This window comes from Thalassotalea sp. G2M2-11, from assembly GCF_017168195.1.
Classification (GTDB): Bacteria; Pseudomonadota; Gammaproteobacteria; order Enterobacterales; family Alteromonadaceae; genus Thalassotalea_E.
Map to the genome: position 1 here is coordinate 173,015 of NZ_JADNYL010000003.1, position 230,686 is coordinate 403,700.

Below are 230,686 nucleotides of genomic sequence, written 5' to 3' on the forward strand. Positions count from 1 at the left end.
TATGCTACCTCGTGATGTTACTCGTTATTATCTTGAGCCATTTCTTTGGCTCGATCGATTGCTGACGTCATCGCTTTAGCGACTAGCTGTTCTAAGCCGCCATCAATAAAGGTGGTTAATGCAGCTTGTGTTGTACCACCTTTTGAGGTGACATTTTCTCGTAGTTGACTGATGGCTAGTGGGCTTTCACAGACCATGGTAGCTGCGCCAATTGCTGTTTGTTGTACTAGCTGGCGACTTTCCTGCTCGGTAAAGCCAAGCGCTTTGGCTTGTTTTTCCATCGCTTCCATAAATAGAAAGAAATAGGCAGGTGCAGATCCTGAAACGGCAATGATATGATCAATTTCTGCTTCGTTGTTAAGCCATTTAGTGATGCCAACCGAAGACATAATTTGTTCAGCCATGTCTATTTGATACTGGTTAGCATGTTCAGAGGCATATAAGCCTGAGACACCTAAACCTACTTGTGACGGAGTGTTAGGCATAGTACGGATCACTGCACTTGGCTTTACTAATGCTTTTTCAATGGTGCTAATTGAGCAACCTGCAGCTACGGAAATAAAGCACTTATTGCTGATATCCATGGTTTGACTAATTTGCTGACATACTTGGGCAATTAAGTAGGGTTTGACACCGAGCACGATAATATCAGCAAACTCTGCAGCAGCTAGGTTGTCATCCGTTTCTAAAATGTTGAGCTGTTGTGCCAAGTTTTTTCGTTTTTCTGGAGATGGATTAGATACCATGATATTGCTTGGAGCATAACCGGTATTTACTAAACCTGTGATGATGGCGCTGTTCATGTTGCCAGCACCGATAAATGCGATATTATTCATAAAAACCTTACTATTTTAAGTCAATGTACTCATTATATAAATTGTCGGTCATTCTGTCATAAATCTTAGCCAGTAGTTTCTCGTTGACCGAAAATGGCAGTGCCGACGCGTACGATAGTTGAACCATAACTAATTGCCTCGACCATATCAGAAGACATGCCCATAGATAAAGTATCAACACTGGGATATTGTGCTTGTAATTGATGAAATAACTGTTGCATTTTAGCAAAACTTTTGATGCCATCATTTTTCTTTGGAATAGCCATAATGCCTCTTAAGGTCAAATTAGGACTATCGTTGGTTAATTGGGCAAGTTCTGCTAACTCATTGACCTTTATACCAGATTTAGAATCTTCTTCGCTAATATTTACTTGTAAACAAATATTGAGCGCGGTATCTTGATCACCACGTTGCTCATTTAATCGGGTAATAATTTTTGCTCGGTCAACGCTATGTACCCAAGAAAATAATTGTGCAATATGGCGCGTTTTATTTGATTGGATAGGGCCAATAAAGTGCCAGTGTATATCAGAAAGGTGGGATAGTTGTTCAATTTTCTCAACGGCTTCTTGAATATAACTTTCACCAAACATGCGTTGACCCGCTTGGTAGGCTTGTTCAATCATACTAACAGGTTTGGTTTTACTTACTGCTAATAAGCTAACATCATCTATACTTCTATGTGCGTGTTGGCATGCTTGGGCGATTTGAGCGTTTACCTGAGCAAGATTATTTTTTATATGAGTCATAAATTACATTTAAAATTAGTGATTACAGTGTTGTTATTTACTAATGAATAATTAGCTACCAAAGGGGTTTGTATGGATATTACTGAATTACTCGCATTTAGCGTAGAGAATAATGCATCTGATTTACATCTTTCAACAGGGGTTCCACCTTTAATTCGTGTTGATGGTGATGTCCGTAAACTTAATATTCCAGCGTTTGATGCCAAAGACGTCAACGGTTTAGTTTATGATATTATGAATGATAAACAGCGAAAAGAATACGAAGAAAACCTAGAAGTTGACTTTTCCTTTGAAGTTCCTAATTTAGCACGTTTTAGGGTTAACGCTTTTAACCAAAATCGAGGCCCATCAGCTGTATTTCGTACTATCCCAAGCAAGGTGTTGTCACTGGATGATTTAGGTTGCCCAGATATTTTTAGACAAATTTCAGATAAACCTCGTGGCTTAGTGTTAGTTACTGGACCAACAGGTTCGGGTAAATCAACAACCCTAGCGGCAATGGTCGATTATATTAATAATCATAAGCATGATCATATTCTTACCATTGAAGATCCGATCGAATTTGTCCACGAAAATAAACTTTGTTTGATTAACCAACGGGAAGTTCATCGCGATACCTTAAGTTTTAATGCCGCACTACGTTCGGCGTTACGTGAAGATCCGGATGTTATTCTTGTTGGTGAGATGCGTGACCTTGAAACCATTCGTTTAGCCATGACCGCTGCTGAAACCGGTCATTTAGTGTTTGGTACCTTGCATACTACGTCAGCACCTAAAACGATTGACCGTATTATTGATGTATTTCCTGCTGAAGAAAAATCTATGGTACGTTCAATGTTATCAGAGTCTCTACAAGCGGTTATCTCGCAAACACTAGTGAAAAAAATTGGTGGTGGTCGTGTGGCTGCCCATGAAATTATGATCGGTGTACCTGCGATCCGTAACTTGATACGTGAAGCGAAAGTTGCGCAAATGTATTCAGCGATACAAACTGGTATGCAACACGGGATGCAGACCATGGATCAATGTTTACAAAACTTAGTCAATCGCGGAATAATCTCAAAACAAGATGCCATGGATAAAGCTTCTGATAAGAGTCAGTTTCAAGGGTTTTAATAAGGATTGATTGATGAAATTTCATTATTTTTTAGAAAAAATGGTGCAGGAAGAAGCATCCGATTTATTTGTCAGTGCTAAATTACCGGTCAGCGCCAAAATTAACGGTGAATTACAAGCGATTGACGAGCATGTGTTAACACCTGAAGAAGCATTAACACTTGTACACAGCTCGATGAATGAGAAACAAAAGCAGGAATTTGATCGAGATAAAGAGTGTAATTTTGCTATCTCGATTGATGGTATTGGACGATTTCGTGTTTCTGCTTTTTGGCAACGTGATATGGCAGGCATGGTAATTCGCCGTATTGTCACAGACATTCCTGATGCAGATGAATTGGGCTTACCGTCGATATTAAAAGATGTGGTGATGAGTAAACGTGGCTTAGTACTTTTCGTTGGTGGTACCGGTACAGGTAAATCAACGTCGATGGCTGCACTTATTGGTTATCGTAATAAAAATTCACGTGGACACATCTTAACGATCGAAGATCCGGTGGAATTTGTCCATGAACACGGCAAGTCGATGATCACTCAACGTGAAGTTGGCTTAGATACAGAAAGTTTTGATGCGGCGCTGAAAAGTTCGCTTCGTCAAGCGCCTGATGTCATTCTTATTGGTGAGATCCGTAGTCAGGAAATCATGGAACATGCGCTTAGCTTTGCAGAAACAGGGCACTTATGTATTGCAACTTTGCATGCGAATAATGCTAACCAAGCAATAGATCGTATTATGCACTTAGTACCTGCTGAGCAACATGGTAAATTAATGTTTGATTTGGCATTAAATTTACGTGGCATTGTTGCCCAGCAATTAGTGCCGACAAAAGATGGTAATGGTCGTGTTGCGGCAATAGAAATATTATTAAACTCGCCTTATGTGGCTGAACTGATTAAAAAAGGTGAGATTGGTAGCATCAAAGAAGTGATGGAAAAATCCAATGAGCTAGGCATGCAAACCTTTGATCAGGCGTTGTTCAATTTATATCAGCGTGGTTTGATCAATTATGCCGATGCCATTCATCATGCAGATTCTCCGAATGATTTACGTTTAATGATAAAACTTAGAAGTAATGATCAAGGTGGTTCTGGTTCCCTTTCAGGTGTCACCATTGATGGTTTAGAGCCAAACGATTAAGACATTGAGTCGAGCTTGAGCGAATATCGCGTCAAGCTCGATTACTTTATTCTGTTCTGGTTGATTATTGATACATAGACTCAAAGTAGCTTTCGATTATCAGCCTTGCCGATTCTGCATCAATATTATCTTTTTTTAAATTACGATAGCCGCCATGGTGAAATAATTGGGCTTTTGCATCCGCTGTTGTTAGTCGTTCATCTTGAAATTCAACTGGTAATCTAAATTGATTTGCCAGACGGTTACCAAACTTTTTAGCATCAAAAGTGAGTTGTTGTTCGCTGCCGTCCATATTGAGCGGTAAACCGACAATCAACTTATCAGGTTGCCACTGTGTAATATAGCTTTGCAATTGCTCTTGGTTAGGAATGCCGTCTTTCGCTTTGATTGAACCTAATGGTGTTGCTGTACCTGTCAGCGCTTGTCCAACCGCAACACCAATGAACTTTTTACCAAAATCAAAACCTAGTACAGTGTGATTGTTTGCAGGCTTTGTCATTAGGCATGACCTACATCAGAGGATAAATGTGCCAGATCGATACCTAACTTTTCAGTGGCTTTTTGCCAGCGTTGCTCAATCGGGGTTTTAAATAAGATCTCGCTATCAGCAGGCATAGTGAGCCATGAGTTCGCTTTAATTTCTTGCTCTAATTGGCCTGGCCCCCAACCGGCATAACCGAGTGTCACCATATAATGTGGTGGTGCATCTTCACTGCCTAAGGCCATTAAGATGTCTTTCGAGGTGGTGATCATAATATCATCACTTAAAGCCAACGAACTGCGCCAGCCTTGTTGTGGGCTATGCAGCACAAAGCCGCGATCGGTTGAAACAGGACCTCCCGTTAGCACTTGTTGTGCTAATTCTGGTAAGTCTTGTTTATCTTCGTCAAGCTGCGCTAATAATTCATTGAGTGTGATATTAACCGGTAAATTAATAATCAAACCCATTGCACCATCATCATTATGCTCGCAAATATAGGTGACCGTTTTATTAAAATACGGATCATTTAGGCTTGGCATGGCAATAAGAAATTGATTTTCTAAACTTTCCATAAATTACCTCACAACATCGTTATTTTGCATGGATCATTTCTTCAATGGCATCCATTAATTTACCGCTGATATTAATGGGGTACGCTGCTTCGATCTCTCGAATACAGGTAGGGCTAGTCACATTAATTTCAGTTACTTTGTCACCGATCACGTCTAGTCCTACAAAGTATAGACCACGTTTTTTTAACTCAGGCGCTATCGTTTCAGCAATCAACTTATCGGAGGCCGATAATGGCCTCGCTTCACCTGTGCCTCCTGCAGCTAAATTGCCTCGTGTTTCACCTTGCGCAGGAATGCGGGCAAGGCAGTAGGGCATGGCTTCGCCATTGACAATTAAAATACGTTTGTCGCCATCTTTAATCTCAGGCATATATTCTTGAACCATAGCATATTGCTTGCCATGGTTAGTTAGGGTTTCGATAATTACGCCGACATTTGGATCTCTCTCATTGATCCTAAAAATAGATGAGCCGCCCATACCATCAAGTGGTTTAATGATAATATCTTTTTCTTCTTGGTGAAATGCGCGGATCTGTTCGGCTTTTCGGGTCACTAAAGTTTTAGCACTTAATTCAGGAAACCATGCGGTAAATAATTTTTCATTACAGTCTCGCAGGCTTTGGGGTTTATTAATAATTAACGTGCCTGCTTGTTCGGCTCGCTCAAGCATATAAGTGGCGTAAATATACTCAGTATCAAAAGGAGGATCTTTACGCATTAGCACGGCATCAAGTGTTTCTAGCGCAATGTCTTCACTGTCGGCGAGCTCATACCAATGATTTTCATCATCAAACACTTTGACCTTTCTGGTGGTCGCACGACATTGACCTTGGAAAAGATAAAGGTCATCCATCTCAATGTAATAAATGTCATAGCCGCGTTTTTGTGCTTCTAACATCATTGCCATGGAGGAGTCTTTTTTCACTTTCACTTGTGAAATTGGGTCCATTACTACGCCAAGTTTTATTGTCATTTGTCTTCCTGCTTTGCTGAAAATTGTCTTCCCCATACAGGGGATTAGATGTTTAGATTACTATTTAATATCGCCATAGCGGCATTGTATCGCAGTAATTGCGGTTAATGCCGCGGTTTCGGTGCGCAATACTCTAGGCCCGAGTAATACATCAATAAAACCTTGCTCACTTGCTTCGACGATTTCATCATCACTTAATCCGCCTTCCGGACCGATTAATAACCGTATTTGTTGATTTTCTTTTGGCAAACTCATGATTGAATGTTCAGCCTTTGGATGTAAATTCAATTTTAGTGCATCGCTGTCTTGACTTAACCATTGTGTCAGCTCTATTGCAGGCTCCACTTTTGGGACGGTACAGCGACCACTTTGCTCACATGCACTGATGACAATTTTTTGCCATTGTTCACACTTTTTCTGTAAGCGTTCACCTGATAATTTTACCCCACAACGAACAGAAAATAGCGGTGTTATAGTGTTAACACCCAACTCAACCGATTTCTGTAAGGTGAAATCCATGCGGTCACCTCGTGAAATTGTCTGGCCTAAATGTATATTAACTGGTGATTCATTAGTCACGGCAATAAAATCGATGATCTTTGCCTGAGCTGACTTTTTAGTGACGTTAACTAATTCAGCCGAAAATTCACCTAACTGCTGGTTAAACGATTGTCCGTTAAATAAAGTGATTTTATCGCCATCACTTAAGCGTAGTACTCTGACCGTATGGCCAAAAGCATCGCTGTTTAAATCAATGGTCTCGCCAAGTTGCCATTGTTGATTTTGGTAGATTCTCGGGTTTCGCATCGGCTTCTAAAAATGATGATGGTTTATAGTGAACATAAGGTCAAAAGTATGGCTTTTCAATGTTTTAATTTTTACTAAGCGGTCAAATGAGGTTAATTTTTCATTTATTGTGAATTTTGTTATCATTGCCGGCGGATCAGGGCAGTCAATACCAGTATTGGCTGCTTTTTTATTACATAGCAAGTGACTCAAACACTTAATTCACTTGGTATCATCATCTACAGCGCCAGAATTACGCTCTGGCAAGCTCAATGGGTATATTATGCAAAACATCTCTGTATGCGCACTTTATAAATTTGTGCGTTTGGAAAATTTCGAACAATTAAAAACACCGCTATTAAATGTTATGCTTGCGCATGATGTTAAAGGTACTTTGCTGTTAGCACATGAAGGTATCAATGGTACGATCGCAGGGCCTCAAGCAGGGATTGATGCTGTGTTAGCGCACCTTGCACAAGATGAACGCTTAGGCGAAATATCACATAAATATTCATATGCAAATGACAATCCTTTTCAACGTTCAAAAGTTAAACTGAAAAAAGAAATTGTCACCATGGGGGTAGAAGGCATTGACCCAAGGTTAACCGTGGGAACTTACGTTAAACCCAAAGATTGGAATGCGCTAATTTCAGATCCTGAAGTACTATTAATCGATACGCGCAATGATTATGAAGTTGAAATCGGTACTTTTGAAAATGCGGTAAATCCCAATACCGAAACGTTTCGTGAGTTTCCTCAGTACGTTGCTGAAAACTTGGATAAAAACAAACATAAGAAAGTTGCGATGTTTTGTACCGGTGGTATTCGCTGTGAAAAATCAACGGCTTACCTTAAAGAACAGGGCTTTGATGAGGTCTATCATCTTGAAGGCGGTGTTTTAAAGTACTTAGAAGAAGTCGAGCAAGAGCAGTCAATGTGGCAAGGCGATTGTTTCGTATTTGATGGTCGTGTTGCAGTTGGGCATGGTCTTGAACAAGGGCAATATGATCAATGTTTTGCTTGTCGCTATCCGATAACTGAGCAAGATAAACAAAGCGAGCATTACGTGAAAGGGGTGTCTTGTCCTAAATGTATTGATAAGTACACAGAGGAACAACGTAGCCGTTTTGCTGAACGTGAACGACAAATCAATTTAGCAAAAGCGCGTGGTGAATCACACATCGGTGGTGATATAGCACAAACTATTGAGCAGCGTCGAATAGAAAAATTAGCCCAAAAGAACGCCCAAGCGAAAAAATCTTAAGCGTTCTCGCATTAAAAGATCAGAGTGAATGTTGTTCCTGTATTACATTCACTCTGCACTTTAATGTGCCCCCCATGGGCTAGCATGACTTGACGTGTTAGTGCCAACCCAACGCCTGAACCATTTCGCTTGGTCGTGAAAAAAGGCACAAATATTTTATCAATGGTGTGCTTTTCAATGCCGACACCATTGTCGGCGATTTCGATCATCACATGGCCGCGTTTATTCAGTTTTGCCCGAATATCAATTATGCCATTCGCCTTGTCTTGCACGGCATGCTCAGCATTTTGCAATAAATTAATCAACACCTGTTCCACCATATTTGGATCAATGTAAACATCCAGTGTTGAAGGTGCAATATCAATCGTTAGCTCAATATTTTTTTCTTGCCATGATTGGGTGGCTAGCACTTTTACCTGCTCGAGTAATTCGCTGATGTTAACTGTTTTACGATCGGGTGCTGGTAAATGGGTTAAGCGGCGATAACTGCCAACAAAATTCATTAACCCGTCACTACGGTTAGCAACGGTTTGAACGGCATTGGCAACATCATCCAACTCTTCTGTAAATGTCGGTAGCTGAGATGTTTGTTGTTTTATATCATCAATTAAATCTACCGCTGTTTTGGCTAATGAGGCAACTGGCGTAATACTGTTCATGATTTCATGAGTTAATACCTTGACTAAGTCTTGCCATGCCGTCAGTTGGGCGCTGTCTAACTCTGTTTGGATGTCCTGCATACTGACCAGTATTTCTTGTGACTGATGGGTGGTGATTTGCGTGGTTGAGACATTGAGTCGATGCGCCATGCCATCAATATAAACGTCGATCAGTTTCGTTTCGCCAATCGTCATCGTTGCTAGCTGTTGAGCAAATGAATCATTAAATTGGCTTAGATCGGATAATTTAGTGACGGTATTACTACCAAATAATTTTCGAGCGGCATTATTCCATAGTGTCACTCGTTGATCGCTATGGTAGCTAATTAACGGTACGGGGACATGTTCTACAATGGCTTTCAGGTGTTTATATTCTTCTTCCTGACTCGCCCGTTCAGTTTGTAGGTGGTGTAAAATTTCATCGAATGTTTTCCCAAGCTCACCAAACCCTGTGCCTAAATCGGCTAAAGCAAAACGTTGTGAGAAATCTTTATAGCGCGCGGCATCTAAAAAGCGGGTCAGCTCTTCATTGGTTTTTTTGACAAAGCGAAATAGCTCAGTAAGTAACAGGACGATGACAATGCACATTAACAAGGTTGCGGCATGAAATCCTGGTGTGCTGATAAAATATACCAGTGAGAGTATTGCCAAAATCACAATGACGGTTCGACTAATGATCAATAATGAAAAACGTTTAAAGCCCATGTTTTTCCATCCTTCGGTATAGCGCTGCGCGAGTTAGTCCAAGCTCTTTTGCCGTATGACTAATGTTATAACGATGTTTTTTTAGCGCCAGTGCAATGGTGTTTTTTTCAATTTTTTCTAAATTGAGCTCAATGGGTAATTGAGCGCCATCGTGAGATAACTCAGCTGCTTTGTTGTTATTTTGTCCGAGCGTTGGGGCGGTTAACTGAAAGTCTTCAATCGTCAGTTGCTTAGTCTCTGATAAGATAATCGCTCTTTCGATGGCGTGGCGTAACGCTCGAATATTCCCCCGCCATTCTTGCTGCTCTAGTGCGGTCAGCACATCGTCTGAAACCAATAGTTCGGGTTTGTGATATTTTTTCTGATAGAGGGCAATAAAATACTGTGCGATCGGAATGATATCTTGTCGCCGCTCTCTAAGCGGAGGTAATAAAATTTCCACGGTGTTAAGTCTAAATAATAAATCTTGACGAAAGATACTCTCATCTTGTAATTGTGCTTTGCTTAAGTTGGTTGCACAAATGACGCGTACATCAAATGGGGTTGCTGTATTGGCGCCTAAAGGGGTAACTTCTCGTTGCGCTAACACTGTGAGTAATTTAGCTTGTAAATGCAGGGGTAAATTACCTATTTCATCAAGAAAAAGCGTACCGCCATTCGCCGCCTGTAATCGTCCGATACGATCTTGATGAGCGCCAGTAAAAGCGCCTTTTTTATGACCAAATAATTCACTTTCGAATAAGGTTTCTGACACCGCCCCTAAATCAACCGACATAAATATATGGTCACGACGCAGACTTTGCTGGTGAAGCTCACGGGCTACTAGTTCTTTACCTGTGCCATTTTCACCTAAAATCAGTACATTTGCATCAGTGGGAGCACTGCGGGCAATGAGTCGACGTACCTCTTCTAATGAAGGAGAGTGACCTATCATCGGTTGCTGTGTTGATTGATTACTTGCTTGAACTAATACTTGATTCGTTTGCTTGAGTGCCTGTGCCTCAGAACGGGTTCTCCCCAACTTTATTGCGGTAGATAGTGTGGCGATAACTTTTTCATTTTGCCAGGGTTTCGCGATAAAGTCGGTTGCACCTAATTTCATTGCTTCAACGGCAACATCAACACCGCCATGCGCAGTGATCATAATAATGATGCTGTCAGGTTTTATCGTCAGGATTTTTTTTAACCAGTAAAATCCTTGTTCACCTGAACTTTCTCCTGGGCCAAAATTCATATCCAGTAAAATAACATCAAATGACTGATTCGCTAATAAGCTGGGAATTTGCGCTGGCACATTACACACGCTCACCTGAGTAAACCGTCTTTTAAGTAATAATTTCCCTGCGGTTAATATATCAAGATCATCATCAACGATAAGAATATTGCCTGCTTCTTTCACGCTTTTTACTCAACTAAACTCATTTCAAAGTGTTCAATATCGTACACTTAGTGTTCGTTAACGTACAGAAAATTTATCAATATGTGTGAATGAAATACTCAAAGTTTTTAAAAATCAATTGATTAACTCTTGGTGTGATTATTGTATTAGACCTAGTAGTGATCATTTTACCGCGAATATAACAATTTTTATGAAAGAGCATAATCAATCATTATCTTCAACATCACCACCTAAAAGTACTGCGTCAGGCGCTGGCATGGATCGCAAGTTAACAGCCAGCACTAAACCGGTTAAAAAGTGGTTTATCGCTAGCATTGTTTTACTGGTTGTGCTGCTGATGGCTTATCGATTTATTAATCAACCTGTTGGTAAAGCCTTGGCTGTTGATAGCGAAAAAATTGTCATATCCACGGTCAGTCGGGGCGTTTTTGAAGATTTTATTCCGTTGAGAGGGCGGGTAACTCCAGCAAAAACTGTTTTTCTGGACGCGATTGAAGGCGGTCGTGTAGAACGCATTTTAGTTGAAGATGGAGCATCACTTAGCGCTGGGGATCTTATTGTTGAACTTTCCAATGCATCTTTGCAGCTCAATGTTCTGAGTAATGAAGCACGAGTTGCTGAGCAGTTAAATAATATGCGCTCAATTGAATTGAGTTTGGAGCAAAATCGCTTAGGTCATAAAAGTAATCTGGTGGATATTAAATACCAGATCAGCATGTTAACTCGTCAGTTATCGCGTGAACAAAGGTTAGTAAAATCTGGCGCTATCACTCAATCTAAGTATGACGATACGTTAGACACGTTAAATTGGTATAAAAGCCGATTAGCTATCACGTTAGAAAGTCAGGCTTCAGATAGCAAAATGCAAGAAGCACAACTTGCTTTTTTAACATCGACAGCACAACGCCTTGAAAGTAATTTAGCAATTTCTCGCCAAAACCTTGAAAGCATGAATGTGAAAGCGCCAGTAAGTGGAAAACTTTCAGGTTTTAATGTGGAAGTTGGCCAAAGCATTGGACGGGGTGAACGTTTAGGACAAATAGATACACCGAATGATTATAAGGTGACCGCATTTATTGATGAGTTTTACTTGGGGCGGGTAGATATTGGCCAAAAAGCGATGTTTGAACACTATCCGTTAGTTATTAGTAAGATTTATCCGCAAGTACAAAATGGCCAGTTTGAGGTAGACCTTAAATTTGTTGGGTCGCAGCCGGCGGATATTCGGCGAGGTCAAACAGTGCAAACCAAATTAACCTTAGGTGATGCTAATGATGCCATGTTGATCCCAAATGGTGCTTTTTACCAAGATACGGGAGGCAACTGGATTTTTGTGGTCAGCCAAGATGGTAATGAAGCGGTGAAACGTTCGGTAAGACTTGGTCGCAGAAATAATCAATTTATCGAAGTGATAGAAGGGCTGGAAATTGGTGAACAAGTGGTAACAAGCCCTTACAGCAGCTATCAAGAGATGCAACGACTTAAATTGAATTAATTCAAATTCGATTTATCAGCTATTTTATTCAAAGGAATACGACATGTTAAAGCTACATAATTTATCAAAAACATATCAAACAAATGATGTTGAAACGCTTGCGTTAAATAACGTCAATATTGAAATTAGCAAAGGGGAATTTGTTGCCATTATGGGGCCTTCAGGCTGTGGAAAGTCAACACTGCTTAATACCATTGGCATGTTAGATTCGCCAACCAGTGGTCAGTACTTGTTTGATGGTGAAGATATATCGGGTTATAGCGAAGCTCAACTGTCGGTGCTCCGTAAAAAGAATATAGGGTTTATTTTTCAAAACTTTAACTTAATTGATGAATTAACAGTAGCAGAAAACATTGAACTAGCCTTGCTCTATCACAACATTCCCGCCAGTGTTCGTCAACAGCGTGTGGCAAAAGTGATGGATAAAGTGGGAATTGCACATCGCGCAAAACACATGCCTAGTCAATTATCTGGTGGGCAACAACAGCGAGTGGCTGTGGCCCGTGCCGTGGTCGGCGATCAGTCAATGATCCTAGCGGATGAGCCTACGGGAAATTTAGACAGTGCACACGGTCAGGAAGTGATGGAAATGTTGCAGGCACTGAATAATGAAGGTACTACCATTGTGATGGTAACTCATAGTCCTGCTCATGCAGATTATGCAAAACGGGTTATTAATCTGTTTGATGGTCAAGTTGTGACCGAAAATGTGCGTGCGGCTTAAGGTAAGCGATAGCAATAAGGATTTCTGATGTTTAAGAATTATTTTATTACCGCGTGGCGAAATATTATTAAGAACGGTAAGTTCTCGGCGCTTAATATTTTTGGCTTAGCGATCGGCTTAATGAGTTGTATTTTGATCCTGTTGTTTGTGCGAGATGAAACAGGTTATGACACTTGGTTAAAAGACAGTGACCGCCTGGTTCGTATGCACAGCTTATATACTATGCCAGGGCGTGAGCCATTTTATAGTGTCCGTTCAGCAGGGCGCATGATGGAAACTATTAGAGATTTTGCGAGTAATGAGATTGAAACAGGCGTGCGTTTGATCCAATTTGGTGTGACCGTACGTCAAAATGACGATGCCTTTGCTGAACGTGCCACTATTGCAGATGGCAGTTTATTTGACGTGTTAGATTTGCCCTTCAAACATGGTTCCAGTGCCAGTTCTTTTCAAAAGCCAATGGACTTTTTGATCTCTGAGAAACTCGCATTGAAATATTTTGGTAAAACAGATGTTATCGGAGAAACGTTAACCATTTGTTGTGCAACCGATGCGCCAAGTGATGTAGTGATCACAGGGGTATTAGCTGATTTACCGGACAATAGCCATTTAAATACTAATATGGTGCTGTATTTACAGCCCGCTATTTTTGGTGAAAACAGTGGCGTGTTGCATTCTTGGACCAATCTGAATGTCTATACTTATTTTAAATTAACGCCTAATACCAGCATTGAGGATGCGCAGCAGAGAATTGACTACTGGATGAACAATGAAAGTCCGTTAGTTGATATGCTAAAACAATTTCTTGGTGAAAAAATGGCACACAGCAAAGTCACCGAGTTTGCAAAACAACGCTTGATGGCGGTGCCCGATCTTCATTTACATGCGAAAAAACATGCAGGTAACCAAGGAGACTTAACCCCAATGGGGGATATCGATATGATCAATACCTTCATTGTGGTTGCTATGTTGGTGTTAATCATTGCTTGTATTAATTTTATTAACTTATCTACAGCGAAAGCGAGTAAACGAGCAAAAGAAGTGGCAATGCGAAAGGTATTAGGGGCTTCTCGGGCGCAGGTCGCGACTCAGTTTTTGATTGAAGCGGTATCTATTGTCTTGATTGCATTATTATTTGCTTTAGTCGCGGTTGAATTAATTTTGCCGATGTATAATGACGTATTAGGAAAAAGCCTAACATTGAATTTATTTTCGACCCCTGATCTGTTGTTAATCGTTTTAGCATTAGCCCTGTTTGTTGGCATGGTGGCAGGTATTTACCCCGCTTTATATCTTTCTCGATTTTTACCCGGCCATATTTTAACAGCGAGTAAAAGTGGAGAATCTGGACGATCCAGCAAATTGCGCAATGGGCTAGTGGTATTTCAGTTTTCAGCATCGATCGTGTTAGTGATTGCTACGTTGGTGGTCTATGGTCAAACCAAGTTTGCCAACAATATCGATGTTGGTTATCAAAGTGATAATAAATTAATTTTGGATATCTCCACAGCCAGAGATAGTTTAGCGAGCTTGAAGCAAGAGTTGCTTAACTTGCCCGAGATAACCTCGGTAGTTTTTTCTTCAGAAGCCCCTAGCCAAGATAGAGAAAATAATGATCAGTTTAAATTATTAGAGCCTCATGCCGATGGCAGTGCTAATGAAGCACAAGTGATAAATTATCTTGATGTTGGCTATGGTTTTTTTGAAGCTTATCAGGTCAAAGCACTCGCTGGTCGTTTATTTGATCGTGAGTTTGGCGCTGATACATATGTCAACGTTCCTGAAGGGGACAATGCTGTTGGCAAGGCGAGTGCGATTATTAATCAGTCTGCGCTTACACGCTTAGGGTTTAAATCCCCCGAACAAGCCATTGGCAAAACACTTGCTTTTAGAAAGCATCATTTAACTATTGTTGGTGTGATACCTGATTTGTATTTTCGCTCGATCAAATTTGGTATCAGGCCTAGCGTATATAAGCTAACGCCATCGCGTTTTAATGTTGCAAACTTAAGCTTTAGCAGCAGTGACCCCTCGGCTTTATTGTCAAAAGTTGAATCAGTTTGGAAGAATAATGTCCCACTAGAGCCTATTAACTTGCAGTTTCTTTCTGAAATGATGAGGGCACAATATGATGCTGAGCTCACCACAGCTCGATTATTTCTGGCATTTTCACTGCTGGCAATTATCGTTGCTTGTGTTGGCTTGTTTGGTTTGTCGGCTTTTACGGTAGAGCGAAGAACCAAAGAAATTGGAATTCGTAAAGTGATGGGCGCCTCGGTCAAAGACATTGTGGGTTTATTGATTTGGCAGTTTTCAAAACCTGTGATGTTAGCCAATGTGATTGCATGGCCCGTTGCGGCGTACTTTATGATGTCGTGGTTAGAGCGCTTTCCTTATCGTTTCGATGATATTTGGCTGATCCCCATTTGTGTTGTTGTCAGCGTATTATCCCTGATCATTGCTTGGGTGACGGTAGGGGCGAACACCACAAAAGTAGCAAGGAAAAATCCAATTTATTCATTGCGTTATGAGTAACATTAATGATTAGCTAATAAAAAACCGCTCAGCATGAGCGGTTTTTTTGTTGAACATCAATGAGAAAGTTATAACCCTGCTGCTGCTCTTAGCGCGTCAGCTTTATCGGTTTTTTCCCATGAAAATGCAGTAAAAGTATCATCACCTACCGTCATCTCGAATGGTTCACGACCAAAATGACCGTATGCCGCAGTTTGGCGATACATAGGGTGTAATAAGTCTAACATTTTGGTGATACCGTATGGGCGTAAGTCAAAATGTTCTCGCACTAATTCAATCAATTTTTCTTCTGCTACTTTGCCGGTACCAAAGGTTTCAATAGAAATAGAGGTTGGCTCAGCAACACCGATGGCATAAGAAACTTGAATTTCACAGCGCTCAGCAAGACCTGCCGCGACTATATTTTTTGCGACATAACGACCCGCATATGCAGCACTGCGATCCACTTTTGAAGGATCTTTACCTGAGAATGCACCACCACCGTGGCGCGCCATGCCGCCATAGGTATCAACAATGATCTTTCGACCCGTTAAGCCACAATCACCAACAGGGCCACCAATTACAAAGCGACCAGTTGGGTTGATAAAGTACTTAGTTTCTGGTGTTAAAAACTCAGCTGGTAAAACGGCTTTAATGATATTTTCCATCACCGCTTCATGTAAATCTTCTTGTGAGATTTCTGGGTTATGTTGAGTAGATAATACCACGGCATCAATTGCTACTGGCTTGTTGCCTTCATAAATAAAGGTAACTTGTGATTTCGCATCGGGACGTAACCAAGGGAGTACGCCATTTTTACGAATTTCAGCTTGACGCTCTACTAAACGATGAGAGTAGTAGAGTGGGGCTGGCATCAATGTTTCAGTTTCATTGGTGGCATAGCCAAACATTAACCCTTGATCACCTGCGCCTTGATCTTCTGGTTTTGTACGATCAACACCTTGTGCAATCTCAGGTGATTGTTGGCCAATTAAGTTCATGATGCCACAGGTATCACCATCAAACCCTACATCAGATGAGGTGTAACCTATATCCGTGATCACTTTTCTTGTTAAATCTTCAAGATCTACCCAACCTGTGGTTGAAATTTCACCTGAAATAATTGCTACCCCTGTTTTTACCATTGTTTCGCAAGCAACACGAGCATGCTTATCTTTGGCAATGATCGCATCTAATACCGCATCCGATATTTGATCGGCAATTTTATCTGGATGGCCTTCAGATACCGACTCTGAAGTAAAATAATGTCTAGACATAAACCCTCGGGAAATTAACAAATTTAATCACGCTAATCACAAAAGATAGCACTAATATGAGAATTGTAACCCTAGTTAAAATAATTTTCTACTTTTTTACGTCTAGACGTCTAAAATATTTTTGCTAATGTTGATTTAGCGCAGGAAAGCAGGATAAGAACTCAATAATTTATGGGTGAAAACTAACTAGTTCAAGCTGTTTTCCCCACAATTTTATGAATAATTGTTGCTGCACTTCATTGGCTAGTGAGCTATAAAACTGCTGTTGACCACTGGTTGAATTGTCATTAAGTAAATGGAACTTTTCTAATTGCTTGATCAGTTGTAAGGTGACAGGCGTTGAGGTTTCTACAAGTGCCACTTTATCGCCGAGGAGCTTTTTAATTAAGTCACTCACAAAAGGGTAATGGGTACAGCCTAGCACTAAGGTATCTATATTTTGTTTTAGTAACGGTTGAAGGTAGTGTGCTAATAATTGCTGGCACTTTGGCGAAGCCATTTCTCCTTGCTCAATTAACTCTACAAGACCAGGACATGGCTGAATAACTACCTCACTATCATTTTTATGTTGCTCTACCAATGAAAGGAAATTGCTATTGCGAGCGGTCGCTTGCGTAACTAATATTGCCACTTTTTTATTGTTACTTATTTGACTAGCGGGCTTTATCGCAGGTTCCACGCCAATAATTGGCAGCGAAAAACGGGCTCTGAGTTGTTCAATCACGTTAACAGTGGCGGTATTACAAGCTATGACAATTGCTTTACAGCCTTGTTTAACTAACCAGTGACTAATGGTATTGGCCCGTTGGTGTATTTGCGCTGTAGTTAATTCGCCGTAGGGGGCATATGCAGAATCTGCCACATAAATTAAATGCTCATTGGGTAAATGAGTCACAATTTGCTTAGTGATAGTTAGACCACCTAAGCCGGAATCAAAAACACCGATGGCTTGTGATGGTGTTAACGCAGGGGGTAATGATTGTGGGCGTGTAAGGGTCATTGCATTAACGAGTTCAATAGTGTGCTCAGTTAAAAGTGCTAGCTTTAGCTGATGATTGAAAAGCGAAAGCTCGAAACCTAATTTCGAGCTTTAAATGCTATACCGTTAGGCTTGCGAAGCTAGGTATTCGTCATAACCGCCAGCAAAGTCAACATAGCCGTCAGATTTTAGCTCAATGATGCGAGTAGCCAGACTAGAAACAAATTCTCGGTCATGGGAAACAAAAACCAGTGAGCCTTCAAATTTTTCTAACGCCATGTTGAGTGATTCAATCGACTCCATATCTAAATGGTTAGTCGGTTCATCCATTACCAGAATATTTGGCTTTTGCATCATTAACTTACCAAATAACATGCGACCTTGCTCACCACCAGATAACACTTTGACTGATTTTTTAATATCATCGGCGGAGAATAGCATTCTGCCTAAAAAGCCACGTATGGTTTGTTCGTCATCACCTGCTTGACGCCATTGGCTCATCCAATCAAATAAATTCATATCTTCGGCAAACTCATGGGCATGGTCTTGGGCATAATAACCAATATTATGATTTTCTGACCATTTCACCATGCCTGTTTCTGGTGTTAACTCACCCATCAAGGTACGTAAAAAGGTAGTCTTACCTACGCCGTTTTCACCGATAATCGCGATACGTTCGCCTACTTCAGCCATTAAATTAATGTCTTTTAGTACATGGTTATCATCGAATTTCTTATTAAGATTTTCAATTTCAAGCACATTTCTAAATAGCTGCTTTTCTTGTTCAAAGCGAATAAATGGGTTAACCCGGCTTGATGCTTTAACTTCTTCTAATTGAATTTTATCTATTTGTTTCGCACGTGATGTTGCTTGTTTGGCTTTCGAGGCATTGGCAGAGAATCGTGCGACAAAAGATTGTAGTTCCGAGATTTGTGCTTTTTTCTTGGCGTTATCGGCCATTAAACGGGCACGTGCTTGAGTCGCTGCTAACATGTACTCATCATAGTTACCCGCATAAACACGCAGTTCACCGTAATCTAAATCCGCCATATGAGTACAAACGGAGTTTAAAAAATGACGGTCATGGGAAATAATGATCATGGTAGAGTCACGCTCATTTAAGGTATCTTCTAACCATTTGATTGTGTGTATGTCCAAGTTGTTGGTGGGTTCGTCAAGCAATAAAATATCTGGATCAGAGAACAGTGCTTGTGCCAGTAGCACACGAAGCTTCCAGCCGGGGGCAATTTCACTCATTTTGCCATAATGCTGTTCTACAGGGATGCCTACGCCCATTAATAATTCACCCGCTCGGCTTTCTGCGGTGTAACCATCCATTTCGGCGTATTCTGATTCTAAGTCACCGACACGCATACCTTCTTCTTCACTCATTTCTGGTAAAGCATAGATGCGGTCTCTTTCTTCTTTGACCGCCCAAAGTTCAGCGTGACCCATGATCACAGTATCAACGACAGAATAATCTTCAAAGGCAAATTGATCTTGACGCAATTTACCAATGCGTTCATTTGGGTCGAGACTAACATTGCCTGAGGTCTGTTCTAAGTCACCACCAAGAATTTTCATCAAGGTTGATTTACCACAGCCATTTGCGCCGATTAAACCGTAGCGGTTACCGCCACCAAATTTTTGTGAAATGTTCTCAAATAATGGTTTTGCACCAAATTGTTGTGTGATGTTGTTTGCACTTAGCATGAATTAAAACTACCTCTTTAAAAGTTGCGCGCGATTATACATGAATGCACGTTAATTTAATAAAAACTTTGGCTATTACTTTTGCCTATTATTGGGCGTTAACAGGATTTTGCGCACCATAGTTGTGCTTTGTTTGTGCGTTTGTGAGTCATTATGGTGCGAGTGGTTGGTATCTTTTGTGCAATTTGATGTTAGTTTGTTGTTTTTAAAGGAATAAAAAATTAGGTCTGATTTGTGCATTGGCAATGACACATTCAAATATTAACGATAAAAATGCACGAAAGGTGAGCAAATGAAGTTGATAACAGCGATCATTAAGCCATTTAAATTAGATGATGTCCGTGAAGCACTCAGTGAAATTGGCATTGATGGAATGACGATTTCTGAAGTAAAGGGCTTTGGTCGTCAAAAGGGTCATACCGAACTTTATCGGGGCGCAGAATATAGCGTCGATTTTTTACCTAAGGTGAAAATTAGTATCAGTGTCAATGATGATGTGCTTGAACGCACGGTTGAAACCATCGTTGAGTCAGCACGTACTGGTAAAATAGGTGATGGCAAAATATTTGTTACCAACTTAGAGCAAGCCATTCGTATTCGTACGGGTGAAATTGATAGCGACGCATTGTAGTAAGGAAAACAAAAATGACTAAATTATTTTTAATCGCGATGCTATCGCTGTGTTCGTTTGCATCATTTGGTGCAACGGAGCAATTAAATGGTGCTAATACTGCGTGGATTTTAACGTCTACAGCCTTGGTTTTATTAATGACGTTACCCGGTTTAGCATTATTTTATGGCGGATTGGTTCGCCGTAAAAATATTCTATCGGTATTAATGCAATGCTTTGCTATCGCTGGGATTTCGTCGGTATTATGGCTTATCGTTGGCTATAGTTTAGCATTTGGTGAAGGTAATGCTTGGATAGGGGACTTTAGTAAAGTGTTGATGCTAGGCGTAACCAAGCAAACATTAGCTGGTGATATTCCCGAAAGCTTATTTATGCTGTTTCAAATGACGTTCGCCATTATTACCCCTGCGTTGATCATTGGTGGTTTTGCTGAGCGCATGAAGTTTTCTTCAGTATTGCTCTTTTCTGCACTGTGGTTATTGGTTGTCTACTCTCCCGTTACTCATTGGGTATGGGGCGGTGGCTGGTTAGCTCAGATGGGGCTTTACGACTTTGCCGGTGGCACAGTGGTACATATTACTGCAGGCGTGGCAGCCTTAGTTGCTGCACTGGTGTTAGGGCCACGTAGAGGGTTTCCTAAAACGCCTATGATGCCGCATAACTTAACCATGACAGTGACAGGTGCTGGTCTGTTATGGGTCGGTTGGTTTGGTTTTAACGGCGGCAGTGCTCTATCAGCCAATGGTGATGCGGCAATGGCAATGTTGGTGACTCACATTTCAGCTTCGGTTGGCGCGTTAACATGGGCAGCAATTGAGTGGATAAAATTTGGTAAAGCCAGTGTCTTAGGCGCGGTAACTGGTATGGTTGCTGGCTTAGGTACCATAACCCCAGCCTCGGGTTTTGTTGGACCAGGCGCTGCGTTAATCATTGGCTTATCAGCAGGTATCGTGTGTTTTTACTCTACGGTTTATATCAAGCAAAAACTAAAAATTGATGATTCATTAGATGTTTTTCCTGTCCATGGCGTTGGCGGTATCTTAGGTACCTTATTGGCTGGTATTTTTTCATCAACTGAGCTGGGTGCATTTAGTGGCTTTGGTTTTGCTGATGGCATCACTAGTATGGGAGAGCAAGTATTGGTTCAACTTACCGGTATTGGTGCAACTATTGTTTATACCGCGGTAGTGTCTTATGCGTTGTTTAAACTGGTATCGGTATTAACTGGTGGTTTACGCGTGTCTGAAGAACAAGAAACGACGGGCTTAGATTTAATTGAACATGATGAGTCAGGTTATAATTTGCAATAATTCAAATCATCTATCGTTAAAGGGATACCACAGAGTATCCCTTTTTTATTTCTGACGTTTAGCGCTTGGGGGAGGGTTGTTGAAGGTAAAACGCTTTTTTACCTTGATAATGAATGCGGCGCAGCTAGTGACGATGATAAACTGACCAAATAATAGCATGGAAAGCTTAGGCCAAAAATCAACCTCTTCGGTGAAGATTGGATGCCAGAAGTAAATAAGCGTTAAGTTGCCAGGAAATAATAAAATGTGATAACCAGGTAATGAACCCTCAATAAAATCCCATAAATGCTAATTTAAAGAAAAGGCAATCAAGCCAATAATAGTGGCAATGACACCATAGTAACTCGCATCTTTGATTAATCGAGTGGGCATATTAATTCTGTTAGTGTTTTTTATGTTTTTGCTTAGGCTGTCTATCCGAGAACTGATTATCAGAAAATCGTGTTAAGCCTGCTTTGCCGTTGGCAGGTTTCTTGCCGTAACCTCTGCTACGTTTTTGTCCGGGAGAAGTCTTAAAACCTTGGGCATTATTCTTACCTTTGCCTGCTTTTTTATAGTGTTGATGATGCTGCTCAGCTCGAGATTCTGGCGGCACCAGACATTCAGGTTTTGTCCCAATGAGTTTACGTGCAAGGCCTAACTTGGTTAAAGCCTCTCGAATCAGCGGCCAATTTGCTGGATCATGATACCGTAAAATGGCTTTGTGCAAACGGCGTTGAATTGTACCTTTAGGCACAGGTACGCTGGCACTGTCTTTTTTGATATTTTTCAACGAATCAATTTCGGTATGATACAGCGTAGTCGCATTGGCTAGCGGTGAAGGATAAAAATTTTGCACTTGATCCAATTTAAAATCATTTTGCTTTAGCCATAGCGCTAGGTTGATCATATCCATATCGGAAGTACCAGGGTGTGCGGAGATAAAATAAGGGATCAAGTATTGTTTTTTACCCGCTTGCTGAGAAAATTGGTCGAACATTTGTTTAAATTTGTCATAGCTGCCCATCCCAGGTTTCATCATTTTGTTTAATGGCCCTTCTTCGGTATGCTCAGGGGCTATTTTTAGGTAACCGCCCACATGATGATTCACTAATTCTTTAACATAATCAGGATCTTCAATGGCTAAATCGTAACGCACGCCAGAAGCAATCAGTACTTTTTTGATGCCCTTAACCTTACGTGCCCGGCGATATAAGTTAATGGTTGGGGTATGATCTGTATCTAAATGACCACAAATAGTTGGCCAAACACAAGATGGTTTGCGACAAGTCGCTTCGGCTTTTTCACTCTTGCAGCGTAATTGATACATATTGGCAGTAGGCCCGCCGAGATCAGAAATCACACCGGTAAAGCCAGGCACTTTTTCTCTAATATCTTCAATTTCCTGAATAATAGAATCTTCAGAGCGACTTTGAATGATTCGACCTTCGTGTTCAGTAATCGAACAAAAAGTACAACCGCCAAAACAGCCACGCATTATATTGATAGACGTTTTTATCATTTCATAAGCAGGAATTTTTGCATCGCCATAACTAGGGTGTGGTACACGTTGATAAGGCAAACCAAATACGCCATCCATTTCTTGCTCGGTTAGTGGTGTTGCTGGAGGATTTAACCAAATGCTTCTATCGCCATGACGTTGCATTAACGGTTTAGCCGAAGTTGGGTTAACCTCTTGATGGAAGATACGTGAGGCATGAGCATAGAGCACTTTATTGTCTTTAACTTGCTCATAGGTAGGCAAGTTAATATAAGTGGTTAACCAAGGTTTCTTTTTGTCTTGCCATGATTTATTGCGATGCTGTGAAAGTTCAATCACTTGTGGTGTTTTGGTGATATCAGCATCAATGGCTTGTGCGTCGTTGTTAGCGCTTTGTTCTTGGCAACTACTTTGTGTGATTTCTTGATACGGGCTGACAATCGGTTCTATTTTACCTGGCTTGTCGATGCTACGTGAATCAATGCCTTGCCAATTAGGCAAGGCTTGTTTGGTAATAAAAGCACTGCCGCGTACATCGGTGATATTACTTACATCTTCGCCACGGGCGATACGATGTGCAATTTCAACTAAAGGTCGTTCGGCATTGCCATACACTAATAAATCGGCTTTTGCGTCAAATAACACTGAGCGACGCACTTTATCTGACCAATAATCATAATGGGCGATACGGCGTAAACTTGCTTCAATACCGCCAATAATCACTGGCACGCCTTTGTATGCTTCTTTACAACGTTGCGTATAAACCGTTACTGCGCGATCGGGGCGTTTGCCTCCTTCATTATTTGGGGTATAAGCATCATCATGGCGCATTCGACGTTCAGCGGTATATCGATTGATCATTGAATCCATATTGCCTGCAGTAACACCAAAAAATAAGTTTGGTTGACCCAGAGCCATAAATGCCTCTTTTGAGTGCCAGTCAGGCTGAGCGATAATGCCAACTCTAAAGCCTTGAGCTTCTAACATCCGGCCGATAATCGCCATACCAAAGCTTGGGTGATCAACATATGCATCTCCCGTGACTAAAATGATGTCACAACTGTCCCAGCCTAATTGTTCCATTTCTGCTCGACTCATCGGTAGAAATGGTGCACAACCGTAACATTCAGCCCAGTACTTAGGGTAGTCAAATAGTGCTGTTTTAGCTTGAGAGGAGATCATCATTAATATTGTTTGCTCTTGGTAGTAAATATTGGCTGATTAGTCAGCGCTTATCGTTGCTAAGCGCGCGATTATAGCAATTTTAGCAGTTTTTCGCAGAATAAATTTTGTTACTAAGATAAGAATCGAATTGTCAATGTGATGCGGCTCAGTATAACATATCGCAAAACAATACCTTATAAGATGAAATACCGCATATGATGAAAATAAATATTATCGCTAGTGCTATTAGTCTCACGTTATTAGGTTGTGTGACAACAACAGGTGAGCAAAGCGCTGAAAATGTTTTAGCGACAACCAATACCGCTTCTGAGCAAGTGGTAGAGAAGGTTAAGTCAAAACCACAGCTTGCTACAATTAAAGAAAAAAGCGCTAAGGTGGTTAATAAACTAACGCCAGAAGTGACTACCCTTGCAAATGGTGATGTAAAAATTACCTTAGAGCAGATCATGGCTGATCCTGATTGGATGGGGCGCTCACCAGAGAGTTGGTATTGGTCTGATGATAGCCAAGCTATTTTTTACAAGCAAAAGCAGTTAGGTACTCCGCTTCGAGATTTGTTTAGCCAATCTATTTCAGGTGGTGAAGCAAAACAGGTAGCGCTTGCTGACTTACACAAGGTTGCCAATCGTAATGCGGTTGAAAACCAAGCGGGTACGAAACAAGTTTACGTATATGAAGGAAATGTCTTTGTTAAAACCTTAGCCAGTGGAGAGGTTAAACAACTGACTTATACCTCAGCCGTTGAGAGTGCGGCGATGTTTTTAAACAATGGGAATGTGGCATATCGTGTCGCAAATAAGTTTTTTGAACATGACGTGCGCGAAAATAAAATCACTGAACTTGCCAGTTTGAAATTGCAAAATGCGCCAAAATCGAACAAAGAAAGCAGTTATATTGCTAAAGAGCAAAATAAGCTTATTGGTTATATTGCGTTGCAGCAAAAGAATGAACGATTAAAAAAGGAACGTAAAGAGCAATTAAAAGCAGCGAATGCAACCCTAACACAGACGGAATTTTATCTAGGGAAAGACAAACAAGTTGTTCATGCTAGCTTGTCACCTAATGGTGATAAAATGTTAGTTAGCATTGCTGATAAAAAATCGAGCCGTGCTGATAGTGATATCATGCCAAATTACATCACTGACAATGCCCATATCAAAGCAGAAAAAGTCAGGGCGCGTGTAGCGAATAATCGTCAATATAGCCAAGAGCTTTATCTACTGGATTTAACTTCGGGGCAAAAGTTTGCGTTAAGCTACGACACCCTGCCAGGGTTTGATCAAGATGTATTAGCTAGCGTGAAAAAAGAAAATTACGCCCGTGACGGTAAAACTTACCAAAGCAAACGTACGCCACGTAATATTCATGTGATGAGTATGTGGGATCCGATTAAATGGCACCCTGATGGTAAACAGGTCGCGGTGATGTTAGAGGCGTGGGATAATAAAGACCGCTGGTTAGCAACGGTTAACTTGTTAGAAAACAAGTTAGAAAATCAACATCGACTTCATGACGACGCTTGGATCAACTGGTCATTCAATGAGTTTGGCTGGCTCAATGACCGTTTATATTATTTATCAGAAGAGTCTGGCTATTCTCACTTATATACCAAAGCGCTAAAATCAAAAGCTAAAAAGCTGACCAAAGGAGCGTTTGAAGTCAGTGACATCACCTTAACCAAAGATAACTCACAGTTTATTGTTCGGGCAAATAAAAAGCATCCGGGTATTTATGAGATTTATCAAATCAATGCTCGTACGGGAGAAATGACTGCGTTGACCGATTTAGGTGGCATGAATGATTATGCGTTAAGCCCAGATGGTACTAAATTGTTAATAGAACACTCTGAAGTGACTATGCCGCCTGAGCTTTATGTGCAATCACTTGCAGCGGATAAACCCGCTAAAAGATTAACTTATACTGTATCTGAGCAATTTTTATCTATGCCTTGGATTGCACCAACTGTGGTCGCAGTGCCTTCGTCTTATCAAGATGCGCCTGTATATTCACGTGTATATTTGCCAGAAAATTATGACCAGACGCAAGAAAAAAATCGTGCGGTGATGTTTAGTCATGGCGCGGGATATTTACAAAATGCGCATTTAGGTTGGTCGGGCTACTTTCGAGAATTTATGTTCCACAGCATGTTAGTGCAACAAGGTTATGTAGTGATCGACATGGATTATCGCGCGTCAAAAGGTTACGGCCGAGATTGGCGTACGGCCATTTATCGCCATATGGGTAAGCCAGAAGTACAGGACATGCGTGATGGGGTCGAATGGTTAATTGACAATGCGAATGTTGATCGCCGTCGTATCGGTACTTACGGTGGTTCTTATGGTGGCTTCTTAACCTTGATGGCTTTATTTACAGAGCCTGATCTATTTGAGTCTGGTTCTGCGTTACGCTTAGTGTCAGATTGGGCTTATTACAATCATGGTTACACCTCAAACATTTTAAATACGCCGGGTGATGATGCGATCGCCTATGAGCGAAGCTCTCCTATTTATTTTGCCGAAGGACTTGAAAAACCGTTATTAATCAATGCGCCTATGGTGGATGATAATGTTTTCTTTCAAGATACCGTGCGTTTAGTACAGCGCTTGATTGAGTTAGAAAAGCAAGACTTTGAAACGGCAATTTATCCGGTAGAACCTCATGGCTTTGTGCAGCCAAGCTCATGGTTAAATGAATATCGTCGTATTTATAAGTTATTTGAAAATACCCTGTAATTTAATCGTTATGCGGTGAGAGAAGCTCGGCTTGTTGGACACAGGCCGAGCTTTTTTATTGCCATTATTTTAGTATCAAGCATGTAATCAGGGCGAGTCAGCAGTTTGCTAGCATTACTTGTCAAGGTGAATTTACCGATTGAACACGAGGGCTTTTTTGAACATTATTACTTGATTTTAAAGTGAAATAATTTACATTAGAGAGTTGTAATATGTTAAAAAACTTAAAGGATGTTAACGCGATGACCATTACTCGTATCAATCATTTTCATGCTGCGCAAGGAAAAGCTGAGGCACTGGATGAGTTTTTACATTCATTAGTGCCATACATTACCGCTAGTGAGGGCTGTCTTTCTTGCCAAGTGTTAAGAAACGAAGAAAAAACAGACCAGTTTGCAGTGATAGAGCAATGGCAATCTAAAGATCACCACCAACAATCTTTGGCAAATTTTCCAAAAGAGGACATGGCAGCGGCTATGCCATTATTTGCTATGCCTCCAGAAGGTGGTTACTTCAGTTAAATATGAGCATGTTATGGTTATTTTAATAATGCGTCGACTTGATAACGTTTGCCTTGTTGAGAAATTACGACACGTAAATCGCCATTTTTAGTGTTAAAGTGCAAGGTTAAACGCCCACGTTTCATTTCATTGCTGATCGCTTCACCAAAGTGCTGTTGGTAAAACTCAATGATGGCTTGCTCATTTTGTTGAGTGAAATAGTTGATCACTGCCGGTAGTTCATCAGTGTATTGGGCAAAAAGTTTAGCATCATCAAGGGCTGGAATATCAAAATTTTCAGCGTTTGATACCAACGAAAATACAGTACTTAGTGCTGCCAAAAGAGTAATGGTCAGTTTTTTGATTGTTGATTGAGAGTTTTTCATTACTTGCCTCATGCATTAAATATTAGCGTCAGTATGAATTCATTTTCACTTAATGCCAAACTTTAGTTGTTGATCATCATAGAAATTCATCCCGATAATGATCAACCCATAACGCAGTCGCACCACAAATAGCAACTGGCATAATGACTAGGTTGATAATAGGTACCATGGAAAATACCGCAGTGGTAATACCAAAACTATAGCTTAAGCCTTTATGATGTTTTAAGGCGATTTTCATGTCATCAAAATTGATTTTGTGATTATCAAACGCATAATCTTTATATTGCACTGCCATCATCCAGGCAAGAAATAAAAACCAAAATACCTGACCAATCACTGGCACCAGCCAGTATAAAATAAAAAAGCCAATTGCACGGGGTAAATAATAGCGAAATTTACACCATTCGCGGCTAATGGTGCGTGGGATGTCTTTAATGATAGATAATGGCGAACCAGAAGGTGGTGATGAATTTGTCAATAAAGCTTCAATTTTTTCGGCTAATAAGCCGTTAAATGGCGCGGCAATCCAGTTAGCAAATGAGCTAAAAATAAATGAAAACATCACTAATAAGAATAAAACAGCCACTGGCCATATTACGCTAGTTAACCAAGAAAGTGCCTCTGGTAACCATTGTTGTAATTGCACTAAATAGACATCGAGTTGTAAAAACATAAAATAAAAAGCGACGGAAAAAAGCAGTAAATTAACGAATAAAGGAATAAAGACAAAGCGTCTTATCCCTTTGAGTCGGATTAACTCAAAGCCTTTGATTAAATATCCAGCGCCACTGTGGGCATAGGGTTGTTGCATTTTTGATAGCATTTTGTCTATTTATTAATTAGTTAGTGATTTTGTTTCAGTATAGTGACTGATATCGCGCAAGAGAAGCCCTCTATTGTTACAAAGTCTAAAAATTTCTGATAGAGTTTATCGACTGGGTTTAGATTATACGATTGTTAGGCACATCACTTCATGCGATTAAAGCACATTAAATTAGCTGGATTTAAATCGTTTGTTGATCCTACCAAAGTGCCTTTTGAACACCAAATGACTGCAATTGTTGGTCCTAACGGTTGCGGAAAATCCAATATCATTGATGCTGTACGTTGGGTGCTGGGTGAAAGTTCAGCGAAAAACTTACGTGGTGATGCCATGACTGATGTTATTTTTAATGGTGCATCGACGCGAAAATCTGTTGGGCAAGCCAGTGTTGAATTATTGTTTGATAATGCGACTGAACACATTACAGGTTCTATGGCTGATCGCAACCAGGTTTCTATTCGCCGCGTGGTTAATCGTGACAGCCAAAATACTTATTATCTTAATGGCACTAAGTGTCGGCGCAAAGATATCACTGACATATTTTTGGGAACTGGGCTTGGGCCACGTAGCTATGCCATTATTGAACAAGGCACCATTTCGCGGTTAATAGAGTCTAAACCACAAGAATTAAGGGTATTTATTGAAGAAGCTGCGGGTATTTCTAAGTATAAAGAGCGTCGACGAGATACCGAGAATAAGATCCGTCACACCAGAGAAAATCTTGCTAGATTAACGGATATTCGTTTTGAGTTAAGCCAGCAAATTGATAAATTGCACCAGCAAGCTGAAGCCGCTAAACGCTTTAGAACGTTAAAAAAACAAGAGCGCCAGTTTAAAGCCGAACTTGCGGTATTGCGCTGGCAAAAGTTTGACCAACAACATAAAAAACATCAGCAAGATATTCTGGCGTTGCAAAGGAAAATCGAACAACAGCAAAGTGAGCAAGCAACGAATGAACTTGAGCTGATAAACGCCAAGCAACAGGGGGTTTTGCTTAATGATGGTATTCAACAACTGCAACAACAAAAAATTGATTTAACTAATAAAGTTGCGCGTTTAGAACAACAACTTCAGCATGCAAAACAACATCAGGCGAAGTTACAACAAGATAAATATCAATATACCGAGCAGTTGAACCAAGCTCAGCAAGCATTGTTGAGTGAGCAACAGTACATACAAACATTGTCAGTCAAGCAAGAACACCAATCAGCCGAGTTTGTTCGCCTTAAGCAACAAATTCAAGAAGTGCAGTTGCAACTCGAACAAGCGAATGAACAACTTAATTTGCAGCAACAAGCTTGGTATCAGGCACAACGGCATAAAGAGCAACAACGTCAAATACGACAAAATTGGTTGGATAAACAAACTCAGTTACAAGCTCAGCAAAAACATATCCATGCGCGTTTAGCTCAACTTAAAGAGCAGCAGACAAGCTTGCAACAACAATCACAACGCCACAGTGAACAAAGTGATGGACATCCAGAACTTCAAGATGAGTTTTTAGTCGAACAAATAGCACAGTTATCACAGGATCTTGATGAAAACGCAGCACAAATTGCCGAACTTGAACAACAATTAAAGCAGGCTATTATCCAGCAAAGTGAAACTCGTGGCAGTGAACAAGCATTAGCTAAACAAGTGGAATATCTACAAGGGAAGTTAACGGCAAAAAGTGATTGGCAAGCGCAGCAACAACAATGGCTTGCAGAAAATGGTTATCGAAATCATCCGACGGTACAAGAAAGTGTCTCAGTGGCTACCGGTTGGGAGTTGGCTGCTGAAATGGTGTTGGCCAGTCAGCTTAAAGCGGTCAGTATGACGGAGCTACCTTTTGCTTTACTAGCAAACAATGAATTGCCTGAATCATTAATGCTCTTAGCTGAGCAGACACCAGATAAGGCCATCGCAAGTGAGCAGATCCTCTCGGGTAGTTTAGCTGAGAAAGTGCATGCAACGCCAATATTGAATATTGAGTTGAATCGAATTCAAACCGCCAATAATTTAGCCGAGGCGTTAGCCATCTTACCTAGCTTAACCGCGGAACAATCGGTGATATGTCCGCAGGGATTTTGGTTAAGCCAACGTTTTGTTCGTTATGGGATTGCAGAGCAGAAAAATGATCATTTAGTGCAACAACGTGAATTAAGTGAATTAATTACTAGTCAACAAGAGTTACGACAGAAAAACGCTGAAAATGAAGAGAAAATTAGTGTTTATCAACAGCAAATTACTTTATTGACCACTCAGCAACAAGAACGCACGGCACAACTTAAGCAAAAACAGCAGTTATTGTCGCAAAGAGTGCAAGAGCAGCAATTGGCGCAACAATCAAAGCAGTTAGTTGAACAACAGTTAAGCTCAATCACCAAAGAGCAACAACAATTACATGATCAATTGCAAGCGCTTGAACAATCACTAGCGCAAGTGGTTCAGGAACTATCATCTCTAGCAAATTCTTCTACTGAGAAAAATGCAGTTGAAAGTGAAAACGATAAACAAACGCTAAGTGATATCGAGCCTCTGATTGAGCAATTGCAACAAGATGTTAAGCGTAGCCAAAGCCAGCACCATACATTAGTGCAAGAAAAACATCAGGTTGAGTTAGCGTTAGAAAAAACAAAGCATCAATACCAGCAAGCGTCTCAAACTATTGTACGTTTACAGGAAAGTATTGCTCAACTCACAGAGCAGCAAGCTAAACATGGCGAAATGCTCCAAGACAATATTGCGCCAATAGCTGATGATGAACAGCAATTAGCAATATGGCTTGAACAAATGAGCACGCTTGAATTGCAATTGGTGGATAAACAGCAAGGAGCAAAACAAGCGCAACAACAAGTCAATGACATTGAACAAACGCAACGCTCTGCAGTCGAATCAACTAATCAGCTGACTCAGCAATTGAATCAAATTTCTTTAGATGCTGAAAGTAGCCGGTTAAAAGCTGAGTCAGCAGTAGAGCAGTTGCAAGAATTAGGACAATCTCGTCAGATGATTGTGCAACAAATGCCAGCGCACGCTAGAGAAAGTCAATGGCAAGCACAAATTATTAAACTTGGTAAAGACATTCAATCACTTGGCGCGATTAATTTAGCAGCAATTGATGAGTTTGAAACACAATTAAATCGAAAAAACTATCTTGATCAACAAGATCAAGATTTAAATCTTGCGATTTCAACGTTAGAATCAGCGATAGAAAAAATAGATAAAGAAAGTCGGCAGAAGTTTAAGTTAACATTTGATAAAGTGAATCAAGATTTGCAGTCGTTGTTTCCTAAAGTATTTGGTGGCGGCAGTGCGTATTTAAGCCTCACAGGTGATGACTTGCTAGAAACCGGTATCACCATAATGGCGAGACCGCCGGGCAAAAAAAATAGTACGATTCATTTATTATCGGGTGGAGAAAAGGCATTAACCGCATTATCATTGGTGTTTGCTATTTTTCGCTTAAATCCAGCGCCATTTTGCATGTTAGACGAAGTAGACGCGCCATTAGATGACGCCAACGTGGGTCGATTTTGCAACTTGGTTAAAGAAATGTCGCAAACCGTACAATTTATTTATATTAGTCATAATAAAATAGCGATGGAAATGGCTACGCATTTAACAGGGGTCACTATGTTTGAAGCTGGTGTTTCAAGAATGGTTACCGTTGATATTGACGAAGCAATCGCCATGGCAGAAGTATCATAACAATAGGCTAGGTAATGGAAGATAATTTTAGAAACGCATTAATTATTATCAGTGCTATCGTAATAGTAGCCATATTTATACATGGCTTTTGGACTATTCGAAAGAATAAAAATCCCTATAAATTAAAAGCGAAAAACGAGAAAATTGTCCCCGAACCTCGTGGTTATGATAGTTCAGGTTTTGATCAAGATGGTATTGGTAAAGTACGCGTTGTTGGCACTAATTTAAGTGATGATGAAATTCCTTCAGAGCCAGCGCCAGCACCAAGCTATGATGAAGAGCCTCTTCCGATAGATGTTGAAAAACCTAGTGCAGAAAATCCAGCACTAGAACCCTCATTAGGGGATTTATCCGATATTAATGAACAACCACCGCTCAATAATACGCCGCCGCAAGCTCAATCAAGCGATACTGCGCCGCAACCTGAAATTAATCTGGACAGTGAACCAGAAGTAAAAGTTCAAACCGAGCTAGAAGAGCAGAGTGTCTATAAACAACCGGTGGAAAAGCCTAAACCTGTGCGTAAAAAGGCTAAGCGACCAACCTCGGCACAGAAATTAAAACGTAATCAAATGGAAATTAACTTTGGTGACGAAGTAGCACAAGACGAACTACCTTCAATATCGGCCAATGAAGAATTGGAGGTGAAAAAGCCAGACATTGATCCTGAAGTGCTCGTGGTGTCTGTTGTGATGCCAGAAGGTCAGCAAATTTCTGGGGCAGCATTATTACCTACCTTGTTAACGCTCGGGTTACGCTATGGTGATATGAATATTTTCCATCGTCACCAAGACAATGCGGGCAATGGTAAAGTGACCTTTAGTTTAGCTAATATGATGAATCCTGGTACCTTTGATTTAGACGAAATTGAAACCTTTGTCACGCAAGGGATCAGCTTGTTTATGACCTTGCCAAATGCAGGGGACCCATTTGAAGTATTTGAGCATATGATGAATGCGGCTAAGCAATTATCAACAGAGTTTCATGCGCAATTGTTAGATGACAAGCGTAGCGTGATGACCAAACAAACAGAACAACACTACATGAGCAAAATTCGCGAATTTGAACGTCGAAACTGCATTGCCTCTGCTTAAATTGTAAATACTTAAGTCGCTATTTGAGTTGTCATTTAGCGACTTATACTAATGAAAATAATATGACTGACTTACCTGTGAACACCGAACAAAAGCAACGTGTTGAAGCCTTACATCAACAAATTAATTTATATAACCATCAGTATTATGTGTTAGATGAACCGACCGTGCCAGATGCCGAATATGATCGTTTAATGCGAGAGTTAATGGCGATAGAAGCCGAGCATCCTGAATTAATTACACCTGACTCTCCTAGTCAACGTGTTGGCGGCAAAGCGTTAACCGCATTTAGTCAAGTGACTCATCAAGTGCCTATGTTATCACTGGATAACGTTTTTTCAGCACAAGAGTGGTTAAGCTTTGTTAAACGTATTCAAGACAGGCTTAAATCTAGCGCACCATTGCACTTTTGTGCTGAGCCTAAGTTAGATGGTTTAGCGGTTAGTTTGCGCTATGAACAAGGGGTTTTTGTGCAAGCAGCAACCCGAGGTGATGGTACTACAGGCGAGAATATTACTGAAAATGTTCGTACGATAAAATCTATCCCTCTTAAACTTCAAGGTAATGATTTTCCAGATGTTTTAGAAGTGCGTGGTGAAGTATTTATGCCCAAGCACAGCTTTGAAAGTTTAAATGCTATTGCGATCAAAAAAGGTGAAAAAACCTTTGCGAATCCACGAAATGCTGCTGCTGGTAGTTTACGTCAACTTGATTCCAAAATTACTGCAAAACGTAATTTAGCTTTTTATGCTTACGGTTTAGGCTATGTTGAGCTCGAAGGTAGTGCAGAAAATGCTTCACAATGGCTTGCTGATTCTCATTATCAACGTTTATGTCAATTAAAACAATTAGGCTTGCCTATGTGCCCTGAGGTGAAGCTGTTAACGAGTGCAAATGATGTTGAAGCGTTTTATCAGGATGTTTTACAACGCCGTGATCAATTAAGTTATGAAATTGATGGCACGGTATTTAAAGTGGATGATATTGCATTACAACAACAATTAGGTTTTGTTGCCCGCGCGCCACGTTGGGCTACTGCTTATAAGTTTCCAGCGCAAGAAGAATTAACTGTGCTTGAAGGGGTCGAGTTTCAAGTAGGGCGCACTGGCGCTATTACGCCCGTTGCACGATTACGCCCTGTGTTTGTTGGTGGTGTTACCGTCAGTAATGCAACGCTACATAACCAAGATGAAATTAACCGTTTAGCGATCAAAATTAATGATACCGTGATTATTCGTCGTGCCGGTGATGTGATCCCGCAAATTGTCAGTGTGGTAGTCGATAAGCGCCCTGATGATGCCACTGAGATCGTTTTTCCTAGCACGTGTCCTATATGTGATTCAAGTGTCAAGCGATTACCTGGTGAAGCGGTATTGCGTTGTACCGGTGGGCTATATTGCGCGGCTCAACGCAAAGAAGCGATCAAACATTTTTCTTCTCGCAAAGCCCTCGATATTGATGGCTTAGGGGATAAGTTAGTGGAACAATTGGTTGAAGAGGGGTTAATTAAAACGCCGGTTGATTTATTTAAGCTCACAGAGTTAGATGTCAGTACCATGGAGCGAATGGGGGCGAAGTCTGCAAACAATTTAATTCAATCAATTGAAAAGTCTAGACAAACGACCTTACCGAAATTTATCTATGCATTAGGGATCAGGGAAGTAGGCGAAACCACGGCAGCCAATTTGGCTCATCATTATTTGACTTTTGAGGCGTTAAAAGCCGCCGATAGTGAAAGTTTACAAAAAGTCCCCGATGTAGGCAGTGTCGTGGCCAATAATATCGTCACTTTTTTTGCACAACCGCATAATAGTGAAGTCGTTACTGAGCTAGAGGCTATTATGACGTGGCCTGACATTGAAATGAAAGCGCCTGATGAACAGCCATTAGTTGAGCAAACCTTTGTGCTTACTGGGACATTAAGTCAAATGGGGCGTAATGAAGCTAAAGCGCATTTACAGTCGTTAGGGGCAAAAGTTTCCGGTAGTGTTTCTGCTAAAACTGATTATTTAGTTGCGGGTGAAAAAGCAGGCTCTAAGCTGACTAAAGCGCAAACTCTTGGTATTAAGGTATTAACTGAACAAGAAATGTTAGCCATGTTAGCAGAGCATGGGATCAATTAATGACGAGTGTAATGATTGAATTGGGCCAGTGGTTTCGTCCATATCAGTATCAGTGTGCGATGGCGCTTATCGCGACAATTTTAGTCATATTTGGTAATGACATTAACAGCGCGATTAAACATTTAGTACGGAAGCAGCATTTTGTTGTTCGTACTTTTATCTTTGTGTTGGTCTGCGCTATTGGATATGGCTTAGCGACGGTATGGCTGACTAGTGTATTATCGGCACAATTAGCAAAAATCCCTGATTTTTATATTGTACCCGTAGTGGCGAGCAGTTTTTTTATCTTAGGAATTTACGCACAGCGACAGCGTCATATTTAAATAACGATGAGTGCGTAAATAAATAACAAGGTGGGCAAAGGCAAAATAAAGCCAAATAAAATTGTTTCACACCATTCGATGATTCGATAAAACCTGATCCAGATTTTGTCTTGAACTTTGTTCGATGCGAGCTCTTGAAAAAAGAAGATAAAAGCACTGAAAACTAGCGCTTGGAGCGCGCTAAATAGAATAAATATCGTTAACCAAATAAGGATAGCGGGGGTTTGAGTGCCGACTTGGGTTTGTAAAAGATAAAAGAGAATGAATCCCCCAAGACTCCATGCTAACAGCTTCCAACGATAACTTATGGCAGTAAGAGCAACCGAGTTAAAAATTTCTGGGGTTAACCACACCTTCATCTTTGTTAATTTATCCTCATTTAATGTTATGATGAGCACCATAACATGGAACCTATATAAAGCTTTAGCTATTTAACGATAAAATCCTTATGAATAATAATCTGCTCAAACTAATGTTTATCATGCTGTTAACTTCATTTATTAGCGTCGTATATGCGATGAATAATGAAGTTGATTTGCCTAATGGTTCAGAGAAAAGCCTAGAGCCAAAAACAGTCAAGCAGAAACCCAACCAGCACGCTGAAAAGGCAGTTGAAATTCGTGCTGGTCATGCTCGGGCATTACAGTCATTAGCGGATGAAAAATATCAGGAATTTGACTATAAAAATCTGGTATTGAAAGTTGAAAAACTGACCGACAGTCAGGGGCTTAGTTATTTAGCTGGACGGGTACCTGATGCAGAAGTAGGGCAATACTTAAAGCAAATGCAGTTGATTTTAGCTGATGACTATCAAACGTTTCGCCAACAACAAAGTGCCCGAGATCACGGAGAGTTTCATATAACCCTTATTAACCCTTATGAATATCAGGCATTAACCGATAAAACATCGGTATTAAATCAGCCGATCAGAGTTAAGCTCCATGGCCTTGGTCGGGTCAGCCAAGGTAATAAAACCACCTATTATGTGGTAGCAAGCTCTGATGACGGACAATTTCTTCGTCAAAAATTATTATTACCAGAGAAAGACTTCCACGTGACCTTAGGCTTTAATCCTCAAGACGTTTACGGGGTTTCTAAAGGGTTAGAAACACTGATCAAATAACGAGCTAATCATACTAAGTTAACTAGATTAAGAACGGTAGTTCCTGGTTTTAATTTCATCAAATATATTATTTAAACGTGTGATACTTTTGTGATATCTACGTGAAAAATTCGCAATATTTCCTTTGCATACTGTATTGGCAATCATAAATACAATGAAGGAAAATATGATGAAATTACAAGCATTTATTGTTGGTCTAGCGTGTGCTACAACATCCGCTTTTACTAGTGCTCAACAGCTCGAAATAACCGTTACTAACTTGACTCATGGCATCCATTTTACCCCTATTTTAATTGGTGCTCATGACGACTCTATGCATGTTTTTAAAGTGGGCGAACAAGCCTCTGCGCAATTACAAATGATGGCAGAAGGTGGTGATATTTCTGGTTTATCTCAAATGTTAAGCTCTTCAAATGCCGATGTTGTCGAAAACCCAGCAGCAGGCTTGCTTGCTCCTACCATGTCGACCACCACTATGTTAAATACGGCAGATAGCAATAGTTATCTTTCGGTTGTGGCGATGATGCTTCCTACCAATGATGGCTTTATTGGGGTTAATAGCTGGATGATCCCGACAGAACCCGGTAGTTACACCTTCAATGTGAATGCTTATGATGCAGGCACAGAAGCGAATGATGAAATTATCAATGGTGGCGGCGCCGTTGGTACGCCTGGGATACCTATTGCTCCAGGAGGAAATGGAGGCTCAGGTGCCAGTGGCGTGACCATGGACGAAACCACACCTTATGTGCATATACATCGTGGAAGTTTAGGTGACGATGATTTAACGGCGGGTAAAAGTGATTTAGATAACACTGTGCATCGTTGGTTAAATCCGGTAGCACGTATTACCGTAGTGGTTAACTAGGAGGCAATATGAAGCTTTTTAAATATACTCTTTGCTTGTTAACAGTACCTGTGATTTTACTCAGTGGCTGTAATGATTCGAGTAATTCAGCACCAATCAAGGGGGAGATGAAGCCAACACCCGTAACCTATAAGTATCAGGTGATAGTGCAAAATCTAACCTATGGCCAGCCTTTTTCACCTCTCGCGGTAGTGTTACATGACGAAGGAGATTTTTGGCAAATCGGTAATACTGCTAGCCTTGAATTGGAGAACTTAGCTGAAAGTGGTGATAATACGATGCTACTTGCCGCTAATAATGTGTTATCAGGTGTGTCGAGTGAGGACATTTTAATGCCAAGTATAAGCCAAAGCGTTGAGATCACCTTAGATGATCATCAGGCAAGTTATTTGTCGGTGGTGACAATGTTGGTCAATACCAATGACGCTTTTACAGGTATTAATGCCCTGGATATCTCATCACTAGCGGTAGGTGAAAGTATTTCGTTAATGGCGGGTTCTTATGATGCAGGAACAGAAAAAAATACTGAGCTGCAAGACACTATTCCAGGACCTGCTTCAGGCGGTACTGGTGAAGGATTTAATGCTACAAGGGATGATATCGACCTTGTGACTATGCATCCAGGTGTAGTGACCCTTGATGATGGCTTATCAACATCAGTGTTAACTCAAGCACACCGTTTTGATAATCCGACTATTCAGGTCTCTGTCAGTCGTATTGAATAGTGACTTTTAATAATACGTAACGGCGAACTAAAACGATTAGGGCGTGTTGATTTTTCAAGTTTGTTTTTGCAGCAGTTTGTTGGAAATTTATATAAGGCAGTGCTTTTGATGTGTGGTTGTTCCACATGATAAAGCACTAAAGATTTTGTGCTCTTGCAAAATCACCTTACCCCACATCCATGTGGGGCAACATAGTAGAAATGACAACAAACGCTGCCTGATAGTTTCGGTTAAAAGCGTTTTACTCTTTGTTGTGAGGAGATTTGCTTAGATGACTAAGCGTCATTTCTCACGCCGCGTTTAAAACGCTTTTATCTCGAACAAAAATTAAACAGCAAAGATCAACACGCCCTAGTTAGCCTTCTTTCTGTTCCTCATTATTTACAAGCTAATTAATAAGGGAACAAGATGGAAAGGGTATTAATCGTTGAAGATGACCAAGATATAGCCGAGTTAATTGCGGTGCATTTACAAGAGCTGTCGTTAACAGTAGACCTTTGTCATGATGGGGAACAAGCAATTGAACACATTGAAGATAATGATTATCAGCTCATTATTTTAGATATTATGTTACCCAGCCTTTCAGGACTTGATGTCTGTCGCCAAATACGTGAACGTAAACCCGAACAGGTGATTATCATGCTGACCTCTCGAGATAGTGAACTCGACCGTGTGCTTGGCTTAGAGTTAGGTGCAGATGATTATATGACTAAGCCTTTTAGTGTACGAGAGTTACAGGCGCGGGTGCGTTCACAACTTCGTCGAATTCATACCATCAGTCAGCAAACGATGAAAGTTAAACAGGCAAAAACGCCTGATAAATATTTGGTGTTAGGGGAGTTACAGATTGATCAAGTAACTCATCAAACAACGTTATCTGGCAAACCACTTGATTTAACATCAACCGAGTTCGATCTACTGCTATATCTTGCTTCCCACCCTGAGCAGGTTTTTTCAAGAGAGCAGTTACTAAGTTCAGTGTGGGGTTATCATCACAGTGGTTATGAACATACGGTAAATTCACATATTAACCGTTTACGTAATAAAGTGGAAAAAGATGTGACAAATCCAGAAATAGTACAAACCGTGTGGGGGGTTGGCTATAAACTTTCTAAGCAAGGCGTTTTAGCGTGAAGTTTTCACTGTATCATCGGTTATCTTTATTATTAGTACTGGTATTTATCACTATTAGTATCATCTTTTTCTTTTGGATGGAGCAGTTAGAAAAGCAAGCTCGATATGAATCTGAGCAAAATTTACATTTATCGTTAGCGGCTAATATTGCCAGAGATAACCCAATATTGCAGCAAGGCGTTTCCGATCATCAAGCCTTAAAAGAGTTGTTTCATAACCTAATGGTATTAGGCCCCGCGTTTGAATTTTATTTTCTTGATCCTCAGGGCAATATTGTAACTCATTCCATTAGTCCTTCGTTGATTAAACGGCATCGGATTAATGTCAAACCAATCAATTTACTTACGCAAAATCAAGCTCCTTTACCTATTTATGGCGATGATCCGCAGCATTTTACGCGACAAAAAATATTCTCGGCAGCGCCAGTATTTAGTGATGGGCAGTTACAAGGTTATCTTTATATTATAGTGGTTGGTGAGCGTTATGAGTCAGCTTATGTCCGTCAGGAATCAAACCGAATAGGGCAACTGTCGATGGTGATGCTCATTGGCGCCTTGTGTTTTTTGTCTATTGTGATGTTAGGGCTGTTTGCTTATTTTACAAAACCGCTTAGGCAATTAAATAAAGATATAAAAGCCTTAAAAAAAGTAGGCTTTGACTTAACTAAAACGAACTTAGCTTCATGGAAACAAAATAGTGACAATGAAGTACATCAATTGGGCTGTGCTTTTAAACAAATGGCAGAGCAAATCGGTTCACAGCTAGCTTTATTACGTAACAATGACCAACAACGTAAAGAGCTTTTAGCTGATATTTCTCATGATTTACGTACACCTTTAGCATCACTGCAAGGTTATATTGAAACTATTTCGTTAAATAAAGCGCAATTATCCACTGAGCAGCAAAAGTATATCGACACCGCGTTAAGAAATTCACATCAACTAAAAAGACTGATCGATCAGATATTTGAATTGGCTCATTTAGAAGGGGGGCAAGTATCCATTAACTTAGAAAACTTTAATCTTACCGAATTATTATACGATGTTAGTGCCAAGTTTAGCCTACAGGCAAAAGCAAAAAATATTCAGCTTACGGTAGAGCCACCCAGTGTTAATATGATGGTGCACAGCGATATAGCAAAATTAGAACGGGTGTTAAGTAACTTAATTGAAAACGCCTTAAGACATACCCATGAAGGCGGTAAAATTACTTTGAAGATGAAAGAAAACGCTGCCGAGCAATGTCAGTTATCAGTTATTGATAATGGCACAGGGATCAATAAAGACGAGTTAGCTTATATCTTCGATGCTCGTTATCGCGCCAGTAATGCCACGCTAGGCAAAGAAAAACATACCGGCTTAGGGTTAGCTATCACGAAAAAGTTACTTGAACTGTTAACGATTGATATCAAAGTTGTGAGTGAATTAGGACAAGGGACTGAGTTTTATTTCAATATTGATAAAGCAAAGTATAATATTGATAACTAGCGTCATTTACGCCATTATTTTACCTTCTCGCTTGTTTAATTAATCAAGGATAGCTTGTGAAAACAAAAGCAATATTAACTTCTGCCATTATTGCCGCACTAGTCGCGGCGACAGGTTGCACTAAATCGTCAACGGGACGAAACCAAATCACTCTTTTTTCAAGTGACGAACTCAATCAAATGGGGGTCACTTCTTTTGAAGAATTAAAGCAAAAAGAGAAAATTAGTACAGACGCTAAAACGAACCAATTTGTGCAATGTGTTGCCAGTGCTGTCACTCAAAATGTACCAAAATCTGTGCATTCGGGTGACTGGGAAGTGGTAGTGTTTGATTCCAAGCAAGCGAATGCTTTTGCATTGCCAGGCGGAAAAATAGGCGTTTATACTGGCATACTCTCGGTGACTGAAAATCAAGATCAACTTGCGGCGATTATTGGTCATGAAGTGGCGCATGTTATAGAACAACATTCAAATGAGCGTTTATCGTCAAACCAACTGACTCAGATAGGTGCTGCTGCAGGTAGTGCTATTTTGGCTGCGCAAGGCGTTGAGAATAAAGAAACATGGATGATGGCAGGGTTAGCCATTGCTAAGTATGGATTTTTAATGCCATACAGCCGTATGCATGAAAGTGAAGCCGATATTGTTGGTCAAGATTTGATGGCAAAATCTGGTTTTCAACCGCAAGCGGCGATTGACTTATGGCATAACATGGCGAAACAATCTAACGGTGCGCCCCCAGAATTTTTATCAACCCATCCGTCAAACCAAACTCGGATCAATGATTTGACCCAACACTTGAAACAATCAAATAAATTGCTTAAATCGGGCTCTACACCGCGCTGTAAGAAACCAAGTTATTTATAATGTTTATTCATAGCCTAAGTTGTCAACACCATTAAATAATGACTTGGGCTATGTTAGTCAGCTCATGTTGGCATAAGTTTCATCAAAAAGAATATTTGATATGAAAACAATAGTTTTTATACTGCTGTTCATCACCATAACGGGCTGTGTCGTTATGCCATAGGTTGATCACTCACAGAAATATCAATGCGCCTTATCAAGTGATAAGAAATACCTCAAAGTTGTCAATATTATGGATGGAAATACAAACTATTATGCATGGCAAGATGAAATGTTATCCATCATTAGCTTTCCTACATCAGCAGTGATTTCATCAGTTTATGTCGCGGTGAATAATATTTATCATTTTGGTGAGCAAAAAATAAAGTGCGGTGGCTAGTAAACTGCTGAATTTAAAACAGCAGAAAATGAGCAATAACAGTTAGCATTTTTGATTTCACTTGTCTGTAGTGTTTAGTTTATTAGCTACTTTGTTATTTATCAGATCTGTGTTTCATATTTTCAGTATTTTTATTGTCTTTATTACTGCGCGGTAAGGTTTCTTCTAAATCATTGAGGCCTTTTTTCCTTAATGGCGTTTTAGCATTTCTGCGCACAGTACTGAAGTTGCCGATGATTAACATTAAAGCGATGAAAATGATTAACAAAGCTAGCCATTCATTCATGGGGAGTTGTTCCTATATTAAAGACATATCGAGATAAAATGTTATCGAGATGTTGTATCACTGTTTGTTTGGCACTTAGCTTACTTTGCAAAAGATATTGTCGTAATTCTGTTTGCTGATATTGCTGCTGATATTTTTCCGCTAGTGGAAAATATGACAGGTGCCAAGGCTCAGCGGCAATGCCACCACGGTATTGATCATAGGGAAAATAAAAGCCAAAGCGTTGGCAGTTTTCTTGTAGCCAAAGCGTTAGTTGATAAAACGGCCCACCTTGCTGATATTCCCATGGTTCAAGTTGTAACGTTTGCTCTGTTGTTAAAAGTGAAGGGGAGTAAAAATCAAGATCGGTGCCCCAGTGATGGCGACTTGTGCCTGGCAGTGCTGAAAAAGTTAAAATAGCCTCTATCAATGCTGCTTCATCTAATAAGCTGGTATCTACGTTATGATTGTTTAGATCTTTAATTGCTAGCTCTCCTGACACTTTACGGTTCCAAATAGTCAGTTGCCTTTCAAACGAACGATAACCACTAGCAATGGCTAGATCAAAGCCTGAATCCTTGGCACTTTCACATAATGCCTGCCAATGCGCTACTACTTGATTGTGCAGGCCAACATGAGTTGACAACCAAGTGATCGCTTGGTCGCTCATGCCATAAAGTAATGCCTTGTCTTTCATCTATGTCAACACGTTAACTAAGGTTTGATAATAAATATCAACTAGTTGTTCGAGATCTTGGCATGAAACAGACTCATTCACTTGGTGGATAGTGCTGTTACATGGTCCTAATTCAACCACTTGCGCTCCTGTTGGCGCGATAAAGCGGCCATCAGATGTGCCCCCTGATGTGGAAAGTTCTGTTTCTCTCCCAGTGACTGACTTGATGGCGGTTGATACGGCATTGACTAATGTGCCTGGCTCGGTGATAAATGGTTTGCCATTAAAGGTCCAGTCAATTTCATAGTCTAATTGGTGCTCGGTAAGTACAGCATTCACTTTATCAACGATTACTTCATCGCTAAGTTCCGTGCTATAGCGTAAATTAAACCATGCCGTCAAATGGCCGGGGACGACGTTAGTGGCACCTGTTCCTGATTGAATGTTAGATAACTGAAAGCTCGTTTCTGGGAAGTAACTATTACCATGATCCCAATGCATCTGGCTGAGCTCTGCTAATGCTGGCATGGCTAGATGTATTGGGTTTTTAACATGCTGCGGATAGGCAACATGGCCTTGTTTGCCATGAATGTTTAATTCGCCTGAGATAGAGCCGCGACGACCATTTTTGACAACATCTCCAATAAGGTGTGTGCTTGACGGCTCACCAACAATGCAATAATCAATTTTTTCATTGCGTGCTTCTAAGGTATCAATCACTCGAGTTGTGCCATTAATAAATGGCCCTTCTTCATCACTGGTAATCAAATAAGCGATTGAGCCTTGGTGATCGGGGTGATCTTTAACAAATTGTTCCGTGGCTATCACCATTGCGGCAAGGCTACCTTTCATATCTGCTGCGCCACGACCATAGAGCATGCCATCTTTGATGGTTGGCTCAAAAGGAGGAGTGTGCCATAACTCTAAATTGCCAGCTGGAACAACGTCAGTATGACCAGCAAAGCAAAATACAGGGCTTTGTGTACCTCTTCTTGCCCACATATTGGTCGTGTCTTCAAACACCATACTTTCATTGGTAAAACCAAAGGGTGCGAGTAATTCAGCCAAAAGATGCTGGCAGCCTGCATCTTCTGGTGTAACAGATGCGCGAGCGATCAACGATTTGGTTAGTTCAATTACGGGTGATAGCGGTTGTTCCATGGTTAAAATAACTCTTGATATTGCGCAGGCTTAAATCCCACATGTAGCATATCATTGATTGCTAATAATGGGCGTTTTAGTAATGTTGGTTGCTCTAGTACAGTATCAAATATGAGCTGTTCACTCAGGTTATTTTTAATTTCTTCCGGTAAGTTTTTATAGGTTGTGCTGCGTTTGTTGAGCATTAACTGCCAATCACTTTTACTGACAAAGCTCGTTAATAATTCTGCATCTAAACCATCAGTGCGCAGATCATGAAAGGTATAACTAATGTTGTTTTCGTCAAGCCATTTACGTGCCTTTTTGACTGTGTCACAATTTTTTATTCCGTAAAGTATGGTCATTTTATATCACTTGATAGTTATTGTTACGTAAGGCGGTGATCGCCGCTGAGACTGTGTTTGATTTTACCAAGATATAATCAGTATCAAAGGTGGAAATTGCAAAAATACTGATTTTTTCATTGGCTAGTACCGTAGATATGCTGGATAAAATACCGGTTAATGAAAAATCGAGCGGCCCAACAACTTCAAGTGCTTGCCAATCAGACTCTACATCTTCACTCTCGATATCTATATTACTGGGTAACACAATAGAAACTTCATCAAATGTTTTTGCGATAAAGTACATTGGCGCATCAAATACTTGCTCAGGTACAGGGGTTTTTGCGCCAAGGCTGTGGATGGAAAATGTTTCTTTGAGTAACTTTAGGGTAAGCATAAACACTGTTGCCAAATTATGTATGTTCGATTAGCGGCTACTATACCGTTGACCCTCGGTTAATTCTAGTTCATAGAAGAACATTTAACCGCATGTACGCATTATTTCTGTTATTAAGGATGTTCTAAAACTAATAAAAAGTGCTTGTTCTATATAAAATTGCACTAAAGTGAGTTGTCATCAGCTTTCTAGCAAGAATTTAGCAAAATAATGGGGGAATAATATAAAAAATGATATCCACAAAAGCTGTGGATATCATTGTGAGCAACCTTTGTTTAGTTACTTAAGTTTATGTTATTTATATAAAAAATGACTAGTTTGTTTTTTAGCTAGCTATTTTATGAACAAAACAGGTAAATGGTTTTGATATAAACGTGCTAAATGTCACTGTTCGACCAGTTAACTGTGTTTTTTCATATTTATATCCGTAAATATCTCGTTATTTACTCGCTAATTATGTGTTTTTTACTTGAATTGCCGTTAATGCAATGGTGTAGACAATGTCATCAACCAAGGCGCCACGAGATAAATCGTTCACTGGTTTATTCATCCCTTGTAACATTGGACCAATGCTCACCACATCGGCTGAGCGTTGCACTGCTTTATAAGTGGTGTTACCCGTATTGAGATCAGGGAAGACAAATACGGTGGCTTGTCCTGCAACTGGGCTATCAGGGGCTTTTTTCTTGGCAACATTTTCCATAATAGCGGCATCGTATTGTAAAGGACCATCGATAACAATATCGGGACGTTTATCTTTTACTATTGCCGTGGCTTGCGTAACTTTTTCCACGTCTGCACCTTTGCCTGAGCTACCAGTACTGTAACTGATCATCGCCACTTTCGGGTCAATGCCAAAGCTTTTGGCTGAATCAGCAGATTGAATCGCAATATCGGCAAGTTGTTCTGCATTAGGCTCTGGATTAATGGCACAATCTCCGTAAACTAACACTTGATCGGGTAGCAGCATAAAAAATACCGAAGAAACCAAATTGCTGTCCGGAGCCGTTTTGATCAGCTGTAATGCGGGTCTGATGGTATTTGCCGTGGTATTTACCGCACCAGAAACTAAGCCATCAACTTGACCAAGTTGTAACATCATGGTGGCGAGCACGACGTTATCATTTAACTCTTGTTTGGCAACCACTTCTGTCATGCCTTTATGTTTTCTCAACTCGATCAATGGTGCGACATAATTGCCTTTAATATTGTTCGGATCAGTAATGATCAGCTCAGGAGGTAGATTGATACCTTGTTGCTTAGCGATAGTCAGAATAGTTTCTTTATCTCCCAGTAACTGACAACGCGCTATTTTTCGCTCAACACAAATAGCAGCGGCTTTTATCGTTCTGACATCGGTTCCTTCTGGAAGCACAATTAATTTATTTGCTTGGCGCGCAAGCTCTGTCAATTTGTGCCTGAAGGCTGGCGGTGAAAATTTTTCTAATTCGCTGACATTTTCGGTTAAATGTTCTAACCATGTCGATGAAATGTTGTCAGCAACAAATTGTTTTACTTTATCGTGACGCTGAATATCATCAATCGGGATCTCAGGGTTAAAATTAAGCAAATGGCGAGAGGTTTGCCAAGTATCCCAAGGTACTGAGAGTACGGGTAATCCTGATTTTAACGCTTGCTCACATAGCAACATGACTTGTGCATTTGGTTGATAGCCATTGGTTAATAGTAAGGCGGCAAGTTTGGTACCATTAAGGGCAGATAAACAAGTGGCGATGATAATATCGGTTCTGTCACCCGGGGTGACAATTAATCGCCCTGGTTGTAGATGACTCATTAAGTTTTCGGCACTGCGAGCACAAAAGCTGATGCTACGAATGCGCCGGTGCTCAATGTCGCCACTGTTAATTACATCGGCTTCAAGGTATTGGCTAATATCGGCAACGCGAGGAGCGATCAGATCTATTTCCCAAGGAATTGTGCCGAGTAAATCAAAGTTATGGTTATTGAAAATTGCTAGCTGATGCCAGGTGTCTTCTTTCGTTTGATTGACATACTCATTTTCGCGCGGAAGTAAGCCAAACTCTTCTTTGTCTGGCGCATTGATTTTATTGATGATACAACCAATCAGTTTTTTGTTTTTAATACCACCAAACGTTTGGGCGCTGACTTCAATGCGATCTTCAAACTCATCAATCGTGTCAGTATCAGGTGACGCAACCAGTACGATTTCAGCGGATAGGGCGCCAGCAACATCACGGTTAATACGACCTGCATAGGGCTGTCTGGTTGTTGGGATCAAGCCTTCAATGATAGTGACATCATGGTGTTTACTAAATTTATCACAATTTTCAACTAGTTGTTCTAACACAACGTCGTGCTGGCCATCGCCCATTTTCTCTTCAACATAGCTAAAAGAAATGGAGTTATCATTCTCTGGCTGGTTGCTTGCTTTATTTTTGTTGGATAGAACATTGCGTGAAGGCTGACTGATGGGCTTGAAATGACCTACTTTTATACCTTGCTGTTGGCAGGCATGTACTAACCCTAAGGCAACACTGGTTAAACCAACACCGAAACCTACGGGAATAAGCATAATTTTACGAGACATCTTACTTCGCTCCATTTAATAGTTGATAACTTTGTTCGGCAATTACCCATTCTTCATTGGTAGGGATCACCCAACACGGCAGAGCATCTGTAGGCGCAATATTGCCACTTTGACCAAAACGACATGTGATGTTGGCTTTGTTATCTACAGCACAGTTTAATAATGACAATTGCGACAGCACTTTTGAACGAATATGAGAGGAGTTTTCACCGATACCGCCAGTAAAAATTATGCCGTCAAGGCTTGTAAAACAAACACTGAACGAAGCGATGGTTTTAGCAATGCGATAACAGAAAATATCCAAGGCTAATTGAGCTAATTGGTGTCCCTGTTCAGCTGCTTGTTCAAGTTCACGACAATCATTACTTAACTGTGAAACACCCAATAAGCCACTTTCTTTATTGAGTAATGTATTAACCTGCTCAAGTGAATAGCCGAGTTGATCAACTAAGTGAAAAATAATACCAGGATCAACACTACCACTCCTTGTGCCCATCATTAAGCCTTCTAATGGTGTTAAGCCTAAGCTGGTGTCAACACTTTTACCTTGTTTAACCGCGGTGATACTACAGCCATTGCCCAGATGTGCGCTAATAAAATTACTCTCTGCTAGGGTTTTATTGATTAATGCGGCAGCTGATTTGGCGACAAAATAGTGACTGGTGCCATGAAAACCATACTTTCTGATACCATGCGTTTGATAAAGTTGGTAGGGTAGCGCATAAAGATAGGCTTTAGCTGGCATGGTTTGATGAAATGCAGTATCAAAAATGGCTACTTGAGGGATGCGACCGAACACCGCTTCTGCCGCTAAAACCCCTTGTAAATTAGCAGGGTTATGCAGAGGGGCTAGTTTTGCAAGCTCATCAATATTATTTTTTACATCGTCATCAATCAACGTCGGTTGGCTATATTTTTCACCGCCATGTACCACACGGTGGCCTACGGCAAATATCTGTTCAGTTAGCGATTGCTCTTTTAGAAAAACAACCACAGCTTCTATGGCTTTTTGATGATCAAATGGGCTAGGGATGTTGGCGGTTTGTTTTTGCTCATTGTGCTTTATCGTCAATTGAGCTTCATTAGTTAACAGGCGCTCAGCTAGCCCAGAGACTAAGGTTTCTCCGCTACTGGGAGTGATTAACGAAAACTTTAGCGATGAGCTGCCACAATTAATAACGAGAATATTGTTTTTCATATAAATAACAAAAAGATGAAGATTAACTAGCAGTATAAATCAGAACAAATAAAATGACTTTGATTTTGTGCAATGTTTTTATATTAGCTGAACATGACAATTTCAATGTCGAGATACGCGACATTTTATGCTATCTTTTTATTAATCCCTGTTATATTGTGACGCCTATGAATGTTGTAGAAATTGTTAAGTTAGGTCGCAAGTATATGAAGTTGTGGCCAGAGAAGTCGGAATTAGCTCGTTATTTTGAAGAGTATCGTGCGATTCAAGTGAGCCGACTCAGTTGCCGTTATTTACCCGGTATTGCGTTATTCGTGTTTATCATGCAGTTGTACCTTGGTGGTTTGCAGCAACTTCCCCAGTCGTTGGTCTATGCTATTTTTATTTTAACTATACCGCTTCAAGCGTTAGTGATGTTAGGTGTTAAGGCTGATAAATTTTTACCACCAGCACTAGCTGCATGGTATAAAGAAGGGGTAGCAAAAATCAATCAAAGTGGCGGCGACATTAAATTGTCGATGCATAAGCCTCGTTATTTTGATCTTGCTCAGCTGTTATGTGTCAGTTATCAAAATGCGCGTTATCCATCATAAATTATGATGGCAGTGTGAATTAATTATTATGCGAACCGTCACACAGTGGCGGTTTTTTAGTTGTTTTACAACCACAAAAAAGTACCGTTTTACTTTCGGTTGCTTTATATATTACCGGTGTAAATGCACTGCCACTATGTGAACCATCACAAAATGGTTGTTTGCTGCTTTCGCCACAGGCACACCACAAGTAATTTTTACCCGCTTCAACATCAATTTTATACGGCTTATCTGCTGCTCGTTTCGCCTGTGCCATTCATCACCTCAGATCAAATTTGAATAAATAAATGATAGCAAGTGAATTAAATATTTATTTCAATTGGTATATCTATCAGTATAGGTTGAAGACAAGGGTTTAAGCTATTTTTGATATAAACGGATCAAAAAGTCAGCTTGGCAAGTAAATTCGCTCATTTGAGCAAGTTGTTGTTTAACTTGCTCTGTTGCTTTAAAGGCAAAAGGCGTCATAGACAGTAGATTAATAATGTCAGTGCCCGTTTTGAGTGTCATTGGGTAAGATACCTGCTCTTCAAGTACTAATGATAACTCTTCAATCGGTTGACGTGTTACATCATGTTCATTGGCTTGTTGATAAATTTGCTGCTTTAGCTCAAATAAGTGCTGTTTTGCTGGGGTTACTGTTAATAAAAAGCCTTGCTGCTTGAGTACACGAGTAAATTCTTGCTCTAAAATTGGCGCGTAGATAGAAACAAGCCAATCAATGTGATTATCAACAAAAGGGAGTTGCGATAATGTACCGACACTAAAGCTACAGTCTGGATATTTTTTCGCGGCTTTTTTTACCGCTTCTTTTGCGATATCAATACCATACACTTGGTTATGGGCATTTTTATGCTGGTGAGTGTAGTAACCTTCACCACAACCGGCATCAAACAGCTGACCTTGTTGTTCACCATATTGCTGGTAAAGGTTGATGAGCTTGTCAACTAAGGGTTGATAGTATCCCTGTTCAAGAAAGGCGCGGCGTGCATTTACCATAGCTTTGTTATCACCAGGATCTTTAGAGTGTTTAAATTGCACCGGTAACAGGTTGACGTAACCTTCTTTTGCCAAATCAAAACAGTGATTATTCGTACAACGAAAAGTTGTATCGTTTAAACTTAACGAGTGCTGACAAATAGGGCAGCGGTATTGAGCAGATGATTGCATAGTGTTTTCGTTAGTTTGAGGGAGTTCACTCCCTCAAGCGTGTTTATGATTGAAATGTCGACCAAATTGGTGCGTGATCTGACGGTTTTTCTATAGCGCGTAATTCATAATCAACATCAGATTCAACGCAGGTTGCTGCCATTTTCTCGGTAGCTAAGATCACATCTATGCGTAAGCCTCTATTATCATCAAAACCACGAGAACGGTAATCAAACCATGAATAGCGTTCTGCTCGCGTTGGATGCAGCATTCTGAAGGTGTCGGTAAAACCCCAGTTCATCAGGGTGGCTAACCATTCACGTTCTTCCGGTTGGAAACTACATTTACCGGTTTTTAGCCAACGTTTGCGATTTACTTCACCAATGCCGATATCTAAATCAATCGGTGAAATATTAATATCACCCATGATCACCACATGTTCATCAGGGGTATGATGCTCGTTTAAATACACCATTAAGTCTTTGTAAAATTGACGCTTATAAGGGTATTTAGTTTCATGGGCTATATTATCACCTTGAGGAAAATAGCCGTTTAATACCGTGACTTTTTCTCCTTGCTCATTGGTAGTTTGCACCATGATCATACGCTTTTGAGATTCTTCGCTATCGGTGGGGAAGCCTTTAATAACAGCATCAGCAGGTTTTTTACATAACATTGCCACGCCATAATGGGCTTTTTGACCATGAAAATATACCTGATAACCCATAGCTTCAACATCGGCTAATGGAAAAGCGTCATCATGTACTTTAATTTCTTGTAAACCAATGATATCTGGTTGATGTTTGTCGATGATGGCTTGTAATTGATGTAAGCGGGCACGTAGACCGTTAATATTAAAAGAGATGATTTTCATCAAATAACCTGTGGGGATAATAATTTTTGACAGATGTTAGCATGATTACTGTTTGATATGAACGTAAAAAGTGGGCGATATGCCCACTTTAATTCGTTAATAGCATGGCTTAAATAAGCACTTGGACATTATCATTGATAATGCGCGTTTGATAGCTAGTGACAGCCAGTTGTTCATCGTCTAAACATTTACCAGTTTGTAGTGAGAACCGCTCTTTGTACAGTGGTGAAGCGACAAATATCTCGCCATTTTCATCACCAATAATGCCTCGGTATAATACGTTGGCTTTACCGGCAGGATCCCAATTAGAAATACTAAATGCTTGCTGATCATCGGTTTGGAAAATAGCAATTTGCTCTTCGTTTTCCAGTAAGGCGCAAACACCAGAATGTTTCACTAAATCTTGTGTTTGGCAGATAGTTTGCCAAGCTTTTGAGTTACTCATTTTCTTATCCTCTGTGCTTATGCTGGCATTAAGCCGGTGTTAATTCATCAGATTTATCGGTAATTGTGACCGTGTCGATTAATAATCCCGATGCTGCTTTTTCTGTTATTGTTGCTGGACGAATTTGCTCACGCTCATTGACGAATTGAATGCTAGTGTCGGTTTTATCCGAGTTCACAAATTGTCTAAAGCGTTTTAGTTGTTCAGGGCTATTAATCGTTGTTTTCCATTCACATTGATAACTATCGACCACGGCAGACATCTGTTTTTCTAATTCATCATTGATACCTAAGTGATCATCAATGACCACTTTTTGCATGTACTCTAGTCCACCTTCGAGGCTTTCAAGCCATACAGAGGTGCGTTGTAATCTGTCGGCCATGCGTACATAAAACATTAGGTAACGGTCGATATATTTTACTAAGGTCGCATCGTCTAAATCGGTGGCAAATAAATCGGCATGACGTGGCTTCATGCCGCCATTGCCACTCACATAAAGGTTCCAACCGTTTTCGGTGGCAATAACCCCTATGTCTTTACTTTGTGCTTCTGCGCATTCACGGGTACAGCCAGAAACCGCAAATTTAACTTTGTGTGGTGTTCGTAATCCTTTGTAGCGGTTTTCCAGAAAAATCGCCATCGACATACTGTCTTGTACGCCGTAGCGACACCAAGTACTGCCGACACATGATTTAACGGTCCGTAATGACTTACCGTAAGCGTGTCCGGTTTCCATCCCTGCTGCGATCAGCTTTTCCCAAATATCAGGCAATTGATCCACTCTCGCACCAAATAAATCGATACGCTGACCACCGGTTACTTTGGTGTACAGATTATATTCTTTCGCTATTTCACCAATAGCAATGAGTTTATCTGGTGTGACTTCTCCGCCTGGCATACGTGGCACAATCGAATAAGTGCCATCTTTTTGCATATTACCTAAGTAAATATCATTGGTGTCTTGTAATGGTAAATGATCACTTTTTAAGATGTAGTCATTCCAGATTGAAGCGAGAATTGAACCTACTGCTGGCTTACAAATTTCACACCCCATGCCTTGGCCGTGTTTTTCTAGCAAGGTATCGAAGTTACGGATTTTTTCCGCTTTGATGATATGAAATAGTTCAGTGCGGCTATAAGCAAAGTGTGAGCAGATATCTTTTTTCACTTCCAAACCGCGCTTGGCAAATTCATGCTCAGCGACATTTTTTAGTAAAGCTGCACAGCCGCCACAACCGGTACTGGCTTTAGTGACTGCTTTGACTGAGGCGATATCAGTAGCTCCCGCATCAACAGCACCGACAATATCGCCTTTAGTGACGTTTAAGCATGAGCAAATAGTGGCACTATCTGGTAAGGCATCAACTCCTAAACTTGGCTTTTCATTACTGCTCGGTAGGATCAGTGAATCTGGGTTTTCAGGCAATTCAATGCCATTTAATGCGTATTGCAACAGTGTATCGTACTCACTGGTATCACCTACTAGTACGGCACCCAGTAAGTTTTTACCGTCTTGACTGACCACTATTTTTTTATAGATCACATCGCGATCATTTTGGTAAGTAAAACATTGTGCGCCCGCTGTTTTGGCATGAGCATCACCAATAGAGCCAACTTCCACTCCCATTAATTTTAATTTGGTGCTCATATCTGCACCAGTAAAGCTTTCTGTTTCACCTTGAATATGGCCTGCAGCTACCTTCGCCATGGCGTAACCGGGAGCGACAAGGCCAAAAATGAAGTTATTCCATAGCGCACACTCACCAATGGCGTAAATGTGTTCATCTGAGGTTTGGCATTGATTATTAACCACTATGCCTCCGCGTTCACCAATGGTGAGTTCAAATTCACGGGCTAAATTATCGTAAGGACGAATACCGGCGGAGAATAAAATCAAGTCAGTTTCTAAATAGCTACCATCAGCAAATTCCATTCGATGCACACATTGCTCACCATCGACTATCTGTTGTGTGGCTTTTTCGGTATGAACACTGACGCCTAAGTCTTCGATTTTCTTTCTTAGTAGTTGACCGCCTAACTGGTCTAGTTGTACGCCCATTAACTGCGGGGCAAACTCGACGACATGAGTGTCTAATCCTAATTCTTTTAATGCATTGGCTGCTTCAAGGCCAAGTAAGCCACCGCCAACAACAACACCAACTTTACCTTGGTTAGCAGATGCTTGGATCTGCTTGAGATCATCAATGGTTCGGTACACTAAGCAATGTTCGCGCTCTTTACCTGGAATGGGTGGTACAAATGGGTAAGACCCCGTTGCTAATACCAATTTGTCATAAGCAAAAATTTGTCCTTGTGCTGTTCGAACCGTTTTAGCTGATTTATCAATTTCAACTACTTTAGCATCAAGGTGAAAATCAACACCGAGTTTTTGGTATTGCTCTGGTGTAGTAAGCGCCAGATCGTCAGCGGTTTTACCCGTAAAGTATTCAGATAAATGAACTCTGTCATAGGCTAATCGAGGTTCTGCAGATAATACCGTTAACTGGTAGTTATCATTTTCAGTAAATTGTTCAACAAAATGGTGGCCGACCATACCGTTGCCAACAACAACAATGCGTTGCTTATCGGCGGGTTGAGATAGTGCGTGTAAACTCATAGTATTTTTCCTACTCATTTATTGTTTTGCTGTTCAAGCAGAACAAGTGTTCAATGACTTTTTGGGTAAGGTTGTTTTTTACTAGTGAAAGAGCAAGGTAAATGCCATATAGAAAATATGTTATTTAACAATGAGTTGTATTTTTCAGGTGGTGTAATAGTGACTATGGTGCACTAGCTTGAACTGAAGTTTGCACTAAAGCAGGGCGGTTGAGATATGGTAAAGTGGGCGTGTTGTATATAATTGTGCGTTGTTAATTATTTTCTACATCGACCCCAAGAATGCGGTCACCGAACTTATTAACGATAGTGATCTCACCTAAACAGACAGCCAAAATATTTTTACCTTCTTTAAATTCAGGTGGAATAATAATACGGCCATTTTTATTTTTAGGATAATCTTTGGTCTCATGCTCCATGATCAAAGAATCTTCTTTGTAATATAAAATAGTTACTGTAGTGGTTGCTTCTGACATAAAGGTGCTCTTACTTATATAACAGTTTGAATGATTGACGAAAAAGTGACCTAATAAGCATATCGCTATTAGATGACTTTGTCGTTATTTTTTTATTATTTAAACTTTCTGAATTGAATGAGAGGAAAATCATGATCCTGATGTTAAAGGTAGACAACGCTTAACTCATTCAACTTCGAAGTAATACCATAAGATGAGCTAAAACAATTCGATATCATCTTCATCTTCTTGATTCGCTTGTTTTTCACTTCTGAAAATATCTAACGCTTGTTCAATGGGCATGCCTGAAATTACGTTGTCAAACATTTTCCGTTCTTCTTCCATGGTGTATTTGCTACGAATAGATGTTTGTAGTTTTTGCCATTCTGTTGGTGAATATAAGGCGGATGGGTTAGCAATTAATGCAGACAGGTCGCTCAGACTTTGACTAACATGATCTAAGCGTTGGGTCAGTTTGTCATAAAACTGAAAAGCGACAATTGCGGTATGTACTTTGTCTAAGCCTGTTTCTGCAGAACCTTCAATAATGGTTCTCATTTTATCGTTTTGGTGATCATCTGCATGTAGGTGTTCAACCGAGGATTTGATATCAGATAAATTAGTGGCAAGGGCGGTAAAAGAGCTGGATAAAGTAGAAACAGATGCGTCACCCTCGTTAAGTGATTGGTCTATTTGAGCGACAGCAAGGTTTAACATTAAGATGGTTTCTTTTAATTGACTCCAATCAAGATCCGGTCGAGCAGAGGTTGAGCCTACATATTCTGTCATGAATCATGTCCTTTTGTGTGTGTGAATGTTTCAATATTCACTCAGTATAGTATAGAAGTCAGGCGCTTACCGAATTCTATGATTGCGCATTTATTTGCGGAGGTGTATTTCTTGGAAACCATTGCCACCATTGATGTTCGCCATCGTTGCTACTCGGTTTGGTTTGAAATATATCCCAAGTAACAAAATAATCAGGATCCGATATTTTTACTTGTTTATCACTGGTATGAAAATCTCCTTTTGGAGCAGTAAACCAGCAGGATAATGCTGTGGGTAAGATGAAATGAGCCGCTTGAGTTGTTGCTGATGTGTCATTATTGGCCAAAGCTAAGGTAATGCCGGTTTTGGTGTCTGCTTCGATGACAGTACCAGCTAGAGTCGTTTGTTTAAGCAAGTTTGCCTGATGGTCAAAATAGCTTAAACCAACCACACATGTTTTGCCTACGGTTTGCGCTATGGTTGTTATCATAGTACCTCCTGAATCGACTAAGCAATAATATAATACCAATGGAATTAATGTATAATTGCTTAGTCGTTTTTGATGATTATTAGTGACAGTGTGGGCTAACACCTGTGGCAGGGTTATCAGCTAAACCGATATCTCTAGCGTGTTGCTCAAAACTTTTGTTTTTCCAAAAGAATGCGCCCGGCATAGTGGTTGGGATCACTAAAATATAAAATAATGCGCGACCAATAAGTGCAGTAACAATGCAACTTAACACACACACTAACCAAAATAGGTACAATGTGCTGGATAATTCCATGGTTGCACCAGCCAATAAAATGCTGGCAGTTAGCGCAACATTCAGTGCTAACAGAATGTTTCTAAACCAATAGGTTTTGCCGAACGTTGTCTGTTGAATATAATGGGCCGCGCCGCCTTCGTTATCGCTACGGTTCATGTCATGGTTGTGTTTGATCAAACCGAGTGCTTCTAAAAGCAAACCGAATAAAAACACACTACCAATAATGGTTAATGTTTGTGTCAATAACTCAGGCTCAGCATCTTGCACCGTCAAGGTGATTATTATCACTAAGCCAGCAACAATAGCGCCTAATGACAGGCTATTACCAACAAAGGCTGTTGCAGTTTGAAGGTGGTGCCAAAAAGGACGTGCTTTTATTTGATAGCATTTGTTCATGTAATATAGACCACCACTGCCAGCAACAAGTGCAAACATACCAGCAAAAGTTTGTGCAGATCTGGCTGTAGCAGGCGCTAAAAATTGGGTGATATCTAAGTTAACGACTTGCTTACACATTTCAACAACCCAAGTATTTGTTGGCAATAAAAATAGTGCCATTAATCCACAACCTAAAGCGAACATGGCTAAACCAAAACCTTCTCGAGCCATCGGTGAATAGCGTAAATTATTAAAGCCACGGTAAAAGCGCATCGGTTTGCCTAAATGGGTGACACTCATTAGTAGCGCAAATGCCGTCATGAACAATGATAAAATGGTTAGAGGTAAGAACATATCTGAATGGCGAAATTGTACCAATGCTTCTATGCCAGCCAAAGCACCAATAAATGCGATGGCAAAGCTACCGATTGCTGCTTGTGCAAATAAAGTAAACAGTACTAAGGGGTTTTCACGGCTGTTAAGTTTGGTAAAATTCCACTGTTTTTCTTTACCTGCTTTTTGATCAATCACCGGCTGATAGTCACCGTTTTTATCTTTGTGATATTTAACCGGCATCGAGTCAGTGCGGTTAAGCTCATTCGGTAACGTTTTCGTTTGTTGAAAACGAATGTTCGGATGAGTGATTTCAGGATCAGGAAAACCAGGGATTTTTGTTTTACATTGCTCGCGGTTCTCTGGGGTATTTTCAATCACACCAAAATCAAGGGCATTACCAACACAAGCGGAAACACAGGCTGGTTTTAAACCTACTTCTAGTCGATCAACACACATATTACACTTTGATACCCGACCTTTTTCAGGATCGAGCTGAGGGGCATTGTATGGACAAACCCAAGTACAGTAACCACAACCAAAACAGGTTTCGGGATCTTGTAATACTGCCCCATATTCGGCATGTTTGGTGTAAGCACGGGTTGGACAACCTTTTAAGCAAACGGGATCATCACAGTGATTACATGCCATGGAAATATTCATCCGTTTATAATCAGGGTATGAGCCACCTTCGACATAGCCAACACTACGAAAAGCAATATGGGCTGGGTTTTCGTTCTTTTCGGAACAAGCCGCTTCACAGGCATGACATCCAATGCAGTTGTCTGCGGTAAAAAAGAAACCGTGTTGTTTATTACGGTTTGGATTTGAGCCGACCTCAGGGTTTTCATTGATAAACATTGAGCGATCTTTGGGATTATCAGTGAGTTCAACCAGATCAATGCGTTTTCCGTAGCGGTTTTCGATGGCGACCTCTTTATCTGACAAAAAGGCATAGGCTTGCTCTTGCGTTCTCACTTCCCAATGATTGGAACGATTTTCTTGCTCTGCTGATGATGCAACGGACATGGTTGTTGGATCAAAGCTCTCAACGACTGAGTCAATTGATGGGGATTTTTTTACTTCTTGATTCATGGATAATTCCTCAATCGTTTGAGTTAAAACGCACGTCTTTCAACGTTTAATTGCGCGGCTTCTTTTTGATCTATCGCTTCAATACGAACAGAGCATTGTTTAAATGCTGGTTGGCGTGAATGCGGATCGAGCAAGCCTAAGGTGAGGCGATTAACACAATCGTGAAAATGAAACGGAATAAACACCATATTCCTCGGTACTCTGTGGGTTAATTGCACCATGACAACGGCATCACTGCGGCGACTGGTTAACCTGACATAACTTTGATGTGTTACGCCTAATTCATTGGCGGCATCGGGGTTCATTTCCATATAAGGGGTTGGGCTAAATTTATTACAATTGCCTATTTTTCCTGTTCGGGTGCGGGTATGAAAATGTTCCACTACGCGACCACTGTTCAGCCAAAAAGGGTATTGTTGACACGGCTGCTCGTTATTATTGTAAAATTTGATCGGTAATAAATTGGCTTTACCCGATGGGGTTTGAAATTTACCATCGGTATAGAGGCGGGCATCACCTTTTAAGCTGGTACTTCCTTCACGATAGGGCCATTGAATACCACGTGCTTGAATAATTTTTTCATAACTCATGCCTGAAATATCTAAGGTTCTATCTTCACCTTTTGATAATTGTTTCATTTCTTCAAATGCTTGCTCTGGCTGGTCTGGAAAGTGGATGATATTGCCATGGTCGAAACGTTTTGCCAGCTGATTAAATATCCAAAAATCAGGTTTTGAATTAGCAAACGGTGCTAAGGCATTATCGATCAAATTGACTCGACGTTCGGTATTGGTATGGCAACCTTGTTTTTCTGCCCAGACTGATGCTGGAAAATAAACATGGGCATATTGGTTCATCTCTACGTCTTGATACACATCTTGTACTACCAGAAAGTCAAGCTTTTCCAATGCTTTACGGATACGACCTGTGTTGGGCATAGAAGTCATCGGGTTAGTCGCAACGATCCACAAGCCTTTAATTTCGCCAGTTTCAATTGCCGGGAATATGTCTGTTTCAGACAAGCCGCGCTTTTTAGGGAAAAATTCAGCATCTATCCCCCAAAAATCGGCAATTTCCTGTCGATCGGCTTCGTTTTCTAAATAACGGTATCCAGGTAAACCTGAGCATGATGACCATTCTCGTGTTCCCATGGCATTACACTGACCGGTAATCGATAAGCTCGTGCCACCGGGTTTACCGATATTCCCCGTGATTAAGTTGAGGTTATTGATATTTGCGACACCATCAGAACCATGGGTTGATTGATTAATCCCCATGGTCCAAATACTCATGGCTGCAGGGGCTTTGGCATACAGGCGCGCCACCGTGCGAATTTTATCTTCGTCAATGCCACAAATGTGCTGAGCTGATTTGGGATCGTAATCTTGTACCAGTGCTTTTACTTCATCAAACCCTTGGGTATGAGCGTTAATGTAGTCTTGATCTTGTAAGCCTTCATTGATGATCACATGCATCATGGCGTTAATTAATACACAATCAGTGCCTGGGGTAATGGGTAAGTGTATATCGGCAAATTGAGCAAGCATAGTGACTCGAGGGTCGACTACAATGAGTGGAAATTTACGTTTTTCTAACGCTTCTTTTAAGCGCCAGTAGATAATAGGGTGTTGCTCTGGTAAGTTTGAACCAAAGGCCATTAAACAATGAGTATGCTCAAAATCGTCATAACAACCTGGTGGGCCATCAGAGCCAAAGCTTCGCTTGTAACCACTGACCGCAGAAGCCATACATAAAGTGGTGTTTCCATCGTAATTATTGGTGCCAATACAGCCTCGCACCAGTTTCCCTAAGGTGTAAAATTCTTCCGTGAGTAATTGACCCGTGGAAATAACAGCAAACGCATCACGTCCATACTGTTGCTGGATGTTTTTTATTTGTGCTGCAGTTGTATCTAGCGCATGATCCCATGAGGTTGGCTCAAAGTCATGATAGTGTTTTTCACGAATTAATGGCTCAGTACCACGTCCGGGACTATTAAATAAGTCATGCTCTAATAAGCCTTTTATACAAAGTTTGCCTCGGTTTACGTCTGCTCCAGCGTGGCCACGAGAGGTAACGAGCTTTTTGTTTTCATCAAGTCCTATTTCTATTGAACAACCAGTAGAACAATAGTTACAAGTGGAGTATTTCCATTCTTTAACTTTTTTGGTCGGAATAGAGATAGGTTTTCTATTTTTTCGGCCAAACAACATAAGTGTATTCCAATAATAGCGAGTTAATAGTGCGTTTGATTGGAGGAGTGCAAAAACTGCACCAGATGAAATTATCAATAAAAACAAGGAGAAGAGATGTGAGAGCAAGCCCCTAGTGTTCTAATTCGGGGCTTTATGCTTTATATTGGTGCGAATGAGCGCTTTACTAGAGCAACATGTTCTAGTGGTGCTATTAAATAATAATAGGAATGATATGAATAATATTGCTATCTTTCAGCCGATGTTTGTTGTTGCACTTTTAACGGTTGTGGTGACACTACGGATGTATTTTACCCGTGTTTCAGCGATGAAAAAATTTCGTATTCATCCGCAAAAGGCACAAGATACGACGAAATTAAAAGACTTATTACCTGAAGAAGTCAATCGAGTTTCCAATAACTATAACCATCTTTTTGAGCAGCCGACGTTGTTTTATGTGGTTGTTTTGTCGATTGCCACCTTAGGGCATGTTGATAGTGTCTATGTTATTTGTGCCTGGGCTTATGCCATCATACGTATTGCTCATTCAATTATACAAATCACCATCGATAAAGTGATAGTGCGCTTTATGTTGTTTATATTGTCTTGGCTTGTGTTGGCAACTATGATTATTCGTGAATCCATTATGCTATTTTTTACGATTTAATAGGGGCAAGGGCGTGTTGATATTTGTTTATGTTTTCTAAAATAGCCATTGCCCGAAGGGCTGAGGCTAAAATCAGCTTACTCTGCGTTGAAAATGGTTGATTTAGATGACTAAACGGCACGATTTTCGCCTTGATTAAAGTGATTTTTTCTCTCAGTAGAATTATTAAACAAAGGTCAATACGACCTAATGATGTCTGATAAAGATAAGCATAAAAAAACGAATTATCTGGCTATCGGCTTAGCAATAGCACTAGGAATAGGTGTCGGAATTGCTATCGGTAATACAATGGAAAATGTTGGCGCTGGACTTGCCATAGGTATTGCACTAGGTATCGCCTTTGGTAAAAGTATGGAAAATAAGCAGCAGTGAGTTAAATGTCGCTAATAATACTTAATAAAGGGGGAGTCATGTGCCAGACAAAGCAAAATAAATCGATGGGCATCGCTATTTCAATGGGAGCAGGAATAGGGATGATATTGGGGCGATTTGTTTTTGATGACCCTGGTATTGGTTTGGTTGTTGGCGCGGTTCTTGGTGTTGTCTATGCTTCCTTTGGTAAAACCAATCAAAAAAATGATAATAAATAATAAGTGACAGTAATTTGCTAAACTGTCGCCACGCCATTATTTACAACGCTAATGAAATCAAGAGTAATAATAACAAAATAGCCGATGTACTTTGCCAAAACTTAACTGGGTTGCGCGCTAAGATGGGTTGATTTTTATAATGTGCTACCGCATCAATGTTAGGCTTAGTTAAATCTTGATGAAATTCTGAGAATGCTTGATAGCGTTGCTTTGGATCTGGGTGAGTACATTGTTGTAAAGCCAGATCTAACCAAAATGGCAGGTCGGATCTAAATTGTCTGATACTGCGGTACTGCCAGTCATCATAACTGCTTTGTGTGACTTGTGCACGTTGCATTGGTTTAAACGGTAATTCTCCACACAGCATTTGATAGCATATTACGCCAAGTGAAAATAAGTCGCTGATATTGCTTGATTCCATCAATAACAGCGTTTCTGGAGCAATATAATTAAGTGAGCCTTGCGGTATAGCCTCTTCAATGTGGTCAGCGCTTTCCTCTAATGATGCAATGCGGGCAGTGCCATAATCGATGAGTTTTATACAACCAAATCTATCGATCATAATGTTATCCGGCTTGAGGTCACGGTGTACGATTTCTAAACGCTGGAAAGCTCTCAATGCCGTAATAATTTGCCAAGTAATGCTTCTCACTTGTGCTATAGATGGTTTGGGGTTGTCATGCATCCAGTCAGCTAAAGTTTGTCCATCTATATACTCACACACATGATAGAGAAATTGGCTGTGCTGGCTATCGGTTTTTACTTTCATGATCCGTGGATGGTTAATTCGTTCACCTACCCAAGCCTCACGAATAAAGCCTTGTAAATAAATAGTGTCATCTTCAAAATTTTGTGAAGGGGTTTTAAGAATTAACTTTTCGTTAGTCTCAGGTGCTTCTACTAAGTAAAGGTGAGAGCGAATGCTGGCGTGGATCACTTTATGTACCGTGTAACCATCTAGCTTCATGCCTTCTTTTAGCGCAGGAGGAATGGCTTTGCTCATAATATCGCGTTCAATTTCAACTAAATCGCGTTTCGCCGTTTTCCTTATATAAACCAGTAAACAACTGACATTATCATCAGAGCCATTGTCAATTGCTTGTGCGGTGATCTGCTGGCTGGCTGATTCAAGTGCCTGTGTGGTAGGGCATTTAGGCAGTTGTTGTACTATTGTGGCAAGTTGTTTTTCCTCAACAAACTCATGCACGCCATCACAGGTCAGTAAAATAAGGTCGTCTGCTTGTAAATCAATTTGCTGGAAATCAACTTTTATCCGGCTGTCTGCGCCTAGTGCTCGCGTAAGTACGAGGTGTTTCCCTCCTTGCTTACGGTTATGATCTCGGGTCAGTACTTCATATTCTTCTTGGCGGAAACGACTGATGCGAGTGTCACCCACATGAAAAATGTAACCTGTTGCAGACTTTAAGATAATGGTAGAAAAAGTGGTTAACCATTGTGGTGTTGAATTATGGTGACTGTTTGCCTGAGAAAATAACGTACTTGCTTGCCCATAGAGCCACTGGTTTAAACTGGTAAGAACCTTCACGGCAGATTTTTTCGTCGACCAAGTGGGAGGTGTTGCATAAAATTCTTGGCTAAATTGTGTGACTGCTAATTGCGCGGCTTGTGCTGCGTGATTTGCACTACTGACGCCATCAGCAATGGCCGCAATGGCGCCTTTGGTCAATTGTTTACTACTTTGTGGAGCATTCACCACAAAGGCGTCCTGATTCTCTGGCTTACACCCTTGGTGAGAATAACCACCAAAACACAACTGCAAAATAGCAGTTGTGTTTTTTGGGGCTTGTTTTTGAGCCGGTATGGGCGCTGATTTAGCTGACATTGATCAATTCTAATGAACCATCTTCACGTACTTCAGTAATCGTACCTTGCGGCTCTTCCATAAACAATAAGGTAATAAAACCAACTACTGCGGTCAGCGCAATGACAATAAAGAAGGTTTGATATTCAACCATAGATAATACGGTGAGGTATACAACAGCACCAACGTTGCCGTATGCTCCCGTCATCCCTGCTATTTGTCCAGTTAATCGGCGCTTAATTAATGGCACTGCAGCAAATACTGCGCCTTCACCAGCTTGAACAAAAAACGAACATGCCATCACGGTTAGTACAGCTAAGATTAATGGCCAGCTACTATTGATTGATGACATAGCAAAGTAACCAATGGCTAAACCTGCCGTTAAAATAAGCAAGGTTTTTTTACGGCCAAACTTATCACTTAACCAACCACCACCAGGGCGAGACATCAAGTTCATAAAGGCATAAAGAGAGGCAAGTAAGCCAGCATATACCATGTCTAAACTAAACACTTCGGCAAAAAATAACGGTAACATTGAGATCACCGCAAGTTCAGAACCAAAAGTAGCAAAGTACAAAATGTTGAGTACCGCAACTTGCTTGAATTTATATTGATGAATTTCGTCAACTGGTTTGCTAAATACATGACTATTCACTTTATAAGTCTGCTTTAACTCAACAATATACAAGGCAACTAATGATAAATAGGCAAGGGCAGCCATGGTATCAGAGAGCATACCAACACCACTAGGTGATAACTTCCATGTTAATAATGCGAGTGCACCATACATAGGAAGCTTCATCACCAGCAGTAACCAAAAATCACCAACACTGGTGACTTCCATCGCACCCGTTTGTTTGGGTTTAAAATATGTTGAACCTTTAGGGGTATCTGTGACATTAAAATACCAAATAAAACTAAAGATCAAGCTTAATAACCCGCTCAGCGCAATGGCATAACGCCAGCCATCTTCACCACCAAAAAATAAGGCAATGGCGGGAAGTGACATGGCTCCAGCTGCGGAACCAAAATTACCCCAACCACCATAAATGCCTTCAGCCGTGCCTAATTCATTGGCAGGGAACCATTCGCTGACCATACGAATCCCAATGACAAAGCCTGCACCGATAAAGCCTAATAGGAATCGTGCAATGGCGGCTTGTTCAAAGTTCTCAGCAAAGGCAAACATAAAACAAGGGATACTACAAAAAAATAAGATCACTGAGTAGGTCAGCTTGGGTCCGTATTTATCAGTTAGCATTCCAATGAGTACTCGGGCTGGTATGGTTAATGCCACATTAAGGATCAGTAGGGTTTTTATCTCACTCGAAGATAAACCTAAACTATCACCAATAACAGCCAGTAAAGGGGCGTGGTTAAACCACACAACAAAGGTAATAAAAAATGCCATCCAACTTAAGTGGAGGATTTTTATTTTGCCGGTAAACGACCAAAGCTTAAAGCCAACTGGGTCACTCATATCATTCTCCCAAAATAATTTAATAAGTTTCTGAGGGGATAAGTGCAAAGGGAGTGCCATTGATTTTAAAAATTAATACTCTATAAAAAACAATGAGTTGAATGATGCAAGGTGTATTTTAGTAAATGGTTTTCGCACCTTAGCAGCGCGGATGCACAGTTAAAGTGCACAGTTATGCAGGACTCGTTAGCGATAGAGTTAACAACAAAATGCTAGATGTATAAGCGTTTATTATTGCTTAAAGGTGAACAAGAGAGGACTTCCCCTCTTGTAGTAGAGTAAATAATCGTTACAAGGTGCCGAATATTTTGTCGCCAGCATCGCCTAGACCAGGTAAAATGTAACCTTGTTCATTAAGCTTTTCGTCAATGGCTGCAACATAAATAGTAACATCAGGATGAGCTTGTTCTAGCGCAGCAATGCCTTCTGGTGCGGCAACTAAAAATAATGCCGAGACCTGACGACAACCTGAAGCTTTAAGCATATCAATACATGCTATAGCGGAGCCTCCGGTAGCCAGCATAGGATCGATGATGATCGCTTGGCGCTCAGCAATATCTTTGACGATGTTTTCGTAATATGTCTCGATTGCGATATCAACATGGCCTTGAGCATTGAGTTTAACTGATGCTTCATTTCGTTTTAATCCCACCACACTTATTTTAGCGCAGGGTAGTACAGATAACGCACCATCGAGCATGCCTAATCCTGCTCGTAATATGGGCACGAGAGTTGGCTGTTTATCAGCAAGCATGGGCGTTGAAATATTGCCTGACCAACAACTTAAAGGTTTTTGTGTCAGAGCCATCTCTGTGGTTGCTTCAACCATTAATAAGGTTGCAAGCTCTTTGGTTAACTCACGAAATGATTTAACTGAAATGTGAGCATCTCTAAGTAAACTAACTTTATGCTTTACTAGTGGGTGGTGACTGGCATAAACCGGCATAACAGACTCCTTTGAATAATATTGTGAAGTTTAGTTGAAACTTATTACCACACCAATGCTTTAAAATGTGAACGACATAATGATTCATAACGTTCATTACCACCAACTTCGATTTGTTCTCCACCCGTTGCTACCTTGCCATCCTGATCACGTCGAATGACAAAATTTGCTTTTTTACCACAGTGACAAATGGTTTTTAGCTCAACCAGTTTGTCTGCCCAAGCAAGTAATGCAGCACTACCCGTAAAAGTCTGACCAAGAAAGTCAGTACGAATACCATAAGCCAAGACAGGGATGTTCAATAAATCGACAATATCGGTTAGTTGCCTGACTTGCTCGCTAGTAAGAAACTGTGCTTCATCAAGCAGAACACAATCAATATGTTCGATAGCATGAAGGTGTTCAACTTCCTTAAAAATATGACTATCGCTATCGAACAATTGCGCTTGTGCTGCAATACCTAAACGAGAGGTGACCTTGCCTTGTGCGAATCTATCATCAATTAATGCCGTGTATAGTAATGTGTTTAACCCACGTTCACGGTAATTATAAGATGATTGTAACAAATGTGTTGATTTACCCGCATTCATAGTCGAGTAATAAAAATATAATTGTGCCATTGTGCGTTCTTATTAATAGGCTTGATTGTCTTGGCTTACGCTTTCATCATTGATAACGGCCAATAAATTTTTCAGTAAACCACTTGCTCCAAATCTAAAGTGTGTCGCGTCGAGCCATGAAGCGCCTAAGGTATCCATTGTCAGCGATAAGTATTGTTTAGCATCTTCAACGGTACGTACACCACCAGCGGCTTTAAAGCCAACATTTGGGTTAAGCTCATTAATGACACTTAACATGATAGTAGCAGCGTCTAAGGTAGCATTGACTGGTACTTTACCGGTAGAGGTTTTAATAAAGTCAGCGCCTGCATTAATGGCAATTTCACTGGCTTTTTTGATCAGTGCTGCTGTTTGTAATTCGCCTGATTCTATAATCACTTTCAATAGTACATTTGAACCACAGGCGCGTTTGCATGCAGCGACTAATTCTGCGCCAATCTGTTCATCACCAGCCATCAATGCTTGGTAAGGAAACACTACATCCACTTCATCTGCTCCAAGTGCTACCGCTTCGGCGGTTTCTTTCACTGCTTGATGAACATCGGTGCCTCCAGCAGGGAAATTAGTCACGGTGGCAATTTTGATATTGTCACTGCCTTGCTCTGCCAGCTGCTTTTTCGCAATTGGAATATAGCGAGGATAAATACATATTGCGGCTGTGTCTCCGTCAGAAGATTGAGCTTGTTGGCACAGCTTGATAATGTCTTGTTCGGTTTCTTCATTGGTTAAACTGGTCAAGTCCATTAATGAAATTGAAAGTTTGGCAATGCTTTTTAAATCACTCATGGTTTATTCTCTATAAACTGATAAATACGCCAGCAATAGCGGCGCTCATTAAATTGGCTAATGTTGCGGCTAACATGGCTTTCATGCCTAGCTTAGCAATGTCATGGCGACGACTAGGCGCCATAGAACCTATACCGCCTAATAGTATGGCTATAGATGAAAGGTTAGCAAAACCACAGAGGGCAAAAGTGACAATTGCTTGGGTAGTAGGGGTTAAGGTATCTTTAATTTCGACAAAATTGACATAAGCAAAAAATTCGTTCACAACAATTTTTTGTCCGATAAAGCTTCCAGCGTAGAGCATTTCATCCCATGGAACACCAATAAGAAAGGCAAAAGGTGCGAACACATAACCGAGTAGCCACTCAATGGTTATTCCTTCAAAACCGAGTAAATTGCCAGCACCAGTGACTAGCGTGTTTAATAGTGCGATCAGGGCAATAAAGGCAAGCAACATTGCGCCAACATTAACTGCTAGCTTAACCCCTGATGCAGCACCTGAGGCCGCAGCATCAATAACGTTGACTGGTTTATCACCATTATCGGTTAATTCAAGCTCTTTGGTTTGAATTTTATCTTGCTCTGTTTCGGGGATGATGATTTTTGCCATCAATAAACCGCCGGGTGCCGCCATAAAAGATGCTGCAATTAAATATTTTAATTCAACGCCAAGACCGGCATAACCGGCCAGAATTGAACCTGCAACTGAAGCTAATCCACCGACCATAATGGCAAATAATTCTGATTGCGTCATTTTTGCGATATACGGGCGCACAACTAATGGTGCTTCTGTTTGACCGACAAATATATTGGCTGTGGCAGAAAGTGATTCTGGTTTACTGGTTTTTAATAACTTTTGTAATCCACCGCCAATAATACGTATCACCCATTGCATAATGTTTAAGTGGTACAGTACTGCGATTAACGAGGAAAAGAAAATAATGACCGGTAATACGCGCACAGCGAAGACAAAGCCGACACCATTTTCAAACATGGCATCGGTTCCTAAACCACCAAAGATAAAGTTAATACCTGCTTTGGCACTGTCGATAACGCCTTGTACGCCATTGGTAAAGGACTGTAAAACATCTTTGCCAAAGGGCACGTAAAGTACAAAGGCCCCGAGTAATACTTGTAATGCAAAGGCAAAACCAACGGTGCGAAAGTTGATAGCCTTGCGGTGATTAGATAATAAATATGCAGCGACTAATATCGCGACGATACCTAATACACCATGGAGTGCGCTTAAATTCATAATATCCTCATTATATTAATTATTTTATGATATATGTCGTTGAATGAGCTGTCTTATTTTGGCTTTCAATACTTCGATTGCCATACGGTTTTTTCCACCTTTAGTGATCACAAGATCGGCCCACGCTTTTGCTGGTTCAATAAATTGATAATACATTGGGCGGACCGTTTCTAAATATTGGTTAGTGATAGAGGCTAAACTTCGACCTCGCTCTACAGTATCACGCTGAATTCGTCTCACTAAACAAATATCGAGCGGTGTATCCATATAAACTTTGATATCAAAACAGTTGCGTAATACAGGATCGGTAAATAATAGAATACCTTCGACTAAGATGATGGGGGTCGGCTGTATTAAGGTAGTTTCTTGCGTACGCGTATGTGTTTGATAACAATACACAGGCATTTCAACTGGTTGGTTGTCTAATAATTGGGTTAAATGTGCTGACAATAATTCATGTTCAAATGCATTAGGGTGATCGTAATTGGTTTTTTCACGTTCATGGATCGGTAAATGATCTTGCGCGCGATAATATGCGTCTTCTTTAATAATGGTGATACCACTTGCACCAAGTTCAGAGAGTAGTTCATCAAAAATAGTTTGTGCAAAGAGGGTTTTACCTGAAGCTGAAGCGCCAGTAATAGCGATAATGGTGGGTTTAATTGTGTGCAATGCCTTAGCCTTAGGTGTTTAAAAATCAGTAATATCTAGCCAAGCGTATATTATGAACGAACTTTGAGTAAATCCGCTAGTATTCCTTGTATAAATGACATGATTCTGCCTATTTATCTGCTATCTAGTTAATATCTACGCTATAACTATGTTATAGAAAGTGTTAAATTAACATAAGTTGACTATTTGGTCATGAAATAATTTGATGAAATTGATATAGGTAAAGAAATGGCACGTGCAATTATTTTGGTTATGGATAGCTTTGGTATCGGACATGCTCCCGATGCTGACAAGTTTGGCGATGTTCCTGCAAATACTTTTGCGCATCTTGCGCAATACTATTATCAACAGAAACAACAGAAAATTGCTTTACCTCATTTAGCCTCTATGGGTTTGGTTGATGCATGTTTGTCTGCTGGTAAGGAAAGTTTTCCAATTGCAGAATATCGCTTAGATAAAGGTGCCTATGGTTATGCTGCCGAGATCAGCAGTGGTAAAGATACACCTAGCGGCCATTGGGAAATGGCAGGAGTTCCTGTTTTATTCGATTGGGGCTATTTTGATCAAACGACGCCAAGTTTTCCGTCAAAATTATTAGATACTATTTATCAAAAAACAGGCATAGATGGCATACTTGGTAATTGCCATGCATCGGGTACTGACATTATTGCAAAACTTGGTGAAGAGCATGTTAAAACAGGCTTACCTATTTGCTATACCTCTGCTGATAGTGTGTTTCAAGTTGCTGCTCATGAAGAACATTTCGGTTTAGAAAAGTTATACCAATATTGTGAAACCGTGCGTGAGTTACTTGATGACTATAATATTGGTCGGGTTATTGCTCGTCCTTTTGTCGGAGAGACATCAGCAGATTTTATCCGCACTGGCAATCGACGTGATTACTCTGTTTTACCTCCTTCGCCTACCGTATTAGATAAACTGACCGAGGCAGGTGGCACCGTTATTAGTGTTGGTAAAATTTCTGATATATTTGCTCATCAAGGTATCAGTGAGAAAACCAAGGCAACGGGCATAGATGCACTTGTTGATGCTACTATAGGTCATTTGAAAAGCGCTGGTGATAATAGTTTGATTTTTACTAATCTAGTGAATTTTGATCAAGATTTTGGGCATCGTCGTGATGCCATAGGTTATGCCGAAGCATTACAAGCATTTGATCAGCGTCTACCTGAAATTTTTGCCGCGATGAATGAAGATGATGTGCTATTTTTAACGGCTGATCATGGTTGTGATCCAACATGGCACGGTAGTGACCATACTCGTGAGTACGTTCCTATGTTGGCTTATCATCATCATATATCTTCAGTCGACCTTGGTGAAAGAACAACCTTTGCTGATTTAGGGCAGACTATTGCAGAAATGTTCAATTTGCCATCGCTTGAATATGGTACTAGTTTTTATCAAAAGCTGATGTTAAATAATGAATAATTGATATTGTGCGCTATAATGTGCTCGATATTATTTAAGAATAAGTCACTAAAAAATCATTACTTTTAAGTCCTTGGGAGAGAACTAAATGAAGATGTTCGGACGAACCACTCTAGCAACCAGTGTGCAGGCGGCATTAATGGCGACTGCGTTTGGCTATTCAACCGCTTCAGTTGCTGAAGAATCCACAGCGAAAAATAAGCAAGAAGTTGTTGGTATTGAAGTCATCGAAGTAACCGCGCGTAAACGGACTGAGAATGTACAAGAAGTACCTATTGCCATATCGGCATTATCGACTAAAAAAATGGAAGTCCTAGGTTCTTCGGGTATGGATGTGCGCGCACTTTCAGCAAAAGTACCTAGTTTATTGATTGAATCTTCATTTGGTCGTACATTTCCTCGTTTCTATATTCGTGGTTTAGGTAATACCGATTTTGATTTATTGGCTTCTCAACCAGTTTCATTGGTTTACGATGATGTTGTGCTCGAAAACTCGTTGACCAAAGGTATGCCAATGTTCGACATTGAACGTGTTGAAGTGTTGAGGGGACCACAAGGTACATTATTTGGTCGTAATACAACGGCAGGGATCATTAAGGTTCAGTCAAAGAAACCGGCTCAAGACTTTGATGCCAAATTATCTGCCAGTATTGGTAGTTACGGTTCTACCGATTTTCGTTTGGCTGTTGGTGGTGGTTTAACTGATACCTTGTCAGCACGTGTTTCGTTATTACAGCAAGACAGAGATGACTGGCTAGATAATAAAGCGCCAGGCTTTGAAGAAAATAATCAACTTGGTGGTTACGGTGAAACAGCAGGTCGAGTGCAATTGCTATGGCAACCTAACGATGAATTTGAAGCATTATTTAATTATCATTTCCGTGATGCTGATGCCGATGCACGTGTTTTCCGTGCCAATATCATCAAACCGGGCACTAATGATTTAGTCAGTGATTTTGATCGTGAAGTCATTTATCAAGATGCTGCAAGCCGTAATGAACAAACAGTTGATATGTCTGGTGCTAACTTGAAGTTAACCTATAACTTTGGGGATTATACCTTAACATCGATCAGTGGTTATGAATCTGCTGAAATGTTTTCAGTAGGGGATATTGATGGTGGTTATGGCGCATCATTCTTACCTTATATGGGCCCAGGGTTTATTCCATTCCCTTCAGAAACTGGTGCTGAAATGCCAGATCACGAGCAGCTAACGCAAGAACTAAGAATTTCGAGTAATGAGTTAGGTCAGCTTGATTATCAATTTGGCTTTTTCTACTTTGATGAAGATTTAACCATTAACAACCTAAGTTTTAATACATTAGCTAATGGTGAACAAAACGGTATCGCTGTGCAAAACATGCAAACGACGGCATGGGCTATTTTTGCTTCACTTGATTATGAATTATCTGATAAAGCCAGTATAAACGGTGGTCTTCGTTATTCAAATGATGAACGCGACTGGGATGGTACGCTAGTGCAGTCGCCATTTGGCGCACCAAGCTTTAGTGAAGATGCATCGGTTGATGATTCGCAAATTAGTGGTGATTTAAGCTTAAGTTATACCTTATCAGATGAAACCAACCTTTATGCGCGTGTTGCTCGCGGCTATCGAGCGCCGAGTATCCAAGGGCGTAACTTATTATTCTCTGGTAATGCCACAACAGCTGATTCTGAAACGGTTGCATCTGTCGAAACGGGCTTTAAAACCGTTAGTGAAGATAATATGGCTCGTTTAGACGGTAGTGTGTTTTATTATCAAGTCAGTGATCAACAGTTAACTGCTGTTGGTGGTGTAGGTAATTTAGCTCGCTTATTAAATGCCGATAAAGCCGTTGGTTATGGTTTTGAATTTGATGGTGAATTATTTGTTACACCTGATTTAGTTTTAACTGGTAATGTCAGTTATAACAATACTGAATTACAAGACGGCTCTATTGGTGTTGCGCCTTGTGGTGGTGGTTGTACGGTGACTGATAGTCTTCGTGGTGATGGTCAAGCGATTATTGACGGTAACCCATTACCACAATCACCTGAATGGATTGGTAACCTAGCACTGAGATGGACCAAAGAAATCGGTGAAGGTGAAATGTATGTTTACAGTGATTGGTCATATCGCTCAAAAGTGAATTTCTTTTTATATGAATCAAAAGAATTTACTGGTGATGCATTACTAGAAGGCGGTATTCGTGTAGGTTACCAGTGGTTTGCTGAAGGTGCAGATTATGAAGTCGCTGTTTATGGACGTAATATTACCGATGAAGAGCAGTTAACTGGTGCAATTGACTTCAATAATTTGACTGGTTATGTCAACGAGCCCGTATTCTGGGGTGTAGAATTCAAAGCTGAATTTTATTAATGTGAGCTGTTGATTGTGTTAAACAAAAAAGGTTGGCTTTAATCGCCAACCTTTTTTTATGTTCAATCACAGGGTGATGAATTAAAGGATACTTTCTAAGGTTAATTCCATCATATCTTTAAACGTGCTTTCACGTTCATCGGCGCTGGTTTGTTCGCCTGTTTTAATGTGATCACTAACAGTCAAAACGGCTAATGCTTTTTTACCTAATTCGGCGGCAACACCATATAATCCAGCTGCTTCCATTTCTACTGCTAAAATTCCCATGTTTTCCATGGTTTTAAACATTTCAGGTTGTGGTGTGTAAAATAAGTCTGCAGTAAATACATTGCCTACATGGACTTTTTTATTGATTTTATCTGCGGTATTGACGACTTTTTGTAATAAAGAAAAGTCTGCGGTTGCAGCAAAGTCACACTGATTGAAGCGTTGGCGATTCACATTGGAGTCTGTGCTGGCACTCATGCCGATAATCACGTCTCTGACTTTGATATCATCGCGTACGGCACCACAAGAGCCGATGCGTATGATGTTTTCTACACCATACTCTTTATATAATTCAGTGGCGTAAATAGAAATTGATGGCACGCCCATACCCGAGCCCATCACAGAGATAGGTTTACCTTTGTAAGTACCTGTATAACCAAACATGTTACGTACACGAGTGATACATTTAGCATCATCTAAAAAGTTTTCGGCAATAAATTTTGCTCTGAGTGGGTCGCCAGGCATAAGTACCGTTTTAGCGAATTCGTTTTCTTTAGCTTCAATATGAGGTGTTGCCATGAGATATACCTTATTTAAAAAATTTATCTCAGTAAGTTTCTAGCCAGTTCCTTTGAACAAAGTTGCTGCTATCAAGGGTGTTTTACTGATGTGTTAATGTTGATTTAATCCTAGTCTATTCTAACTAAAAAAGCGCTCGACGATCCAGTGATATGCTGTTCCGCCTAAATAAATACCAAATATTCCTGCAATACCTGAAAGTACTGGTGGCGCAGGTAAAGGCAGTTTGATAATGGAAAACAGTAAGCCAACAATGGTGCCGGCAACAAGTGCTAATAAGATTTCTGTCATAGAGGTTCCTTATTTATTTATTATATTCAGTTATATTACAATTTTGCATCGCGTAATGCTTGTTTTTCATTGTCTGATAAAAAACTCACTTGCAAAGCATTTTGTTGTAATTGGAATATTTGCTTGTCTGAAAAGCCGAGTAGGTCAGAAGCCAATTGAAATTCATGTTTTAATTCAATGTTTTCAACCGCAGGATCATCGGTGTTTAAACATACTAATAGCTCATTCGCTAGAAATGTTTTAATCGGATGTTCAGCCAAGTTTTTAATTGTACCAGTTTGATAATTTGAAGTTAAACAGGACTCGATGCCTATATTATGTTGTCTGATATAATCGGTGAGAGTTTTGTCTTGCGAGATGGCAACACCATGGCCAATGCGTGTTGCGCCAAGCCCTTTGATAGCTTGCCACACGCTTTCACTTCCGGCTGCCTCACCGGCATGAACGGTTACTTGTAAATCTGCAGTTCGTATTTGTCGAAAGTGTTCAACAAATAATTCTCCTGGAAAGTTATATTCATCACCAGCAAGGTCAACAGCAGTAATGTGCTGTTTATGATCGAGTATGGCATTTAGCTCTAGTTGACATTTTTCTACGCCAAATGTTCGACTTAGAATGCCGATTAGATTGATTTTTACCGGAAAATCTTTCATTCCAGAGTTCACACCATCAATAACAGCAGCGACCACATCACTCGGTGATAATTGATGAGTTTGGGCCATATAATACGGAGAAAATCGTAATTCTGCATAATCGATACCTGCGTTGTAAGCATCTTCGACATTTTCGTAGGCAATACGTTTACAGTCATCAAGTGTTTTTAATACCTTGACTCCCCAGTCCAACTTTTGCAAAAAAGCCAATAGGTCGGCTTCACTGTCTTGAATTTGAACATAGGGGATAAAGTCATCAAATTGCTCGGTTGGTAGGCCAATATGATGCTGCTGTGCGAGTTGCCAGATAGTTGCTGGCCGAATATTGCCATCTAAATGACGATGCAGATCTATCAGCGGGTAGTTTGGATTAACCATTATTTATAATTCCTTGCGTTAAATCTTTGAAGCTTAACTGATCTTTATTATATCGCTTTTTTCTTATTTTATGTTGGTATTAGAGTAATAACACTGATAAATTAGTCCGTGGGATAATCATCTAGGTGTCTAGACGTATATTGAGATAAAAATTCATCGTTTAAGAAGTAAAAGAGAAACATTATGTTCTATCAAACCGACGACGTTCGTATTGAAAAAATAAAAGAGTTATTACCACCTGTTGCATTATTGGAGCGATTTCCTGCATCAGAAAATGCATCTAAGACCGTCTTCTCTGGTAGAGCCGCGATCAGTGATATTTTAAATGGTAAAGATAAGCGTTTATTGGTGGTCATTGGCCCTTGCTCCATTCATGATACTGATGCTGCAATGGAGTATGGCAAAAAGCTGGTCAAGTTAAGGGAAAAATATCAAGATAATCTTGAAGTTGTCATGCGTGTGTATTTTGAGAAACCACGTACTACGGTGGGGTGGAAAGGTCTAATTAATGACCCTTATATGGATAATAGCTTTAAACTAAATGATGGTTTACGCATGGGGCGTAAATTGTTGGCTGACTTAAATCACTTGGGGCTGCCAACCGCTGGTGAGTTTTTAGATATGATCACGCCGCAGTACATGGCTGATTTTATGTGTTGGGGAGCTATTGGTGCCCGCACCACAGAAAGTCAGGTGCATCGTGAATTAGCCTCTGGTTTATCTTGTCCGGTAGGATTTAAAAATGGTACCGATGGTACGATTAAAATTGCCATTGATGCGATAGGCTCGGCGAGTGCAGCACATCACTTTCTTTCGGTAACTAAATTCGGACATTCCGCTATTGTACAAACGACTGGTAATGCAGATTGTCATATTATTTTACGTGGTGGTAAGTCGCCCAATTATGATGCCGATAGTGTTAAGCAAGTGACAGAACAGTTGGTGAATGCCCAATTGAATCCGAAGATCATGATTGATTTTAGTCATGGTAACTCAAGTAAGCAGTTTAAAAATCAACTGTCAGTTTGTGACAATGTTAGTGAACAACTTGCCAGTGGTGAGCAAAATATTTTCGGTGTGATGGTAGAAAGTCACTTAGTGGAAGGTAGACAAGATTTAGTTGACAATAAAGCTCCCAATTATGGTCAGTCGATTACTGATGCTTGTATCGGTTGGGAAGATACTGAAAAATTACTTGCTCAACTCAATGATGCTGTTGTCGCCAGAAACAGTTAATACTTGTTTGAACAATCAGTTTTTGTCATAACTACAGTAACAACATTCAATAGATAGTAGCCGCTAATTTTAGCGGCTTTTTCATATCACAATTAAACGTATTAACTTGTGTTAGGAAGAGTTTCTAATGCTTATTTATTGGCGGGGATAAACTCACCTTGTAATGGCTGTTTGATCCGACCGTTATCTAAGTCATTTAGCCAACCGATATAGTCATCAAAGGCCATAGGTTTTGCATAGAAGTACCCTTGACCAATATCACAGCCAAAGTCTCGTAAAGTATCTTCGTCAGCTTGTGAATTAATACCTTCTGCAACCACCTCTAACCCTAAGCCTTTCGCCATTTTTACAGTGGTTTTAGCGATCACCATGCGTTTTTTATCGTCATTGACATTTTCAACAAACTCGCGGTCAACTTTTAATTCTTGAAAGGGAAGGTGGCTAATTTGTGACATAGTTGAATACCCCGTGCCAAAATCATCGATGCTGATAGTCACGCCTAACTCAGTGAGCTTTTCAATTAAGCTTAATGCATGTTCGTTGTAGGCAAACGAAGCGGATTCAGTTAATTCAAAAATAATTTTGTCTGCTGGTACTTCTGACGCTTCAATCAAGTCAATGCATTGGGTAAAAAAATGTGCTGACGCAACATCTTTACCACTAATATTGATGGAAATCATATGATTGTAGCCATGTTCTTCAGTTAATGTTCGTTGCTGTGTTAAGGATTGCTTGATCACCCATTGGGTCAGTTCATTGATCAACCCCATATCTTCCGCGATAGGAATAAATACGGCTGGTGGGATAAAGCCTTCTTGCTTGTGCTGCCAACGTAGCAAACATTCGCTACTACATACTCGTAAGGTGCGTAAATCAATTTGTGGTTGGTGATACACTTCAAGTTCGTTATTTTCGAGTGCTACTTTTAGATCTCTGGTTAACTTTAATAAATAACTGGCTTCATTACTTGATTCTTCTTTATATGTAGCCCACTTAACTGTTGAGTTTTCGCCGCAATTTGCAGCTAAAATGGCATGATTAATGAGTTGATGACTTTGCGTGCCGTGTTCAGGGCTTTTGGCAATTCCTACAATAGCCGTTAAAGGTAGATTGATATTGTTGACAACAAAGTTATCAGTGGTCTTGATTTGAATTGATTGAATTAACGTTTCAACTGACTGTTTGTTACGTTGGTTATTTAACACAATGGCAAAACAGTTATTGTTAATAAAACATAGCTTCTCTTTTTTATCTGTTAACGGGTAGATGGCATCATTGAACTCAAATAAGGATGATAGTTTCTGATTGAGGCGTTTAAAAAGCTCAGTGTTCATGGCATCGTCAATATATAGCGCAACCTTTTCAATGTGTTCTGGTTTGATCACTAGTACACTAAAATCTTGTTGTTTTTCTCTATTGAGTTGATTGATAAAGCTTTCAATATTTGATTTTCTGGGTAAACCACTGTTGACATGGTAAGCAATATCGTTAATCCGGTCTTGTTCATGGCGTCTCATCCGTTCAGCTAAGGCAAATGCCATCAGAGTGATTTCCGCCATAACTGCGAATAAAAACGCATTTCGGGTAATAAATGAATAATCGAGGTAATTAAGCAGTACTAAAGGTTGGATGGCGGCACCAATTAATAATGGGATCCATGAAAGTACATAAAACTTAGCCCAAGCAAAATCATCACGAAGGCGTCGGAAGATTAAATATAGCGTAAAAACATAAACAATTGGCTGCAACGAAAAAAACAATTTGGTTTGAGCTATGGTATCAATTGTTAATGAATAAAAAGAGCAGGCTATCAGTGCCCAGCAAAAATACTTGCCGACTAAGTATGCCTGCCCTGGTTGTTGTTGATAACGAAGAAATAATAAAGTAAATGAGAGTAAAAAAATGACTAAGTAATAGTCAATAAACAATAAGTAACTATTAATGGTTGCTTGTAAAGATGAAGAGAAAATTAGGTAACCAAAACCCGTTAAACTCGACATTACTAATGTCGCACAAACAAGATAACCAATATAAATTAAGTAAACTTTATCTTTAACGGCAAAAAACAAAATTAGATTGTACATGGTCATTAATAAGACTATGCCGATAAAAGCACCGTATAAGAGTTGGGCGTATAGTAACCTATGTTGAAATTCACCTTGCTGAAGCACCATCACCGGAATATTCGGTGGCCCCTCTGTTTGTAGTTCGATGATAAATGAAGTTTTTTTCTTCGCTGTTAAAGTGAAATTAATATGAGGGTAGACTTGGCTAAGGATATCCTCTTTAGTGACTATTGGCTGAAGTTGATCACTTTGTTGTGCGAATGAATAAATATTGAAAGTGTTTAACAGGCTATTATCGGCATGTAAGACAAGTGAGTGATGGTCAATGGAGTTATTTGTGACGGTTAATTTTAACCAAACGGTTTGTGTCGATAATTGATACGGTATGCTGTGAAACTCTGCGGCGGTGAAATCGGTAAGCCGCTGTGTAATATCATCGATTGCTAGTTCATTTTTTTGATCAATCAAATAACTATATTCTGTCGAAATGATCTTATTGTTAGTATGTTGCTCAATACCAGTAAATTTATGATGCAAATTTATTAACACGAAAGCGAACACTACCATAATGACAGCAATTGCTAAGTAGCGTGTTGTTACGGAGAGGAAATTCAAAAATAAAACCCTAATGGATAACGAATGTTAAATAATAGTAAATTAACTTTAGCAGAATTATCAAAATCTTGGGAGCTTTAAAAAGAAATATGTTGATTTTGAATATACATATTATACCTAGATGGCTGCTTGAGAGTGAGCATCATATTAACAATCGACGCTAGTACAGAGCACTGTTTAGTATTGAAAATCATGATAAATGTATTGCTTAATTATTAGTGCTTATTCACAATGGCTCAATGCTTCAGTCAATAGCTTATTGGTTGTAAACTATTGGCTTTTGTTTCGGTATACAAATCAAAAAAATAATATATACAAAATTGGTTAGTTTTATGAATTATAAAGAAGTGAAGAGTGTGATTTTTATTTGTATGGGTAATATTTGTCGCTCACCAACAGCTGAGGCTATTTTTCGTCATAAAGCTAAAGAGTATGGACTTAATATCAAAATTGATTCTGCTGGCACCATAGGTTCGCATGCTAGAGAAAAACCAGATCATCGCGCTCAAAAAATTGGTATGGCGCATGGTTATTCATTCGATAAAATTAAAGCACGAAAAGTGACTGTTGATGACTTTGAACACTTTGACTTAATTTTAGCGATGGATGAGCAAAATATTAAAGATTTACGCAAAGTGGCGCCTGCTCACCTTATGGGGAAAGTAAAGTTGTTGTTAGATTTTGCTGAGCATCATGATGATAGAGAAGTTCCTGACCCGTACTATGGCGGAGCACGCGGTTTTCAATACGTTTTAGCTCTGGTTGAAGATGCCAGTGATGGGTTGCTTAGCCAGTTAACACAGTGAAGTTTGTGGTGGCACCATTGATGACACCACAAATTTTTGAATATATAGCAAGGCTAACAACTTCATTGCTTGTAAAAATGAAATGATGTTAGCCATTGAAATCTTAAATTCTTAAGGCTTTTTCACCTCGTGCAATACCTACGGTACCAGAGCGCACCGATTCAATGATTTCTGTTTCGTGAGATAAGGTTGTAATAAAGGCATTGATTTTATCGGCATCGCCGGTAAGTTCAACGGTGTAAATTTGCTTACCTATATCGACAATTGAACCACGGAAAATGTCAGTTATACGTTTGACTTCGGTACGTGATTTATCATTCATAGCTAATACTTTCAGCAAGATGATCTCTCGTTCAACGTGGCTTCTTTCCGTGAGATCGGTAATTTTGATCACATCAATTAACTTATTCACTTGCTTAACAATTTGCTCTAAAACGCGGTCATCGCCTATAGTAGTGATAGTGATCCTTGATAAACTTGCATCCTCTGTAGGGGCAACAGTTAAGCTTTCAATATTAAATGCTCGTTGTGAGAATAAACCAACAATACGAGAAAGGGAGCCAGGTTCATTTTCTAATAAAATAGCTAATATACGGCGCATTATGCTTTTACTCCTTTTTTGATCCACATGTCATCTATTTTTCCGTGGCGAATTTGCATTGGGTATACGTGTTCTAATTCATCAACTAACACATCAACAAACACTAAGCGATTTTTAATAGCAAATGCCTGTGTTAGTTTTTCATCTAATTCTTCTAGGTGATTGATTTGAATACCAACGTGGCCATAAGATTCAGCTAATTTAACAAAGTCAGGTAGTGATTCCATATAGGAGGAAGCATGACGACCTCCGTAGATCATGTCCTGCCATTGACGTACCATCCCTAGAGAACGGTTGTTAAGTGAAATGATAACCACAGGTAACTTGTACTGTAAGCAAGTGGATAGTTCCTGAATGTTCATTTGGATAGAACCATCCCCAGTGATACAAATTACATGTGATTCAGGGAACGCTAATTTAACGCCCATCGCAGCGGGTAAGCCAAACCCCATGGTGCCAAGCCCTCCTGAATTTATCCATTGGCGAGGTTTTGCAAATGGATAGTACTGAGCAGCAAACATTTGATGTTGTCCAACATCTGAGCATACGTAGGCTTCACCTTGGGTAATATCATACATAGCCTCAACCACACGTTGCGGTTTGATTTTGCCTTCACCTTGTTGATAGCTAACGCTTTTTTGAGCACGCCATTGGTTGATTTGTTGCCACCAAGCATCTTGCTTATCAGGTTCGGGAGCATAATTAATGTGCTCTAGCTCTGCTAATAACTGTTTGATAACGCGATCAACTAAACCAACAATAGGAATATGGGCGTTGATGGTTTTTGAAATCGACGTAGGATCAATATCTACATGTACAATCGTGGCATTTGGACAGAATTTTTTTACATTATTGGTGACACGGTCATCGAATCGAGCACCTAAAGCTAAAATAACATCGGCATTTGCCATGGCTTTATTAGCTTCTAAACTGCCATGCATGCCCAGCATACCAATAAAGTTTTCGTGAGTACCTGATATGCCGCCAAGTCCCATAAGGGTGTTGGTGCAGGGGGCATTTAATTTTTCAACTAATTCCGTTAGCAATTCTGAGGCGTCTGATAATACAATACCGCCGCCAGAATAAACCACTAGTTGCTTAGCTTCGGTGATGGTCTTCACTGCTTTTTTAATTTGTTTCGGATGGCCTTTTTTTGTAGGGTTGTATGATCTTAATTGCACATCCGTTTCAATGTGAAATTCCCCTTTGTTATCTGGGATCAAAATGTCTTTTGGTAGCTCTACTACCACAGGACCAGGTCTTCCTGACTTAGCAATATAAAAGGCCTTGGCGATTATATTAGGAATATCTTCAAGGCTTCGACAATTAAAGCTATGTTTGACAATTGGCCTTGAACAACCAACGATATCGGTTTCTTGAAAGGCATCGTCACCAATTAAGTTCGTTGGCACTTGACCAGATAAGACCACCATAGGAATTGAATCCATATAGGCAGTTGCAATACCGGTAATACAGTTTGTTGCACCAGGCCCTGAAGTGGCTAGTACCACACCTACATCACCTGTTGCTCTGGCGTAACCATCTGCCATATGAGTCGCGGCTTGTTCATGGCGCACTAGGATATGTTCAAATTGATCTTGCTGGAAAATGGCGTCGTATATATCCAGTACTGTTCCTCCGGGGTAGCCGAAAATATACTTTACCTCCAATGCAGATAATGCTTTTACTACCATTTCTGCACCAGTAAACAACTGTTTTGTCATGACCTGTACCTTCTGCTTATTTTTACTGTATGAATGCCAAAAAATAAAAAACCCCCGGTCTTTTCAGAGCGAGGGTTTATCAATTTGTCTTTGTTTACTTTTTCTAGAGACAACACCAACCCCGCACTGGCTTGATAACCACTACGACTGTGAGGACGACGTTGAGTACAGAGATATTTAACATAAATCTAAAAAAAGTGAATTTGTAATAACTCTATTTTTAAAGGCAATGAGTAATGGTGTCAACTGATAAATAAAAAAATGCGTAAAATCATTATAATTTTTTCGTCTACTTTATCATCTTTACCATAAAAACTTATTAAATTTCATGTGGTTTAATAAAATCTATTCTACACTTTAGCTAAACGAATTAATTATGTTTTGAATAAATTATGTCAAATTTTATCTTTAAGGAAGAAGCTGAACCTGAAAAGCAGAACGAGGAAACGGTTAAGCAGCAAAAAAGCTGGCGTATTTTGGTCGTTGATGATGATGAATCTATTCACCAAATCACACGTTTAGTTTTTTCGGACGCGATAATAGAGCAGCGGCCACTTGAACTGGTTTCTGCATATTCGGCAAAAGAAGCACAAAAAATACTGGCGAATGATGATAGCTTTTGTATGGCATTTATCGATGTTGTGATGGAGTCTGATCATGCCGGACTTGATTTAGTCGAGTGGATCCGTAAGGAAAACCAAAATCAAACTATTCGTTTGATTTTACGTACAGGCCAAGCAGGAAACGCACCTGAGGCACAAGTGATCAAAGAATTTGATATTAACGACTATAAAGAAAAAACTGATTTTACTGCCAACAAAATGACCACAACGGTTTATGCGGGTATTCGAGCCTACCGTGATATTATGACCATCAAAAGAAGCTTAGATGGCTTTAAACAACTGATTTTATCAACGCATGAATTATTAAAGATTAGTCAATTTAGACCATTTGGCTCAGCGGCGCTTAATCATTTATTAACCTTGATGGATGTTGATAGTTCGGCGCTATATATTGCGCGAAGTCAGCAAGACTTTAACGATGAAAGTACAAATTTAATTTTAGCTTGTACAGGTAAATATTGTAGTGAATCGGATAGCTTAGAAGCTTCAGATATCAGTAGTGAGGTTAAGCAGTTAATTCAAAAAGCTTTTTATGAAAAGCAACACTTTTCCGGTAGTAACTACTTTGTTGGTTATTATGAAACGTCATCCAATGCTTGTTCGGTGTTATATATTGATTTTGAGGGCAACAGTGAACATTTTAAGTCTAACTTAGCTGAGCTCTTTGCCACCAATGTTGCACTCATTTTAGAAAGCTTGACTAAGCAACATGAAGTTGAACAAACACAAAAAGAGTTACTCTTTATTATGGGCGAAGCCATTGAAGCGCGAAGCAAAGAAACAGGGGATCATGTTCAGCGAGTGGCGTTAATTTGTGAGTTATTAGCGAAAAAACTAGACTTAGATGAATTGTTTATCGCGGCGATTAAACTGGCGTCTCCATTGCATGATCTTGGTAAAGTCGTTGTGCCTGAACAGATATTGCAAAAGCCAGGACAATTAACTTCTGCTGAATGGGAGATCATGAAGACACATACTACGGCAGGCAAAGAGTTATTAAGCCAATCAAAAACAAAAGTATCGAAACTTGGCGCTCGTCTTGCCCATTATCATCATGAAAATTGGGATGGTTCAGGTTATCCTGATGGGTTATCTGGCGAAGATATTCCCCTAGAAGCGCGTATCATGGCAATAGCTGATGTGTTTGATACTTTAGGCTCTGAGCGTTGCTATAAAAAGGCATGGCAAACAGATGAAATCCAGCAGTATTTTATTGAGCAGCGCGGCAAAAAATTTCAACCTGAGCTTGTTGATATTTTGATGGATAATTTTGCAGAATTTTGCGCTATCCGCCAGCAATTGCCTGATTAGCTATCCGTCTCGCGATACTTGACTAACACATCGGCACAACGAGAGACTCCTTGGTGTATGACACTGGGGAGTTGCTCAAGATCAATTGCATCAATCAAATTTTTCACTTCTAAACCGAGCTCTGTATCGCCTTCAATTTTCAAACGTCTTTGAAAAAATAATGTATCAGGATCAACTTTTCTTCCTGCAATTAAGAGTAAATCATCACCTTTAGCACTAAAGCTAACATCTTCAGTAATGGTTGAGTTTGGTGCCATTACTAATTTGTTATTTTCAAAACTTAGTAGCCAGTGAATATCTAAATCAGTGATGGAAATTTTTAGCCATTTATCGGTTAAAAATTCAAAATCCCCGTCATCGATTGCTTCATGAAATACCGAATGTAATGCAGGTAGTAGTAATGATTGTTGTATGCGATAAGGCACAATCTGCAGCACAGGTTTTAATAGTTTAGGTAGTTTATCAAATAGAGGTAATGCCATTTTTGTTGGTAATTGAGGCAAATTGAGCAAACTATTCACAGAGTATCCTTTAATTTTGGTGATATCACATCATTGGTTATCGTAACGAGTCATAATGATTTTTTCGCTGTTGTAGATCAACTTTTATCGTGTTTACCATAAATCTGGTGAAAGTTGTTTCAAGTCAAATCATTACTTGTGAAAACTGGGTAAATTGCTGTTTTCTTAATGACTAGGTAATCAATGATTATGGAATTATTGTGCCCAGCTGGCAATTTACCTGCGCTTAAAACAGCGATTAATAATGGTGCAGACGCCGTTTATATCGGTATGAAAGATGATACAAACGCGAGACATTTTGCCGGATTAAATTTTAATGATGGCAAACTAGCCAAAGCAGCTGACTATGTGCATCAGCACGGTAAAAAGTTACATGTAGCAATTAATACTTTTGCTCACCCTGATAATGAGAAACGTTGGCAAGCAGCGGTTGATAATGCGGTTGCTATAGGTTGTGATGCACTCATTATCGCAGACTTAGGGGTGTTGGATTACGCTGCTCATAAGTACCCTGAGGTTGAGCGTCATGTGTCAGTGCAAGCATCGACTACTAATATTGAAGCCATTCGTTTTTTTCATGATAACTTTGCCGTTGATCGGGTAGTACTGCCTCGCGTGTTATCTGTGCAACAGGTCAAACAATTAGCGGCAAAAACACCTGTACCGCTCGAAGTATTCGCTTTCGGTAGTTTATGTATTATGTCAGAAGGGCGTTGTTATTTATCATCTTACATGACGGGAGAGTCTCCTAATACCGTAGGAGCTTGTTCACCAGCTAAATATGTACGCTGGCAGGAAACAGAGCAAGGGTTAGAAAGCAGGTTAAATGATGTATTGATTGACCGTTATCTACCGGATGAGAATGCGGGATATCCAACCTTATGCAAAGGGCGATTTGATGTTGATGATAATGTGTACCATGCATTAGAAGAGCCGACCAGTCTCAATACCTTAGAGTTGATCCCTCAGCTGAGTCAAATGGGGATTGTGTCCGTAAAAATAGAAGGCCGTCAGCGTAGCCCTGCTTATGTTGAGCAAGTGGCAAAAACCTGGCGTATGGCATTGGATCGATATCAGCAATCTCCAGATGACTTCCAAATTGAACAGGCGTGGATGAATACTTTGGCTAATCTGTCTGAAGGTAGTCAAACAACCCTTGGTGCTTATCATCGTAAATGGCAATAATGTTAATAAATAAGAGTAAGAAAAGATGAAGTTTTCTTTAGGTGCAGGTTTGTTTTTTTGGCCCAAAGCACAGGTTGAACAGTTTTATCAGCAAGCGATGCACAGTGACGCTGATATTATCTATATGGGCGAAACAGTTTGCTCAAAACGTCGTGAATTGAAAGTCAAAGACTGGCTTGGATTAGCAAAAGAGGTTGCTCAGTCGGGTAAGCAGGCGGTGTTATCAACCATGACTTTATTAGAATCTCCTGCTGAAATACAAACCATGCGAAAGTATTGTGATAATGGTGACTTTCTCGTTGAAGCGAATGATTTAAGTGCAGTTCAAATCATGCATGAACTTAAATTACCTTTTGTCGCAGGTCCTGCGATCAACTGTTATAACTTATCAACGTTGAAAGTATTAATTAAGCAAGGAATGATGCGCTGGGTGATGCCAGTCGAGCTTTCAGGAGATTGGTTAAAGGCGTTATTAGATCAAGCGCAACAGGCTAATTTAAGAGATGCGTTTGAGTGCGAAGTTTTTTCTTGGGGCTATTTACCTCTAGCTTATTCTGCTCGCTGCTTTACTGCAAGATCAGAAGATAGGCCAAAGGATGATTGTCGATATTGCTGTATTAATTACCCTCAGGGAAGACAAATGAAAAGCCGTGAAGGGCAGGACGTGTTTGTGTTAAATGGAATACAGACAATGTCTGGTTATCAATATAATCTGATTAATGAAATACAAAATATGCAAGAAGTCGGGGTTGATATTGTCCGTGTAAGTGCAGATAGCGAGCAAGCATTTAAGCAATTATCATTATTTAAACAGCAGTTGCTTAACCCTGAATATTTTCCGTTAGATCAGCAAAAAGAGTGCAATGGTTACTGGCATCAAATAGCAGGGATGTCGAGCAAAGCGTAGTTTGATAACCTTACAGCTTTAGGTTGCAACACTGTTTAAATTTTTTAGTACTGCCGCATAAACAGGGATCGTTACGCTTGGGGGTTTTTAATGCTTGATGAGTGATTATATCGCCATCAAGATACCGCCATTGTTGATCTTCAATGGTAAAGCGTGAGGCTTCTTCCATATGATAAAATGTTTTATCGTGTAAATAAAAAGCGATAAAGTGAACAACAGGTAATGTTTTGTCATTGCCGTGGATATATTCATCTAGGGTGATGTCATCACTTTGTAATACGCTTAAGCGTAACCATTGCGTTTGTGAAGCCCATGCTGCAATGTCTGTTAACGACTGTTGAGCTTTAGATTGTTCGGCATAAGTTTGATAAATATAATCTGCATTATTGCTAGCATAAGCACTGTAGCGTGAGCGCATTAGACTCTCGGGCGTATTTGCTTGCTTATCGCCAGTAATAATTAATTGGCAGCATTGTTCAAATGCCTTGGAGTTTCCACAAAAACAGTACATCAATCACAACCCAATAGTTTCAGTCTATCTATTATACAAAACACCTTTATTGAAACCTATGATTAATGTAATTTTTGTGATGCTGGTCTAAGCACTATACAAGCTGTTTGACCTAGTGCTGCAAAGTGTCTTAAGGTTTGCAACTCATTTTCTTCAAGTTGGGGGTTAGATAAAATAATCGCCGAACAATTCCCTTTACTTAATGCGGCGCCAAGATTTTTTATATTCACTTTACCCTTATGTGAATTAACTTTAAGTATTTTGCTGGTATCAATGTGATGCGCTTTACTTAACTGTTCAATTGACTGATCTTCAGGGTCAATTAACAGGATCCATTTCTTATTTATTTTATGTTGCAAGCAGATATCTTCATATTGTGCTGACCAGTTGCTTACATCATTCACGTTACGAATATCTACCCAGTTAGTTGTACTAGAGCTTTTTAATTTGTTGATATTTAACATTTTATTTATCCTTTCAAGTAAATTACTAATATACTGTATAAATAAACAGTATATTAGTTTTATAGATAAAGCAAGCATAAAAAATCAATTAATTGATCACTACACAATTTGAACTTATGCTGTGTAAAGTATTCACTGATGTCATGGATAAAAGTGCAATTGCCTCAACGGAGTTGAATGGGCAATACTAGTGATAAAACTAAGTTGTTATACAAGAAATAAACAAATAGCAGCAACTGCAAAGCTAATTGCAATGGCGTTAATATTGGGGAAGGTCAGTTGTTCAATCGTATTAAAAGTTGGCTATGTTATTTTGGTCGTTAATACATTGAAAAGACAAGTGCCATCATTTTATTAAAATGGCACTTGTTGATAGGAATGGTGGTGTTAGTTCAGTCTGCTTAATTCTTTAATTCTATCTTTGGTGACCAGAATGTAGCACTTTTTATGAGCGGCCGCGGCACCAGTACCTGGCGATATATGTAAATATTGCCATCTACAGTTGTTTTCACGGTAAGTAATAAAGTTTCGCTGCGAACGTTTGAACATGTTTAAAGCTGAACGTCTGCCAGTGATAATAGCGAATTCTTCTAAGACAAATGTTTGATTGTTTATCCAGGTTTGCAATTCTCTATCTATTGCTTCTTTTACTAGATCCAGACAGTGTGATAATTCCGCATTTGTTTGATACGTTTGCTCACATTCTTTGACTGTTTTGGCCTGAAAAGCGTGAGCTTTCAGCGTTAACAGTTCAATCATGATGGCTATCAGAAATATTGATTTATACATAGTTATGCAGGTAGTACTTTCTTATAGGGTTTTACAGTCACGTTTTGGTAGACCCCCGCAGCAATGTAGGGATCGTTATCTGCCCAAGACTTGGCATGCGCTAAGTTGTCAAAACTGGCAATGATCAGAGAGCCTGTAAAGCCTGCTTCGCCTGGATTTTCGCTATCAATTGCAGGACAAGGACCAGCAACAAGTAGTCTACCTTGTTGCTGCAGTTCAGTTAAACGCGCAAGGTGTTTGTCTCTGACTTTCATCCTTAAGGCTAAACTGTTATCGACATCTTCACTATAAATTAAGTAGTACATATTAGTTATTATCTTTATTACTCGTAGATGGTTGTTCGTCTTGAGGTAAATACTTGTAGAGTGAAAACACACTTAATACAGCAAATACTAAGGTTAAGCCCATCAAGCCAAACACTTTAAAATTCACCCAAGTTTCTTGCGAATAATTATAGGCGATATAAATATTTAATACCGCACAAATTAAAAAGAAAGTTGCCCATGCAAGGTTAAGCCGACTCCACACAAAATCTGGTAGTGGTAAATTTTCGCTCATCATCTCTTTAATTAAATTTTTGTTGAAAACATGATTACTAATGAGTAGTGCGCAGGCAAAAATTGCATTAATTATCGTGACTTTCCACTTAATAAAAGCATCATTTTGCAAAAATATGGTTAATCCACCAAAAACGGCAATTAATCCAAAGAATATCCAATTTCTTTTTGGTACGGGTTGTTTCTTATATAAATAATATAAAATCTGTAAGGCTGATGTGACAATGAGTGAGCCTGTAGCCCAGTATAAGTCGCCAAACTTATAAATGACAAAAAAGATAATAAGTGGCAGGTATTCAAAAAGTGCGTGCATGTTGTCTCAAACTAACTTAGAGGATGAGTTAATTCTAACCAACCGCTAGCACTTATCCAACTATAATTTTATGGTTATCGCAAAAGAAAGAAAAATAGTGCCAAGGGCTTATTTTTCTTTCTGCTGCTATTTATACCTTAGTTAAGGTTAGCGCTGATAACCAAAAGGGTCATCGATTGAATAGGAAGGTTCAGTAAACCATTTTGGGCCAGATTCAGTGATATAAAAATGATCTTCAAGGCGAACACCAAATTCATTAGGCAACACTAACATGGGTTCGTTTGAGAAACACATTCCTGCTGCAAGTGGGGTTTGATCATTTTTGACTAAATAAGGCCATTCGTGAATATCTAAACCAACACCATGTCCCGTACGATGTGGACAACCTGGAGTTTGATAATCAGGACCCATACCTTGTGTCGCAATATAATTTCTTGCCGCCAAATCAACATCACCACAGGTTGCCCCTAATTGTGCGGCATCAAAAGCTGCTTGTTGTGCTTGACGCTCGATATTCCAGACTTCTCTTTGTCGTTGATCTGGTTCGCCAAACACATAAGTACGGGTAATGTCTGAATTGTAACCTTCTAGCTGACAACCAGTATCAATTAATACAATATCATTGTTTTCCAATACTTTTGGGTCTTTAACGCCGTGCGGAAATGACGAATCACGACCAAATAAAACAATACAAAAATACGAACCTGCAGCAGCACCAAGTTTTCGGTGTGCCTGATCAATAAAGTGTTCGACTTCTTTTGTGGTTATTCCGGCCCTTAAAATTTTAGCGGTTGCTTTGTGTACTTCCAGTGTCATGTCTTTTGCTTTTTGCAACAATGCAATTTCGTGAGCAGACTTATGCATGCGACAACCTGCCGTTACGGCTTTAGCATTTGTAATTTGGAAATTTTGAGTTAACTCGCAGACGCCATTTACCACAAAAAACTCTGTTGATTCATCGAAGGCAAGCGTTCCGTTTTTAATCCCTAATGTTTGTAATGTATCGATAATAAGCTGATAAGGAGATTCATGTTCTTGCCAACTACACACTTTTCCTTTTATTTGCATGTACTGGCTCAACGTATCAACTTCAAAGGTAGGCGCAATATAATGAACTTGACCTGATTGCGGAATAATCGCGCCAACGACACGTTCACTTGCGTACCAGCGAGTACCAGTGAAGTAGTACAAGTTTGTCCCTGCATTAATATAGATGGCCGCAATGTCTTGTTCTTTCATTATTTGCTGAGCACGCTCGATCCGCTGTTGAAATTCAGTTAAAGGGATCGCTTGAATATCTGTGGTCATATCTGTCAGTTGTGCTAACTCCTGTTCAGCACTTGAACCGCCAACGCCTATTGTCATGTATTTTCCTCAATTTTCTTTAGGGGGATTACTGACAATTCTAATGTTTTTACGGATTTTATACAATATACATGATTAGTTTATCTCACATATTGCAAAGGCGTTATCAATATATTCAAGCGCCTGTTGATATAATTTAGGGTCATCAGTTTGGTATTGTTCAGCACGTTTGATCGCTTGAGGTAGTCCATGCTCTGCGGCTCTGATCAACCAGGCAAGACCAATGACAGGATCTGGGGTTACACCTTCTCCTAAAAAGTAGGCACGGCCAAGCGCTCCCATGGCTTTAATATGGTTTTCTTTAGCGCATTGTTCAAATAATGCTAGTGCTTGACTGTGTTGACCATGTTCTCGATGAGTTAATGCTTCAAGATAACTTTCTTCAATAGCAGGGGTGGCTTTGCATGTATTCTGCTCTTGAACTTTCGCTGTATTATCACTAGTTGCTGAAGCTACCTGTGAACAATCATTGTCGGCTAAACTACGATAGCTGTCAGCTAGCTCTTCGTTATCATCAATAATATTTTCAATGTCTATGGTCGAACTCTTTTCAGAAATCAGGCATGCCATTACCGTATCGTAACGTCGATTAAGGTGTTCAATGGTGCGCTGTTGCTCTGAAATTTGCTGCTTGTAATGTGCAATATCATTTTGTAATTGACTGATGTGCTGTTGCTGTTGAGATATTTGATTTTGATGGGCAGCTTTAAGATCGCTAAGGTGTTCAGCTGTTGCTTGGTCTAATCGCTGTTGCTGCTTGATATTGTAGGCTTCGAAGCGAGAAAGTACGGATTGGACACTATTCTCATAGTTGGTTTTCATTTTTTCAAACCAACGAAATACTTGGCTCGGCACTTTTAGATTTCCATCAGGCATGTACGTTCACCTTTTTATTATTGGTGATATTAACCTTAATGACTGTTGAAAATTAAATCAATGGCATTGAAATAAAAATATCTTAAACAGCGCAACCGCCATATTTGACCACGGATGCTTTGTCAAAAAATCTGTTTTTAAAACTTTTTTAGTTAATTTCTTGCGATACTGAAATTTTATTATATCTTTCAATATTATGAACAAAAAAAATTAGCACGAAGGAATAGAGCTTAATGTTTAAATTGCCGGCAGAGCTTACGATTGCAAATATGGATGAATGTAAGGCTAAATTTATCGAATATGTTGATCAACATGACGAAATAACTCTTGATGATAGTGAGGTTAATCGTATCGATACGGTAGGCATTCAATTATTGCTTAATGCAATAACTTATATTTCCGCACAAAATAAAACACTTACCTGGCAAAACCAATCTTCTATTGTTGAGCAGAGTATTAAATTGCTTGGCATTAATGAACCTATTTTAAATCAGTACCTAAAAGAAGAATAAATTAGTATTACATTGTAGTTAAAAAGGAAAAAAGCATGACCAAAATATTGGTTGTAGACGATTCTAACTCAATACGCGATATGGTTAGTTTCACTTTAAAAAGCGCTGGCTATGAAACCGTTGAAGCAAAAGATGGCGCGGAGGGGTTAAGTACCGCTCGCTCAAATAGCTTTGATTTGGTTATCTCTGACGTCAATATGCCGAATATGGATGGTATTACCTTATGCGGTGAGTTGAGAAAATTAGATGACTTTAAATTTACCCCGATCTTAATGTTAACCACTGAAAGTTCGGGGGATATGAAATTAAAAGGAAAGGCTGCAGGGGCGACTGGTTGGCTAGTTAAGCCTTTTAATCCTGAAAAATTATTAGCGACAATAAAACGGGTGATACGGTAACCATTATGAGTGTCGATCTTTCGCAATTTATCCCAAGCTTTTTAGAAGAAAGTTTTGAAGGGCTTGAATTAATGGAATCAAGCTTGCTCAATTTAGAGCAAGGTGATGACGAAACAATTAATTCAATCTTTCGCGCTGCACATTCCATTAAAGGAGGTGCTGGTACTTTTGGCTTTGAGCATGTTACTGAGTTTACTCACTTGGTAGAAACTTTGCTCGATGAAATGAGAGATGGTCGACGTGAAATTACTCAAAATGATGTTGAGTTACTATTAAAATCCGTTGATTGTATGCGTTTGTTAATAGAGGCCATTCGTGACGAACAAGAATGCGATCGCACTGAAATAGACGAAACGGCTAAATTACTGACTATTGCATTGAATCAGACAGCTTCAGTTGACGTTGATAATAACGAAACTGGCTCAGGGACAACAAACCAACAAGTCACCCAGAATACGTTATGGGATATTACTTTTATTCCTGAACATCATTTAGTACAAACAGGTAATGATCCATTATTATTGTTTAATGCGTTAGCGGATTTAGGCCCAATAACCGTTGAGGCAAATTGTAAAGATCTACCACCAATTACGGATATCGATCCTACAGAGCTGTATATTAGTTGGCATTTAACTTTAGATTCTGCTGCCTCAGAGGAAGATATCAGAGAAGTATTTGAATGGGTTGAAGATGAATGCCAGTTGATCATTAGTCAACCGGTAAAAGACCAACAAGATTCACAGCAGCCAGAAGAGATTGTCATTGATAAACAAGGGGGCGACTTTACAAGCGTTTCTTCAGCCAGTGATAGCTCTGAACAAGTCTTAGCTAGTGCGGTTGCTGACAATGCCTCTAGCACTTTGGAAAGTACAACGACAACGAAGTCACAAAAACAACCCAGTAAAACAAAAGCTGATGTTGGTTCTATACGGGTTGGTGTAGATAAAGTAGATAGCTTGATTAATTTGGTTGGAGAGCTGGTGATCACCCAGTCTATGCTTTCCGAACTCGGAAACGATTTTGACTTATCTAAAATTGAGCGTTTAACTTCAGGGCTTGAACAACTTCTGCAAAATACTAAAGAGTTACAAGAGAGCGTCATGCGCATTCGCATGTTACCGATTAGTTTTGCGTTTAATCGATTTCCTCGTTTAGTCCATGATTTATCAAATAAGATGAACAAGGAAATTGAGCTGGTTTTAAAAGGGGAGCAAACAGAACTCGATAAAACAGTGATGGAGCAAATCGGTGACCCGTTGACTCACTTAGTGCGAAACGCTGTTGATCATGGCATTGAAACAGCGGAACAAAGGCTGGCAAGTGGTAAACCTGCGAAAGGGGTTATTACCTTAGATGCTTATCACCAAGGTGGCAGTATTGTTATTGAAATTAGTGATGATGGTAGTGGTATTAATCGACAAGCAGTGTTTGATAAAGCCGTTGAAAAAGGAGTAGTCGATAAAAATACCGTCTTAAATGATAACCAAGTCTTTGATTTAATTTTTGAACCTGGCTTTTCAACGGCTAAAGAAATCAGTGATATTTCAGGCCGTGGCGTGGGGATGGATGTTGTTAAAAAGAATATTCAATCCCTTGGCGGTCGCATTCAAGTTGAGTCTGAACCAGGTAAAGGATCAACCTTTAAAGTTAATTTACCATTAACGTTAGCTATTCTTGATGGGCAGTTAGTTCGTGTAGGAAGTGAAACTTATATTATTCCATTGATCACAATTGTCGAGTCTCTACAAGCGAAACCTGAACATATTAACCGGGTATCGGGTGACATGTTGTTGTACCGTTTAAGAGAAGATAATGTGCCAATTATTCCGGTTTGTAAATTATTTAATATTGATGCTGAGCATCAGCGTGTTGAGGATGCTTTACTGGTTGTTGTGGAATCTGATGGGCAGAAAGTCGGTTTAATGGTCGATGATTTACTGGCTCAACAACAAGTCGTGATAAAAAGCTTACAAGATAATTATCAGCAGGTTGAAGGAATTTCTGGGGCAACAATTTTAGGTGATGGCTCTGTAGCAATGATCCTTGATATACCGGGCATGATCACCATGGCGATGAACAATGCCAGTCAATCACAACAGAAATATGGCGACATAGCAAAAAATCTTGAAGGAGTGATGAGTTAATGGATATTCAAGCATTAGCCGCGGATGTTCCTGTAGAAGGTGAGTACTCTCTTGAAGGTATCGATTTTATTACCAGTGGGGAACAGTACTTAACTTTCATGCTCAACGACGAGCAATACGGTATTGATATTTTGTGTGTTGAAGAAATTAGAAGCTGGGAAGTACCCACCAAAATACCGAATTCACCTGATGATGTCTGCGGTGTCATTAATATGCGTGGGATTATTGTGCCAATTATTGATTTACGGAAAAAGTTCAATATTGGTGAGGCTGTCTATAGTGAAACGACCGTTGTGGTAGTGCTTACACATGAATACGAAGGCGTTTCTCGGACAATCGGTTTTGTTGTTGATGCTGTTTCTGATGTACTTGATGCTGATGAGAGTGAGATAAAGAAATCACCCGCATTTGGTGGATGTGTGCCTCAGCATTGCATCAATGGCATTGTGAATGTCGGCGATACTGTAGTGACACTACTTGATGTAACGTCACTTCAGCAACTTGAACCACACTATAAACGTTAATTAAGTGTAAGGATTTTCCAATATGGAACAAGAACAAGAATACTTAACTTTTCTTATCGGCGGTGAAGAGTTTGGTGTTGATATTTTATGTGTTCAAGAAATTCGTGTTTGGAGTTCGGTCACAGAGTTACCTAATAAGCCTGATTATTTAAAAGGGGTGATTAACTTAAGAGGCGTGATCATTCCAATCATAGATCTTCGCCAGCGTTTTGGTAAAGAACCTTTGGAGTATGATCACCAAACCGTCACGATTATTTTGAGTGATCATAATGAAACTCGGCCAATGGTGGTGGGAATAGTGGTTGATGCCGTTTCTGAAGTGTATAAATTTAGCCAAAGTTCCATTAGTAATCCGCCAGAGTTTGGCAGTCAAATTGATCGCTGTTTCTTAAAAGGATTAGCCAGTATTGACGATAAGCTCATTATTTTACTCGATACTCAAACTTTGCTCGATCAAGATGAGCTGTATTCTGTCAATGATCATGTTAAAGCCAAAGATAATAGTTTAACTGAAAATGTTGAAACAACTATATAGGTTAAGGACACATCGAATATGACACCTAAGCAAATAACTTTAGTGCAAGAAAGCTGGAAAAAAGTAGCGCCAATTGCTCCACAAGCGGCGGAAATATTTTACCAAACCCTGTTTGAATTGGATCCGTCACTTAAGCCTATGTTTAAAAGTGACATAGTTGAGCAAGGTAAAAAGTTAATGGCGATGCTAGATACCGCTGTGAAACTATTAAATGATCCTGATAAGTTGCTCCCTGCGGTGGAAAAACTAGGCGTGGGTCACCTTAAATACGGGGTGAAACCCGAACATTATGACGTAGTCGGTGAAGCGTTAATTAAAACATTAGAAGCAGGTTTAGGTGATGATTTTAATACACCATTAAAGCGGGCATGGACAGCAGTATATAAAACCTTATCTACGACCATGATAGAAGCAGCAAATAAAGCTGAACAGCTCGATAACGATAACGGTTCTTCAAAAGAAAAAGAGGGCAGTATGTCAAAAGATAATAGTAAGCAAAGTGAATTTATTATGGCGGCTTTGGAACAATCTGCCACCGCTTTTATGATGATAGATCGTGATTTTATTGTCACATATGTTAATCCTGCAACGATGAAGCTACTTAAAACCCATGAGCATGTTTTTAAACTCGAATGGCCAGGATTTAAAGCCGAGGAAGATTCAATTTTAGGGACCTGTATTGATACCTTTCATGTAAAACCTGAACACCAACGTAAATTATTAAGTGATCCTAATAATTTACCTTATACAACAGACATTACGATTGGCCATTTGATAATTGAACTAAATGTTACGGCAATATTTGATCAAGGTGGTGAGTATATTGGTAACTCATTAGAGTGGAGCGATGTGACGCAAGCTCGAGCCGATGAAAACAGAGCAACACAGTTACAAGGCGCGGTTGATCAATCAAGTACAGCAAACATGATGATTGATCGTGACTTTAATATCACGTATGCCAACGAGGCAACTATGGCACTATTTAAGTGCCATGAAGCAAAATTTGCTCAAATATTTCCGGGATTTAAAGCAACGGAAGATTATATCATAGGTGCTTGTATTGATAATTTTCACAAAGACCCAAGTCATCAACGTAAATTATTAGATGATCCGAGCAATTTACCTTGGAAAGCCGATATTAATGTTGCTGATTTAACCTTTCAGTTAAATGTGACCGCGATAATGAATTCCAAAGGCACATATATCGGTAACTCTCTAGAGTGGCAAGATGTGACTGATATTCGATCAAAATCTATCGAGGTTGGGCGCTTAACTTCAGCCGTTGAAGGTATGACGACAAATTTGATGATGGCAGATACCAAAGGCAATATTGTTTATGCTAATCCTGCTGTCATGCAAATGTTAAGGAAGCGAGAAACACAGCTTCGTACCGTATTACCCTCTTTTAGTGTTGATACTATGGTAGGAACAAACTTTGATACTTTTCATAAAAACCCTGCACATCAACAAAATTTATTAGGCAACCCTGATAATTTACCGTATCAATCAGAAATTTCTGTCGCGGGTTTAACCTTTAATTTAATCGCGATAGCGTTAAGGGACGATAAAGGGACTCATGTAGGAACAGCGGTACAGTGGACGGACTTAACGGAAGAAAAAGATGCGCAAAGTCAAGTAGAGAAAATGATCAACGATGCTATTTCAGGGCAACTTGATAGCCGTATTGATACGACCAATTACGATGGCTTTATGAGAGGCTTAGGAGACAGCATTAATAGCTTAATGAATGCAGTTGTTGATCCGATCACCGAAGCCATTAAAGTGGCTCAAGCGCTTTCAAAAGGTGACTTAACTCAAGAGATGGATGGTCAGTATGCCGGTGAATTCTTAGCTTTAGCCGAAGCGATGAATGGCTCTATTGCTAATTTAAGTAATATGGTGGAGGAGATCCGTTCTGCTTCGACTAATGTCTTTGATTCTGCAAGAGAAATTGCTGAAGGAAATAATGAACTTAGTCATCGAACTGAATCTCAGGCTTCCAGCTTAGAAGAAACAGCATCGGCTATGGAAGAGTTAACCAGCACAGTCCAGCAAAATGCGGAAAATGCCACCGAAGCAAGCAAGTTATCGGGTTCTGTCATGGAAAAGGCCACCAACGGTGGTGAAGTTGTTAAGAATGCGATTACCGCGATGAGTGATATTAATAAATCGAGCAAGAAAATTGCCGATATTATTAGTGTTATTGATGAAATCGCTTTTCAAACTAATCTGTTGGCGTTAAATGCTGCTGTTGAGGCCGCCAGAGCTGGCGAACAAGGTAGAGGTTTTGCTGTTGTTGCCGCAGAAGTTAGAAACTTAGCGCAACGTTCAGCTGGTGCAGCGAAAGAAATTAAAGGCTTAATTAATGATAGTGTTGATGCGGTTGGTCAAGGCACTAAGTTAGTCGATGAAACCGGACAAACATTTACCGAGCTTGTGACTGCCATTGAAGAAGTCAGTAAAATGATTGGTGACATCGATAGTGCAGGTAAAGAACAAGCCGCTGGTATCGGAGAGGTCAGTGCCGCTGTATCACAAATGGATGAAATGACTCAACAAAATGCCGCATTAGTTGAAGAAGCGGCGGCATCAAGTAAGTCGATGGAGGAGCAATCTCAATCGTTACTCAATCAAGTGGCGTTCTTTAATAGCGATGAGGAACAGGTTGATTCACCAATAACTACTCCTGCGAGAAAAAGTAGGAAGCCTATATCTAAACCCGCTTCAACAACCAGAAAGAGCCGAGAGAAAACAGCATCTGATCAAGAGTGGGAAGAGTTTTAGCGTTTAGCCATGACTGATTTAAGAGAGCGGTCTTTTAGACTGTCGGATAAAGAGTTTAACTTTATTTGTCAATATGTCTATCAGGCCGCTGGTATCGTGTTAAATGCCAGTAAGCGAGAGATGGTCTATCGACGGCTTACACGGGTGATCAGAGAACGAAAATTTACCTCATTTAGCCAATATTGCCAGTTATTAAAAGAGCAACCAGAACAAGAAAAAAATTATTTTATCAATGCCATTACCACAAACCTAACCAGTTTCTTTCGTGAACAACACCATTTTGACTATTTATTGTCAATTGAACTGCCCCGTTTAATTGAAAAAAATAAGCAACAAAAGCGGATCCGTATCTGGTCTTCTGCGGCATCTACAGGAGAAGAACCTTATAGTATTGCTATGGTCGTTCACCAATGTTGTAAAAATTTCTTGTCCACATGGGATGTTAAAATTTTAGCGACAGATATTGACAGTGATGTGTTAAATAAGGGGAAACAAGGAATATATGATGAACGCCGGATTGAGGACATGCCCAGTCATTATGTAAAAAACTATTTTTCTAAAGGATCTGGTGCTAATGAACATAAAGTTAAGGTAGCAAAATGCTTACAAGAGTTATTAACTTTTAAACGGTTAAACTTATTGCATGAATGGCCAATGAAAGGGCCTTTTGACATTATTTTTTGTCGTAACGTTATTATTTATTTCGATAAAAAAACACAACTTGATTTGTTTGAGCGTTATTACGATATGCTGACACCAGGTGGTCTATTGATTTTAGGGCATAGTGAAAACTTAGGACATTATCAGCAATATTTTGAAAATGTCGGTCGAACAATATTTCGAAAACCAGTACTAGCGAATGTGAAAGGGTAAACGGGTCATGGGATTGGGTCGGCATAACAATATACATCTAGAGCAATGCCTGCGAACATGCTTGCCAGAGTTTTCCCATGTTAACCATTATTGGGATAAGCAAAGGGAAATGGTGGTTGCGAAAATATTACCCGGTGAGTTCTATATGACCAAAGAGCATGTTGCGATAGCAACCACTTTAGGCTCTTGTATTTCCGCTTGTATTTGGGATAACCGTATTGGTATAGGAGGCATGAATCATTTTATGCTGCCATTAACGGATAAAGAAGCACATGAAGTTGATTGGGGAAAACGCGGCTTAGCAAGCGATGCGACTCGCTATGGCAATTTTGCAATGGAACATTTAATTAATTTAATTTTAAAAAATGGCGGTCATCGAATTAATTTAAGGGCAAAGTTGTTTGGGGGCGGAAAAGTATTAAAACAAATGTCGGATGTCGGGCAAAAAAATATCGACTTTGCACTGCATTATCTGCAAGAAGAAAATATTGTATTAGAAAGCTCTGATATTGGTGATTATTATCCTCGCAAAGTGCTCTTTGAGCCCGCAACAGGTAGGGCTTTTGTGAAAAGACTCGACAACTTACACAATGATACTATTGTTAGAAGAGAGACAGATTATCGTAGTAGCATTGATAATGAACCTGTCGATGGTGATATTGAGTTGTTTTGATCATTAAAGCTAATTGTGCTTTGGGTTACATACTGATATGAAAAAAATCAAAGTATTGATAATTGATGATTCCAGCGTGATCAGAAATATTGTTAATGAAATTTTGAGTAGTGATGAAGCTATTGAAGTGGTCGGTGAAGCGAAAGACCCTTTTGTGGCGCGAGAGGAGATTAAGCGACTTAAGCCTGATGTGATCACTTTAGACGTAGAAATGCCTAAAATGGATGGTATTACATTTCTCAAAAACCTGATGCGGCTAAAACCAATGCCGGTGGTGATGTTGTCTACGTTAACGACCCATGGGGCAGACATTACTTTACAAGCTTTAGAAATTGGCGCTGTTGATTTTATTGCTAAACCGAGTTTTGAAGAGCTTATGGCTGTTAAGGATAACTTTACAGAATTATTGTTAACTAAAGTTAAGTCGGCTGTGGCAGTCGATCAGAAAAATTATTTAGTTGTTAAGTCGATGACGCAGCATGTTACAGGTACATGCTTGCAATTTTCAGGTGTTAAGCGTCCTAATCATTTAGTTGCTATCGGAGCTTCTACTGGGGGAACAGAGGCGATTCGTAAAGTATTAATTAATTTGCCTAGTAATAGTCCGCCAATGGTGATCACTCAGCATATACCTAAAACCTTTAGCGCACGGTTTGCTGAACGTTTAAATGAACATTGTCACATGAGTGTACAAGAAGCAAAACATGGTCAAAAGATCAAACAAGGCTGTGCTTATATCGCTCCGGGCGATCAACACTTAACCGTGGTCGAGAAAAATGGAGCGTATTTTTGCGTATTAGATGATGGCCCAGAGGTGAATCGCCATAAGCCATCAGTGGATGTGTTATTTGAATCATTATTACCAGTAGCTAATAATGTGCAAGCAGTTTTATTGACTGGTATGGGAAATGATGGTGCTCAAAGTATGTTGCGGTTAAAAGCACAGGGTGCTCGCACTATTATTCAAGATAAACATTCTAGCTTAATATGGGGAATGCCAGGTAGCGCTTATGCTCTTGATGCTCATACTGATATGTATGATCTCAGTAAAATACCTTCAGCAATACTTTCATATGCCAGTTTAAACACACAACAAATGAAAGAAGCCCTAAATGCTAGTCGGCCAAGGCTATAATTAAAATTAAAGAGGTATCAATATGGGATTAGATGTTCAGGAATTGGCGCAAGATAATACGGTTGTTATTGCGATTAAAGGTCGTTTTGATTTCTCTTTACACCCGCAATTTAAAGATGCATATGTCAATTATACCAAGGATAATATGACATTTGTCCTCGACTTAAAAGATACTGCCTATATGGATAGTTCTGCGTTAGGCATGATTTTATTATTAAAAGAACATATAGAAAAATTATCAGGCACGTTAAAAATCACTCATCCTACAGATGCCGTTTATAAAATTTTAGAAATCGCTCAGTTTCAACGTTTGCTAACCATTGAGCGTTAATGATGGAGAAAGAAAGGAGGGTTTCTCAAGTATATACGAACCTTGCTTTGGTGGTCGATGACTCCCCTATGCAATGTAAGGTATTGAGTATCTTGCTTAAAGAGGAAGGCTATCGTGTTCTGACCGCTAATGATGGCGCGCGTGCAATCGCTTTATTTGTTGAACATCAACCTGACTTAGTGTTAATGGATATTAATATGCCTGTGATGAACGGTTTTCAGGCAGCAAGGCAAATAAAGCAGCTATCTAAAGATAATAGTTTATGTCCTCTTATTTTTGTGACCAGCCTTGATACTGAACAGGCTTATGTTGATAGCATAGAAGCTGGTGGTGATGGCATCTTAGTTCGACCGTTTACTCCTGCGGTGTTTAAAGCAAAAATTAAATCTATTCAGCGGATCAGTGATTTGTATAGGCAAGTTAAGCAACTGCAACAAGCACAACAAAAGGATGCTGAGCTTGCGGAACAATTGATGTTTAGCGTGATTGAATCTCGTAATTATGGCCTTGATAGAATCGGCATGATAAAAGATGCAGCTGAATTATTTAGTGGAGATATACAGCTTACCGCGTTAAATCCCAATGGTGATCTAAATGTGCTACTGGGTGACTTTACAGGGCATGGTTTGCGTGCCTCTATTGGGGCTATTCCATTAGCTGAAGCGTTTAGAGCGATGACAAATAAAGGTTTTTCATTAAACGAAATAGTCGCACAGTTGAACCAACAGCTTTATCAATTATTGCCTACTGACTTTTTTTTAGCGGCAGCGGTAGTCACAATTTCAAGTCAAGAGAACGCTGTATACATCTTCAATGCTGGGTTACCTGATGTTTATATTTTTGATTGTCTTGGACAGATCAAAAACAAAATCGCTTCGTTTCATCCGCCATTAGGCATTTTGCCTAATTTACTCACTGATGTTAGCACTCACGTGCAATCGATTAATGATAGTGATCGGGTTATTTTGATCAGTGATGGGATCATTGAGGCTCGAAATGAAAATGGAGATATTTTTGGTGTCGCACGTTTTGAACAAGCTGCTCACCAGGGGGTGCAAGATAGCAATGTGAATTATTATGTGCGCAGTCGTGTTACAGAATTTTGTCAAGGTTTACCCCACGAAGATGATATTTCATTGATAGATATTCCATGCGGTGATTGGCAATCTCCATTGATTGTTAATACTGAAAATCAGAAACATCATAAAATTCCCCAACTAATTGATGAGACAGACCCCTTATGGCATTGGCAGCTGAGTCTTAGAGGACAACGTTTGGCATGTGTCAATCCAATTCCCATCGCAATGAGCCAGATCAACGAAATCGAAGGGCACTCAGAGCATTGGCAAAATTTATTTACCATATTAACTGAGTTGTTTGTTAATGCTTTAGATCATGGCGTTCTAGTTTTGGATTCTATGATGAAGTCATCTGATGAAGGGTTTAGTCAATATTTTAGTGAAAGGGAAACTAGGCTTAAGCATTTAACTGTTGGAATGATACAGATTGATATCCGTTATTTTAAAGTGCCTGATGGAGGGATGTTCGTTATTAAAGTTAAAGACAGTGGCGAAGGTTTTGACTTTTCAACACTTGATGATGTGTTAAATGGCGCTGAGAAACAAAGTGGCGGTCAGAAGAATAAATTTTCGGGGCGTGGTATGCATTTAGTGGCTCAATTGTGTGAGCAGATAAAATATCATGACAATGGTAGTTTAGTTGAAGCTTGGTATCACCATTGCGTTGACTCAATGAATTAATTCAATAACACGGGACTTTTTGCGTAAAGGAGTGAATTGTTATTTGGGAAATTAGTGAATTATTGACTATGCTTAACTAGTTGAATCATTAATATATTTATTGATGTTCTCTGCTGGAATATTAAGGGTCATAACAAGTAATCACGTAAAGGAATGTATATCGATGTCTAAGCATACAATATTGATCATAGATGATGAACAAAGTTATTTAGAGTTACTTAGTGAAGCATTAGAAGATAAGTTTACTGTTTATAGTGCAGATTGTTTACATCGTGCTGAAGCTGTTATTTCTGATGTTGGCATGGTTGATATCGCCTTAGTCGATGAAAATATAGGTCAGGAAAAAGGCTCTGATTGGATTAAAGATAAGGTTGCTGAAAATAATGTGGCTAAGTCATTTGTTTTATATTCAGGGCTTGCCACTGAAGATGCCATACTCAAAGGGCTTGAGTGCGGCGCTGATGACTTTCTAGCTAAACCAATTTCATTACTCGCGTTAAGTAATAAATTAGAAAAATTAATTACTTATCAAGAACAAATTCATCATTTTGAAGATGAGTTAAGTTCGAAAGATCGGGTGATTAACATTTCAATGGCGCAAGCCTCGAAGTACGGCAGCTGTATGCAGTTAACTTCACGTTTGAATAACTGCTTCACCATCGAGAAAATACGAGATGAAGTCTTTTCGTATTTATATAGTACCAATTTACAAGGGTGTATTGCTTTTTACCCGTTAAATGAAGCTCCTTCGTTTTTTAGTTCAAAAAATGGCTTATGCTCCCCCGTTGAAATTGATGTAATGAAGCTGTTAAAAATCAAGCCGCGCCTTTATCGGTTTGGTACTCGTACTATTTTCAATCATCCGTTAGTTTCAATATTAATTCTTAACCTAGAAGAAGGTGCTATTGATACTGATATTTACATTGATGCACTTGCATCTGTGATCGAGTGCATAGGCGCACGTATGGCGTTTATTACTTACAAAAACTCGCTGACTACGGTGCAAGATCAAATACAAGAAGCGGTCACTAAGACTAAACATATGATTGAAAAATCAAAGCATCACCAAAAAGAAGTTATGGGGGAGATTGTACAAAATATAGGCATGAGTTTTCATGTGTTGGATATGACCATGGAACAAGAAGAGTACTTGACAGATTTAGTGCAAACAGCATTGAATAAGCATTCTCAAGATGAAGCATTATTTGTTGAAGTGGGTGATTTACTCGATAAGGCACTAGCCAGTGTTGATGAACTTAAAGAGTTAAATACTTTGCAAAGTGCTTCTCAGTCAGAAGATGAGCTTGATGAAGAGGATGAGCTATTTTGACGGTTGAGCTCGATAAGATTGATATGGCACAACTTCCATTTAGTGTTATTTGTATTGACCTGAATGGAAACATCATTGATTGCAATTCATTAGCAGAAGAGTTAACTGGTTATCAATCAACAGAGATTATTGGTCAGCATATTGAACAGTTAATTCCTGATAAAGTCGTTACGTCTTATGTTTCGTATCGGCATAATAACTCTGTCACGCATAGTGGAAGTAATAAACCTGCGCAAAGGGTCGTACAGTTAGTCAATAAGGCGCAAAATATTATTCATTGTCAGATGAAGGTCAGTGGTACGGATGACTATTTGCTATTATTTATCGAAAAAAGCCCTTATGTTGATATTGCATTAAAAAATAAAGCGGATAAAACAACTCAGCGCTTGGTTGGACAGATTGAAGAAGCATTTTGGGAATGGAATATTGAACAAGGAACCTTATACCATTCGGCACAACTTATGGCGCTATTAGGTTATGAAGCGAAAGAATTTCAATGTACAACATCGTTTTGGGAACAACACTTAGCATCTGATGATCTGCAAGATGTATATCACCAAGTGCAGCAACACTTTCTCGGCAATATTCCGTGCATCAACCCCACTTATCCAGTGATCACCAAACAAGGTGATAAAAAGTGGCTCACCGTGCTTGGCAAGGTGTTTGAGTACGATAAAGGCAAGCCATTGAAAATGTTCGGCTCTGTTAAAGATATTTCTGAATCGCAGAAATTAATAGCACAGCTGAAAAAGCAAAATAGCTACTTACAGTTGGCAGAGCAGTTGGGCAACTCAGGTCATTGGCGTATTGACTTAGTTAATAATAAATTATATTGGTCTAAAGGCATTTATACCATTCATGGTGTTCATCCTAAAACATACCAGCCGAGTATAGATTCTGCGATTGAATTTTATGTCGAGGAAGAGCGCTCTCGTATTAAGTTATTAGTGGATAACGCGATTGAGGAAAAGCATGGATTTCATTTTAAAAGTACGTTGATCAATGCCAAGGGTAAGAAAGTCAAAGTTGAATCAGTCGGTAAAGTGGAACTTGATCCTGATGGCAAGTTGCTAGGTATTTTTGGCGTTTTTCGGGATATCTCTCAAACAGAGGATATGATTGAAAAGTTGAAACTGATGGCCATGGTCAATTACAGCATTAAGGTACCAATATTTTTCATTAATGAAAACGACAATATTGTCTACCAGGATTTGTCACCACAAGTAGATTCAGCAAACGCAGTATTATTTAATTATATTAATTTTAGTATTAATGATTACATGAAGTATAAACGTTTGGCGAAAGAGAAGGGACAAATAAAATATGCCAATATCAGCTTTGACAAATATATTTCCGTTTTTGATATGTCGGTTACCTTCGAACCGGAAGAGGAAATCTACATTTGGATTGTTGAGAATGTCACCGAGAAGTATCGACAAGAACAGCAGCAAATTATTAGCAATCGTTTGGCATTGTTAGGCAATACTTTTGGTACAGTTTCTCATGACATTAATAATGTATTAGGCGTTGCTCTTGGCGCCACAGAAATGCTTGAGTTAAAAGTTGCACAAGGAAATCAAGATATTGGTAAATATATTGAGCGTGTGAAAAATGCCATTGATAAAGGTAAAGATGTCACTAAACGTTTATTAGCATTTACCCGAAAACCCACCGTGAAAATGATCACATTCGACCCAATTAAAGAAATTAAAGACAACAAATATTTATTTGAGCAATTGCTGTTAAGCACCATTGAGTTTTCGTTAAATTTTGATGAGATCAAATGTCAGATTAAATTTCCGCAAGGTGAATTTATTAATATCTTGTTGAATTTAGTCTTAAATGCTCAAGATGCCATTCAAGAACAAGGCTTAATAGGTAAAATTTCGATATTTGTAACACTTAATGCTGATAACTTACTAGAAATTCACGTACAAGATAGCGGTATAGGAATAAAGCAGGAAGATTTATCTAAAATATTTGATCCCTTCTATAGCAGTAAGTCGGTTAATAAGGGTAATGGTCTCGGCTTAGCTAATGTTTATAGCACTATGTATAAATACAATGGTGAAATACGTGTAGAAGGGCATAGTGAGCTTGGTGGCGCTGAGTTTATCTTAGTTTTACCTTGTAAAATTTTGAAACAACCACCGGATATAGCTAAAAAAACGGTGGCGACTTCGACCATGGACGGAAAAAAAGTACTGGTGTTAGATGATGAAGTTAGTATAGGTGAATATGTTGCATTATATCTCGAAAGTATTGGTGCAAAAACACATTACGTGGGGAATAAAAAGGCGTTAGAGGCGGTCTTAGAAGGTGAACAATCATTTGATATTTTTATTACAGATATGATCTTACCTGATATTTCAGGGCGGGATGCGGTGGCTTTAGTGAAAACGAAATTCCCGTCAATTAAAGTGTACTCGATTAGCGGTTATATTGCAGAAGAAGATAATATGTGGCAATACCCTGTTTTACGTAAACCGTTTAATTCTCAAGAGTTGGCAGCATTTTTAGCTAAGTATTGAGTGATATTTGATTTTCTTTATGCATCATAGATTGTATTATTGAGCAAAGAGTTTATTTTACTTATCAGTAGAATTACAATAACTTAGTGATTATGAATAGGGTAGCTCTACTGTTTATTGTAGTCATAACCCTAAGGGTTGCCTTGAAAATATCGCACTTTGTTAGTTAAGGGATGCAAAAACTTAGCGTGAGCAAGGGCATACAGTATCTCTAGTGATGTATTTGGCATAACCAGATGAGAGTTTTATAAGGTCAGCACAAACAGTGGTTGCCTCTTTCATGTGCAACATAGCTATAAATTGAATGGTCAACGCCCTGACATCATATGATAATAAATGTTTCAATTGATTGACCTCTTAACAGTGACTTGACTGAAGTCTTTAGGTGAATAATAAAAAGTGTATACAATATTAGCGGTTGATGACGCAAAATCTAGCTTAAGGCTACTTGAGTTTGACTTAAAAACAGCAGGTTATGATGTGGTTCTGGCCAACTCGGGGGAGCAAGCATTACAGTTATTAATAACGATTGAAGTTGATTTGATCTTACTTGATATGTACATGCCTGGTCTTACTGGTTTAGAGACTTTAAAACAGATCAAGCCGATGGCTAATTTTGAGCACCTCCCCGTTATCATGCTATCTGCTTCTGAGAAAGAAGAGCAAATTGTTGCTGCACTCGAATTGGGTGCCAGTGATTATGTTACTAAACCTTATACGGCAAAAATATTATTAGCTAGGATCAAGAATGCGTTGGTATTAATGGAAAAAACTAAGCAACTTGAATTACTCGCTAATACCGACTCATTAACTCAGCTAAGTAATCGTGGTCATTTTGATAGTTTAGTTAAAAAAGCCATTAATCAGGCAAAACGCGCTGATCAGTGTCTATCATTAGCCATGTTTGATCTCGATTTTTTTAAAAAGGTCAATGACAATTATGGTCATGAATCGGGAGATAAAGCGTTAGTTGAATTTGCGAACATACTAAGTTCAGTATTTCGAGATTATGACATCATTGGCAGAGTAGGCGGTGAAGAGTTTGCTGTTTGCATGCCTAATACCATTTTGCAAGATGCGATTCAAGCGTGTGAGCGTTGCCGATATTTAGTTGAAACAACACCTGTTAACGTTGATTCTAATGGTAAAGAAATTGCGATTTCATTGACCGTTAGTGTGGGTTTGGTGACTGAATGTTCATCTACAATTTCTTATGATGAAATGCTCCGTCATGCAGATATATTACTTTATCAAGCAAAAGCCAACGGTCGCAATCAAATTAATGTTAATGACAGTCGCAGAAACAATAGTGAAGGTGTATGTATGTCTCAAGCGGCAGAAGTAAATCACCAGCCAGTAGAAACTGAACTAGAGTTTTCAGGTATTGACTACCAAGGTGGAGTTAAAAACGTATTAGGGGATGATGGCTTGTTTCAAGAAATATTGCTGATGTTTTACGAAGATCATGGCAAAGATGGTGAGCATATTGAGCAAGCACTTAAAGCTAATGATCTAGAGCGATTAAAACACTTAGTTCATACGTTAAAAGGCGTTGCTTGTTCCATTAGTGCTAACACATTATTTGAAGCCGCCAAGAGTTTTGATCTGGCGATAAATGAACAGCGCACACAACAGTATCATGAGCTCTTTGCTGAACTTGAACAGCAGCTGTCGAATGTATTAGCGGGGATCAAACGTCAGTTGATTGATAAATAGCTAGTCTAATTATGTTAATCAATACTTAGGCTAACATCACTGACGGGAATGCAGCAACAGGGCAAAATTTCATTTTCACCAACAAAGGCGAGTGGCTCACCATTGGGGTAGCATATTTTGCCTGTTAATAATGTCACTCGACATGCGCCACAAAAGCCATCACGGCAGTGATAGTGTACTTCAATGTTAGCCTTTTCCAGACTATTAAGCAGCGTTTTATCTTGAGGGTCGTATTGCACCGTTTGTTGTGCCACTTCGATGGTATGGCGTTTGGTCACGTTAGACGAAGATGAGCTAGCATCTGACATGCTAGCTCACTTGAAAATTAATGCTAAGTTCCAAGTTGATACCCATTCGTTAAAGATCAAAATCGTCAAAGTCATCACTAGAAACAGAGGAGTCAACCTGACCGACCAAATAGCTTGAAATTTCTGTTTCTTGTGGAGCTACTTGAACATTGTCACTCACCAAATAAGCATTCATCCAAGGGAGTGGGTTACTCTTTATCTCAAACGGAGCATCAAAGCCGATAGCAGCTAATCGTTGATTACTGATATATTCAATATACTGATTTAGAATTTCAGCATTTAAGCCTATCATTGAACCATCTTTAAATAAGTATTGTGCCCATTCTTTTTCTTGCTCAACGACATCGAGGAAAATTTGTAAGCCATCATTACGCATTTCATGAGCAATTTCTTTCATCTCTGGGTCATCTTTTCCGCTAAACCAGTTATTAAGAATATGCTGAGTGCCTGTTAAGTGTAATGCTTCATCACGAGCGATAAGCTTAATAATTTTAGCATTTCCTTCTAGTAATTCTCGTTCTGCAAACGCGAAGGAGCAAGCAAAGCTGACATAGAAACGAATAGCTTCAAGCGCATTGACTGAGCATATGGCTAAAAATAGACGTTCCTTCAAGCGACGCTCTGTCACTTCAATTGATTTCCCTTCAACATCATAAACCCCTTCGCCTTGGGATTGTAGAAGTTGGGTAGTGATGATGACATCATCAAAATATTTAGCGATTGAAGAAGCACGCTTTAAGATGGCTGGATTAACAACAATATCATCAAATACTTCACTTGGATCGGTAAATAAGTTTCGTAAAATATGGGTATATGAACGCGAATGTATGGTTTCACTAAACGCCCAGGTTTCAACCCATGTTTCTACCTCGGGTAAAGACACTAATGGTAATAATACCGCGTTCACTGAACGAGCAGCCATACTATCAAGTAAGGTTTGATACTTTAAGTTAGAGATAAAAATATGTTTTTCAGAGTCGGTTAGTCCTTGCCAGTCGGCTCTGTCTTTCGATACATCAATCTCTTCAGGACGCCAAAAAAATGATAGCTGTTTCTCAATTAATTTTTCAAATGCAACATAACGTTGCTGATCGTAACGGGCAACATTAACACTATTCCCCATAAACATTGGTTCAAGTAATGCGTTATTTGGAGTTTGGTTAAAGGTACTGTAGGTCATTTATTGCTCCTAGAAACAATCAAAGAAGCGGATTGTTTCAAATATCTATTTTTATCGTTCGAGGGAAAAGAATTGCGCTATAGCATCATGTTATAGCGCAAATTATTATTATATTTTGCAAGCGCCGCCGGCACAGCTATCATCTTCTACTTCAACATTATCATCAGCGCCATCGCGAGTATTATGGTAATACATGGTTTTAATGCCGAGCTTATAAGCGGTTAATAAATCTTTCAAAATCTGTTTAATAGGAACTTTTCCGCCTTCATAGCGAGCTGGATCATAGTTAGTATTTGCCGAAATGGTTTGATCAATAAACTTTTGCATAATGCCAACTAATTCTAAATAGCCTTCATTGCTAGGGATGTTCCATAACAATTCATAGTTATCTTTTAATGTGGCGTATTCAGGCACAACTTGTTTCAAAATCCCATCTTTACTTGCTTTTATGCTAATTAAACCACGAGGCGGCTCAATACCATTTGTAGCGTTAGAGATTTGAGATGACGTTTCAGATGGCATCAAGGCTGATACGGTTGAATTTCTTACCCCATGCTGTTTAATGCTTTCTCGTAAACTCTCCCAATCTAAATGTAAGGGTTCATTAGTAATATTATCGATCTCTTTTTTATAGGTATCGATTGGTAATATACCTTGAGATAACCGAGTTTCATTAAACTTAGGACATGGCCCTTGCTCAATTGCTAAGTTATTTGATGCTTTTAATAAATAATATTGTATTGCTTCAAAGGTTCTATGAGTTAAGTTATTTGCACTGCCGTTGGAGTAGTACAGGCCGTTTTTAGCTAGATAATAGGCATAGTTAATTACGCCTATGCCTAGTGTTCGTCTACCCATAGTAGCATTTCGTGCTGCGGGCATCGGATAGTCTTGGTAATCTAATAAACAATCTAGCGCTCTAACGGCTAAATCAGCTAGGCCTTCTAACTCATCTAAACTATCAATGGCGCCTAAATTAAATGCTGATAGTGTGCAAAGAGCAATTTCCCCTTCGGGATCATTGATGTCATTTAATGGTTTTGTTGGTAGTGCAATCTCTAAACATAAATTACTTTGTCTGATCGGAGCCACTTCAGGTAAGAATGGACTGTGTGTATTACAATGATCGACATTTTGTAAGTAAATACGCCCAGTACTAGCACGTTCTTGAGCAAATAAAGTAAATAGCTCAATTGCTTTTATACATTTTTTTCGGATTGAATCATCGGCTTCATATTGTAAATATAACGCTTCAAATTTTTCCTGATCTTCAAAAAAGGCATCATATAAACCTGGTACATCGCTAGGACTAAAGAGCGTGATTGATTCGCCTTTAATTAAACGTTGGTACATAAGCTTATTAAATTGCACGCCATAATCTAAATGACGAACGCGGTTTTCATCAACACCGCGATTGTTTTTGAGTACTAATAGGCTTTCAACTTCTAAGTGCCATAGCGGATAAAATAAGGTTGCAGCACCACCACGTACACCGCCTTGAGAGCAGCTTTTAACCGCCGTTTGAAAATGCTTATAAAAGGGGATACAACCCGTATGAAAAGCCTCACCATTGCGGATAGTACTACCTAATGCACGAATACGCCCCGCGTTAATACCAATTCCCGCACGTTGTGAGACATATTTTACAATCGAACTTGAAGATGCGTTGATTGAATCTAAGCTGTCACCACACTCGATCAACACACAAGATGAAAATTGGCGAGTAGGAGTTCTGACTCCGGCCATTATCGGTGTTGGAAGTGAAATTTTAAATGTTGAAATTGCGTTATAGAAACCTTCAATATAACTTAAGCGGTTTTCTTTAGGGTACTTAGCAAATAAACAAGCCGCCACTAAAATATATAAAAATTGGGCGCTCTCATATATCTCACCAGTCACACGATTCTGTACTAAATACTTGCCTTCAAGTTGCTTAACTGCAGCATAACTGAAATTTAGATCGCGACGATGATCGATAAATTGCTCTAGCTGTTCAAATTCAGCTTCAGTATAGTCAGCTAATAAATGTTGATCATACTTACCCGCCTCAACTAAGTTGACGACCTGTTGATACAATTTTGGTGGCTCAAAGCGACCATAAGCCTTTTTGCGTAAATGAAATATCGCTAAACGTGCGGCAAGATATTGATAATCTGGAGTTTCTTCTGAGATTAAATCAGCAGCAGCTTTAATGATGGTTTCATGAATATCTTCTGTCTTAATGCCATCGTAAAACTGTATGTGTGACTTTAACTCTACTTGTGAGACAGAAACATTATCTAATCCATCTGCGGCCCATGCGATTACTTTATGGATTTTCTCTAGATCTATGGGTTCTTTATTGCCGTTGCGTTTGGTTACAAAGAGGTTGTTATTCATGAAAAACCTGTATCTCTACGATTATTTTTTTAATTATTAAAGCTGAATGTTTACAAAAATTTGAATTTGAGTTAATGCACTACATCTTGGGGCAAAACTTAAATCTGATCACAAGATAATGAGGTTTTAGTGTTATTGCAAGCACTAAAAAAGCCCTGTTTTGAGCATGGATTATACGAAGAATTATTTAGTTAGTGACAACTAACTTAGTACCGTCTTTTAAATTTGATTTTTAGGAAACGCAACGGTTTTTTCGCTTTTTTTTTACTGGATAGATTTATTTTAGTTAGAATTTTTATTTCTATATTACAAATTGTAATATAGAAATAAAATCCTTTAATTTACAGTGGGTTATAATTATTGTTTTATTAATAATCACCTTGGTGATTAAATGAACGTAAGGCAATCTGAGCTATTTTCAGCAATATAGTTTGCTTGCCAAAGGGAAGTGTCATCGCTTGCTTTGATATAGCCCCATTGTGCCACTATGGTGATCATTTGGGCACGATTTCCTGCTTCAATATCTCGTAAAGCATCGCCGATATATAAGCAATCAGTTGCCTCTATATTAAGCTCATTTACAGCAAACAGTAGGGGTTGTGGATCCGGCTTTCTGGTCGGCAAGGTATCGCCACCGACAACAACTTTACACTGGGCAAACTCAGGAAAGTGTGGCAATAACGATAAGGTTAAACCTTCCGGCTTATTAGTGACTATGCCCCAAGGGATATTGCGTTGATTAAGCGTATTAAGCAATTGCTCAACCCCTGGATATAGACAGGTATTATCGGCAATATGGTGTTGATAATAAGCTAAAAACTCAGCTCTTAATTCGTCATAACAAAACTGAGTTAATTGCTGACCAAAACCTAACTCCAACAGGCCTTTTGCACCATCAGATGCAACAGGGCGATAACGCTCAGGTTTTATTGAAGGAAAATCACGTTGATTAAGTACATGATTTAGTGCACTGCCAAGGTCGTCTGCGGTATCAAGTAAGGTGCCATCTAGATCAAACAATACGCCTTTTGCAGCTTGTGATGGTGTCGTCATTTACTAAACCTTCTGACAGCACAAAATGTAGTTCACATCTAAAGAATCAATCAATTTATGATTTTCAGTGATCGGGTTATAGTGAATACCTGCTGCATCGATACATTTTAAGTTATAGTGTTCAGCCCAGCCGATTAATTGTGAAGGGCGAATAAACTGTTGGTGATCATGAGTACCATCAGGGACAAGCTTTAAAATCTTTTCTGCCGCAAGGATAGCGAGTAAATACGATTTTATTGTTTTGTTTAAGGTGGAGAAGAAGACAAAACCACCAGGTTTGACTAATTTGCTACATGCCTGAACGATAGATTGTGGGTTGGGGACATGTTCAAGCATTTCCATACAGGTGACGACATCAAACTGATTCGCATGCAGTTGTGCCATCTCTTCTGCGGTAATTTTTTGATAATCCACTTTTATACCTGATTCGAGCGCATGTAATTTGGCAACATTTAACGGCTCTTCACCCATGTCGATACCTGTGACTGTTGCCCCCAATTGCGCCAGACTCTCGGCTAAAATACCACCACCACAGCCTACATCCAGTATATTTTTTTCAAATAATGTTTCTACATGCTGAATGATAAATTGGCGACGTAAGGGGTTGATTTGATGGAGTGGTTTAAACTCGCCATCAAGTTCCCACCACTGACTGGCAACTTTTTCAAACTTGGCGATTTCTTCATGATTCACATTTTGCGTCATAGCGTCAATTTCAAACTGGCTAATATAAAAGTTGGGTTATTCTAAACTAAAGTTAATAGTTCGCCTAGTTTGGAAAAATGTTTATTGAAAAGCGCGAATGATAGCGGATGTTATGTGCAAAATTGGTTTGTTGATGAATAAATCATCATTAATTGCTGCGATATCCATTTCAAAATACCGGCTTTGTTCAATCACTCAAATAATCACTTGAAATAGATAGTTAACCAAAGCAAAATGTCATGTTATAAAGCAGTACTGCCTACCGATACTTTGTGGTAGTATCATGTGCTGCGTTTTGACAATAATAATTTCCAAATAATAATTTTAGGGATACCGTCGTTTTATGACCGATCTGGCAAAAAATATTGCTCCAGTCAATATTGAGGATGAGCTAAAAAGCTCCTATTTAGATTATGCAATGAGCGTAATTGTAGGGCGAGCGTTACCTGACGTTCGGGATGGTTTAAAACCTGTACACCGTCGTGTTTTGTTTGCGATGAATGTATTAGGCAATGACTTTAATAAACCTTATAAAAAATCTGCCCGTGTGGTAGGTGATGTTATCGGTAAATATCACCCTCATGGTGATACGGCTGTTTACGATACGATAGTGCGGATGGCGCAAGACTTTTCAATGCGCTATATGCTTGTTGATGGCCAAGGAAACTTTGGTTCCGTGGATGGCGACTCTGCCGCGGCAATGCGTTATACCGAAATCCGCATGGATAAAATTTCTCATTCAATTTTAGCGGATCTTGATAAAGAAACAGTTGATTTTGTCCCTAACTATGACGGTACAGAACAAATCCCAGCGGTAATGCCAACCCGCATTCCAACATTATTAGTTAACGGCACCTCAGGTATTGCGGTTGGTATGGCAACAAATATACCACCACATAACTTAACTGAAGTGATCAATGGTTGTCTGGCATATATTGAAAATGAAGACATCACATTTGAAGAGCTCATTGAACATATTCCTGGCCCAGATTTCCCTACGTCCGGTATTATTAGTGGCCGAGCTGGCATTCATGAAGCTTATAAAACTGGACGCGGTAAAATGAAAATCCGCGCTCGTGCTGAAATAGAAGTGAATGAAAGCACAGGTAAAGAAACCATCGTGGTTCATGAATTACCTTATCAAGTGAACAAAGCGCGCTTGATTGAAAAAATGGCTGAGTTAGTCAAAGAAAAACGTTTAGAAGGCATTTCAGCACTACGTGATGAGTCGGATAAAGACGGCATGCGTATGGTTATTGAGGTTAAACGTGGTGATGTCGGTGAGGTCGTTTTAAACAACTTGTTTAAGTTGACTCAGATGCAGATCTCTTTTGGTTTAAATATGGTGGCATTAAGTAATGGCCAGCCAAGATTATTTAACTTAAAAGATATGCTTGAAGAGTTTGTCTTGCATCGTCGTGAAGTCGTGACTCGAAGAACTATTTTCGAATTACGTAAAGCTCGTGACCGTGCTCATATCTTAGAAGGCTTATCCATTGCGCTTGCTAATATCGATCCTGTGATCGAATTAGTTAAAACTTCGCAAAACAGAAAAGAAGCAGAAGAAAAACTTGTTGCTCAGGGGTGGAATTTAGGTAATGTTGCCAGCATGCTTGAAGCTGCAGGTACTGATGCTGCTCGCCCTGAATGGTTAGAGCCTGAATACGGTATTCGCGATGGTTTGTACTACTTAACACCAGAGCAAGCCAAAGCAATTGTTGATTTACAATTGTATAAGCTTTCGGGCATGGAACATGAAAAAATTCTAAATGAGTACAAAGAGTTATTAGACTTAATTGCTGAGTTAATGCATATTTTGGCCAGCCCAGCACGTTTAATGGAAGTGATTCGTGAAGAGCTTGAGCAAATTCGTGATGAATTTGGTGATGAGCGTCGAACTGAAATTACTAATGCGTCACATGATTTATCACTTGAAGATTTAATTTGTGAAGAAGATGTGGTCGTAACGCTTTCGAATGAAGGTTATGTGAAGTATCAAGCACTTTCTGATTATCAAGCGCAACGTCGTGGTGGTAAAGGTAAAGCTGCCACTAAAATGAAAGAAGAAGATTTTATTGAGCGCTTACTCGTTGCTAATACCCACGATACCATTTTATGTTTCTCTAACCGTGGTAAGTTGTATTGGTTGAAAGTGTATCAACTACCATTGGCAAGTAGAACAGCTCGTGGTCGTCCGATTGTTAATCTATTGCCACTTGAAAGTGATGAGAAAATTACTGCAATATTGCCTGTGAGGGAATATGAAGAAGATAAGTATATCATCATGGCAACGGCATCAGGCACAGTGAAGAAAACGCCATTAACTGCGTACTCAAATCAACGCGCTAACGGTATTATTGCCTTAAATTTAAGAGATGATGATACTTTGATCGGTGTTGATATTACTAACGGGGAGAATGACATTATGTTGTTCTCTGATGAAGGTAAAGTTGTTCGCTTTAACGAAAAAGTCCGTGATAGTGAAACGGGTGCCGTGAAGCTTGATCCTGAAACAGGTGAAGAACTTCATGCGTTAAGAGCCATGGGCAGAACAGCTACGGGTGTGCGAGGCATTAAACTGGAAGGTGATCAGAAAGTTGTTTCGTTAATTGTGCCGAAAAATGATGGTCCAATATTAACTGTGACGGAAAACGGCTTTGGTAAGCGTACCGCCTTGGAAGAGTATCCTGCGAAGAGTCGTGCGACGAAAGGGGTGGTTTCCATTAAAGTGAGTGAACGTAATGGGCCAGTCGTTGGTGCAGTGCAAGTAGAAGAACAAGACGAGATCATGTTGATCACTGATAACGGTACTTTAGTACGTACTCGGGTCAATGAAGTGAGTGTTATAGGTCGTAACACCCAAGGTGTTCGTATTATTCGTACCGCGGAAGATGAGCATGTGGTTGCCTTGCAACGTATCGATGAGATTGAAGTGGATGAGTCGAGTGAAACTGACGCTGAGGGCTCTATAGAAGGGAGTGACTCAGCTGACACACCGCCAACGAGTGAGCATGAAGAGCAATCTTCGCTCGACAATGGCGATAACGAATAGCGTTACCGCATCAAGTTTTAAAATAGGCGGTTAATCACCGCCTATTTTTTTATGTATGGATATATTTATCCTTGCGTGCCATGGATGGTGTTAGCAAGGGGTTATGTACAGGAAGTACGGTATGTCGCGGTTACATGGATGTAAAAGAGCGACGATGTATACTTGCTTGGATGCAGGATGCTAGAGCCGAGGAAGTACGGTATGTCGCGGTTACATGGATGTAAAAGAGCGACAATGTACACGATTGCTTGGATGCAGGAGGTAGAGCGAAGCAGGATGCCAGAGCCGAGGAAGTACGGTATGTCGCGGTTACATGGATGTAAAAGAGCGGCGATGTACACGATTGCATGGATGCAGGAGGTAGAGTGAAGCAGGATGCCAGAGCCAAGGAAGTAGGTCCGCTTTAGACAAAAACTAAGTACCTACATCCATGTAGGCACCATCAATGGTGCATGGATGTGCATCAGTGATGATGTCAAATATAGGACTGTTTTGGTTTCAGACTAAACCGTCGTTATACATTGTGAATTTAGGCTTGTTGGTATGCCAAATATCGATAAGCGTTGTTATTAGTAAATAAAATATTAAGGTTGTATTTTTATCATGTCCGGTGTTTATAATTTTTCTGCAGGTCCTGCAATGTTACCTTCACAAGTAATGCAACGAGCTCAACAAGAGTTTCTCAATTGGCAAGATACCGGTTGTTCAGTGATGGAAATGAGTCACAGAAGCAAAGAGTTTATTGCACTTGCACAAAAAGCAGAATCCGATTTACGACAATTGATGCACATACCGGACAATTATAAAGTGCTCTTTTGTCATGGTGGCGGTCGCGGACAATTTTCAGCAGTCCCGCTGAATTTATTACCTGTCGGAAAAAAAGCCGATTATGTTGTTAGTGGCTCTTGGTCCAAAGCTGCCGCTGAGGAAGCGCGTAATTTTGGTGATATTAATACCATCAATGTTGTAGAAGAAAAGGATGGCTTAATACAAGTTAAAAATACTGAGCAATGGTCACTTAGTGAGGATGCAGCGTATATTCACTATTGTCCTAATGAAACGGTTGATGGTATTGAAATGTTTGATATACCTAATACCAATGGTGTGCCATTAATTGCTGATATGTCGTCAACCATCTTGTCTCGTGAGATTGATGTTAGTCAGTTCGCTATGATTTATGCTGGTGCACAGAAAAATATTGGTCCTTCGGGATTAACAATTGTCATTATTGATGAGCAATTACTCGGGAATGCACGTAAAGAAACCCCGTGTATCATGAATTATCAATTAATTGCAGATAATGATTCTATGTACAACACTCCGCCCACTTATGCCTGGTATTTAGCAGGTTTAGTCTTTCAATGGTTAAATGATCAAGGTGGGGTCAGTGCAATTGCTAAGCTTAACCAGCAAAAAGCAAGATTAATCTACCAATATGTTGATCAAAGTACCTGTTATCACAATCACATTATTGATAAAAATCGTAGCTTAATGAATATTCCTTTTTGGTTGGTTGATGAATCGTTAAACGAGCAATTTTTAGCACAAGCAAAAGCGCAAGGACTTGTTGCCTTGAAAGGGCACCGTTCTGTTGGAGGGATGCGGGCAAGCATCTATAACGCTATGCCGATTGAAGGCGTTGAAAAGTTAGTGGATTTTATGAAAAAATTTGAACAAGAGGTTAAAAGATAAAATGGAGCAGTTAACGTTACAGCCAATAAACAAAATTAATGGCGAAGTCTTTTTACCTGGCTCTAAAAGTTTATCTAATCGTGCCTTATTAATTGCTGCACTCGCTAAAGGAACTACGACGATCACTAATCTATTAGTGAGTGATGACATTAAGCATATGTTAGATGCGTTAAAAAGCCTCGGGGTTGATTATCGCTTAAGTGATTGCGGTACTGAGTGCACTATTGTTGGCAATAATGGTTTTTTTCAAAGCAGCAGTCCTGTGGAATTATACTTAGGTAATGCTGGTACCGCTATGCGTCCTTTATGTGCAGCACTTGCTGCGAGTGACGGTGAATTTATATTAACCGGTGAACCACGGATGAAAGAAAGACCTATCGGTCATTTAGTGGATGCACTGGCGCAATTAAATGCGGATATTGAGTACATTGAAAATAAAGATTATCCACCGGTAAAAATTCATGGTAAAGCCTTATCGGGCAATACGGTGACTATCGACGGTTCAATTTCAAGTCAATTTTTAACTGCCATACTGATGATCACCCCGTTATTAGCAACAGATACAAAGATTATTATCGAGGGTGAATTGGTGTCTAAGCCTTATATTGATATCACCTTAGATATCATGCGTCGTTTCGGTGTTAATGTGCAAAACAATGATTACCAATCATTTATCGTTAGTGGTCAGCAATGTTATCAAGCCGTAGAGCGCTATATGGTAGAAGGTGATGCTTCTTCCGCATCTTACTTTTTAGCAGCTGGTGCGATCAAAGGTGGCGAGATTACCGTTCACGGTGTTGGTAAGTTAAGTGTGCAGGGCGATAAACATTTTGCCGATGTACTGGAAAAAATGGGCGCACAAGTGACTTGGCATGATGAATCTATCACAGTTAAAGGCAAACCATTGATTGCGGTAGATATGGATATGAATCATATTCCGGATGCGGCAATGACGATTGCTACTACAGCGCTTTTTGCTCAAGGTACTACGTCGATTCGTAATATTTATAATTGGAGAGTAAAGGAAACGGATCGTTTATCAGCGATGGCAACAGAGCTTAGAAAGGTAGGAGCAGAGGTTATTGAAGGTGAAGACTTCATATCAGTCACTCCTCCTAAAGTTATCCAGCATGCCGAGATTGATACCTACAATGATCACCGAGTAGCCATGTGTTTTTCATTAGTCGCATTAAGTGGCATACCTGTCACTATTAATGACCCAAAGTGTACGGCGAAAACTTTTCCTGATTATTTTGATAAGTTAGCGCTAGTCTCTACTTTATGATTTAACAAAAAATTTTTACGCGATTTTGAAAACTAAATCCAGTATAATGCCGCCGATTTCGGCATTTGGAGAATATATATGCAGGATAACATTCCAGTAATAACCATTGATGGACCCAGTGGTGCTGGTAAAGGAACTGCTGCACGTTTAGTTGCTGAGCAGTTAGGGTGGCACCTATTAGACAGTGGTGCGATTTATCGAGTATTGGCAGTTGCAATTGAGCATCATCATTTAACTGTTGAAGACGAAGAGCCTCTGATCCCCATCGCTGCACATCTTGATGTGCAGTTTGAAATATCATCTGATAGCGATAGTAAGGTGATTTTGGAAGGTGAGAACGTCACTAGCTCAATTCGTACAGAAGAAATTGGTGCTTTAGCATCAAAAGTAGCCGCATTTCCAAGAGTGAGAGAGGCTTTGTTAAGACGACAACGTGCTTTTAAAGTGTCACCTGGATTGGTAGCAGATGGTCGTGATATGGGAACAGTCGTCTTTAAAGACGCGCCCGTGAAAGTATTTTTGACTGCCAGCGCAGAAGAGCGCGCACAACGCAGATATAATCAGTTGAAAGAGAAAGGCTTTGATGTTAAAATCACGCGCCTTCTGGATGACATACGTCAACGAGACGAACGTGATCAGAGCCGAAAAGTGGCTCCACTTGTGCCAGCTGAAGGAGCGTTAATTGTTGATTCTACCGAGCTTTCGATAGAAGAAGTAGTAAATAAAATTATGTTATTTGCTAATGAAAAATTAACGCAAACATTGGCGTCTCAATAGTAAAAAATCTGAGAAACCAATTTATTTAGCCTAAAGTAAGGATACATTAGGTCTTATTAATAACCCCATGAAACATGTAAGTTGATTGGATTAAAACTCTGAGCTCATATAAATATTATGACTGAAAATTTTGCACAACTTTTTGAAGAAAGTTTAAAAGAAATCGAAACACGTCCTGGTTCAATTATCAAAGGAACCGTGGTAGCCATCAACAAAGACAACGTTTTAGTTGACGCCGGCTTAAAATCTGAATCTGTTATCTCAATTGACCAATTTAAAAACTCTGCTGGTGAAGTAGAAATTGAAGTTGGTGCAGAAGTTGATGTTGCATTAGACGCTACTGACGATGGTTTCGGTGAAACAATACTTTCTCGTGAAAAAGCAAAACGTCATGAAGCATGGCAAGTACTTGAAAAAGCGTACGAAGAAAAAGAAACTGTTATCGGTGTTATCAACGGTAAAGTTAAAGGTGGTTTCACGGTTGAAGTTAGCAACATTCGTGCTTTCTTACCAGGTTCATTAGTTGATGTACGTCCAGTACGTGACACAGCTCACCTTGAAGGCAAAGATTTAGAATTCAAAGTTATTAAGCTTGACCAAAAGCGTAATAACGTAGTTGTTTCTCGTCGTGCTGTTATCGAATCTGAAAGCAGCGTAGAACGCGATGCATTATTAGAATCGTTAGCTGAAGGTATCGAAGTTAAAGGTATCGTTAAGAACTTAACTGATTACGGTGCATTCGTAGACTTAGGCGGTATCGACGGTTTATTACATATCACAGATATGGCATGGAAACGTGTTAAACATCCAAGTGAAATTGTAAACGTTGGTGACGAGATCCAAGTTAAAGTATTGAAGTTCGACCGTGAGCGTACTCGTGTATCTCTAGGTATGAAGCAGTTAGGCGAAGATCCATGGGTAGCTATTGCTAAGCGTTACCCTGAAGGTGCTAAACTTTCTGGTCGTGTAACTAACTTAACTGATTACGGTTGTTTTGTTGAAATCCAAGAAGGCGTTGAAGGTTTAGTTCACGTGTCTGAAATGGATTGGACAAATAAAAACATTCACCCATCTAAAGTGGTTAACTTAGGTGACACTGTTGAAGTGATGGTATTAGAAATCGATGAAGAACGTCGTCGTATTTCTCTTGGTCTTAAGCAATGTATCCCGAACCCTTGGGAAGAATTTGCTAAGAACTTCAGCAAAGGTGATAAAGTTAGCGGTAAGATCAAGTCAATCACTGACTTTGGTATCTTCATTGGTCTTGACGGTGGTATCGACGGTCTTGTTCACTTATCTGACATTTCATGGGCTGGCGGCGAAGAAGCTGTTCGTGAATACAAGAAAGGTGATGAAATCTCAGCTGTGGTATTACAAGTTGACCCAGAGCGTGAGCGTATCTCTTTAGGTGTTAAGCAAACTGAAGATGATCCATTTAATCAATACCTTGCAGATAACAAAAAAGGTGCTATTGTTACAGGTAAGGCAATTGAAGTAGACGCTAAAGGTGCTAAGATTGAATTAGCAGAAGGTGTTGAAGGTTACTTGCGTGTATCTGACATCTCTCGTGATCGCATTGAAGATGCTTCAACAGAATTATCTGTTGGTGATGATGTAGAAGCTAAGTTTATGGGTGTTGATCGTAAGAACCGCACTATTAGCTTATCAATCAAAGCGAAAGATCAAGCTGACGAACGTGAAGCAATGGATAGCTTAAACCAAAGTGAAGATACTGGTTTAAGTGCTATGGCAGCAGCGTTTAAAAACGCTAAAAACTAATTTTAGCCGGGATGAGGAGAAAGCTAAATGATTAGTTTTCTCCTTGTAATGAAAACCATTGGCGTGATGCTAAATGAACACTGGAGGGTCTAATGACCAAATCAGAACTCATTGAAAGACTAGCAGACAAATTAAGTCATTTATCTGCAAAAGAAGTAGAACAGGCTATTAAAGAAATTCTAGAAATGATGGCGCAAACCTTGTCTAAAGGTGAGCGTATTGAAATTAGAGGCTTTGGTAGTTTCTCTTTGCATTATCGCGCTCCACGCGTTGGTAGGAACCCAAAAACTGGTGAGTCAGTAGAACTTGCTGGTAAGTATGTTCCTCATTTTAAACCGGGTAAAGAATTACGTGAACGGGTTAACCTTTCATTAGCGTAAATTAGTATTTATACTAAAAACGGCATGCATGGGCATGCCGTTTTTTTTTGATAAAGGTTTAACGAAAAGGTTTATTGTGCGAATTTACATAACAATTATATTAATGTTACTGCTTTTAATGGTTGCTTTTATTTTCGGCAGTCAGAATGACCAGATGATCACTTTAAATTACCTTATTGCACGCACAGAACTATCGGTAGCTGCCGCAGTGAGTTTATTTACTGTTATTGGTTTTATACTTGGGTTGCTTTTTGCTGTACTATGGAAACTTGTGAAGGTCTTGAAGTTTAAATCGACGAAAGGCACGGTATAAAATAGGTTGATAGCAAATCAATGTTAGAACTTTTATTTCTTCTATTGCCTGTCGCAATGGCATATGGCTGGTTTATGGGGCGTAATAGCGTCAAGCAGCGAGATCATAGTGCAAAGCAGGACTTATCAATAAAGTATTCAACGGGTATTAATTATTTGTTGTCTAACCAACAGGATAAAGCCATTGAATATCTGCTAGAAACGTTAACGGTAGAAGATGATACTGTTGAAGCGCATTTTGCTATGGCTAACTTGTTTCGCAAGCGAGGGGAGCTGGATCGCGCCTTAAGAGTACATGAGCATCTTGTTAGGCAAAAACATTTACCAACGAAGGCCAAGCAACAAGCAGCGTTTGAATTGGGCAAAGATTTTTTAACGGCAGGGTTATATGATCGTGCCGAATCTATGTTTCATAACTTATTAAAGTCTAAAGTATTTTCTCAGCGTTCACTCACCTATTTACTACAAATATACCAATCGACCAAAGATTGGCACCATGGCATAGAATTAAAAAAAGCGATCTTTAAATCTCAAGATAAAAAGTTATTACATACGTTAGCAAACTTTTATTGTGAGTTAGCGACAGATGCTTTAGCTAAAGATCAATTTATTGAAGTACTCGAATTGCTTGAAAACGCATTAAAATGTGATCCGAATTCATGCCGAGCTAATTGGTTAATGGCTAAAGTGTATGAAGACCATCAGCAGTATAACGAGGCGTGTCAATGCTATCGAGCAATTTATAGTCAAGATAGTGAGTTTTTCCCAGATGTTATCGAGCAAATGGCTCATTGTTATCATCAGTTAGATGCTGATGATGAGTTTTATCAATTTATTAAGAAAGTGTACGATGAAACTGGTGCAAGTAGTGCATTAATTAAGTATCTCTCTTGTGTAGATGAAAAACATGGTTACGTAAAAGCACAAGAGTTTATGCTGTCGGCGTTAAAAAGGCGACCCACTATCCGCGGCTTTAAGCATTTTATTAAAATGCAAATGAACGAACCAGAGCAAGACAGTGAAAACTTAGCCATGATAAAGGAGTTAGTGTCTGCTTATTTGAATGTTAAGCAACGCTATAATTGTCGTAATTGTGGTTTTAACAGTAGTACTCATTATTGGTCTTGCCCGTCTTGTCACGATTGGGAAACATTGAAGCCTGTGCGTGGCCTAGAAGGTGAGTAACCTTGTCTTTTTTGCCAGTTAATCCAATCTCTTTGTCAAAGATACACATTTATACTTATAAACTCCGTTTCTTTTCCTCGATATTGAATTAACTGTCTTCAAATACAAAGATTACTTGTATAATGGCTATTATTGAGATTTTAAAAAGAAGATAATTAAGGAATAGAAATGAGCGATCCAAAAGTAGTAGTGGCACTAGATTTTGATAATCAAGCGGATGCGCTAGCTTTTGTGGATAAAATTAAGCCAAGTGATTGTCGCTTGAAAGTCGGTAAAGAGATGTTTACTTATTTTGGCCCTGAATTTGTCAAAGCATTAGTGAATCGTGGTTTTGATGTGTTTTTAGATCTCAAATTTCATGATATTCCCAATACGGTTGCTAAAGCCGTGTCTGCTGCGGCTGAACTTGGTGTGTGGATGGTTAATGTGCATGCGTCAGGCGGCGTTAAAATGATGGAAAAAGCGAAGCAAGCACTCTTACCTTATGGCGATAAAGCGCCTTTGTTAATTGCCGTAACAGTGTTAACCAGTATGGGTGAAGAAGACTTGGCAGGTTTAGGAATTACTAAATCACCAGCTGAGCAGGTCAAGCATTTAGCTCAGTTAACGCAACAAGCAGGGTTAGACGGTGTGGTATGCTCTGCACACGAGGCTGAATCATTAAAAACGCTATTAGGTCAATCGTTTAAGTTAGTGACTCCGGGGATTCGTCCTGCAGGTTCAAGTTCAGACGATCAAAAACGCATTATGACGCCTGAGCAAGCGGTATCGGTGGGGGTTGATTACCTTGTTATTGGCCGACCTATTACCAAAGCACAAGACCCACATGCGGTTTTACAGCAAATTAATACTTCGATTGGTTCAATTGCCTAGTTAATATAAATAATAGGCTAATGAACTCCCAAGGGCGAGTTGTAAAGGCTTATCTCCTTATGTTTTGATTTTGACAAGGCTGTAACCATTCTCTGTAATCACCACAACGGTTGTTGTGGTGATTTTGTTAGCTAATAGTTATTTTAATTGATGAGCGAGCGGGTTGTAGCCATGTTCATTTAATAGCTGAATAAGCTTGATTAATGGTAAGCCGATTAAGGTATTTGGATCATCGCCTTCAAGTTTTTCGAATAAGCAAATGCCTAAGCCCTCACTTTTAAAACTACCCGCACAATTTAACGGTAGCTCAGCATCAATGTAGTTAATAATGTCTTGCTCATTTAGCGTTTTAAAATACACGTTAAACGGTTCAACCAGGCTTGTGGTTTCACTGGTTTGACTATTAAATACACATAAGCCCGTGTAAAAAGTGACACATTTTCCGCTAAATTTTTTCAGTTGCTTAATGGCGTTTTCTTTGGTGTGAGGCTTTCCTAATATTTCACCATCGCAAGTTGCTACCTGATCTGAGCCAATGACTAAAGCATTTTGAGTTCCATTAGCGGCTACTTGTGCTTTCGATTTTGCTAAACGTTCAACTAATACCTGTGGTGTTTCATCAGGTAACGGTGTTTCATCAATATTAGGCTTGGCACATTCAAAAGCAATATTAAGCTTTTCAAGTAAACTTTTTCGAAAGGGAGAAGTTGAACCTAAAACGATAGTGGGTGTATTCATTGTGAGCTAGCCATACAAAAATTAAACAGATTTTGCTAATATGAGGGCGTTATTGAAAAATTAAACGGATTTCGCTAATTTTCTTTTGACACTGGGCGCTAACGGCATTATTATGCGCGCCTTATGCAGAATCTTAAGCTTCCGATAACAATCGATCCATACAAAAGTGCTCAACGTAGACTTGAGTGTGAGGGTATATTTGAACTATCGGAAATGAATAGATTGCTTGCTGTTTGTCAAAACAACAGTGAGCATGTACATGTTAAATTTAATTTTGATGTGGATGAGCTTGGCTTGGTAGTAATATCAGGTAAAGGATCGGCATCGGTAAGTTTAACGTGTCAGCGGTGTACTGATACTTTTGATTATGAACTGGCGTTAGATTTTACATTTAGCCCGGTGAAAAATGCAGAAGCTGCTGAAAGCTTGCCATCATATTATGATGCAATTGAATTAGATGAAAATGGTGAAGTTAACTTGCGAGAGTTAGTGGAAGATGAGTTAATGCTTGCGATTCCATTAATACCAAGGCATGACCTGAAAGACTGCCAGTCTCCGGCTGATAGTGTTTGGGGGGAATTACCTGAAGAGCATGATAAGCCGAATCCATTTGACGTATTAAAAAAACTTAAGTAACACTAATTGTTACCAATCGATTTTAGGAGTTAGGAAATGGCAGTTCAAAAGAGCAAAAAGTCTCGTTCAAGACGTGGCATGCGCCGTTCACATGATGCATTAACAGCTGAAAATTTATCAGTAGATTCAGTATCGGGTGAAACACACCGTCGTCACCACGTAACAGCTGACGGCTTTTACAAAGGTGTTAAAGTAATCGCTAAATAAGCTTTTACTTGGTAGCAATACTTTGAATAATCTAACCATAGCGTTAGATGTTATGGGGGGCGATAAAGGCCCCCTTGTAACGATCCCTGCTGCAATTCAAGCAGTTCAACAATCAGCACAATTGTATTTGATGCTTTGTGGTGACGAAGAAGTTATTCGCAGTACTCTGGCAAAACATCATTGCCATACTCATCCTCAATTATCTATTGTTCACGCGAACGAAACCGTGGCAATGGATGAATCACCGACGTTTGCCCTGAGAAATAAAAAACAATCATCGATGCGAAAAGCATTAGATTTAGTGCATGAAGGTCAAGCACAAGCGTGTGTGAGTGCGGGCAATACCGGTGCACTATTTGCGATGGCACATTTTGCGTTAAAAACGCTACCTTGCGTTGAACGTCCTGCATTAATATCCTCGCTACCGACCCATTCAGTTAATCAGCATGTTTTTATGTTAGATTTAGGTGCTAATGTCTTTTGTGATTCCAATATTTTATACCAATTTGGCGTGATGGGCTCTGTGATGGCAGAGCAGGTTGATGGAATTAGCACACCAAGAGTGGCACTGCTTAATATGGGTGAAGAGGACATTAAAGGCAGTGATCATATCAAGATGGCAGCGACAAAATTAAAAGGTAATCCTGCGATAAATTATGTTGGTTTTGTTGAGGGTAATGATATTTTCAACAATAAAGCGGACGTAATTGTTTGTGATGGCTTTGTCGGCAATGTTGCATTAAAAACCTGTGAGGGTGTGGCAAGACTCGTTTATCAGAAGCTTAAACAGGTGTTATCACAACACTTATTTGCGCGTTTGATGGGAAAAATATTGGCGCCATCATTAAAAAAACTGTTTAAATCCTTGAACCCCGACCAGTATAACGGTGCAAGTTTGATAGGATTGCGCGGAATTGTGATAAAAAGTCATGGTAATGCGAGTGTCAGTGCTTTTTATGCTTCTATCTTAGAAGCTGTTAAAGAAGTTGAGCGGCAGGTACCAGAAAAAATTAAAATAACGCTTGAGCAAGGGTTGAAAGAGCCTCTCGATTAATTTGCTCTATCATGCTGCGTTGTTTAAGTAAATTAACACTACATAGCTGATATTGTTTAACAATCTATTTGCTGTGTAAAACTCAATAGCTTAGGTAATATAATGCAAAATAAACTCGCTTTTATTTTCCCAGGGCAAGGCTCACAAGCCGTCGGTATGCTCAAAGATTTTTCAGATAACGATATTGTACAATCTGCTTTTGCGGAAGCATCTGCTGCGTTAGGTTACAATTTATGGGAGCTTATCACACAAGGACCAGCTGAACAGCTGAATCAAACTAATTACACTCAGCCTGCGTTATTAACCGCAAGTGTGGCGTTGTGGCGTTTGTGGGTTGAAGAAACCGGTATTAAGCCCTCAATGATCGCAGGTCATAGTTTAGGTGAATACTCAGCGTTGGTATGTGCGGGAGTGTTATCATTAACAGATGGCGTAAAACTTGTTGAAAAACGCGGTGAGTTTATGCAGACTTCTGTGCCTGAGGGTGTAGGGGCTATGGCAGCGGTGATTGGTTTAGCCGATGATAAAATTATTGCTGCTTGTCAACAAGCGCAGCAGGATCAAGTTGTCTCTGCGGTTAACTTCAACTCTCCAGGTCAGGTAGTTATTGCTGGCAATAAAGAAGCTGTTGACCGTGCTGGTGAGTTTTGTAAAGAAGCTGGAGCAAAGCGTGTTTTACCTTTACCAGTTAGCGTACCATCACATTGTGCGTTAATGAAAGACGCCGCTGATAAACTAGCTACGCAATTTAATGACGTGAGCTTTGCTCAGCCTGAACTTCCTGTGATCAATAATGTTGATGTTGCCGATGAGCAAGAAATTGATGCGATTAAAGAGGCATTAGTACGACAACTTTACAGCCCAGTAAGATGGACAGAAACGGTTGAAAAGCTTGCGCAAGCTGGTATTGATACAGTGCTCGAATTAGGGCCCGGTAAAGTATTGCAAGGTTTAATTAAACGAATTGATAAATCAATCTCATGTGTTTCAGTTAATGATCAAGCATCATTAACGAAAGCAAAAGAAATTATACAATAGGAATAACTATGTTTACATTAGAAGGACAAGTCGCCTTAGTGACTGGTGCTAGTCGCGGTATTGGTAAAGCAATCGCCGTTCAATTGCAGTCATTAGGTGCTAAAGTCATTGGCACAGCCACATCAGAACATGGCGCTGAGAAAATCAGTGAATACCTAGGACAAGGTCAAGGCTTAGTGTTAAATGTAACCAGCGATGAATCCATTGCGAGCTTATTTGAAACCATTAAAGCGCAATTTGGTGGTGTAGATATTTTGGTAAATAATGCCGGTATTACTCGTGATAACTTATTTATGCGTATGAAAAATGATGAGTGGGACGATATTATCGAAACCAATTTATCTTCAGTGTATAAACTCAGTAAAGCAGTCATACGTTCTATGATGAAAAAACGTCAAGGTCGTATTATTAATATTGGTTCAGTCGTCGGTACTATGGGTAATGCCGGTCAAGTGAACTATGCGACCGCTAAAGCTGGTTTAATTGGATTTACTAAATCTTTAGCACGAGAAGTTGCTTCACGAGGTATTACTGTCAATACAGTCGCACCAGGCTTTATCGATACTGATATGACACAAACGTTAACGGATGAGCAAAAAGAAGGTATTTTTTCTCAAGTACCTGCGAACCGTTTAGGGAAGCCAGAAGAGATCGCCAATTCAGTTGCCTTTTTAGCTTCTGACTGTGCGGCATACATTACGGGTGAAACATTACATGTAAATGGTGGTATGTACATGGTTTAATTGAGACTTTTATTCAAAAATAGTCTTGAAAAATCATGTTAAGTAAGCATAATAAATTAACTGTTTACAGGTTAGACCAGCATAAAAAGCAAAATTAGAAGCTTGCAAGCTAAGCTGTAGACGAATACACTACACGCAATTTTGAAAAATTGTATTTTCTAGTAAAGGAAAAAAAATGAGTACTATCGAAGAACGCGTAAAAAAAATTACTGTTGAGCAATTAGGCGTAAGCGAAGATGAAGTAAAAAATGAAGCATCTTTTGTTGATGACTTAGGCGCAGATTCTCTAGACACAGTAGAATTAGTAATGGCGTTAGAAGAAGAATTTGATACAGAAATTCCTGATGAAGAAGCTGAAAAAATCACTACTGTTCAAGCAGCGATTGATTACGTTACTGCTAACCAGTAATCACAGCATACATTAAGAATTTTTCAGGCGGTATATTCACCGCCTGATTTGTTTCTGCTCTTTATAAAATAGCAGTAAACATAACCACTAAATCTCAAATTATATAGCTGCCTTATGTAGGCGTATATAACCTTTCAAACTTAACTCTACGGAGGCAACTCGAGCAATGCGACGTGTTGTAGTGACCGGTTACGGTATGCTTTCCCCTTTGGGTAATAGTGCTGATATTACTTGGCAAAACTTATTAGCAGGCAAGAGTGGTATCGAGACCATAGAACATTTTGATGTAAGCCAATTTCCTACCAAATTTGCTGGTCTTGTTAAAGATTTTGATCCTGAAAGTTATGGCATTGCGAGAAAAGATGCCAAAAAAATGGACTTGTTTATTCAATATGGTTTAGCCGCTGGTATTCAGGCGTTTAATCATTCTGGTTTAGAAATTACTGAAGATAATGCTGAACGTATTGGTGTGGCAGTTGGTTCAGGTATTGGTGGCTTAACCTTAATCGAAGAAAACCACAGTAAGTATTTAAAAGGTGGTGTGAGAAAACTATCTCCGTTTTTTTGTCCATCAACCATTTTAAATATGGCAGCAGGGCATCTATCGATTAAACTTGGCTTGAAAGGCCCTAATATTGCGATTGTGACGGCTTGTACTTCAGGTGTTCATAATATTGGTCATGCCGCGCGGATGATCGCACATGGTGATGCCGACGCAATGTTAGCTGGCGGTACTGAGAAAGCATCGACCGAGTTAGGCATTGGTGGCTTTTGTGCTGCTAGAGCGTTATCAACTCGCAATGATGATCCTCAGGCGGCAAGTCGTCCTTGGGATAAAGACCGCGATGGTTTTGTTTTAAGTGATGGCGCAGGCATTGTTGTGATTGAAGAATATGAACATGCCAAAGCGCGTGGCGCGACTATCTATGCTGAGCTTGTTGGCTTTGGCATGAGTGGTGATGCTTATCACATGACTTCGCCACCGGAAGATGGTGCAGGTGCGGCATTAGCAATGAAAAATGCTTTAAAAGATGCCAATGTTAATGTCAGTAAAATTGGTTATATTAATGCGCATGGAACGTCAACGCCAGCAGGTGATATTGCAGAAACCAATGCAGTGAAATCTGTTTTTGGTGATTATGCGAATAAAACCATGGTTGGTTCAACCAAATCAATGACAGGGCATTTATTAGGTGCTGCTGGCTCGGTAGAAGCAATCTTTACTATTCAGTCATTATTTAATAACCAAGTGGCACCGACAATTAATTTAGATGCACCAAGTGAAGGCTGTGATCTTGATTACATTCGAGGAAGTGCACGTGATGTAGATCTTGAATATGCGTTATGTAATTCATTTGGTTTTGGTGGCACAAACGGTTCATTAGTGTTTAAAAAAGTTTGATGTTTCTGAGCAACCATTAAATTTTTGCTTACAAGTCAATTAATAAGCCTGAATGTACTCGTTACATTCAGGCTTTTTTATTAGTAGTAAATTTATCGCGTAGTCAATATAATCCTATTATTCGCTTTATTTTTGTGGATACCTTCCGCTATGACAAATTGCTTGGTAAATGGACAAGCGACAGAACAAATTCCGATTAATGATCGCGGTTTAGCTTATGGCGATGGCATTTTTACTACGGCGAAAGTGATCGATGGTGAGATTGAATATTTTGCTGAGCATTTATCTCGTTTATCACAAGGCTGTCATTATTTAGGTATTTGTTATCATCATCAGAGGTTATTGCCTGAAATTTCTCAAGCAATTTCAGGGGTTGATAATGCCGTGGTAAAAATTATGATCACTGCTGGTAGTGGTGGTCGTGGATACTCACGTGTAGGTGCCGATAATGCTCAACGTATTATTAGTGTTCACCCATTACCTGCTCATTATCAACAGTGGTCAGAGCAAGGTGTCACCCTAGAGAACAGTGAACTGCAATTAGGCATTAATCCATTATTAAAAGGTTTGAAGCATCTTAACCGCTTGGAGCAAGTGCTTATTAGAGCTGAGCTTGATCAACTGCCTTGTGATGACCTCTTGGTATCAAATATCAACAATGAAGTGATAGAAACTAGTTGCGCTAATGTGTTTTGGTTTAAACAAGGAGAGTTACAAACACCTGAGCTAACCGATTCAGGGGTTGCAGGTATTTATCGAAAAAAGTTGCTTGAACATGATGCACATATAAATGTAGTTAAAACGAGTTTCGCTCAGCTAAAAAATGTTGAAGCTATGTTTATTTGTAATAGTATTATGGGAATCGTGCCAGTGAAATGTTATCAAGGACGTTCGCTAAATGTCGATATGGTCGCACATTACCGAGAACAATTTTTATTAAGTCAATCCACAAGGAAGTAGATAGTTGCGCACATTAAAAAAAATATTTTTTGTCTCTTTATTAGTCTCCCTACTGTTAGGTGTTACTTTCGTTACAATCTCGCATTATCAATTGGCACAACCCAATACGTTAACATCCCCTAAGTTATTCACTCTGAATAAAGGTGCTTCATTTAATCAATTTGCCAAAAAATTGAAAATATTAGGAGTAATTGAACATCGATTTTGGTTGAGAAGTTATGTGCGAATTTACCCTAATTTAGCGCAAATAAAAGCAGGGACTTATCAAATATCACCAAAGCAGCCATTAAAAGATGTGCTACAAATGGTCGTTAATGGGACTGAGCATCAATTTAGTATCACTTTTATTGAAGGTTCAACGTTAAAGCAATGGCTCACCTTGTTACAAAATAATCAGCATATTCGTCACACTATAGAGAAAAGCCAAGATATCTATCAGACAGTTGCACAACGACTTGATCTTGAGCATAAGCACCCCGAAGGGTTGTTTTACCCAGACACTTATGCATTTACTCATAACACCAGCGACATAGAAATATTACAACGTGCCTATCAAAAAATGCAGCAGGAGCTCAGTACAGCATGGCAAAATAGAGCGACTGGTTTGCCTTATAATACCCCTTATGAAGCATTGATCATGGCATCTATCATAGAAAAAGAAAGTGGCAGACATGCTGAACATGAAATAATTGCCTCCGTGTTTATTAATCGCTTAGCAAAAGGCATGCGTCTGCAAACAGATCCAACGGTTATTTATGGCTTGGGTGAGCGATATAAAGGGGATATAACGCGTCAACACTTAAGAGAGAGAACGCTTTATAACACATACCGAATTGATGGTCTGCCACCCACACCTATTGCAATGCCGGGTTTATCCGCATTACACGCTGCGTTACAACCCAGTGGCAGCGATTACTTATATTTTGTAAGTGATGGCGCGGGTAAACATATTTTTTCAACTAACTTAATTGATCATAATAAAGCGGTTGCTAAGTATCAGTTAAATTAGGGCAAGGTGCTGCTGACACTATTTGAACACTAGGGTATTGATGATATTAGTGTGAACCAAAGTTGGATCTTTGTTGAGTTTAATCAGTCATTATGTTTGAAAGCCAACACGTTAAATAGAATACTTTGGCTTTGCATTAGATTTAACGCACAATAGGCAATAATCTTAAGTATTGGCTATAAACAAGCGATGTCATTACATTGAGTTTGTTGATCTAATTTGCGAAAATGCCAGCTTTTAGAACAGGGTAAATGTTATTTACTTTATAACAGTGACTGAGATGCGTAAATCCTTTGGGTTAGCGAGTTAACATAGAGAGAGAATATGAATAAAGGATTTATGGTTGTTTTTGATGGCAGCAATGGTGCTGGTAAAACAACAGTGATCAATGAAGTTGCGCGCTACTTAACGGAAAAAGGTTTCTCCGTGGTTTTAACCAGAGAACCAGGCGGCACACCTATTGGTGAAAAAATCCGAGAAGTTATTTTAGACCCATCTACACCAGAGATGTGTGATCTTACTGAGTTAATGCTCTTTGGTGCTGGTCGAGCACAACATTTAGCTGAAAAAATAAAGCCCGCTATCGCAGAGGGAAAAATAGTGCTCTCGGATCGGTTTGATGCAGCAACATTTAGTTTTCAACATTATGCTCGCGGCATTGATTTAGCGACTATCAGCCAAATTAACGAGTTAGCTTTGCATGGTTTTAAACCTGAGATGAATATTATTTTAGATTTAGATCCGCTTGAAGGGCTTAAACGCGTGAAAAGTCGGGGAGAAGGGCTGGATAGGTTAGAAGATGAAAAAATGGATTTTCTAGTCAAAGCTCGTAATGGTTATTTACTCCAAGCGCAGCAGCAGCCAGATAACTTTTCAGTGATAGATGCGGCTCAGTCTAAAACTCAAGTGTTAGAACAAGTACTAAAAATTATCGATAACTTATTGGCTCAATATGCTTGATGGTAGAATGAAAAAAGATAACAGCATTTCTTCGTGGAAGGTGAGTTGTTAATGAAGTCTTGGTTAGTCTCTGAAAAAGAGCACTTAATTCAACAAATCAATCAGAGCACCTTACCTCATGCTTTGTTAATTTCCGGGGTTGCTGGCGCTGGAAAATATGAGCTGGCTCATTGGCTAGCACAAACATTAGCCTGTGAGCTATCACAAAACACATCACCATCGAATGTTATAGATGATACATTTACTAGCCCTTGTGGACAGTGTAAAGCTTGTCATTTGTTTATCCAGCAAACACACCCTGATCATCTTGAAATAGCAGCAGAGAAAAATAGCATAGGGGTTGAACAGATAAGAGCGTCCAGCCGTTTTTTTGAAAAAACAGCTCAATTAGGCCGTAATCAAACTGTGATGATCCTCGCGGCTGAACAAATGACTGAATCTGCCGCAAATGCATTATTAAAAACACTAGAAGAGCCTACACCAAAGAGTTATGTCATTTTATTGGTCAATGATGTTCAGCATATGTTACCCACTATCATTAGTCGTTGTCGGCAAATTCAATTACGTCCACCGGTTGGTAAACATCTCGTTAATGAGCTTAATCAGCACAGTGATGATGCGTTTATTAATTTATCTCATCTTGCGGAACTAACTGATAATGAAGTAAACCAAGCGTTTAAAGCAATTTCTAAGCAATTTGTGTCATTTTTGTATCACGGTAAACAACGCATGACATTGTTGGCTACTCTCGAACAACAGCCCCATAACCTGCGATGGCTTGAGAAGATGACAGTCGACTTATTCAGAAATGCAGCGAAATGGGGAAGCTTCACCGAAGCTAGCGATATAGCACCACAGGCTATGGCTGAGTATTTTGGACAAAAGCGAGATGAATTATATCAAGTATATCAATTAATTAATAGCTATAATAAAAAGGTGGTGACTTATAGTCAGTTTAATCATGAGTTAGGTTTAGAAAAACTATTAGTTGATATTCAATTAGTTATGAGTAATTAAGGGAATGAAATGGAAGAGCTCTATTTAGAATTTGTTACCGATAAAGATTTGTACCAAGCCTATATGCCATTTGTCAAAAATGGTGGGCTATTTGTTCGAACCACTGAAAGTTTTGAACTAGGTGCGGATATTAAATTACAAGTGCTATTGCCTGACTCGCTAGAAGCGTCAGAAATTATCGGTAAAGTCTGTTGGTTAACCCCCATCGGAGTTCAGCATGGTACGCCTGCGGGTATTGGCATTTCTTTTGTTGAAGATCCTGAAAATATGCGTAACCAAATTGAAAAGGCCATAGGTCGCTTACTTAACTCATCTGAGCCAACATTAACGATGTAAAATTTGCTGGCACCATAGTCCACAGTTAATTTAGGAGTAAATTTTTGTTTATAGATTCTCATTGTCATTTAGATCGCCTTGATCTGTCTTTATTTGACAATAACTTAGATACGGTTGTTGAGGCGGCCAGCTTAGCGAAGGTTGAGCAAATGTTATGCGTCAGCGTTACCTTAGATGATTTTCCCACAATGGCAGACAAAACGGCCAAATACGACAATGTTCTACTAACTTGTGGCACACATCCACTAAACCAAGAAGATAAAACCGACCTAAATAGGTTGATCGAACTTGCTCGTCATCCAAGGGTGATTGCTATTGGTGAAACAGGTTTAGATTATTTTTATGCACCAGAAACTAAAGCATTACAGTTAGACTCATTTGAAAAGCATATTAAAGCTGCAATAGAGCTTAATAAACCGCTGATTATTCATACCCGGGATGCACAACAGGATACCTTAGATATTTTGCGTCAACAGCATGCGGAAAAAGTCGGTGGTATCTTACATTGCTTTACTGAAACTTGGGATATGGCGAAGCAAGCAATAGCTATGGGTTTTTATATTTCTTTTTCAGGCATAGTGACATTTAAAAATGCCAGTGCATTGCGTGAAGTGGCAAAGCAAGTCCCTGATGATAAAATATTAATTGAAACGGATGCCCCATATTTAGCACCAGTTCCTTATCGCGGCAAACAGAACCAACCTGCCTATGTTGTAGAGGTAGCAAAACATTTGGCGAGTATCAGAGGTCAGTCAGTCGAACATATTGCCCAAATATCAAGTAATAATTACAAACGCTTATTTAATCTGTGTTAACTATTAGGTACCCCAGATAAAAACAGCCCGAAACTTTTGGTAAGTTTCGGGCCTAGGGGATGGCTCAAAAAGGAGATGAGCCGTGCGCTAATTAACAGGTTATGTGACAAGCACCAAGCCAAAAAGTTGCGAGCATCATTGGTTGATATTTAATCCGTAGAATTAATTGTAGTGCAATCTTGGTTAAATGCGAATAAAAAAACAATAAATTTTAACTGATTGATAAATAGTGTTTTATTTTAATTTTCTGCTTTTTTATCTACATGTGTTACACCAATTATGAACGGCTAAGTAACAACTTATTCACAGATTTTTCAACTAGGGAATAGCTTACAGTTTAGGTTGAGTGAATCGATGTTCATTGAGTGAAAAAGCATTAGCGAATGAAGGTTTATTTTGCAACGTATTGGCTATTTCGCTCTCTCATTTGTCTGTATTCGCTTATCTAGATGAGTAGGACAGTCTTTTTAACTTGATTTGTCTACAATTTGTTTTATTTTCTAGTGGTAAATAGAATTTCTTCTACAACTTTAGTGTTAATTGTCGACAATCTTGTCTGTTTGGCTTGACTATCAGCGCAAATAGTCTACCATTCGGATATCTTAAATAAATTGTCGACAATATTAATGGCGCTTGTTAATCCAACTCAACCCCAAGCGGTTACAACTGCAGATAAAGTCTTTGAGCAAATCCAGCATGCGATTGTTGAAGGTCATATTCCTGCAGGCAGTAAAATTAGTGAACCAGGCCTAGCCAAGCAATTTGAAATAAGTCGTTCAACATTACGAGAAGCTCTTAATCGATTGGAAAAATGCCACTTGGTTGAGCGTAAGGCGAATGTTGGCTCACGTGTCGTAGATTGTAGCATTGAAGGATTGCTTGAAATTTATGTGGTACGCGAAGCATTGGAAGGAATGGCATGTCGGCAAGCCGCAGAAAATATGTCGGAGCAAGAAATTGCTGAGCTTAAGTCAGTACTTGCGCAACATGCAAAATCGCAAGATCTTAAAGATGGTGTTTCATACTACCAAGAAGAAGGTGATCTTGATTTTCACTATAAGGTGATTGTCGGTAGCCATAATCAGCAATTAATCAACATTTTGTGTGGCCAATTGTATCACTTAGTACGTATGTATCGTATCCAGTTTGGTATGAATAGCCCTCGAGCAACGCGGGCATTTGATGAACATTTACATATTGTCGAAGCGATTGCCGATAGAGATGGCGAATTAGCAGAAATTCTTATGAGACGCCATATCGCGGCCTCTCGTAAAAATATTGAAAAGAAAATAGCGTTACAAAGCGCTCATTCATCAACAGAGGACAACTAACATGTCTGTGAAATTATCACCTGGTGCAAAATTTCGACAAGCACTGAAAAACAATAAACCGCTACAAGTCGTTGGTACCATCAATGCCTATTGTGCCATGATGGCTGAGCAATTAGGTCACCAAGCTATTTATTTATCCGGTGGCGGTGTAGCAAATGCCTCTTACGGTTTACCTGATCTGGGGATGACGTCATTAAATGATGTTATTGCAGACGTACAACGTATTACGTCTGCATCAAGCCTGCCTCTTTTAGTGGATATTGATACTGGTTGGGGTGGTGCGTTTAATATTGCGAAAACCATCCGTGATATGGAAAAAGCTGGCGCAGCTGCCGTGCATTTAGAAGATCAGGTTGCTCAAAAGCGTTGTGGACATCGACCAAATAAAGAAATCGTTTCAACAGAAGAAATGGTGGATCGCATCAAAGCTGCCGTTGATGCTCGCAGCGATGATGACTTTTTTATCATGGCGCGCACTGATGCTTTTGCGCAAGAAGGTCTTGAGAAAGCGTTAGAAAGAGCCAAAGCTTATGTCGCTGCTGGTGCTGATGGTATTTTTGCAGAAGCCGTTAAAACTGAAGAACATTATCGTGCATTTACACAAGCACTAGATGTCCCTGTATTAGCTAATATTACAGAATTTGGCCAAACAGAGTTATGGAATAAAGCACAATTGGGTGAGTGGGGCTGCGCTATGGTGCTTTACCCTCTATCAGCATTTCGTGCTATGAACAAAGCGGCAGAATCTGTGTATAAAACCCTATTAGCCGATGGCGATCAAAAAGCTCAAATCGACAACATGCAAACGCGCATGGAGCTATACGATTATTTAGGCTATCACGATTATGAGCAAAAGTTAGATTCATTGTTTGCCGAAGGCAAAAATAAATAAAGATCAGAAAGCTAACGCTTGGTATGTAGATTTTAATGCTAAGCGTAATAAAAAAATAATGACTTTATAGACAAGATTAATGAGGAAAGAATAATGGTTGATAAAAAGTTATCAGGTGCTGGCCTTCGAGGTCAAAGCGCTGGTGAAACAAAATTATGTACAGTAGGTAAATCAGGTAGTGGCTTAACGTATTGTGGTTATGATGTCTCAGATTTAGCTGACAATGCGACATTTGAAGAAGTCGCATATTTATTATTTAACGGTGAACTGCCTAATCAAGCGCAATTAGATGAATATAAAACGCAATTATTTGCGATGCGTGATTTACCACAAGCGTTAAAAGAAGTATTACAACGTATTCCTGCCGATGCACACCCAATGGATGTGATGCGCACTGGTTGTTCGTTTCTAGGGAATTTAGAGCCTGAAGTTGATTTTAGCGAGCAAAACAATGCGGCAAACCGCTTATTAGCAGCGTTTCCTGCTATTATGACCTACTGGTATCGCTATTCACATGAAAATATAGAAATAGACTGTGTCACCGATGAAGATACCATTGGTGGTCACTTCTTAAAATTATTGACAGGTAAAACACCATCAGAATTACATCGTCGTGTTATCGATGTGTCATTAATTTTGTATGCTGAGCATGAGTTCAATGCGTCTACTTTCACTGCGCGGGTTTGTGCATCTACATTATCAGATATGTTCTCATGTATTACTGGGGCGATTGGCTCACTTAGAGGCCCATTACATGGTGGTGCGAATGAAGCTGCAATGGATATGATCGAAAAGTTCGATTCACCTGAAGATGCCAAAGTGCAAATGGCTGGCATGCTTGAGCGTAAAGAGAAAATCATGGGCTTTGGTCACGCTGTTTATCGTACCTCTGATCCTCGCAATGTCATTATCAAAAAATGGTCTGAAAAACTTGCAGAAGAATTTGGTGATTCATCACTTTATGATATTTCAGTGGCGTGTGAAGAATTTATGTGGGATACCAAAAAGCTATTCTGTAATGCTGATTTCTTCCATGCATCGGCCTACCACTTTATGGGAATTCCGACTAAGTTGTTTACGCCAATATTTGTTTGCTCACGTTTAACCGGTTGGGCTGCACATGTAATGGAACAGCGCGAAAATAACCGTATTATTCGTCCGTCAGCCGATTACATCGGTGTTGAACCGCGTAAAGTAACACCTATTGCAACGCGATAGTTTGCTTGAGCATATTCTATCAAGCATGTGGTCGTTATGACCACATGCTGCCAATTAAAAACAGTGGATTAAGTTATGAACTATGATCACCGCAAGCCGCTTCCCGGTTTTTCACTCAATGGCGTTACTGTCGATTATTTTGATACCCGCTCAGCCATTGAGGCAATTCAACCCGGCAGTTACGCAAAACTTCCTTACACGTCGCGAGTATTAGCCGAACAATTAGTTCGTAAATGTCAGCCATCAGAATTAACCGATGCATTAAAGCAAATCATTGGTAATAAACGTGAGTTAGACTTTCCTTGGTACCCAGCTCGGGTCGTTTGTCATGATATCTTAGGTCAAACCGCATTAGTTGATTTAGCAGGTTTACGTGATGCTATTGCTGATCAGGGCGGCGATCCTGCAAAAGTAAATCCCGTGGTACCAACACAGTTAATTGTTGATCATTCATTAGCCGTAGAACACGCCGGCTTTGAACCTGATGCTTTTGATAAGAACCGAGCGATTGAAGATAGACGAAATGAAGATAGATTTCACTTTATCGAATGGACGAAAACTGCGTTTAAAAATGTTGATGTGATCCCAGCTGGTAACGGTATTATGCATCAAATCAACTTAGAGAAAATGTCGCCAGTGATCCAATTAAGAGATGGCGTTGCGTTTCCTGATACGTGTGTTGGTACCGACTCTCATACACCGCATGTTGATGCATTAGGCGTTATTGCCATTGGTGTTGGTGGATTGGAAGCTGAAACTGTCATGTTAGGTCGTCCATCGATGATGAGATTACCTGATATTGTTGGCGTAAAACTTGTGGGGCATCGCCAGCCAGGTATTACTGCCACCGATATTGTATTAGCAATCACTGAATTTTTAAGAAAAGAAAAAGTGGTATCAAGTTACTTAGAGTTTTACGGTGAAGGTACCAAAGCGTTAACCATAGGTGATCGAGCCACCATCTCAAATATGACGCCAGAATATGGTGCATCTGCTGGCATGTTCTATATTGATCAACAAACGATAGACTACTTGAAATTGACAGGGCGTGAGCCTGAGCAAGTAGAATTAGTAGAAACATATGCTAAGCATACGGGGTTATGGGCTGATGATTTAACCGAGGTTGAATATGAGCGGGTGTTGACTTTCGACTTATCAACGGTAGGTCGTAATATGGCAGGGCCATCGAACCCGCATCGTCGCTTAGCAACGGCTGATCTAGCATCAGCGGGGGTTGCTAAAGAGTTAGCCAGTTGCCAAGCGCAAGAGCAAGCAGGACAAATGCCAGATGGTGCTGTTATCATTGCTGCGATCACCAGTTGTACCAATACGTCAAACCCACGAAATGTCGTAGCCGCGGGCTTAGTGGCAAAAAAAGCTAATGAGTTAGGTTTAGTGCGCAAGCCTTGGGTAAAAACATCATTTGCGCCTGGCTCTAAAGTTGCGAAGCTATACTTAGAAGAAGCTGGTTTATTACCAGAAATGGAAAAATTAGGCTTTGGTATTGTGGCATATGCTTGTACAACGTGTAATGGCATGTCAGGGGCATTAGATCCGAAAATACAACAAGAGATCATTGAGCGTGATTTATATAGCACAGCGGTACTTTCTGGAAATCGAAACTTTGATGGGCGTATTCATCCTTACGCAAAACAAGCATTCTTAGCTTCGCCACCATTAGTGGTTGCTTATGCGATTGCAGGTACTATTCGTTTTGATATTGAGCAAGATGTGCTCGGTCAAGATCAAGATGGCAATAACATTTGCTTAAAAGATATCTGGCCATCAGACGAAGAAATTGATGCGATTGTCAACGAATTTGTCAAACCAGAACAGTTCAGCAAAGTGTATACCCCAATGTTTGATTTAGGTGCATTTGAACCAGCAGAAAGTCCACTTTATGATTGGCGAGAAATGAGTACTTATATTCGTCGTCCACCATATTGGGAAGGAGCGCTAGCTGGCGAGCGAACCATGAAAGGTATGCGACCATTAGCGGTACTGGGTGATAATATCACCACCGATCACTTGTCACCATCAAATGCCATTTTGTTAGATAGTGCTGCGGGAGCATACCTTGCAAAAATGGGCTTGCCGGAAGAAGATTTTAACTCTTATGCAACGCATCGTGGTGATCATTTAACCGCTCAACGTGCAACTTTTGCTAACCCTAAGTTGTTTAATGAAATGTGCCTTGATGAGCAAGGTAATGTTAAACAAGGTTCACTGGCTCGTATTGAGCCTGAAGGTCAAGAAAGCCGTATGTGGGAAGCGATAGAAACCTATATGGCACGTAAACAGCCGTTGTGTATTATTGCCGGAGCTGATTATGGTCAAGGTTCATCACGTGACTGGGCTGCTAAAGGTGTGCGCTTAGCTGGTGTCGAAGTGATTGTGGCTGAAGGCTTCGAGCGTATTCACCGTACTAATCTTATCGGCATGGGAGTGTTGCCTTTAGAATTTATTAATGGTGACACGCGTCAGACATATCAGATTGATGGTACAGAAACCTTTGACGTGCTTGGTACCACGGCACCAGGTGGTGCTATGAAGGTATTAATGACGCGTAACAATGGTGAATCAGTTGAAATACCGGTGAAGTGTCGTTTAGATACCGCAGAGGAAGTAACAGTACATGCTGCAGGTGGCGTATTGCAAAAATTCGCTCAAGATTTTTTACAATCTAATGCCTAACAGTTACTCATCACTTTAGTTGATTCAATCAGTATAAAGTGATCACATGTTAAACACACAATAATGGCACATTGAGAAAATGTGCCATTTTTTTAATTACTCATTTGGAGAGAGCTATGAGTCATAAAGCTCAAATAAAAATCCCAGCAACATATATGCGCGGCGGAACATCAAAAGGGGTGTTTTTTACCGTCGATGACTTACCTCAAGCTTGTCAGCAACCTGGGCAGGCACGTGATAACATGTTGCTGCGGGTCATAGGTAGTCCAGATCCCTACGGTAAGCAAACTGATGGAATGGGTGGGGCAACGTCCAGTACCAGTAAAACCGTCATCTTAGCGAAAAGCGAAAAAATTGATCATGATGTTGATTATTTGTTTGGTCAAGTCGCTATCGATAAGGCGTTTGTTGATTGGTCTGGCAATTGTGGCAACTTAACGGCGGCAGTTGGCTCTTTTGCCATCAATTCAGGCTTAGTCGATGCAGATCGTATTCCGCAAGATGGTGTTTGTACTGTACGTATTTGGCAAAAGAACATTGAAAAAACTATTATAGCGCAGGTACCAATTACCAATGGGCAAGTTCAAGAAACGGGTGACTTTGAACTTGATGGTGTAACCTTTCCTGCGGCAGAAGTTCCTGTAGAGTTTATCGCCCCCGTTGATCCTAATGAAGCGATGTTTCCAACAGGCAACATTGTCGATGAACTGGAAGTGCCCGGCATCGGCAGTTTTCAAGCAACGATGATCAATGCGGGCATTCCGACAATTTTCTTAAATGCTGATGATGTTGGTTATCATGGTACAGAGCTACAAGATGCGATAAATAATGATGAGGATGCATTGGCTCGATTTGAAACCATTCGCGCATACGGCGCGATGAAAATGGGATTAATCACTGATATCAGTGAAGCGAAAGCGAGGCAACACACCCCTAAAGTTGCATTTGTTGCACCAGCTAAGGGGTATACATCGTCAAGCGGTAAAACGGTGACAGCGCAAGGTATTGACTTAAATGTTCGAGCTTTGTCTATGGGAAAACTACATCATGCGATGATGGGAACTGCAGCGGTGGCAATTGGCAGCGCTGCGGCAATTCCTGGTACGCTAGTTAATCTTGCTGCAGGCGGTGGCGAGCGTAACTCGGTTATTTTTGGGCATCCATCCGGTACGTTAAAGGTGGGGGCAGAGGCGACAGCTATTGATGGTAAATGGACCGTTAATAAAGCGATAATGAGCCGTAGCGCAAGAATATTAATGGAAGGTTGGGTGAGGATACCGGAAGATTCATTTTGATCTACTAAGGTCAAAGCTTGTACAGCAAGACGTGCAATATAGAAATCTATGATATTGCTGGAACATTAACTCGCTTCGCTTGTCTATTTGCTTATTAGGCATTAATTAATTGATCTATTAATGCCTTAACATTTGATAACAAAATACAGTATTTCAATTACTTTTAGAGTCATTAATACTATCAGTCTATGGTAAATAAAAACTTTTTTATGCCGAGCAGCTAGTTTTGTTGGGTATACACATTAGGGGATGTTATGAGAGTCGTATCTATATTGCTAATGAGTTTTATCTGTGTTTATAGCAGTACAGTGGTTGCAAATACAAAAGGGATCGAGGTTATTGGCAAAGCGAGCGTATCAGTGGAGCCTGATTTATTTTCTTTAACGATACAAATTAAGGAGCGGGGTCGTAGCGCCACTAAAACTAAGGCGTTAGTTGATCATAAAAGTCAATTGATCACTGATATGTTTATTCAAGAAGGCATAAAACCGTCTGCGATTGACTCATCACAAGTGACTATGTACCCCATTTATGAGAAACCATCAATAACGATTGAGCCAACAAAAATTAAAACCCAACATCACAATGAAAAAGTGACATTATCTACTCATCGCACGGATCAAGTGGATAATAAAAAAATGACACAATTTGATGTCGGAAGAACAATCCGTGTTTCTTTCACCGAGTGGCAAATCTATGACAAAGTACTAGATCAAGTGGTAAAGCTTGGTGTTAGCCATATTTCGCCAATGGAAATGTCATTTCAACAACCTGAGCAGTACTATCAAAAAGCGTTATCTAACGCGATTGAAAATGCGAAGCAGAAAGCGATTGATATTGCCAAACAAGCTGGGGTTACATTAGGTTCATTAGCTTCACTAAAAGAAACATCTCATTTTGCACCTGTAAGGTACAGAATGATGAGTGAATCGAGCGTTGGTTTTAATTCGTCAACAACAAAAAAGGCGATTACTGCGCAAGTGGTGGTTAATTATCATATCGCACTTTAGTGTCTTTTGAAGTTTGCTGCACCTTGAGTGCAGCATGAGTGATGTTTGGCGGTAGCAAACAAATGAATACACTACTACTAGAATTAAAAAACGCCTGTTAATATTACTTTGTTTGATATTGAAATGGTGAATGAAGATAACGAAACGGCTAAATCTCCCTCCCTTGAATAAGCTGATTCATCTCTTTGAATAATGATTAAACAAAGAACAATATCTCCTTGTTTGCATATTATTTATACTACAAAGCTCAATTCATCCTAATTATTTCATAATATATCGGTGATAAAGCTTTAATTTGATACACTATCGCGGTATGTTATGCGATTTTTAGCGAAGTTATAATTTCATCATGGAAAAAACAGCTTTTTATCAAACCTTAGCGAGTCAAGTAGAAGCCATTATTGGTAGCGAAAATGACACTATTGCTAACATGGCAAATATCAGTGCCTTGTTATTTGATGCCTTAGAGCAAGTGAATTGGGTGGGGTTTTATCGTTTTATTGATGATGAATTGGTGTTAGGTCCTTTCCAAGGGAAGGTAGCTTGTATTCGTATTCCTGTAGGTAAAGGGGTTTGTGGTACAGCGGTTTCTGAAAATAACACGCAACGTATTGCAGATGTTCATCAATTTTCTGGGCATATCGCTTGTGACGCAGCCAGTAATTCTGAAATAGTGATCCCTGTACGCTTGCATGGTAAAGTGATCGCTGTACTTGATATTGACAGTGTCGCATTTGATCGTTTTGATCAACAAGATCAACAAGGACTTGAAAAGATAGTCGCCTTGTTTGAACAAACCCTTAACGCACAAGAAGCTACAGTACTATGAAAGAATTTGTGGTGATCCATGATTATTTAGTGAGTGAGGCAGTTGTTGGTGACTGGGAAGGTCAAGAAGAACAGGTCACAGAAAATTTAAATGAGATTTATCATACTTTGTATGACTTTGCAGAAGAAGATATTGAACCAGAGATATTAAGCCAATTATTAGCTTTGGTTTGGGAACATTGGATAGGGCAAGAAGCCTTAGCTGAAATTGAAAGTGAAGATATTAGTGACTGGTGTACGCATGTACTACAAAATCGTGAGCAATATCTGGAAAATTAGACATTATTATATAAGTTGTATTTATGGAAACTAAAACAGAAAATGAAGTAACAAAAGCAGTGGAAGAAAACGCTGAAAAGACTGGCGAACCACAGGCTGAAGTGAAACGTGTGACCTCCAAAGAAATTATTACTCATCTTGCGGAAAAGTTTCCTGCATGTTTTTCAATCAAAGGCGCAGCTAAACCGCTTAAAGTTGGTATTTTTCAAGACTTAGCTGAGCAATTAGCTGATGATGACATGGTCAGCAAAACGCGATTACGTCAAGCATTGCGTCATTACACCAGCAGTTGGCGATATTTAAAGGCGATCAAAGCGGGGGCATTTCGCGTTGATGTTAACGGTGAACAAGTTGCTGAAATCGATCAAGAGCAAGCAGATTACGCAGCAAAAACCTTGCAGGAAAGCCAAGAAAAATTTGGTAACAAAAATAATAAAGACAATGGTGCTAAAACCTCGTATAAGGGGAAAAAGCCGTCTACTAAGGCTTCGCAGCCTTCGAGTAAAGCTAGTAATAAGGGGAAATTTAAGGCCGTTAAGTCTAGCAATCGAGCACCTGCTAAAGTAGCTGCTAAACTTAAACCAGTAGAGTCTAGTGCGGTTAAAGTGGGTAAATCGGTGAAAGTTCAACTTGGTAATGCACCGTTAGATGCAGTGATCACCGATGTTTCGGGTGATGATGTAAGTGTGCAACTAAACTCAGGAATGGTTGTCAAAACACACGTTAAAAATATTTTTACTGAATAATTGGAGTAGCAAGCATGCAAAAATTTTGTCGTATCGCTCTTGCCATATCATTGACATTAACTTCGGTCGGCTTATCGGCTTCAAACAACATTGATAAAAAGTCGTTACCTGTGTTAGCCCCGGAGAGCCAGCATGCTTCGTCCAGTAAACGTATTACCGCTCAGTTTACCCGTTCTCATTATAAAACCGTGCAGATGAATGATGAGTTGTCTGAGAAAATCTTTGAACGTTATTTGAAACAACTTGACTATAATCGCAATGTATTTTTAGCGTCAGACATTGAAGAGTTTGAACAATACCGTGATGATTTTGATAGTGTTATTGCTCGCGGTAAGTTGGATATCGCTTATGAGATTTATAATCTCAATATGCAGCGACGTATGGAGCGTTATCAGTACGCACTGACATTATTAGATAAGCCTTTCGATTTTGATAAAGATGAAACATACAACTTTGATCGCGAAGATGTTGCATGGCCTAGTTCAGAGCAAGAACTGAATGAATTATGGCGCTTAAAAGTTAAGTACGACGCTTTGAACTTAACCTTAGCTGGTAAAGAGTGGGATAAAGTCAAAGAAGTACTTGGCAAACGTTATCGTTATGCCATTAAACGCATTAAACAAAGTGAAAGTGAAGATGTATTTCAAATCGTGATGAACAGCTTTGCTCGTGTGGTTGAACCGCATACCTCTTATTTATCGCCGAGAAATGCAGAACGTTTTCAAATGGATATGAATTTATCCTTAGAAGGTATTGGCGCAGTATTAAGAGCTGAAGAAGACTATACCGTCATTCAAAGTGTGGTAACTGGTGGACCCGCTGATAAGTCAAATGAGCTTAAACCTAAAGATCGTATTGTTGGTGTATCTCAAGGTGATGATAAATTTGAAGATGTTATTGGCTGGCGTTTAGATGATGTGGTTGATTTGATCAAAGGGCCAAAAGGCAGCAAAGTAAGATTACAAGTGTTGCCAGGTGAAGCGGTTGACGAGTCGAGTATCAAAGTGGTGTCGATTATCCGCGACAAAATTGTCTTAGAAGATCGCGCGGCTAAATCAGAAATTATTTATGAAAAACCAGGTGACAAAAATAGTAAAAAATTAGGAGTGATTGATATTCCAAGTTTTTACAATAATTTATCGCGTGATGTAAAAAAAGAAATTGAGAAACTGACCGCTGAAAATGTTGAAGGAATTATCGTTGATTTAAGAGGCAACGGTGGAGGTTCGTTAACTGAAGCAACACGATTAACTGGGTTATTTATTGATAAAGGCCCTGTGGTGCAAGTACGTGATAGTGCAAACCGTATTTCAATTAATAGTGACCGTGATGGTATTACTTATTATGACGGACCGCTAACCGTTATGGTGGATCGTTACAGTGCTTCTGCTTCAGAAATATTTTCTGCGGCTATTCAAGATTATGGTCGGGGGATCATTGTTGGTGAACATACCTTTGGTAAAGGTACGGTACAGCAGCATCGATCACTGGGCCGAGTGTATGATTTATATGATAAACCGTTTGGCAGTATTCAATACACTATTGCTAAATTCTATCGTATTAATGGCGGCAGTACTCAACATAAAGGGGTATTACCTGATATTGCTTTTCCTAGTGCTATTGATCCTGAAGATTGGGGAGAAAGCAAAGAAGAAAATGCTTTGCCTTGGGATAAAGTGCCTGAGGCCCGTTACACACCTTTAACGGATTTAGCGGCAGATTTAGATTATTTGACTTCGCTGCATAAGGAAAGGATCAAAGAAAGCAGTGAATTTAATTATTTACTGAGTGATATTGCTGAGTATAAAAAAGAGAAAGATAAGAAGGTGATCTCGCTTAATTTGGCAAAACGCAAGAAGAAACGAGATGAGCGTAAAGCGAAAAAACTTATCCGTGCGAACGAGCGTTTAGCATTGATGGGTAAAGAACCTGTCACTAAGCTTGAAGACTTACCTGAGGAGTTGGATGAAATCGATCCATTCTTAGATGAAACAGCTCGAATAACCTTTGACCTTGTTACCTTGGGTAAAATGGTAAAAAATAAATAGTTAGTCATTAAGAAACCGCCTAAATGGCGGTTTTTTTATGTTTGAAAATTTAAGCGGCTAAACTGAATAGTTATTTATGCACTTCATCGAACAGTGGCAAAATTCACTGACTAAAATGATAAAAATGCTTGCATGCCAAGCAAACAAAAGGCATGTTACATGCCGTGAAAATAATATCACTATAATAATAAACACAGTATTAAGGTAACATCACGCTATGTCAGATCATAATCAGGTTAAAGCTCCGAGTTTTTTGGATGCTTTGATCCCGCTTATTGCGCTCATTTTGATGCTTTCGGCATCGGTTAGCTATTTTGCTGATAATTCATCATTTGGTCCGAACCAAATCGCCTTGTTATTTGCTATGGGTATCGCTGTAGTTATTGGTTTAAAAAACGGTTATAGCTGGGGATCAATAGAGAAAGCGATTGTTCATGGTATATCCATTTCTTTAGGGGCTATTTTAATTCTCTTGGCGGTTGGCGCGCTTATTGGTACCTGGTTGTTATCAGGGACAGTGCCTACCATGGTCTATTATGGTCTACAGATCATTGATCCTAGTTGGTTTTATGCCGCAGCATGTCTTGTCTGTGGTATTGTTGCGATGAGTATAGGTAGTTCGTGGACAACGGCCGCCACTGTCGGTGTTGCGTTTATCGGCATAGCCAATGGCTTTGAAATGTCGACCTCGGTGACTGCCGGAGCCGTGATATCGGGCGCTTATTTTGGTGATAAGCTCTCGCCTTTATCCGAAACAACCAATTTAGCTCCTGCGGTGGCTGGTAGTGAACTCTTTGCTCATATTCGCTATATGTTGTTAACGACGATCCCATCGATTTCCATTGCGTTAGTCTTATTTTTAATTATTGGCTTTAATCACTCGTCGGCGAATGTGGGTAGCACTGAAAGTATTGAATCTTTAACCCAAACACTTGAAGCGACATATAACATTAATATTCTGAATCTTATTCCTTTAGCTATTTTATTGTTCTTAGCATTTAAGAAAATGCCAGCGTTTCCAGCGGTAGCTATTGGTGCGACTATTGGTGCAATTTGGGCAGCAATCTTTCAGCAAGAATTAATTATGACGATGGCAGAAGATGGTGCCAGTTCGCTCACTGCTAATGTTAAAGTTATTTGGACTGCGTTTTTTGATGGTGTGGTGGTAAATACTGGCAATAGTGAAATAGATGAGTTACTTAGCCGTGGTGGTATGTCGAGTATGCTTAATACCATTTGGCTAGTGATGTGTGCATTAAGCTTTGGTGCGGTATTAGAACACTTAGGTATGTTGAAAAAGTTTGTGCAATCAATATTAGCTGCTGCAAAATCAACAGGTAGTTTAATCGCAAGTACTGTTGCTACTTGTATTGGCACGAACTTGGTGACCGCCGATCAATATATGGCGATTGTCATGCCTGGGCGTATGTATAAGGAAGAATATGAACGCCGTGGTTTGCATCCAACCGTTTTAAGCCGAACATTAGAAGATTCAGGCACAATTACCTCACCATTGATCCCATGGAATACCTGTGGTGCCTTTATGTTTGGTGCACTAGCATTAACGTCTTATGATTATATCTTTTATTGTTTCTTTAATTTAATTAACCCAATTTTAGCGATTATTTATGGCTATTTAGGTTTTAGAATTAGAAAAATATCCAACAATTAATTACACTGCTGTAAACAAAATAATTATTCAAAAATAAAGCCTGTTAATTGCAGGCTTTATTGTTTATCAATCTTTCCTAGGGTGTTGCTATGACAACTAATAATGTTCGTATACTTGCTGACTATCAAAAAAGTGATTTTGAGATCGACTCCACTGAACTTGAATTTGACTTAGATGAGCAGTTGACAGTTGTTACTAACCACATGACGTTACGTAAAGTAAACAGTCAAGCACAAACGCTAATTTTAGATGGTGAACAGTTAACATTAGCAAGTATCAAGTTAAATGAGCGTTTATTACAAGCTGATGAATACCAAATTAGCGATACCCAATTGAGTATAACGGTTAAAGAAACATCATTTAGCCTAACCATAGTCACCCATATCAATCCGGCAACAAACACCGCATTAGAAGGATTGTATAAATCCGGTGAAGCATTTTGTACTCAATGTGAAGCGGAAGGATTTAGACGTATTACTTATTACCTTGATCGTCCTGATATCATGGCAAAGTTTACTACCAAGGTTATTGCCGATAAAGCGAGTTACCCATTTTTACTATCAAACGGTAATAAAATCGATCAGGGGGAGTTAGCCAATGGTAAGCATTTTGTCACTTGGCATGATCCCTTTGTTAAACCCTGCTATTTATTTGCCTTAGTAGCAGGTGATTTTGATTTATTAACCAGCAGTTATACTACGATGTCTGGTCGTGAAGTGGCGTTGGAGATATTTGTAGATAAAGGGAATCTTCATAAAGCGGATCACGCGATGGCTTCATTGAAAAAATCCATGCAGTGGGATGAAGAAACCTTTGGGCTCGAATATGACTTAGATATTTACATGATTGTCGCTGTTGATTTTTTTAATATGGGAGCGATGGAAAACAAAGGGTTAAATATCTTTAATAGTAAGTTTGTTTTAGCAGATAAAAATAGCGCCACTGACACTGATTACTTTAATGTAGAAGCGGTGATCGCTCATGAATATTTTCACAACTGGACGGGTAACCGAGTGACTTGTCGTGATTGGTTTCAATTAAGCTTAAAAGAAGGGCTGACCGTTTTTAGAGATCAACAATTTAGTGGTGATATGCATTCTGCCGCGGTAACTAGAATTCAAAATGTACGTGTATTACGGGCGCAACAATTTGCCGAGGATGCTGGACCGATGGCACATCCGATTCGTCCTGAAAAAGTAGTAGAAATGAATAACTTTTATACCTTAACTGTTTATGAAAAAGGTGCAGAAGTTATTCGGATGATCCATACCTTGTTAGGGGAAGAGAAGTTTAGGCAAGGTATGGATTTATATTTTAAACGGTTTGATGGCATGGCAGTGACCTGTGATGACTTTGTCAATGCGATGGCTGATGCTTCAGGTATTGACTTATCACAGTTTAAACGTTGGTATAGTCAGTCAGGCACGCCACAATTGGTTGTAGAAGAGCAATTCGATGCTACGCAACATCAATTGCGTCTCACCATAAAACAAGTGAATTATCCTAGCAAACAACAGCCGAAGAAGCATAACCTATTGATGCCAATAAAATTGGAGTTATTAACTGCTTCAACGAGCCAAGTTCACACCTTAACCTTGTCTGAAGAACAGCAAGTATTTGAATTTAGTGATTGTGACACAAAACCTGTTGTTGCATTTCTCTCTGGCTTTTCTGCACCAGTCAAGGTTGATTATCAGCAAAATGAGCAGGAGCTTGCACTGATCATGTCGCAGGCATCGGATGCGTTTAATCGTTGGGATGCGGGACAAAAATTATTAACTCGTTATATCATGGCACTAGTCAATGATAAGACTTTTTCATTACCGAGCACACTCATTGAAAGTTTTGAGGCTGTGTTACAAACCGATGTTGATGCGGCATTAAAGGCAGAGCAATTAACTTTGCCAAGTTTTGATGAGTTGGTTGAGCAGTTTGAACAAGTTGATCCGATTCAGTTACTTGATGCCATAAAGCAAGTGAAGCTATTTTTAGCTAATGGCCTGTCTGTGATGTTTCATCAGCAGTACCTGTTATTTGCTGAGGGAGATTATCAAAATGATGGTCAGTCGATAGGAGAGCGAGCATTTAAGAATACTTGCTTGTCTTATTTAGCGTTATTACCTCAATATCATGAGCTGATAAATCAGCAATATCAACATGCGGACAATATGACAGATAGTTTGGCTGCACTTTCTGTAATGGCGAAGAACGCCAGTGAAGAATTTTCAGACGCCATAGCACAGTTTGAACAACAGTGGTATGAAACACCATTAGTAATGGATAAATGTTTTATGTTACAGGCTCAATATAATGATGACAGTATTTTTGAGCAATTAGCTAAACTTGAGCACCATCCGTTATTTACCTTAAAAAACCCAAACCGCGCTCGTTCATTAATTGGTGCTTTTAGTCATTATAATCCTCGCTATTTCCACTGTGCTTCAGGTAAAGGCTATCGCTTTTTAAGCAAACATATCCGTGCATTAAATACCATTAATCCACAAGTTGCCTCGCGTTTGATTACTCCGCTGATTCAATTCAAGCGCTTTGATCAGCAGCGCCAAGCATTGATAAAGCAAGAGCTAGTGAATTTAGCTGAAATTGAGAATTTATCAAAAGATCTAAAAGAAAAACTTGATGCTGCGTTAAGCTAAAAATGATGGTGTTATGTTATGAAGTATTATTTTTCAATTAACATGTCAACTCAGCAATACCTGCCGTATTATCAAGGGAAAGTGCATTCAATAGTGGTAACGTCAAACCACGGTAAACGAATTCAGTTTCCCGCGATGCATCTACGAAAATTTTTAACCTCAACGGGTGTCAGCGGGTTTTTTTGTTTAGAAACCGAAAATAATAAATTTAAATCATTACATAGAATCTCGGATTAGAGTGAAAGCTTTAAACAGTGGTCTGACCATTAGTGCTTGAAAATAATAGTTGTCTAATTGGCTGGTCATACCTTGTATCTGCGTTAAATAGAATAATTTTATAATTGCAGAAAGCTATGTTTTAAACGCTTGTTTAAAACGTGTCTTTTTATTTGTGATTATCTAGTATGCAAGTCATTAAAATACAGCGTATTAACATTTGTTTTTATCACTTGCTTAGCCGTAAAAATGATGCAATTATTGTTTTATACTACTACATTAATACTAGTGACTGGTTGATAAGTTATATTTGTTGATGTTCGGTAATAAAATAACGAGTAAATTAATAAAAGTTATAACAAGAATTGTTTCGGGTCTGGGGAGAGTATAATGAAACAAAGCCCAATAAAGAGGTTTTATCAAAAGCCATTAGCCGCTGCGATCACAGCAGGGTTAATGTATTCCGTTTCAGGGCAATCGATAGCGGGAAATTTTGAATTAGGTGATTTTGATATTCGTTTTGATTCAACATTTTCAGTTGGCGCAAGTTGGCGAGTTGAAGACCGTAATTGGCAAGACAACGTTGGAAAGTCAAATAACCTAAATAATCAATTTGATTTTTCAAATTATCATCCAACATTAAATGCTAATCCGACGAATGTTGATATCTGGCTAGGTCAGGGGGGCTACTCCAATAATGGCGATCTAGGTAACCTAAATTATGATGCCGGCGAAATGTTTTCTCAGTTATTTAAAGGGACACATGAGTTAGATATTCGTAATGGAGACATGGGGCTATTCGTTCGTGGCATGTATTTCTACGATATGGAAATGTCTGACGGTGATCGTCCTTGGATGAGTCCTACATCGGGTACAAGAAGTGATGTATGTCGTGATAGTGAAGCAAGTGATCGTGTCTGTAATGACATCCGGTTATTAGACGCTTATTTTTACGGTGACTTTTATCTTGGTGAAATGCCTTTATCGGTACGTATTGGTCAACAAGTAATAGGTTGGGGCGAAAGTACCCTGATTTCTCACGGTATCAGTGAAATTAATCCGATTGATGTAGCACGATTAAGAGCGCCAGGGGCAGAGCTTACTGAAGCCTTTATTCCATTTGGAGCTGTTTGGACATCTCTAGGGATTACAGAGAACTTCAATGTTGAAATGTTTTATCAGTATCAATGGGAAAAAACAGTATTACCTGCACCCGGTAGTTATTTCTCTACTAATGACTTTGCTGGTGAAGGTGGTTACTACAACAATGTACAATTAGGCTTTACTGGCAACCCAGACATGGACCTTGATTTTCTGATCTCCAGTTTAAATGATTTTAGAATTGATACTTTAGGTAAATTAGCCGCTGCAGGGACGGATCCTGCACTTGCCGGTGCCGTGTTAGCACAAGCAGGCGCGGATTATGTGGGTGGCTTTCCAACAAAATTAACGCTTCGCCAAAAAGATGCGGCTAATGATCCTGAAGACGGTGGTCAATATGGTCTTCGTTTATCGTGGTACTTACCTGATTTTAATGAAACAGAGATCAGCTTATATCATATGAATTACCATAGCCGTCGTCCGGTATTTTCAGGTATCACTTCAGACTTTACTAAAGTGCCTGATGATTTAGCATACATATTGTCAACAGAAATCACAGAAGATAATTATACCAATTTAGGTGCATTTTCTCGTGTTGAACTTGATTATGTAGAAGACATTAAGTTGTATGCGATGAGTTTTAACACCACATTTGCTGGTACTGCGTTTGCGGGCGAAGTGTCATATCGTCAAGATGAACCGTTACAAATCGATGATGTTGAATTATTGTTTGCAGCAATGCCTCAACAATTAGCAAATGCTGGTCTTAGACCTGATTTAGATGGCATTTCGCAAATGCCCGTGTTTGGTCTAGGTGAAAAAGCCAATGGTTTTATTCTATCGGATACTGTACAAGCACAAATGACGATGACTCGTTTTTGGGGCCCATCTTTAGGTGCTGATCAATTGACTACCTTATTAGAAGTTGGTGGTATTCAAATTAATGATATGCCTGATCAAGATGAGTTACGTTTGAATGGACCCGGTACAGCCAGAAGTGGCGGTATTTCAGGGGGCAAAGAGGGCTTAGCACTTGGTTTACAAGATGGTGTTGAAACAAATCCATTCCCAGACGATTTTGCTTGGGGATATCGCTTTGTGACTAAGCTTGATTATTCGAATGTGTTTGCTGGCATTAACATGTCACCTCGTATTATTTTCTCACATGACGTTAGTGGGATAACACCTGATCCATTATTCTTATTTGTCGAAGATAGAAAGTCGATTTCTGCGGCAATAACCTTTGATTATCAGAGTCGTTGGTCTGCTGACATTTCATATAATGGCTTTTGGGGCGGCGTAGGCACAACTAATAAAATGGAAGATCGTGACTATGTATCTTTCAATGTAAAATATTCTCTATAAGGGCATTAAAATATGAAAAAAATAACCTTATTATCGTTAGCCATTGGCATTGCATTTTCTGGTATTTCACACGCTAAAGTTGACGAGCAACAAGTAAAAAAATTATCGGGTGAATTAACTCCTATGGGGGCTATTCGCGGTGCAAATGCAGATGGTAGTATTCCAAAGTGGACTGGCGGTATTACTAAAGCGCCTGCTGGTTATGAGCCAGGAATGCATCACTTAGACCCTTACCCACAAGATAAGATCAAATACACTATTACTGCGGCTAATGTTGATGAATACAAAGATTTGCTCACACCAGGGCAAATCAAAATGTTTGAAACTTATCCTAGTACCTTCAAAATGAATGTGTATCAAACACGACGTTCTGCTTCTTTTCCCGAGCATGTATACCAAGCAACGGTTGACAATGCTGGTCGTTCTGAGTTGATTGAAGATGGTAATGGTATTACGCAAGCAGCTGTTGGTGTACCATTTCCGATCCCACAATCTGGTTTAGAAGCGATATGGAATCATATTCTACGTTATCGTGGTGAAGCCTTAACTCGTGAAGGTGGGCAAGTGACGCCGACCGCTTCAGGAGACTATACCTATATAGGTTTTGATGAACAGTTAATGTTGCCTTATGGAGTTAAAGGTGCTTCGCCTAAAAAATTAGAAAAAACAAACATTTTGTTTAAATTTAAACAAAAAGTGACTGAGCCATCAAAATTGGTAGGAACAGCGTTATTGGTTCATGAAACCATGGATCAAATCAAAACACCACGCCAAGCATGGATATACAATAAAGGTATTCGTCGTGCTCAAAAAGCACCAACTGTGGCTTATGATGCACCAGGTACTGCGTCAGATGGTTTAAGAACCACAGATGATTTTGATATGTTCAACGGTGCTCCAAATCGCTATAACTGGACATTAAAAGGTAAGCAAGAACTTTATATTCCTTATAATGATTACCGTTTACATAGTGATAAAGTGACTTATGACGATATCGTCAAGCCTGGTCATATCAACCCTGATTTAGTGCGTTATGAAAAGCATCGTGTTTGGGTAGTTGAAGCTAACTTAAAAGAAAATACTCGTCATATTTATAAAAAACGTGTGTTTTATATTGATGAAGACAGCTGGCAAATTGCGGTTACCGATATCTATGATGATCGAAATGAATTGTATCGTTTAGGCATGGCTCATGGGTTAAATTATTATGAAGTACCAACGCAATGGTCAACATTGGATGTATTTCATGATTTCCAATCAAAACGTTATATTGCCATTGGTTTAGATAATGAAAATAAAATGTATGATTTTTCAGCTAAACTTAAAGATATACAGTTTACCTCGCGTGCATTACAGCGAGATAATCGCTAAGCTCGTTTAAACGAAAACGGCTGGCAAATGCCAGCCTTTTTTATTGATATGTTAAAGTAGGATTATAACTAAATGAGAGTCATGATTGGCATTTTATTGGCCATTGGTTTTCTTTCCCCTTTGTCTGCACAGACAGATACCAAAGCGGCAATAATGTCAAAGCTTGCGGTTAAATCAATGTTGTTTGATATTGCTAATGTTGAAAATGAATTTGTCATTACCGTAGGTGAACGAGGTCATATTTTACGTTCAAAAGATGGCAACAATTGGCAACAGGTCAATGTGCCCAGTCAAACAACATTGACTGCTATCACTTTTGTCGATAATCGTCATGGCTGGGCAGTAGGTCATGGCTCGACTATTTTACATACCAACGATGGTGGCTTTACTTGGCAGATACAACAATACCTGCCTGAAACACAAAAACCCTTATTAGATGTCGCGTTTCAAAATAACTTAGAGGGAATAGCCGTAGGTTCATACGGATTATTTTATCGTACTGTTGATGGCGGAAAAACATGGCAACGTGAATACCATACGTCATTACTGGCACAAGAGGATTTAGATTACCTTGATATGTTACGACAAGAAGATGAACAAGCATATCTAGAAGAACGCGCTAGTATATTACCTCATTTTAATCGTATTTTTGTCGATGGCATAACGACCTATTTAGTTGGTGAACTTGGTTTGATAGCCAAAAGTAATGACTTTGGTCGTAATTGGCAACGTTTTGCCGAGGTTTATCATGGCTCATTTTATGACATTGGCCGCACCCATTTAGGTAATTTGCTAGCCGTTGGCTTGCGTGGCAATATTTATCGTAGCGTAACCAATGGTGCTGAATGGCAAAATAGTGATTCGGCAGTTACGGCATTATTGAACAGTATTGTACTTGCAGGTCAGTCACAAATATTTTTACTCGGCAATAGCGGAGTGATGTTAGAAAGTACAGATGATGGTAAAAGCTTTACCCAGCATATTCAAGAAGATGGTAAAGCACTACTTGCAGGCGTTGTGTTCAATAAACAATTGGTTATTGCGTCAGAGGCAGGTATTAAAGCACTAAAGGTAGTAAAATAAAATGAGCGTAGATACCTTAATTGATCGTATTGAAATTACCGTATTTAGACACAGGGCATTTGTCTTATTTATATTTGCTTTACTGAGTGTTTTTTTGATTTTTCAGGCATCGCAAATCAAACTCGATGCTTCTTTTACAAAAAATATTCCGCTAAATCATGAGTACATGCAGACCTATTTGAAGCACCGAGAAAACTTTGGTGGAGCAAATAATGTGTTGATTTCTGTGTGTAACCAAGAAAGTGATATTTTTAATGAAGAATTTTTCACTGCATTAAAAGGGGTTCACGACCAGTTATTTTTTATTCCCGGTGTCAATCGAACTCAAGTAAAATCTTTGTTTTCACCCAGTACACGTTTCGTTGAAGTGGTCGAAGACGGTTTTGCTGGTGGACCTGTAGTGCCTGCTGATTTTGTTGCTGATAAACAAGGCTTAGCTGTTGTTAAACAAAATATTGAAAAAGCAGGTATTATTGGGCGTATCGTTTCGGATGACTATCGCTGTGCTATGGTTAAAGCGACATTAATGGAGCGTAATCCAAATACGGGAGAGAAGCTTGATTCTATTGCCTTAGCGAATGTGCTCGAAAATGATATTCGAAAGCCATATGAAAAGGGCAATATTACCGTTCACATTATTGGTTTTACTAAGATGGTTGGTGATGTTGCAGATGGTGCTAAGGGCGTAGTCACGTTTTTTGCCGTTGCCATAGCAATCACAACCTTGATGGTATTTTTGTTCTCTCGCTCCATATTACTGACTATCTTACCTATTGCTTGCTCATTAGTGGCGGTTGTTTGGCAAATGGGCTTATTATCAACTATTGGCTTTGGTTTAGATCCTATGTCAATTCTTGTGCCATTTTTAGTGTTTGCCATTGGTGTTAGTCATGGCGTACAAATGATTAATGCCATAGGAAAACATGCCCAACAAGGTTACTCAACCAAAGAAGCGGCGCAGTTTAGCTTTCGTTCATTAATTATCCCTGGTGGTGCAGCCTTACTGTCAGACACTGTTGGTTTTATTACGCTGTTATCGATTGATATCGGGATCATCAGAGAATTAGCTATTACGGCATCGTTAGGTGTTGCTGTGATTATCTTTACTAATTTATTATTGCTGCCTGTGGTAATTTCATTTCTTGATATTAAAGCTAAGCCGTCAAATAACGAGCAAGCTAATGGTCTTTGGCACTTTATGGCAAGCTTTAGTCAAAGAAGTGTAGCGAGTGTTATTTTGTTGATCGCAGCCGTATTGTTTGCCGCGGGTTTTCATTACTCTAAAGATCTTAAAATTGGTGAGTTACATGCTGGTGCACCCGCCTTACATGAGAGCTCTCGTTATAATCAAGACACTTTTTTGATCACTGATCGTTATGCAATTAGTGTTGATTATATGTCAGTCATTGTTGAAACAACGGCGAATGCCTGCACGGACTCCAATGTGCTTAAGACGATGGATGCTTTTCAGTGGCGTATGGAAAATATTCAAGGTGTGCAGTCGGCAGTGAGTTTACCTTCTGTGATGAAAGTCATTAATTCTGGCTATTATGAAGGAAATTTGAAGTGGCGTATTATCTCACCGAATCAATTTGCATTAGCGCAAACCTTATCAAATGTGCCTAGCTCAACTGGCTTATTAAATAATGAATGTAGTGTGATGCCAGTGATCTTATTCTTAGCCGATCATAAAGCGGAAACCATTGATCGCGTAGTTGCTGAAGCTAAATTGGCTATAGAAGAACTGAACAACGACTTGCTTACTTTCCGTTTAGCATCAGGCCCTATTGGGGTAATGGCTGCAACCAATGAAGCTGTCGCCGAAGCCCAAATGCCGATGATGTTCTATGTCTATGGTGCAGTTACACTACTTTGTTTGATTAGCTTTAGAAGCGTGAGAGCTACCGTTGCTGTGGTTGTACCGCTTTATGTGGTCTCTACGCTTGCTCAGTGGCTAATGACGGTGCTCGATATCGGTTTAACGGTTTCAACTTTACCTGTGATTGCTTTAGGAGTTGGTATTGGGGTAGATTACGGTATCTATATTCTGTCTACCATGAGTATCAAGCTTCGTGAGGGTATGTCAGCCGATAAAGCTTACTTTGAAGCATTACGAGAACGAGGCAGTGCAGTACTGATCACAGGTGTTACACTTGCCATCGGTGTTTCTACTTGGTTTTTCTCTGATTTGAAGTTCCAAGTGGATATGGGGATATTATTAACCTTTATGTTCCTGGTAAACATGTTGGCTGCGGTTACAATATTGCCAGCATTGGGAAGTTTCTTATGGAAAAATAAAAAATAATTAAAAATTTTTTATTTATTTTTGCCTGCATAAATAAACATGAAAATGGCCGAAAGGTCATTTTCTATTTATAACAAGTGAATAAACAGTTGTCATCGTACAATATATCTGCCATTTCCCTGACTATTTCAGCTTGCTTGATAAAAATATTACTCGCAATAGCCTAAAATTATTAATAAAATTCACCTCGTAGTCTATCCTAGTAGACACATATAAAAATTTTACAACAAATTATTTCAAGCGTTTTATCCAAAAAGGAAAACGGCATGGCATTAGTAGACGGTTTACCCTCTGTGATACTTTCTAATGTAGCACAATTAATTAAGCAAAAAGTTCCTGCGGAAACAGCTCCTTTGGTGGAGCAATTTGCTGAACTTCTCTATCGAAATATATCAACACTAGATTTAGCTCAACGTAATGACAGTGACATGTACGGTGCAACGTTAAGTTTGTGGAAGTCCTTAAATGATCATAAAGTGAATAAGCCAATCATTAAGGTATTTAATCCACAAGTTTCTAAGCATGGCTGGAAATCAAGCCATACGATCATTGAGATCATTACAGAAGATATGCCGTTTTTGGTTGACTCTGTACGTATCGCATTAGGACGTATGGGAGTTACTCCGCATTTGATGTTAAATAGTCCGATCCGTTTAGTTCGTCAGAAAAACAATAATATTGAACAATTATCAACGGCTTCAGATAAAAAGATCAAATCAACCTCAATTGAAACAGTATTTTTTATTGAAATTGATCGTCAAACCGATCAAGAAGTGATTGAAGAAATAGAAAGTGAACTATATTCGGTGTTAAGTGACATTGCTATTACCGTCAATGATTGGTCAGCAATGAAAAAACGCTTAGAAGTCGTGATTAAAGAAACTGAAAAAGCTAATGTGCCATGTTCGAAGAAAGAGCATCAAGATGGTCTTGATTTTCTACGTTGGTTACTCGCGGATAATTTTACATTATTAGGATATCGCTCTTATAGCGTTAAAACGCTAAAAGGTGACTTAGCCTTGTCAGCTGATGTGAAATCAAGCTTAGGTTTAATGAAACAGTCTCAAGGGACAAAGGAACGACTTTTATCAACCTTAAGCCCTTCAGCGAGAGAATTAGCGTTAGGGAATAATTTACTTATTTTAACGAAAACCAATTCTCGCTCACGTGTTCACCGACCAGCACACCTAGATTACATCGGTGTTAAACGTTTTGATGATCAAGGCAATGTACTCGGTGAAGAGCGCTTTGTAGGTTTGTTTGGCTCTGCTTATTATACTAACAGTGCGTTAGACTTGCCGTTAATCAAATCTAAAGTTGCAAGTGTGTGTCAAGCCTCTGGTTATGCAGAAGGTACTCATGCATTTAAGACCTTAATAAATATTTTAGAAACATACCCAAGAGATGAGATTTTGCAAACCAGTACTTCTGAGTTATTGCAAAATGTATTGGGTATTTTCCAAATGCAAGAGCGCGATTACTCTGGCTTATTTATTCGTCGCGATGCGTTCGAACGTTTTTATTCTTGTATGGTGTATGTGCCAAGAGAGCGTTATAACACGGCATTAAGGGTTAAAACCCAAAAATTATTACAAGAATCATTTAATAGTGATCAAGAGGTTGAATTTACAACCTATTTCTCAGAATCCGCGCAAGCGAGAACACATTACATTGTTCGCGTAAATTCAACAAAAGCAGATATTAACGTGAAAGAAATCGAAAAGAATTTAAATGAAGCAGCACGAAGCTGGGATGATAAACTTTCAGCGGCATTAAAAGCACAAAAAGGTGAAGCCAAAGGTAAAGCATTAAGCCGTAAATATGTTAGCTTCCCACAAGCCTATAAAGATGAAGTATTACCAGGTAGTGCCATTGTTGATATTGCAAAATTTGAGGCATTATCTGACAGTAATCAGCTGGAAATGCTTTTTTATCAGCCACAGGAAGAAAAGAAAGGTAGCCGCTTTGTTAAGTTGAAGTTATTCCATAAAGGAGATCCGCTTCACTTATCTGATGTACTACCTATGTTAGAAAACTTCGGTTTGCGGGTGATCGGTGAAAGCCCTTATGCGGTTAACACCTCTGAAGGTGAAACCTGCTGGATCTTAGATTTTTCTATGTTATTAACCGGTGATAAAGCGTTTAATTTAGAGAAAGTTCAAAACTTATTCCAAGATGCTTTTGCCAAAGTGTGGCGCGGTGTATTAGAAGATGATGGTTTTAACCGGTTAATTTTAGCTGCCGAATTGGCTGGTCGTGAGGTGTCTATCTTACGGGCATACGCAAAATATGAGCGTCAGTTAGGCGGTACGTTTAGTCAAAGCTATATCGAAGACACGTTCGCGCGTTATCCGAAACTGGCTGAATTATTAATTAAATTATTTAACTTACGCTTTGACCCTCAATCGAAACAGTCTGATAAAGCGATCACTAAAGTTTTAGATGATATTGAAACGTCATTGGATAACGTGGCGAACTTGGATGATGATCGAATCATTCGTCGCTTTGTTGAGATGATCAAAGCAACAATTCGTACTAACTACTTCCAATCTCATCCTGAATTAGGTGAAAAGTCTTATATCTCGTTTAAAATCACACCTGAATTAATCGCAGATATTCCTCAACCTATTCCTGCTTATGAAATTTTTGTTTACTCACCACAAGTTGAAGGTGTGCATTTGCGTGGTGGAAAGGTTGCACGGGGTGGTTTGCGTTGGTCTGACCGTCGAGAAGACTTTAGAACAGAAGTGTTAGGCTTAGTAAAAGCACAACAAGTTAAAAACACTGTGATTGTGCCAGTAGGTGCAAAAGGTGGCTTTGTTTGTAAGCAGTTGCCACAAGGTAGCAGAAAAGAAATCTTTGAAGCAGGACAAGAATGCTATCGTACCTTTATCCGTGGTCTTTTAGATATCACTGATAATATTGTTGCCGGTGAAGTGGTGCCTCCCGTTAATGTGGTTCGTCACGATGAAGATGATCCGTATTTAGTGGTTGCAGCAGATAAAGGCACAGCAACCTTCTCTGATATCGCTAATGGTATTTCAGAAGAATATAACTTCTGGATGGGTGATGCTTTTGCTTCCGGTGGTAGTGTAGGTTATGACCATAAAGGCATGGGGATCACGGCAAAAGGTGCATGGGAATCTGTTAAACGTCATTTCCGTGAAATGGATATTGATTGTCAATCGACAGATTTTACCTGTATAGGTGTCGGTGATATGGCTGGAGACGTGTTTGGTAATGGTATGTTGTTGTCAAAACATATCCGTTTACAAGCAGCGTTTAACCATATGCACATCTTTATCGATCCGAACCCTGATTCCGCTTCAAGCTATAAAGAGCGTGAACGTTTATTTAACTTAGCGGGCTGTACGTGGGAAGATTACGACAAATCGTTAATTTCTGAAGGCGGTGGTATCTTTAGTCGCGCGGCTAAATCGATAAAATTGACTAGCCAAATTAAGAAAATGCTTGGCACCCAAAAGCAAACCATGTCACCGAATGAGTTGATCCAAGCTATTTTAAAAATGAAAGTGGATCTGTTATGGAATGGTGGTATTGGAACCTATGTTAAGTCAAGTAAAGAATCTCACCTTGAAGTGGGAGATCGAGCCAATGATGCGTTGCGGATCAATGGCAAGGAATTACAAGCTAAAATTGTAGGTGAGGGCGGTAATTTAGGTTTTACTCAGCTTGGCCGTATTGAATATGCAGCCAATGGTGGTCGTATTAATACCGATGCAATTGATAATGCTGGTGGTGTTGATTGCTCTGATAATGAAGTTAACATCAAAATATTATTGAATGGTTTAGTTCAAAATGGTGATTTAACCGTTAAGCAACGTAACAAGCTTTTATATGATATGACCGATGATGTCTCTGAGATCGTATTAGAAGATTGTTACCGCCAAACGCACTCTTTATCTATCACGATTCAAAGAGGGGTGAACCAACTTAAAGAGCAAACCCGTTTTATACATGAATTAGAGCGTACGGGTAAGTTAAATCGCGCATTAGAGTTTATTCCTAATGATGAAGAACTTGCCGATCGTTTAGCACAAGGACAAGGGTTAACTCGTCCAGAGTTATCCGTGTTACTTGCTTACAGTAAAATGGTGTTAAAAGAAGATCTTGTTTGTCCTGAAATCACTGAAAATGCTTATCATGATCAATTATTGATTGAAGCGTTTCCTAAAGAGCTACAAGAGAAATATCGTGAACAAATGCAAGATCACCCACTAAGAGCTGAAATTATCGCGACTAAGTTAGCGAACAATATCAGTAATGACATGGGCTTTAATTTTGTTAACCGTATGCATGAAGAAACGGGCGCTTCAGTGGCAGAAATTGCTAACTGTTATGTCATGGCAAGTGCTGTATTTGAAATGTCGGATATATGGGAACAAATCAGTGATTTAGATAATAAAGTATCAACATCGGTACAAACTGAAATGTTATTCCAATTGCGCCGTACTGTACGTCGAGTTACTCGTTGGTTCCTTCGCCATCGTAATAAGTTAATGGAAATTCAACAGTCTATTGATTTTTACTCGAAAATTTTTAACGCCATGACAGACAAAATTTGTGATGTCATGATCGAAGAAGAAGTCGATATGCTTAAGCGCGTTGAAGATGATTTAATCAACGTAGGTGTGCCTAAGAATATTGCACAGCGTATATCACAGTTAAGTACATTATTCTCAGTGATGGACTTAGCAGAGCTATCTAAGAATGACAGCCGTCCAATTGAAGTTGTAGCGGATGTTTACTTTAAATTGGGTGCTCGTTTAGATTTACACTGGTTCTTAGATCAAATTACTAATCAGCCTGTTTCTAATCACTGGCAAGCTCTTGCTAGGGCGTCATTTAGAGAAGAGCTCGATTGGCAGCAACGCTCAATTACTTCAGTTATTTTACGTTGTGATGAGAAGAGTGAAGATGTCGAAGCTATGCTAGAAAATTGGTTTAGCGCTAACGAGCTACCATTGAAGCGTTGGAATCATATTCTTGATGAATTTAGAATTGGTCAAACTCATGATTTTGCTAAATTCTCTGTCGCATTAAGAGAGCTAATGTTGCTGAGTTTAAATTGTGACCCAAGCAAATAAAATGATAGAATCCCCGCATTAGCGGGGATTTTTGTTTGTGACCGAATATAACAGCTTCAATTAGTGTTATAGAGCAAGTTTAAATTGTATTGGTTATTCGCCAGTAAACTTTTTTATTGGTTATGTTTACAGCCTGTTTCATTCAGAAAATCCAACATTATCAATTAACTTTATCATGTTGATAATAAGCTAGATTAATGTTTTTCGTGAGTTAGTGACTATTTTATCAATGCTATCGAGGTGATATGTTTTATTCAGCAATACGTAATATTTTATTTCAATTTGATCCTGAAACCATTCATGAGTTAACCATTAAAGGGTTAAAGTCGACCGGATCAACACCTCTTAATTTTGCTTATAAACAGCAAGTCGCGAATAAACCCGTTCAAGTAATGGGCATACATTTTCCTAACCCTTGTGGTTTAGCGGCTGGATTAGATAAAAATGGTGAATGCATTAATGCTTTTGATGCCATGGGATTTGGCTTTGTTGAAGTTGGTACGGTAACACCTAGACCGCAACCGGGTAATGATAAACCTCGGATATTTAGGTTACCTGAAGCGAATGCGGTGATTAATCGTATGGGCTTTAATAACAAGGGCGTTGACTATTTAGTTGATCAAGTCAGAAAAGCTAAATTTAAAGGGGTTTTAGGGATAAATATTGGTAAAAATAAAGATACACCTGATGATAATGCCAAAGATGATTACATCTATTGCATGCGCAAGGTTTATAATTTTGCCAGCTATATTACGGTGAATATTTCGTCGCCGAACACGCCAGGTTTACGCTCTTTGCAATATGGCGAAGCGCTAAATGAATTGCTAAGTGCATTAAAAGCAGAACAAACTAGTTTAGCGAATCAATACGATAAATATGTCCCCATTGCCGTTAAAATCGCGCCAGATTTATCCGAAGAAGAAGTCAAATCAATTGCTGAATGTCTAATTACCAATGAGATTGATGGTGTTATTGCTACCAATACTACTTTATCGCGTGATGCCGTTGCCCATCTTGAACATGGCAATGAAGCCGGGGGCTTAAGTGGTGCGCCAGTGAAAGATTTAAGCACACAGGTTATTCGTTTATTAGCCACTGCACTTGATGATAAGTTGCCTATTATAGGTGTTGGTGGTATCAGTTGTGGTGAAGATGCCAAAGAAAAAATTGCCGCAGGTGCTAAGTTAGTGCAAGTGTATACCGGGTTTATTTACCAAGGGCCTGAGCTGATTAAGGATATTGTTAAGGCGCTTTAGTTATAAAAGTTATCACAACTATCACAGTGTAACTTTTATCTTAACAGTGGCCATGTGTGGAATTAAGCGTTTAAGAAAATTAAACGCATGGCTGCTGGGCTTAGCTAATGTAAATTAGTTGGTCGGTTTCTTTGTTCAATTTAACCGTTAGCACTAATGACTATTGGTTACTTACCTTTCATCTTGTATAACCTTCCGTTTAACTATTTCAGCTCAGCGAATTATTGCGCTTACAGTCACATTCAGTAATTATACTAATCTAAAAATAATAATGTTTGCTAAACCAAAAGGTTAAAACCACCTTTTCGCATGATGCAATCGTAGCACTTTAATCACTCTAATAAAAAATAGGCAATAATGATATGAAACGACTGGCCACAAGCTTGTTTATCTCAGTTGCGCTTGGCGCATCAGCCTCTGATGACCTTGCGTCTGATCCGCTGATTTTACAACCCGAGCTTAGTCCTGATGGGACGCAAATCGCTTTTAGCTATCAGGGCGATATTTGGACAATGCCAATTGCTGGCACTAAGGTAAATCGCTTAACCATACATGAAGGTTATGAGCATAACCCTAAATGGTCAAAGGATGGGGCGTCAATTGCCTTTAGTAGTGACCGTTTTGGTAACGATGATGTTTTTGTGATGTCTAGTGAAGGTGGGCGTCCTCAAAGATTAACTTATCATAGCGCACCAGATCGAGTCCTAGGTTTTGATAATGATAACAAGGTGTTATTTAACACGCGTCGTTTATATGCTGAGGTTGAAAGAGAATGGGAAATCTTTGGTGTTGAACAAGCTCGCCACGCGACAGAGTCTCGATTTATGGATGCGCTTGGTTTTGACGCCGTGGTATCACCAGATGGCAAAATGATCGCATTTGTGCGAGGCACTTGTCGCGTAGCACGTGAAGATTATCGTGGTCCAGCGAATCGTAATATTTGGATCTACCACGTTGATAAAGGAGAGTACGAGCAGTTAACAGACTTTGATGGCAATGATTTTATGCCTCAATGGTCAAGTAACAATGAACTGTATTTTATTTCTTCTAGAGCGGGCAAATATAATGTATTTAAAACCGCGATAGGCTCAAAAAAAGTTGAGCAAATAACAGATGAACGTGAATTTGGTGTTGAGCACTTTAGTATTGATAATAATGCTGAAAACCTGGTGTATCAGGCGGCAGATAAGGTGGCATTAATTGCCGATGGCCGTCAGCAGCGCTTGAAGTTGTCAATACCAACGGATTTTCGTTTTGACCCAGTGACGAATAAGTCGACTACAAATTCAATTGACGAATACAGCGTCTCACCAAATGGTAAGTTAGTTGCGTATGCGTTACGTGGTGACTTATACGTCAAGCGTAATGACAAAGAAGACAAACGTTCGGTTAGACTGACTACAGGGGCTGCGCGCGATCGCGATGTGGCGTGGTTAAATGATAATACCTTGTTATTTGTTTCGGATCGAGATGGTCAAAATGATATTTTCTCATTATCGTCGGCAGATGACAGTGAAGCCAATATCTTTAGATCGTTGAAACACACAGTAAAGGCGCTAACTCGCACCGAAGCACAAGAACAATCGCCAGTGGTTTCGCCAGATAGCAAAAAAGTGGCTTATCAACAAGGGCGAGGAAAGTTAATCGTCAGTGATGTAACCGATGAGCAAACATTTACGAACTCAGTAACCTTGTTAGACGGCTGGGCAACGCCAAGTGATGTTAGCTGGTCACCAGATAGTAATTGGCTGGCGTATTCAAAAACCGATTTATCATTTAACAGTGAAGTATTTATTCATGCTGCAGATAATTCAACAGCACCTGTGAATGTTAGCATGCACCCTAAAGGCGATTATAGTCCGGTTTGGTCGCCAGATGGCAGCAAGCTTGGTTTTACGTCTATGCGTAATAATGGCGATTATGATATTTGGTTTGCTTGGTTAACAGAAAGTGATTGGCAACGCTCAAAAGAAGAATGGAAGCGTGATGAATTCGATGATAAACCAGCAGTTAAAACAGCAAAAGAAGACAAAGACAAAGAAGACGCAGACACACCTGAAAAATCAAAAGACGATGAAAAAGCTACAGCATTGGCAATAGATTTGGATGGCATATACAAGCGTCTTCAACAGGTTACGCGTTTTGCTGGTAACGAGTCGACCTTAGTTTTTGATAAAAAAGGCGAACATATTTACTACGCAATTGGCGGCTCTGGTCGACAAAACTTTAAAATGGATCGTGATCTGTTCAAAATCAAATGGAATGGTGAAGATAATAAGCGCGTGTTAAAAGGCAACAAAAAACCGCGTAGCTTAGCGTTGAGTAACGATGGAAAACAGTTATTCGCGCTGACGGGTAAAGGCACGTTAGTTAAAGTCAAAACGAAAACTGACAAGTCTGAAACACTTAGTACGGTTTCTTTGCAAAGCATCGAGCATATGGCTGAACGCGCTCAAATCTTTGATGAAGCATGGCAAGCGCTTAATGCTGGATTTTATGATCCCAAATTTCATGGTAATGACTGGCAAGCGCTGAAGAAACAATATCGTCCACTTGCTCTTAAAGCATCAACCAAAGAAGACTTTCAATACATTTTTAACCTGATGTTAGGTCAAGTGAACGCTAGCCACATGGGACTCTACCGTGGTGATAACCAAAAACAAACGCAAAAAACGCGCACTGGCTTATTAGGTGTCGAAGTATTTGAGGTTACAGATGGTTTAACCGTTGCATCGGTACTGGCAAACAGCCCAGCGGCAAGAAAAGAAAGTAGCTTACTTGTTAATGATGTCATCACACATGTTAATCAAAAGCCTGTTAAAGATGCTAACTTATATGCATTACTCAATGGCCAAGGCAAAAAGCCTGTATTGCTTAATATTAAACGCTCAGGAGAAGCTAAGGAAGTTGTGATTTGGCCAACAACTAGCTTAGGCAACGAAAAGTATGATAATTGGGTTGAAACTCGCCGTGCGCTGACGGATCAATATTCTGGTGGACGCCTAGGTTATTTGCATATCCGCGGCATGAATTGGACCAGCTTTGAACGATTTGAGCGTGAGTTAATGGCTGCTGGTTATGGCAAAGACGGCATCGTGATTGATGTTAGGTACAATGGCGGTGGTTGGACAACAGATTATCTGATGGCGGTACTAAATGTTAAACAACACGCCTTTACCATCCCTCGCGGAGCCACTGATAACTTAGAGAAAAACTATAAGAAGTTTCGCAATGAATACCCGTATTCTGAGCGACTTCCTTTGTCAGCTTGGACCAAGCCATCAATTGCCATGAGCAATGAAAATAGCTATTCAAATGCTGAAATTTTCTCACATGCTTATAAAGCACTTGGTATTGGTAAGCTTGTCGGGCGTCCGACCTTTGGTGCCGTGATCAGTACAGGTGCACAAGGCTTAGTTGACGGTTCGGTTGTGAGAATGCCATTTAGAGGCTGGTGGGTAAAAGATTCAAATGCCAATATGGATTTCACCCCTGCAGAGCCTGATATTGAAGTATTTAACCCTCCGGCTTATAAAGCGAAAAATATCGACCCGCAGCTCAAACGAGCGGTTGATGAGTTACTTAAATCTTTGTAAAGCTGAGTAAAGAATAGTGATAAAAAAGGTGAGCAAGTTACTCACCTTTTTTATGCTCGCTGTGAAGTGGTGAATTTTTGATTAAATACCGATCGGTTTAAACGGTAGTTAATTTGTAGTGGTTTATCTCTGATCCTATTGTTTTAATGAATCGGTTTACATTCTCTGACAAGCGGCTATGAGTTGATTGATCTTCCCTAAATAATGTAGACATCTTTTATTTAAAAAATCAGAAAATCAGAAAATCAGAAAATCAGAAGATAATAAGTTTTTATGGTGTACACAATACAATACCTATAATATTGATTTTTTAGAATGCAAAATCATTATTTATAATACAGGGGGTAATATGGATTTTAGGGAAGACTTAAAATATGGATTGTTACATTTTATTAATAAATTGATACAGGTATCTTTTTCAACAGTGAATCAATTTCAATTAATCCGTATACTGAAAATTGTATGTTTAGCCTCAAGTTTATTAATAGTAAACCACTCATTAGCTAAACGTTTGGAACATCAGTTATGGAGTTTCAATACAGACTCTGTCTCAAAACCCCGAACTCTAGTTAGTTCACAAACAAATATTGCAACTCAGCGTTCTGTTAATATCGGTGATACGTTGATTTTGCCTGTATCAGAAAATATTCAATATAAAGCGATAGTTACAAACATTGTTGTAAATAATAAAAGCCTTACATTCCAAGCAAAAATAGAAGGGAAGAAAGGGCAATATGTAATTGTAACTCAGGGCGATGAACATAGTTTTGCGACAATATCTTTATCGAATGAAGTGTATCAATTTCATATTTTGAATGGAGTTGTTGTAAACAATAGTATCAAAAATAGTGCTAATAGTATTTTGGCAAATGATATTCATCAGCAAGACATTAAACCTATTAAACAAAAGCAAGACATCACTCACTTTAACTCTCTTATCGATAGTTCCAATAGTGACCTACAACAAAAAGTTGATTCTAATGAAATAGCTAAAGTAGATTTAATGGCTGTCTACACTGATAGAATGGCAGAGGCATATAATGGAGAGCCGTTAACTCGAATTCAGCACTTAGTTAATTTAACAAATCAAATTTTTGAAGACAGTGGAGTCTTAATTCATTTAAACCTTGTCCACAGTGAATCTGTTGATTATGAAGTATCAGACGTTAGTATTGCTATGGACAAACTGACATATAATAGCTTCCCATTTGACGGTGCAATTAGAAAGAATCGGTTTGAAAAAAGAGCGGATCTATTTGTGCTATTTGACATTGGACTTTTTACTAAAAGAGGTGGTGAACTTGTTTCTGGACAAGCATCGTTACCAGTAAGAGGAGATGTTACTAATAAATATGATCGATTAACGGTTTCATTGGTGTCAGCAAATTCTAGCGATTCAGTTTTTATTCATGAAATAGGGCATAACCTTGGCCTAAAGCACTCAAGAAAACAAATAATAGGTGATAGCCCTCCGCCTACTTTTCCTTACGCATTGGGATATGGTATCGATACAGAATTTACTACAATTATGGCTTACCCTAGTGCATTTAACGGAGCTCCTCAATTATTAAAGTTCTCTTCTCCTTTGATTGACTGTTTAGGGTATCCCTGCGGTGTAGACGCTGATATTGACCCATTAAATGGAGCTGATGCAGTGAGGGCACTTAATGAAATGAGATTTGCGGCACAGGATGCACTAGACTCATCCATTTCTGCTTCTGAAATAAGTGAATTTGTAAATAATACTAGTGGTAGTTGCGAGATTGAACTTCCTTTTGATTTAAAACCGTATTACACGGAGCAAGTGAACAGTATTTACTGTGAAGAAAACAACATGGAAGTATATGAATATTTGAAGACTAACACTTTTAAATATCTAAGTTTTTTTGATTATGTTGGTAACGGAACCTCATTAGCTGTAGACGAGATAATAACAGGGTTTGGAAGTTATTTGTCTTATTTAACGCTAAAAAACACTTTGCCAACTGGATTGTCTTCAATATCTAAATTCCCTTTTCTTCAAGGGCTTACAATAGAAGGTAGTCAATTAACTGATGAAAATATTACATCCATAGACTTTTCTGTTTTTAAAAACCTTACGGATTTTTCCATGCCTAATAATCTATTGACAGCGATTGACTTTATAAAGGATAGAGAACAAATCCACAATTTGGACTTTAGCAATAATGGCATTTCATCAATAGAGGTATTAAATAGCATCGAGTGGCATGAACTAAATTCTTCTATTAACTTATCCTATAACCCAATACAAGATTTATCGCCATTGAAGTCTTTAAAGCTAGTTAATGACCTCTGGCGACTTGATATTTCAGGCCTGGGTATTACAAACGAGCATGACTTACTTGAATATACACCTAATCAAGGAGTTGTAAATTTGCTCATTAATGATAACGAGTTGACTCAAGTGCCAGATTTAAGTGCTCTGCTTTTAGTTGAAAACCCAATATTAGCTCTTGAACTAAAAGGTAATTATATTCAAAACATTCATAATGATGATTGGCTGACAGAAATAGATTGGTTGGATCTGGCAAATAATAACATTTATGACATCTCTTCTATATTGAATTTTAGTGGCTGGTTTTTAAATTTAAACGGAAATCCCATTTTTTGCTGGCAAAAGAATTTGATAATAGAACATTTTGTAGAATTAGGTAAATCCAATGAAAACGGGGTTTCATTGTCTATAGATGATGAGTGTAGTTTAGATTCTGATCATGATTTAATGCCAGATGATTGGGAGTCTAATTATGGTTTTGATCCTCAAGATCCAGAAGATGCACAATTAGATAGTGATAATGATGGGTATACTAATTTAGAGGAGTTTAGAAACAACACTGAACCTACAGATAGCGACGGTGATGGAGTTTTAGATTCTGAGGATGCTTTTCCACTTGATGCAAGCGAATCTGTAGATACAGATGGAGATGGCATTGGTAACAATGCTGATACCGATGATGATGGTGATGGAGTACCTGATAGCTCTGATGCCTACCCTTTAGACTCTTCACTCAGTTCTAATCCAAATACTACAAATAATTCAACTTCATCTAGTAATTCTGGTGGTGGAGGTAGTATGTATATTTTATTATTTTTGTTGTTTTTGAGTTTGTTTATAAGATTGAAGTATAGAAGTACAAAGAGAATGAGCTAGTTTGTGTTTTATTGATTTTTGAATTGATTAGATTTTTATTGTATACATAATGCCTACATTAAAAGACACAAGCATAACAACTTGTTGATAAATAAGTCAATTGTCTTATATTAAAACTAATAAGCTGTTATATAACAAGGAAAGTTTGATTGAAGCCCGAAATAAAAAACTACGATTGCACAGACTATGATCCCATCGACACATATCAGTTTAATGTTCCTTGTGATGTCGATTTTTGGATGAACTTCACAATAGGCCCTGTAGGCTTTGATGGTGGCGACAATTTTCAAGTACGAGTAGCAACTTATGGGACTATAGGACTTAAAGAATCTATTCAATATTGTATCTTATTAGATGAATATTCTTTCTCTCAAGTTCTGTCAAAAGTATCTGAATTCCTTGCTAAAAGCGAAGGTCAAAACTGGGATGAGGTTGCAACGAAACTCGCTGAATATATGCTCTGGGAGTTCCAAGACTACAAACCATATAATGGGTAGTAATTGTTATATAACAAGGCGTTTAAAAAATCGGACACCGTAATGCTTGCTCGGTTCCGCTTCGCTTCACATTTTAGCAAGCATTACTAAGCCGTTTAACGCGGCGTTATGTATCTAGGAGTAGTTTTGAGTTCACGGTTTAATAAAAAAGCATTAATTCGTTGGAAGGTCTATATTGATCGCTCAAAAATGTATATCGGATATGTACAATTCTTACTTATTATTTTTGTTTTCATAAAGTCATTAGGTGATAACCCTGTAACAAATTTTGTGTTTAACAGCCCACTAATCGCTGTACCGATTATTTTAATCATTTTTGTATTAGCTTCTTTGGTGCTCGGTTATTTAGATTCTAGGCTTGGGTTTCGTGAAGAAGAAATTAGAAATCACTCTAGGTCTAACCCTGTGTTAATGGATATTCAAAAATCTTTGGCTGAGTTAAATGAAAAGGTTTCTAGAATAGAACAAGATAACAAGAAGATTAAACCTAGTGAAAAAGATACATAACAAACGCATTAAAAATGGACGTCTAAAGCTTGGCTGGCGCTCATTCTTCGCTAATTTTAGCCAAGCTTTTTCCGCCCCTTATGCGGGCTACATGGACTCCCCTTTGTCAAGCACAAGCAGTTTCTGACAACAAGAAGATCTGACAGCAGCTCTACATTCGGCGTTTGTTAGCTATTTACGCTATCGCCCTGATGATTTGCGCTTGAGCATTGCCTCATTCGTTAAACAGTATTTAAATACTTCCCGACTAAACAGGCTTTTATGCTCTCGGTCTGACCGTGTTATCGTCACTTGCTAATGCTAAACCTCGGTGGGGTTAACCGCTTGGTTTACGTTTTATCTATTTCACATAATCAACTTGGTATTCATTGTTACTTCTAAGCAGTGCCCAAATTAATCGGGCATTTTTTGCCGCTAAGGCAACAGTTGCTCGCTTAAACCCTCGTCGCTCGATAAGTTCTTTTATCCATAAACTGGTTCTGTCAGTTTTGTGCTTGCAGTTAGCAATCACGGCTCGAGCGCCATGTATGAGAGAAGTACGAATGTGCTTTTCGCCACGTTTTGATATTCTTCCCCACTTTACCTGTCCACCTGTAGTGTATTGCTTTGGCACTAAACCAATCCATGCGCTAAATGCACGAGAGGTGTCGAAGTCTTTTGCCTCACAGACAGTGGCAACTACCGCGGTTGCGGTCACTTCGCCGACGCCAGGAATACTCATCAAGCGCTTGGCGGCTTTCATTTGATGGGCTAACTGATACAGTTTTCTATCATGTTTAAGGATTTGTTCGTTTAACCCTTTTATCTCTTGCCATAAATCATGCAGTAGCTCTCTAGCAAGCATAGGTAAGTCGTTCTCTGCATCTTCTAAAATACTGGTGATAGCATGTTGTGCAGGGTACCTGCCTTTAGGCATGATGATGCCGAACTCAGCGAGTAAGCCTCTAAGGCGATTAATCAGTGCTGTTCTGTCTTTAATAGCGCCTTGGCGAATACGGTGTAAACACAGTACGGCTTGTTGTTCTTCACTTTTTATGGAGACAAACCGTGTTTTAGGACGTGTTACCGCTTCGCATATGGCTTCGGCGTCATTGGCATCATTTTTTTCATTTTGTCGATATGGGATAACAAATTTTGAAGCCATGATACGCACGTCATGTCCAAGCTTAGTAAACTCTCTTGCCCAATAGTGTGCACCAGAGCAGGCTTCCATCCCGATGATGCAAGGTGGTAATTTTGAAATTTCAGCTAAGAGGTTGTTTCGCTTAACTGTTTTACGTAATTTACACTTGTCATGAGTATCAACACCGTGGATACTAAACACAGATTTGGCTAAATCGATGCCAATTGCTTTAATTAGTGACATATGGACTCTCCTCAATTGAAGCTCTTTATCAACTTCACTATGGCACATTGATGCCGAGTGGGGAGTCCATATCATTCGTTATGAGTACTATCAAATGGAAGTGATATTAGCCAATAAACGCTACTTAGTAGCAGTCGAAATAATTTCAGCTTTGATGCTCGCATTGTGCATTATCGCTATAAAATCTGAAGGGGAAGTTGCTGTAGATAGCTGGCAAGCTATTGGGTCATATATTTCAGTCGCATGCTTTTCTGTTGCGTTCTTCCCTCTTTGTTATTTATCTTGGTTTAGCCATACTGTAAAGAATGTATCTTATTACTTTAAGCTAATTTTCTTTTGGCTGTTAGCTCTGGCTGCAGTTATTATCCTCATGGGTATTGGAAGTATGTTTCTAACGTACTCATAACAAGCCATTACAGTAACGGGACTGCTAACAGCTTGCTCGGTTCCGCTTCGCTTCACAATTTTAGCAAGCTATTATCAGCCCCTGAATGGGGCGTTAGGTAACAATCAAAGCAAGGAGCAAAAATGAGAATTCAGGCAGATGTAGGGACGATAGATATTTTAGGTCATTTAATACTTTGGTTTATTTTAATATTAATAACATTTGGTATTGGTGCTTTCTTTTTCCCTTACTCATTCTCAAAATTTATACTTAATCGTTCACAAGTAATTGATGAAAACGGCAGCCTAAGAAAAATGGTATGTCACACTGATATATTTGGAAATCTAGGTCATGTAATCCTATGGATTATCATCTCTATAATTACCTTGGGCTTGGGATACGCATTCTATTTTTATAAAGTTTGGAATTACTCTTTAAACAATACAACTATTGAATAGTTTGTTACCTAACAAACCAATAAAGTAACGGGACTGCTAACAGCTTGCTCGGTTCCGCTTCGCTTCACAATTTTAGCAAGCTATTATCAGCCCCTGAATGGGGCGTTAGGTAAATTTAAGATTTCCACTTGCATCTTTATACTACGCCTAAATAAAACGATAAAAATATTTTTTAATAAATCACATAAGCCTCAATAAAAGGAAGTAACCAAGTAATGTTTTTCAAACTATTAAAAGCAATAACCTTATGCTCACTAATATTTTTAAGTGCGTGTGGGGGAGGAGGAACCTCAAAATCTAAAACTCCAGAAATTGTCAATGCTGCTCCCGTGATTGAGGCTATGCCTGAACAGTCCGTAATGGAACGTGACAATTTTACTTTTAGCGCACAAGTGACTGATAGTGATGGCTCTATAACTAGTTTTGAATGGAAACAAGTTGGTAATCAGACTATAGCCTTAACAGGCTCAGATTCAGCACAATTAAGTTTTAAAGCACCTAGCGTTATAGAAGAACAATCCCTAGTCTTTGAGTTGACTGTCACTGATAATGAAGGAAAAAACACTAAAGGTTCTCTTACTGTAAAACTCACTCCATACGAGAATATACTGGCGACCAATATTGTAGATGAAGGGTTATCAGAGTGCCTTAGTAATATTTTGATTGAAAATCAAGATGCTGGCTTATTAGAGTTTCATTGTCATAATTTGCCAATATCTTCAATTAGTGAATTATCGTCTTTTCCAAATTTGCAAAAACTGTCAATCACTAATGCAAAAATTCAAAACATTGACGTCTTGGAGTCACTAAAAGAATTAAGAGAAATAGATTTTTCAAGTAATGAAATATATATACTAAACCCTATATCATCACTTACAAAATTGACACATGTAAATTTTAGCTATAACGACTTTGCTATTGATAACAATATTTTCAAGAATTTAACCAAATTACAAAGCCTTAAACTATCTTCCAGGTATTGGGGCTCTTATTTGGTCATAGATCTTAGTTGGTTTAAAAGTATGCCGGAGCTTGCCCATTTGAGCTTGAACAATCTGTCTATTAGCAATTCCAATCAGCTGAAAAATAATTCTCAATTAAAAGAATTAGTGCTCGCAGGTACTAATTTAAGCGATTTGGATTTTATTGAAGAAAATTCCGAGTTGGTATACTTAGATATAAGTTCTACCCAAGTTTCAGATTTAACACAAATTAAGCATGCTAGAGAGTTAACTGAGCTAAACATTTCTCGCTTATATGCTGATAATTTGTCAATCCTAGAGAGTTTGAGTCAACTCAGAAAACTCACTATTAATAGTATGAGAGATAACGTCGACTTTTACATTTTGGAAAAATTAACTAATTTAGAATATTTGCATGCTACATCATTAGGGTATAGCTTTTCTAATCTAGATTCATTGAATAAATTAGTTAACTTAAAAGAGCTCGATTTATCGAAAAATTATTTTCATTCAATAGACTTTGTAAGTAATTTAACTATGCTTGAAATTTTGAATTTAAGTGATGCTAGATCAATTTCAGACTTATCTCCGTTGACAGAATTAACTAATCTAACTTCTCTTAACCTTAACTATAATAATATTTCCGACATTTCACCGTTAAAAAACTTAACTGCCCTAACTCATTTATATGTTGGATTTAATAATATAGAAAACATTAATAGTCTAACCAATTTAACATTACTTGTTAGCCTGAATTTAGAAAGAAATAGCATTAAGGAATTAGACGGTATTGAAAAACTAACATCTTTAGTCGATCTAGATTTGGGTTGGAATGATATAAAGGATATTTCAGCATTAAAAGATCTTACAGCTATTGTTGATTTGCAACTTGAGCAAAATAAAATTGAAGACATTTCACCATTATCAAGTTTAGTGAATATTGAGAAACTTGACCTAAATACTAATGACGTGTTCGATATAACTATAATAAGTGAGCTTAGTGAGCTAAATTATTTGAATTTAAGAAGCAATAGACTCATTAAAGTAGCAAGCTTGTTTTCATTTGATTCATTTAACTACCTGTCGCTAGATAATAACATTAACATTGCGTGTGACGATATTAAGCTTCTTAAGGAAAAATTTGGAGACTCTGCCAATTTACCTGACGATTGTACTGACACAATATCAGGGACAAGAAAGTGGACTTATCGATTATCATACGATAATTTCCAGTCAGCACCAGCAATAGCCGCAGATGGTACAATTTATTTGTGTAATTTTGGAGGTTACCTTCATGCCATTAACCCTGATAGTACTCCTAAGTGGAAATACTTAATTGGTAGCCATATTTCTACGTCACCAGTAATTGGAAATGATGGAACTATTTACCTCACCCATGACAATAAACTACACGCTATAACGCCTGAAGGGCAATTAAAATGGAAGTTTGAGAATAATGATGGAGGGTATTCTACCCCCGCAATTAGAGATGATGGAACCATCTTAATTAGTGGTCAAAATCAACTGCATGCTATTAGTCCTGAAGGTGAATCTTTATGGAGCACAGGAAGCAACATAATGGGGAATACACCCGCAATTGCCAATGATGGTTCTATTTATGTAAGCTCATTTCATTCCAAACTATTTGCATTTACCTCAAATGGTAACTTGAAATGGGAGTTCCCACTCTTAAGTAACGTTCCCAGTGATATTGCTATTTCTGATGAAGGAACAGTTTACATAGGATCTAACGATACGCTATATGCGATTAATTCAGATGGTACTCAAAAATGGATTTATGAAAATGATGATGTTCATTCTTCACCGATAATTGATAAAGATGGAACAGTGTATATTAGCATGTACCCTAACCAAGTTATTGCACTAGAACCTTCTGGAAATATTAAGTGGAAGTATACTGCGAGTGGAAATATAGGCTCTAGCATGGCTATAAGTGAGGATGGCACTATTTATGCGGCCGCTAGATATGGTTTATTTCATGCTATTACTTCTTCCGGAGAAACTAAATGGGAGTTAAAAATTGGAACTTCTTATTTTAAGTCATCCCTATCAATTTCTCCGGGAGGAACTATTTATGCGGGTAGTGATAGTGGTTATTTGGTTGCAGTTAATAGTGATGGTGGCAAGTTAGCTGATACACCTTGGCCAAAACAAGGAAGAAATATTCGAAATACTAATAATGTAAAAAAATAACTTTACCTAACACATATGAACCTTCTTCCCGTCAATAGGCAATAGTGTTTTTTTTAGCTGCCGTTAGGCAGCTAATTGTTAATCAATCAGCAAAACCTATTACTTCGCTCTGTCAGTTAGCCGTTAAAACCGTTTACGGCAAACACATATTGAGGCTCTCTTATGTGAACTCATTCACTGCCTGATACGGTTAGTTCTTTGGTTGTTCAGGGGCACTAGACATTTATCGGTTAACCTTGAACTGGCGCTACTCAAGCGGATGACTCACTTATTTTTTATAAGGGTCAGTTAGTTTCAGGCTCAGTTAAGGTGTAAACGATTTTGCTCATTGTTAGATGCGCACCAATGGGGTGTCTAATCAAGCGACAAGGCTTATACGGCGACGACATTTACCTGCTTTTGCATGCTCACAGCAAACTTAAACGCAAATAACTCAGGGTCGTTCTTGCTCATCCAGTTAGGTGTTCAGCTCACCCCATTGTGCGACTTAAGGCGTTAAAAATCGTTCATCATCAAATACCGTTTTATGTTTCAGCATGTAGTAAACACAGCGACCCAATTTATGCGCAAGAGCCGATAAGGCTTTGGCCTTGCTCATGCGTTTTTGTAACTTGTTTAAATAGCGACGCGCTTTATCGTTACCCCGTAAATACAGTACCGCAGCTTCACTAAATGCCCACTTTAGATGGCCGTTACCTATTTTATTACCCGACGTGCCATAGGTTTTACCGGCTGACTCTGCTTTGCATTTGACTAATCGGCAATACGACGCAAATTTTTGAACCGACTCGAACCTATCAATATCGCCAATTTCATAGAGAATGGTCATGGCGAGAATAACGCCAATACCAGGAATAGTGCGTAGTTGTGCGTAATAATCAGGACGATGCTGTTTTGCTTTTCGCTCGATGAAGTATTCAAGATATTTAAGCTCTTTGGCGTAACTATCAAGAATGGCTATGTCGAAATTGACGTTCCGTTGAACCACCTCATCTTCAAAACGGTGTCTAAGGGCTTCGCGAGCTGAAGGGTTTTTCATGTGTAATTCAAGCGCGGGATAATTGTATTAGCTATTGGCTATTGGTATTGACGATATGCGCTTTAAGTTGCGCACCATGACGAACTAATTTAGTTCTTCTGCGAAGTAAATCGCGTATTGAGCGCATTTCTTGTGGGTCGCTATAGGTGAGAGGAAAGTTGCCCCTCTGAGCAAGCAGGTAATTTTATAGGAGTCGATTTTTACCGCCATGAATGGCTTTCATATACAGGCATGCCCCAAGACAAAGTCAATGTTGTGTTCAGCACACAGGTCACTAACCCAGTACCAGCAATGCATGCACTCGACGCCAATCACTACTTGACCAATATAAGGGGAGATAAGGCTTAACAGTGCTTCTTTGTAAGCTGCAATTTTTTGATGAAGTACTTTGTTACCATGCTCATCCAGAATGCACACATAAAGAATTCGCGCATGCAGGTCGATTCCGCAATAAAAATCGTGTAATTTGGTATAGAATTTCATTGAGCTTTCTCCTTTTAGTTTGGTCGCCTTGAAGTTTAGCCAATGGTTAAACTTCGGGGAGAAGGTTCAATAAGTATCAAACGCATTAAGTGACGCGACTGCTAACAGCTTGCTCGGTTCCGCTTCGCTTCACATTTTAGCCAAATATTATCAGCCCATTATGCGGGCTATAAGTACTAAGGAGAGTTCATGCATCCTAACAGAAATGCGATTGCATTCGGTGGCCTTATTGGCCTGATTTTATTTTTTGTTCTATTAATTGTTGTGGCTTTGTGGGCTTGGCCAAAGTATAAAGTCTATAAACTAGAAATGAATGGTATTGCTGCTTTAAAAGAAGCCGAATGGAGTAAACAAATACTTATCGAAGAAGCAAAGGCTCGTGAAGCTGCTGCTCTTATGCAAGCAAAAGCAAGAGTGACTTTGGCTGAAGCCGATGGAAAAGCTAAAATCGTGCAAGCTAGAGCAGAAGGTCAAGCAGACATTGAGCGTGCAAAAGCTGCTGCTGAGGCAAACAAAATTATAGGCGAATCATTGAAAGGTAATGAGGAATACCTAAGGTATGTTTGGATTAAAGGCTTACAAGATGGTAAAGGAGAGCGAATCTATATTCCTACAGAAGCTGGATTACCAATTTTAGAGGCTGGAAAAGCAGGTAAGTAGTGAAGTACTTACAACAAGCAGTTAACGGATGGGACTCGTAATAGTTTGATTGGGTTCGTTCCTCACCTAGTTTAGCAAGCTAATACTCGCCCCATAACAGGGCGTTAGCTGTTCAATCAACAAGGAGTTTTATTTTGAGCATTTATTTTCCATTAGTGATTGCCTTTATGGCAATATTTTTTCTATTTATCGGTGTCAAAGTTATAGCATTAAAGAAACCTTTGCTGCTGTCATCAAAAGTATTTTTTGTTTTTATGGTGTTGGGATTTTCACCTCAGTTAATTATGTCATTTGAAATACACACTTCTTCTACGGGTGATATAGGGGTAATGTCATACATTAGCCCGCTAATGTTTTTTGTTCTGTTAGGTTTTTTCTGGATTCAAATGAAAGGCTATATGGCTATAGGAGTTTCTGATGATTCATTTAGAAATTCACTACATTACGCATTGAATCAAAATAATATTCAATTTGAAGAGCAGCTTTCATTAATTAAGTTGCCAAATATCAATGCTGATATACAAGTATCGGTTCAAAGCTGGATTGGTACAGGTCAATTAAAATTGAAAAAATCTAAAGATAAGTACTTATTGGCTAAGTTAGTTTCAAGTATTAATGAGTATTTTATATCTAATTCTGTAAAGCCTAATAATACGACTGCGATTTTTTATATTGTCATGGGACTGTTTATGTTAGTTTTTTCTGGTTTTTTCTATTTTAGGTTTTAGTGCTAGGAACTGCTAAGGCCATCATGGCTATTGAACGTAAACGCTTAGCCTTTCCTCACTGCATTCGTTATTGTAGCCATCTATTAAAACCCCCTGAATGGGGCATTAGCATGAATGGAGTCTAAATCATTGCGAAGAGAAAACTTTGAATATGGTCCTTTAGCTAGAGGCATCTTTATAGTTATGCTCTGGGGGGTATGGATCTTTGTATTTGTTGCACCTTTCTACCTAGTTTATTATGTTCCATTATTACTTTTTGTAGGGTTAGGCTTGAAGCCTTTTTTAATTAAAACAGGGATGTTTAGTGTTTATCAAAACTACTTGTTAAAGCGTGATGAAAGAATTAATGAAACGCTCAAAAAAGGTTATCGAAGTAGAAATAGTAAAAAGTTAGATAAAGCCAAATATAACAGAGAAAAAATGAGAAAAGCATTAGAACCTAAACATAAGTAGTGTCGTAGAATTTATACTTACGAGGCATTTAATCGGACAAATTACAGTTGGCATTTGTTAGAGCCACACATATCTTAACTCAACAATGAATTGCATATTAATCGGCGTTATATGCTGTTTAAATTTATGAATTATCTTATTGAAGAAGTGGTCCTAATTTTGTTTGTTAAATAGTAAAAAATTGCCTGTTTAATTTTCTACATTGGCAATATATTGATTCATAGAGAAAGTAACATTCGATTTTTTACCAGGATTCCTTCGACTTTCAGCAACAAAGCCTAAAAAAATATCTGAGCTGTTTTGACAGCCATGATGTGGTTTGGGACCTAAATCACAAGGTTTTATCAGATACACGTTATAATTGTGCCCAAGTGTAACCAACAAATTAGGGAGCTCATTAAAAGTAATTTTACGCTTGTGATCGACTGTCATTTGTTTTCGCAAAAGATCGAAAAAGTCGCTAGTCGATTGTAGTTTTGTTCCTTCATTTGGTCTTAATAAACAGGCTTGACTATTTTTAATGATTTTGGGAAGTTTAAAATCTGAATAGGTGCCATCTTCTTTTATCCATTCGGTAATTGTTTTTTTTCCTTCAAGGCATTGACTCCCGTACACTTGAAAAGATAAACATAATAAAGCGGTACTAAGCAAGAGTATTATTGGTTTCATTACATAACTCCTTTTAAAATATTAACCATGTCTTAGTTTATAAACTAGGTGTATTTAGCTTCATTAACTCAATGACAATCGAAATAAATTATTTCAGCGTTTTGTATGAAATTCAACCAATTTTGGTGTTTTTTGAATTATAGGCTGTTTCAGAGGGAAGTAGTGAACTTGGATAAGATTTAGTTGGTAAATATGTTACAGACACAAAAATAAGACAAACAAGCCGTACTTATTTGTCTTAAGGGGGGGTACCAATGTTATTGACTAGGAATTGTACTTGAGCTTTGCCCTTGGGAACGTTCTAATTGCTCTAAACGTTCCACTAACAAGGTAACCGACATTTCAAGTTGGTTAACACTGGTTGCCACTTCAATTTGTTGAGCATCTCGGTTTGATGATTTTTCGCTTAAGGTTTTTACTTCGTTTCGAATGTTAGCAATATCATTTTGCACACTATTAGCGGCAGTAATTTGATCGGCTAGGGCGTTCATGTTTAATTCGTTTGCCGTGAGTTTATCATTAATGGTAGCTAGCGAAGCGATAGTATTTTTCAGTTGCTGTGTATGGTTGTTTGAGGCAGTTTGTAACTTTTTACTGTCACTACGTAAGGTTTTAATTTCACTTTGGTTACGACGCCAAGCTGAAGCCCATAGTTTGTCCATTTCCTCCCAAAGTTTTTCGGTTTTTTCAGTTATTGCCTCAAGTTTTGCTTTCAGTGCAATTGTCGACTCGCCCATTTCTTCACCAGTGGCTGATAACTGGTTTTCAAGCGACTGTATTCTCTGCTCTGATTGCCCAATTAATGCCTGTAGTTTGATGTTTTCTTGATAAAAATACCAAGAACTTGCTGCTAAGCCGGCAATAATCACAATATTTAATAGCGTATTGCCTTTGCTTGAGCTTTTTACAGGTGAAGATTCGGCTTTAGCTGATTTTTGTGCTGATGATGCATGATGGGAGGATTTAACTTGGTCCTGATCTAACGTGATAGATGGAATTTCTGGTTCAACACGATTTGACACAATAGCTGCCTTAAGGGTTATAAATACAAAAGCTAACTTTAAAACAAATTTTACGAATATTTAATAGTTTATCGGGATTTATTTTCGATTAGTTAACAAAAAACGGTGAAAGTTGCCTTTCACCGTTTTATCTTGAGTTATGTTTGGCAGTTACAGTATTAGTAACTGTCGTTGTGTACACTCATAACAGCACGTCCAGAAGGATCGGCCATATTGCTAAATGCTTCATCCCAGGCAAGTGCTTGCGGTGTGCTACAAGCAACAGATTTACCACCAGGAACACATTCTGCAGCCGAAGGCAGTGGAAAGTGCTCTTCAAAAATACAACGATAGAAATAAGCTTCTTTAGTGTCTGGCGTGTTCACTGGGAACTTAAACTCTGCATTTTCAAGTTGTTGATCGGTCACTTGGCTTTCTACATAAGCTTTCAAGCCATCAATCCATGAGTAACCAACACCGTCTGAAAATTGCTCTTTCTGGCGCCATAATATTTCTTCAGGCAGATAACCTTCAAACGAAGCACGTAGAATACCTTTTTCAATTTTACCATTGCCGCACATTTTATCTTCAGGGTTAATGCGCATGGCCACGTCTAAAAAGTTTTTATCTAAAAACGGTACGCGTGCTTCAATGCCCCAAGCAGACATGGATTTATTGGCACGTAAACAGTCAAACATATGCAGTTTTTCAAGTTTACGGTTAAGCTCTTCATGAAACTCTTGAGCGTTAGGAGCTTTATGGAAATATAAATAGCCACCAAAGATTTCATCTGCACCTTCGCCAGATAACACCATTTTTATGCCCATGGCTTTAATTTTTCTTGCCATTAGATACATAGGGGTTGAAGCCCGAATGGTAGTTACGTCATAGGTTTCTAAGTGATAAATGACTTCTTTTAAGGCATCTATCCCTTCTTGTTCAGTAAAAATAACGCTGTGATGAATGGTGCCGATACTTTCAGCTACTTTTTCTGCCGCAGCTAGGTCAGGTGAACCTGCTAAGCCACATGCAAAAGAGTGTACGCGAGGCCACCATGCTTCAGATAAATCATTTTCTTCAACACGACGCGCCGCAAACTTTTGGGTGATAGATGAAATAAGTGAAGAATCTAAGCCTCCAGAAAGTAATACGCCGTATGGCACATCTGTCATCAAATGACTTTTGACTGAATCTTCTAACGCTTCACGAATACGTTCTTTACTGGTGTGGTTGTCTTTAATGGCTTTATATTCTTGCCAGTTGCGTTTGTAATACTTAGTTAATTCACCCGTACGACTATCTAATAAATGGCCTGGAGGAAATTCACTAACGGTTTTACATAACGGCATTAATGCTTTCATTTCAGAGGCAACATAAAAGTTACCGTCTTCATCATAGCCAGTATATAAAGGAATAATGCCAATATGATCTCGCGCGATTAAATAACTGTTATCGGTTTCATTGTATAGGCAAAAAGCGAACATTCCCTGTAATTTGTCAATAAAGCTTGCACCATGCTCTTGGTACAAGGGCAGAATCACTTCACAGTCTGAGCCTGTTTGGAATTGGTAATCTTGGCTTAATTCACTGGCCAGTGCTTTATGGTTATAAATTTCACCATTAACGGCAAGTACATGAGTTTTATCATGGTTATACAAGGGTTGAGCACCATTTTCGGTACCTACAATAGCAAGCCTTTCATGGACTAAAATTGCATTATCATTACTGTAAACCCCTGACCAATCAGGGCCACGGTGACGTAATAAACGGGAACATTCGATGGCTTTTGGGCGTAATGCCGCTGCATCTGTTTTTATATCTAATATACCAAATATCGAACACATTGAAGCGCTACTCCTTAATATAGATTTAGTTTTATACAATTTTAGTAATTGATTGTGGACAGTTAGGGTTGAGTTGAGTGGGCAAGTAAAGTTATTGAAGAGACAATAAAGACTGCGGTACAACGTTTTTCGTAAACTAACTGTCAGGTCACTTTGCCATTATCAACTGAAAAAGCAACAGCTATTTTGCTATTTTTGTAATAAAACTACATTAACTGATGTTATTTGCATGCTATATGTTGCTCTGGATAGTAGAGTTTTTAAGTGTTTAACGAGCATTTACTCTAAAATTGATTAGAAAAATCTTTTTCATAATAAATTGTATAATCATGGCAAAATTGGTTATAAGACCCTAATAGGTGAGAAAGAACTAGCCAACAGTAATGCTAATCCTTTAATTACTTTTTTAAAATTGAACAAATAGGGCCATTTGATGAAATCAGTTTTACCTCTGCTATCAATACTTGTTGCTGTTAACGTTATTTTTTCAACCAATGCGACTAACTGGCATCAACTTACCGTGGAAGAGTTAAGACTGGAACAAGCAAAGTCTGACATTCCTGAGGTATTCAAACCATTAGCGCAGCGCGTTAGCTTGTTTAAATCGCAAATTAGAAAAGCAAGAAATCTTACCGCATTAACGCAATTGATTATTCGTCATGGTCATGGTTTATGGAAAGATGCAGTAATAAGTGTCGATAACTTACAAAGCTTTGATGATAGGAGCCTATATTGGTCAAGGTTAATGATGAGCAAAACGTTGCGCACATCTAATGCTTTTCAGGCGTTATTGCCGATGCAGCAACAGCAGTTATTATGGAAGTTTGAGTTGATTTCTCGGGGCAGTCATGACGTTAAATTTAGTCGAAGTGCAAAGAAGAAAATCTTATTAACCGGTTTTGATCCGTTTTTTCTCGATCGCGATATCAGCCAAAGTAATCCTTCTGGTGTTACTGCGTTAGCGTTAGATGATTTAAGTATTAGTTTGGATGGCATTAATGCCGAAATAGAGACAATGATTGTCCCTGTACGTTTTGCTGATTTTGATCAAGGAATGATTGAGGAGTTACTTAGTCCTTATTACCACAAGGTTGATATGATAGTGACTGTGAGTATGGGGCGAACTGATTTTGACTTGGAGCGTTTTCCCGCTCGTCGCCGAAGTGCAAAAGCACCTGATAATGTAAATATTTTTACGGGTGCAAGTTCAACCGATCCTATTTTACCTAAATTAAACGGCAAGGACATTACGGGACCTGAATTTGTCGAGTTCAGTTTACCTGTGTCCATGATGAGCAAAATACAACAACCATTTAACGTCAATGATAATCGCCTCGTTGAAACACTTGGACAAGCAAAATTTGCTGCAACTGATCTTGCGCAAATAGAAAATAAAATCTCGGTAAGTGGTTCAGGAGGGGGTTATTTATCTAACGAGATTTCTTATCGAAGCATTGTCATGAGGGAGAAGTTTAATCCTATGTTACCTGTTGGTCATATTCATACACCAAGTTTTAAAGGCTTTGAGCCTGAGACCTCAAAGAAAATTAGCCAGCAAGTAAAGCGTATGCTGACTCAAGCGCTTAAAGGGATTTAACCTGTACCAATTACCTTAAGCCAAGTTGTGGTTTGATTTTTGCAGTAAAAATCTAGTTTAATAAATTTTTGACACCAATGAGACTTGAATATGAAAATTGCTAGCCTGTTACATGATCAAATCAAACATACATTCGCTTTCATTGTGCTAAGTTTGAGCATAGTGATGAGTTTTTCAATTAATGCGATTGAAACAAGTTTCTCTTTCCATCAAGGCGATGACTCAAATACCCAAGGGTTTTCTTTTGCCGTTAGTGATAAATTTTCTAAAGCGAGTAATTTTTATTGGAATCTTGGTTATAGCTATTTAGATGATGTAAAAATAAGCTGGAATAACAGTGATTTATATTTCAAAGTTGATACAGTTGATGCTGTTGCTAGTTATCGTTACCAGCCTAAAAGTTATAATAAGATAATGAAAAAAGTGACTTTTGAATATTTAGCCGGTGTCAGTTTCGCCCTTACTGAAAATAAGTTTGTGTGGCCTGAATTAGATGAAGAAAAATATTTTAGCAAAAGTAATGATGTCAATGCCTTGTTCGGTTTTAACGTGCATTACGAGCTGAGCAAACAAACTGCCTTACATCTAGGCTTTAAGTATCAACCCAGTTTTTCTCAATTTGATGATATTACGTCATTCAATTTAGGATTTAGTTACCGATTTGGTAATCAGTTCGGTTATTAATCTGGTTATTAGTCAATATGAACAGCATTGTAAAAGTTAATCATTGCTTTCTATAATTTGAGCTAAGTCATCATTAATTGCAGTATTAGGAATATTATGTCGTTGAAATCCAAATTTGCCTATTTATCTGTCTGCTTGATGCTTGTATTACCAAGTACTCAGGCTTTATCTGCATCCTGTCCATTGCCAACACCTACAGGGGTAGATTCTGATGGTGATGGCGTTGATGATGGTATTGATAAGTTCCCAAGTGATCCGTCTGAATGGCATGACACGGATTTAGATGGTATTGGTAATAATGCCGATACTGATGACGATAATGATGGTATTCCTGATGTTTCAGATAATAACAATGATGGGGATCCCGTTATTGATATTTATGACCCATTCCCTTATGACCCAGAACTTTACTTAGATACTGATGGCGATTGTATTGACGATACGCAAGACAGTGATGATGATAACGATGGTTATTTAGATGTTGCTGATGCATTCCCGTTAAATCCACTTGAATGGGCGGATAATGACAGTGATACCATAGGGAATAACGCAGACAGTGATGACGATAACGATGGTGTGATAGATCTCTATGATGCGTTTGATACCGATCCGCTCGAACAATTGGATACCGATAACGATGGTATAGGCAATAACGCCGATAATGACGATGATGGTGATGGTGTTGATGACGGTTTAGATGCTTTTCCATTGGATCCTTTGGAATCAAATGATCTCGATGGTGATGGTCTAGGAGATAATGCCGATAGTGATAATGATGGTGATGGTATTACGGATGATCTTGACATCTTCCCTGATGACAGTAGCGAATGGTATGACACTGATAGCGATGGTATTGGCAATAACACGGATACCGATGATGACAATGATACCTTCCCTGATAGTGAGGATGCTTTTCCCCTTGATCCTAATGAACACTTAGACACCGATGGTGATGGCATTGGCAATGTTGGCGATAGTGATGATGATGGCGATGGAATTGTTGATTCTAGCGATGCTTTTCCATTAGACAATAATGAATTTGTTGATACCGATGGTGATGGTTTAGGTAATGTGGCTGACACTGATGATGATGGTGACGGTGTTGGTGATGGCATTGATGCTTTTCCATTAGACCCACTTGAACAATTAGATACCGATGGTGATGGCATTGGTAATAATGCTGATGCCGACGATGACGGTGACGGTATTCTAGACAGTAATGATCCAGAGCCATTAAACATGTTGGCAACCACTGATACTGATAATGATGGTATTGCCAATATTACCGACACCGACGATGACAATGATGGCGTGCTTGATACCGAAGATGCATTTCCTTTGCTTAACAGTGAATCACGTGATACGGATGGCGACGGTTTAGGTAATAACACCGACAGTGATGATGATAACGATGGCTTTATTGATGCAGTTGACCCATTTCCACTGGATGTAACTGAATGGTTTGATACTGATAATGACGGCATTGGTAATAATACCGATACCGATGATGATGGAGATGGTGTGATCGATAGTCAAGATGCATTCCCTATCGATATCACTGAATCATTAGACACTGATGGTGATTTAATTGGTAATAATGCTGATGCAGACGATGATGGTGATAATATCATTGATGCTCATGATGCATTCCCACTCGATGCCAATGAATGGTTAGATACCGATAATGATGGCATTGGCAACAATGCAGACGATGATGATGATAATGATGGTGTTGTTGATAGTGATGATTTATTTCCTTTAGATCGCAAGGAATATGATGATGCTGATCTTGATGGTGTCGGTAATAATGCCGATTCAGATGATGATAATGACGGTGTATTAGATAACAACGACGATTTTCCATTATTAGCCAGTGAATGGTTAGATACCGATAAAGATGGTATTGGTAATAATTTAGATACGGATGATGACAATGATGGCGTGCTTGATCATCAGGACTTATTCCCCTTAGATGTGAATGAATCGCGTGATGACGATCTCGATGGCATAGGCAACAATGCTGATGCTGATGATGATAATGACGGCGTTATTGATACGGAAGATGCATTCCCACTTGACCCTGTTGAGTCGGTAGATACTGACGGAGATGGCATAGGTAATGTTTATGATACCGATGATGATGGTGATGGTATCCTAGATTACTTGGATGTTTTACCCTTAGATCCAAATGAATCGTTTGATTTTGATTTAGATGGTATCGGCGATAATGCCGACCCTGATGATGATAACGATGGAATGAGTGATTCCTTTGAACTGACTTATGACTTTAATCCATTTGATGCAAGTGATGCGACATTAGATACTGATAATGATGGTGTTAATAATGTCACGGAAGAGCGTAATCAAACCAATCCATTAGTTGATGATTATGCACCTGTGATTAATACCCCTAATGCGCTGTACTTTGATGCCACTCATATATTGACACCATTAACCCTTGAGCAGTTAATCGCTGATGCTCAGGTATCTGCTGATGATGGACGAGATGGCAATAATTGTTGTGAAGTTCTTCCCGTTGGTTTTGAATCTGGGATGAAAAGCTTACCTTCTGGCAAGCAAGAAATTACTTGGCAAGCTGAAGATGAAGCCGGCAATATTGGTACGGTTAAACAAACAATTAATATTCAGCCGCTTGTCAGTTTTGCCAAAGAGCAAGTGGTTGGTGAGGGGACAAGAGTTAGTGTTGAAGTTGTGCTTTCTGGTGAATCACCAATTTACCCGCTTGAACTCCCATTTACACTTTCTGGTAGTGCTGATTCGTTAGATTATACTCTTTCAGATCATAAAGTGGTGATAGAGCAAGGGGTCAGAGGAATTGTTGAGATCGATATTAAGCAAGACCTACAAGCCGAGCCCGAAGAGAACTTGATCCTTACCTTTAAAGATAGTGTTAATTTAGGTGATTTTTCTTCACATACTATTACTATCAGTGAGGCTAATATCACTCCGAAGGCTGAACTTATTTTGCAACAGCAAGGGCAAAGAGTGTCATCCATTGCGGCTGATAAAGGTGAAGTGAGTATAGATTTAGCGATTAAAGATGGGAATCGTGATGATTCTCATATTATTGAATGGCATCTGCCACAGTTTTTATCGGCTGAGATCAGTGCTAATCAATCTCATGTTTATTTTCAACCGAGTGAAATATCACTACCTGAAGAAAACCATGGTTTGTTTCAAGTGTCGGTAACAGTCACTGATAGTGGCGAAGGGGAGCTGACGCATACAGAAGTTTTAAATATTGCGTTATTTGAGCAACACGGTCGTTTAGATGCATCTGATAGTGATGGAGATGGGATCACTGATGAGCAAGAAGGGTTCGTTGATGAAGATTTTGACGGAATACCCGCTTATTTAGATAATTCGTTAATTGCGCATATACAACAATTACACGTGAATGCGGCACAGAATAAGTTTATTGAAACGGAGCCAGGGTTAAAATTAATTTTAGGAAAATATGCTAAGCAACAGTTTTCAGATGGTATCGCACTTTCAGCAACTGAAATTGCTAGTACGCAGTTAGTTTCAGAAGATTCTTATCAGCATTTGAGCGATTACTTTGATTTTGAAATCAATCATATCGTGCCATTTGGTCGCTCGATCAATGTAGTAATTCCACTCAATGATCCTATTCCAGCATTTGCCGTTTATCGTAAATATGACTCAACAGGGCAGTGGCTTACTTTTATCGAAGATGCAAATAACACCATTTCATCAGCAATGTCTGTTGATGGCGTTTGCCCGAGGTTTAGCAGTGATAGTTATCAACTCGGGTTAAATGAGCAAGATGATTGTATCAAGTTAATGATTGAAGATGGTGGACCAAATGATGCCGACGGTAAGGTTAATGGCACTGTCGATGATCCGGGAGTCATTGGTGTATTACCCACTGAAGAAGTGGCTAAACAGTTAGATCCTGAGAAGTCGAGCAGTGGTGGTAGCTTCTATTTTCTGCTTTTATTGCTCTTATTAGTGCCAATAGCAGGTTACCGCAGACATTAATCGCAACATTTGAAATGATATCGCCTGATAAATGTTAATTTGTCAGGCGTTTTTATTTGTCAAAAATAATCGGGGAATATGTTTAACGTAGTGGCAAAGCCCGTTAAAATAGCGCCAAATTATTCCCGTTATTGTTAGGATTTCAGCTGTAATGTTTGAATTAAAGTATAAAACCCCTGTTAAGTGGACAGAAGCTGTATTGGCTGATTTTGACGCGTTTTTATGTGATCACGCGGCAGCAGAGAAAAAAGCTTCAGGCATGGCCGTATCGATGTTGTCACACTATCCAGATCGAAAAAACTTAGTACGTGCTATGACAGATCTGGCGATTGAAGAATTGATCCATTTTAAGCAAGTTCTTAAATTGATGCAGGCGAAAGATATACAATTGGCAAATGATGAAAAAGATATGTATATCAAAAAGATCAGGGCAGTATTTCGTAATGGCAAAGAAGTATTCTTTTTAGATCGTTTATTGGTAGCGGCAGTGATAGAAGCGCGTGGTCATGAACGATTCGCACTGGTTGGAGATGCTTTACCTGAAGGCAAGGAGAAAGATTTCTATGTTTCCATCGCTAAATCTGAAGAAAAACATAAAAACTTGTTTGTTGAATTAGCTTATGAATATTTTGACAAGGCTGAAGTTGACCAACGTTTAGAGGAAATACTAACTGAAGAAGCTGCTATCTGTGAAAGTTTACCATTTCGTGCCGCGTTGCATTAAATGACAAAACCATGCTGAGATATTTAGCTTGAGTGCCTTTAATAAATACCTGCATCAATATGCCGAGTATGAAGTGGGTTTATTAACGCATTTTCCCGATGAGTTGAGTTATCAGCATGTTGTTGTGATCCCAGCATATAAAGAAAAGTGTCAGTTTATCAGTAATTTTTTGCAGTCTGAATTAGCCAGGCAAAATGTCTTGATGATCCTAGTGGTTAATCAACCTGATACCGATCAAGATAGGGTACCTCAAGCTGAATTAGTTGAGCAAGTTCTAGCGTTAGGTCAAGTTAATTGGCAATGTGAAAACTTAACCTTATTGGCATTTGCGCATAGTAATTCGGCTTGTTTGATTGTTGATCGTTTTACCCAAGGGGTTGAGGTAAAACAAGGGGTTGGTTTAGCGAGAAAAGTCGGTATGGATATCGCGTGCCAGTTAATCCAATCAGCACATATCAACAGTCAATGGTTACATTCAACCGATGCAGATGCTTTATTGCCAAATGATTATTTTACAGCATTAGCCGAAAAGCTATCTTGCCAATTAGGCACTGCTGATGAAGTTGTTGCTGCTTGTTACCCTTTTTCTCATTACAGTAATGATCGAGTATTGCATCAAGCCAACTTGCGCTATGAACAAGCTTTGCGTTATTACGTTGCCGGCTTAAGTTATGCACAATCCCCGTATGCGTTTTTTACGATTGGTAGTATCTTAGCGTTTAAAGCGAGTGCTTATACCAGCGTGCGAGGATTTCCCAAAAAAAGTGCAGGTGAAGACTTTTATTTACTAAATAAATTAGCCAAAGTTGGTCAAGTTGTCTCGTTAGCAGGCAGCCCAATCATTTTAACGGCTAGAACGTCTGATCGTGTACCTTTTGGCACTGGGCCAGCAGTTGAAAAAATTATTGCCCTTGAGCAAGCGCAGCAAACGTATTGCTATTATCATCCTAAAGTCTTTGATTTATTAAAAGAGTTACTTGAACAATTTCGCTGTGTTTTTGAGCACAGAGCACAACTAGCGCACTGGTACCCATCTCTCAATAATGAAATAGTTTGTGCATTGCAGTCATTACACTTTGAGCAATTTATTGCAAAACAAAGCAACAGTAAGCGTCAGCAATTTGAACGTCAGCTGACAGTCTGGTTTGATGCCTTTAGAACATTAAAGTTTATTCATTTCTTACGTGATAACTTTTATCCTGACATCCCTTTAAAAAAAGCGATTGAGCAGGCAAGTTTCGATATTGCCTAGTAAAACATCTATTAATTTGATCATTGGTTTTACTCCTCTCATTACGATTTATTGTTGGGGTAAATGTGCTGGTAATAACCAAGTTATGAGTGAATAAATTTGTCTTTGCTGAAACAAATTACTGACATAGAACAGTAAGTGTTAGCGCTGAAGGTTGCCAGTAATATGCAAAGTTTATGTTGTCAGTAGTGTGCTAGGTTCGAAGTAAGACTAATAAAAAACGGCTACTTAATAGTAGCCGTTTGCTTTAGTTATCTAAAATGAGCTGGACTATGGTTTAGTTGGCTCTGATTGGCTTCTGTTGGCTGCGTGACTGATCATTGCCATTTTGCCTGAAATATTGACCTCATTACGTTCTTCGTTGGTTAAGAAATCGCGAGGTATTTCATTTACAGTATTGATGGTTTCAGGTTTAGCCATCGCCGATGATGCTTTAAAGCGTACTCTAACATTTGCCGGTTTTGTAGAGGCTGTCTGCTTAGAAGCGATATCAATAGTTTCATCACTTTCAGCATTATCACTCTTTTGTGATAATTCAACTGCTGGTTGTTCAGAAACTGCTGGAGCTGTGTTTACTTCTGCAGGCTCAGCAGGGGCGTCATCACTTGCTTTGCTATCATCTGATGTTACCGCTTTTGCCTCTGTATCCGTTGATGTCTTTGGCTCGGTTTGCTCAGTGCTTACTTCGTCAGATACTTTTGCATCTTTTACGGCTACTTCACTAGCGTCATCGTTTGATTGCTCTGTGACAGGCTCAGAAATTGATTCTTGCTCATCAGACTCAGCACTATTGTTGACCATCGGTGCTTCATTTTCAGTAGAAGCTGTGTCGTCAAATGGTAAGTCTTGCTGGACTTCCTGACGAACCGCAGTTTCGGGCGTTTCTTGAGCTACAGCTTGTGCTTCAGAAACTTGCTGAGTATCTGTCTGAGGGCTATTTTGCTGTTCAGTATTATTATCAACATGTTCTGATTGTTGCTTTTCTGATGCAGATACTTGGGTCTCAACAGTCTCAGTTTCTGGGTAGCGCGCTTCTACAGGATCAGCTTGCTCAGCAGCTGTAATTGGTGCTTTGTTTTCCTGTTGTTCACCTTTTGCACGTCGTCTTTGCCCATGAGAACGTAAATGTCTTGGTGAGCGACGATTTCTTGGACGATCTTCTGAGCTTTTCTTTGCTGTTGCAGACGATTCAGTTTGACCCACTTCTGTTGTGTCTTTTGCAGTATCTGCAACTTTTGCATTAGTTTTATCTATATCAACCTGAGTTGATTTTAACTCATCAGCTTTGATATTTTCCGCATTATCATCCGACATTCTTACTTTTTTACGGCTATTACGGCGTTGACGTTTCTCAGCTACCTTTTCTTCTTTAGGTTTCTGCGTACGTTTTTGCTGTGGTTTGCGGTTAGGTTTTGCTGATTTTTGCTCAGTGACTTCTTGCTTGTCATTAACCGTTGTTTTCTTGTCATGACGTTTGTTTTGGTAATTATCACCTTTAGCATTTCTACGCTGGTTTTTTCTGTTACGTTGCGGGCGTTGCTCTTGGTTGCGATTGCCTTGCTGTTGTGACTTTTTAGGTTGTTGTTCAGTGTCAGAGAAAAGTCCCTTCAACCATTTTGCAATACCAGCAAATAAGCCAGATGATTCACTAGGCTTGTTCGTTGTTGGTTGTGCTACTTTAGCAGGTTTAGCTGCTTTTGTAGGAGAGGCCATCCCTTGTAATAACGGTTCATCTTTTTTGCTTACCGTCTGATCAAACTTAGGCATCACCGCTTCTTCAGTGACCGCTTGAGTGACAGGCACTTGATAACTAGCTTCGGCAACAGATTCATCCTGACGTACACGGATAACTTCGTATTGCGGAGTATCCATATTAGGGTTAGGAATGATCAACACTTTAACGTTGTGGTGTTTTTCAACATGAAATACTGAGCGACGTTTTTCATTCAATAGATAGGTAGCAACAGGTACAGGTACTTGTGCATGCACTTGCTGGGTATTGTCTTTTATCGCTTCTTCTTCCATCAAACGTAATACGGACAAGGCAAGGGATTCAACACCTCTGACATGACCGGTACCGTTACAGCGCGGGCATACGCCTTGACTAGTCTCTCCGATAGATGGACGCAAACGCTGACGAGACATTTCTAATAAGCCAAAGCGAGAAATGCGGCTTAATTGAATGCGAGCACGATCAGGTTTTACTGCTTCGCGCATACGGTTTTCAACTTCTCGTTGGTGACGTACAGGAGTCATATCAATAAAGTCGATAACCACTAAACCACCTAAATCACGTAAGCGTAATTGACGGGCGATTTCATCGGCTGCTTCTAAGTTGGTATTAAAAGCGGTTTCTTCGATATCTCCACCTTTAGTAGCACGAGCAGAGTTGATATCTATTGAGGTCATTGCTTCGGTTGGATCGATGACGATTGAACCACCAGATGGTAAGCGTACTTCGCGCTGAAATGCCGACTCTATTTGAGTCTCAATTTGATAATGGGTAAATAATGGGACATCGTTAGTATATAATTTTACTTTACTGGCAAAATCAGGGCGAACCACTTCAATGTGTTGTTTAACGCTCTCATAAATTTTCGGGCGGTCAATCAGTACTTCACCGATATCGCGGCGTAAGTAGTCACGAATGGCTCGTAAAATTACATTAGATTCTTGATGAATCAAAAACGGGGCAGGTTGGCTTGCTGCAGCTTCTTCAATGGCTTTCCAGTGATGTAATAGAACATTTAAGTCCCATTCTAATTCATCATAATCTTTACCTACGCCTGCAGTTCGAACAATTAACCCCATACCTTTTGGCAGGTTTAATTTATTCAGTGACGCTTTTAATTCAGTACGCTCGTCACCTTCGATACGGCGTGAAATACCGCCAGCTCTTGGGTTATTTGGCATTAACACTAAATAGCTGCCAGCAAGACTAATAAAGGTTGTTAAAGCTGCACCTTTTTGGCCTCGCTCTTCTTTATCAATCTGTACAATGACTTCTTGGCCTTCGGTTAACACGTCTTTGATGTTAGGGCGGCCTTGGAAGGTATAACCTTTCGGGAAGTATTCGCGGGCGATTTCCTTCATCGGTAGGAAACCATGACGCTCAGCGCCATAATCAACAAAGGCTGCTTCTAAAGAAGGTTCAATTCGAGTGATTTTTGCTTTATAAATATTGGATTTTTTCTGTTCGTGACCTGGGCTTTCAATATCCAGATCATACAGTTGTTGGCCATCAACAAGTGCTACACGCAATTCTTCTGATTGTGTAGCGTTAATTAACATACGTTTCATAGTTAGCTTGACTCAATAATAGTCACAGCACACTACTTGCTTAGAACACAAAGCAATCTGTCGCTTGGTAACAGCGATTTGTCAGCCTCACGGATGTCAATCTTAATGCGCCATATTACGCAAAAAGCTGTTAAAATTTTCTGATTGTCAATTCAATAAACAGGCACTTTACCTGTTTAGTTTATGTTTCTTTATGTGCTCAGCAATGGTGCTGTGCTTGTTTAATAGTCTTTTCTCGTGATAAATGCGTTAAAATTTTTTGTTAACGTATATTTATATCAAATGAAAATAAATAAAGACTATTAAATCTAATTTACCTAGTGCTTTTTTCTCGCTGGATAGAATGTTGATGCGTCTACTATGACAAGATACTCACGTCAATTTCGCAATAGGCTTTTCAGTTACTAAGTCATTTTTGTCGTAATGCTCAATAATGTAGCCGCATTCTACCTCTTACAATTCGCAAAAAGCTTCCAATTTGGTGTTGCCAGTTCAATTATAGTGCAACATTGCTATTATCCCACTTTTTTTATGAAAAAGGCAATTAAATCGTTAGCTTATTTAGCGTAATTTTCTAAAAAAGTATGGTAAACTTGCATTTATGACAGAAAGTACAAAACCTCAAGTCAGATTTATCACTATCGATAGTGAAGATGCTGGCCAACGAATTGATAATTTCCTCGTTAAAACGCTTAAAGGTGTGCCCAAAAGTATGCTTTATCGCTTATTACGTAAAGGGGAAATACGTGTAAACAAAAAACGCACTAAACCAGAGTATAAACTTTGTGAAGAAGATATTCTGCGAATAGCGCCGATCCGTGTGTCAGAAAAATCTGCCAATGTGTCTACGCAACTGAATGTGGTTGCCAATCTTGAAAAACAAATTTTGTTTGAAGATGAACGCTTGTTGGTGATTAATAAACCTTCAGGGATGGCTGTGCATGGTGGTAGTGGCGTTAACTTTGGTGTGATTGAAGCCCTTAGAGCGCTTAGACCTGATGCCCGAATGTTAGAGTTAGTGCATCGACTCGACCGAGATACCTCAGGTTGTTTAGTGGTCGCTAAAAAGCGTTCGGCGTTACGCAACTTACATGAACAGCTACGCAACAAAAAAGTGCAAAAGTTTTATCATGCGCTGGTTAAAGGGCGTTGGTCACCTAAATTAACCCGTGTGACTGAAGGGCTAAAAAAGAATGATTTAAAATCAGGTGAGCGCGTTGTTGTTGTTGATAATATCAACGGTAAAGAATCTGAGACCCGTTATAAAGTGTTACAACATTTTAAAGGGGCGACACTGGTTCGAGCGTTTCCTGTTACTGGGCGTACTCATCAAATACGTGTTCATTGTCAGTGTAAAGGCCATCCAATTGCCGGAGATAATAAATATGGCCATCCGGAATTTGATGGTGAGATGAAGTCCTTAGGGCTTAAGCGGTTGTTCTTGCATGCAGCTAGCATTGAATTTATCCATCCATTGACTGAAAAGCGCATTAAGGTTGAAGCGCCACTGGAAGCGTCTTTAGATAAATTATTAACACGCCTGACCAAAGAGAATAAGTAATACTAAGATAAAGAGCTCACGGTCACTCAATGAAAAAGGCATTCAATTGAATGCCTTTTTCATGTTTGATGATACGGTTCAGTCATTAAATAGCGTTAGTGACATCAACGGATAATTTCAGTAATTGCCCTGGTTGTAAGTATTTTTTACGATTTAAGCGGTTCCAACGTTCAATATCACTAATGGTTACGTTGAATTTGTCGGCAATGCGAGCAAATGAATCACCACGTCTGACCTTATAGGTAATGTTTCTGACTATCGCTTGCTCAACGGGTTTTTGCTCAAGTTTCGTTGTTTTACTATTGCGCCATATCACCAATTTTTGACCAAGTTTTAATGGATCGCGAGGCGACATGCCATTCCATTTCGCTAATTGGCGATAATTGACTTTATACTTGCGGCTAATATCCCAGAAATTATCACCAGATTTGACCGTATAGGTTATTTTCTCACTGCCACGGCGATAATTCTGCTTTTTCGCTAGACGTTGTGCTTTTGATAAAGTGTAACTGTCTAATGACTGAGCGGCTACTGGGATCAACAGATGCTTGCCTGCACGTATCTGTGTACCACGGATATTATTCGCTTGTTTAATCACACCTATTTCGGTATTAAACTTTTGTGCGATGGTGCCTAAGCTATCACCTTGTTTAATACGATACCGTTGCCACGCTAAGCGATCTTGTTTTGAGAGATTGGCAAGCTTTTGTTTGAAGTTATCCGCTTTTTCATTAGGAATAACTAAATAATGCGGTCCTTTTGGAGCGGTCGCCCAACGGTTAAACCCCGGGTTTAAATGTTGTAACTCTTCCAGAGTCATATCCGCTAATTCTGCCGCTTTAGCAAGATCTATCTGTGAACCAATATCAATCGCACTTATAACACTCTTATTCTCGATGGGCTGTAGTGAAATATTGAAATGACTTGGGCGTTTAACTATATCTGCCAAGGCAAGTAATTTTGGGACATACGCTCTTGTTTCTTTGGGTAAATCTAGGGACCAAAAATCGGTAGGGATATTTTTTCTGGCATTATTACGCATCGCTCTACGTACTCGACCTTCGCCAGAGTTATAGGCGGCAAGAGCAAGTAACCAGTCGCCGTCAAAGAATTTATTGAGGTATTTTAGATACTTAATGGCCCCTTGTGTTGAGGCAATGATGTCACGTCGCCCGTCATACCACCAATTTTGTTTCATACCAAAGCGGGTACCCGTGCCAGGGACAAATTGCCACATACCTGAAGCTCTACCATGGGAATAAGCAAAGGGGTCAAAAGCGCTTTCAACGATGGGCAGTAGGGCAATTTCCATCGGAATATTTGCCGCTTCAAGTTGTTCAACAATATAGTGCATATACGGTTGCGCCCGATTTGCAACGCGATCCAAATAACGTTGATTTTTTGCATACCAGTTGCGTTGCGCTACAAGGCGTCTGTTTTCTGGTATGTGAAATGTAAATTGTGAGCGTATTCGATGCCAAACATCCTGTTCGGTCAGCGCTTTATCAGATAATTGGTGCTCATCATCAGTCACTTTGCTTGGTGCTGCTGTGTCACCTGATAACGCGTGTGAGATGTCAATAGGCGTAGCTGTTTGCGCCAGTGTTTCGGAAGTCGAGTTAACTGGCACATTGGCTAAGGATTGCTCGCTTTTAGATGAGGTTGTTTGACAACCTGCCAAAGATATAGCGACAGCAATAGAAAAAGAAATATATTTCATGTAATCATTTTTTATGGATTTTGCCGATAGTTTACTTGAATAACATGATGATTCAACACTTTCGGCCATGTAATTACCGGTTTCATCTTTTATTTAAAAGTTATCTTTCCATTGTCTAATTGTGGCAAAGACAGCTACTTCTGTTGGTAAATTTTTATCGGCATAGACTTGCGCACTTGCTATTATCTCGCCGCTATCTGTACGTAAAAATGGGTTGATTTTTTTCTCTAAATAAAGCGAAGAAGGTAATGATGGCTTGTTTGCTTGGGTTAAATTTGACACACGATTGTAGTAGTCGATCAATTCTGGATTACTCGGTTCAACAGCTAAGGCAAAAGTGAGGTTTGCCTTGGTGTATTCATGCGTACAATAGACTTTGGTCCGTTCGGGGAGTTGTTTTAATTTAGTTAACGATTGAAACATTTGCTCGGCACTACCTTCAAATAATCTGCCACAGCCACCGGAGAATAGGGTGTCACCACAAAATAATAATGAATCGCTGTGATAAGCAATATGATCTAAGGTGTGTCCTGGTAGTGCCAATATATCGAAAATGAGATCAAAGTCCGTTAATGATATTTTATCTCCATCTGCTACTTTGTCTGTTATCCCAGGAATGGCATCATTATGAGGGCCAAAAACTTGTATCGGCCATTGCTTCGTATGGCAGTAGTCAACTAATTCGGTGATCCCACCAGTATGATCGGCGTGATGATGTGTGATGAGTATTGTCGATAATGTTAATTGATGTTGCTCGATATACTTAATACAAACTTGTGCATCACCTGGGTCAACAAGTGCCAAGTGATTATTATTACCACATTGAATTGCCCAAATATAATTATCAGAAAAAGCCTTGATCGGCGTGATAGAAACGCTATTTATTATTTGACTTTGCGACATAAATCATCCTCAATATAGTTATAGTGTTATTATACTGATTTAGATAAAAATTACCTATCAATGAAACCAGCCCTTGCCTTTAAACAGCCCAACTCACCCTCAAACTGGGAGAAGTTGCCTAATGGCGGATTGATCCGAGAAGAAATTAATGGCTTATTGGCGCCTTGGTGGCCTAAGTTTTTTGGTTATCATTTACTTAAAATTGGTGCGTTAAGTGGTTATCTTGATAGCCAATTGTGTCCGATTAAGCACCAAGTGACAGTCTCAGAGAAGCATCAAGCAAATGCTTTATCGTCCAGCACTTTATTTGCAGAAATAGATGATTTACCAATATTTGAACACAGCGTTGATGTTTGTGTGCTTAGCCATGTGCTGGAGTTCTCACTTGATCCTCATCATGTGATCCGAGAAGCAAATCGTGTATTGATCCCCAATGGCTATTTAGTATTAACAGGTTATAACCCGTTAAGCTTAGCCGGATTAAATAGCTTTATTCCCTATAGACGACAGCAACGCCCTTGGAACGAACGTTTTTTCTCAGCGATGCGTGTTAAGGATTGGCTGCATTTAATGGGCTATGAAATATTAATGGATGAGCGTTGTTTGCATTCCACATTAGCTCATGAAGTTAATCAGGGAGTCATAGGACGACATTGGGAGACATTTGCTCAGCGTTATTTACCCAATTTAGGGTCTGTGTATGTTATTGTGGCAAAAAAACGCGTGTTACCGTTAACGCCGATCAAGCCGAAATGGAAGTTAAGGGCACAACTTGCGCCAGCCAACGTGACTCCAATGAACTCATCAAGAAAACATAATCAATAGAAAGACAGTTTATGAAACGAAATGAATTAGAACATTATTTATCGCATTTGTTTAAACCAGAATTAGTAAAAGACTTTTGTCCGAATGGTTTACAAATCCAAGGCACAGATAATATAGAAAAAATTATTACTGGTGTTACAGCAACTCAAGCGTTAATAGAGCAGGCCATCAGTGAAAAAGCCGATGCAATCATTGTTCACCATGGTTATTTTTGGAAAAATGAGTCATACGTGATCAAGGGCATGAAACATCAACGGATCAAAGCGTTATTAGCCAATGACATTAACTTGTTTGCATACCACCTACCTTTAGATATCCACCCTGAATTAGGAAATAATGCGCAACTTGCTAAGTTACTTGATATTGAAATGACCGGACCATTAGAAATGGGTAATCCGTTAAGTGTTGCCGTGCAGGGACAATTTGCAAGTCCGTTGACTGCCAGTGATTTGGTAAAACGTATTGATAAGCAATTAGGGCGAACACCATTACACATTGCACCGCCTTCTAATAAAACGATTAAAACCATTGCTTGGTGCAGTGGCGGCGGACAATCATATATTGAATTAGCAGCTGAACAAGGGATCGATGCTTTTCTCTCAGGTGAGGTATCTGAACAAACAACGCATGTGGCAAGAGAAATGGATATCCACTTTATTGCAGCAGGGCATCATGCCACTGAGCGTTATGGAGCTAAAGCACTTGCCGAGCATCTAGATGAGAACTTATCAATAAATGCCAAATTTATTGATATCGATAATCCTGCCTAGGTGATTTACCACCAAGATTTTAACCATTGGACAAATAGTCCAATGGTTTCATACCATGCCGTGGTAGTTTGTACTAAATTGCTACTTTGCGGCAAGTAGTAACTCCAGTTTTTATCGCCGTTAAAATCTTTGACATAAAAACTCGCGGGAGCGGGAGTAACACTGACTCCTTGTTGTTGAAAATAATTCACAGCACGAGGCATATGATCGGCATTAGTGATTAAAATAACGTTACGGCCTATTACTCTTGGTGCGATTAATTCAGCTTCTTCCTCGGTATCTTTTGGAAAACTTTCGACCATAATTTTGTGCTCAGGAATGCCCAATAATACAGCGGCTTGTTTCACTTTCTCAGCATTTGATTCTTGATTACTAAAAGCAGCGCCAGAGGTAATGATTTGTGCTTCAGGGTGCAGTTTAAAAATGCGCAGGGCTTCAACTAATCGCTCTAATGAACAAGTGAATAATTGTTCTGTGGCTGGAATGGCGTTATCAGAGACGTGACCACAACCTAAAACAATGATGTAATCCACCTGTGTTAGTTGATTAGTATAGGCGGGATATTGCTTTTCTAATGGTAGAATTAATCGGTCAGCAACCCAGCCAGTGGATGATAATAACAAAATAGCAGTCGCGGTTAGTAAGCATTTAAAGCTGACTTTAGGACGTGTTGAGAACAAGAGTAATGCGCATATTAATAAAAGCGAGATAATACTTAGCGGCATGATCACAAAGCCAAGTATCTTTTTTAATAAAAATAAATCCATGATTTACCGACGTAATTCTCAAAAATAGCATGTTAACAAATATGGCATGTGTTAACAGTAGTATGTTGAATAAAAGTGTTGATACACGTAGGAAATTTTTACTTGATTTTTCATAATGACTCAGGTTTAATGGCCTTGTTGTGAATTAGACTATTTACTCAAATTTTAAAAAGTTTACATTTACACACCAGAAGAGGTGCATTAGCCAGGTAAATAATAATGGGAACCACATTCCAATGATTATTATTGAGGGGGACTAGTGCCGAGGGCTTGTTTATGTGTGGCATAACTGGCTCGGTCACTAAGGTTGAATCCTTGGGATTGTCACCGCTACTAACACAAGTTGTTATGTAGACTTGGGTGGAGAGCTTCTGGCTGAAAAGTATTTCTCCTCGTTAAGATAGACGATATTACCTTCAGTCATGCTCTTCCTTTTGTATTTATGTCATTGATATGACAATTAGGGAGACCTATCAGATGTTATTCGTTACATTAGAATGTAACTCAGACAATATACCCACTAATTCGCAGGGGGCTTTATGTCGTTAAATCAGTTAACCGTTGCCAAGTTTGGTGGTACCAGTGTCGCAGATTATGCGGCGATGTTGCGTTGTGCTGACATTATTAAAAATGATCCCACTAATCGTTTAGTCGTGGTATCAGCAAGCTCAGGTGTGACTAATTTATTAGTACGTTTAAGCCAAGCTGAGGTTGATGCAAGTGAACAACAAGCAATTATTACCCAGATCAGCGATATTCAACATAATATTTTAGCGCATCTAAATGATGAACTACTAACTCATGAGATACATCAATTATTAGTTGAGTTAGCAGATGTTGCTCGCCAGCAAGGGCAAGATTACAGTGTTAAGGTAGCAGATACTATTTTGTCATTTGGTGAACAAATGAGCTCACGTATTTTTGCTAAAGTGCTTCAACAAGTAGGCGTCGAAGGTGCTTATTTTGATGTTCGCCAAGTGATGAAAACTAATAGTCTGTTCGGGCAAGCAGTGGTTGATCTTGAACAACTAAAACTACATGCACAACAATTCTTAGCGCCTAAATTAACTGAGCAAGTTATTGTAACTCAAGGTTTTATTGGCCAAGATGCGCAAGGAGATACCACTACATTAGGTCGTGGTGGTTCAGACTATAGTGCGGCATTACTTGCAGAAGCACTGAGTGCGCATCATTTGGCAATTTGGACTGACGTGGTTGGAATTTTTACCACAGATCCTCGTATTACCGATCAAGCGCGCTCAATTAAAGAAATTAGTTTTGGCGAAGCGGCTGAAATGGCAACTTTTGGTGCAAAAATCTTGCATCCAGCTACGTTGATCCCGGCAATGCGTCAAAATATTCCTGTTTTTGTTGGCTCGAGCAAAGAACCTGAAAAGGGCGGCACGTTAATACAACAAAGTGTTGAGTCAAAACCGACATATCGCTCAATTGCTTTGCGTAGAGAACAAACTTTAGTGACAGTGAAAAGCCCAGCCATGTTACATGCCAGTGGTTTTCTAGCAAAAGTGTTTGCGGTCTTGGCTAAACATGAATTGAGTGTTGATCTGATCACTACCTCAGAGATCAGTGTTGCTATGACGTTTGATAACCCGACCGGTTCGATGCAAGCATTGCTTAACTCTAACGTGCTTGAAGAATTAGAGCAGCTTTGTGAAGTATCGGTTGAACATGGCCTATCATTGATCGCCGTTGTTGGTAATAATATTCACCGTACCAATGGCGTGGGTACCAGCATTTTTGATACCTTACAGGGCATTAATGTTCGAATGATCTGTCAAGGGGCGAGTGAGCATAATCTGTGTTTCTTAGTGGAAGAACAGCAGGCCAATGAAGCGGTAGAAAAGCTACATCGTAATTTGTTTGCGCATTAGTTAGTAAAAGTAAATAGAAGCGGTCAACTGTTTGACCGCTTATGATCCATTAACTGTTGTTTTCACTCTCGTAAGCTAAAGGATCAACGCTTTTATTATCGCGAAAAGCTTCTAATCTTTCCTGACAAGCACCACATTTACCGCATGCTTTTTCTCTGCCGTTATAACACGTCCACGTATTGCTGTAATCTAAACCCATGTTCAAGCCATCAGTCAAAATATCGGTTTTAGTCACATTTAAATAAGGGCTAAAAATTTCGACCGCTTCATAATTGGCTATTTGACAAACATCATTCATCTTGTTGACAAATTCAGGTCGACAATCTGGATAAATGGCATGATCACCAGAATGCGCTCCATAATATACTTGGCTTGCACCTACTGAAACGGCATAGCCAACAGCCAGTGATAGTAGAATCATATTGCGATTTGGCACCACGGTTGATTTCATGTTTTCCGCTTCATAGTGACCCTCAGGGATGTCAATATCATCGGTTAATGATGAACCCGCTAATAATTCGTTGATAGCTGAAATATCGATGACTTTATGTGGTATTGCGAGTGATTGACAAACAGAGCTTGCGCATTTTAGTTCTTTGACATGACGCTGACCGTAATCAAATGATAAGGCGAATACTTGTTTACCGTCTTTTACTGCGCGATTTAATACAGTGAACGAGTCCATGCCACCGGAATAAATTACTACGACTTTATTACTCATATTTGTTGCTCTTTAGGGTATAATACAAAACTTGCGCATTTTACTGTAAATTTTTAACGGGCTAAAGCATAAAGTGACAAGCACTAATTTTAAAATCAATGAGTTATTTGAAACTATTCAAGGTGAGGGGGCTTTTACTGGGCAACCATCAATTTTTATTCGCCTGCAAGGCTGCCCCGTTGGCTGCTCGTGGTGTGACACAAAACATACTTGGGAAGTGCGTTTAGACGATCAAATTCCTGTTAAGCAAATGTTAGAGAAAGCGCAAGAATCAGATCATTGGTCATCACTGAGTCCATTACAAATTCTTGAAGTTATCAATGAGCAAGGTTTTAAAGCAAAGCATGTGGTGATCACAGGCGGTGAGCCTTGTATGGTTGACTTAACGCCACTATGCCAAACGTTAGAGCAAGCGGGCTATAGCTGTCAGATTGAAACATCGGGAACGTTTGAGATTTTAACCACTGAAAAGTGTTGGGTCACTGTTTCACCGAAAGTCAATATGAAAGGGGGCTATCCTATTTTAACAAGCGCCATGCAACGGGCGAATGAAATTAAACATCCGGTTGCGACCGAACAACATATTGATGATTTGAAACAACTTCTTAGCTTACATCACATAAACGCAACGCCTGTGTATTTACAACCGATCAGCCAGAAGAAGCGAGCAACAGAATTAGCCATTCAAACTTGTATTGACAATAATTGGCGCCTTTCGATCCAAGTACACAAATACATAGGTATTGAATAAAGCGTTTAATCCATGAGTGGCAAACTAATACTAATGGTCACCCCTTGAGGGTTATGATGATTGTTGGCAACGATTTCACCTAAATGAAACTGTGTGATCAAACGCGCAATATATAGTCCTAACCCTAAGTGTGGCTTCTTATCATCAGGCTTATTGTATTGGCTTGGACGAATCGACACCATGGAATCAAAAAGTTGTTCGGTCATTTTTTCCGGTAATAAAATACCATTATTACTAATGTGTAAGTAAAATTGCTTGTGGTTGATCTCTGTACTGAGATTCACCTGCTGGTCTTGACTAAACTCAACCGCATTACTGATCACCTTATCTAATAATTGCGCAATGTGTTCGGCTGAACCGAGGATCGTCGCTTTTTCTATGCTGTTGCTGATACAAAAATTAATCGAAGGATATATTTGCTGGTAGCCTTGTACACAACCATTAAGTACCTCAATCATATTAAACGGTGCTTTATCTGTGGCTTTTAACATCTGCTCTAGGCGTGTAGCTTCACTCATATTAGTTAATATTAAGTTTAATCGGTTGAGGCCAGTTTGTGCGCGATCTAGGTATTCTTGTCCCACAATGGGCTTTTGCTGCATGGTTAAATTTTCAAGTGATGTTCTGACTACCGCAATCGGTGTACGCAATTCGTGTGACAAGCGTGAAGACATGTTCTCTAAATAATGGTTGTACTGGCTTAACCGACTGACCGCGGTTGAAAAACTTCGAGACAAGTCGCCAATTTCATCGTTAGTCTTGGATGCTGTCATCATGTTATTAATTCTGCCATGCTCATCTATTGCCAATTCTGCTTGATTTCTTAACGCGCGGATGCGACTTGAAATTCGAGTGGCAAAAAAGAAAAAGGCTAAAATGCCAAATACCATGATTGCTAAAATACTAGTAAATAACTTTTCTAATGCTTGATTTCTGACGGTACGAATGCCGTTATTGGTCTCTTCAACAATGACAGCACCGTGCACTTTATTGCCAAAATAGATAGGGTAAGCAGCAGTTAAGATCACAGCTTTATTGTCAGAGGTCAGTCGCCATTGTGACATTGGCTTGCCAGTTAGCGCAGATTCAATATGTTGCCCAGTTAGATTTTGGGCATCGTAGAGTTTATCGATAAAATCTTTAGGAGGTTGGGTGAGTAGTCGATTAAACAGTGGTTTTAACCAGCGCTTCAATTGTGCATGCCAACTGCTGTCACTAGGTGCTTCACTGATATTTTTCTGCCATAAACCATTGGCTTTTTTAATATCGCCTGCTTTAGCTAATACCCGTCGATGTTGATCAACAACCCAAATGCTTGAATTGGTGTAACTCATGCCTTTAACAATGCGCTCTATTTCGGGTGAAGGGACTAAAATGGTGCCCAATGTTTCTACCGAACTGGGGTTAGCACTGGCAATAGTTGCTATTGTGTCACCGTAAGGCTCGTCAACATCAAATACGGCAAAGGCAATATTGTCGCTTATTTTGGTCAGCGGCACTCTAAACTCTATGTTATAGCCTTGGTTGGTATTGAGCCATTGGCCTTGAATAAAAGGTGCAGCAGTGATGGGGGCTTGAGTTTCACCGTTAATTTGAAAAGCATCAAGCCAACCTTGTTGTTTATTACTGATGATAAATTGTTGAAACTCACCTTCAGGAGTAATAAAGGATAACGCCATATGATCATTTTTATTGATGCTCAGGGCATTGCGATCACGCATGATCACTTTGTTGTCTGTAACATTAATAAAAAAGTATAAGTACTTATCGTATTTGCCAACCGCCGCGGTATAGTTTAATGAAAGCTTTAATGATTCTGCGCTGGCTTGTTCGCTAATTAAATTATCCATACCATAAAAATGCGCTTTTTGCCGAAAATTTGGCCAGTCCTGATAATGACCATCAAGCTTAATCGGTTGCGATAATTGATAGCCATATAGATCTTTGCCTTTTTCAACACTTGGTAAAAAACTGGCCTGATTCTCAAAAAGCTTAGGTCTTTCATGCAGGGCGGTTGCTAAGGCACGGGCGGTGCCAAGAATTGTCTGTTCTTGGCCAAAGCGTAAATATTTTTCCATTTCCCAGACATATTGATAGCCAAACCAAGGGATCACGACTAAAAATGAGGATAACAGCAGTAGTTTACTACGTAGACCAAATCTAAATTTCATTTACCTGTTCTTGTGTTTTATTATTGTCTTGAACCCAGCGATACCCCATGCCATAGACAGTTTCAATACAATCAAAACTGGCATCAATTTGGGTGAATTTTTTTCGGATACGTTTGATATGTGAAGTGATGGTACTGTCATCAACATATATATTAGCGTCTTGCATCAGTTGTTGTCGGTTTTTCACATGTCCGGGTTGTTTTGCTAAGGTATAGACCATCCAAAATTCGGTAATGGTGATTTCAACTGGACTGTTGTGCCACGAGATCAACATTTTTTGACTATCGATTGATAAAGGACCGATTGATAATAACTGGTCTTGTTTTGTTGGGGTTTGCCAGGCATCTTCACGACGAAATAACGCCGCTATTCGTGCGGATAAATGCGGTAAGCTGATGTCTTTGGTTAAGTAATCATCAGCGCCTATACGTAAGCCTGATACGGTATCAACGTCATTGTCTCTTGCGGTTAAAAAGATGATAGGCAAGGTGCTACTTTGAGCTCGTAACCACTGGCAAAGGGTAAAACCGCCATCATATTCTTGTTCTAAGCCAATATCTAAGATCACAAGGTGGGGCAGTTTAATCTTAAAAGCCTGAGTTGCTGTTTCCCGATTTGCGTAGGTTTGCACTTGGTAGCCCTGCGCTCGTAATACATCAGCATAATTTTCGCGAATGGCGGCTTCATCTTCAACGATAGCGATACGTTTCAAAACCTTATTACTCATTTATCTCATTATTTTTTGCACTATAGCGAAATTACTAGCCAAAATCGCGCTTTTTGATCAATTGCCATATTGTTGCCACATTTGACCTGAAGATTGCCTTTTTTACGTCGTTAACCTGCCTTTTTCTTTTGTTTTAATTATCTCATCAAACAAGTGCAGTGAACTACTCACTTAATGAAAACTGACTTAAAGGAAAATGCTATGTCTATTAATACTCGAACCATGAGAAAAACTTTCGCTATTACGTCATTAATGTCGGCTCTATTGGTAAGTCCGGTATACGCTAACACTAGCGAACAACAAAATGAACAGCCGACATTGGCTGAACAAAAGAAAACCAATGAAAATATTGGCTTTGGCACTGGTTTAGTTGTCGGTGCCGTTGTTGCAGGCCCAATTGGCGCAATCGTTTCAAGTGTAGTGGGAGTGCTAACGGCAAATCACATTAATGTGGTCAATGAAAAGGAACTACTAGTTGAGCAATTAGATAATGAAAAACAAAACCATCAAATGGCATTAACTCATTATCAGCAGAAAATGAAGCGTGCAGAACAAACGTATCAACAAGAGTTGTTAACTTTGCAACAGCAGCAACACCTTGCCAGCCAGTTACAGGCAGAAAACTTGTTAATGAGTTTGCAATTTTCAACCGGCTCAAGTGAGCTAAAAGCCCATTATCAGCCACAAATAGCAGCGCTAGCAAAACTGTTAAAGCAATCTCCAGATCTTAATGTTGATTTATCAGGTTATACCGACTTACAGGGAAGTGATGAGCTTAATCATGCCTTATCTATTGCCCGAGTAAACTCAGTAAAGCAAGCGCTTATCGAGCAAGGGGTTCAGGCAGAGAAAATTAATCTTTTTGCTTATGGAGAGCAAGCGCCTGTGGTTGCCAATAATGAACGCCAAGTAAGTTTCTATGATCGACGAGTAGTGATCAAACTTCAACCTAAAGGACTTTCTGATACCAACCAACAAACAGTCAGTAATCATTAATAAAATAAGGAGGATGCTTCAATTAAAGTGAGTGTGAGCCAAGGCTAAGCCTTGGCTTTTTTTGTTTTAGCTTACAGTGAATGATGACTAGCGGTTAGCTTAGGTTAAAAACTGTTCATTTTAGCGCCTATTAACGCATTTTGAAGCTATACTTTAGTTCAGTATTTTACAAGGAATTAAATTGCGATGCGTTTATTGTTATTTTTACTGTTTATCAGCTCAGTCAACAGCGCTATGGCTGGAACGAACAACCCATCTATGGTGATCAGCTCGTTACCTGACAACCCCTTAATCGTTTGGGTCAAAAAGGTGGTGTTACAAGCCTATAGCGATATAGGTTATCGGGTTACGTTTAGAGACTTTCCTCCAAGAAGGGGAATAAGCGAAGCTAAACTTGGTCATGTCGATGCTTTATTGGCAAGGGATCTTCATGTTGAAAAAGTACTCCCAGAGTTTATTCGCGTGCCTGTAATCCTAGGAGAAGGGGCATTGATGCTATTTTGTAAACATGGAGTGGAGTGTACAAAAGCAGTACTTGATGACAGGCGCAAGCTGATAGGCACTATTTCAGGCTCTGCTATTTCTGCCGAATTTATGAAAAAGAAAAATGCGAGTACCTATGAAGTCACACGTGAACAGCAGATAAGTAAAATGCTGAACTCTGCCCGTTTAGATTATATTCTGTCAGTCGATATCCGAGGGTATGGCAATTTCTCTCAAATCGAAACAGAAGGCTTTGATAAAGTCGAGTTACAGTCGCTGACAGGTTATCATTATGTTCATCAGAGTAAGGCTGAAATCATTCCACAATTGCAGCAATCACTGATAAACGCACTTGCTGAACAACAATCAACATTTCCTTCTTTATGAACGTGCTGCTTTGACTATCTTATAAGGCGGTAGAGAGTTCAATAAATCTTTTCCATAACGTTTAGTTAACAAGCGTTTATCCATGATCGTGATTGTGCCAGTGTCATTTTCGTTTCTTAATAATCTTCCGGTTGCTTGTACCAGTTTTTTTGAAGCATCTGGGACTGAAATCGACATAAAGGGGTTACCACCTTTAGCACTGATATATTCAGCTTGCGCTTCTTCTACTGGGGATGTCGGCACTGAAAAGGGTAATTTTGTGATCACTAAATTAGTGAGGTAAGAACCCGGTAAATCTAACCCTTCAGAAAAGCTTTGGGTACCAAAAATGATACTGTCCTTGCCATCATCACAGCGCTTTTTATGACGTTCAATAATGTATTGCCTTGATTGTTCGCCTTGTACTTGAATAGTTAATTTATGTTTATCTCTTAATGCCTTAGCTACTTGTTCCATTTGCCAATATGAAGAAAATAGCACTAAGGTGGCTTTATCTTGTTTGATGATTTCTGGCAGCTTAGTTATCACCTCATCGGTAAATTGTGGGCTGCTTGGCTCATTATTCATATTAGCGATGATCAACTGAGCGTTGTTTTGATAATCAAATGGCGAATCCACTTGTTGATATTGGCTGCCATCATTACTGCCTAACCCTACTTGACGGCGAAAATAATCAAACGAGTTTAGCGCTAAAATGGTGGCGGAGCATAAAACGGCGCCTTCACATTTTGACCACAACATATCTTCGAGGGCAAAGCCAACTTCGATTGGTGAGGCTGAGAGTAAATAATCATCTCGTTTACCCTGTGTTTTTTCCATCCACCTTGCCAGTGGCGCACCTTTTTCACTATCGTTTTTATCATACATTGCCCACAAGGCATTAAAATTTTCCAAGCGCTGAATAATGAAGCCTGATTCAGCTAATAAGGGCTCGGCTAAGTAACTTTGACATTCGCCATCTTTAACCGCTTCAATTAATAAATTATAGAGTTTGTTACTGTGAGTTAAGCATTTCTTGCTTAACTCAGTTAAATCCTGTGCCTGATGTTTGAGCAATTTTGGGATTATGCCGTTTTCGAAACGATAAAGCGTTGTCTCATTCTGTTGTGAAAACTTAGTAGTATTTTGGCTATTGTTGGTAAAATACAAGGTCTGATTATTATCAATATAATGCAACACTTTCTGTAATTCAGTGATGGTATCCTGACAATCATCAGCAAGTTTTAGCGACGGAGATATAGCGGCATTCGATTTAATTAATTTGGCCATTTTATCTGCGAGCTCTTTGGTTTTTTCAAGCCAGTCAAGGGCTCCCTTTAAGGTAACGCTTGCACTGGAGTGGTCACGCGTTACCTTTGACAGGTGATGAGCTTCGTCAATAATGTAATAACAGTCTTCTGGTGCAGGTAAAATCTTACCACCGCCCAATTCTAAATCTGCTAACAATAAACTGTGGTTAATTACTAAGACTTGGCATTGGTCCATAGTTTCGCGGGCACGATGAAATGGGCAATTATCATGCTCGGCTTGTCCTTTAATACAGCTATGCTTGTCTGACTGGATCATGTGCCAGATATGCTGAGGTATAGGATCGGCCCATGAATCGCGATCTCCTTGCCAGCGATTTTCTTTGAGCGCATCGGCTAGGTGCTTAAGCAACTTGATCTCATAATCACTCGGTTTTTCTGCAAAGGTAAAACCTGCTTGAGGGCTATCTTGCCCAGACACTGCGCTGGTTAATTTATGGCGACAAACATAGCGTTGTCGACCTTTGACTAAGGCAAAATCAAAATTTAAGCCCGAGTGCTTTTTTAAAAAGGGTAAGTCTTTATCGACTAATTGCTCTTGTAAGGCAACCGTCGCTGTTGATATACAAACGGTTTTTTGTCGTGATATGGCTAATGGAATAGCGCCTAGTGAATAAGCGAGTGATTTACCCGTACCTGTGCCTGCTTCTATAACGATTATTTTACGTAATTTGTCATATTCGCCCGCTAATGTTTTGGCAATTTCAGCGATTAAAAATGTTTGTTGTTTTCTAGGATTAAATTGACTTAGGTTTTCACCAATCGCTTTATAGGCCTTGCGAATAACTTGTTTGATTTTGTCTGGTAGCATATATATCCACGGGATCAGTCCCTTTTGGTTTTCTCAGCGGGCTTTTTATTTTACAATGCTGTATATATTAACAGTTTATGATGACAGATTTGAACCTTTAAATGACGATTTGTGTGCAAGCTATACAAAATAGCCGTGTATCAGGCTTTTTACTGACACGCTATGCTTTTGATACCAAACAAGGGATTTGTTTGTCTTATTGGCTCAAAAGTGCTCAAGGGGTGGTCAATGTTGTGGTTGAACACCAATCTACGCTGTTTTTTGTAGAAAGCTCGTTAGCAGACAAAGTGTCCGCATGCCTTAATCAGCATTCGGTAAGTGTGGAAAAAATTGTACCGCTGTCGCTTATAACCTTTAAGCAGCAAGCGGTCAGTGGAGTGTATTTTTCTTCGATGCGAGCATTTTATCGCGCTAAAGAAGTGCTAGCACAGCAAAATATCAAGTGCTACGAGGACGATATTCGCCCAGAAGAGCGTTTTTTAATGGAGCGCTTTGTTACCGCCAGTGCTGAATTTCAATTAGCTGCTCAACCATCCTTTGCATCAAGTGCAGAGCTTGGACAATACACAGATGCTAATGAGCAACGAGCGCTTATCTATCAGCCGCTAAAAGCTAACCAATGTCGGGCTATTGCTAAAGAACAGACCTTATCAAACACTAAACTCGATATGGTATCGCTTGATATTGAGTGCTCGATGGAAGGGGAGCTATTTTCTGTTGGTTTGTATTCAGATCAGTTAAATGGCAAGAGTATAAAAAAAATTCTGATGATCGGTGATCAAAACACTGCGAACAAAAGTGCAAAGCTATCCGTGAAAGAGCAACAAGAAGTGAGCTCAAACATTGATTGGTTTGTTGATGAAGTCGCATTATTACATGGCTTAATCGCATGGCTGCGTAAACATGACCCTGACATTATTATTGGTTGGAATGTTATTCAATTTGATTTTAATCTCTTACAAAAACGTTGCGATTTACATCACATTCAATTTGCAATCGGACGGGATGGAAAAGCGCCAAGGTGGCGAAAAAATACCAATAGTGGTCAGCAATTTATCGATATTGCTGGTCGTGTGGTATTAGATGGTATTGATGTGCTCAAAACTGCAACTTATAACTTTCCTAGCTTTTCTTTGGACTTCGTCGCTAATGCTCTGCTTGGGATAGGTAAAAAAGTGGATGATGTTGATAATCGCGTCCAGGAAATTATCGACAATTTTCATCAGGATAAACTTGCCTTAGCCGCATATAATTTAGAAGATTGTCGCCTTGTGACGTGTATTTTTGAGCATACACATTTGCTTGAATTTGCCATGCTGCGCGCTCAACTCACTGGTTTAACGTTAGATAGGGTGGGCGGCTCGGTTGCTGCATTTACTAATTTATATTTACCTAAGCTGCATCGTGCAGGCTATGTTGCTCCCAATTTAGGGGATGGTTTACAAGGTTTGGTATCACCTGGTGGTTATGTGATGGATTCTATACCAGGGCTTTATAGAAACGTGTTAGTACTCGATTTTAAAAGTTTGTATCCAAGTATTATTCGCACCTTTAAGATTGATCCTATGGGCATGATTGAAGGGTTGAAGCAGCCTGAGCACGCGATAGCGGGTTTTGATGGCGCTTATTTCTCGCGAGAGCAGCATTTTTTACCCGATATTATTGAAGGGCTTTGGCAAGAACGTGATAAAGCAAAACAAGAGAGCGATGCAGCTTTGTCACAGGCGATTAAAATTATCATGAATTCTTTTTATGGCGTATTAGGCTCTACCGGTTGTCGTTTTTTTGATCCGCGCTTATCAGGCTCGATTACTAAACGAGGGCATGAATTATTAACCACAACCAAACGCTGGATTGAAGCAAAAGGCTATAAAGTGATTTATGGGGATACTGATTCAATATTTGTTCACATCGGTGATGAACAAACCGCGGAGCAAAGCCAGCGTTTAGGCGCTGAATTAGCCGTTTTTATTAATCGCAAATGGCAAGTCGCCTTAAAAGATAAGTTTCAGATTGCTAGCCAGTTAGAAATTGAATTTGAGACACATTTTAGTCAATTTTTTATGCCAACGATACGTGGTTTGGATGTAGGAACCAAGAAACGTTATGCGGGTTTAGTAGTCAATGATGGACAAGAGAAATTGATTTTTAAAGGGCTTGAAAGCGTAAGAACGGATTGGACTGAATTAGCGAAAACATTTCAACGTTCACTTTATCTCAAAGTATTTAATCAACAACCAGTTAAACACTTTATTCAACAACTTGTGCAAGACACTTATGAAGGAAGGCTTGATCATTTACTTATTTATCGTAAGCGTATTCGTAAAAAGCTGTCTGCTTATGTCAAAAATGTTCCGCCACATATCAAAGCAGCACGCGCCGCCGACGAAATTAACCGTCAAAAAAATCAACCTCTTAAATTTCAGAATAAAGGCTGGATAGAATATTACCTAACCAAAGCGGGGCCTCAAGCTAAGGGTTATGTTAATGCTCCATTGGATTACCAGTTATATATTGATAAACAAATAGCGACAGTGGCAGATGCGATACTGCCATTTATCAATGAATCATTCAGTGCCATTGTTGATCAACAACAATCATTATTTTGAGAATATTTTAGCCGTTAATAACTATCGTAATAGTAGTTGCAGATATTATTATAAAAAATGGGTGATTTATATTGGATCACCGGCGTAAAAAATGTTTAGATGGCTAGACTGCTAAATATTGATGTGTAGGATGAAACCAAAGACATGAGAAAAGATACCAAAATTGTAAATGCTGGACGACATTCAAAATGGACTCGTGGGGTTGTCAACCCACCAGTAGAACGTGCGTCAACTGTGGTGTTTGATTCCGTGAAGGAGATGAAACATGCGACAGCAAATCGTGGTAATCAGGTCCTATTTTACGGACGCCGTGGTACTTCGACCTCTTTTGCATTTCAAGATGCCATGACAGAGCTTGAAGGAGGCGCTGGTTGTGCTCTTTACCCATCAGGCACGGCTGCAATCACAAATGCTATTTTAGCCTTTGTAAGCACCGGTGATCATATCTTAATGGTCGATAGCGCCTATGAACCGACCCGAGATTTTTGTGATCACGTATTAAAACGAATTGGCGTTGAAACCACTTACTACGATCCGCTTATTGGTAAAGGTATTGAACAGCTGATCAAACCAAACACTAAGTTAATATTTTTAGAATCTCCAGGCTCGATTACCATGGAAGTACAGGACGTGCCAGGTATTGCAGAAGTTGCTCATCAGCATAACTGTATAGTGATGCTCGATAATACCTGGGGAGCTGGGGTTAATTTTCAGCCATTTGACCATGGGGTTGATATTTCTGTTCAAGCAGCAACAAAATATATCGTTGGTCACTCTGATGTTATGCTTGGCACTGCAACCGCAACCGAGCAGTATTGGGAGCAGTTACGAGAAAACAGTTATTTGATGGGGCAATGTACCTCTCCGGATGATTTGTACTTGGCAATGCGAGGGATCAGAACCTTAGGCGTGCGCTTAAAACAACACCAAGACAGTGCGCTAAAAGTTGCTCAGTGGTTACAACAGCGAGATGAGGTGGAAACAGTTCTGCATCCGGCTTTTTCTTCTTGCCCAGGACATGAGTTTTTCAAGCGTGATTTTACAGGGAGTAATGGTCTATTTTCATTCGTACTTAATCGTGGTAATCAAGCTGCTGTAAATGCCTTACTTGACGGTATGCACCATTTTAAAATGGGCTATTCGTGGGGGGGCTTTGAGAGTTTGATTTTAGCAAATCATCATGTGGGTAAGCTTCGCACAGCTACATCATTTTCTTACCAATCGCCATTAATTCGCTTGCACATCGGGCTTGAAGATAGCGATGATTTGATTGAAGATTTACGCCAAGGTTTTGAGCGTTTAAATCAGACTTTAAATAACCAGTAAATATTTGGGGATTGTTAGCTCCTTAGACTGGTAAAAACTTTACTCTCTCGGTTTTTGCCATAGCTGAGCAGTTTGAGCAAGAAGATATTCAATATATCAAACCCATGTGTAAAGGCGTGGGTTTATTTAACACTTGCATAGAAACAATGAATAACAATGAGGTGTTTATGAAAACTATTGGTATGTTGGGAGGTATGAGCTGGGAATCGACCAGCAGTTATTATGCGCTAGCTAACCAATTAATTAAATCCAAACTTGGCGGTCTACATTCTGCAAAAATTTGTTTGTATAGTGTCGATTTTCACGAGATAGAGCAATTACAGCATGCAGGAAAGTGGCAAGAAACCGCTAGTATTTTAACGCAAGCAGCGAAAGCGGTAGAAGCTGGAGGTGCTGATTTTCTGATAATTTGTACTAACACTATGCATAAAGTTTATCAGCAGATTGCTGAGCAACTGGCTATTCCTGTTCTTCATATTGCTGATGCTACCGCAAAGCAATTACAACATGACGGTGTATCCTGTGTAGGTTTGCTAGGTACGCAATTTACCATGGAGCAAGATTTTTATCGTCATCGCTTGACTGAGCGCTTTGGTATCGATGTGATCATTCCTGAGTCAGAAGATTGTGCTTTTATTCATCAAGTGATATATCAAGAGTTATGCCTAGGACAAATCAATCTGTCATCAAAACAACGATATTTAGATATTATCACTAAGCTTTACGATAAAGGCGCGCAAGCGGTTATTTTAGGTTGTACAGAAATCGCATTACTTGTCAGTCAGGCTGACACTGACATTCCATTATACGACACTACAAAAATTCACGTAGAACATGCGGTTGATAAGGCATTAGAGTAATATATTGCTTGAGGCTTTCAGTTATCGATTATTGAAAACAAGGATAAAAAATAATTGTAACACCTGCTAAGAATTAAGAGTCTTTCCGATAACCTTAGCCTTGTAATACACTCCTTAAATAAAAAAGCCTTAACAAAAGTTAAGGCTTTCACTTAATCAAGGTGCAGATAAAAGGTTAACTTAATGCACACCTTTATCATTTAAATACTTACTGTAGCGTTTATCGGTGCCATTGATATGATTAATTAGCCAGTTTGTTAAAAAGTCACTAATTTCATTTAAGGCATCATGCCCTTGTTGTTGATACAAGTTCGCAAAATGATCCACTTGTTTGATCATTTCAATATGTTGTTTTTTGTGCTCTGCAAAGTCAGGATAATCATATTTCTCCATCAGCTTTTCTTCACGTTCAAAGTGATACTTAGTGTAATTAACCAAATCATTTAACGCATCTTTTTCAAATTCTTCACTCATTGCATAGTCATAGGCGGTGGTGAAGCGATTAAGCAAACTAATGAGCTTTTGATGGTCCTGATCAATATGTTCAATACCAACACTGTATTCTTTTTTCCATGTAATTAAGTTGTTATTAGCTGTTTTACGATAAATAACGGGAATCAACACTAATACACAGATTAAAATCCAAGAGACTGGGTTGGTCAAACTAGACAAAAATCCTAGAAATATTGCGACAATAATCAGGCCTATAATGGCTGCATAAATGAGTGACTTGCTGCGATTAGTCATTTTATATACCCCTACAAACAGGTTGTTTTGCTTTTAGTCATTATTACTAACAGGCTGTCAGTGTATTATTTTTACTAGCAAAGGTCAGTCTTTTGTCTCTTTTTGTTGACCTTGATCAAACAAAAATTTCTTTCCATTCAAATACTTTTAAAAGTTGATCTGCATCAGCTTTTTATAAAGTGAATTGCTTGATAGTAGACCCATATTCTGAAATACACATTTATTAACAACTTTGTTTATAACAAGCGGTGAATGATTTCAGTAAAAGCTTTCAGCTCGAAGTAGTACGTAAGTGCTATAAAGGGCGAAATTAAAATTAGAGAAGCTTCTTTAGCGTAGAAACTATCAAGTTATCTAATCAACTAAGCATGTAATGAAACATCTGGAGAGAAACCGATGAAAACAATTAAATTTGGCCTTTCAGCACTTGGTTTAGCAATAGGTATGGCAGCTAGTGGTATTAGCATGTCTGTGTCTGCAACTGAACCTACTTTATCTGAAGCTGATTTTGAAAAAGCTCAGCTACACTACTTCCAGCGTTGTGCTGGTTGTCACGGTGTATTACGTAAAGGTGCAACAGGCAAAAACCTAGAACCTAAAAATACCTTGAAAAAAGGCCAAAAGCGTTTAGAAAAAATCATCGCTTTAGGTACTGAAGGTGGTATGAATAACTTTGATGACTTGTTCACTAAACAAGAAATTTCTAATTTAGCGACCTTCATTCAAATGGAACCTCCTGTTCCACCAGAAATGTCTTTAGAACAAATGCGTGGTCATACTAAACAGTATGTTGAATTAAAAGACTACCCAACTAAGCCATTACATGGTCGTAACTGGCAAAACTTCTTTGTTGTTATCGAACGTGATGCGGGTAAAGCGGCCATTGTTGATGGTGACACAAAAGAAATCGTTACACATATCGATACTGGTTATGCGGTACACGTAATTAAAGGTACAGAGCATCATAAGAAAGATCATGCTAAAGATGTAGGTCGTTTCTGGTACACCATTGGTCGTGACGGTAAAGTCAACAAAATCGATTTATGGCAAACACCTGACAAAATGTTAGTTGCGGAAACTAAAATGGCGTATGACGCGCGTGATATCGCGGTATCAGGTGACGGAAAATACGTAATTGCTGGTGGTTACTGGCCTGCTCACTTTGTTATTATGGATGCAGAGACCCTTAACCCACTTAAAGTTGTCTCAACGCGTGGCTATAACACTAAAGGTGAGTTCATTAACGAAGCGCGTGTAGCTGCTATCTACACATCGCCTATTGAGTCTTCATTTATCGTTGCTGTAAAAGAAACAGGCCAAATGTGGCAAGTGGATTACAAAGACTTAGACAACTTAACGATTACGAAAATCAGCTCTGCTGAATTCTTGCATGATGGTTTCTTTGACCCGTCTGGTCGTTATTTCCAAATCGCAGCTAATGCATCTAACAAAATGGTTGTGATTGATACTAAAGATCGTAAGTTAGAGAAAATGATCGATGTTGATGCATTACCACACCCAGGTCCTGGTGCTAACTGGGTTGATAAAGAGTGTGGTCCTGTGGCGGGTACAACTCACTTAGGTGTTGGCTTAGTGTCTGTTTGGGGTAACGATCCTATGAATCACCCTGACCAAGCATGGAAACTTTGTTATGAAGTTGAAACTGACGGTGCTGGTGTCTTCATTCGTACACATGAGAACTCAGATTATGTTTGGGCGGATCAGTTGAAACATCCTGAGCCAGAAATTCAACAATCTGTACAAGTGTTTGATAAGAAAACACGTGAAATTGTTAAAACTATCCGTGTTACTGAAGAAGAAGGTAAAGCTGCGCTTCACATGGAATTTAACAAAGGTGGTACTGAGGTATGGGTTTCAGTTTGGAACCGTACTGATAGTAAAAACCCAACAGGTGAAATCGTTGTATACGATGCTAAAACTCTTAAAGAGAAAGCACGTATTAAAGGTTTAACAACACCAACTGGTAAGTTTAACGTGTTCAATCGTTCAAACCACAAAACCTAATCATTTATTGATTAGTCGAACGAACATGGCTTCAGCCATGTTCGTTTATTTTTATCTTTGATATCGAACGAGTTAATTATGTCAAATGAAACCCATACAACACCAAGCTTTTGGTCTCGCCGCCTAATTTTAGGCACTACTGTTGCCGGCGCAGTGGTATTCTTTGTTGTTGGTATTATCTTTTGGGGTGGCTTTAATACCGCCATGGAAGCTACCAATACGCTAGAATTCTGTACGACATGTCATGAAATGGAAGACAATGTTTATCAAGAATATAAGCCGACTATTCATTATTCAAATCGAACAGGGGTAAGAGCCGAATGTTCTGATTGTCATGTGCCTGATCCATGGGTACATAAAATGGTGCGAAAAATCCAAGCATCAAAAGAGGTGTTTTATTGGTTAACTGGTAAAATAGACACCCGAGAAAAATTTGAAGAACATCGTTTATCCTTAGCAAAAAATGTCTGGAAAGCGATGAAAGAAACAGATTCAAGAGAATGTCGAAACTGTCATAACCTTGAGTCGATGAATCCTGAGTTTCAAAAACCTCGAGCGCGCAAGCAACATTTAAATGCATTTGAAACAGGGCAAACCTGTATTGATTGCCATAAAGGCATTGCTCATCATAATGTACGCGATAAGCTCAGTGATGAAGAATTAGAAGCAATTGAAGCGCCTAATCCTGATTATATTCGTCCTATTCCTGAAATGTACAAAAATGGTTTAGCGCGTATTAAAGAAAAAGAAATAGAAGAAAAAATCAAAGCGAAAGAAGAAGCTGAAGCTGCAAAAGCTGCAATGCAGGCTCAAATTGATCAAGCCGTTGCGGCAGCATTAGCTAATGCAGGAGCCAAAGCAGGTACAAGTGGTGAAAATGCGTCATCTGAGCAATCAGCAGACTCTGCAAGTAATATCAACCTTGACTGGAATAAAGCCTCTTCAGTTGATATTCCAGTGTTCTATCCTGGTCAAGCATCAATGGAGTGGATTCTAGGTAGATCACATGGTGGAAAGCGTGCCTTTAGTAAAGGGGATCGTTGTATTGAATGTCACGGTGAAGAAATTGAAACCTTGGGTAACACCATAGTTTCGGGTGAAAGTGAGAAAGATCTTGAGCCAAATGTGATCCCAGGTAAGCGCGGCAGTATTCCTGTCACTATTAATGCTAGTCATGATGATGAGTATTTGTATTTACGCTTTAGCTGGGCAGAGGGCACTCATGCGCCGGTACCATTTGTCGAAGGTGGCAAAATGGATCCAGAAAACCCAATGAAACTAGCCTTTATGATTGCAACCGATGATGTTGAGTATGCAGATCGTGCGGGTTGTTGGGGCACCTGCCATGCTGACGCGAATACAATGCCATTTCAACCTAAAGAGGATTTGTTAGGTGGTGACTTAGCTAAACGCTTAAATTTAAGCGATGGCGTTACTAAGTACATTAAAGAAACTCGTACTAAGATAGAGCTAAAAGGCCGTCGTGGTAAAGCGCTAGGTGGTTGGGATAAATTAAAAGATCAGTCTGACATTGATGCTGCAATGGCAGACAACCAATACATGGACTTATTACGCTATAAATCAGGCAGTAAAGAAGTTGAAGATGGTAGCATTTTAGCTGAACGTGATATGCACGGCGGTCAAGGTGCTGAAGTTGAAGCTTCACTAAAACTTGGTACTTGGTCGGTAATCGTTAAACGTAAGCTAACCTCAGACAAACCGGGCGATATTAATATTGAACCAGGCAAAGTCTACAACTTTGGTTTTGCTATCCATGATGATTATTCGAGTGCGCGTTATCACCATGTTTCATTTGGTTATAAACTAGCATTAGATAATGCAGAAGCTGAGATCAATGCAGTGAAACAATAGTTAACTCGATGTAAAATAGTCGAAAGTTAGATATTTAAAGGCTTCTTGAGTAAATCAAGAAGCCTTTTCTTTTGTCTGTTGAAAATATTTTCGTTATCTTATCGCGGCAACTATCAGTTATTTAGGACGTTTTATGATCAGAACTGCAGTTATTAATGACGCGCAAGCAATTGCACAGATATATAATTACTACATAAAGGACACCGTGATCACTTTCGAAGAGCAAATGGTGACTGCTGATGAAATGGCACAACGAATACAAACAATCACGCAATCCAATCATATTTGGTTAGTATTAGAGATTGAGGGTGAGTTGCTAGGATATGCCTATTCGACAAAATGGCGTGATCGTAGTGCTTATCGGTTTGCGAGTGAAATCACCGTTTATTTAACTCCACATTGCCATGGCAAAGGTTATGGTACCGCGCTCTACACCGAACTTTTTAAACAATTGCAATTAAATACTGAAATTAACACTGTGATTGCAGGGATCACTTTGCCTAATCAGGCCAGCGTTGCCTTGCACGAAAAGCTGGGATTAAAGAAAGTGGCGCATTTTGAACAGGTTGGCCTAAAGTTTGGGCAATGGTTAGATGTTGGTTACTGGCAAATGGCGTTATCGTAAAGTGGACAGTACGTGCGTCCTCTAGTTTTTGTTTAAATTTTCTGGTGTTGTTCACAGTAAAACGCTAGTCTTTCGATTCTTAATTTTTGTTATGAGGAATAGTTCATTGAAACAATTTAACAAAGGTTTATTAGCCCTTACATTATTACTCAGTGCAGGAGCGGCATTGGCAAGTAATAATGATTTTTTAAAAGCTTATGAATCATTTAATATTAATCAAATAAAAAAAGATATTAAAACCCTTTCATCTGATAAATTTGAAGGTCGAGAGCCATCAGGAGTGGGAGAAAAATTAACCACACAGATGTTAATAAACCGTTTTAAATCACTGGGTTTAAAACCGGGTAACGGCAACAGCTATACACAAGCTGTTCCTATGGTGAGTATTACCAGCACGCCAACTAGCTCATTAACTATTGCTGATATTGATTTTACTTTCCCAAAAAACTTTGTCGCAAGCTCAAGAAAGACAGTGAACAGTGTTGCATTAAATGATTCCGAACTTGTGTTTGTTGGCTATGGTATTAATGCCCCTGAATACAATTGGAATGATTATGAAGGGATTGATGTTAAAGGGAAAACGGTCGTCGTATTAGTCAATGACCCAGGGTTTGCTACACAAGATCCGTCACTATTTGATGGCAATACCATGACATATTATGGTCGCTGGATTTATAAATACGAAGAAGCTGCACGACAGGGTGCCGCTGGTGCTATTGTTATTCATGAAACCAAACCTGCTAGTTATGGTTGGAATGTGATTGAAAGTAGCTGGACTGGCGCGCAATATCATTTACCAGCTAAAGAAGTGAATGAACCAGCCATCGATGTAGAAATGTGGATCAGTGTAGATAAAGCGAAAGAGTTATTTGCAAAAGCGGGTAAAAATTTCACGACAATGAAACAACAGGCATTGTCGAAAGACTTTAAAGCGGTGCCATTGTCACTTAAAGCCAACATCAGTATTAAAAATGCTATCAAGCAATCAACCTCAAATAATGTCTTAGCGACTATCCCTGGTACTGAGCACCCAGACGAGCATGTGCTTTATATGGGGCATTGGGATCATTTAGGAACGACTATCGTCGACGGTAAAAAAGAAATCTTTAATGGTGCTCATGATAATGCGACAGGTACTGCCGGATTAATGCATATTGCAAAGGCGTATCAATCGTTAAAGCATGCACCTAAGCGTTCAGTCACTTTTATTGCCGTGACAGCTGAAGAGCAAGGACGTTTAGGCTCGCGTTATTTTGCTAATCATCCTACGATGCCATTAAATAAAATTGTTGGCCTTGTGAATATGGACAGCCTTGATATTTCAGGTAAGAAAAAAGACGTGACGGTTGTTGGTTTTGGTAAATCTCAGCTAGAAGATTATTTAGCAAAAGCGGCAAAGCGCCAAAATCGAATCTTAACGCCAGAGCAAACGCCGGAACGTGGCTATTATTACCGCTCAGATCATTTTTCTTTAGCTAAAAAAGGTGTTCCCGCATTAAGTGCTGGCGGTGGTTCAAAATGGCTAAACGATGAACAAGAGAAAATTGGTCAGGCTGTTGAAGCTCAAGTTGGCAAATGTTATCACCAAACCTGTGATGTGTATCAAGAACAATGGGGCTGGGAAGGACTGACACAAGAACTACAATTGTTTTTTGAAACTGGGTATTTACTTGCGCAGGAAAGTCATTGGCCTAACTGGCATAAAGGCACAGAATTTAGATTACTAAGAGATAAGATGATGAACTAGTCATCATGTTTAGAAAACGCCAAGTTAATGCTTGGCGTTTTTTTTATGCTTAGTGTCATTATCCCATAAAAATGTATAAGCGTAGTGAGGATAAAAGTTTTGCTGTGGTTTATCAAAGCTTTAAAATAAGCGTGATTTAATTGGAGAGAAAATCGACATAAAGTGCAATAGTTACAGTCATCTGGCTAACTGTTTGCAGGAATGAACTACACTTACTATATTCATTTTTTTTGATGGTGTTGTATGGTAAATAGTATCGAAGAGGAAAATGCAAAATTTAAAGCAATAATAAGCTCCATCACCGAGTGTATTAAGAGTGTCGATAAAAACTACTGTTTAATTGATATGAATGCAACAGGGCTCTCTTTAATTGGTGCGAGCTGTCTTTTTGATGTCCAAGGCCAGTCACTTCTTGACTTGATTGTTCCAGAGCATAGAGAATCATTTAAACGTGGTGTTGATAAAGTTTTCAAAGGGGAAATTATTGATCAAGAATTTGAAATAATTTCACTAGATGGTACAAGACGATCAATGCATCAAATTGCTGTGCCATATTACAACCCAGAAAACCCACATGAAGTTGTAGAGATGGTAGCAGTCACACGAGATGTTACTGCAAAGAAAAAGCAAGATGCTACACTGGCTCAGTTAAAAAGAAATGAATTGATTAACTCGCTTTCCGCAGGGATTGCGCATGATTTCAACAATATTTTGGGGGTGATCGCTGGTAATGCGGAACTTATCTCAATGCGAAATTCTAATCCCGCTATAATCAAACCGACTCAAAGCATTGCTAAATCAATAGATCGGGCTCAAAACCTTACCAATAAACTACTCAAGTTTTCAAAAGGTTATCAAGGGGAAAATACTTTAGCGCCTTTTAGTGAAGTGCTAGCAGACATGCAGCAACTGACTGAAGAAATTATCCCATCTAATATTAACGTTAATTGGAATTTAGAAGACAGCCCGCCTATAAACGTCAGTAAACATGATTTTGAAGACGTTCTCCTAAATTTGTTACTTAATGCAACTGCTGCAATTAAAAAGCATGGCACAGTAAGCTTAGATGTTAGGGAAGTATTTAAAATAGATAACGAAAAACATTTTGTTTTACAGCCGAGCCATTCAAAGAGTTATTTACTTATCGAAGTAATTGACGATGGTATGGGAATAGCTCCTGAATTGATTGAAGACATCTTTTTACCTTTTAAATCATATAATAAAAAGGAGAAAGGCAGCGGCCTTGGTTTGGCTATCGTATACAGTTATCTGGAAAGTAAAAATTTTGGACTTTCGGTTAACTCAATCGTTGGTGAAGGATCAACATTTAGCATTTGGATCCCATATAACGATGAAAATACACAGAAACAACCGTTACGACAAGAAAAGGCAGTAGGCGATATCACGCAATCTTTAAATATTATCTTGGTAGATGATGAAAAAGAACTGCAAGATACCACTGCAGCGCTTCTTGAGTTAAAAAAGCATCACGTAACCAAATTTTCAGTTGCGTCAGAAGCTGTCGACTTTATAGAAATGAATCGAGATATGATTGATCTCATCATAACTGATGAAATAATGCCTGGGGAAATACAGGGGCACAATATACTAGAAAGCTACAAAGATAAAATACCTACAATCTTAATTACAGGCTACGCCGACAATGAGAAAATGGAAGGTTATCAAAACTATATTGTTAAAAAGCCCTTTTCGATAGAAGAATTACTGCAAAAAGCCAGCCTAATAATACAGGAAGTACGATTAATACAGAAAGTGCGATCACCTTAATTCTCAATTGCTAAGAACAAGGTTTTTGACGTTCATATGCTAGCTCGACTGGCTATACCTATCAATAACTAGAATACCGTCTAACAACTTCTTTTTAACAAGGATAAATTTTCTGTCATCTAGCGTTGAAAAATTTGTGTTTAAGTGAGATATAAATATCAGGGGCTCAGAAAAGCAAAAGCCCGCTAATTTTAGCGGGCTTTATTATTGGCTCCCCAAACTGGGCTTGAGGAACTAGCAGTGACACACGCTGTTTCTTCAAAGAGTACAGTCCGTCGCTCTACCAATAGAGTATTTTCAGTGATTTAGTTTTGATTAAGTTTATGTATTTAGAATGAGATATAAATTTCAGGGGGGTTCAGAAAAGCAAAAGCCCGCTAATTATAGCGGGCTTTATTATTGGCTCCCCAAACTGGGCTTGAACCAGTGACACACGGATTAACAGTCCGTCGCTCTACCAACTGAGCTATTGGGGAATAAACTTTTTTAACTTCTGTTTATCAGGAAGTTTTACGATCGTTAATTTAACCATCGTTTTTTAATTTGGCTCCCCAAACTGGGCTTGAACCAGTGACACACGCTGTTTCTTAAAATAGTACAGTCCGTCGCTCTGCTTCGCGACCGTTAAATCAAACCATCGCTTTTTAATTTGGCTCCCCAAACTGGGCTTGAACCAGTGACACACGGATTAACAGTCCGTCGCTCTACCAACTGAGCTATTGGGGAAAAACTTATTACTAACCTTGTTTGCTAGCAACTCGTTAACGGGGCGGAATATTAATGGCAGCTAGTCGAGCTGTCAACACAAAAATAAGAAAAAAACCATTTAATTGATCGTTTGCTTAATTAACGTTCAAGCTGATGTAAATAACAACGACGAATGTTGATTGTTTACTCAACCAATTGGAACTACATATTTTATTACACTTATCCACTAAAGCTGTGGATAAGTGTGTGAG

189 protein-coding genes, 2 tRNA genes, 2 pseudogenes and 1 riboswitch are annotated in these 230,686 nt (G+C 39.3%); of the genes and pseudogenes, 118 read left to right on the top strand and 75 right to left on the bottom strand.

Annotated elements, in window-relative coordinates:
- Positions 1-17: 17 nt before the first annotated feature.
- Together proC and IV514_RS11780 are read right to left on the bottom strand one after the other, a co-directional pair.
- Positions 18-836, bottom strand: coding sequence for a pyrroline-5-carboxylate reductase (gene proC / locus IV514_RS11775; protein ID WP_206485469.1), 819 nt, complete (start codon positions 834-836; stop codon positions 18-20).
- Positions 837-901: 65 nt separating this feature from the next.
- Positions 902-1,585: a YggS family pyridoxal phosphate-dependent enzyme gene (locus tag IV514_RS11780; RefSeq protein WP_206485470.1), complete on the bottom strand. Its 684-nt coding sequence runs from the start codon at positions 1,583-1,585 to the stop codon at positions 902-904.
- A 72-nt stretch (positions 1,586-1,657) separates the two neighbouring features.
- Here IV514_RS11780 and IV514_RS11785 point away from each other — a divergent pair, with 72 nt between their 5' ends.
- The gene (locus IV514_RS11785) at positions 1,658-2,701 is read left to right on the top strand and encodes a type IV pilus twitching motility protein PilT (protein ID WP_206485471.1); all 1,044 of its coding nucleotides are present in this window, start codon (positions 1,658-1,660) and stop codon (positions 2,699-2,701) included.
- A gap of 13 nt (positions 2,702-2,714) precedes the next feature.
- Entirely contained in the window at positions 2,715-3,839 is a 1,125-nt protein-coding gene (locus IV514_RS11790) for a PilT/PilU family type 4a pilus ATPase (protein WP_206485472.1), read from the top strand.
- A 64-nt stretch (positions 3,840-3,903) separates the two neighbouring features.
- On the opposite strand, the gene ruvX is transcribed toward IV514_RS11790, so the two are convergent.
- From ruvX to rsmE, 4 genes are read right to left on the bottom strand one after another with little or no spacing between them, the layout of a single operon-like run.
- Positions 3,904-4,338, bottom strand: a complete 435-nt coding sequence (gene ruvX / locus IV514_RS11795; protein WP_206485473.1) for a Holliday junction resolvase RuvX — start codon at positions 4,336-4,338, stop codon at positions 3,904-3,906.
- Entirely contained in the window at positions 4,338-4,892 is a 555-nt protein-coding gene (locus IV514_RS11800; RefSeq protein WP_206485474.1) for a YqgE/AlgH family protein, read from the bottom strand. The genes ruvX and IV514_RS11800 overlap by 1 nt, the downstream gene beginning before the upstream one ends.
- A gap of 19 nt (positions 4,893-4,911) precedes the next feature.
- Complete coding sequence (gene gshB / locus IV514_RS11805; RefSeq protein WP_206485475.1) at positions 4,912-5,865, bottom strand: glutathione synthase; 954 nt, start codon at positions 5,863-5,865, stop codon at positions 4,912-4,914.
- Positions 5,866-5,925: 60 nt separating this feature from the next.
- Positions 5,926-6,672: a 16S rRNA (uracil(1498)-N(3))-methyltransferase gene (gene rsmE / locus IV514_RS11810; protein ID WP_206485476.1), complete on the bottom strand. Its 747-nt coding sequence runs from the start codon at positions 6,670-6,672 to the stop codon at positions 5,926-5,928.
- Between the two features lie 262 nt (positions 6,673-6,934).
- On the opposite strand from rsmE, the gene IV514_RS11815 reads away from it, so the two are divergent.
- Complete coding sequence (locus IV514_RS11815) at positions 6,935-7,915, top strand: rhodanese-related sulfurtransferase (protein ID WP_206485477.1); 981 nt, start codon at positions 6,935-6,937, stop codon at positions 7,913-7,915.
- Between the two features lie 11 nt (positions 7,916-7,926).
- Here the strand turns inward: IV514_RS11815 and IV514_RS11820 are convergent, their stop codons facing one another.
- A complete protein-coding gene (locus IV514_RS11820) occupies positions 7,927-9,279 on the bottom strand; it encodes an ATP-binding protein (protein WP_206485478.1) in 1,353 nt (450 codons plus the stop codon).
- Complete coding sequence (locus IV514_RS11825) at positions 9,269-10,678, bottom strand: sigma-54 dependent transcriptional regulator (RefSeq protein ID WP_206485479.1); 1,410 nt, start codon at positions 10,676-10,678, stop codon at positions 9,269-9,271. Before IV514_RS11825 ends, IV514_RS11820 begins: the two co-directional genes overlap by 11 nt.
- Positions 10,679-10,868: 190 nt before the next feature.
- Here IV514_RS11825 and IV514_RS11830 point away from each other — a divergent pair, with 190 nt between their 5' ends.
- Genes IV514_RS11830 through IV514_RS11840 form a run of 3 tightly spaced genes read left to right on the top strand, consistent with a single transcriptional unit; the run spans position 10,869 to position 15,432 of the window.
- Positions 10,869-12,173 (top strand): efflux RND transporter periplasmic adaptor subunit, encoded by a 1,305-nt coding sequence (locus IV514_RS11830; RefSeq protein ID WP_206485480.1) that lies wholly within the window; start codon positions 10,869-10,871, stop codon positions 12,171-12,173.
- A 43-nt stretch (positions 12,174-12,216) separates the two neighbouring features.
- Positions 12,217-12,897 (top strand): ABC transporter ATP-binding protein, encoded by a 681-nt coding sequence (locus tag IV514_RS11835; RefSeq protein ID WP_206485481.1) that lies wholly within the window; start codon positions 12,217-12,219, stop codon positions 12,895-12,897.
- A gap of 27 nt (positions 12,898-12,924) precedes the next feature.
- Entirely contained in the window at positions 12,925-15,432 is a 2,508-nt protein-coding gene (locus IV514_RS11840) for an ABC transporter permease (RefSeq protein WP_206485482.1), read from the top strand.
- 68 nt (positions 15,433-15,500) lie between these two features.
- On the opposite strand, the gene metK is transcribed toward IV514_RS11840, so the two are convergent.
- The 3 genes from metK to IV514_RS11855 form a co-directional block, all read right to left on the bottom strand.
- Positions 15,501-16,688, bottom strand: a complete 1,188-nt coding sequence (gene metK / locus IV514_RS11845; RefSeq protein ID WP_206485483.1) for a methionine adenosyltransferase — start codon at positions 16,686-16,688, stop codon at positions 15,501-15,503.
- A 169-nt stretch (positions 16,689-16,857) separates the two neighbouring features.
- A complete protein-coding gene (murI, locus tag IV514_RS11850; protein ID WP_206485484.1) occupies positions 16,858-17,688 on the bottom strand; it encodes a glutamate racemase in 831 nt (276 codons plus the stop codon).
- 105 nt (positions 17,689-17,793) lie between these two features.
- Positions 17,794-19,380 carry an ABC-F family ATPase gene (locus IV514_RS11855; RefSeq protein WP_206485485.1) on the bottom strand — a complete coding sequence of 529 codons (1,587 nt, stop codon included), beginning with the start codon at positions 19,378-19,380 and terminating at the stop codon, positions 17,794-17,796.
- Positions 19,381-19,672: 292 nt separating this feature from the next.
- Between IV514_RS11855 and glnK the strand changes: the two genes are divergently transcribed.
- Together glnK and IV514_RS11865 are read left to right on the top strand one after the other, a co-directional pair.
- Positions 19,673-20,011, top strand: a complete 339-nt coding sequence (gene glnK, locus IV514_RS11860; RefSeq protein WP_206485486.1) for a P-II family nitrogen regulator — start codon at positions 19,673-19,675, stop codon at positions 20,009-20,011.
- 38 nt (positions 20,012-20,049) lie between these two features.
- Positions 20,050-21,321: an ammonium transporter gene (locus tag IV514_RS11865; protein ID WP_241242369.1), complete on the top strand. Its 1,272-nt coding sequence runs from the start codon at positions 20,050-20,052 to the stop codon at positions 21,319-21,321.
- 382 nt (positions 21,322-21,703) lie between these two features.
- Here the strand turns inward: IV514_RS11865 and IV514_RS11870 are convergent, their stop codons facing one another.
- Positions 21,704-23,983 carry a YgiQ family radical SAM protein gene (locus tag IV514_RS11870; protein WP_206485873.1) on the bottom strand — a complete coding sequence of 760 codons (2,280 nt, stop codon included), beginning with the start codon at positions 23,981-23,983 and terminating at the stop codon, positions 21,704-21,706.
- A 449-nt stretch (positions 23,984-24,432) separates the two neighbouring features.
- Here IV514_RS11870 and IV514_RS11875 point away from each other — a divergent pair, with 449 nt between their 5' ends.
- On the top strand, positions 24,433-26,718 hold the full coding sequence (locus IV514_RS11875; RefSeq protein WP_241242370.1) for a prolyl oligopeptidase family serine peptidase: 2,286 nt from the start codon (positions 24,433-24,435) through the stop codon (positions 26,716-26,718).
- Positions 26,719-26,930: 212 nt separating this feature from the next.
- Positions 26,931-27,239: an antibiotic biosynthesis monooxygenase family protein gene (locus IV514_RS11880; RefSeq protein ID WP_241242347.1), complete on the top strand. Its 309-nt coding sequence runs from the start codon at positions 26,931-26,933 to the stop codon at positions 27,237-27,239.
- Between the two features lie 17 nt (positions 27,240-27,256).
- On the opposite strand, the gene IV514_RS11885 is transcribed toward IV514_RS11880, so the two are convergent.
- Positions 27,257-27,604 (bottom strand): hypothetical protein, encoded by a 348-nt coding sequence (locus IV514_RS11885; RefSeq protein WP_206485488.1) that lies wholly within the window; start codon positions 27,602-27,604, stop codon positions 27,257-27,259.
- 76 nt (positions 27,605-27,680) lie between these two features.
- On the bottom strand, positions 27,681-28,427 hold the full coding sequence (cysZ, locus tag IV514_RS11890) for a sulfate transporter CysZ (RefSeq protein WP_206485489.1): 747 nt from the start codon (positions 28,425-28,427) through the stop codon (positions 27,681-27,683).
- A 150-nt stretch (positions 28,428-28,577) separates the two neighbouring features.
- On the opposite strand from cysZ, the gene smc reads away from it, so the two are divergent.
- The 4 genes from smc (at position 28,578) to IV514_RS11910 (ending at position 35,660) form a co-directional block, all read left to right on the top strand.
- Entirely contained in the window at positions 28,578-32,120 is a 3,543-nt protein-coding gene (gene smc, locus IV514_RS11895; RefSeq protein ID WP_206485490.1) for a chromosome segregation protein SMC, read from the top strand.
- 14 nt (positions 32,121-32,134) lie between these two features.
- Positions 32,135-33,214, top strand: coding sequence for a cell division protein ZipA (zipA, locus tag IV514_RS11900; protein ID WP_206485491.1), 1,080 nt, complete (start codon positions 32,135-32,137; stop codon positions 33,212-33,214).
- Positions 33,215-33,276: 62 nt separating this feature from the next.
- A complete protein-coding gene (ligA, locus tag IV514_RS11905; RefSeq protein WP_206485492.1) occupies positions 33,277-35,337 on the top strand; it encodes an NAD-dependent DNA ligase LigA in 2,061 nt (686 codons plus the stop codon).
- Complete coding sequence (locus tag IV514_RS11910) at positions 35,337-35,660, top strand: DUF3392 domain-containing protein (protein ID WP_206485493.1); 324 nt, start codon at positions 35,337-35,339, stop codon at positions 35,658-35,660. The genes ligA and IV514_RS11910 overlap by 1 nt, the downstream gene beginning before the upstream one ends.
- Here the strand turns inward: IV514_RS11910 and IV514_RS11915 are convergent.
- Positions 35,657-36,019 carry a hypothetical protein gene (locus IV514_RS11915; protein ID WP_206485494.1) on the bottom strand — a complete coding sequence of 121 codons (363 nt, stop codon included), beginning with the start codon at positions 36,017-36,019 and terminating at the stop codon, positions 35,657-35,659. The two genes, IV514_RS11910 and IV514_RS11915, sit on opposite strands and share 4 nt — an antisense overlap.
- An 89-nt stretch (positions 36,020-36,108) precedes the next feature.
- Here IV514_RS11915 and IV514_RS11920 point away from each other — a divergent pair, with 89 nt between their 5' ends.
- The 7 genes from IV514_RS11920 to IV514_RS11950 all read left to right on the top strand — a co-directional run bounded on the left by IV514_RS11920 (position 36,109) and on the right by IV514_RS11950 (position 42,242).
- Positions 36,109-36,783, top strand: a complete 675-nt coding sequence (locus IV514_RS11920; RefSeq protein WP_206485495.1) for a hypothetical protein — start codon at positions 36,109-36,111, stop codon at positions 36,781-36,783.
- A gap of 169 nt (positions 36,784-36,952) precedes the next feature.
- Complete coding sequence (locus tag IV514_RS11925; protein WP_241242371.1) at positions 36,953-37,651, top strand: spondin domain-containing protein; 699 nt, start codon at positions 36,953-36,955, stop codon at positions 37,649-37,651.
- Between the two features lie 8 nt (positions 37,652-37,659).
- Entirely contained in the window at positions 37,660-38,376 is a 717-nt protein-coding gene (locus tag IV514_RS11930; protein ID WP_206485497.1) for a spondin domain-containing protein, read from the top strand.
- Positions 38,377-38,784: 408 nt separating this feature from the next.
- Positions 38,785-39,510, top strand: coding sequence for a response regulator transcription factor (locus IV514_RS11935; RefSeq protein WP_206485498.1), 726 nt, complete (start codon positions 38,785-38,787; stop codon positions 39,508-39,510).
- The gene (locus IV514_RS11940; protein ID WP_206485499.1) at positions 39,507-40,997 is read left to right on the top strand and encodes a HAMP domain-containing sensor histidine kinase; all 1,491 of its coding nucleotides are present in this window, start codon (positions 39,507-39,509) and stop codon (positions 40,995-40,997) included. Before IV514_RS11935 ends, IV514_RS11940 begins: the two co-directional genes overlap by 4 nt.
- A 56-nt stretch (positions 40,998-41,053) precedes the next feature.
- Complete coding sequence (locus IV514_RS11945) at positions 41,054-41,863, top strand: M48 family metallopeptidase (protein WP_346776923.1); 810 nt, start codon at positions 41,054-41,056, stop codon at positions 41,861-41,863.
- A 232-nt stretch (positions 41,864-42,095) separates the two neighbouring features.
- Positions 42,096-42,242 carry a hypothetical protein gene (locus IV514_RS11950; protein ID WP_206485500.1) on the top strand — a complete coding sequence of 49 codons (147 nt, stop codon included), beginning with the start codon at positions 42,096-42,098 and terminating at the stop codon, positions 42,240-42,242.
- Positions 42,243-42,336: 94 nt separating this feature from the next.
- On the opposite strand, the gene IV514_RS11955 is transcribed toward IV514_RS11950, so the two are convergent.
- From IV514_RS11955 to IV514_RS11985, 7 genes are all read right to left on the bottom strand, one after another.
- Entirely contained in the window at positions 42,337-42,528 is a 192-nt protein-coding gene (locus IV514_RS11955; protein ID WP_206485501.1) for a hypothetical protein, read from the bottom strand.
- Complete coding sequence (locus IV514_RS11960; protein WP_206485502.1) at positions 42,521-43,204, bottom strand: M15 family metallopeptidase; 684 nt, start codon at positions 43,202-43,204, stop codon at positions 42,521-42,523. The genes IV514_RS11955 and IV514_RS11960 overlap by 8 nt, the downstream gene beginning before the upstream one ends.
- Complete coding sequence (gene dapE, locus IV514_RS11965; RefSeq protein ID WP_206485503.1) at positions 43,205-44,344, bottom strand: succinyl-diaminopimelate desuccinylase; 1,140 nt, start codon at positions 44,342-44,344, stop codon at positions 43,205-43,207.
- Between the two features lie 2 nt (positions 44,345-44,346).
- Positions 44,347-44,688 (bottom strand): ArsC family reductase, encoded by a 342-nt coding sequence (locus tag IV514_RS11970; protein ID WP_206485504.1) that lies wholly within the window; start codon positions 44,686-44,688, stop codon positions 44,347-44,349.
- Between the two features lies 1 nt (position 44,689).
- Complete coding sequence (locus tag IV514_RS11975) at positions 44,690-45,070, bottom strand: ACT domain-containing protein (RefSeq protein ID WP_346776930.1); 381 nt, start codon at positions 45,068-45,070, stop codon at positions 44,690-44,692.
- Positions 45,071-45,518: 448 nt separating this feature from the next.
- Positions 45,519-47,633, bottom strand: coding sequence for a phosphate acetyltransferase (pta, locus tag IV514_RS11980; RefSeq protein ID WP_206485506.1), 2,115 nt, complete (start codon positions 47,631-47,633; stop codon positions 45,519-45,521).
- Between the two features lies 1 nt (position 47,634).
- Positions 47,635-48,831 carry an acetate kinase gene (locus IV514_RS11985; RefSeq protein WP_206485507.1) on the bottom strand — a complete coding sequence of 399 codons (1,197 nt, stop codon included), beginning with the start codon at positions 48,829-48,831 and terminating at the stop codon, positions 47,635-47,637.
- Between the two features lie 167 nt (positions 48,832-48,998).
- Between IV514_RS11985 and yfbV the strand changes: the two genes are divergently transcribed.
- Positions 48,999-49,424 carry a terminus macrodomain insulation protein YfbV gene (yfbV, locus tag IV514_RS11990; protein WP_206485508.1) on the top strand — a complete coding sequence of 142 codons (426 nt, stop codon included), beginning with the start codon at positions 48,999-49,001 and terminating at the stop codon, positions 49,422-49,424.
- A gap of 19 nt (positions 49,425-49,443) precedes the next feature.
- Here the strand turns inward: yfbV and IV514_RS11995 are convergent, their stop codons facing one another.
- From IV514_RS11995 to IV514_RS12040, 10 genes are all read right to left on the bottom strand, one after another.
- Entirely contained in the window at positions 49,444-49,680 is a 237-nt protein-coding gene (locus IV514_RS11995) for a CDGSH iron-sulfur domain-containing protein (RefSeq protein WP_206485509.1), read from the bottom strand.
- Positions 49,681-49,784: 104 nt separating this feature from the next.
- Complete coding sequence (gene rlmA / locus IV514_RS12000) at positions 49,785-50,594, bottom strand: 23S rRNA (guanine(745)-N(1))-methyltransferase (RefSeq protein WP_206485510.1); 810 nt, start codon at positions 50,592-50,594, stop codon at positions 49,785-49,787.
- A gap of 43 nt (positions 50,595-50,637) precedes the next feature.
- A complete protein-coding gene (xthA, locus tag IV514_RS12005; protein ID WP_206485511.1) occupies positions 50,638-51,447 on the bottom strand; it encodes an exodeoxyribonuclease III in 810 nt (269 codons plus the stop codon).
- 109 nt (positions 51,448-51,556) lie between these two features.
- Complete coding sequence (gene nirD, locus IV514_RS12010; RefSeq protein ID WP_206485512.1) at positions 51,557-51,892, bottom strand: nitrite reductase small subunit NirD; 336 nt, start codon at positions 51,890-51,892, stop codon at positions 51,557-51,559.
- Between the two features lie 28 nt (positions 51,893-51,920).
- The gene (gene nirB / locus IV514_RS12015) at positions 51,921-54,509 is read right to left on the bottom strand and encodes a nitrite reductase large subunit NirB (RefSeq protein ID WP_206485513.1); all 2,589 of its coding nucleotides are present in this window, start codon (positions 54,507-54,509) and stop codon (positions 51,921-51,923) included.
- Positions 54,510-54,762: 253 nt separating this feature from the next.
- Entirely contained in the window at positions 54,763-54,984 is a 222-nt protein-coding gene (locus IV514_RS12020) for a TIGR02922 family protein (protein WP_206485514.1), read from the bottom strand.
- 198 nt (positions 54,985-55,182) lie between these two features.
- The gene (locus IV514_RS12025) at positions 55,183-55,752 is read right to left on the bottom strand and encodes a hypothetical protein (protein WP_206485515.1); all 570 of its coding nucleotides are present in this window, start codon (positions 55,750-55,752) and stop codon (positions 55,183-55,185) included.
- Positions 55,753-55,828: 76 nt separating this feature from the next.
- Complete coding sequence (locus tag IV514_RS12030) at positions 55,829-56,221, bottom strand: hypothetical protein (protein ID WP_206485516.1); 393 nt, start codon at positions 56,219-56,221, stop codon at positions 55,829-55,831.
- A gap of 79 nt (positions 56,222-56,300) precedes the next feature.
- Positions 56,301-58,304 (bottom strand): DmsC/YnfH family molybdoenzyme membrane anchor subunit, encoded by a 2,004-nt coding sequence (locus IV514_RS12035; RefSeq protein WP_206485517.1) that lies wholly within the window; start codon positions 58,302-58,304, stop codon positions 56,301-56,303.
- 23 nt (positions 58,305-58,327) lie between these two features.
- Positions 58,328-60,517 (bottom strand): nitrate reductase, encoded by a 2,190-nt coding sequence (locus IV514_RS12040; RefSeq protein WP_206485518.1) that lies wholly within the window; start codon positions 60,515-60,517, stop codon positions 58,328-58,330.
- A 214-nt stretch (positions 60,518-60,731) separates the two neighbouring features.
- On the opposite strand from IV514_RS12040, the gene IV514_RS12045 reads away from it, so the two are divergent.
- The 3 genes from IV514_RS12045 (at position 60,732) to IV514_RS12055 (ending at position 61,753) form a co-directional block, all read left to right on the top strand.
- On the top strand, positions 60,732-61,163 hold the full coding sequence (locus IV514_RS12045; RefSeq protein ID WP_206485519.1) for an MAPEG family protein: 432 nt from the start codon (positions 60,732-60,734) through the stop codon (positions 61,161-61,163).
- Between the two features lie 189 nt (positions 61,164-61,352).
- Positions 61,353-61,535 carry a hypothetical protein gene (locus IV514_RS12050; RefSeq protein WP_206485520.1) on the top strand — a complete coding sequence of 61 codons (183 nt, stop codon included), beginning with the start codon at positions 61,353-61,355 and terminating at the stop codon, positions 61,533-61,535.
- Between the two features lie 5 nt (positions 61,536-61,540).
- A complete protein-coding gene (locus IV514_RS12055; RefSeq protein WP_206485521.1) occupies positions 61,541-61,753 on the top strand; it encodes a hypothetical protein in 213 nt (70 codons plus the stop codon).
- Positions 61,754-61,793: 40 nt separating this feature from the next.
- Here IV514_RS12055 and IV514_RS12060 read toward each other — a convergent pair whose 3' ends face one another.
- The 7 genes from IV514_RS12060 to udk all read right to left on the bottom strand — a co-directional run bounded on the left by IV514_RS12060 (position 61,794) and on the right by udk (position 69,325).
- Entirely contained in the window at positions 61,794-63,596 is a 1,803-nt protein-coding gene (locus IV514_RS12060) for a bifunctional protein-serine/threonine kinase/phosphatase (protein WP_206485522.1), read from the bottom strand.
- A complete protein-coding gene (locus IV514_RS12065) occupies positions 63,586-65,055 on the bottom strand; it encodes a NarK family nitrate/nitrite MFS transporter (RefSeq protein WP_206485523.1) in 1,470 nt (489 codons plus the stop codon). Before IV514_RS12065 ends, IV514_RS12060 begins: the two co-directional genes overlap by 11 nt.
- 289 nt (positions 65,056-65,344) lie before the next feature.
- Complete coding sequence (upp, locus tag IV514_RS12070; RefSeq protein ID WP_206485524.1) at positions 65,345-66,001, bottom strand: uracil phosphoribosyltransferase; 657 nt, start codon at positions 65,999-66,001, stop codon at positions 65,345-65,347.
- 44 nt (positions 66,002-66,045) lie between these two features.
- Positions 66,046-66,621, bottom strand: coding sequence for a thymidine kinase (locus IV514_RS12075; RefSeq protein ID WP_206485525.1), 576 nt, complete (start codon positions 66,619-66,621; stop codon positions 66,046-66,048).
- A gap of 12 nt (positions 66,622-66,633) precedes the next feature.
- Positions 66,634-67,407: a deoxyribose-phosphate aldolase gene (gene deoC, locus IV514_RS12080; protein ID WP_206485526.1), complete on the bottom strand. Its 774-nt coding sequence runs from the start codon at positions 67,405-67,407 to the stop codon at positions 66,634-66,636.
- Positions 67,408-67,417: 10 nt separating this feature from the next.
- A complete protein-coding gene (locus IV514_RS12085) occupies positions 67,418-68,662 on the bottom strand; it encodes a NupC/NupG family nucleoside CNT transporter (protein WP_206485527.1) in 1,245 nt (414 codons plus the stop codon).
- Positions 68,663-68,686: 24 nt separating this feature from the next.
- Positions 68,687-69,325: a uridine kinase gene (gene udk / locus IV514_RS12090; RefSeq protein ID WP_206485877.1), complete on the bottom strand. Its 639-nt coding sequence runs from the start codon at positions 69,323-69,325 to the stop codon at positions 68,687-68,689.
- 237 nt (positions 69,326-69,562) lie between these two features.
- Between udk and IV514_RS12095 the strand changes: the two genes are divergently transcribed.
- Both IV514_RS12095 and IV514_RS12100 read left to right on the top strand, forming a co-directional pair.
- Positions 69,563-70,783, top strand: coding sequence for a phosphopentomutase (locus tag IV514_RS12095; protein ID WP_206485528.1), 1,221 nt, complete (start codon positions 69,563-69,565; stop codon positions 70,781-70,783).
- Between the two features lie 88 nt (positions 70,784-70,871).
- Entirely contained in the window at positions 70,872-73,142 is a 2,271-nt protein-coding gene (locus IV514_RS12100) for a TonB-dependent receptor (protein ID WP_206485529.1), read from the top strand.
- 81 nt (positions 73,143-73,223) lie between these two features.
- On the opposite strand, the gene deoD is transcribed toward IV514_RS12100, so the two are convergent.
- From deoD to add, 3 genes are all read right to left on the bottom strand, one after another.
- On the bottom strand, positions 73,224-73,928 hold the full coding sequence (deoD, locus tag IV514_RS12105; RefSeq protein ID WP_206485530.1) for a purine-nucleoside phosphorylase: 705 nt from the start codon (positions 73,926-73,928) through the stop codon (positions 73,224-73,226).
- A gap of 120 nt (positions 73,929-74,048) precedes the next feature.
- Positions 74,049-74,219 carry a XapX domain-containing protein gene (locus IV514_RS12110; protein ID WP_206485531.1) on the bottom strand — a complete coding sequence of 57 codons (171 nt, stop codon included), beginning with the start codon at positions 74,217-74,219 and terminating at the stop codon, positions 74,049-74,051.
- A 35-nt stretch (positions 74,220-74,254) separates the two neighbouring features.
- Positions 74,255-75,250 (bottom strand): adenosine deaminase, encoded by a 996-nt coding sequence (gene add / locus IV514_RS12115; protein ID WP_206485532.1) that lies wholly within the window; start codon positions 75,248-75,250, stop codon positions 74,255-74,257.
- A 183-nt stretch (positions 75,251-75,433) separates the two neighbouring features.
- Between add and aroG the strand changes: the two genes are divergently transcribed.
- Positions 75,434-76,486, top strand: a complete 1,053-nt coding sequence (aroG, locus tag IV514_RS12120) for a 3-deoxy-7-phosphoheptulonate synthase AroG (RefSeq protein ID WP_206485533.1) — start codon at positions 75,434-75,436, stop codon at positions 76,484-76,486.
- Between the two features lie 131 nt (positions 76,487-76,617).
- On the opposite strand, the gene IV514_RS12125 is transcribed toward aroG, so the two are convergent.
- Entirely contained in the window at positions 76,618-79,101 is a 2,484-nt protein-coding gene (locus IV514_RS12125; RefSeq protein WP_206485534.1) for an EAL domain-containing protein, read from the bottom strand.
- 398 nt (positions 79,102-79,499) lie between these two features.
- Between IV514_RS12125 and IV514_RS12130 the strand changes: the two genes are divergently transcribed.
- Positions 79,500-79,973, top strand: coding sequence for a low molecular weight phosphotyrosine protein phosphatase (locus IV514_RS12130; protein ID WP_241242349.1), 474 nt, complete (start codon positions 79,500-79,502; stop codon positions 79,971-79,973).
- Between the two features lie 103 nt (positions 79,974-80,076).
- Here IV514_RS12130 and ilvN read toward each other — a convergent pair whose 3' ends face one another.
- A complete protein-coding gene (gene ilvN, locus IV514_RS12135) occupies positions 80,077-80,574 on the bottom strand; it encodes an acetolactate synthase small subunit (protein WP_206485535.1) in 498 nt (165 codons plus the stop codon).
- The gene (locus IV514_RS12140; protein ID WP_206485536.1) at positions 80,574-82,298 is read right to left on the bottom strand and encodes an acetolactate synthase 3 large subunit; all 1,725 of its coding nucleotides are present in this window, start codon (positions 82,296-82,298) and stop codon (positions 80,574-80,576) included. Before IV514_RS12140 ends, ilvN begins: the two co-directional genes overlap by 1 nt.
- 392 nt (positions 82,299-82,690) lie before the next feature.
- Between IV514_RS12140 and IV514_RS12145 the strand changes: the two genes are divergently transcribed.
- Complete coding sequence (locus IV514_RS12145; RefSeq protein ID WP_206485537.1) at positions 82,691-84,232, top strand: response regulator; 1,542 nt, start codon at positions 82,691-82,693, stop codon at positions 84,230-84,232.
- On the opposite strand, the gene IV514_RS12150 is transcribed toward IV514_RS12145, so the two are convergent.
- Positions 84,229-84,753, bottom strand: a complete 525-nt coding sequence (locus tag IV514_RS12150) for an SCP2 sterol-binding domain-containing protein (RefSeq protein WP_346776924.1) — start codon at positions 84,751-84,753, stop codon at positions 84,229-84,231. The two genes, IV514_RS12145 and IV514_RS12150, sit on opposite strands and share 4 nt — an antisense overlap.
- Before the next feature lie 189 nt (positions 84,754-84,942).
- On the opposite strand from IV514_RS12150, the gene IV514_RS12155 reads away from it, so the two are divergent.
- Both IV514_RS12155 and IV514_RS12160 read left to right on the top strand, forming a co-directional pair.
- Positions 84,943-85,938 (top strand): peptidase U32 family protein, encoded by a 996-nt coding sequence (locus tag IV514_RS12155; protein WP_206485538.1) that lies wholly within the window; start codon positions 84,943-84,945, stop codon positions 85,936-85,938.
- Between the two features lie 25 nt (positions 85,939-85,963).
- Positions 85,964-86,845 carry a U32 family peptidase gene (locus IV514_RS12160; protein ID WP_206485539.1) on the top strand — a complete coding sequence of 294 codons (882 nt, stop codon included), beginning with the start codon at positions 85,964-85,966 and terminating at the stop codon, positions 86,843-86,845.
- A 10-nt stretch (positions 86,846-86,855) separates the two neighbouring features.
- Here IV514_RS12160 and IV514_RS12165 read toward each other — a convergent pair whose 3' ends face one another.
- The 7 genes from IV514_RS12165 to IV514_RS12195 form a co-directional block, all read right to left on the bottom strand.
- Positions 86,856-87,356: a YchJ family metal-binding protein gene (locus IV514_RS12165; RefSeq protein ID WP_206485540.1), complete on the bottom strand. Its 501-nt coding sequence runs from the start codon at positions 87,354-87,356 to the stop codon at positions 86,856-86,858.
- A gap of 62 nt (positions 87,357-87,418) precedes the next feature.
- The gene (locus tag IV514_RS12170) at positions 87,419-87,820 is read right to left on the bottom strand and encodes a hypothetical protein (protein WP_206485541.1); all 402 of its coding nucleotides are present in this window, start codon (positions 87,818-87,820) and stop codon (positions 87,419-87,421) included.
- A gap of 387 nt (positions 87,821-88,207) precedes the next feature.
- Entirely contained in the window at positions 88,208-88,609 is a 402-nt protein-coding gene (locus IV514_RS12175; protein ID WP_206485542.1) for a lysozyme inhibitor LprI family protein, read from the bottom strand.
- A 2-nt stretch (positions 88,610-88,611) separates the two neighbouring features.
- Complete coding sequence (locus IV514_RS12180) at positions 88,612-88,914, bottom strand: YciI family protein (protein WP_206485543.1); 303 nt, start codon at positions 88,912-88,914, stop codon at positions 88,612-88,614.
- A gap of 1 nt (position 88,915) precedes the next feature.
- Complete coding sequence (locus IV514_RS12185) at positions 88,916-89,479, bottom strand: septation protein A (protein ID WP_206485544.1); 564 nt, start codon at positions 89,477-89,479, stop codon at positions 88,916-88,918.
- A 147-nt stretch (positions 89,480-89,626) separates the two neighbouring features.
- The gene (locus tag IV514_RS12190) at positions 89,627-90,844 is read right to left on the bottom strand and encodes a Xaa-Pro peptidase family protein (protein ID WP_206485545.1); all 1,218 of its coding nucleotides are present in this window, start codon (positions 90,842-90,844) and stop codon (positions 89,627-89,629) included.
- A 75-nt stretch (positions 90,845-90,919) separates the two neighbouring features.
- A complete protein-coding gene (locus IV514_RS12195) occupies positions 90,920-91,720 on the bottom strand; it encodes a sel1 repeat family protein (RefSeq protein ID WP_206485546.1) in 801 nt (266 codons plus the stop codon).
- A 233-nt stretch (positions 91,721-91,953) separates the two neighbouring features.
- Between IV514_RS12195 and IV514_RS12200 the strand changes: the two genes are divergently transcribed.
- The 14 genes from IV514_RS12200 to IV514_RS17525 all read left to right on the top strand — a co-directional run bounded on the left by IV514_RS12200 (position 91,954) and on the right by IV514_RS17525 (position 108,966).
- Entirely contained in the window at positions 91,954-92,232 is a 279-nt protein-coding gene (locus IV514_RS12200; protein WP_206485547.1) for an STAS domain-containing protein, read from the top strand.
- 35 nt (positions 92,233-92,267) lie between these two features.
- Positions 92,268-92,630: a response regulator gene (locus tag IV514_RS12205; RefSeq protein WP_206485548.1), complete on the top strand. Its 363-nt coding sequence runs from the start codon at positions 92,268-92,270 to the stop codon at positions 92,628-92,630.
- Between the two features lie 5 nt (positions 92,631-92,635).
- Positions 92,636-94,774 (top strand): chemotaxis protein CheA, encoded by a 2,139-nt coding sequence (locus IV514_RS12210; RefSeq protein ID WP_206485549.1) that lies wholly within the window; start codon positions 92,636-92,638, stop codon positions 94,772-94,774.
- Positions 94,774-95,298, top strand: coding sequence for a chemotaxis protein CheW (locus tag IV514_RS12215; protein ID WP_206485550.1), 525 nt, complete (start codon positions 94,774-94,776; stop codon positions 95,296-95,298). The genes IV514_RS12210 and IV514_RS12215 overlap by 1 nt, the downstream gene beginning before the upstream one ends.
- 22 nt (positions 95,299-95,320) lie before the next feature.
- Positions 95,321-95,833, top strand: a complete 513-nt coding sequence (locus IV514_RS12220; RefSeq protein WP_206485551.1) for a chemotaxis protein CheW — start codon at positions 95,321-95,323, stop codon at positions 95,831-95,833.
- Positions 95,834-95,851: 18 nt separating this feature from the next.
- Positions 95,852-98,617 carry a methyl-accepting chemotaxis protein gene (locus IV514_RS12225; RefSeq protein ID WP_206485552.1) on the top strand — a complete coding sequence of 922 codons (2,766 nt, stop codon included), beginning with the start codon at positions 95,852-95,854 and terminating at the stop codon, positions 98,615-98,617.
- Between the two features lie 9 nt (positions 98,618-98,626).
- Positions 98,627-99,490: a protein-glutamate O-methyltransferase gene (locus tag IV514_RS12230; RefSeq protein WP_206485553.1), complete on the top strand. Its 864-nt coding sequence runs from the start codon at positions 98,627-98,629 to the stop codon at positions 99,488-99,490.
- 7 nt (positions 99,491-99,497) lie between these two features.
- On the top strand, positions 99,498-100,163 hold the full coding sequence (gene cheD / locus IV514_RS12235) for a chemoreceptor glutamine deamidase CheD (RefSeq protein WP_206485554.1): 666 nt from the start codon (positions 99,498-99,500) through the stop codon (positions 100,161-100,163).
- 37 nt (positions 100,164-100,200) lie between these two features.
- Positions 100,201-101,298, top strand: a complete 1,098-nt coding sequence (locus tag IV514_RS12240; protein WP_206485555.1) for a chemotaxis response regulator protein-glutamate methylesterase — start codon at positions 100,201-100,203, stop codon at positions 101,296-101,298.
- Between the two features lie 22 nt (positions 101,299-101,320).
- A complete protein-coding gene (locus IV514_RS12245) occupies positions 101,321-101,629 on the top strand; it encodes an STAS domain-containing protein (protein WP_206485556.1) in 309 nt (102 codons plus the stop codon).
- A complete protein-coding gene (locus tag IV514_RS12250) occupies positions 101,629-103,389 on the top strand; it encodes a SpoIIE family protein phosphatase (protein ID WP_241242350.1) in 1,761 nt (586 codons plus the stop codon). The genes IV514_RS12245 and IV514_RS12250 overlap by 1 nt, the downstream gene beginning before the upstream one ends.
- A gap of 163 nt (positions 103,390-103,552) precedes the next feature.
- On the top strand, positions 103,553-104,719 hold the full coding sequence (locus tag IV514_RS12255; RefSeq protein WP_206485557.1) for a response regulator: 1,167 nt from the start codon (positions 103,553-103,555) through the stop codon (positions 104,717-104,719).
- A complete protein-coding gene (locus tag IV514_RS12260; RefSeq protein ID WP_206485558.1) occupies positions 104,716-107,250 on the top strand; it encodes a PAS domain-containing sensor histidine kinase in 2,535 nt (844 codons plus the stop codon). The genes IV514_RS12255 and IV514_RS12260 overlap by 4 nt, the downstream gene beginning before the upstream one ends.
- A gap of 399 nt (positions 107,251-107,649) precedes the next feature.
- Positions 107,650-108,966: a diguanylate cyclase gene (locus IV514_RS17525; RefSeq protein ID WP_206485559.1), complete on the top strand. Its 1,317-nt coding sequence runs from the start codon at positions 107,650-107,652 to the stop codon at positions 108,964-108,966.
- Positions 108,967-108,980: 14 nt separating this feature from the next.
- Here IV514_RS17525 and yfaE read toward each other — a convergent pair whose 3' ends face one another.
- The 5 genes from yfaE to ubiG form a co-directional block, all read right to left on the bottom strand.
- The gene (gene yfaE, locus IV514_RS12270) at positions 108,981-109,274 is read right to left on the bottom strand and encodes a class I ribonucleotide reductase maintenance protein YfaE (protein ID WP_206485560.1); all 294 of its coding nucleotides are present in this window, start codon (positions 109,272-109,274) and stop codon (positions 108,981-108,983) included.
- A 49-nt stretch (positions 109,275-109,323) separates the two neighbouring features.
- The gene (nrdB, locus tag IV514_RS12275) at positions 109,324-110,454 is read right to left on the bottom strand and encodes a class Ia ribonucleoside-diphosphate reductase subunit beta (protein ID WP_206485561.1); all 1,131 of its coding nucleotides are present in this window, start codon (positions 110,452-110,454) and stop codon (positions 109,324-109,326) included.
- 108 nt (positions 110,455-110,562) lie between these two features.
- Positions 110,563-112,833, bottom strand: a complete 2,271-nt coding sequence (nrdA, locus tag IV514_RS12280; protein WP_206485562.1) for a class 1a ribonucleoside-diphosphate reductase subunit alpha — start codon at positions 112,831-112,833, stop codon at positions 110,563-110,565.
- Between the two features lie 387 nt (positions 112,834-113,220).
- The gene (locus tag IV514_RS12285; RefSeq protein WP_206485563.1) at positions 113,221-113,886 is read right to left on the bottom strand and encodes an HAD-IA family hydrolase; all 666 of its coding nucleotides are present in this window, start codon (positions 113,884-113,886) and stop codon (positions 113,221-113,223) included.
- A 3-nt stretch (positions 113,887-113,889) separates the two neighbouring features.
- Positions 113,890-114,591: a bifunctional 2-polyprenyl-6-hydroxyphenol methylase/3-demethylubiquinol 3-O-methyltransferase UbiG gene (gene ubiG, locus IV514_RS12290; RefSeq protein WP_206485564.1), complete on the bottom strand. Its 702-nt coding sequence runs from the start codon at positions 114,589-114,591 to the stop codon at positions 113,890-113,892.
- 343 nt (positions 114,592-114,934) lie between these two features.
- Here ubiG and gyrA point away from each other — a divergent pair, with 343 nt between their 5' ends.
- The 9 genes from gyrA to pyrF all read left to right on the top strand — a co-directional run bounded on the left by gyrA (position 114,935) and on the right by pyrF (position 125,926).
- Positions 114,935-117,643 (top strand): DNA topoisomerase (ATP-hydrolyzing) subunit A, encoded by a 2,709-nt coding sequence (gene gyrA / locus IV514_RS12295; RefSeq protein ID WP_206485565.1) that lies wholly within the window; start codon positions 114,935-114,937, stop codon positions 117,641-117,643.
- A gap of 603 nt (positions 117,644-118,246) precedes the next feature.
- Positions 118,247-119,335, top strand: a complete 1,089-nt coding sequence (gene serC, locus IV514_RS12300) for a 3-phosphoserine/phosphohydroxythreonine transaminase (RefSeq protein WP_206485566.1) — start codon at positions 118,247-118,249, stop codon at positions 119,333-119,335.
- A 1-nt stretch (position 119,336) separates the two neighbouring features.
- A complete protein-coding gene (gene aroA / locus IV514_RS12305; RefSeq protein ID WP_206485881.1) occupies positions 119,337-120,620 on the top strand; it encodes a 3-phosphoshikimate 1-carboxyvinyltransferase in 1,284 nt (427 codons plus the stop codon).
- A 78-nt stretch (positions 120,621-120,698) separates the two neighbouring features.
- Entirely contained in the window at positions 120,699-121,397 is a 699-nt protein-coding gene (gene cmk, locus IV514_RS12310) for a (d)CMP kinase (protein WP_206485567.1), read from the top strand.
- A gap of 117 nt (positions 121,398-121,514) precedes the next feature.
- Complete coding sequence (rpsA, locus tag IV514_RS12315; protein ID WP_206485568.1) at positions 121,515-123,176, top strand: 30S ribosomal protein S1; 1,662 nt, start codon at positions 121,515-121,517, stop codon at positions 123,174-123,176.
- Positions 123,177-123,268: 92 nt separating this feature from the next.
- On the top strand, positions 123,269-123,556 hold the full coding sequence (gene ihfB / locus IV514_RS12320; RefSeq protein ID WP_206485569.1) for an integration host factor subunit beta: 288 nt from the start codon (positions 123,269-123,271) through the stop codon (positions 123,554-123,556).
- A gap of 154 nt (positions 123,557-123,710) precedes the next feature.
- Positions 123,711-123,869: a hypothetical protein gene (locus tag IV514_RS17535; RefSeq protein WP_241242351.1), complete on the top strand. Its 159-nt coding sequence runs from the start codon at positions 123,711-123,713 to the stop codon at positions 123,867-123,869.
- A 20-nt stretch (positions 123,870-123,889) separates the two neighbouring features.
- Positions 123,890-125,053, top strand: coding sequence for a lipopolysaccharide assembly protein LapB (gene lapB, locus IV514_RS12330; protein WP_206485571.1), 1,164 nt, complete (start codon positions 123,890-123,892; stop codon positions 125,051-125,053).
- A gap of 168 nt (positions 125,054-125,221) precedes the next feature.
- Positions 125,222-125,926, top strand: coding sequence for an orotidine-5'-phosphate decarboxylase (pyrF, locus tag IV514_RS12335; RefSeq protein WP_206485572.1), 705 nt, complete (start codon positions 125,222-125,224; stop codon positions 125,924-125,926).
- A 138-nt stretch (positions 125,927-126,064) separates the two neighbouring features.
- On the opposite strand, the gene IV514_RS12340 is transcribed toward pyrF, so the two are convergent.
- The gene (locus IV514_RS12340; protein WP_206485573.1) at positions 126,065-126,664 is read right to left on the bottom strand and encodes a nucleoside triphosphate pyrophosphatase; all 600 of its coding nucleotides are present in this window, start codon (positions 126,662-126,664) and stop codon (positions 126,065-126,067) included.
- 123 nt (positions 126,665-126,787) lie between these two features.
- Between IV514_RS12340 and yceD the strand changes: the two genes are divergently transcribed.
- The 36 genes from yceD (at position 126,788) to IV514_RS12520 (ending at position 175,494) form a co-directional block, all read left to right on the top strand.
- Positions 126,788-127,300, top strand: coding sequence for a 23S rRNA accumulation protein YceD (gene yceD / locus IV514_RS12345; RefSeq protein WP_206485574.1), 513 nt, complete (start codon positions 126,788-126,790; stop codon positions 127,298-127,300).
- Between the two features lie 36 nt (positions 127,301-127,336).
- Positions 127,337-127,507, top strand: a complete 171-nt coding sequence (gene rpmF / locus IV514_RS12350; RefSeq protein ID WP_138318033.1) for a 50S ribosomal protein L32 — start codon at positions 127,337-127,339, stop codon at positions 127,505-127,507.
- Positions 127,508-127,529: 22 nt separating this feature from the next.
- Positions 127,530-128,561 carry a phosphate acyltransferase PlsX gene (plsX, locus tag IV514_RS12355; RefSeq protein ID WP_206485575.1) on the top strand — a complete coding sequence of 344 codons (1,032 nt, stop codon included), beginning with the start codon at positions 127,530-127,532 and terminating at the stop codon, positions 128,559-128,561.
- A 102-nt stretch (positions 128,562-128,663) separates the two neighbouring features.
- Positions 128,664-129,599, top strand: coding sequence for an ACP S-malonyltransferase (gene fabD / locus IV514_RS12360; protein ID WP_206485576.1), 936 nt, complete (start codon positions 128,664-128,666; stop codon positions 129,597-129,599).
- Between the two features lie 8 nt (positions 129,600-129,607).
- Entirely contained in the window at positions 129,608-130,342 is a 735-nt protein-coding gene (fabG, locus tag IV514_RS12365) for a 3-oxoacyl-ACP reductase FabG (protein WP_206485577.1), read from the top strand.
- Positions 130,343-130,517: 175 nt separating this feature from the next.
- Positions 130,518-130,751: an acyl carrier protein gene (gene acpP / locus IV514_RS12370; protein WP_184422433.1), complete on the top strand. Its 234-nt coding sequence runs from the start codon at positions 130,518-130,520 to the stop codon at positions 130,749-130,751.
- 166 nt (positions 130,752-130,917) lie between these two features.
- Positions 130,918-132,153, top strand: a complete 1,236-nt coding sequence (gene fabF / locus IV514_RS12375) for a beta-ketoacyl-ACP synthase II (protein ID WP_206485578.1) — start codon at positions 130,918-130,920, stop codon at positions 132,151-132,153.
- Between the two features lie 150 nt (positions 132,154-132,303).
- Positions 132,304-133,113: an aminodeoxychorismate lyase gene (gene pabC / locus IV514_RS12380; RefSeq protein WP_206485579.1), complete on the top strand. Its 810-nt coding sequence runs from the start codon at positions 132,304-132,306 to the stop codon at positions 133,111-133,113.
- Between the two features lie 4 nt (positions 133,114-133,117).
- Positions 133,118-134,122: an endolytic transglycosylase MltG gene (mltG, locus tag IV514_RS12385; RefSeq protein WP_206485580.1), complete on the top strand. Its 1,005-nt coding sequence runs from the start codon at positions 133,118-133,120 to the stop codon at positions 134,120-134,122.
- Positions 134,123-134,446: 324 nt separating this feature from the next.
- Entirely contained in the window at positions 134,447-135,082 is a 636-nt protein-coding gene (gene tmk, locus IV514_RS12390) for a dTMP kinase (protein ID WP_206485581.1), read from the top strand.
- Between the two features lie 51 nt (positions 135,083-135,133).
- Positions 135,134-136,099 carry a hypothetical protein gene (locus IV514_RS12395; protein WP_206485582.1) on the top strand — a complete coding sequence of 322 codons (966 nt, stop codon included), beginning with the start codon at positions 135,134-135,136 and terminating at the stop codon, positions 136,097-136,099.
- A gap of 9 nt (positions 136,100-136,108) precedes the next feature.
- Positions 136,109-136,435, top strand: a complete 327-nt coding sequence (locus IV514_RS12400; protein ID WP_206485583.1) for a PilZ domain-containing protein — start codon at positions 136,109-136,111, stop codon at positions 136,433-136,435.
- Between the two features lie 44 nt (positions 136,436-136,479).
- Positions 136,480-137,250 (top strand): TatD family hydrolase, encoded by a 771-nt coding sequence (locus tag IV514_RS12405; RefSeq protein WP_206485584.1) that lies wholly within the window; start codon positions 136,480-136,482, stop codon positions 137,248-137,250.
- Positions 137,251-137,876: 626 nt separating this feature from the next.
- A complete protein-coding gene (locus IV514_RS12410) occupies positions 137,877-138,581 on the top strand; it encodes a GntR family transcriptional regulator (protein ID WP_206485882.1) in 705 nt (234 codons plus the stop codon).
- Position 138,582: 1 nt separating this feature from the next.
- A complete protein-coding gene (gene prpB / locus IV514_RS12415) occupies positions 138,583-139,473 on the top strand; it encodes a methylisocitrate lyase (protein WP_206485585.1) in 891 nt (296 codons plus the stop codon).
- Positions 139,474-139,566: 93 nt separating this feature from the next.
- Positions 139,567-140,691, top strand: coding sequence for a 2-methylcitrate synthase (gene prpC, locus IV514_RS12420; RefSeq protein ID WP_206485586.1), 1,125 nt, complete (start codon positions 139,567-139,569; stop codon positions 140,689-140,691).
- Between the two features lie 75 nt (positions 140,692-140,766).
- Entirely contained in the window at positions 140,767-143,385 is a 2,619-nt protein-coding gene (gene acnD / locus IV514_RS12425) for a Fe/S-dependent 2-methylisocitrate dehydratase AcnD (protein WP_206485587.1), read from the top strand.
- Positions 143,386-143,501: 116 nt separating this feature from the next.
- Positions 143,502-144,680, top strand: coding sequence for a 2-methylaconitate cis-trans isomerase PrpF (prpF, locus tag IV514_RS12430; protein WP_206485588.1), 1,179 nt, complete (start codon positions 143,502-143,504; stop codon positions 144,678-144,680).
- A gap of 254 nt (positions 144,681-144,934) precedes the next feature.
- Positions 144,935-145,690, top strand: a complete 756-nt coding sequence (locus tag IV514_RS12435; RefSeq protein WP_206485589.1) for an SIMPL domain-containing protein — start codon at positions 144,935-144,937, stop codon at positions 145,688-145,690.
- Positions 145,691-146,039: 349 nt separating this feature from the next.
- Positions 146,040-146,519 carry a GAF domain-containing protein gene (locus IV514_RS12440; RefSeq protein ID WP_206485590.1) on the top strand — a complete coding sequence of 160 codons (480 nt, stop codon included), beginning with the start codon at positions 146,040-146,042 and terminating at the stop codon, positions 146,517-146,519.
- Entirely contained in the window at positions 146,516-146,797 is a 282-nt protein-coding gene (locus tag IV514_RS12445; RefSeq protein ID WP_206485591.1) for a hypothetical protein, read from the top strand. Before IV514_RS12440 ends, IV514_RS12445 begins: the two co-directional genes overlap by 4 nt.
- A 23-nt stretch (positions 146,798-146,820) precedes the next feature.
- On the top strand, positions 146,821-147,543 hold the full coding sequence (gene proQ, locus IV514_RS12450; protein ID WP_206485592.1) for an RNA chaperone ProQ: 723 nt from the start codon (positions 146,821-146,823) through the stop codon (positions 147,541-147,543).
- A gap of 14 nt (positions 147,544-147,557) precedes the next feature.
- Positions 147,558-149,591: a carboxy terminal-processing peptidase gene (gene prc / locus IV514_RS12455; RefSeq protein WP_206485593.1), complete on the top strand. Its 2,034-nt coding sequence runs from the start codon at positions 147,558-147,560 to the stop codon at positions 149,589-149,591.
- A 217-nt stretch (positions 149,592-149,808) separates the two neighbouring features.
- On the top strand, positions 149,809-151,263 hold the full coding sequence (nhaC, locus tag IV514_RS12460) for a Na+/H+ antiporter NhaC (RefSeq protein WP_206485594.1): 1,455 nt from the start codon (positions 149,809-149,811) through the stop codon (positions 151,261-151,263).
- Between the two features lie 89 nt (positions 151,264-151,352).
- Complete coding sequence (gene pepN, locus IV514_RS12465; RefSeq protein ID WP_206485595.1) at positions 151,353-153,917, top strand: aminopeptidase N; 2,565 nt, start codon at positions 151,353-151,355, stop codon at positions 153,915-153,917.
- 18 nt (positions 153,918-153,935) lie between these two features.
- Positions 153,936-154,154 carry a DUF2835 domain-containing protein gene (locus tag IV514_RS12470; protein WP_206485596.1) on the top strand — a complete coding sequence of 73 codons (219 nt, stop codon included), beginning with the start codon at positions 153,936-153,938 and terminating at the stop codon, positions 154,152-154,154.
- Positions 154,155-154,523: 369 nt separating this feature from the next.
- Positions 154,524-156,599 carry a DUF1302 domain-containing protein gene (locus IV514_RS12475; protein WP_206485597.1) on the top strand — a complete coding sequence of 692 codons (2,076 nt, stop codon included), beginning with the start codon at positions 154,524-154,526 and terminating at the stop codon, positions 156,597-156,599.
- Positions 156,600-156,611: 12 nt separating this feature from the next.
- Positions 156,612-157,970 (top strand): DUF1329 domain-containing protein, encoded by a 1,359-nt coding sequence (locus IV514_RS12480; protein WP_206485598.1) that lies wholly within the window; start codon positions 156,612-156,614, stop codon positions 157,968-157,970.
- Positions 157,971-158,042: 72 nt separating this feature from the next.
- Positions 158,043-159,053 carry a YCF48-related protein gene (locus tag IV514_RS12485; protein WP_206485599.1) on the top strand — a complete coding sequence of 337 codons (1,011 nt, stop codon included), beginning with the start codon at positions 158,043-158,045 and terminating at the stop codon, positions 159,051-159,053.
- 1 nt (position 159,054) lies between these two features.
- Positions 159,055-161,358 (top strand): MMPL family transporter, encoded by a 2,304-nt coding sequence (locus tag IV514_RS12490; RefSeq protein ID WP_206485600.1) that lies wholly within the window; start codon positions 159,055-159,057, stop codon positions 161,356-161,358.
- A gap of 266 nt (positions 161,359-161,624) precedes the next feature.
- Positions 161,625-166,466 (top strand): NAD-glutamate dehydrogenase, encoded by a 4,842-nt coding sequence (locus IV514_RS12495; protein ID WP_206485601.1) that lies wholly within the window; start codon positions 161,625-161,627, stop codon positions 166,464-166,466.
- 245 nt (positions 166,467-166,711) lie between these two features.
- Positions 166,712-167,722, top strand: coding sequence for a quinone-dependent dihydroorotate dehydrogenase (pyrD, locus tag IV514_RS12500; protein WP_206485602.1), 1,011 nt, complete (start codon positions 166,712-166,714; stop codon positions 167,720-167,722).
- 362 nt (positions 167,723-168,084) lie between these two features.
- Positions 168,085-171,318, top strand: a complete 3,234-nt coding sequence (locus IV514_RS12505) for a S41 family peptidase (protein WP_206485603.1) — start codon at positions 168,085-168,087, stop codon at positions 171,316-171,318.
- Positions 171,319-171,667: 349 nt separating this feature from the next.
- Positions 171,668-174,490, top strand: coding sequence for a M12 family metallo-peptidase (locus IV514_RS12510; RefSeq protein ID WP_206485604.1), 2,823 nt, complete (start codon positions 171,668-171,670; stop codon positions 174,488-174,490).
- Between the two features lie 149 nt (positions 174,491-174,639).
- Complete coding sequence (locus IV514_RS12515; protein WP_206485605.1) at positions 174,640-174,987, top strand: Imm8 family immunity protein; 348 nt, start codon at positions 174,640-174,642, stop codon at positions 174,985-174,987.
- A 126-nt stretch (positions 174,988-175,113) separates the two neighbouring features.
- The gene (locus tag IV514_RS12520) at positions 175,114-175,494 is read left to right on the top strand and encodes a hypothetical protein (protein WP_206485606.1); all 381 of its coding nucleotides are present in this window, start codon (positions 175,114-175,116) and stop codon (positions 175,492-175,494) included.
- A gap of 340 nt (positions 175,495-175,834) precedes the next feature.
- On the opposite strand, the gene IV514_RS12525 is transcribed toward IV514_RS12520, so the two are convergent.
- Positions 175,835-176,860, bottom strand: a complete 1,026-nt coding sequence (locus IV514_RS12525; RefSeq protein WP_206485607.1) for an IS110 family transposase — start codon at positions 176,858-176,860, stop codon at positions 175,835-175,837.
- A 94-nt stretch (positions 176,861-176,954) separates the two neighbouring features.
- Between IV514_RS12525 and IV514_RS12530 the strand changes: the two genes are divergently transcribed.
- The 3 genes from IV514_RS12530 to IV514_RS12540 all read left to right on the top strand — a co-directional run bounded on the left by IV514_RS12530 (position 176,955) and on the right by IV514_RS12540 (position 180,879).
- On the top strand, positions 176,955-177,266 hold the full coding sequence (locus IV514_RS12530; protein ID WP_206485608.1) for a hypothetical protein: 312 nt from the start codon (positions 176,955-176,957) through the stop codon (positions 177,264-177,266).
- A gap of 122 nt (positions 177,267-177,388) precedes the next feature.
- A complete protein-coding gene (locus IV514_RS12535) occupies positions 177,389-177,703 on the top strand; it encodes a DUF6693 family protein (protein ID WP_206485609.1) in 315 nt (104 codons plus the stop codon).
- Positions 177,704-177,918: 215 nt separating this feature from the next.
- The gene (locus tag IV514_RS12540; protein ID WP_206485610.1) at positions 177,919-180,879 is read left to right on the top strand and encodes a PQQ-binding-like beta-propeller repeat protein; all 2,961 of its coding nucleotides are present in this window, start codon (positions 177,919-177,921) and stop codon (positions 180,877-180,879) included.
- A 487-nt stretch (positions 180,880-181,366) separates the two neighbouring features.
- Here the strand turns inward: IV514_RS12540 and IV514_RS12545 are convergent.
- Positions 181,367-182,401 (bottom strand): annotated as a pseudogene (locus IV514_RS12545) (IS110 family transposase).
- 189 nt (positions 182,402-182,590) lie between these two features.
- On the opposite strand from IV514_RS12545, the gene IV514_RS12550 reads away from it, so the two are divergent.
- From IV514_RS12550 to IV514_RS12560, 3 genes are all read left to right on the top strand, one after another.
- A complete protein-coding gene (locus tag IV514_RS12550) occupies positions 182,591-183,061 on the top strand; it encodes a hypothetical protein (RefSeq protein ID WP_206485611.1) in 471 nt (156 codons plus the stop codon).
- 134 nt (positions 183,062-183,195) lie between these two features.
- Positions 183,196-183,789, top strand: a complete 594-nt coding sequence (locus tag IV514_RS12555) for a hypothetical protein (RefSeq protein WP_206485612.1) — start codon at positions 183,196-183,198, stop codon at positions 183,787-183,789.
- Positions 183,790-183,903: 114 nt separating this feature from the next.
- The gene (locus IV514_RS12560; protein ID WP_206485613.1) at positions 183,904-184,242 is read left to right on the top strand and encodes a hypothetical protein; all 339 of its coding nucleotides are present in this window, start codon (positions 183,904-183,906) and stop codon (positions 184,240-184,242) included.
- A 189-nt stretch (positions 184,243-184,431) separates the two neighbouring features.
- Here IV514_RS12560 and IV514_RS12565 read toward each other — a convergent pair whose 3' ends face one another.
- The 3 genes from IV514_RS12565 to asnB form a co-directional block, all read right to left on the bottom strand.
- Positions 184,432-184,911, bottom strand: a complete 480-nt coding sequence (locus IV514_RS12565) for a hypothetical protein (protein WP_206485614.1) — start codon at positions 184,909-184,911, stop codon at positions 184,432-184,434.
- A gap of 257 nt (positions 184,912-185,168) precedes the next feature.
- A complete protein-coding gene (locus tag IV514_RS12570) occupies positions 185,169-185,933 on the bottom strand; it encodes a hypothetical protein (protein ID WP_206485615.1) in 765 nt (254 codons plus the stop codon).
- 158 nt (positions 185,934-186,091) lie between these two features.
- Positions 186,092-187,756: an asparagine synthase B gene (asnB, locus tag IV514_RS12575; protein ID WP_206485616.1), complete on the bottom strand. Its 1,665-nt coding sequence runs from the start codon at positions 187,754-187,756 to the stop codon at positions 186,092-186,094.
- A gap of 433 nt (positions 187,757-188,189) precedes the next feature.
- On the opposite strand from asnB, the gene IV514_RS12580 reads away from it, so the two are divergent.
- From IV514_RS12580 to IV514_RS12600, 5 genes are all read left to right on the top strand, one after another.
- Positions 188,190-189,353, top strand: coding sequence for a hypothetical protein (locus IV514_RS12580; RefSeq protein WP_206485617.1), 1,164 nt, complete (start codon positions 188,190-188,192; stop codon positions 189,351-189,353).
- 165 nt (positions 189,354-189,518) lie between these two features.
- Complete coding sequence (locus tag IV514_RS12585; RefSeq protein WP_206485618.1) at positions 189,519-190,037, top strand: hypothetical protein; 519 nt, start codon at positions 189,519-189,521, stop codon at positions 190,035-190,037.
- 96 nt (positions 190,038-190,133) lie between these two features.
- Positions 190,134-194,060 (top strand): thrombospondin type 3 repeat-containing protein, encoded by a 3,927-nt coding sequence (locus tag IV514_RS12590; RefSeq protein ID WP_206485619.1) that lies wholly within the window; start codon positions 190,134-190,136, stop codon positions 194,058-194,060.
- Between the two features lie 151 nt (positions 194,061-194,211).
- Positions 194,212-194,784: a tRNA-(ms[2]io[6]A)-hydroxylase gene (locus IV514_RS12595; protein WP_206485620.1), complete on the top strand. Its 573-nt coding sequence runs from the start codon at positions 194,212-194,214 to the stop codon at positions 194,782-194,784.
- A 28-nt stretch (positions 194,785-194,812) separates the two neighbouring features.
- Positions 194,813-196,036: a glycosyltransferase family 2 protein gene (locus tag IV514_RS12600; protein WP_206485621.1), complete on the top strand. Its 1,224-nt coding sequence runs from the start codon at positions 194,813-194,815 to the stop codon at positions 196,034-196,036.
- 270 nt (positions 196,037-196,306) lie between these two features.
- Here the strand turns inward: IV514_RS12600 and rne are convergent, their stop codons facing one another.
- Positions 196,307-199,336, bottom strand: coding sequence for a ribonuclease E (rne, locus tag IV514_RS12605; protein ID WP_206485622.1), 3,030 nt, complete (start codon positions 199,334-199,336; stop codon positions 196,307-196,309).
- A gap of 601 nt (positions 199,337-199,937) precedes the next feature.
- On the opposite strand from rne, the gene rluC reads away from it, so the two are divergent.
- On the top strand, positions 199,938-200,897 hold the full coding sequence (gene rluC / locus IV514_RS12610; protein WP_206485623.1) for a 23S rRNA pseudouridine(955/2504/2580) synthase RluC: 960 nt from the start codon (positions 199,938-199,940) through the stop codon (positions 200,895-200,897).
- Positions 200,898-200,982: 85 nt separating this feature from the next.
- Here rluC and IV514_RS12615 read toward each other — a convergent pair whose 3' ends face one another.
- Both IV514_RS12615 and gloB read right to left on the bottom strand, forming a co-directional pair.
- The gene (locus IV514_RS12615; protein ID WP_206485624.1) at positions 200,983-202,617 is read right to left on the bottom strand and encodes a LysM peptidoglycan-binding domain-containing protein; all 1,635 of its coding nucleotides are present in this window, start codon (positions 202,615-202,617) and stop codon (positions 200,983-200,985) included.
- Positions 202,618-202,710: 93 nt separating this feature from the next.
- Complete coding sequence (gene gloB / locus IV514_RS12620) at positions 202,711-203,520, bottom strand: hydroxyacylglutathione hydrolase (RefSeq protein ID WP_206485625.1); 810 nt, start codon at positions 203,518-203,520, stop codon at positions 202,711-202,713.
- A 60-nt stretch (positions 203,521-203,580) separates the two neighbouring features.
- On the opposite strand from gloB, the gene IV514_RS12625 reads away from it, so the two are divergent.
- Both IV514_RS12625 and IV514_RS12630 read left to right on the top strand, forming a co-directional pair.
- Positions 203,581-204,345: a class I SAM-dependent methyltransferase gene (locus IV514_RS12625; protein ID WP_206485626.1), complete on the top strand. Its 765-nt coding sequence runs from the start codon at positions 203,581-203,583 to the stop codon at positions 204,343-204,345.
- A gap of 11 nt (positions 204,346-204,356) precedes the next feature.
- Positions 204,357-205,115 (top strand): Nif3-like dinuclear metal center hexameric protein, encoded by a 759-nt coding sequence (locus tag IV514_RS12630; protein WP_206485627.1) that lies wholly within the window; start codon positions 204,357-204,359, stop codon positions 205,113-205,115.
- Between the two features lie 5 nt (positions 205,116-205,120).
- Here IV514_RS12630 and IV514_RS12635 read toward each other — a convergent pair whose 3' ends face one another.
- Positions 205,121-205,882 (bottom strand): ElyC/SanA/YdcF family protein, encoded by a 762-nt coding sequence (locus IV514_RS12635; RefSeq protein WP_206485628.1) that lies wholly within the window; start codon positions 205,880-205,882, stop codon positions 205,121-205,123.
- A gap of 183 nt (positions 205,883-206,065) precedes the next feature.
- A riboswitch (Lysine riboswitch) is annotated at positions 206,066-206,261 on the top strand.
- 160 nt (positions 206,262-206,421) lie between these two features.
- On the opposite strand from IV514_RS12635, the gene lysC reads away from it, so the two are divergent.
- Positions 206,422-207,774, top strand: a complete 1,353-nt coding sequence (gene lysC / locus IV514_RS12640; RefSeq protein ID WP_206485629.1) for a lysine-sensitive aspartokinase 3 — start codon at positions 206,422-206,424, stop codon at positions 207,772-207,774.
- A 49-nt stretch (positions 207,775-207,823) separates the two neighbouring features.
- On the opposite strand, the gene queC is transcribed toward lysC, so the two are convergent.
- Positions 207,824-208,495: a 7-cyano-7-deazaguanine synthase QueC gene (gene queC, locus IV514_RS12645; RefSeq protein ID WP_206485630.1), complete on the bottom strand. Its 672-nt coding sequence runs from the start codon at positions 208,493-208,495 to the stop codon at positions 207,824-207,826.
- 73 nt (positions 208,496-208,568) lie between these two features.
- Between queC and queE the strand changes: the two genes are divergently transcribed.
- Complete coding sequence (queE, locus tag IV514_RS12650; protein WP_346776925.1) at positions 208,569-209,246, top strand: 7-carboxy-7-deazaguanine synthase QueE; 678 nt, start codon at positions 208,569-208,571, stop codon at positions 209,244-209,246.
- 5 nt (positions 209,247-209,251) lie between these two features.
- On the opposite strand, the gene pdsS is transcribed toward queE, so the two are convergent.
- The gene (pdsS, locus tag IV514_RS12655) at positions 209,252-211,417 is read right to left on the bottom strand and encodes a proteobacterial dedicated sortase system histidine kinase (RefSeq protein WP_206485631.1); all 2,166 of its coding nucleotides are present in this window, start codon (positions 211,415-211,417) and stop codon (positions 209,252-209,254) included.
- Positions 211,407-212,129 (bottom strand): proteobacterial dedicated sortase system response regulator, encoded by a 723-nt coding sequence (pdsR, locus tag IV514_RS12660; RefSeq protein ID WP_206485884.1) that lies wholly within the window; start codon positions 212,127-212,129, stop codon positions 211,407-211,409. Before pdsR ends, pdsS begins: the two co-directional genes overlap by 11 nt.
- A 216-nt stretch (positions 212,130-212,345) precedes the next feature.
- Between pdsR and pdsO the strand changes: the two genes are divergently transcribed.
- Together pdsO and IV514_RS12670 are read left to right on the top strand one after the other, a co-directional pair.
- Entirely contained in the window at positions 212,346-213,140 is a 795-nt protein-coding gene (pdsO, locus tag IV514_RS12665) for a sortase-associated OmpA-like protein PdsO (protein WP_206485632.1), read from the top strand.
- 186 nt (positions 213,141-213,326) lie between these two features.
- Complete coding sequence (locus IV514_RS12670; protein WP_206485633.1) at positions 213,327-214,010, top strand: hypothetical protein; 684 nt, start codon at positions 213,327-213,329, stop codon at positions 214,008-214,010.
- On the opposite strand, the gene dinG is transcribed toward IV514_RS12670, so the two are convergent.
- The gene (gene dinG / locus IV514_RS12675) at positions 214,005-216,128 is read right to left on the bottom strand and encodes an ATP-dependent DNA helicase DinG (protein ID WP_206485634.1); all 2,124 of its coding nucleotides are present in this window, start codon (positions 216,126-216,128) and stop codon (positions 214,005-214,007) included. The genes IV514_RS12670 and dinG overlap by 6 nt on opposite strands.
- Positions 216,129-216,241: 113 nt before the next feature.
- On the opposite strand from dinG, the gene IV514_RS12680 reads away from it, so the two are divergent.
- The 3 genes from IV514_RS12680 to IV514_RS12690 all read left to right on the top strand — a co-directional run bounded on the left by IV514_RS12680 (position 216,242) and on the right by IV514_RS12690 (position 220,923).
- Complete coding sequence (locus IV514_RS12680) at positions 216,242-218,737, top strand: DNA polymerase II (RefSeq protein ID WP_346776926.1); 2,496 nt, start codon at positions 216,242-216,244, stop codon at positions 218,735-218,737.
- A 144-nt stretch (positions 218,738-218,881) separates the two neighbouring features.
- Positions 218,882-220,063: a cystathionine beta-lyase gene (locus tag IV514_RS12685; protein ID WP_206485636.1), complete on the top strand. Its 1,182-nt coding sequence runs from the start codon at positions 218,882-218,884 to the stop codon at positions 220,061-220,063.
- A 167-nt stretch (positions 220,064-220,230) separates the two neighbouring features.
- Positions 220,231-220,923 carry an aspartate/glutamate racemase family protein gene (locus tag IV514_RS12690; protein ID WP_206485637.1) on the top strand — a complete coding sequence of 231 codons (693 nt, stop codon included), beginning with the start codon at positions 220,231-220,233 and terminating at the stop codon, positions 220,921-220,923.
- A 180-nt stretch (positions 220,924-221,103) separates the two neighbouring features.
- Here the strand turns inward: IV514_RS12690 and IV514_RS12695 are convergent, their stop codons facing one another.
- Positions 221,104-221,670, bottom strand: a complete 567-nt coding sequence (locus IV514_RS12695) for a bacteriohemerythrin (RefSeq protein ID WP_206485638.1) — start codon at positions 221,668-221,670, stop codon at positions 221,104-221,106.
- 396 nt (positions 221,671-222,066) lie between these two features.
- On the opposite strand from IV514_RS12695, the gene IV514_RS12700 reads away from it, so the two are divergent.
- The 6 genes and pseudogenes from IV514_RS12700 (at position 222,067) to IV514_RS12720 (ending at position 229,727) form a co-directional block, all read left to right on the top strand.
- Positions 222,067-223,695 carry a cytochrome D1 domain-containing protein gene (locus IV514_RS12700; protein WP_206485639.1) on the top strand — a complete coding sequence of 543 codons (1,629 nt, stop codon included), beginning with the start codon at positions 222,067-222,069 and terminating at the stop codon, positions 223,693-223,695.
- Positions 223,696-223,755: 60 nt separating this feature from the next.
- A pseudogene (locus IV514_RS17710) lies at positions 223,756-224,325 on the top strand (NapC/NirT family cytochrome c); the annotation flags it as partial.
- A gap of 72 nt (positions 224,326-224,397) precedes the next feature.
- On the top strand, positions 224,398-225,567 hold the full coding sequence (locus tag IV514_RS12705; RefSeq protein WP_346776931.1) for an ethylbenzene dehydrogenase-related protein: 1,170 nt from the start codon (positions 224,398-224,400) through the stop codon (positions 225,565-225,567).
- Positions 225,568-225,700: 133 nt separating this feature from the next.
- Positions 225,701-226,192 (top strand): GNAT family N-acetyltransferase, encoded by a 492-nt coding sequence (locus IV514_RS12710; protein WP_206485641.1) that lies wholly within the window; start codon positions 225,701-225,703, stop codon positions 226,190-226,192.
- Positions 226,193-226,298: 106 nt separating this feature from the next.
- Complete coding sequence (locus tag IV514_RS12715) at positions 226,299-227,939, top strand: M28 family metallopeptidase (protein ID WP_206485642.1); 1,641 nt, start codon at positions 226,299-226,301, stop codon at positions 227,937-227,939.
- Positions 227,940-228,182: 243 nt separating this feature from the next.
- On the top strand, positions 228,183-229,727 hold the full coding sequence (locus IV514_RS12720; protein WP_206485643.1) for an ATP-binding protein: 1,545 nt from the start codon (positions 228,183-228,185) through the stop codon (positions 229,725-229,727).
- A gap of 400 nt (positions 229,728-230,127) precedes the next feature.
- On the opposite strand, the gene IV514_RS12725 is transcribed toward IV514_RS12720, so the two are convergent.
- Both IV514_RS12725 and IV514_RS12730 read right to left on the bottom strand, forming a co-directional pair.
- Positions 230,128-230,203: transfer RNA gene (locus IV514_RS12725), tRNA-Asn, on the bottom strand.
- Positions 230,204-230,377: 174 nt separating this feature from the next.
- Positions 230,378-230,453 (bottom strand) — tRNA-Asn (locus IV514_RS12730).
- Positions 230,454-230,686 lie beyond the last annotated feature (233 nt).

Bases quoted from the DNA above. Each gene is read 5' to 3' on its own strand.
- proC (WP_206485469.1), bottom strand. From the start codon at position 836: ATGAATAATATCGCATTTATCGGTGCTGGCAACATGAACAGCGCCATC.
- IV514_RS11780 (WP_206485470.1), bottom strand. From the start codon at position 1,585: ATGACTCATATAAAAAATAATCTTGCTCAGGTAAACGCTCAAATCGCC.
- IV514_RS11785 (WP_206485471.1), top strand. From the start codon at position 1,658: ATGGATATTACTGAATTACTCGCATTTAGCGTAGAGAATAATGCATCT.
- IV514_RS11790 (WP_206485472.1), top strand. From the start codon at position 2,715: ATGAAATTTCATTATTTTTTAGAAAAAATGGTGCAGGAAGAAGCATCC.
- ruvX (WP_206485473.1), bottom strand. From the start codon at position 4,338: ATGACAAAGCCTGCAAACAATCACACTGTACTAGGTTTTGATTTTGGT.
- IV514_RS11800 (WP_206485474.1), bottom strand. From the start codon at position 4,892: ATGGAAAGTTTAGAAAATCAATTTCTTATTGCCATGCCAAGCCTAAAT.
- gshB (WP_206485475.1), bottom strand. From the start codon at position 5,865: ATGACAATAAAACTTGGCGTAGTAATGGACCCAATTTCACAAGTGAAA.
- rsmE (WP_206485476.1), bottom strand. From the start codon at position 6,672: ATGCGAAACCCGAGAATCTACCAAAATCAACAATGGCAACTTGGCGAG.
- IV514_RS11815 (WP_206485477.1), top strand. From the start codon at position 6,935: ATGCAAAACATCTCTGTATGCGCACTTTATAAATTTGTGCGTTTGGAA.
- IV514_RS11820 (WP_206485478.1), bottom strand. From the start codon at position 9,279: ATGGGCTTTAAACGTTTTTCATTATTGATCATTAGTCGAACCGTCATT.
- IV514_RS11830 (WP_206485480.1), top strand. From the start codon at position 10,869: ATGAAAGAGCATAATCAATCATTATCTTCAACATCACCACCTAAAAGT.
- IV514_RS11835 (WP_206485481.1), top strand. From the start codon at position 12,217: ATGTTAAAGCTACATAATTTATCAAAAACATATCAAACAAATGATGTT.
- IV514_RS11840 (WP_206485482.1), top strand. From the start codon at position 12,925: ATGTTTAAGAATTATTTTATTACCGCGTGGCGAAATATTATTAAGAAC.
- metK (WP_206485483.1), bottom strand. From the start codon at position 16,688: ATGTCTAGACATTATTTTACTTCAGAGTCGGTATCTGAAGGCCATCCA.
- murI (WP_206485484.1), bottom strand. From the start codon at position 17,688: ATGACCCTTACACGCCCACAATCATTACCCCCTGCGTTAACACCATCA.
- IV514_RS11855 (WP_206485485.1), bottom strand. From the start codon at position 19,380: ATGCTAAGTGCAAACAACATCACACAACAATTTGGTGCAAAACCATTA.
- glnK (WP_206485486.1), top strand. From the start codon at position 19,673: ATGAAGTTGATAACAGCGATCATTAAGCCATTTAAATTAGATGATGTC.
- IV514_RS11865 (WP_241242369.1), top strand. From the start codon at position 20,050: ATGCTATCGCTGTGTTCGTTTGCATCATTTGGTGCAACGGAGCAATTA.
- IV514_RS11870 (WP_206485873.1), bottom strand. From the start codon at position 23,983: ATGATCTCCTCTCAAGCTAAAACAGCACTATTTGACTACCCTAAGTAC.
- IV514_RS11875 (WP_241242370.1), top strand. From the start codon at position 24,433: ATGGCTGATCCTGATTGGATGGGGCGCTCACCAGAGAGTTGGTATTGG.
- IV514_RS11880 (WP_241242347.1), top strand. From the start codon at position 26,931: ATGTTAAAAAACTTAAAGGATGTTAACGCGATGACCATTACTCGTATC.
- IV514_RS11885 (WP_206485488.1), bottom strand. From the start codon at position 27,604: ATGAAAAACTCTCAATCAACAATCAAAAAACTGACCATTACTCTTTTG.
- cysZ (WP_206485489.1), bottom strand. From the start codon at position 28,427: ATGCTATCAAAAATGCAACAACCCTATGCCCACAGTGGCGCTGGATAT.
- smc (WP_206485490.1), top strand. From the start codon at position 28,578: ATGCGATTAAAGCACATTAAATTAGCTGGATTTAAATCGTTTGTTGAT.
- zipA (WP_206485491.1), top strand. From the start codon at position 32,135: ATGGAAGATAATTTTAGAAACGCATTAATTATTATCAGTGCTATCGTA.
- ligA (WP_206485492.1), top strand. From the start codon at position 33,277: ATGACTGACTTACCTGTGAACACCGAACAAAAGCAACGTGTTGAAGCC.
- IV514_RS11910 (WP_206485493.1), top strand. From the start codon at position 35,337: ATGACGAGTGTAATGATTGAATTGGGCCAGTGGTTTCGTCCATATCAG.
- IV514_RS11915 (WP_206485494.1), bottom strand. From the start codon at position 36,019: ATGAAGGTGTGGTTAACCCCAGAAATTTTTAACTCGGTTGCTCTTACT.
- IV514_RS11920 (WP_206485495.1), top strand. From the start codon at position 36,109: ATGAATAATAATCTGCTCAAACTAATGTTTATCATGCTGTTAACTTCA.
- IV514_RS11925 (WP_241242371.1), top strand. From the start codon at position 36,953: ATGAAATTACAAGCATTTATTGTTGGTCTAGCGTGTGCTACAACATCC.
- IV514_RS11930 (WP_206485497.1), top strand. From the start codon at position 37,660: ATGAAGCTTTTTAAATATACTCTTTGCTTGTTAACAGTACCTGTGATT.
- IV514_RS11935 (WP_206485498.1), top strand. From the start codon at position 38,785: ATGGAAAGGGTATTAATCGTTGAAGATGACCAAGATATAGCCGAGTTA.
- IV514_RS11950 (WP_206485500.1), top strand. From the start codon at position 42,096: ATGGATGGAAATACAAACTATTATGCATGGCAAGATGAAATGTTATCC.
- IV514_RS11955 (WP_206485501.1), bottom strand. From the start codon at position 42,528: ATGAATGAATGGCTAGCTTTGTTAATCATTTTCATCGCTTTAATGTTA.
- IV514_RS11960 (WP_206485502.1), bottom strand. From the start codon at position 43,204: ATGAAAGACAAGGCATTACTTTATGGCATGAGCGACCAAGCGATCACT.
- dapE (WP_206485503.1), bottom strand. From the start codon at position 44,344: ATGGAACAACCGCTATCACCCGTAATTGAACTAACCAAATCGTTGATC.
- IV514_RS11970 (WP_206485504.1), bottom strand. From the start codon at position 44,688: ATGACCATACTTTACGGAATAAAAAATTGTGACACAGTCAAAAAGGCA.
- pta (WP_206485506.1), bottom strand. From the start codon at position 47,633: ATGTCTCGTAAAATTATGCTTATTCCCGTAGGTTTCGGTGTTGGTTTA.
- IV514_RS11985 (WP_206485507.1), bottom strand. From the start codon at position 48,831: ATGAAAAACAATATTCTCGTTATTAATTGTGGCAGCTCATCGCTAAAG.
- yfbV (WP_206485508.1), top strand. From the start codon at position 48,999: ATGAATGTTGTAGAAATTGTTAAGTTAGGTCGCAAGTATATGAAGTTG.
- IV514_RS11995 (WP_206485509.1), bottom strand. From the start codon at position 49,680: ATGGCACAGGCGAAACGAGCAGCAGATAAGCCGTATAAAATTGATGTT.
- rlmA (WP_206485510.1), bottom strand. From the start codon at position 50,594: ATGCAATCATCTGCTCAATACCGCTGCCCTATTTGTCAGCACTCGTTA.
- xthA (WP_206485511.1), bottom strand. From the start codon at position 51,447: ATGAAAATCATCTCTTTTAATATTAACGGTCTACGTGCCCGCTTACAT.
- nirD (WP_206485512.1), bottom strand. From the start codon at position 51,892: ATGAGTAACTCAAAAGCTTGGCAAACTATCTGCCAAACACAAGATTTA.
- nirB (WP_206485513.1), bottom strand. From the start codon at position 54,509: ATGAGTTTACACGCACTATCTCAACCCGCCGATAAGCAACGCATTGTT.
- IV514_RS12020 (WP_206485514.1), bottom strand. From the start codon at position 54,984: ATGTCAGAAGCAACCACTACAGTAACTATTTTATATTACAAAGAAGAT.
- IV514_RS12025 (WP_206485515.1), bottom strand. From the start codon at position 55,752: ATGACAGAATATGTAGGCTCAACCTCTGCTCGACCGGATCTTGATTGG.
- IV514_RS12030 (WP_206485516.1), bottom strand. From the start codon at position 56,221: ATGATAACAACCATAGCGCAAACCGTAGGCAAAACATGTGTGGTTGGT.
- IV514_RS12035 (WP_206485517.1), bottom strand. From the start codon at position 58,304: ATGAATCAAGAAGTAAAAAAATCCCCATCAATTGACTCAGTCGTTGAG.
- IV514_RS12040 (WP_206485518.1), bottom strand. From the start codon at position 60,517: ATGTTGTTTGGCCGAAAAAATAGAAAACCTATCTCTATTCCGACCAAA.
- IV514_RS12045 (WP_206485519.1), top strand. From the start codon at position 60,732: ATGAATAATATTGCTATCTTTCAGCCGATGTTTGTTGTTGCACTTTTA.
- IV514_RS12050 (WP_206485520.1), top strand. From the start codon at position 61,353: ATGATGTCTGATAAAGATAAGCATAAAAAAACGAATTATCTGGCTATC.
- IV514_RS12055 (WP_206485521.1), top strand. From the start codon at position 61,541: ATGTCGCTAATAATACTTAATAAAGGGGGAGTCATGTGCCAGACAAAG.
- IV514_RS12060 (WP_206485522.1), bottom strand. From the start codon at position 63,596: ATGTCAGCTAAATCAGCGCCCATACCGGCTCAAAAACAAGCCCCAAAA.
- IV514_RS12065 (WP_206485523.1), bottom strand. From the start codon at position 65,055: ATGAGTGACCCAGTTGGCTTTAAGCTTTGGTCGTTTACCGGCAAAATA.
- upp (WP_206485524.1), bottom strand. From the start codon at position 66,001: ATGCCGGTTTATGCCAGTCACCACCCACTAGTAAAGCATAAAGTTAGT.
- IV514_RS12075 (WP_206485525.1), bottom strand. From the start codon at position 66,621: ATGGCACAATTATATTTTTATTACTCGACTATGAATGCGGGTAAATCA.
- deoC (WP_206485526.1), bottom strand. From the start codon at position 67,407: ATGAGTGATTTAAAAAGCATTGCCAAACTTTCAATTTCATTAATGGAC.
- IV514_RS12085 (WP_206485527.1), bottom strand. From the start codon at position 68,662: ATGAATTTAAGCGCACTCCATGGTGTATTAGGTATCGTCGCGATATTA.
- IV514_RS12095 (WP_206485528.1), top strand. From the start codon at position 69,563: ATGGCACGTGCAATTATTTTGGTTATGGATAGCTTTGGTATCGGACAT.
- IV514_RS12100 (WP_206485529.1), top strand. From the start codon at position 70,872: ATGAAGATGTTCGGACGAACCACTCTAGCAACCAGTGTGCAGGCGGCA.
- deoD (WP_206485530.1), bottom strand. From the start codon at position 73,928: ATGGCAACACCTCATATTGAAGCTAAAGAAAACGAATTCGCTAAAACG.
- IV514_RS12110 (WP_206485531.1), bottom strand. From the start codon at position 74,219: ATGACAGAAATCTTATTAGCACTTGTTGCCGGCACCATTGTTGGCTTA.
- add (WP_206485532.1), bottom strand. From the start codon at position 75,250: ATGGTTAATCCAAACTACCCGCTGATAGATCTGCATCGTCATTTAGAT.
- aroG (WP_206485533.1), top strand. From the start codon at position 75,434: ATGTTCTATCAAACCGACGACGTTCGTATTGAAAAAATAAAAGAGTTA.
- IV514_RS12130 (WP_241242349.1), top strand. From the start codon at position 79,500: ATGAATTATAAAGAAGTGAAGAGTGTGATTTTTATTTGTATGGGTAAT.
- ilvN (WP_206485535.1), bottom strand. From the start codon at position 80,574: ATGCGCCGTATATTAGCTATTTTATTAGAAAATGAACCTGGCTCCCTT.
- IV514_RS12140 (WP_206485536.1), bottom strand. From the start codon at position 82,298: ATGACAAAACAGTTGTTTACTGGTGCAGAAATGGTAGTAAAAGCATTA.
- IV514_RS12145 (WP_206485537.1), top strand. From the start codon at position 82,691: ATGTCAAATTTTATCTTTAAGGAAGAAGCTGAACCTGAAAAGCAGAAC.
- IV514_RS12155 (WP_206485538.1), top strand. From the start codon at position 84,943: ATGGAATTATTGTGCCCAGCTGGCAATTTACCTGCGCTTAAAACAGCG.
- IV514_RS12160 (WP_206485539.1), top strand. From the start codon at position 85,964: ATGAAGTTTTCTTTAGGTGCAGGTTTGTTTTTTTGGCCCAAAGCACAG.
- IV514_RS12165 (WP_206485540.1), bottom strand. From the start codon at position 87,356: ATGTACTGTTTTTGTGGAAACTCCAAGGCATTTGAACAATGCTGCCAA.
- IV514_RS12170 (WP_206485541.1), bottom strand. From the start codon at position 87,820: ATGTTAAATATCAACAAATTAAAAAGCTCTAGTACAACTAACTGGGTA.
- IV514_RS12175 (WP_206485542.1), bottom strand. From the start codon at position 88,609: ATGTATAAATCAATATTTCTGATAGCCATCATGATTGAACTGTTAACG.
- IV514_RS12180 (WP_206485543.1), bottom strand. From the start codon at position 88,914: ATGTACTACTTAATTTATAGTGAAGATGTCGATAACAGTTTAGCCTTA.
- IV514_RS12185 (WP_206485544.1), bottom strand. From the start codon at position 89,479: ATGCACGCACTTTTTGAATACCTGCCACTTATTATCTTTTTTGTCATT.
- IV514_RS12190 (WP_206485545.1), bottom strand. From the start codon at position 90,844: ATGACAATAGGCGTTGGCGGTTCAAGTGCTGAACAGGAGTTAGCACAA.
- IV514_RS12195 (WP_206485546.1), bottom strand. From the start codon at position 91,720: ATGCCTGATGGAAATCTAAAAGTGCCGAGCCAAGTATTTCGTTGGTTT.
- IV514_RS12200 (WP_206485547.1), top strand. From the start codon at position 91,954: ATGTTTAAATTGCCGGCAGAGCTTACGATTGCAAATATGGATGAATGT.
- IV514_RS12205 (WP_206485548.1), top strand. From the start codon at position 92,268: ATGACCAAAATATTGGTTGTAGACGATTCTAACTCAATACGCGATATG.
- IV514_RS12210 (WP_206485549.1), top strand. From the start codon at position 92,636: ATGAGTGTCGATCTTTCGCAATTTATCCCAAGCTTTTTAGAAGAAAGT.
- IV514_RS12215 (WP_206485550.1), top strand. From the start codon at position 94,774: ATGGATATTCAAGCATTAGCCGCGGATGTTCCTGTAGAAGGTGAGTAC.
- IV514_RS12220 (WP_206485551.1), top strand. From the start codon at position 95,321: ATGGAACAAGAACAAGAATACTTAACTTTTCTTATCGGCGGTGAAGAG.
- IV514_RS12225 (WP_206485552.1), top strand. From the start codon at position 95,852: ATGACACCTAAGCAAATAACTTTAGTGCAAGAAAGCTGGAAAAAAGTA.
- IV514_RS12230 (WP_206485553.1), top strand. From the start codon at position 98,627: ATGACTGATTTAAGAGAGCGGTCTTTTAGACTGTCGGATAAAGAGTTT.
- cheD (WP_206485554.1), top strand. From the start codon at position 99,498: ATGGGATTGGGTCGGCATAACAATATACATCTAGAGCAATGCCTGCGA.
- IV514_RS12240 (WP_206485555.1), top strand. From the start codon at position 100,201: ATGAAAAAAATCAAAGTATTGATAATTGATGATTCCAGCGTGATCAGA.
- IV514_RS12245 (WP_206485556.1), top strand. From the start codon at position 101,321: ATGGGATTAGATGTTCAGGAATTGGCGCAAGATAATACGGTTGTTATT.
- IV514_RS12250 (WP_241242350.1), top strand. From the start codon at position 101,629: ATGATGGAGAAAGAAAGGAGGGTTTCTCAAGTATATACGAACCTTGCT.
- IV514_RS12255 (WP_206485557.1), top strand. From the start codon at position 103,553: ATGTCTAAGCATACAATATTGATCATAGATGATGAACAAAGTTATTTA.
- yfaE (WP_206485560.1), bottom strand. From the start codon at position 109,274: ATGTCAGATGCTAGCTCATCTTCGTCTAACGTGACCAAACGCCATACC.
- nrdB (WP_206485561.1), bottom strand. From the start codon at position 110,454: ATGACCTACAGTACCTTTAACCAAACTCCAAATAACGCATTACTTGAA.
- nrdA (WP_206485562.1), bottom strand. From the start codon at position 112,833: ATGAATAACAACCTCTTTGTAACCAAACGCAACGGCAATAAAGAACCC.
- IV514_RS12285 (WP_206485563.1), bottom strand. From the start codon at position 113,886: ATGACGACACCATCACAAGCTGCAAAAGGCGTATTGTTTGATCTAGAT.
- ubiG (WP_206485564.1), bottom strand. From the start codon at position 114,591: ATGACGCAAAATGTGAATCATGAAGAAATCGCCAAGTTTGAAAAAGTT.
- gyrA (WP_206485565.1), top strand. From the start codon at position 114,935: ATGACCGATCTGGCAAAAAATATTGCTCCAGTCAATATTGAGGATGAG.
- serC (WP_206485566.1), top strand. From the start codon at position 118,247: ATGTCCGGTGTTTATAATTTTTCTGCAGGTCCTGCAATGTTACCTTCA.
- aroA (WP_206485881.1), top strand. From the start codon at position 119,337: ATGGAGCAGTTAACGTTACAGCCAATAAACAAAATTAATGGCGAAGTC.
- cmk (WP_206485567.1), top strand. From the start codon at position 120,699: ATGCAGGATAACATTCCAGTAATAACCATTGATGGACCCAGTGGTGCT.
- rpsA (WP_206485568.1), top strand. From the start codon at position 121,515: ATGACTGAAAATTTTGCACAACTTTTTGAAGAAAGTTTAAAAGAAATC.
- ihfB (WP_206485569.1), top strand. From the start codon at position 123,269: ATGACCAAATCAGAACTCATTGAAAGACTAGCAGACAAATTAAGTCAT.
- IV514_RS17535 (WP_241242351.1), top strand. From the start codon at position 123,711: ATGATCACTTTAAATTACCTTATTGCACGCACAGAACTATCGGTAGCT.
- lapB (WP_206485571.1), top strand. From the start codon at position 123,890: ATGTTAGAACTTTTATTTCTTCTATTGCCTGTCGCAATGGCATATGGC.
- pyrF (WP_206485572.1), top strand. From the start codon at position 125,222: ATGAGCGATCCAAAAGTAGTAGTGGCACTAGATTTTGATAATCAAGCG.
- IV514_RS12340 (WP_206485573.1), bottom strand. From the start codon at position 126,664: ATGAATACACCCACTATCGTTTTAGGTTCAACTTCTCCCTTTCGAAAA.
- yceD (WP_206485574.1), top strand. From the start codon at position 126,788: ATGCAGAATCTTAAGCTTCCGATAACAATCGATCCATACAAAAGTGCT.
- rpmF (WP_138318033.1), top strand. From the start codon at position 127,337: ATGGCAGTTCAAAAGAGCAAAAAGTCTCGTTCAAGACGTGGCATGCGC.
- fabD (WP_206485576.1), top strand. From the start codon at position 128,664: ATGCAAAATAAACTCGCTTTTATTTTCCCAGGGCAAGGCTCACAAGCC.
- fabG (WP_206485577.1), top strand. From the start codon at position 129,608: ATGTTTACATTAGAAGGACAAGTCGCCTTAGTGACTGGTGCTAGTCGC.
- acpP (WP_184422433.1), top strand. From the start codon at position 130,518: ATGAGTACTATCGAAGAACGCGTAAAAAAAATTACTGTTGAGCAATTA.
- fabF (WP_206485578.1), top strand. From the start codon at position 130,918: ATGCGACGTGTTGTAGTGACCGGTTACGGTATGCTTTCCCCTTTGGGT.
- pabC (WP_206485579.1), top strand. From the start codon at position 132,304: ATGACAAATTGCTTGGTAAATGGACAAGCGACAGAACAAATTCCGATT.
- tmk (WP_206485581.1), top strand. From the start codon at position 134,447: ATGAATAAAGGATTTATGGTTGTTTTTGATGGCAGCAATGGTGCTGGT.
- IV514_RS12395 (WP_206485582.1), top strand. From the start codon at position 135,134: ATGAAGTCTTGGTTAGTCTCTGAAAAAGAGCACTTAATTCAACAAATC.
- IV514_RS12400 (WP_206485583.1), top strand. From the start codon at position 136,109: ATGGAAGAGCTCTATTTAGAATTTGTTACCGATAAAGATTTGTACCAA.
- IV514_RS12410 (WP_206485882.1), top strand. From the start codon at position 137,877: ATGGCGCTTGTTAATCCAACTCAACCCCAAGCGGTTACAACTGCAGAT.
- prpB (WP_206485585.1), top strand. From the start codon at position 138,583: ATGTCTGTGAAATTATCACCTGGTGCAAAATTTCGACAAGCACTGAAA.
- prpC (WP_206485586.1), top strand. From the start codon at position 139,567: ATGGTTGATAAAAAGTTATCAGGTGCTGGCCTTCGAGGTCAAAGCGCT.
- acnD (WP_206485587.1), top strand. From the start codon at position 140,767: ATGAACTATGATCACCGCAAGCCGCTTCCCGGTTTTTCACTCAATGGC.
- prpF (WP_206485588.1), top strand. From the start codon at position 143,502: ATGAGTCATAAAGCTCAAATAAAAATCCCAGCAACATATATGCGCGGC.
- IV514_RS12435 (WP_206485589.1), top strand. From the start codon at position 144,935: ATGAGAGTCGTATCTATATTGCTAATGAGTTTTATCTGTGTTTATAGC.
- IV514_RS12440 (WP_206485590.1), top strand. From the start codon at position 146,040: ATGGAAAAAACAGCTTTTTATCAAACCTTAGCGAGTCAAGTAGAAGCC.
- IV514_RS12445 (WP_206485591.1), top strand. From the start codon at position 146,516: ATGAAAGAATTTGTGGTGATCCATGATTATTTAGTGAGTGAGGCAGTT.
- proQ (WP_206485592.1), top strand. From the start codon at position 146,821: ATGGAAACTAAAACAGAAAATGAAGTAACAAAAGCAGTGGAAGAAAAC.
- prc (WP_206485593.1), top strand. From the start codon at position 147,558: ATGCAAAAATTTTGTCGTATCGCTCTTGCCATATCATTGACATTAACT.
- nhaC (WP_206485594.1), top strand. From the start codon at position 149,809: ATGTCAGATCATAATCAGGTTAAAGCTCCGAGTTTTTTGGATGCTTTG.
- pepN (WP_206485595.1), top strand. From the start codon at position 151,353: ATGACAACTAATAATGTTCGTATACTTGCTGACTATCAAAAAAGTGAT.
- IV514_RS12470 (WP_206485596.1), top strand. From the start codon at position 153,936: ATGAAGTATTATTTTTCAATTAACATGTCAACTCAGCAATACCTGCCG.
- IV514_RS12475 (WP_206485597.1), top strand. From the start codon at position 154,524: ATGAAACAAAGCCCAATAAAGAGGTTTTATCAAAAGCCATTAGCCGCT.
- IV514_RS12480 (WP_206485598.1), top strand. From the start codon at position 156,612: ATGAAAAAAATAACCTTATTATCGTTAGCCATTGGCATTGCATTTTCT.
- IV514_RS12485 (WP_206485599.1), top strand. From the start codon at position 158,043: ATGAGAGTCATGATTGGCATTTTATTGGCCATTGGTTTTCTTTCCCCT.
- IV514_RS12490 (WP_206485600.1), top strand. From the start codon at position 159,055: ATGAGCGTAGATACCTTAATTGATCGTATTGAAATTACCGTATTTAGA.
- IV514_RS12495 (WP_206485601.1), top strand. From the start codon at position 161,625: ATGGCATTAGTAGACGGTTTACCCTCTGTGATACTTTCTAATGTAGCA.
- pyrD (WP_206485602.1), top strand. From the start codon at position 166,712: ATGTTTTATTCAGCAATACGTAATATTTTATTTCAATTTGATCCTGAA.
- IV514_RS12505 (WP_206485603.1), top strand. From the start codon at position 168,085: ATGAAACGACTGGCCACAAGCTTGTTTATCTCAGTTGCGCTTGGCGCA.
- IV514_RS12510 (WP_206485604.1), top strand. From the start codon at position 171,668: ATGGATTTTAGGGAAGACTTAAAATATGGATTGTTACATTTTATTAAT.
- IV514_RS12525 (WP_206485607.1), bottom strand. From the start codon at position 176,860: ATGTCACTAATTAAAGCAATTGGCATCGATTTAGCCAAATCTGTGTTT.
- IV514_RS12530 (WP_206485608.1), top strand. From the start codon at position 176,955: ATGGAAGTGATATTAGCCAATAAACGCTACTTAGTAGCAGTCGAAATA.
- IV514_RS12535 (WP_206485609.1), top strand. From the start codon at position 177,389: ATGAGAATTCAGGCAGATGTAGGGACGATAGATATTTTAGGTCATTTA.
- IV514_RS12540 (WP_206485610.1), top strand. From the start codon at position 177,919: ATGTTTTTCAAACTATTAAAAGCAATAACCTTATGCTCACTAATATTT.
- IV514_RS12550 (WP_206485611.1), top strand. From the start codon at position 182,591: ATGCATCCTAACAGAAATGCGATTGCATTCGGTGGCCTTATTGGCCTG.
- IV514_RS12560 (WP_206485613.1), top strand. From the start codon at position 183,904: ATGGAGTCTAAATCATTGCGAAGAGAAAACTTTGAATATGGTCCTTTA.
- IV514_RS12565 (WP_206485614.1), bottom strand. From the start codon at position 184,911: ATGAAACCAATAATACTCTTGCTTAGTACCGCTTTATTATGTTTATCT.
- asnB (WP_206485616.1), bottom strand. From the start codon at position 187,756: ATGTGTTCGATATTTGGTATATTAGATATAAAAACAGATGCAGCGGCA.
- IV514_RS12580 (WP_206485617.1), top strand. From the start codon at position 188,190: ATGAAATCAGTTTTACCTCTGCTATCAATACTTGTTGCTGTTAACGTT.
- IV514_RS12585 (WP_206485618.1), top strand. From the start codon at position 189,519: ATGAGTTTTTCAATTAATGCGATTGAAACAAGTTTCTCTTTCCATCAA.
- IV514_RS12590 (WP_206485619.1), top strand. From the start codon at position 190,134: ATGTCGTTGAAATCCAAATTTGCCTATTTATCTGTCTGCTTGATGCTT.
- IV514_RS12595 (WP_206485620.1), top strand. From the start codon at position 194,212: ATGTTTGAATTAAAGTATAAAACCCCTGTTAAGTGGACAGAAGCTGTA.
- rne (WP_206485622.1), bottom strand. From the start codon at position 199,336: ATGAAACGTATGTTAATTAACGCTACACAATCAGAAGAATTGCGTGTA.
- rluC (WP_206485623.1), top strand. From the start codon at position 199,938: ATGACAGAAAGTACAAAACCTCAAGTCAGATTTATCACTATCGATAGT.
- IV514_RS12615 (WP_206485624.1), bottom strand. From the start codon at position 202,617: ATGAAATATATTTCTTTTTCTATTGCTGTCGCTATATCTTTGGCAGGT.
- gloB (WP_206485625.1), bottom strand. From the start codon at position 203,520: ATGTCGCAAAGTCAAATAATAAATAGCGTTTCTATCACGCCGATCAAG.
- IV514_RS12625 (WP_206485626.1), top strand. From the start codon at position 203,581: ATGAAACCAGCCCTTGCCTTTAAACAGCCCAACTCACCCTCAAACTGG.
- IV514_RS12630 (WP_206485627.1), top strand. From the start codon at position 204,357: ATGAAACGAAATGAATTAGAACATTATTTATCGCATTTGTTTAAACCA.
- IV514_RS12635 (WP_206485628.1), bottom strand. From the start codon at position 205,882: ATGGATTTATTTTTATTAAAAAAGATACTTGGCTTTGTGATCATGCCG.
- lysC (WP_206485629.1), top strand. From the start codon at position 206,422: ATGTCGTTAAATCAGTTAACCGTTGCCAAGTTTGGTGGTACCAGTGTC.
- queC (WP_206485630.1), bottom strand. From the start codon at position 208,495: ATGAGTAATAAAGTCGTAGTAATTTATTCCGGTGGCATGGACTCGTTC.
- pdsS (WP_206485631.1), bottom strand. From the start codon at position 211,417: ATGAAATTTAGATTTGGTCTACGTAGTAAACTACTGCTGTTATCCTCA.
- pdsO (WP_206485632.1), top strand. From the start codon at position 212,346: ATGTCTATTAATACTCGAACCATGAGAAAAACTTTCGCTATTACGTCA.
- IV514_RS12670 (WP_206485633.1), top strand. From the start codon at position 213,327: ATGCGTTTATTGTTATTTTTACTGTTTATCAGCTCAGTCAACAGCGCT.
- dinG (WP_206485634.1), bottom strand. From the start codon at position 216,128: ATGCTACCAGACAAAATCAAACAAGTTATTCGCAAGGCCTATAAAGCG.
- IV514_RS12685 (WP_206485636.1), top strand. From the start codon at position 218,882: ATGAGAAAAGATACCAAAATTGTAAATGCTGGACGACATTCAAAATGG.
- IV514_RS12690 (WP_206485637.1), top strand. From the start codon at position 220,231: ATGAAAACTATTGGTATGTTGGGAGGTATGAGCTGGGAATCGACCAGC.
- IV514_RS12695 (WP_206485638.1), bottom strand. From the start codon at position 221,670: ATGACTAATCGCAGCAAGTCACTCATTTATGCAGCCATTATAGGCCTG.
- IV514_RS12700 (WP_206485639.1), top strand. From the start codon at position 222,067: ATGAAAACAATTAAATTTGGCCTTTCAGCACTTGGTTTAGCAATAGGT.
- IV514_RS12710 (WP_206485641.1), top strand. From the start codon at position 225,701: ATGATCAGAACTGCAGTTATTAATGACGCGCAAGCAATTGCACAGATA.
- IV514_RS12720 (WP_206485643.1), top strand. From the start codon at position 228,183: ATGGTAAATAGTATCGAAGAGGAAAATGCAAAATTTAAAGCAATAATA.